This window comes from Paenibacillus sp. T2-29 (genome assembly GCF_052921365.1).
Genome location: NZ_JBREVE010000001.1, coordinates 107,142 through 337,827 on the forward strand (window position 1 = coordinate 107,142; position 230,686 = coordinate 337,827).

The 230,686-nt window shown below is 42.7% G+C and carries 218 protein-coding genes and 1 pseudogene (2 of these 219 only partly in view); 83 read left to right on the forward strand and 136 right to left on the reverse strand.

Translation table 11 applies throughout. The features are described from left to right. On the reverse strand, positions 1-270 hold the 5' end (the start) of the coding sequence (locus ACU1JV_RS00915; RefSeq protein WP_029518032.1) for a hypothetical protein. The gene continues 777 nt to the left of window position 1, outside the view; only the first 270 of its 1,047 coding nucleotides appear in the window; its start codon is at positions 268-270; the stop codon falls past the left edge of the window. A 28-nt stretch (positions 271-298) separates the two neighbouring features. Further along, positions 299-475 carry a hypothetical protein gene (locus tag ACU1JV_RS00920; RefSeq protein WP_161627019.1) on the reverse strand — a complete coding sequence of 59 codons (177 nt, stop codon included), beginning with the start codon at positions 473-475 and terminating at the stop codon, positions 299-301. Positions 476-711: 236 nt separating this feature from the next. Here ACU1JV_RS00920 and ACU1JV_RS00925 point away from each other — a divergent pair, with 236 nt between their 5' ends. Then, complete coding sequence (locus ACU1JV_RS00925; protein WP_029518033.1) at positions 712-1,404, forward strand: hypothetical protein; 693 nt, start codon at positions 712-714, stop codon at positions 1,402-1,404. A gap of 184 nt (positions 1,405-1,588) precedes the next feature. Here the strand turns inward: ACU1JV_RS00925 and ACU1JV_RS00930 are convergent, their stop codons facing one another. From ACU1JV_RS00930 to ACU1JV_RS01010, 17 genes are all read right to left on the reverse strand, one after another. Next, positions 1,589-2,005: a hypothetical protein gene (locus ACU1JV_RS00930; protein ID WP_029518034.1), complete on the reverse strand. Its 417-nt coding sequence runs from the start codon at positions 2,003-2,005 to the stop codon at positions 1,589-1,591. A gap of 60 nt (positions 2,006-2,065) precedes the next feature. Beyond that, on the reverse strand, positions 2,066-2,254 hold the full coding sequence (locus ACU1JV_RS00935) for a hypothetical protein (RefSeq protein WP_029518035.1): 189 nt from the start codon (positions 2,252-2,254) through the stop codon (positions 2,066-2,068). Between the two features lie 139 nt (positions 2,255-2,393). After that, on the reverse strand, positions 2,394-2,630 hold the full coding sequence (locus ACU1JV_RS00940; protein ID WP_029518036.1) for a hypothetical protein: 237 nt from the start codon (positions 2,628-2,630) through the stop codon (positions 2,394-2,396). Positions 2,631-2,858: 228 nt separating this feature from the next. Then, positions 2,859-3,074: a hypothetical protein gene (locus ACU1JV_RS00945; protein ID WP_029518037.1), complete on the reverse strand. Its 216-nt coding sequence runs from the start codon at positions 3,072-3,074 to the stop codon at positions 2,859-2,861. A gap of 36 nt (positions 3,075-3,110) precedes the next feature. Next, positions 3,111-3,299 (reverse strand): hypothetical protein, encoded by a 189-nt coding sequence (locus tag ACU1JV_RS00950; RefSeq protein ID WP_446724472.1) that lies wholly within the window; start codon positions 3,297-3,299, stop codon positions 3,111-3,113. Positions 3,300-3,450: 151 nt separating this feature from the next. Then, complete coding sequence (locus ACU1JV_RS00955) at positions 3,451-3,639, reverse strand: hypothetical protein (RefSeq protein ID WP_190297391.1); 189 nt, start codon at positions 3,637-3,639, stop codon at positions 3,451-3,453. A gap of 378 nt (positions 3,640-4,017) precedes the next feature. Then, positions 4,018-7,068, reverse strand: a complete 3,051-nt coding sequence (locus tag ACU1JV_RS00960) for a methyltransferase (protein WP_413986453.1) — start codon at positions 7,066-7,068, stop codon at positions 4,018-4,020. 238 nt (positions 7,069-7,306) lie between these two features. Then, positions 7,307-8,047, reverse strand: a complete 741-nt coding sequence (locus ACU1JV_RS00965) for a hypothetical protein (RefSeq protein WP_446724473.1) — start codon at positions 8,045-8,047, stop codon at positions 7,307-7,309. Positions 8,048-8,446: 399 nt separating this feature from the next. Beyond that, positions 8,447-9,625, reverse strand: a complete 1,179-nt coding sequence (locus ACU1JV_RS00970; protein WP_413986455.1) for a hypothetical protein — start codon at positions 9,623-9,625, stop codon at positions 8,447-8,449. Positions 9,626-9,647: 22 nt separating this feature from the next. Then, positions 9,648-9,809, reverse strand: a complete 162-nt coding sequence (locus ACU1JV_RS00975; RefSeq protein ID WP_413986456.1) for a hypothetical protein — start codon at positions 9,807-9,809, stop codon at positions 9,648-9,650. 479 nt (positions 9,810-10,288) lie between these two features. After that, a complete protein-coding gene (locus ACU1JV_RS00980; protein ID WP_413986457.1) occupies positions 10,289-10,711 on the reverse strand; it encodes a helix-turn-helix domain-containing protein in 423 nt (140 codons plus the stop codon). A 51-nt stretch (positions 10,712-10,762) separates the two neighbouring features. Further along, positions 10,763-11,050: a DUF4258 domain-containing protein gene (locus tag ACU1JV_RS00985; RefSeq protein WP_413986458.1), complete on the reverse strand. Its 288-nt coding sequence runs from the start codon at positions 11,048-11,050 to the stop codon at positions 10,763-10,765. A gap of 953 nt (positions 11,051-12,003) precedes the next feature. Then, entirely contained in the window at positions 12,004-13,776 is a 1,773-nt protein-coding gene (locus ACU1JV_RS00990) for an ATP-dependent helicase (RefSeq protein WP_446724474.1), read from the reverse strand. After that, complete coding sequence (locus ACU1JV_RS00995; RefSeq protein WP_029518049.1) at positions 13,766-14,398, reverse strand: ORF6C domain-containing protein; 633 nt, start codon at positions 14,396-14,398, stop codon at positions 13,766-13,768. The genes ACU1JV_RS00990 and ACU1JV_RS00995 overlap by 11 nt, the downstream gene beginning before the upstream one ends. Before the next feature lie 2 nt (positions 14,399-14,400). Then, entirely contained in the window at positions 14,401-15,345 is a 945-nt protein-coding gene (locus ACU1JV_RS01000; protein ID WP_029518050.1) for a DUF3102 domain-containing protein, read from the reverse strand. A 448-nt stretch (positions 15,346-15,793) separates the two neighbouring features. Next, the gene (locus ACU1JV_RS01005) at positions 15,794-16,405 is read right to left on the reverse strand and encodes a hypothetical protein (protein ID WP_161627022.1); all 612 of its coding nucleotides are present in this window, start codon (positions 16,403-16,405) and stop codon (positions 15,794-15,796) included. Between the two features lie 242 nt (positions 16,406-16,647). Continuing rightward, entirely contained in the window at positions 16,648-17,703 is a 1,056-nt protein-coding gene (locus tag ACU1JV_RS01010; protein WP_446724475.1) for a tyrosine-type recombinase/integrase, read from the reverse strand. Between the two features lie 170 nt (positions 17,704-17,873). On the opposite strand from ACU1JV_RS01010, the gene ACU1JV_RS01015 reads away from it, so the two are divergent. The 31 genes from ACU1JV_RS01015 to ACU1JV_RS01165 all read left to right on the forward strand — a co-directional run bounded on the left by ACU1JV_RS01015 (position 17,874) and on the right by ACU1JV_RS01165 (position 53,913). After that, positions 17,874-18,125 carry a hypothetical protein gene (locus ACU1JV_RS01015; protein ID WP_446724476.1) on the forward strand — a complete coding sequence of 84 codons (252 nt, stop codon included), beginning with the start codon at positions 17,874-17,876 and terminating at the stop codon, positions 18,123-18,125. Positions 18,126-18,168: 43 nt separating this feature from the next. Then, the gene (locus tag ACU1JV_RS01020; RefSeq protein WP_446724477.1) at positions 18,169-20,730 is read left to right on the forward strand and encodes a hypothetical protein; all 2,562 of its coding nucleotides are present in this window, start codon (positions 18,169-18,171) and stop codon (positions 20,728-20,730) included. A 195-nt stretch (positions 20,731-20,925) separates the two neighbouring features. Next, the gene (locus tag ACU1JV_RS01025; RefSeq protein WP_190297405.1) at positions 20,926-21,249 is read left to right on the forward strand and encodes an HU family DNA-binding protein; all 324 of its coding nucleotides are present in this window, start codon (positions 20,926-20,928) and stop codon (positions 21,247-21,249) included. A 451-nt stretch (positions 21,250-21,700) separates the two neighbouring features. Next, positions 21,701-21,868, forward strand: coding sequence for a hypothetical protein (locus tag ACU1JV_RS01030; RefSeq protein ID WP_413986464.1), 168 nt, complete (start codon positions 21,701-21,703; stop codon positions 21,866-21,868). 4 nt (positions 21,869-21,872) lie between these two features. Then, positions 21,873-23,060, forward strand: a complete 1,188-nt coding sequence (locus tag ACU1JV_RS01035) for a hypothetical protein (protein ID WP_413986465.1) — start codon at positions 21,873-21,875, stop codon at positions 23,058-23,060. Positions 23,061-23,087: 27 nt separating this feature from the next. Continuing rightward, a complete protein-coding gene (locus ACU1JV_RS01040; RefSeq protein WP_413986466.1) occupies positions 23,088-23,345 on the forward strand; it encodes a hypothetical protein in 258 nt (85 codons plus the stop codon). Positions 23,346-23,518: 173 nt separating this feature from the next. Beyond that, on the forward strand, positions 23,519-24,559 hold the full coding sequence (locus ACU1JV_RS01045; protein ID WP_413986467.1) for a hypothetical protein: 1,041 nt from the start codon (positions 23,519-23,521) through the stop codon (positions 24,557-24,559). Beyond that, entirely contained in the window at positions 24,556-26,367 is a 1,812-nt protein-coding gene (locus ACU1JV_RS01050) for a terminase (RefSeq protein ID WP_413986468.1), read from the forward strand. Before ACU1JV_RS01045 ends, ACU1JV_RS01050 begins: the two co-directional genes overlap by 4 nt. Positions 26,368-26,385: 18 nt before the next feature. Then, positions 26,386-27,969 carry a hypothetical protein gene (locus ACU1JV_RS01055; protein WP_446724478.1) on the forward strand — a complete coding sequence of 528 codons (1,584 nt, stop codon included), beginning with the start codon at positions 26,386-26,388 and terminating at the stop codon, positions 27,967-27,969. Next, positions 27,966-28,103, forward strand: coding sequence for a hypothetical protein (locus tag ACU1JV_RS01060; RefSeq protein ID WP_413986470.1), 138 nt, complete (start codon positions 27,966-27,968; stop codon positions 28,101-28,103). Before ACU1JV_RS01055 ends, ACU1JV_RS01060 begins: the two co-directional genes overlap by 4 nt. Before the next feature lie 17 nt (positions 28,104-28,120). Further along, on the forward strand, positions 28,121-29,578 hold the full coding sequence (locus ACU1JV_RS01065) for a hypothetical protein (RefSeq protein ID WP_413986471.1): 1,458 nt from the start codon (positions 28,121-28,123) through the stop codon (positions 29,576-29,578). Positions 29,579-29,605: 27 nt separating this feature from the next. Next, entirely contained in the window at positions 29,606-30,055 is a 450-nt protein-coding gene (locus tag ACU1JV_RS01070; RefSeq protein ID WP_322152865.1) for a hypothetical protein, read from the forward strand. Between the two features lie 28 nt (positions 30,056-30,083). Then, complete coding sequence (locus tag ACU1JV_RS01075) at positions 30,084-31,073, forward strand: hypothetical protein (RefSeq protein ID WP_322152867.1); 990 nt, start codon at positions 30,084-30,086, stop codon at positions 31,071-31,073. 270 nt (positions 31,074-31,343) lie between these two features. Then, positions 31,344-31,835, forward strand: a complete 492-nt coding sequence (locus ACU1JV_RS01080) for a hypothetical protein (RefSeq protein ID WP_446724479.1) — start codon at positions 31,344-31,346, stop codon at positions 31,833-31,835. Positions 31,836-31,846: 11 nt separating this feature from the next. Beyond that, positions 31,847-32,335 (forward strand): hypothetical protein, encoded by a 489-nt coding sequence (locus ACU1JV_RS01085; RefSeq protein WP_322152871.1) that lies wholly within the window; start codon positions 31,847-31,849, stop codon positions 32,333-32,335. Beyond that, positions 32,332-33,534 carry a hypothetical protein gene (locus ACU1JV_RS01090; protein ID WP_446724480.1) on the forward strand — a complete coding sequence of 401 codons (1,203 nt, stop codon included), beginning with the start codon at positions 32,332-32,334 and terminating at the stop codon, positions 33,532-33,534. Before ACU1JV_RS01085 ends, ACU1JV_RS01090 begins: the two co-directional genes overlap by 4 nt. A gap of 11 nt (positions 33,535-33,545) precedes the next feature. Beyond that, the gene (locus ACU1JV_RS01095; RefSeq protein WP_446724481.1) at positions 33,546-34,055 is read left to right on the forward strand and encodes a hypothetical protein; all 510 of its coding nucleotides are present in this window, start codon (positions 33,546-33,548) and stop codon (positions 34,053-34,055) included. A 486-nt stretch (positions 34,056-34,541) separates the two neighbouring features. Beyond that, entirely contained in the window at positions 34,542-35,255 is a 714-nt protein-coding gene (locus ACU1JV_RS01100; protein ID WP_446724482.1) for a hypothetical protein, read from the forward strand. An 18-nt stretch (positions 35,256-35,273) separates the two neighbouring features. Further along, the gene (locus tag ACU1JV_RS01105) at positions 35,274-36,068 is read left to right on the forward strand and encodes a hypothetical protein (protein WP_019687752.1); all 795 of its coding nucleotides are present in this window, start codon (positions 35,274-35,276) and stop codon (positions 36,066-36,068) included. A gap of 57 nt (positions 36,069-36,125) precedes the next feature. Beyond that, positions 36,126-36,908, forward strand: coding sequence for a glycosyltransferase (locus ACU1JV_RS01110; protein ID WP_446724483.1), 783 nt, complete (start codon positions 36,126-36,128; stop codon positions 36,906-36,908). Beyond that, the gene (locus tag ACU1JV_RS01115; protein WP_446724484.1) at positions 36,880-37,914 is read left to right on the forward strand and encodes a glycosyltransferase; all 1,035 of its coding nucleotides are present in this window, start codon (positions 36,880-36,882) and stop codon (positions 37,912-37,914) included. The genes ACU1JV_RS01110 and ACU1JV_RS01115 overlap by 29 nt, the downstream gene beginning before the upstream one ends. Beyond that, the gene (locus ACU1JV_RS01120; protein ID WP_446724485.1) at positions 37,877-38,971 is read left to right on the forward strand and encodes a glycosyltransferase family 4 protein; all 1,095 of its coding nucleotides are present in this window, start codon (positions 37,877-37,879) and stop codon (positions 38,969-38,971) included. Before ACU1JV_RS01115 ends, ACU1JV_RS01120 begins: the two co-directional genes overlap by 38 nt. A gap of 15 nt (positions 38,972-38,986) precedes the next feature. Further along, positions 38,987-39,514, forward strand: coding sequence for a hypothetical protein (locus tag ACU1JV_RS01125; protein ID WP_446724486.1), 528 nt, complete (start codon positions 38,987-38,989; stop codon positions 39,512-39,514). Further along, positions 39,471-39,896, forward strand: a complete 426-nt coding sequence (locus tag ACU1JV_RS01130) for a hypothetical protein (protein ID WP_446724487.1) — start codon at positions 39,471-39,473, stop codon at positions 39,894-39,896. Before ACU1JV_RS01125 ends, ACU1JV_RS01130 begins: the two co-directional genes overlap by 44 nt. A 109-nt stretch (positions 39,897-40,005) precedes the next feature. Continuing rightward, positions 40,006-41,007 carry a tyrosine-type recombinase/integrase gene (locus tag ACU1JV_RS01135; RefSeq protein WP_446724488.1) on the forward strand — a complete coding sequence of 334 codons (1,002 nt, stop codon included), beginning with the start codon at positions 40,006-40,008 and terminating at the stop codon, positions 41,005-41,007. Between the two features lie 64 nt (positions 41,008-41,071). Then, positions 41,072-41,494, forward strand: a complete 423-nt coding sequence (locus ACU1JV_RS01140) for a hypothetical protein (protein ID WP_413986484.1) — start codon at positions 41,072-41,074, stop codon at positions 41,492-41,494. Positions 41,495-41,563: 69 nt separating this feature from the next. Next, complete coding sequence (locus tag ACU1JV_RS01145) at positions 41,564-48,667, forward strand: phage tail tape measure protein (protein WP_413986485.1); 7,104 nt, start codon at positions 41,564-41,566, stop codon at positions 48,665-48,667. Positions 48,668-48,715: 48 nt separating this feature from the next. Then, positions 48,716-52,171, forward strand: coding sequence for a phage tail spike protein (locus ACU1JV_RS01150; RefSeq protein WP_413986486.1), 3,456 nt, complete (start codon positions 48,716-48,718; stop codon positions 52,169-52,171). A gap of 182 nt (positions 52,172-52,353) precedes the next feature. Further along, a complete protein-coding gene (locus tag ACU1JV_RS01155) occupies positions 52,354-52,515 on the forward strand; it encodes a hypothetical protein (protein ID WP_413986487.1) in 162 nt (53 codons plus the stop codon). Next, positions 52,512-52,970, forward strand: coding sequence for a putative toxin-antitoxin system toxin component, PIN family (locus ACU1JV_RS01160; RefSeq protein WP_413986488.1), 459 nt, complete (start codon positions 52,512-52,514; stop codon positions 52,968-52,970). Before ACU1JV_RS01155 ends, ACU1JV_RS01160 begins: the two co-directional genes overlap by 4 nt. Before the next feature lie 205 nt (positions 52,971-53,175). Further along, positions 53,176-53,913, forward strand: a complete 738-nt coding sequence (locus tag ACU1JV_RS01165) for a stalk domain-containing protein (RefSeq protein WP_413986489.1) — start codon at positions 53,176-53,178, stop codon at positions 53,911-53,913. Between the two features lie 72 nt (positions 53,914-53,985). Here the strand turns inward: ACU1JV_RS01165 and ACU1JV_RS01170 are convergent, their stop codons facing one another. Then, complete coding sequence (locus ACU1JV_RS01170; protein WP_413986490.1) at positions 53,986-54,150, reverse strand: ribbon-helix-helix domain-containing protein; 165 nt, start codon at positions 54,148-54,150, stop codon at positions 53,986-53,988. 119 nt (positions 54,151-54,269) lie between these two features. Between ACU1JV_RS01170 and ACU1JV_RS01175 the strand changes: the two genes are divergently transcribed. From ACU1JV_RS01175 to ACU1JV_RS01280, 22 genes are all read left to right on the forward strand, one after another. Further along, the gene (locus ACU1JV_RS01175; protein ID WP_413986491.1) at positions 54,270-55,964 is read left to right on the forward strand and encodes a zinc-ribbon domain-containing protein; all 1,695 of its coding nucleotides are present in this window, start codon (positions 54,270-54,272) and stop codon (positions 55,962-55,964) included. A gap of 25 nt (positions 55,965-55,989) precedes the next feature. Next, complete coding sequence (locus ACU1JV_RS01180; protein WP_413986492.1) at positions 55,990-56,424, forward strand: hypothetical protein; 435 nt, start codon at positions 55,990-55,992, stop codon at positions 56,422-56,424. Positions 56,425-56,514: 90 nt separating this feature from the next. Further along, positions 56,515-56,769, forward strand: coding sequence for a hypothetical protein (locus tag ACU1JV_RS01185; RefSeq protein WP_413986493.1), 255 nt, complete (start codon positions 56,515-56,517; stop codon positions 56,767-56,769). A 75-nt stretch (positions 56,770-56,844) separates the two neighbouring features. Beyond that, positions 56,845-56,934, forward strand: a complete 90-nt coding sequence (locus tag ACU1JV_RS01190) for a putative holin-like toxin (RefSeq protein ID WP_222850467.1) — start codon at positions 56,845-56,847, stop codon at positions 56,932-56,934. A gap of 231 nt (positions 56,935-57,165) precedes the next feature. Next, the gene (locus ACU1JV_RS01195; protein ID WP_413986494.1) at positions 57,166-57,423 is read left to right on the forward strand and encodes a hypothetical protein; all 258 of its coding nucleotides are present in this window, start codon (positions 57,166-57,168) and stop codon (positions 57,421-57,423) included. 138 nt (positions 57,424-57,561) lie between these two features. Next, positions 57,562-58,176 (forward strand): distal tail protein Dit, encoded by a 615-nt coding sequence (locus tag ACU1JV_RS01200; protein WP_413986495.1) that lies wholly within the window; start codon positions 57,562-57,564, stop codon positions 58,174-58,176. Positions 58,177-58,196: 20 nt separating this feature from the next. After that, a complete protein-coding gene (locus ACU1JV_RS01205; protein WP_413986496.1) occupies positions 58,197-58,835 on the forward strand; it encodes a hypothetical protein in 639 nt (212 codons plus the stop codon). 3 nt (positions 58,836-58,838) lie between these two features. After that, positions 58,839-59,477, forward strand: a complete 639-nt coding sequence (locus tag ACU1JV_RS01210; RefSeq protein WP_413986497.1) for a hypothetical protein — start codon at positions 58,839-58,841, stop codon at positions 59,475-59,477. Positions 59,478-59,488: 11 nt separating this feature from the next. Further along, a complete protein-coding gene (locus ACU1JV_RS01215; RefSeq protein WP_413986498.1) occupies positions 59,489-59,926 on the forward strand; it encodes a hypothetical protein in 438 nt (145 codons plus the stop codon). Positions 59,927-59,937: 11 nt separating this feature from the next. Beyond that, positions 59,938-61,089: a hypothetical protein gene (locus ACU1JV_RS01220; protein WP_413986499.1), complete on the forward strand. Its 1,152-nt coding sequence runs from the start codon at positions 59,938-59,940 to the stop codon at positions 61,087-61,089. Positions 61,090-61,101: 12 nt separating this feature from the next. Further along, the gene (locus tag ACU1JV_RS01225; RefSeq protein ID WP_413986500.1) at positions 61,102-61,659 is read left to right on the forward strand and encodes a hypothetical protein; all 558 of its coding nucleotides are present in this window, start codon (positions 61,102-61,104) and stop codon (positions 61,657-61,659) included. A gap of 76 nt (positions 61,660-61,735) precedes the next feature. Continuing rightward, a complete protein-coding gene (locus ACU1JV_RS01230) occupies positions 61,736-62,350 on the forward strand; it encodes a hypothetical protein (protein ID WP_413986501.1) in 615 nt (204 codons plus the stop codon). Continuing rightward, positions 62,351-62,932, forward strand: coding sequence for a hypothetical protein (locus tag ACU1JV_RS01235; protein WP_413986502.1), 582 nt, complete (start codon positions 62,351-62,353; stop codon positions 62,930-62,932). A gap of 9 nt (positions 62,933-62,941) precedes the next feature. Beyond that, a complete protein-coding gene (locus ACU1JV_RS01240) occupies positions 62,942-63,199 on the forward strand; it encodes a hypothetical protein (RefSeq protein ID WP_413986503.1) in 258 nt (85 codons plus the stop codon). Positions 63,200-63,228: 29 nt separating this feature from the next. Continuing rightward, the gene (locus ACU1JV_RS01245; protein ID WP_413986504.1) at positions 63,229-64,695 is read left to right on the forward strand and encodes a hypothetical protein; all 1,467 of its coding nucleotides are present in this window, start codon (positions 63,229-63,231) and stop codon (positions 64,693-64,695) included. Between the two features lie 7 nt (positions 64,696-64,702). Beyond that, positions 64,703-65,854 (forward strand): discoidin domain-containing protein, encoded by a 1,152-nt coding sequence (locus tag ACU1JV_RS01250; RefSeq protein ID WP_413986505.1) that lies wholly within the window; start codon positions 64,703-64,705, stop codon positions 65,852-65,854. A gap of 49 nt (positions 65,855-65,903) precedes the next feature. Further along, entirely contained in the window at positions 65,904-68,000 is a 2,097-nt protein-coding gene (locus ACU1JV_RS01255; RefSeq protein WP_413986506.1) for an SPRY domain-containing protein, read from the forward strand. Positions 68,001-68,035: 35 nt separating this feature from the next. Next, positions 68,036-69,853 (forward strand): DNRLRE domain-containing protein, encoded by a 1,818-nt coding sequence (locus tag ACU1JV_RS01260; protein ID WP_446724489.1) that lies wholly within the window; start codon positions 68,036-68,038, stop codon positions 69,851-69,853. Positions 69,854-69,921: 68 nt separating this feature from the next. Beyond that, on the forward strand, positions 69,922-70,377 hold the full coding sequence (locus tag ACU1JV_RS01265) for a phage holin family protein (RefSeq protein WP_413986508.1): 456 nt from the start codon (positions 69,922-69,924) through the stop codon (positions 70,375-70,377). A gap of 3 nt (positions 70,378-70,380) precedes the next feature. Then, positions 70,381-71,247, forward strand: a complete 867-nt coding sequence (locus ACU1JV_RS01270; RefSeq protein WP_413986509.1) for a peptidoglycan recognition protein family protein — start codon at positions 70,381-70,383, stop codon at positions 71,245-71,247. Between the two features lie 128 nt (positions 71,248-71,375). Beyond that, positions 71,376-72,116, forward strand: coding sequence for a hypothetical protein (locus tag ACU1JV_RS01275; RefSeq protein ID WP_413986510.1), 741 nt, complete (start codon positions 71,376-71,378; stop codon positions 72,114-72,116). Between the two features lie 65 nt (positions 72,117-72,181). Then, positions 72,182-72,595 carry a hypothetical protein gene (locus tag ACU1JV_RS01280; RefSeq protein ID WP_413986511.1) on the forward strand — a complete coding sequence of 138 codons (414 nt, stop codon included), beginning with the start codon at positions 72,182-72,184 and terminating at the stop codon, positions 72,593-72,595. Between the two features lie 106 nt (positions 72,596-72,701). On the opposite strand, the gene ACU1JV_RS01285 is transcribed toward ACU1JV_RS01280, so the two are convergent. Continuing rightward, entirely contained in the window at positions 72,702-73,433 is a 732-nt protein-coding gene (locus ACU1JV_RS01285; RefSeq protein WP_413986512.1) for a hypothetical protein, read from the reverse strand. Positions 73,434-73,567: 134 nt separating this feature from the next. Between ACU1JV_RS01285 and ACU1JV_RS01290 the strand changes: the two genes are divergently transcribed. Next, the gene (locus ACU1JV_RS01290) at positions 73,568-73,921 is read left to right on the forward strand and encodes a hypothetical protein (protein ID WP_413986513.1); all 354 of its coding nucleotides are present in this window, start codon (positions 73,568-73,570) and stop codon (positions 73,919-73,921) included. Between the two features lie 474 nt (positions 73,922-74,395). On the opposite strand, the gene ACU1JV_RS01295 is transcribed toward ACU1JV_RS01290, so the two are convergent. After that, a complete protein-coding gene (locus ACU1JV_RS01295; protein ID WP_413986514.1) occupies positions 74,396-75,814 on the reverse strand; it encodes a helix-turn-helix domain-containing protein in 1,419 nt (472 codons plus the stop codon). Positions 75,815-76,112: 298 nt separating this feature from the next. Here ACU1JV_RS01295 and ACU1JV_RS01300 point away from each other — a divergent pair, with 298 nt between their 5' ends. Beyond that, positions 76,113-76,403 carry a DUF3139 domain-containing protein gene (locus tag ACU1JV_RS01300; RefSeq protein WP_413986515.1) on the forward strand — a complete coding sequence of 97 codons (291 nt, stop codon included), beginning with the start codon at positions 76,113-76,115 and terminating at the stop codon, positions 76,401-76,403. 251 nt (positions 76,404-76,654) lie between these two features. Here the strand turns inward: ACU1JV_RS01300 and ACU1JV_RS01305 are convergent, their stop codons facing one another. Then, a complete protein-coding gene (locus tag ACU1JV_RS01305; RefSeq protein ID WP_029518109.1) occupies positions 76,655-77,110 on the reverse strand; it encodes a hypothetical protein in 456 nt (151 codons plus the stop codon). Between the two features lie 432 nt (positions 77,111-77,542). Between ACU1JV_RS01305 and ACU1JV_RS01310 the strand changes: the two genes are divergently transcribed. Continuing rightward, positions 77,543-77,914 carry a helix-turn-helix domain-containing protein gene (locus ACU1JV_RS01310; RefSeq protein ID WP_152526746.1) on the forward strand — a complete coding sequence of 124 codons (372 nt, stop codon included), beginning with the start codon at positions 77,543-77,545 and terminating at the stop codon, positions 77,912-77,914. Between the two features lie 18 nt (positions 77,915-77,932). Here the strand turns inward: ACU1JV_RS01310 and ACU1JV_RS01315 are convergent, their stop codons facing one another. From ACU1JV_RS01315 to ACU1JV_RS01375, 13 genes and pseudogenes are all read right to left on the reverse strand, one after another. Further along, positions 77,933-78,346, reverse strand: a complete 414-nt coding sequence (locus ACU1JV_RS01315) for a hypothetical protein (protein ID WP_029518111.1) — start codon at positions 78,344-78,346, stop codon at positions 77,933-77,935. 736 nt (positions 78,347-79,082) lie between these two features. Beyond that, positions 79,083-79,664: pseudogene (locus ACU1JV_RS01320) on the reverse strand (AAA family ATPase); the annotation flags it as partial. A 114-nt stretch (positions 79,665-79,778) separates the two neighbouring features. Beyond that, positions 79,779-80,474, reverse strand: a complete 696-nt coding sequence (locus tag ACU1JV_RS01325; RefSeq protein WP_165082453.1) for a YdcF family protein — start codon at positions 80,472-80,474, stop codon at positions 79,779-79,781. After that, a complete protein-coding gene (locus tag ACU1JV_RS01330; protein WP_013371544.1) occupies positions 80,471-81,028 on the reverse strand; it encodes a DUF402 domain-containing protein in 558 nt (185 codons plus the stop codon). The genes ACU1JV_RS01325 and ACU1JV_RS01330 overlap by 4 nt, the downstream gene beginning before the upstream one ends. 165 nt (positions 81,029-81,193) lie before the next feature. Next, entirely contained in the window at positions 81,194-83,854 is a 2,661-nt protein-coding gene (locus tag ACU1JV_RS01335; RefSeq protein ID WP_165082452.1) for a PBP1A family penicillin-binding protein, read from the reverse strand. Between the two features lie 190 nt (positions 83,855-84,044). Beyond that, entirely contained in the window at positions 84,045-84,287 is a 243-nt protein-coding gene (hfq, locus tag ACU1JV_RS01340; RefSeq protein WP_013371546.1) for an RNA chaperone Hfq, read from the reverse strand. A gap of 20 nt (positions 84,288-84,307) precedes the next feature. Further along, entirely contained in the window at positions 84,308-85,288 is a 981-nt protein-coding gene (miaA, locus tag ACU1JV_RS01345) for a tRNA (adenosine(37)-N6)-dimethylallyltransferase MiaA (RefSeq protein WP_058829674.1), read from the reverse strand. Next, positions 85,272-86,123, reverse strand: coding sequence for a class I SAM-dependent methyltransferase (locus tag ACU1JV_RS01350; RefSeq protein WP_058829675.1), 852 nt, complete (start codon positions 86,121-86,123; stop codon positions 85,272-85,274). Before ACU1JV_RS01350 ends, miaA begins: the two co-directional genes overlap by 17 nt. A gap of 12 nt (positions 86,124-86,135) precedes the next feature. Then, positions 86,136-88,295: a DNA mismatch repair endonuclease MutL gene (mutL, locus tag ACU1JV_RS01355; protein ID WP_413986518.1), complete on the reverse strand. Its 2,160-nt coding sequence runs from the start codon at positions 88,293-88,295 to the stop codon at positions 86,136-86,138. 70 nt (positions 88,296-88,365) lie between these two features. After that, a complete protein-coding gene (mutS, locus tag ACU1JV_RS01360) occupies positions 88,366-91,185 on the reverse strand; it encodes a DNA mismatch repair protein MutS (protein ID WP_025675104.1) in 2,820 nt (939 codons plus the stop codon). A gap of 110 nt (positions 91,186-91,295) precedes the next feature. After that, positions 91,296-92,531 carry a putative amidoligase domain-containing protein gene (locus tag ACU1JV_RS01365; protein ID WP_058829677.1) on the reverse strand — a complete coding sequence of 412 codons (1,236 nt, stop codon included), beginning with the start codon at positions 92,529-92,531 and terminating at the stop codon, positions 91,296-91,298. Between the two features lie 125 nt (positions 92,532-92,656). Further along, positions 92,657-93,214 carry an outer spore coat protein CotE gene (locus ACU1JV_RS01370; protein ID WP_013371552.1) on the reverse strand — a complete coding sequence of 186 codons (558 nt, stop codon included), beginning with the start codon at positions 93,212-93,214 and terminating at the stop codon, positions 92,657-92,659. Between the two features lie 126 nt (positions 93,215-93,340). Then, entirely contained in the window at positions 93,341-94,237 is an 897-nt protein-coding gene (locus tag ACU1JV_RS01375) for a LysR family transcriptional regulator (RefSeq protein ID WP_413986519.1), read from the reverse strand. A 115-nt stretch (positions 94,238-94,352) separates the two neighbouring features. Between ACU1JV_RS01375 and ACU1JV_RS01380 the strand changes: the two genes are divergently transcribed. Further along, the gene (locus tag ACU1JV_RS01380) at positions 94,353-95,669 is read left to right on the forward strand and encodes an amino acid permease (RefSeq protein ID WP_058829678.1); all 1,317 of its coding nucleotides are present in this window, start codon (positions 94,353-94,355) and stop codon (positions 95,667-95,669) included. A gap of 21 nt (positions 95,670-95,690) precedes the next feature. Here ACU1JV_RS01380 and ACU1JV_RS01385 read toward each other — a convergent pair whose 3' ends face one another. From ACU1JV_RS01385 to ACU1JV_RS01405, 5 genes are all read right to left on the reverse strand, one after another. After that, positions 95,691-96,647 (reverse strand): aromatic acid exporter family protein, encoded by a 957-nt coding sequence (locus ACU1JV_RS01385; RefSeq protein ID WP_013371555.1) that lies wholly within the window; start codon positions 96,645-96,647, stop codon positions 95,691-95,693. 117 nt (positions 96,648-96,764) lie between these two features. Then, positions 96,765-97,598, reverse strand: a complete 834-nt coding sequence (locus ACU1JV_RS01390; protein WP_013371556.1) for an ABC transporter permease — start codon at positions 97,596-97,598, stop codon at positions 96,765-96,767. Between the two features lie 8 nt (positions 97,599-97,606). Continuing rightward, positions 97,607-98,419 carry an ABC transporter ATP-binding protein gene (locus ACU1JV_RS01395; RefSeq protein ID WP_025675097.1) on the reverse strand — a complete coding sequence of 271 codons (813 nt, stop codon included), beginning with the start codon at positions 98,417-98,419 and terminating at the stop codon, positions 97,607-97,609. Further along, positions 98,416-99,504: an ABC transporter substrate-binding protein gene (locus ACU1JV_RS01400; protein ID WP_413986520.1), complete on the reverse strand. Its 1,089-nt coding sequence runs from the start codon at positions 99,502-99,504 to the stop codon at positions 98,416-98,418. Before ACU1JV_RS01400 ends, ACU1JV_RS01395 begins: the two co-directional genes overlap by 4 nt. A 140-nt stretch (positions 99,505-99,644) precedes the next feature. Then, on the reverse strand, positions 99,645-101,162 hold the full coding sequence (locus ACU1JV_RS01405) for a carboxypeptidase M32 (RefSeq protein ID WP_025675095.1): 1,518 nt from the start codon (positions 101,160-101,162) through the stop codon (positions 99,645-99,647). A 173-nt stretch (positions 101,163-101,335) separates the two neighbouring features. Here ACU1JV_RS01405 and ACU1JV_RS01410 point away from each other — a divergent pair, with 173 nt between their 5' ends. From ACU1JV_RS01410 to ACU1JV_RS01425, 4 genes are all read left to right on the forward strand, one after another. After that, entirely contained in the window at positions 101,336-101,899 is a 564-nt protein-coding gene (locus ACU1JV_RS01410; RefSeq protein WP_025675094.1) for a beta-class carbonic anhydrase, read from the forward strand. 251 nt (positions 101,900-102,150) lie between these two features. Next, positions 102,151-102,717 carry a PadR family transcriptional regulator gene (locus ACU1JV_RS01415; RefSeq protein WP_013371561.1) on the forward strand — a complete coding sequence of 189 codons (567 nt, stop codon included), beginning with the start codon at positions 102,151-102,153 and terminating at the stop codon, positions 102,715-102,717. A 159-nt stretch (positions 102,718-102,876) separates the two neighbouring features. Beyond that, positions 102,877-103,332, forward strand: a complete 456-nt coding sequence (locus tag ACU1JV_RS01420) for a hypothetical protein (protein ID WP_013371562.1) — start codon at positions 102,877-102,879, stop codon at positions 103,330-103,332. Between the two features lie 3 nt (positions 103,333-103,335). After that, complete coding sequence (locus ACU1JV_RS01425) at positions 103,336-103,614, forward strand: YxcD family protein (protein ID WP_413986521.1); 279 nt, start codon at positions 103,336-103,338, stop codon at positions 103,612-103,614. 96 nt (positions 103,615-103,710) lie between these two features. On the opposite strand, the gene ACU1JV_RS01430 is transcribed toward ACU1JV_RS01425, so the two are convergent. From ACU1JV_RS01430 to ACU1JV_RS01475, 10 genes are all read right to left on the reverse strand, one after another. Continuing rightward, positions 103,711-104,580: an STM4011 family radical SAM protein gene (locus ACU1JV_RS01430; RefSeq protein WP_192442775.1), complete on the reverse strand. Its 870-nt coding sequence runs from the start codon at positions 104,578-104,580 to the stop codon at positions 103,711-103,713. Beyond that, on the reverse strand, positions 104,577-106,004 hold the full coding sequence (locus tag ACU1JV_RS01435; protein WP_413986522.1) for an STM4012 family radical SAM protein: 1,428 nt from the start codon (positions 106,002-106,004) through the stop codon (positions 104,577-104,579). The genes ACU1JV_RS01430 and ACU1JV_RS01435 overlap by 4 nt, the downstream gene beginning before the upstream one ends. A gap of 69 nt (positions 106,005-106,073) precedes the next feature. Next, complete coding sequence (locus tag ACU1JV_RS01440; protein ID WP_040103534.1) at positions 106,074-106,856, reverse strand: STM4013/SEN3800 family hydrolase; 783 nt, start codon at positions 106,854-106,856, stop codon at positions 106,074-106,076. After that, positions 106,856-108,190, reverse strand: coding sequence for an STM4014 family protein (locus tag ACU1JV_RS01445; protein WP_064963034.1), 1,335 nt, complete (start codon positions 108,188-108,190; stop codon positions 106,856-106,858). Before ACU1JV_RS01445 ends, ACU1JV_RS01440 begins: the two co-directional genes overlap by 1 nt. Before the next feature lie 67 nt (positions 108,191-108,257). Continuing rightward, the gene (locus ACU1JV_RS01450) at positions 108,258-109,100 is read right to left on the reverse strand and encodes an STM4015 family protein (RefSeq protein WP_025676821.1); all 843 of its coding nucleotides are present in this window, start codon (positions 109,098-109,100) and stop codon (positions 108,258-108,260) included. A 223-nt stretch (positions 109,101-109,323) separates the two neighbouring features. Then, entirely contained in the window at positions 109,324-110,790 is a 1,467-nt protein-coding gene (locus ACU1JV_RS01455) for an efflux RND transporter periplasmic adaptor subunit (RefSeq protein ID WP_025676820.1), read from the reverse strand. A gap of 71 nt (positions 110,791-110,861) precedes the next feature. Next, on the reverse strand, positions 110,862-112,379 hold the full coding sequence (locus ACU1JV_RS01460; RefSeq protein ID WP_016822117.1) for a DHA2 family efflux MFS transporter permease subunit: 1,518 nt from the start codon (positions 112,377-112,379) through the stop codon (positions 110,862-110,864). Positions 112,380-112,394: 15 nt separating this feature from the next. Continuing rightward, positions 112,395-113,048 (reverse strand): HlyD family secretion protein, encoded by a 654-nt coding sequence (locus ACU1JV_RS01465; RefSeq protein ID WP_165082430.1) that lies wholly within the window; start codon positions 113,046-113,048, stop codon positions 112,395-112,397. 358 nt (positions 113,049-113,406) lie between these two features. Then, entirely contained in the window at positions 113,407-114,219 is an 813-nt protein-coding gene (locus ACU1JV_RS01470) for a hypothetical protein (protein WP_165082428.1), read from the reverse strand. Between the two features lie 20 nt (positions 114,220-114,239). Further along, complete coding sequence (locus tag ACU1JV_RS01475) at positions 114,240-114,698, reverse strand: flavodoxin (protein ID WP_016822119.1); 459 nt, start codon at positions 114,696-114,698, stop codon at positions 114,240-114,242. A gap of 449 nt (positions 114,699-115,147) precedes the next feature. Between ACU1JV_RS01475 and ACU1JV_RS01480 the strand changes: the two genes are divergently transcribed. Together ACU1JV_RS01480 and ACU1JV_RS01485 are read left to right on the forward strand one after the other, a co-directional pair. Further along, on the forward strand, positions 115,148-116,011 hold the full coding sequence (locus ACU1JV_RS01480; RefSeq protein WP_013371574.1) for a class I SAM-dependent methyltransferase: 864 nt from the start codon (positions 115,148-115,150) through the stop codon (positions 116,009-116,011). A gap of 8 nt (positions 116,012-116,019) precedes the next feature. Next, the gene (locus ACU1JV_RS01485; protein ID WP_013371575.1) at positions 116,020-116,766 is read left to right on the forward strand and encodes an RluA family pseudouridine synthase; all 747 of its coding nucleotides are present in this window, start codon (positions 116,020-116,022) and stop codon (positions 116,764-116,766) included. A gap of 93 nt (positions 116,767-116,859) precedes the next feature. On the opposite strand, the gene ACU1JV_RS01490 is transcribed toward ACU1JV_RS01485, so the two are convergent. The 24 genes from ACU1JV_RS01490 to ACU1JV_RS01605 form a co-directional block, all read right to left on the reverse strand. After that, positions 116,860-118,362, reverse strand: coding sequence for a DHA2 family efflux MFS transporter permease subunit (locus tag ACU1JV_RS01490; RefSeq protein WP_413987578.1), 1,503 nt, complete (start codon positions 118,360-118,362; stop codon positions 116,860-116,862). After that, a complete protein-coding gene (locus tag ACU1JV_RS01495) occupies positions 118,346-118,831 on the reverse strand; it encodes a MarR family winged helix-turn-helix transcriptional regulator (protein ID WP_165082426.1) in 486 nt (161 codons plus the stop codon). The genes ACU1JV_RS01490 and ACU1JV_RS01495 overlap by 17 nt, the downstream gene beginning before the upstream one ends. Before the next feature lie 216 nt (positions 118,832-119,047). Beyond that, on the reverse strand, positions 119,048-119,518 hold the full coding sequence (locus ACU1JV_RS01500; protein ID WP_013371578.1) for a MarR family winged helix-turn-helix transcriptional regulator: 471 nt from the start codon (positions 119,516-119,518) through the stop codon (positions 119,048-119,050). A gap of 275 nt (positions 119,519-119,793) precedes the next feature. Continuing rightward, complete coding sequence (gene gyrA / locus ACU1JV_RS01505; protein WP_013371579.1) at positions 119,794-122,256, reverse strand: DNA gyrase subunit A; 2,463 nt, start codon at positions 122,254-122,256, stop codon at positions 119,794-119,796. A 22-nt stretch (positions 122,257-122,278) separates the two neighbouring features. Next, entirely contained in the window at positions 122,279-124,258 is a 1,980-nt protein-coding gene (parE, locus tag ACU1JV_RS01510) for a DNA topoisomerase IV subunit B (RefSeq protein ID WP_013371580.1), read from the reverse strand. 98 nt (positions 124,259-124,356) lie between these two features. Continuing rightward, positions 124,357-125,346, reverse strand: a complete 990-nt coding sequence (locus ACU1JV_RS01515; RefSeq protein ID WP_013371581.1) for an ABC transporter permease — start codon at positions 125,344-125,346, stop codon at positions 124,357-124,359. Further along, on the reverse strand, positions 125,339-126,415 hold the full coding sequence (locus tag ACU1JV_RS01520; RefSeq protein WP_413986523.1) for an ABC transporter ATP-binding protein: 1,077 nt from the start codon (positions 126,413-126,415) through the stop codon (positions 125,339-125,341). The genes ACU1JV_RS01515 and ACU1JV_RS01520 overlap by 8 nt, the downstream gene beginning before the upstream one ends. Next, complete coding sequence (locus tag ACU1JV_RS01525) at positions 126,415-127,362, reverse strand: GDSL-type esterase/lipase family protein (protein WP_413986524.1); 948 nt, start codon at positions 127,360-127,362, stop codon at positions 126,415-126,417. Before ACU1JV_RS01525 ends, ACU1JV_RS01520 begins: the two co-directional genes overlap by 1 nt. Before the next feature lie 177 nt (positions 127,363-127,539). After that, positions 127,540-128,220 carry a TIGR00266 family protein gene (locus ACU1JV_RS01530; RefSeq protein WP_013371584.1) on the reverse strand — a complete coding sequence of 227 codons (681 nt, stop codon included), beginning with the start codon at positions 128,218-128,220 and terminating at the stop codon, positions 127,540-127,542. Between the two features lie 227 nt (positions 128,221-128,447). Then, positions 128,448-129,185: a CAP domain-containing protein gene (locus tag ACU1JV_RS01535; RefSeq protein ID WP_413986525.1), complete on the reverse strand. Its 738-nt coding sequence runs from the start codon at positions 129,183-129,185 to the stop codon at positions 128,448-128,450. Positions 129,186-129,389: 204 nt separating this feature from the next. After that, entirely contained in the window at positions 129,390-129,851 is a 462-nt protein-coding gene (locus tag ACU1JV_RS01540; protein ID WP_013371586.1) for a GNAT family N-acetyltransferase, read from the reverse strand. Then, a complete protein-coding gene (gene purT / locus ACU1JV_RS01545) occupies positions 129,844-131,028 on the reverse strand; it encodes a formate-dependent phosphoribosylglycinamide formyltransferase (RefSeq protein WP_019687815.1) in 1,185 nt (394 codons plus the stop codon). The genes ACU1JV_RS01540 and purT overlap by 8 nt, the downstream gene beginning before the upstream one ends. A 129-nt stretch (positions 131,029-131,157) precedes the next feature. Continuing rightward, complete coding sequence (locus tag ACU1JV_RS01550; RefSeq protein WP_058712283.1) at positions 131,158-132,996, reverse strand: ABC transporter ATP-binding protein; 1,839 nt, start codon at positions 132,994-132,996, stop codon at positions 131,158-131,160. After that, complete coding sequence (locus ACU1JV_RS01555) at positions 132,993-134,768, reverse strand: ABC transporter ATP-binding protein (RefSeq protein ID WP_013371589.1); 1,776 nt, start codon at positions 134,766-134,768, stop codon at positions 132,993-132,995. The genes ACU1JV_RS01550 and ACU1JV_RS01555 overlap by 4 nt, the downstream gene beginning before the upstream one ends. 256 nt (positions 134,769-135,024) lie before the next feature. Beyond that, positions 135,025-138,693, reverse strand: coding sequence for a dynamin family protein (locus tag ACU1JV_RS01560; protein ID WP_413986526.1), 3,669 nt, complete (start codon positions 138,691-138,693; stop codon positions 135,025-135,027). 187 nt (positions 138,694-138,880) lie between these two features. Then, a complete protein-coding gene (locus tag ACU1JV_RS01565) occupies positions 138,881-139,426 on the reverse strand; it encodes a glutathione peroxidase (protein ID WP_413986527.1) in 546 nt (181 codons plus the stop codon). A gap of 173 nt (positions 139,427-139,599) precedes the next feature. Then, the gene (locus tag ACU1JV_RS01570; protein ID WP_013310628.1) at positions 139,600-139,872 is read right to left on the reverse strand and encodes a hypothetical protein; all 273 of its coding nucleotides are present in this window, start codon (positions 139,870-139,872) and stop codon (positions 139,600-139,602) included. Between the two features lie 68 nt (positions 139,873-139,940). After that, complete coding sequence (nth, locus tag ACU1JV_RS01575; RefSeq protein ID WP_413986528.1) at positions 139,941-140,615, reverse strand: endonuclease III; 675 nt, start codon at positions 140,613-140,615, stop codon at positions 139,941-139,943. A gap of 213 nt (positions 140,616-140,828) precedes the next feature. Next, positions 140,829-141,479 carry a GerMN domain-containing protein gene (locus tag ACU1JV_RS01580; protein ID WP_013371594.1) on the reverse strand — a complete coding sequence of 217 codons (651 nt, stop codon included), beginning with the start codon at positions 141,477-141,479 and terminating at the stop codon, positions 140,829-140,831. Positions 141,480-141,528: 49 nt separating this feature from the next. Next, positions 141,529-143,028, reverse strand: coding sequence for an N-acetylmuramoyl-L-alanine amidase (locus ACU1JV_RS01585; protein ID WP_413986529.1), 1,500 nt, complete (start codon positions 143,026-143,028; stop codon positions 141,529-141,531). Between the two features lie 295 nt (positions 143,029-143,323). Next, positions 143,324-144,898, reverse strand: coding sequence for an N-acetylmuramoyl-L-alanine amidase (locus tag ACU1JV_RS01590; protein WP_446724492.1), 1,575 nt, complete (start codon positions 144,896-144,898; stop codon positions 143,324-143,326). Positions 144,899-145,129: 231 nt separating this feature from the next. Further along, positions 145,130-145,732 (reverse strand): 3-isopropylmalate dehydratase small subunit, encoded by a 603-nt coding sequence (gene leuD, locus ACU1JV_RS01595; RefSeq protein ID WP_017427583.1) that lies wholly within the window; start codon positions 145,730-145,732, stop codon positions 145,130-145,132. 21 nt (positions 145,733-145,753) lie between these two features. Next, positions 145,754-147,178 carry a 3-isopropylmalate dehydratase large subunit gene (leuC, locus tag ACU1JV_RS01600; RefSeq protein ID WP_413986531.1) on the reverse strand — a complete coding sequence of 475 codons (1,425 nt, stop codon included), beginning with the start codon at positions 147,176-147,178 and terminating at the stop codon, positions 145,754-145,756. Between the two features lie 302 nt (positions 147,179-147,480). Beyond that, complete coding sequence (locus tag ACU1JV_RS01605) at positions 147,481-150,330, reverse strand: alpha-amylase family glycosyl hydrolase (protein WP_413986532.1); 2,850 nt, start codon at positions 150,328-150,330, stop codon at positions 147,481-147,483. A gap of 566 nt (positions 150,331-150,896) precedes the next feature. Between ACU1JV_RS01605 and ACU1JV_RS01610 the strand changes: the two genes are divergently transcribed. The 7 genes from ACU1JV_RS01610 (at position 150,897) to hydF (ending at position 159,068) form a co-directional block, all read left to right on the forward strand. Then, on the forward strand, positions 150,897-151,262 hold the full coding sequence (locus tag ACU1JV_RS01610) for a hypothetical protein (RefSeq protein ID WP_013371601.1): 366 nt from the start codon (positions 150,897-150,899) through the stop codon (positions 151,260-151,262). A gap of 128 nt (positions 151,263-151,390) precedes the next feature. Continuing rightward, positions 151,391-153,553 (forward strand): formate dehydrogenase subunit alpha, encoded by a 2,163-nt coding sequence (gene fdhF / locus ACU1JV_RS01615; RefSeq protein WP_413986533.1) that lies wholly within the window; start codon positions 151,391-151,393, stop codon positions 153,551-153,553. Beyond that, positions 153,550-154,179: a 4Fe-4S dicluster domain-containing protein gene (locus ACU1JV_RS01620; protein ID WP_413986534.1), complete on the forward strand. Its 630-nt coding sequence runs from the start codon at positions 153,550-153,552 to the stop codon at positions 154,177-154,179. Before fdhF ends, ACU1JV_RS01620 begins: the two co-directional genes overlap by 4 nt. Before the next feature lie 32 nt (positions 154,180-154,211). Continuing rightward, entirely contained in the window at positions 154,212-155,717 is a 1,506-nt protein-coding gene (locus tag ACU1JV_RS01625; RefSeq protein ID WP_413986535.1) for a [FeFe] hydrogenase, group A, read from the forward strand. Positions 155,718-155,787: 70 nt separating this feature from the next. Then, positions 155,788-156,378, forward strand: a complete 591-nt coding sequence (locus tag ACU1JV_RS01630) for a 4Fe-4S dicluster domain-containing protein (RefSeq protein ID WP_013371605.1) — start codon at positions 155,788-155,790, stop codon at positions 156,376-156,378. A 1-nt stretch (position 156,379) separates the two neighbouring features. Next, positions 156,380-157,828 carry an aspartate ammonia-lyase gene (locus tag ACU1JV_RS01635; RefSeq protein WP_413986536.1) on the forward strand — a complete coding sequence of 483 codons (1,449 nt, stop codon included), beginning with the start codon at positions 156,380-156,382 and terminating at the stop codon, positions 157,826-157,828. Then, entirely contained in the window at positions 157,815-159,068 is a 1,254-nt protein-coding gene (hydF, locus tag ACU1JV_RS01640; RefSeq protein WP_413986537.1) for a [FeFe] hydrogenase H-cluster maturation GTPase HydF, read from the forward strand. The genes ACU1JV_RS01635 and hydF overlap by 14 nt, the downstream gene beginning before the upstream one ends. A gap of 147 nt (positions 159,069-159,215) precedes the next feature. Here hydF and hydG read toward each other — a convergent pair whose 3' ends face one another. The 3 genes from hydG to ACU1JV_RS01655 form a co-directional block, all read right to left on the reverse strand. Continuing rightward, positions 159,216-160,628, reverse strand: a complete 1,413-nt coding sequence (gene hydG, locus ACU1JV_RS01645) for a [FeFe] hydrogenase H-cluster radical SAM maturase HydG (protein ID WP_013371608.1) — start codon at positions 160,626-160,628, stop codon at positions 159,216-159,218. A gap of 48 nt (positions 160,629-160,676) precedes the next feature. Continuing rightward, a complete protein-coding gene (gene hydE / locus ACU1JV_RS01650; RefSeq protein ID WP_267127973.1) occupies positions 160,677-161,729 on the reverse strand; it encodes a [FeFe] hydrogenase H-cluster radical SAM maturase HydE in 1,053 nt (350 codons plus the stop codon). A 257-nt stretch (positions 161,730-161,986) separates the two neighbouring features. After that, positions 161,987-163,603 carry an alkaline phosphatase gene (locus tag ACU1JV_RS01655; protein ID WP_413986538.1) on the reverse strand — a complete coding sequence of 539 codons (1,617 nt, stop codon included), beginning with the start codon at positions 163,601-163,603 and terminating at the stop codon, positions 161,987-161,989. 238 nt (positions 163,604-163,841) lie between these two features. On the opposite strand from ACU1JV_RS01655, the gene ACU1JV_RS01660 reads away from it, so the two are divergent. Beyond that, entirely contained in the window at positions 163,842-164,759 is a 918-nt protein-coding gene (locus ACU1JV_RS01660) for a LysR family transcriptional regulator (RefSeq protein WP_013371611.1), read from the forward strand. A 338-nt stretch (positions 164,760-165,097) separates the two neighbouring features. Here the strand turns inward: ACU1JV_RS01660 and ACU1JV_RS01665 are convergent, their stop codons facing one another. The 5 genes from ACU1JV_RS01665 to ACU1JV_RS01685 all read right to left on the reverse strand — a co-directional run bounded on the left by ACU1JV_RS01665 (position 165,098) and on the right by ACU1JV_RS01685 (position 168,965). Continuing rightward, positions 165,098-165,238, reverse strand: coding sequence for a hypothetical protein (locus ACU1JV_RS01665; protein ID WP_165082404.1), 141 nt, complete (start codon positions 165,236-165,238; stop codon positions 165,098-165,100). Between the two features lie 77 nt (positions 165,239-165,315). Further along, positions 165,316-166,116 (reverse strand): DUF3592 domain-containing protein, encoded by an 801-nt coding sequence (locus tag ACU1JV_RS01670; RefSeq protein ID WP_413986539.1) that lies wholly within the window; start codon positions 166,114-166,116, stop codon positions 165,316-165,318. 71 nt (positions 166,117-166,187) lie between these two features. Further along, the gene (locus ACU1JV_RS01675; protein WP_013371613.1) at positions 166,188-166,607 is read right to left on the reverse strand and encodes a hypothetical protein; all 420 of its coding nucleotides are present in this window, start codon (positions 166,605-166,607) and stop codon (positions 166,188-166,190) included. A 237-nt stretch (positions 166,608-166,844) separates the two neighbouring features. After that, complete coding sequence (locus ACU1JV_RS01680) at positions 166,845-168,125, reverse strand: helix-turn-helix domain-containing protein (RefSeq protein WP_413986540.1); 1,281 nt, start codon at positions 168,123-168,125, stop codon at positions 166,845-166,847. 21 nt (positions 168,126-168,146) lie between these two features. Then, the gene (locus ACU1JV_RS01685; protein WP_413986541.1) at positions 168,147-168,965 is read right to left on the reverse strand and encodes a carbon-nitrogen family hydrolase; all 819 of its coding nucleotides are present in this window, start codon (positions 168,963-168,965) and stop codon (positions 168,147-168,149) included. Positions 168,966-169,141: 176 nt separating this feature from the next. Between ACU1JV_RS01685 and ACU1JV_RS01690 the strand changes: the two genes are divergently transcribed. The 7 genes from ACU1JV_RS01690 to ACU1JV_RS01720 all read left to right on the forward strand — a co-directional run bounded on the left by ACU1JV_RS01690 (position 169,142) and on the right by ACU1JV_RS01720 (position 176,518). After that, entirely contained in the window at positions 169,142-170,323 is a 1,182-nt protein-coding gene (locus tag ACU1JV_RS01690; protein WP_413986542.1) for a pyridoxal phosphate-dependent aminotransferase, read from the forward strand. Between the two features lie 241 nt (positions 170,324-170,564). Further along, positions 170,565-171,770, forward strand: coding sequence for a glutamate 5-kinase (gene proB, locus ACU1JV_RS01695; protein WP_413986543.1), 1,206 nt, complete (start codon positions 170,565-170,567; stop codon positions 171,768-171,770). Positions 171,771-171,782: 12 nt separating this feature from the next. Then, positions 171,783-173,075: a glutamate-5-semialdehyde dehydrogenase gene (locus tag ACU1JV_RS01700; protein ID WP_413986544.1), complete on the forward strand. Its 1,293-nt coding sequence runs from the start codon at positions 171,783-171,785 to the stop codon at positions 173,073-173,075. A 38-nt stretch (positions 173,076-173,113) separates the two neighbouring features. Beyond that, on the forward strand, positions 173,114-173,980 hold the full coding sequence (gene proC, locus ACU1JV_RS01705) for a pyrroline-5-carboxylate reductase (protein WP_013371619.1): 867 nt from the start codon (positions 173,114-173,116) through the stop codon (positions 173,978-173,980). Beyond that, on the forward strand, positions 173,977-175,188 hold the full coding sequence (locus ACU1JV_RS01710; RefSeq protein ID WP_413986545.1) for a 2,3-diketo-5-methylthiopentyl-1-phosphate enolase: 1,212 nt from the start codon (positions 173,977-173,979) through the stop codon (positions 175,186-175,188). Before proC ends, ACU1JV_RS01710 begins: the two co-directional genes overlap by 4 nt. Continuing rightward, entirely contained in the window at positions 175,185-175,862 is a 678-nt protein-coding gene (locus ACU1JV_RS01715) for a 2-hydroxy-3-keto-5-methylthiopentenyl-1-phosphate phosphatase (RefSeq protein ID WP_129549496.1), read from the forward strand. The genes ACU1JV_RS01710 and ACU1JV_RS01715 overlap by 4 nt, the downstream gene beginning before the upstream one ends. Next, positions 175,862-176,518 (forward strand): methylthioribulose 1-phosphate dehydratase, encoded by a 657-nt coding sequence (locus ACU1JV_RS01720; protein ID WP_040103511.1) that lies wholly within the window; start codon positions 175,862-175,864, stop codon positions 176,516-176,518. The genes ACU1JV_RS01715 and ACU1JV_RS01720 overlap by 1 nt, the downstream gene beginning before the upstream one ends. A 510-nt stretch (positions 176,519-177,028) precedes the next feature. Here ACU1JV_RS01720 and ACU1JV_RS01725 read toward each other — a convergent pair. The 11 genes from ACU1JV_RS01725 to ACU1JV_RS01775 form a co-directional block, all read right to left on the reverse strand. Next, positions 177,029-177,640 carry a flavin reductase family protein gene (locus tag ACU1JV_RS01725; RefSeq protein ID WP_013371623.1) on the reverse strand — a complete coding sequence of 204 codons (612 nt, stop codon included), beginning with the start codon at positions 177,638-177,640 and terminating at the stop codon, positions 177,029-177,031. A 114-nt stretch (positions 177,641-177,754) separates the two neighbouring features. Continuing rightward, positions 177,755-178,537 (reverse strand): hypothetical protein, encoded by a 783-nt coding sequence (locus ACU1JV_RS01730; protein ID WP_058711565.1) that lies wholly within the window; start codon positions 178,535-178,537, stop codon positions 177,755-177,757. Between the two features lies 1 nt (position 178,538). Next, positions 178,539-179,804: a multi-tm2 domain protein gene (locus ACU1JV_RS01735; RefSeq protein WP_264215754.1), complete on the reverse strand. Its 1,266-nt coding sequence runs from the start codon at positions 179,802-179,804 to the stop codon at positions 178,539-178,541. A gap of 90 nt (positions 179,805-179,894) precedes the next feature. After that, entirely contained in the window at positions 179,895-180,365 is a 471-nt protein-coding gene (locus tag ACU1JV_RS01740) for a hypothetical protein (RefSeq protein ID WP_013371626.1), read from the reverse strand. Next, complete coding sequence (locus ACU1JV_RS01745; RefSeq protein ID WP_013371627.1) at positions 180,362-180,994, reverse strand: RNA polymerase sigma factor; 633 nt, start codon at positions 180,992-180,994, stop codon at positions 180,362-180,364. The genes ACU1JV_RS01740 and ACU1JV_RS01745 overlap by 4 nt, the downstream gene beginning before the upstream one ends. Before the next feature lie 169 nt (positions 180,995-181,163). Continuing rightward, positions 181,164-181,892 (reverse strand): DnaD domain-containing protein, encoded by a 729-nt coding sequence (locus tag ACU1JV_RS01750; protein WP_013371628.1) that lies wholly within the window; start codon positions 181,890-181,892, stop codon positions 181,164-181,166. Positions 181,893-181,895: 3 nt separating this feature from the next. Further along, the gene (gene asnS / locus ACU1JV_RS01755; RefSeq protein WP_025678555.1) at positions 181,896-183,191 is read right to left on the reverse strand and encodes an asparagine--tRNA ligase; all 1,296 of its coding nucleotides are present in this window, start codon (positions 183,189-183,191) and stop codon (positions 181,896-181,898) included. Between the two features lie 132 nt (positions 183,192-183,323). Continuing rightward, a complete protein-coding gene (locus ACU1JV_RS01760; protein ID WP_013371630.1) occupies positions 183,324-184,520 on the reverse strand; it encodes an acetate/propionate family kinase in 1,197 nt (398 codons plus the stop codon). After that, positions 184,517-185,389 (reverse strand): 3-hydroxyacyl-CoA dehydrogenase family protein, encoded by an 873-nt coding sequence (locus ACU1JV_RS01765; protein WP_013371631.1) that lies wholly within the window; start codon positions 185,387-185,389, stop codon positions 184,517-184,519. The genes ACU1JV_RS01760 and ACU1JV_RS01765 overlap by 4 nt, the downstream gene beginning before the upstream one ends. 136 nt (positions 185,390-185,525) lie before the next feature. Continuing rightward, a complete protein-coding gene (locus ACU1JV_RS01770) occupies positions 185,526-187,028 on the reverse strand; it encodes an AAA family ATPase (RefSeq protein ID WP_013371632.1) in 1,503 nt (500 codons plus the stop codon). Beyond that, on the reverse strand, positions 187,021-187,554 hold the full coding sequence (locus ACU1JV_RS01775; RefSeq protein ID WP_013371633.1) for a hypothetical protein: 534 nt from the start codon (positions 187,552-187,554) through the stop codon (positions 187,021-187,023). Before ACU1JV_RS01775 ends, ACU1JV_RS01770 begins: the two co-directional genes overlap by 8 nt. An 829-nt stretch (positions 187,555-188,383) precedes the next feature. Here ACU1JV_RS01775 and ACU1JV_RS01780 point away from each other — a divergent pair. Both ACU1JV_RS01780 and ACU1JV_RS01785 read left to right on the forward strand, forming a co-directional pair. Continuing rightward, complete coding sequence (locus ACU1JV_RS01780) at positions 188,384-189,187, forward strand: HipA family kinase (RefSeq protein WP_413986546.1); 804 nt, start codon at positions 188,384-188,386, stop codon at positions 189,185-189,187. After that, a complete protein-coding gene (locus tag ACU1JV_RS01785; protein ID WP_413986547.1) occupies positions 189,184-189,777 on the forward strand; it encodes a serine/threonine protein kinase in 594 nt (197 codons plus the stop codon). Before ACU1JV_RS01780 ends, ACU1JV_RS01785 begins: the two co-directional genes overlap by 4 nt. A 300-nt stretch (positions 189,778-190,077) precedes the next feature. On the opposite strand, the gene ACU1JV_RS01790 is transcribed toward ACU1JV_RS01785, so the two are convergent. From ACU1JV_RS01790 to ACU1JV_RS01865, 16 genes are all read right to left on the reverse strand, one after another. Continuing rightward, complete coding sequence (locus tag ACU1JV_RS01790; RefSeq protein WP_025678549.1) at positions 190,078-190,602, reverse strand: cell wall elongation regulator TseB-like domain-containing protein; 525 nt, start codon at positions 190,600-190,602, stop codon at positions 190,078-190,080. A gap of 37 nt (positions 190,603-190,639) precedes the next feature. Continuing rightward, entirely contained in the window at positions 190,640-191,941 is a 1,302-nt protein-coding gene (locus tag ACU1JV_RS01795) for an amidohydrolase (RefSeq protein ID WP_058829717.1), read from the reverse strand. Next, entirely contained in the window at positions 191,928-192,581 is a 654-nt protein-coding gene (locus tag ACU1JV_RS01800; protein ID WP_064962998.1) for a redox-sensing transcriptional repressor Rex, read from the reverse strand. Before ACU1JV_RS01800 ends, ACU1JV_RS01795 begins: the two co-directional genes overlap by 14 nt. 27 nt (positions 192,582-192,608) lie before the next feature. Beyond that, the gene (gene dinG, locus ACU1JV_RS01805; RefSeq protein ID WP_413986548.1) at positions 192,609-195,491 is read right to left on the reverse strand and encodes an ATP-dependent DNA helicase DinG; all 2,883 of its coding nucleotides are present in this window, start codon (positions 195,489-195,491) and stop codon (positions 192,609-192,611) included. A gap of 157 nt (positions 195,492-195,648) precedes the next feature. Further along, entirely contained in the window at positions 195,649-196,281 is a 633-nt protein-coding gene (locus tag ACU1JV_RS01810; protein WP_216974797.1) for a tetratricopeptide repeat protein, read from the reverse strand. 82 nt (positions 196,282-196,363) lie between these two features. Beyond that, entirely contained in the window at positions 196,364-196,747 is a 384-nt protein-coding gene (gene panD, locus ACU1JV_RS01815; RefSeq protein WP_013371641.1) for an aspartate 1-decarboxylase, read from the reverse strand. After that, complete coding sequence (panC, locus tag ACU1JV_RS01820; protein WP_413986549.1) at positions 196,740-197,678, reverse strand: pantoate--beta-alanine ligase; 939 nt, start codon at positions 197,676-197,678, stop codon at positions 196,740-196,742. The genes panD and panC overlap by 8 nt, the downstream gene beginning before the upstream one ends. After that, positions 197,675-198,583: a 3-methyl-2-oxobutanoate hydroxymethyltransferase gene (gene panB, locus ACU1JV_RS01825; RefSeq protein WP_064962996.1), complete on the reverse strand. Its 909-nt coding sequence runs from the start codon at positions 198,581-198,583 to the stop codon at positions 197,675-197,677. Before panB ends, panC begins: the two co-directional genes overlap by 4 nt. A 346-nt stretch (positions 198,584-198,929) precedes the next feature. After that, positions 198,930-199,904 carry a biotin--[acetyl-CoA-carboxylase] ligase gene (locus ACU1JV_RS01830; protein ID WP_413986550.1) on the reverse strand — a complete coding sequence of 325 codons (975 nt, stop codon included), beginning with the start codon at positions 199,902-199,904 and terminating at the stop codon, positions 198,930-198,932. Continuing rightward, positions 199,897-201,219, reverse strand: a complete 1,323-nt coding sequence (locus ACU1JV_RS01835) for a CCA tRNA nucleotidyltransferase (protein WP_413986551.1) — start codon at positions 201,217-201,219, stop codon at positions 199,897-199,899. Before ACU1JV_RS01835 ends, ACU1JV_RS01830 begins: the two co-directional genes overlap by 8 nt. Before the next feature lie 54 nt (positions 201,220-201,273). Then, a complete protein-coding gene (gene bshA, locus ACU1JV_RS01840; RefSeq protein ID WP_413986552.1) occupies positions 201,274-202,437 on the reverse strand; it encodes an N-acetyl-alpha-D-glucosaminyl L-malate synthase BshA in 1,164 nt (387 codons plus the stop codon). Between the two features lie 85 nt (positions 202,438-202,522). Continuing rightward, positions 202,523-203,215 (reverse strand): bacillithiol biosynthesis deacetylase BshB1, encoded by a 693-nt coding sequence (bshB1, locus tag ACU1JV_RS01845; protein WP_058829723.1) that lies wholly within the window; start codon positions 203,213-203,215, stop codon positions 202,523-202,525. Continuing rightward, positions 203,212-203,649: a methylglyoxal synthase gene (gene mgsA / locus ACU1JV_RS01850; RefSeq protein ID WP_013371648.1), complete on the reverse strand. Its 438-nt coding sequence runs from the start codon at positions 203,647-203,649 to the stop codon at positions 203,212-203,214. The genes bshB1 and mgsA overlap by 4 nt, the downstream gene beginning before the upstream one ends. A 56-nt stretch (positions 203,650-203,705) precedes the next feature. After that, positions 203,706-204,509: a 4-hydroxy-tetrahydrodipicolinate reductase gene (dapB, locus tag ACU1JV_RS01855; protein ID WP_413986553.1), complete on the reverse strand. Its 804-nt coding sequence runs from the start codon at positions 204,507-204,509 to the stop codon at positions 203,706-203,708. A gap of 31 nt (positions 204,510-204,540) precedes the next feature. Beyond that, positions 204,541-205,059 carry a tetratricopeptide repeat protein gene (locus ACU1JV_RS01860; RefSeq protein WP_013371650.1) on the reverse strand — a complete coding sequence of 173 codons (519 nt, stop codon included), beginning with the start codon at positions 205,057-205,059 and terminating at the stop codon, positions 204,541-204,543. Between the two features lie 50 nt (positions 205,060-205,109). After that, on the reverse strand, positions 205,110-205,439 hold the full coding sequence (locus ACU1JV_RS01865) for a nucleotide pyrophosphohydrolase (RefSeq protein WP_007430805.1): 330 nt from the start codon (positions 205,437-205,439) through the stop codon (positions 205,110-205,112). A gap of 215 nt (positions 205,440-205,654) precedes the next feature. Between ACU1JV_RS01865 and ACU1JV_RS01870 the strand changes: the two genes are divergently transcribed. Then, positions 205,655-206,524 carry a YitT family protein gene (locus ACU1JV_RS01870; RefSeq protein WP_413986555.1) on the forward strand — a complete coding sequence of 290 codons (870 nt, stop codon included), beginning with the start codon at positions 205,655-205,657 and terminating at the stop codon, positions 206,522-206,524. Positions 206,525-206,600: 76 nt separating this feature from the next. On the opposite strand, the gene ACU1JV_RS01875 is transcribed toward ACU1JV_RS01870, so the two are convergent. The 9 genes from ACU1JV_RS01875 to ACU1JV_RS01915 form a co-directional block, all read right to left on the reverse strand. Beyond that, complete coding sequence (locus tag ACU1JV_RS01875) at positions 206,601-207,446, reverse strand: sporulation protein YpjB (RefSeq protein WP_013371652.1); 846 nt, start codon at positions 207,444-207,446, stop codon at positions 206,601-206,603. 78 nt (positions 207,447-207,524) lie between these two features. Further along, positions 207,525-208,418, reverse strand: coding sequence for a GNAT family N-acetyltransferase (locus tag ACU1JV_RS01880; RefSeq protein WP_413986556.1), 894 nt, complete (start codon positions 208,416-208,418; stop codon positions 207,525-207,527). 23 nt (positions 208,419-208,441) lie between these two features. Further along, entirely contained in the window at positions 208,442-209,092 is a 651-nt protein-coding gene (locus tag ACU1JV_RS01885) for a DUF1405 domain-containing protein (RefSeq protein WP_413986557.1), read from the reverse strand. Positions 209,093-209,267: 175 nt separating this feature from the next. Then, positions 209,268-209,447, reverse strand: a complete 180-nt coding sequence (locus ACU1JV_RS01890) for an IDEAL domain-containing protein (protein WP_013371655.1) — start codon at positions 209,445-209,447, stop codon at positions 209,268-209,270. A gap of 22 nt (positions 209,448-209,469) precedes the next feature. Continuing rightward, positions 209,470-209,976: a gamma carbonic anhydrase family protein gene (locus ACU1JV_RS01895; RefSeq protein ID WP_413986558.1), complete on the reverse strand. Its 507-nt coding sequence runs from the start codon at positions 209,974-209,976 to the stop codon at positions 209,470-209,472. Positions 209,977-210,030: 54 nt separating this feature from the next. Further along, positions 210,031-211,140 carry a hypothetical protein gene (locus ACU1JV_RS01900; protein ID WP_413986559.1) on the reverse strand — a complete coding sequence of 370 codons (1,110 nt, stop codon included), beginning with the start codon at positions 211,138-211,140 and terminating at the stop codon, positions 210,031-210,033. A gap of 183 nt (positions 211,141-211,323) precedes the next feature. Next, on the reverse strand, positions 211,324-211,908 hold the full coding sequence (locus ACU1JV_RS01905; RefSeq protein WP_013371658.1) for a histidine phosphatase family protein: 585 nt from the start codon (positions 211,906-211,908) through the stop codon (positions 211,324-211,326). A gap of 68 nt (positions 211,909-211,976) precedes the next feature. After that, positions 211,977-212,603 (reverse strand): hypothetical protein, encoded by a 627-nt coding sequence (locus tag ACU1JV_RS01910; RefSeq protein WP_013371659.1) that lies wholly within the window; start codon positions 212,601-212,603, stop codon positions 211,977-211,979. After that, positions 212,600-213,196 carry an RNA polymerase sigma factor gene (locus tag ACU1JV_RS01915; protein ID WP_013310707.1) on the reverse strand — a complete coding sequence of 199 codons (597 nt, stop codon included), beginning with the start codon at positions 213,194-213,196 and terminating at the stop codon, positions 212,600-212,602. The genes ACU1JV_RS01910 and ACU1JV_RS01915 overlap by 4 nt, the downstream gene beginning before the upstream one ends. Positions 213,197-213,875: 679 nt before the next feature. Here ACU1JV_RS01915 and ACU1JV_RS01920 point away from each other — a divergent pair. Next, complete coding sequence (locus tag ACU1JV_RS01920) at positions 213,876-214,490, forward strand: class I SAM-dependent methyltransferase (RefSeq protein WP_040103488.1); 615 nt, start codon at positions 213,876-213,878, stop codon at positions 214,488-214,490. A 283-nt stretch (positions 214,491-214,773) separates the two neighbouring features. Here the strand turns inward: ACU1JV_RS01920 and ACU1JV_RS01925 are convergent, their stop codons facing one another. The 17 genes from ACU1JV_RS01925 to ACU1JV_RS02005 form a co-directional block, all read right to left on the reverse strand. Then, positions 214,774-215,862 carry a prephenate dehydrogenase gene (locus ACU1JV_RS01925; protein WP_413986560.1) on the reverse strand — a complete coding sequence of 363 codons (1,089 nt, stop codon included), beginning with the start codon at positions 215,860-215,862 and terminating at the stop codon, positions 214,774-214,776. A gap of 26 nt (positions 215,863-215,888) precedes the next feature. Continuing rightward, complete coding sequence (gene hisC / locus ACU1JV_RS01930; RefSeq protein ID WP_016822198.1) at positions 215,889-216,992, reverse strand: histidinol-phosphate transaminase; 1,104 nt, start codon at positions 216,990-216,992, stop codon at positions 215,889-215,891. Between the two features lie 56 nt (positions 216,993-217,048). Then, positions 217,049-217,855, reverse strand: a complete 807-nt coding sequence (gene trpA, locus ACU1JV_RS01935) for a tryptophan synthase subunit alpha (protein ID WP_025675664.1) — start codon at positions 217,853-217,855, stop codon at positions 217,049-217,051. Next, positions 217,852-219,048, reverse strand: coding sequence for a tryptophan synthase subunit beta (trpB, locus tag ACU1JV_RS01940; protein WP_058829729.1), 1,197 nt, complete (start codon positions 219,046-219,048; stop codon positions 217,852-217,854). Before trpB ends, trpA begins: the two co-directional genes overlap by 4 nt. Next, complete coding sequence (locus tag ACU1JV_RS01945; RefSeq protein WP_413986561.1) at positions 219,045-219,731, reverse strand: phosphoribosylanthranilate isomerase; 687 nt, start codon at positions 219,729-219,731, stop codon at positions 219,045-219,047. The genes trpB and ACU1JV_RS01945 overlap by 4 nt, the downstream gene beginning before the upstream one ends. Further along, positions 219,728-220,522, reverse strand: a complete 795-nt coding sequence (gene trpC, locus ACU1JV_RS01950; protein WP_165082351.1) for an indole-3-glycerol phosphate synthase TrpC — start codon at positions 220,520-220,522, stop codon at positions 219,728-219,730. The genes ACU1JV_RS01945 and trpC overlap by 4 nt, the downstream gene beginning before the upstream one ends. Next, on the reverse strand, positions 220,512-221,558 hold the full coding sequence (gene trpD, locus ACU1JV_RS01955; RefSeq protein ID WP_090738866.1) for an anthranilate phosphoribosyltransferase: 1,047 nt from the start codon (positions 221,556-221,558) through the stop codon (positions 220,512-220,514). The genes trpC and trpD overlap by 11 nt, the downstream gene beginning before the upstream one ends. 34 nt (positions 221,559-221,592) lie before the next feature. Next, entirely contained in the window at positions 221,593-223,143 is a 1,551-nt protein-coding gene (trpE, locus tag ACU1JV_RS01960; RefSeq protein ID WP_013371669.1) for an anthranilate synthase component I, read from the reverse strand. 385 nt (positions 223,144-223,528) lie between these two features. Continuing rightward, positions 223,529-223,903, reverse strand: a complete 375-nt coding sequence (gene aroH / locus ACU1JV_RS01965) for a chorismate mutase (RefSeq protein ID WP_013371670.1) — start codon at positions 223,901-223,903, stop codon at positions 223,529-223,531. Positions 223,904-223,905: 2 nt separating this feature from the next. After that, positions 223,906-225,000, reverse strand: a complete 1,095-nt coding sequence (aroB, locus tag ACU1JV_RS01970) for a 3-dehydroquinate synthase (RefSeq protein ID WP_264215774.1) — start codon at positions 224,998-225,000, stop codon at positions 223,906-223,908. Between the two features lies 1 nt (position 225,001). Beyond that, positions 225,002-226,171 carry a chorismate synthase gene (gene aroC, locus ACU1JV_RS01975; RefSeq protein WP_019687864.1) on the reverse strand — a complete coding sequence of 390 codons (1,170 nt, stop codon included), beginning with the start codon at positions 226,169-226,171 and terminating at the stop codon, positions 225,002-225,004. 232 nt (positions 226,172-226,403) lie between these two features. Continuing rightward, positions 226,404-227,204 carry a CheR family methyltransferase gene (locus tag ACU1JV_RS01980; RefSeq protein WP_413986562.1) on the reverse strand — a complete coding sequence of 267 codons (801 nt, stop codon included), beginning with the start codon at positions 227,202-227,204 and terminating at the stop codon, positions 226,404-226,406. 30 nt (positions 227,205-227,234) lie between these two features. After that, positions 227,235-227,678, reverse strand: coding sequence for a nucleoside-diphosphate kinase (ndk, locus tag ACU1JV_RS01985; RefSeq protein ID WP_025675656.1), 444 nt, complete (start codon positions 227,676-227,678; stop codon positions 227,235-227,237). A 110-nt stretch (positions 227,679-227,788) separates the two neighbouring features. Then, the gene (locus tag ACU1JV_RS01990) at positions 227,789-228,763 is read right to left on the reverse strand and encodes a polyprenyl synthetase family protein (RefSeq protein ID WP_025675655.1); all 975 of its coding nucleotides are present in this window, start codon (positions 228,761-228,763) and stop codon (positions 227,789-227,791) included. Next, the gene (locus ACU1JV_RS01995; protein WP_257125986.1) at positions 228,760-229,626 is read right to left on the reverse strand and encodes a menaquinone biosynthetic enzyme MqnA/MqnD family protein; all 867 of its coding nucleotides are present in this window, start codon (positions 229,624-229,626) and stop codon (positions 228,760-228,762) included. Before ACU1JV_RS01995 ends, ACU1JV_RS01990 begins: the two co-directional genes overlap by 4 nt. Further along, on the reverse strand, positions 229,583-230,242 hold the full coding sequence (locus ACU1JV_RS02000) for a UbiX family flavin prenyltransferase (RefSeq protein ID WP_013371677.1): 660 nt from the start codon (positions 230,240-230,242) through the stop codon (positions 229,583-229,585). Before ACU1JV_RS02000 ends, ACU1JV_RS01995 begins: the two co-directional genes overlap by 44 nt. Next, on the reverse strand, positions 230,242-230,686 hold the 3' portion of the coding sequence (locus ACU1JV_RS02005; protein WP_058711587.1) for a UbiA-like polyprenyltransferase. Its footprint extends 428 nt past the window's final position; only the last 445 of its 873 coding nucleotides appear in the window; the start codon falls outside the window, past its right edge; its stop codon occupies positions 230,242-230,244. The genes ACU1JV_RS02000 and ACU1JV_RS02005 overlap by 1 nt, the downstream gene beginning before the upstream one ends.

Sequence of the window (230,686 nt, forward strand, 5' to 3'; positions counted from 1 at the left end):
TTTCACTTTGAAATAACCCTCATCTTTATTGTTTATTGTTTTAACACCATCTTTTTCAAACTCTGATTTGTGTCTATTAAGAACATTAATAATAGTTTGATATTCAACTTCATAATATTCAGCAACTGCTTTTACTGTCATATGTTGATTATCTGGCAACAGTGAAAGTAACTTTACCTTCTGCAATACTTCAGTTTTATTTATGTATTGATCTCTAACATTTTTATCTTCAACAAAGTTGTCTGCGTTTAATTTCAATAATGCTCCCATATTCAATTCTCCTTTTATGTGTTTATGTTTATTTATAAGAATCAATTAGTTTTTCAAGCTTAATGATTTCAGGCTTTTGCAATGGCTGTTTTCCATTTATGAATAGTGAGAACAAAGATTTACTTATAGATAGCTTACCAGCGATAAATGATTTCTTTATTCCTCTTTCTATTATTAACTTAAGTGTTCTTTCTCTTAACGTCATGTATTCACCTCCGTTAAAATTTATTTTAATGTTCTCTTGAGATAAATATATCACTCATCACTTTTATAGTCAATATATATTATTATATTTGTTTATAAAATAAAAAAGATTTGATACCTATTCTTGATATTTGATAATTTTTTTAGCGCATGGTAGGATATTCCTTGTAAATCAAATCCATTATTAGATATTGAATGGTTTTGTTTTACTATTATTACTAAGGAGTGATTAATAAAGTGAAAAAATTGCTAAGTTTGTTTGTCGTGTTGGTATTGTGTTTAGGTATTCTTCCATACTCAGTTAACGCACAGGATTTATCCATTAACACCCCAGAGGACTATATTAACTATCTAAAGTCCAATAGCAAAGGTCTAAGCGCGCAGAACGAGAATGATTCATCTGTTGTTCTAGAGCAGTTCACAAATCTTTCTAAAGAAGATCAACAGAAATTTGTTGATTACATGAATAATCCTGAAGCAATTAAAGCTATTTTTAATGCAATGCAAAATGGCGAAAATGCAGACCTATACAATGGAGATATAAAAGTGAGGGTAAACCAAAGCAAACCCGATCATACCATTACTCCATTTGCAACTGAATATAAACCTCATGCCGAAACAGTTGCCTCAACATTTGGCATCAATATTATCACAACTCAAGTATATGTTCAGTACAGAGTTAGCGGAGGAAAAGTGACTGAAATATTGAATGGTGGTGGAATCGTAACTAGAAATTGGTTCCCTGTTGTGAATATCACCATCAAAGAAGATAAGCCATATATCAATTCAAATAAAACTAGAGCCTACGAGACAGCATATTTCACCTGGAACTTTATACACTCGTCGCTTGGTGCAGTTGTCGGAACTGGCACACATACTATTTGGGGATTTACTGACGGTACTTGGGATGCATCATTTTCAAAGTCATAATAAAGGATAAGTTTAAAATATGAAAAAAAAGACAATTATGATTTTAGGAATAGTACTTGGCGTATTACTTGTTCTATATATTTTATCCAAACTACTATATAATAACTGGCATAACTAACAACACAAAAAGAAGCGTTTGAGATAATTACTCAGCGCTTCTTTTTATGATCAAAGTAACATTTTATTATGAATATTTGGTTCTTGTTTCTAAGCCTTTACTTATAAATGCGATAGTTAGAGTTGCGTAAGTTATGGCATTCATCAATTTCCCAAACTTTTCGGTCAATATCTTCTCTGGAACATCATAAAGCTCTATTGGAACATATATCGTTATAAATAATATCAACAAAACCACAATGATCATTGATATTCCTGAAAGCACCTTCTCGAATTTATTCAGTTCCCTTTTCGATATTTTGTAAGAAGATTTAAAATAATCAAAAGTTGTTAGCAGTATTGAGACAAATCCCGTTGTTATTGTTAAACCAGTTAATACGTTAATCCAAATTGAAACTACTGATAAAACTAAATATACTAATGCAACTACGTAAAATAATGTTGATAGACAGAAATCTATATAGTATGTGAGTCTTCTATTCATTAAATATTTAAGTCCTCTCTTTTCATGGTACACGAACAAAAAACAGCCTCAAAAGGCTGCTTAATTGATTATTATATGTATTGCATTTGCCAAAGTCGCAACAATTCCAGTAAATTTCTGCATAACAGTAGTGGCTATATTGGCAACGTTCTCCGAACTAGTGTCAGGATTCTTAAAAGAATACATAGCATATCCAAGAAATAAACTACCCGCCAAAAAAGCAAACCAATCATTTGTTTTCAATCTCATATAATTCACCTATACCTTTTTCCTAATTATAACATACGGCTCAATATGATGTATAATCTATGTAAAAGACTGGTTTATATACAACTCATTTTTCATGATAGTGCTTTGACATTAACAAAGAGCAGTTTCCCACTCCTTGTTAATACTCCTCATCCTCTTCTTCAAGCTCATCATCTTCTTCTTCGTTTTCTTCTTCCTCATCTTCGTTAGAGTGTATCAAATTATATATTTCTTCCTGCTGGCAACTGAGACAATATGTACCAACGTCTCTCTTTAATTCGTTATCAAATACAGTTGTACTTCTGTTTGATCCGCAGTCACCACATGAATCGTCGTCGTTATCTTCAAGTATGTATTTGCCGTATCTCTCAGTCATTTAAATGCTCCTTCTAGGTTTTATTTTATTGTAGCATGATTACGCCATATGGGTGGAGTGATATACCGCACAACTAATAGACTCTTTTAATATTGCAATAATGTCTTAATCAGAGGAATTATAAATATACATTACTATGGATAAAATTATCATAAAATTCGAGTGATATACTTTTAATTTTGCATATTCATACATTTGTATCTACGTAAAACAAGAATTTTATCCAAATTACACATATGAAGGAACGGTGCAATAAAATCCGTATTCTTCGTTTGTTCCCAGTTCCTTAATTTCAACCTTGTGTCGATCATGGGATGATTCTTTATGTACCCTGATTCCCATCACATCGTTTTCCAAGAAGCTATAATTTTCACTGTCGTTCAGGCAGACGACATTCCCCATATCTAACTTTTGACTGATAAACGCTATCATTGATGCATTCATTTTTTGTATTCATCTCCTTGTAAAATCACTCTTTTACTATGAAAAAATCAACTTGGAAGGATTTCCTTCGGCATCTGTCAATACCGAATCATAGTCCCAATGTTCTTTTGTTACTCCATGAAAATAATGTCCATTGGATAACTTGTAATATCCACCTTCAAAACCTACTACAATTGAATCAATGCGCTGAGTACCAGCATAATAAAATGCCTTTTTCCCTAACATGTTTATCCCACCATATCCTTATAAAATGAGTATTTTAAGTTGTCTACAGTACAGCGTTACTCGTTACATTACATTGTTACAGTTGCAACCTAGCCAGCTTGTTACTGGCTAACGCTCAGAGCCTAATGCGGTTTATAGTCGCTCTGACGACTTAATAGCTAAAATACCAAGCATTCATTTTACCAATCAGATTGGACAATTTAATTTTCTCATCTTCTGTGAATTTAATTTTTAAACGTTCTTTTTTCTCCATCTCTTCGGTAAATTTCCGTTCATCTCTAGTAATTGTATTTATATATGCAAGCATTCCTCTTAATGCACCAATATTTATATTTTTCACCGTAACCGCCTCCTATGTATTAACTTACCTTATGAATTCATTATAACACACAATTTAATTATATTCAAGTATATGATTATATTTGTTTATTAAATTTGCACTTTCACCAGTCTATATAAACATGTAAAATATCAGTTTTATATTCGTTTAGACTGAACATATGCATAATATTCTTCAAAAGACTTATATCCACCACGCTGCTTATATTGTATGTATTGCTCCAATACAATTTGATTAAATTGCTTTGGTGTTAATTCAGATGGATCTAAGTTACCCTGTAAAAAATTCCAATATAGTCGCGATACACTAGATGGCTTTTTCTTAGACTTCTTCTTTTTCATGTAATCACCAACTTTCCTCCCCTACATGTTAAATCACCTAATTTGCTCTTGCTGTCTCTTCTTCAGATTTTTCAATGACAACCAAAACTGTATTAACTCCAGTTCCCGACTCCTTAAATGAACCTTCTGGAAGCTTCTCAGAGTAACCCTTGTCATTTAGCCAGTTACGAAACTGAATGCTTTTGGTATCATTAGCAAATGTCCAATGTGGCGACATAATAGCAATAAGCTTGCCTCCATCTTTTAGGCATTCATATGCTTTCAATACATGGTCAACGTCTTTCCCTTTTTCAAATGGTGGATTCATTACTACTTTGTCGTACTTGGTGAAGGGAATAAATTCTAAAAAGTCATTAGCAATAATATTATATTGCTTTAACTCAAGAATCTGACGTAACGTATGATTCCATTCTATACCGTGTAACTCTGCATTTAGGTCATTCTCTTGTATATATTCATTTATACCATCTAAAATATTCCCGTTGCCAGCGCTTGGTTCCAAAATGGTTTCACCATCTTGTATATCAACCAAGTCAATCATGCGCTGCACAATTGTTTTAGGTGTCGGAAAGTATCCATCAATTTTTCGGAGCTTAACTTCACTTTCCATTTTCTTGATTTTCTGCTGGACTGGATTGACTGGTGTCTCTATATCGTCTACAAGTGCAGCATATTTATCTATTACTTCATTGTATTGCTCTGTATTGTGTATTCCTGCTTTGTTCAATCGCTTCTGCAATTTCGGAACCTCTTGATTCCACCAGCCGTTAACATCGGCATCTAGATTAATAGTTGGATATTTAATTTCATAATTGTATTTACCTCTGGATTTATATTTAATTCTCATATCTTCCCTAAAGCTACCCACCAATAGAGCTATGTCGAATTCATCCATTGTGTTATTAGTTGCTTTTTCTTTTAGATTCTCGAGTATCTTAATTTCTAAGTTTAAATTTTCTTTCTTTTGTTCTCTGTTGGCTGCTTCTTGCTGGCGTTTCCATGTGTTAGTCTGATAATCACCAGACAGGGCATTCACTTTCTTTTGTGCTGACTCGATTTGCTTATTTATCTTGCTAATATATTGCTGCTGATTGCTATTTTTACTTTCTGATTCTTCTTGTAAAATTCGTCTTTTATCATTATTTTCATTCGTGCTTGCTGCCTCATCTTTGCTAATTAAATATGCAGCATATCTTTTTGCCTCATCTAGCCGACTAGTGGTTTTTAAGTTAGAATCTACCTCTTTTCCATCCTTAAAAACACGATACATTCCCCACGACTTAGCAATCATATAGTTTTTGTAAGTGTACACTCTTGTTGTCTCTGTAAAGCCAGCTAAGGTTATTTGCTTACGATCTATCTTAAATTCTGGTATTTCTATAACTTCATTAACTTCTTTAGCTAATCTTTCTTTTTCTAATTTCCAAATTCTAGTTTTGAATTTATCCATACGATTATAAAACTCTTTTTTCATATCCGAAAGCTGACTTAACATATTCCCATATCTGTCTTGCATTTTGTTATAACGACTTACATTTAATCCACCTCGACCAGTAACGGCCCATGAAGGATTGTTGGCGCGATGATTAAGAATTTTAATATATTGTGTATAATAACGCTGCTTAAAGGATTGTAAGTACTTTTTAATTTGATATTGAAGATATTCATTGTCTGTTTGCGATAAAACATTTAGTGTGGCTTTTTGGAGTTCGTTAAATGTATTAGAACAATCCGTTTTATAATCTACCTGAAACAGACTAGATGAATGTAAACGTGATTGTAATTCATCTGAAACAGTATACATGTGAAGATCATCAATATTAATGTCTTCATCCACTACAATGTTGACTGATCCGTTTGATTCAGTATTGTTTTGTTTGTTATAGTCCGCTTTCATTAAACTTGCAAATTGATTTGCTTTATCTGACTGTTTAGCATACCAGAAACCACGGCGAGACCATCTAAAACCGTTTGCTTTAAGCTGCTCAATAACATTACTGTTGGGTTTAGATGTAAAACAGATCTCAACTCCTTGCTTTTCTTCATTGTATGTTACGGTCACTTCTTCAGTAGACACATTGGTAATTTCATTAGTTTCTTCCTGTGTCTCTTCTGTTGTTTCAATAGCTGGGACATTTGATACAGTTTGTTTACGAGATGTCTTTCTATATACTGTTTTTTCTTTATATTCTGTAACTTCAACAAATTCAATTACTGCAATGTGTCCCTTTTTAAGTAATTCATTTATTCTGTCAACTGTAAGACTCCACGATTTACTCATGCTTGTAGATGGTTTATTATTTTTGGTTAATTGTGCAAATGCGTTATAGTGTTCACCTTTATAGGAAAAGGTATATTTATTTCCTTTGTACTTACCGTGTGTATATCCAACTTTCATAATAAAAGTGAACCCATCTTTAATATCACTTTCTGTTACCTCTGTAACTGTCTTTTCAATTTCTTTTGTGACTGTAACAGGCACCTGAATTACTTCTGCTTGCAATGCATCAGTATTCTTAATAACTTTTTCAAATCTATTGATCAATGCTTCTACTTTCTCAGCTTTTTGTTGCTTCTCGGTCTTCTCTTTGTTCTCCCAATCGTAGTCATTAACTGCAAATACACCTTTACCCTTCGCAATGATTTGACCGTCTTTTTCAATATGCCAGCTTGTACCACGTGGATTTTCAAAAGAGAATGTAGGGTACGTTTCAGTTACTGCCCACTTTTGAACAAAAGCGTCTTTTTCTCTTTCCTTCTCAATCAGTACAGCACATGAAGCTTTTTCATTTTCTGTTGAAGCCTCATCATTCATCATTGCTTCAAGTTTTTGAATACGTGCATTTGACTTATATGTGGCGTTACCGCCTATGTATTCTTTTCTCTCCAATCCGCTATAACGCAAACTATTTTGATCAATGCATAATACATATCCATTTTTCTCGGCAACTCCATCCCAATCAGCAGGACTAAAATAATCCGTCATTGCATCAGATTCATCATCTTTCCATCCATAAATCTTCCAACCTTTTTCAACTAAAGCCATAGCAATATTTACTTTTGCTTCTCGTTTATCACCATAGTACATGCCCGTCACCTCTTGTATTTGATAATATCATTATATCATATGTTATTATATTTGTATATAAAAAAATACTCGCTAAGCTGAACAATATATATAAACAAATTCACCTTCATGCACAATCCGATCTGTATTAATGGATGTGCTTAGTTCTAGCACATCCATATTTGTACCTTTTTTATTTAGGACGGTTAAACCATTCTTGCGAATTACTCTAATGTATTTCATATGTTTTCCCCTCCTATCAATTCAGAATTGCAAGCGGCTGTACATTTATAAGGTTTCTGATATCACTTAGAAAACGTTTATCGAAGCAACGGTATTTTGACTGTTTGACTGTTACAAAATCATTAGATTTTATGACATTATTCAAAACCTTGTCAGTGTCAATATCAATCCAACCGTCATAAATCATCAATTCTTCATAAGGTAAAACCCTTGTTTCCCATACTTTGCGTCTTTGCTTGGGCTTATGAGCAATTACAAGTGAATCACTATATTGTGCATATGGTTCAATTTTGAAATCCTTAATGACTGTGTGAAGAATCATAGGGAATCCAAATTCATTAAATTTAATAATAGTTGATTTTGAATCCTGCTTAAGTTGTTTAGTTATCTTTGCGAACTTACTTATGTATTCAATGAGCATTGAAGCCATAGGAGACCCCAGAAACTCTTCTTTCACTGCTTTGATAAGTTCGTCGGTAACTTCGATATTATTGGATTCCAGATCTTTATGAAATGCCACTTTTACCAGCTCTTTTTGTTCATTACTGAAGTGTTTCCACGAAGTATATGCAACATTTGCAATTACAGTTGCCAGAGATTCAGACAACCAATCTAATTTATCCATCATGTTCATTTCGTTGAAAATCATTCTAATTACCACCTTTATTTTATAATTATATTTGTTTATTAGCTTGATTATCTCATTACCAAGTGACCATATACAGTTTGAGCTTTCAGGGCTTGCTTGCGCTGCCACTGGCTCTTTAATACTGCCAATTTTGTTTGACTCATTGTGTTTTCACCTCGTTATCGTCTCTTCTTCATATACTTATTATACACTATGTTATTATATTTGTATATATGTTTTTACCATAAACTCAAATAAACCGCCTAATAATTAGACGGTGAAAAGTAAGATGCTTAAATTGAGCCGCAAAGGGTGAATTGCCGTAGGCAAGAGGGAAACGGCGGCAGGTCGATAATGCGTTTACGAAGCGTAGCGTAGTGCCTTATCGAGATGGTGATAGAGTTTCCCTTTATATTTGACATTAATAATAATTATATATTACTATCTTTTCCTTTAACACTTAGGTATAAAAAACCCTTTATTTATATGTATTTTTTTAAGGCTTTGGAATGTAAAATCTCCCAACCATTATTCATCTAACCAACTTAACAATAAATCGCGCATCCTCTGAGATGGTATATAGATATGTATTTGACCATTCTCTCTAATTGCACTTCTCCATATCCATTGAATTAGTTCACCCGTTGCCCATGTATCTTGATCAATCTCTATTTTTCTTTCTTTAAAAAATCCTTCTACAATAGGATTCATAAATCGATTTGCTGTGTATGCCAAATAAGTTCTATCTTTGTATTGGTTAGTGGCTCTTATATTACACGAAACAAATGATCTTTGATAACCGGGTGAACTAATCTTACTTTGATAGTTTTTAAAAGTTGTCCATATAATTTGATTTGATTTTGCTTTCATCTTATGTTTGAAATAATTAGATACATTATTTTTAAGTCTAATTAAAGATTGATTCCTTTTCTCATACCAACTATTAGACAGAGAATATTTTTCTTTACCTATATCATTGAGTGTACCCTCATAAATGTGAATCAATGTTTTAAGCCTGTTTCTAGTTTCTTTGTCATTGGATTTTCCTTTCTGAATAGTAAATGATGAGTTAATATGAAAATATTCATATTCTATATTATTTAAGTCATAATAATACTTTTGAATTTGTCCTGAAAATTTATATGTGAGAATATATACTTCTTTAAAAGCATTGAATATGGAATGTGGGAATGTCCATATTAATATAGCTCCACGATAGAATAGCAGATTTCTATTATTGGCCATATTTTTTATATCATTAAACTTTCCATCATACTCTTTTGCTTTCTTATCTTCATTGTTCCAACATATATAGCCCTGTTTATCAACATAAATTAAATTGTTGTCGAATAAAAGATCTTTGTCAGATTTTTTAATAGTTAAGTATTCTACTATATCCATAACCTCATCAAGTACTAAAACATAATTGCCTGCCTGTATAAGTTCTCTTGTTTCTTCATTGGATTGTTTAAATAGCGCGTGGGTAGAAGCAATATTGCCACCTTTCGCCAGCAATTCATGAAAAGAATCTTGTTTTTTCGTAAAATGTCCTTCTGCATCATAGTTCTTAGGATCAAAAAATCTTTTGCTGGGACAGGCATGCTTTATTCGATCTATTTCATCTAAAAACGGAGTGATAAAAATATATTTATGTTCTGTGTCTTTATTCATCATTTGAATAGCTGCGGATGTTTTACCGCTACCCATGATAGAATCTACAACTTTAATCTTAGTTATCTTTATCAACCTTTCTGAGCTTAATAAAACCAGTAATCAGTGAATACAAGCCAACAAATGAAACAATACTTATAGACCACCAGTTAGGCAAAAATGACGCAAGTGCAAACATGATAACAGCTATAGATAGCCTCGTGAATGCTTCAGACTTCATATTTTATTGTCCTCCTTCACATGTTTATTGACTATAGGCAACAATTTATAATACAATGTAAGGGATAAGAGTAGGACGGTGTTAGTTTCCGTCCTTGCATTGTCATCAAGTTTTAGGGACTTGGATTAGCGCTTACGTCTTGTGCGAGACGTAGGTGCTTTTTTCTTTTTCCGCTTCTTCTTTCTTGATGCTATGTATTCGGATATGTCCTTATACACAAGACGTAAGAAAGTTAGAATGGAAATGATGACTGCTGTTTTCTGCCAGTTGTCCAAGTGGTTTCACCTCCCTCCCTTACATATATAATTATACCATATAATTTTTAGTATGTATACGATTATTTTTGTTTATAAAATGTAAATTATAATTTACTGATGCCTTAAATGAGTTTAATTCATTTATTATTTGTTTCACGTGGAACATTATGATTATATTTATGTATATAAGGATTAAACAAAAAATAACCGTCAATTAGACGGTTATACAATGTAATATTTATTATCTCTATTCTCTATTCGTTTAAACTTAAACACCCTATCCACAGGCTCATTGATTGTATTCGCTATCTTAATCATAGTTTTAACATCCAGTGTCGATGTATCATTCATAATTTGGCTCACTCTTTGATGTGAGAGGTCGAGCATTAAGCCTAGATCCTTTTGAGTTAATCCCTTTTGCTTAGCAACATCATGTAAAGAGTTGTCAAACCCTTCTGCACGGAATATGGTAAGCTGCTTATCAATCTGCTTGCTTCCTTCTGTTGTGTAGTATACCTCATCACATGACTCACATTTGAATGCTTCTATACCTTCAATTACATAAACCTTTCCATTCTCTTCATGTTCTATTGTGTCCTTGAACTTAATCATACTTGCAGAACCACACTGTACACATTGATTCATGCTTATTCCTCCTATAGAGAGGTTGTGACACCTCTCATTTATATGTAGTGTTCATTGTTTATCCATCACTGTTATGATGACAATTGTCTCATTACCTATGCCTGTAACCTTTAAGGCTAAACGATGATTATTGCTACCTCCTTCAATCTTGTATGAGGTGATACCGTCAAGGTTGTCTGCATCAGTGCGTAATATTGAATGGATGTTACATAAGACATCATACACATCAGACTCAGTTAAGTTACGTTTTATCATTTGGATACGTGCGTGTTTAGTGTAGACGTATTTACCATCTAGAGCCAATTGATGAAGCTTGGATATTATTTGTTGTTCATTCATGATATCACCTCCTTATCTATAATTCAAGTATACACTAGAATTTATATTAAGTCAATCATTATATATTATATGATTATATTTGCTTATTATAAAGTTAGGTGGATTGTTAAGATAAGGATAGATAGTATAGTTATAGTTTATAATGTATCGTGATAGATGAAAATAGGAGAAAGATAATAGGATGATATAAATTGATATGGATTAGGTGGAATATAGTTATGTGATAGATAGGTAAATTATATTAAATGTGATGGAGTATTGATGCATCCTGTATATACAAGTCTTGTATCACGCTTATAACGTTACCATGCGATCCAGAATTACAGTTCACACCCCCAACCTATAATTTAATTAATCAATATGAATTTTGAAATTGAGTTTTAGTATAAATTTGAAAATTATTTCCATTTAATTTAATTGGTAATATATTGATGTGTTGATGCTAGGCATGAATGAGTGGTAATCCTAAATGGTATACAACTATGGTTTTATACCATTTAGAAGGGTATACCGGGGGGTAGTTTACATCCAAAGCACACCTAAATTTTACAAATAATGCTGTAGCACATCCACTTCCATACTTAAGTTATTTTTTTACTCTAATTTTATATATGACATGTTTGTAACTTATATCTCATAATTCACCCTCATCTCAATCGTAACTCCAATCGTAACACACCACATTTTATATGTATTTTTGACATTATTACAATCTTGTAATCAACTATATTTACACTAAATTTAGTACCTCCTAGTCTATTTTCCCTTTGTTTATATACACTTTTCCGATTGATATCTACTCTCCTTTCCCCGAAACCCTTTATTTATTTATAATTTTTCACTATTTTTACCCATTTGCGATTGAGCATTTTTACCCTTCCGATTAGAACAGATAATTCATCAAATAAAAAAAGAACACTCATATAAAATGAATGCTCTAAAAAATTCATGCATTATGTCAAATATTCATCAACGAACTTATTATCTACCCCTATTTGGCTTATTGTTTGATTTTCTTTGGCTCTGGTCACCCCAACATAAAACAACCTTGCTTCATCAATCAAATCACTTTTATTATGTGGAAATTTTCCATCTTCCACTCCAATCAAAAAAACATTATCAAATTCTAACCCCTTGCTTGCATGTACACTCATCAATTTAACACACTTATCTTTACTTTTTTTCTTTGTGCTGTTGTTTATGTAATCTAAAAATTTGACTGGGCTTTCTGATTTAACAAATGTCTTTAAAATTTCTAGTGAATCTTTTCTATCTTTAATATCTTCTTCGTTTGAATATTTTTCTTCTATGTATTCGTTCATCTGAAATACTTTAATAATATTATCCACCAACAATGAAGTTGTAATATTTTTATCCAATTGCAATCTTAGTCTATTTATATAACCCTCAAACTGTAGAGCGCTATTCCTTTGCCAACTATTTTGATATCTCATACTTATAAGTGCTTCGTACATAGACATATTATTAGCGCCAGAAAATCTTTTTATCTCACTCAAAATCTTCTCACTAAAATATGCCAAAGGTTGATTCCTTAATCTAAACATGTCTAGAAATGCACCATCGTCATGTGGGTTAACAATTAGTTTCATATAGGCCAGAATACCAGCAATCTCTTTTCGTTTAAAAAAGCTGCTATCATTCACAATGTCATATTCAATATTTCTTTTTCGTAATTCATGTTCTATATAACCTGAATGGGAATTTAATCTATATAATACTGCTATCTCTTTTGGTTTATTGTATTTCTTTATTAAGCATTCAATTTCATTCGCTATTTTTTCTCCTTCAGATTCTCTATCGTAGCTACTTTCTATTTTAATGATTCCCTGCTCTTCTCTAGAAGGAATCGCCTTTGAATAATGCTCATAATCCCCATAGTACTTTTCTATAAAAGTGTTTGCACTTTCAACTATACCGCTTGCAGATCGATAATTTAAATCTAAATTTATTATTGTTGCATCATTCCAATCGTTTGAAAAATTCATGCAATATTCAGGGTTTCCTCCACGAAATGAAAAAATAGCTTGTCTGTAATCGAAGACGCAGAACATATTGCCCGACTTGCATATCTCCTTAAGAATAGAGTTTTGAACAAGATTCGAGTCCTGATGTTCGTCTACTAAAACAAAATCATATGTATGCTTATTGGGGTTGTTCCTTAATGCTTCTAAGCAATTCAATAAATAGTCATCAAAATCATGTAGATCATTTGCCTGTTTGAAGAATTCGTATTTTCTATAATAATCCCTTAATTCATCCTCATCATAGTTACTTTCTTTGACCATAAAAGTATCAGTGTACGTCTTCATATAGTTTTTTTGATAACTGATAAAACTAATAATATCTTTTACATCAAGCCTGTTTTCTCCATCACTAAACAATTTCTCAATCTGCCACTCCTTAATTAGCTTGTCTTGTGTTAGATTTATACCTTCTTTTGCCAAAATTCTTGAGCATATAGAATGAAATGTGCCAATGTTTACATCTATATACCCCATTCTAGATAACTTCTTTTTTAGTTCGTCCGCCGTATTTCTTGTAAAGGTAATTGCTAAAACTTCTTGTTCGGGAACAGCATGATTCTCAATCAGATTTTTGATCCTGTTAATCAAAACTGTGGACTTGCCACTTCCGGCACCAGCTATAACAGCACAAGCTCCCTTGTAAAAATCAATTGCTTGTTTTTGCTGTTCATTAAATTGCATTTTTTAGTTCTCCTTTAATCTGATCAAGATATTTATTAACCAATTTTTCTTCATGAGGATCTAAATTTCCATTGTTAATGTCTTTTATGTATGTATTTAATCTTTTATCTACACATCTTTTTATATTTAGTTTATTTCTAAAAAAATCGTATATTACTGTCAATGCCTTATCGAAATCACTAATTTTTATACTCTGATAGGATTTGACCCCAAAGTAATCGTACAATTTTGAATAGCAATAAGTTACTATCGATCTATGAAATAATTTATACTTAATATTGTTTTTGTTGACTGTAAAACTAGCAAATGTTAGTTTTTGAATCAACTTAGTCAGTGTAATCTTCTTTTCTTCATCGGTTTTAAGTATGAAAGTTATTTCTTCCATTCTATCTTGTCTTTCAGACAGGAGTAAATTTTTTTGTTTTACTTCTTCAAGTTCATTTTTCAACAGAGAATTATCGTTTTTCACTAAAGCTAATTCACCTATAAAGTGATCTAATAATTCCGTCGCTTTACTAACTGCATTAGTCTCTGCTTCTTCCTTTCCTTTTTTGATCATCTCATTCATACTAATTAGCATTTTATTATTCATCTCTACATATTGTTCGAAATCCATACTCATAATTAAATATCCTCACTTTCAATAATAATTCTGTTATTAGGAATATAACTCTCGATCTCAGAACACCACATTTTAACACATTCTACTATATCTTTTACATTCTGAATCACTGTTGGATTATGTTTAACCTCTAATAAGGCTCTTGAATATTGTATTGGCGCTAACTTATTTTTAAGGAAATCTTCGATCTCCACTATGTATCCTGATAAAGAAACTGCTGCTTCAATCTGTCTTCCAACATCGTCTTTTTCTTTAGTTAAAAGTTCAATTTGGTTTTTCAATTGATTGTAACTCTCCGTGTTTTGTTCATATATTTCAATTTTCTCATTTAAGATTTTTTCTCGTTGAGTTAATAAGTCATACTGTCTATTTTTTGTTTCTAAAGATCTCTGTAGATCGTTTAATTCATCTTGTACATTCTTTGGAGTCACTTCTTTAATTATCTCTCTGTAAACAGCCTGTTGGCTTTGAGTTTCTAATGATTTTATTTTGTTATTTAGTTTGTTTTTGTCATTTTCTAAAGCTTTAATTGTATTTTCTTTTTCCTTGAGTGAATTTTTAACCTCACGCAATTCACGCACAGTCATCTCACTTACCGTCTTCTGCTCACCAGTCGAAGGGACAGTATGATCCTGTTCAATAAACTCCAGACGATCAACGGATTCAGGTAGAGAGAGCATTTCGAATATTTTACCTACCGCCAAATCGGACGACGTCGTCCGTTTTCCAAACTGTTCAAACGCTTGGATCATACGAGTTGCAGTTCTAGGAGTTATATCAACAGTCTTCAACCACTCGTACCACTCACCATGCACCAAATCATTCTCTTTCACATGCTTCAATCGTCGTCCAATCTCAAATACGGACTGTCCGGCTATTTGTTTGTAACTGTTAATCTCTGCCGTGATAATATTTAAGTCATTTGATAAAACTATTTCATTTGTCAAATTCACATCTCCTTTGTATGAAAGTTTAATCTATCAATCTTTCATACAATAACAATATCATATATTATTATATTTGTATATATCATTTTATATTTATTATTTAATCAGTAATTCAAATCCCATACCCTGACCCTACCATTCCCATTAATCAGACACCTAATAATTTCATCTCTTTAGATTAATCAGTGTTTTGAGTAATAGAAGTCAAATTAACAACAGGTTAAACATTAACCTCAACCAACAAACAATCAGAAGCCAAGAGTTGGTCAAGCGCCAGCGTAGCCATGCTCTAAATACTGTATATACACATCTAAAAATCTAAAGATCTATTACTAACTTACTAGTCCCCATTTTCTCCAAGACGATTTGGGAGTAGTTCTTGGATGATTTGGGAATGGATGTTGGATAAATTGGGAGTGGATATTGGATAAATTGGGACTAGGTAAATTCACAGGGTTTCCAGCCCCTCGTAATTCAGGTAATAATGGTTGTTGTACCTATTGAATAATAACTTACCTTCATCATCATATTGATAACTAGTATGTAGCACATTTTTCTCAATACTAATTAATCCTTTGCCCTCAAGCAACTTAGTATATTTAGGAATTGTATTTTTGCTCATGTTCAATTCCTTGGTCATAGTCGTTTCAATTCCCGGGTAACAATACATCTTCTTGTTATCTGTGTAATAGTTTATATAACTCTTTAAATAATAAAGTATTCTCACTTCTTTTCTGTCTAATTTTCTATCTCTCATACCATAAAGAATATTGATTGGTAATTGAGCAAAGTATTCTGTCTCTTCTTTATTGGAGTCCGTCAAAAACTTTTCCTTATTCAATGTAATTAATAAGGGCTTGTTTTGTTTTAGCTCTTCAATTTGTCTCGTTAAATACTTTAAATTATATAGTTCTATAAATATAGATTTCAATGTTTTGTTGTCTGAGATACATAAAAAATCCTTTATGTCAGAAGCAAATGCCTCGAACTCGGATTTGTTCCCTGTTTTCCAGTATAAATATTTTAAGTATAGTACAAGTGCAAACCCATTCACACTCAAGTTAGTATCTCTTACTACATCCGTTCTGATTTGTATGGTCTGTTTAATTGGTTTATTGTTTTCGTCCATAGTTTAATTTTCAAGTAACAAAAACAGACGAACATTTATTTTCATGCTGTTTTCCTTTCCTATATCATGATTTAGAGTTCCCATATAATCCAACTGTACATACTAAGGGGGACTCCCACCTAGGGAACACTATCTTTTTCAAATTTTGATTTTAAGTCAATAATATCGTTCAATTATTTACTCCCCTTTTCATTAATCATTTTTTTAGCCTCTCTTTTCAATATAAGCCTAACAGTCTCGTTTTGGTTATTGATTAAACTCAGTAGTTCTTCTCTGCTTAGACCTTCTAAAATCTCATCCTCAATTTCTTCATTCATTCGTATACCAGCCATATTTAAGTAATCAGTGTCTTTATGCATGTAATGTTTCAATGAATTATAATCGGAATGATTAAGTTGATCACGAATTTCTTCAATATCTCCACCAGTCTCTTTAATATAACCAGCAGCAACGTTCCTTAAGCTGTGAAAAACGACATTTCTTTCCTCTGTGATATGCATTTCTTCTTTTAATGTATTCATCATATTTCGAATTGTATCTTTTGATAGATGAAAAATGTAATCATCATTATATCTTTGGTAATACGGTTGTGTTTTTATTTTTAATAGTTCGTGATACAAATCTTCAGATATGGGGCGTGTATGAGCCTTGCCTCCTTTTCCAACTGCCTTAACTAAGTAGATAGTACCGCTACGATCTTTGGTTATATCAGACCATTTAATATGTAGTAGACTACTCTTTCTAAAGCTTGTTGTATATGCCAACCTAATAATGGCCGATTTCTCTTGTCCTTTCTTTTGTTTTACAACGAGTTTAGCCATAGTTTCTGCTTCTCTTACAGTCAATTCCCCATAGCTCTCTCCATCGTCTGGGAGTTTGTCTAAACGGACATCTTCTGCCTTTACGTTATACCTATTTCGAGACAAATGTTCATACAACTTAACGATTGGAGCTACCAGTGCATTTACATAGTTATGTCCATAATCATAATCATCCAATAAATGAGCTTGATACCTAATCATTTGTTCATTTAAGATATCAAGATCTTCCACTTTTAATTCTTCTAGAGTTTTATTTTTATACCAAATAAAAAATCTACGAATAGCAACTTCATAATTGTAGTATGTGTTTTCATTTCTTCTTTTAACCTTCATTAAATAGGCTGATATACTTTCAGATACTCTATTAGTATGTAAGCCAACTACATTATTATTTAACGCTGCGCTCATCTCACGCAACCTCCTTTCGCTTGCTTTCATTATATAATGCATCTCCATATAAGTAAATATAATAATATATATTATTTTGTTGACTAAAAATGTGGGAGATGATATATTGAGTCCACAGAGATTAATCGTCTCTAATATAAAAATAAAACTTGAGGGGAACAAAATACATAATGGTAAAAAGATATAAGGGAAATCATTCAATTATCACTTGGGAGGATCAATACTATGACGGATTTGAACTGGATTACTATGATGAAAGAGACGTTTCACTAGATAAAGACATTGAAGAAATAGATTATACATATATGGATGTCGAAGTAATTTGGTTAAAAAATGAAGCGCAGAAGAAGTATTATAGAAAGCCTCACGAACCAGAAGATAGTTATACAAAGAATGAGATTGCTTCTATTAAGCAAATATAAAAATATATTTATATTCGCAATTGAGTATTGGGGGATTATATTTTTGAGTAAACTGCACAAATCAGTATACATCCCTTCTGTTGAAGGAAGTGATATATACAATTACATGTATAGGGATCGAGATTTAGACTTGAGTTATGTCGGAATGATCCCAAGTAGCTTGGAGTTAAATAAACTTGCAGACATAGGATTAAAAACAACAAAGAAAAAAACTAATGACAAACTATTCTCTTTAGATATCATAAACGTTAAATTTAAACAAAAAGTCAAATCAGGAAAAGAATTAATCAAGGCATTGACTTCAAAGTTGAATTCTTTGGAAAATGACAAAGTAGATTACAAACAGAAATTGCATGACTTCATACATAATATTGAGTCGGATATAGATTCGCCAAAGTGGTCAGAGTTGTCCAACGAGGATTTGCGTACAAAGTTATATACAGAGGGATTTGTTTACAATAGTATGAAATATGTTGTTTATAAAAGATCGAGTGCTAAAAGCAGGATCGGACAGTGTCTTTTTATTAAAGAAGAGTTGTATACCTCTATGATCACTTGGAGTCGCATGAATTTAAATTTTATGAACCCCTCTGTCTCAGTGGACTACCCTTCTCTCTTAGCATACGAGAGTCTAGTTGGATCTTCTCTTGAAGATGTAATTAAAATTGACCCAAATAACATTTTAATTATTACTGACGTTGAGAGTAAATTCATAAAAACCTGCAATGTTATTCGTACAGATGTTAATGGATATCTGAATAGTTTCACAGACACATCTGAAATAAAAAATAGTCTATTCGATGGCGAGTCTTTATTGGATAGTCAATACTTCACGGATAATAAAGGAATGATGCTTTTAAGAAATCACATGTTCAAAAGCGCTGCCTTCAACTGCAATATTCAAGACTATTTAAAATCTCAATGTCCCTCTCACATTAGTTATGACGACTGGTCGCTGACCAATATGTTTGGGTTAGATATACTAGCAAGAGACGTTCATTTGATTATTACGCCAACTAGCCTTAAGGCTTTGAAGTTTAGTCATCTGTTGGGTTCAGATTTGGACATGTGGGAACACTGGAAACAGATTGTCTTAGATAATGACTGTTCCTTTGGTGTCTGCAAACATGAAAAAAAATCTAAACGTGGGTTTGATGAATATGGTAATATCCTCCAGCAGACGAGTTATCAGATGCTCAACTCTCTGCCAATAACTAGAGAAGATATCAAGAGGTTTTCTGATTTTGACAAATATATAATAGAAAAACTAAAAAATGACGACGATTATTTCATCGAGTTTATAAAAGAATCGGCAAATGATATAAATAGTAACAATATGTTTGTAGATTTGTACTATCAGAATAGAGATATAGTTGGCACAAAGATATTCCGTAAATTTAGAACTGAAGCTATAAACGCACATGTCAACCACATCAAAAGAGGAAAGATTAGGATGCACGGGGATTACCTAGTCATGTTAGGTAACCCAATGGAATTTCTTTCGCATGCTATTGGTAAGTTGGATATAAACAATCCATCCTTGAAGGAAAACGAAGTACATACCACCATGTTCGGATTAAAAGAGATAACTGGATTCAGAAATCCGCATACCAGCCCAAGCAACGTGTTAGTTGCCAAAAATATTTTTGTTAAGGACATCAAAAAATATTTTAATTTAACTGATAATATTGTCTGTGTAAATGCTATCGGCTTCCCTCTGCAAGATATACTCTCAGGGTGTGATTACGATAGCGATACTGTACTAATGATTGACAATGATGATCTTTTAAAAATTAGCAAAAAGTTATTTGGTAAGTACAGAGTATGTATAAATCAAGTTGAAAGTAGTAAAAAAAAATATCAAGTATGTAATTATGATATGTCACTGATTGACAAAGAACTTTCAAAGAGTCAAAAATACATAGGACGTACTGTTAACGTTGGTCAGCTTTGTATGTCTACTTATTGGGATAGATTGAATACTGGGAGTAGCGAATCTGAACTGTCAGAATTAATGAAAAAAATTGATGTAGTCACTGTTCTCTCTGGTATATGTATTGATTTAGCAAAAAAGATGTTTGAGATAGATATTAAGAAAGAAATTGATTTTGTTGCAAAGACGAAAGAGTTAAAAAAGGAAAAACCTCTATTCTGGAAATACGTAAGCCAGAATAAAACCGTCAGAACTGCACAGTATGAATGTCCAATGGATTTCCTTTTCAGTGAAATGGATGAAATTGATAAAGCAAGTCATAGAAAGAACGCTGATTTTAAAGATACACTGGTCAAACATAACCTCAAAGCTGGAGATAGAAAGCAGCAAACCAAAATTATTGAGTACGTCGATGACATGTGTATGAAGATTAACGGAGTATACAATAAGGCTCTATCCGATGAAGAGCGCGACGAAAGTGTTGATGAAATACTGAAATATTATAAGTTTTATATTGATAAACTAAAAGTCAGTCAAGATACTATGTACTCTCTTCTATTAAAAATATCAAAACACAAAAAAGATAAAATTTCATCGAGAATGCTGAACATCATCTATAAGGCCCAAAAAGATAAATTCTTAATGGCTTTTAAAAAAACTCCACACTTTTAATTTAAAATCGTCAAAAAATACATATAAACACTAGGTTTTTTGAGGTCATCAATTATTGCTATATGATAGAGACTTCCGAATGGCAAAGGTTAACCAAATTATTGTTGCTCTTAAAACGGCTATAGGCTAAGTATAAGCGGACGACTCTATCTTTTTAAATTAAAAAATACAAAATTTAAGGGAGATTATATAACTATGAACAAAACAGAATTGGTGAAAGTGATTGCAGAAACTACAGGTTACACAAAAAAAGACGTTGAAGCTGTAGTCGAATCTACAATTGCAACTATTACAAGTGCATTGGCTAAAGGCGAAGAAGTTAAGATTGCTGGCTTTGGTACATTTGAGGTGCGTGAAACCGCTGCTCGAAACGGTATTAATCCGAAACTACTAGCAGAACTCAAAGAGCAAGGTGTAGATGCTGAAACAGCCAAAACACAAGCCACTATTGCTATCGCTGCGTCGAAAAAGCCTGCATTTAAAGCCGCTAAAGCACTAAAAGATACAGTAAAACAGTAATTTTATAAAGTTTAATACATAAATAGAACCATTTGTGGTTCGCGCCACAGGGCAATGTGGCGTTCCCTTCCGGGGGGATCACAATCTCCGTGTTTACCTAGGCTTCGAGTTGTCCATTAATCACTATAAGGTCATAGCATTAGATTGGTGTTTCACCGCCAGAAAAGAGTGAGTGGTAAAGTTGGTGCAAGCCAGATAGAAGTCAATGAAGTAGAAATAGGCAGTCTACACGCCCTAGTAGTATTAAAGAGATGGGGATTGCCATCTCCCTCAACTCGTATTTCAACTCACTCTTGTGTAAAGAAACAATACATTATATTGAGACCCCGTCCGGGGCAAATTGTAAGTTCGAGGGGGTGATCACCCCTCTTCTATCCTACCCAATCAAGGTAAACTATAGAAAGCGGATCGCTTAGACTCAAAAAATACATATTATAGGGAGTAAATATATATGGAATCAAATAAAGAGAAATTGGTTGGTCTGAATGGAATTCGGGAAGCTGCCTTTGGTCTATATCCTAATGCGTCAAAAATTACTATTACAATTGATGGAGAAAAAATCAAAGTTGCTCCAATTGAAGATTATGAGATCCCAGTTGGACTAGATATTGAGGAGTGAATGAATGACTCCTTTAAAACCTTTGCACAACGAGACATACGAAGAATATCTCATTCGTATTGGTTCTAATAAGGACACACTAGAGCTATCTTGGACTAAAATTGCTACTCTTATGAATGAATATCTTAATGAAGATTTCACAGAGTCTAAATACCGTAAAGAGTTTCATTTACTTACTCGTGGTATCTCCATTGGCGTAAACAAGTCATCAACTGATGAATACAGACGCGAAATTGAAGATAAAACTATTGAATTACAAAAGCAAAAATATCAATTTCAAGATCAAAAGCGCGAATTCAATAATAAAATTAAGATGATTGCTAAGTTTGAGCATCTGAAAGAAGAAATTTCGTCAAGCATAAAGCAACTTGAGAAAGTTAAGCCTCTCCCCTACTCTCCTGTCATGGAAAGTTCCTCTTATATACGCGCAAATGTGCTTTTTTCAGACTTTCATTATGGACAAGAATCAGATAACTCTTTAAACAAATATAATCCACATGTGTTTGATAAGCGGTTTAACTATCTTGTATCTAAGACGATTTATTATTGTCAGAAACATAATGTTAATGAGTTAACAATAGCTTCTATTGGAGATCAAATCGCAGGGTTTATCCATCTAACTTCAAGAATTGAACAGAGTGAAGACGTCATCTCTCAAACTCAATACATATCAGAGAGGTTGTCTGAATCTGTTGCAGAGATAGCAAAGTATGTACCGAAAGTAAGAGTCATAAATCTAATCGGTAATCACAGCCGTACCTTTCAAAGTAAAAATGAAGCAATATTAAAAGAGAATTTTGAAAATATTATTCCTTGGTACATGGAAACTCGACTAAGAGAATTCGATAATATTGAACTATTAAAAGGTGAAGATGGCTATTTTATCGACGAATCATTTGAAAAGCCCCACATATATGTACATGGTGATCTAGATCATGTCTCAAGTGCTGCTCGACAATTACCTCAATTCCTCGGAGTGATCCCTCAATATCTCTTTCAAGGCCACATTCATCACGACACAGTAAAAGATTTTGGTAGGACAACTGTAATTTCTAATGGCAGTCTTTGCGGCGCGGACTCTTACGCAATCAGTAAACGTATGTATGCGGACGCAATGCAAAAAATGCACATCTTTAATGAAGATGGACGAATTGAATACAAGATAGATATCAACTTACAAGATATAAAATAAAACACATACATATTATTGGAGGAAAAAATGTACGCATACTTAGATAAATATCAAATTTTGCATGTAGTTAATGAGAAAGAGCTAGCAGAAGAGTACGCTCTAAACAAGAAAATTGTTGAAGTAGATATTGAAGAAGAACACGGATACCCAGTGATCAATAAACAATCCGTAGTATATTATGCCGAAGATGGAGCAGCATTTATTTATGGTAATCGAACTGACAAAAGAGCAAAACAAATTGTCACTCCTGATGAAATCACAAAGATTGTGAATAAATTGAAGTAACCTAGAGTCTGAGGAATACATAAATCAAATGCCTGAGTCCTATCAGGCTTTTTATTATTTGTTTCTCATGGGGAGACTTCCGTCTTTAAACAGGCTGCTCCCTCCTACCCCATGCTTTTTCACAATCAAATGGGAATTTTATTATGTTTGTTCTATGCAAAGAAGGTGAAGTATTGGCTGATAGTAAGAAGATGTGTATTTCTTGCGAGAAAGAATTGGCTCTTTCGCATTTTTATAAGTCCTACAATAAATTCGATAGCGATGGTCGGCTGAGTGTTTGTAAAAATTGTTTAAAGAACTCGATTAACTATGATGATTTAAACACCGCAAAAGATATACTTATGCAAATCAACAGACCATTTATACATAGCTTATGGATTTCTTCTGAGGAAGAAGCGAAGCTAAAAAATCATGATCTTTTTGGCATATATATGAAAACACTAGGATTACCCAAGTATAGAGAGCTAACTTGGAAAGATAGTGACCAAACAGTTTCAAATGTAGAACTAAAAACTAAGAACAACGAAGAAAGCAATGATAATGAACTAAATAATTTTGAAGTAGAAATGCAAGACAACAACAGAAAAGATGTAATAAAAATGGTTGGATATGACCCGTTCGAGTTTGAAAATGAACAGGATAAACGACATTTATACAATAAACTTGTTGACTTCTTAGATGAAAGTACACTTGAAGATGGTTTTAAGCTCCCCACTGTTATTGAAATAGTAAAAACATTTAATCAATTAGATAAGATAAATAACACGATATCATCTATGACATCTGATGTAAAAATGTTAACCGATAATGCTGGGATCATTAAATCATTAATAGATGCCAAAGATAAGATGTATAAATCTGTTTTGGCACTTGCTAAAGACAATGGTATTTCTGTTAATCACAATAATAACAAAAGCAAGGGCGCTGGAACATTGACTGGAATCATAAAACAGCTACAAGAAAAAGGATTTGAAGAGTCAGATGTGAATATTTTCGATATTGAAACTAGCGAAGGCATGAGACAGGTAGCTAATATTAGCAATGAGAGTATTTTCAAACAATTACAATTTGATGAAAATGATTACACTGCAATGATAATGGAACAAAGAGAACTTATAAGTGAATTAGAAAGTAAAACTTTTAAATTAGAAGAAGATAACAGAATAATGAGAAAGCAATTATTAAGTTATTCCAACCAAGGTGTTCCTCAATGAACGACCATAATATGTCTCAAAGAAAAATCGAAGGGTTTATAAAACTTGCAAAAGTTATTCAATGGGGCCGCAAATATCCAGTAAGATTTGTAGAAAGATTTCTAGGTTTAGAGTTACTAGACTATCAAAAGTATGTATTTATGGAAAGCTGGTCAACCCCTTTCGTTCTATGGTGTATGGGGAGAAATAGCGGTAAGACTACTCTTGGCTCTCCATTTATAATGGCTAAATCTGCACTAATTCCAAATTTCGAAGCTTACATTTTGGCTGGCGTGGGATCGCAATCACAAGAAATGTTTATGAAAATAGAAAAAATAGCAAAAAGAGAGATCGCTTCTTTTACGGGCCTGACAGATATTTTTTACAATGAAACAGTGAAAAGTGCAGCCAACTCGGATGGATTTACTCATAATCCCGCTTCTTTTTCGTATAAACTTTATAATGGCAGTGTAGTTCGTTCTTTGAATGGATCATTTGACAATAACAGAAGTAAGCGTAGTAATTTAAATTTTTATGATGAAAGTGGTTTTGCGCCCGATGAGTTATTTACCACTTCTGAACCGTTTACAACGCAGAATAGTGACTTTAGGTTGGGTGGAGAAACGGACGTCACATTGTTACCCAAGCAATTCCCAAATCAGCTCATATATGCCTCCTCTGCTTCATCTACTGACACATATTTTTATAGAAAGTATCGTGATTTTTCAAAGAAAATGATATTAGGCGATAGACGATATTTTGTTGCTGACATTAGCAGTGATGTGGTTATAAGCGCAACCTATAACGGAAAACTGTATCCCGTATCATTACTCTCGCAAGAAAAAGTTGACACAGCTATGCGAGAAAACAAGGAAAAAGCTTTACGTGAGTACAAAAACATTTTTACAACTGAGGGTTCTGACCAACAGATTATTAAAAGAGCTACAATTATAAGAAATTCCGAAGTTAGAGTTCCTGTATTAGCAAATGACGGAAATAGGAAATTCGTCTTGGCAGTAGATCCTGCTAGACAACATGACAATTCTATTTGTACTCCTGCTGAATTTTATTACGATGACAATCAAGGTTGGAAAATGAATATATCGAATTCGGTAAGCTTTGTAGATATAGCAAAAAAGAAAAAAACACCCATGAAAACACCAGATCAAATAAATCACTTCAAACAAATGTTACTTGATTATAATGGATCTAGATCTGCCGACTATGAGAATATTCTTCAAGTATTGATAGATTCTGGTGCTGGGGGTGCTGGTGTATCTGCTTGGGCTGATGGCTTGCTCGAAGAGTGGTCGGATGTGCGAGGCATTAAACATAAAGGACTTATCGACCCTACTCACGATGAATATAGTATTCACGCTCATCAATACCCCACTGCCAGTAACAAGCTCAAACTTGTTTCCCCTCAGAAGTACAAAAAAGATATGTTTGATGCATTGATTGAAATGATGAGTTTGGATTTAATATCATTCACAGAAACTTATGATAATAAAGGATTTATCACTCTATTGGGCGATGATGGAGAAAATACTCAATATAAATTATCGTCTGATGAAGAGATGGCGTTAGTTAATATAGACATTGCAAAGGAAGAACTTGTTAGCATCTATTCTTTTAAAAGTACAAACGGTAGCATAAGATATGATCTTCCCCCCGATAAGCAAAGTAAAATCGGGGATGACCGCGCCTATACAATTGCTATGCTTGCTTGGTATTTAAGAAATCTAAGAAGAGAAAGTATTGTTAACAAGGAAAAACCAAAAGTCAACTGGTCGAATGCCCCCTCTTTTATTTCCTCAATTGACTTCTAAACGAAACGAGGTGAATAAATGAATCTTGAAAAAGAGGAAGAAGATTTTAAGGTTGTTTTTGCTTCAAAGAAAGATGAAGACACCATTATTGTAACTTCACAAAAACAAGGCCACTTATGGCTAGAACAAGCAATGTATCAATTTGATAATAATTTTAATCAATACTCCTCTTATCTTAATGAATCTTCAATGTCGAGAACTGTTTTTACCACTGAAGAGCTAGACCTGTTGGCTGATAACGCTCAAAACGACATAGATAAGATAAATAAGATTAATTCCATTGTAAGATATTTCATTAATAAGGACGATTTGATTGGGAAAGTATATGAAACTATCGAAAGTAATGTTAATACTGAATATAGGCTATCTTTCCCCGAAGTAGATACAAATAAAAGTCAAGACATTTCAGATGAGTCTAGAGAGTTAATTAATAATTTTAACAAACAAATCAATCTCAAACAACTCATGCGCAAAGTTATTCCTATGTCTTTTTCAGAAGGTAATTATCCCATGTATCTCAGAAAAAAAGGAGACTCTTATATTGTTGACTACTATCCTTTAGGTGTAATAGAAGTGAGCGACTACGAGATCGATGGAGAGCCTTACTTATTGATTAATGTAAATGAACTCAAAACAAGATTAAAAAAAACAAACAAAAAAGGAAAAAATTTATTTTTCGATACAATAGATGAAGAGATTAAAAATAACTATCCTTCTGAAATATATGAGGCATATACAAAAAAGAAACCTTATGCAAAGTTGAATATTAAAAATAGTGGTATTGTTAGACTAAACAATCTAAATAGAAAATATGGTCTTACCTCTATATTTCGCGCCTTGAGACCTTCTTTAATGCTGGAGACATTTGAAAGAACTGATCGAATCAATGCTAAAGCTAAAGCTAAAAAGATCATATTCCAAAAATTACATAAAGAAATATTAGGCGAAAAGTTTGACAAACAAGCATTCGAAGAAATGGCATATGCACATACAAATTTAATGAATGCTTGGAAAAACGAAACCGTTGTATACACTGGTGCGGCGTTTGTTGAAGATGTAAAATACGTTGAACCAAAAACTGAAAATGTGAACATAGAGAATGTAAATTATCAAAGACAAAAACAAATGACTGCTTTGGGAATTAGCTTTCTTAACTTAGTGTCGGGACAATCTTTTACGGCATCTAATATTTCTGTGAACGAACTAATGAAGACCATAAACAAAATATCTGAACAATTAGAAGACATATTGGAGAAATGGTATAAAGTCGTTCTCGAAAATAATGGTATTCCTCTTGAATACTGCCCTTCTATCAAAATCATTGGTTCTGAGGAATTAGATAAAGAGTTAAAACTTAAATTGTCTGAACTTTTATACAGCAAATTAAATGCCAGTTATTCAACAGTTTATGGGCTTCTTGGAATAGATGTCGAAGACGAAAAGCAAAAACGACTAAAAGAAAATGAACAGAAGTATGACGATATATTTACTCCTAGGCTTACAGCATATACAAATTCCGGTGATTCTGCTGGTGGTAGACCAGTGGATAATAACAATCCCGATAAACAACTACAAGATCAAGATAGAAGGAATAAAGAATGAAATTAAATATTGTTTGCCCTTGCTGTAATGAAGAAATTGAAGTTGTTTTGAATAACACACGACACACTAAGAGTGATAGCCTCTCTCCTCCTGTTGAACAATTACTTAAAGAATTTGGTATAGAATTTGGTTAAGGAGGTGATAAGAAATAATGGAAACGATTAAATTTACAAGTAATTTTAAAGTACATGTTAGCGACACGGTAGATAGCGACACATTGGATGCAAAATTTATTATTTGTGATTTTGATCCAAATAGAAATGATGTTGCACTAACTAGAGATACCATAGAGTCTTGGCTCACCACCCTCATCACCAAACCAGTAGTCGGGAAAATTATAGCTACACAAAATGGAAATGATTTTTCGGGTCATAATGTAAAGATTGTAGAGAAAAAAGATGAAAATGGAAACACGTATCAGGAAATCGAGTTTGACACTTCTGCTTTTGGGAGTTTCTACAGTGCTAGTATTGAAGAAATTGATGGAAAAGAACATATCGTTGCAAACGCAAAAATATGGAAAAGATTTTCTCAGGCATATGACGTCATTTCTAGAAGAATGTCCTCTGAAGAGGGTATAAAAACGTCATGGGAAGTACAAGTGATTGAAAGTCACTATGAAGATTTAAATGGTAAACAAATTAAATACATTGATAATGGAGTATTTATAGGACATGCACTTTTAGGTGAGACCGTTGCTCCTGCATATCCTTCAAGTGGTCTAATTAATATCGCCTCAAAAGTCAACACCGATATTGAGAATGAGTTAGTCAATGCTTTAATTACTGATATAGCTTTTTCAACAAAGGAGGAAGAAGAATTGAAAAAAACACAAGTAGCCTCTTTAACTACTAGAGATCTACACCAAAAAGTTTACGAGGCGCTAAATCCTAAAGGATGGAATAGTAATCCGTATTATTCTATTTGGGAGATTTATCCTGAAGAACATAAAATTCTAGCATATGATATCGACAGAGATTCAGAGGATGATTATCTAGTAGTCACCTATACCGTCAGCGAAGACGTAGTTTCTGTTGGGGAAAAGACTGAGACGAAACTAAGCAAGTTAATTTCTGAAAAAACAAATGTGAATATTAGCGTTAATCTTGACGATACTGCTAAATTGCTTAGTGAAAAAGAGCTGACTAATAAAAACCTTGCCTCTGAAAATGAAAAGCTGACCTCTGAACTAGATGTTAAAACCAGTGCTTTAGTTGAAGCAAGCGACAAGATTGTTAAGCTAGAAACGGAAATCAGTGAATTAGCACCGTTTAAACAGCAAATTGAAGAAGCTGAAAAAGCACAAAAAGAAGCTGAAATGGCTCAAAAAAAAGAAGATTTAAAGGTTTTGGCTACTGCTGGTGATTTTATTACTAAAGAGGAAATCGAAACCTCAGAAGAGATTTCAAAGCTAATTAATGAATTAGATGAAAAGGGAATCAAAGCAATTATCGCAGAAAGGTTTATTCAAAAACTGGCTCAAGGCAACGAAAACTCAGAAAAAAAAGATACAGAAATCGAAGTTTCAGCAACCAAGAAAAATATTAATACTGATGAAAATATTTATGAGTCAGCTCAAATCATGTCTCATTTTTTACACAATAAATAAATCATAACTACTGGAGGAATAAATTAAATGCTTAGACATTTGCAAACACACATTAATAAAGTAGCTGACGCTACATTCCAAGCAGCCACACCAACAGTTCGTGGTCGTCTAGTTCAAAAGGATTTTAATACAAAAACAGTTATTGCTCCAACTTCTCAAGTTGGCTTGTATTTTGTAAATAAAGATAATTATCCAACAGGTTTGATGAGTCTAGAGGGTGAAATTTCTGACTACGACACTCGACTTGAGAATATAAAGGCTGGTGAACGAGTTGTACTTGAAAAACCCATGAGTGGAGAAGTTTACGGTATAACAGAATATCTACCCACAGGACTTGTAGTAGGAGATTACTTAGCCGCCGAAACAACTGGTGTAGATGCAGGAAAACTAAAGAAGAGTACCGATCCTACTGGTTTTAGATTTGCAGGTACAGTAGTTGACAATGGTTACACTCTAGCTTCAGTAGAAGTACTTTAATAATAATATACATATAAGGAGCAAATAAATGCTACATACAGAAATCGCAAGTTTGATGAACGAAAAAGGAAAAATGTTCGAATGGGCTTCCAAGATTGAATATAAGAAACAACTAGATACTGAAGAAAAAGAAATTTCTACGGTTGTTGATGCATGGGCCAAACAAATTGGTGAAAAAGGCTCCGATCCTAATATGGAAATTTCTAATTTTGTGGTCAAAGTAGTTGCGCCAGAAGTTTACGATGTTCCAGATGAATTGCTTGATTCTATGTTTGATCGCGGTTCTATCGGAGAATTTGATGATTATCAAATCAATGAAGACCCAAAAAATACTTTGATTGCTTATGATTCTACAAAGGGCGGTAATGTAAATAAATCATACATTGATGTAACTAAAGTAGCTCCTGTTTGGAAACACAAACAAGTTGAAACAGAAATTACATATGCCGACTTGCGCCGTAACGGTGTAAAAACCGTTGCCAACTTAACAGTCTTTGCTGAAGAGGCTCTTAAAAATAAAATGTTTTTCGATATCTTTTCTCAGATTGACGCAGCCATTGGCGGCGGTGAGCAACTAATTAATGCTGGTGGTGCTACCCTTACACCTGCCGCACTGGATGCACTTGCTTTGTATCTAATTGATAGAGGAGAGAATCCAATGACAGTTTCATTGTCTAAATACTCTCAACAAATCGCTAAAATGTCTGGTCAAGTCACATTTATGTCTGAACAAATGAAAAATGATTTCAATCGATATGGACTTGTAAATTTCTATAACGGTCTTCGTATTGGACATATCTCTGGCGCAAAACGTACTGGTGATAACATGCAGTTGCTTCCTGACAAACGTGTATTCGGTATCGCTGGTAAAATCGGTACACTGGATATGCGTGGACAGTTACGTGTTCTTGAAACATTTGATAATAATCGTGAAAAGGTTGATCTTAAGATCACTGGCTTTGAATTTGGTACTGCTATCAACAAAATTGATAAAATCGCCAAAATTGTTCTTACCTAATAATTGAAAATATAATAAGGGGATGTTCATTCATCCCCTTTTTTAAGGGAGTGTATTACTATAACTATTACAGACAGCACAATCATCAACGTATTAAATTATTCTGACAGTGTCATCACTGTTCCTTCTCACATAAAGCCTGATGGTTATACATTTGAACCAGCGAACGAAGAATATCCATTTGCCCAACAATTATCCTTTGCTGAAATTAGAGGCATAAACAGTCAATCAAATATTTTTAGGGAAGGTTTTTTATGGTTTGACAATGAATTGTCCGATGAGATCTATGAAAAACTATCGATTAGAGATTATAAAGATATTCTTACCAATCAAGATATTAAGAATATTATCTTGCGCCCCACCAAAGAAGGACTAACTAAACTAATTAAGATACAATCGGCATCACTTTTTGAGCGTGTGAGAGGCTTGGTAATTCAGCTTGAGAATACAAATTTTTACGATATCAGTACGAGAGTAAAAAGTTTAATCGAAGAAAGATATAAGGAACTGTATTCGGGCAAACGAATTTCTGAAATAAGTATTATATCTTCTTATGGCGAAAATCCAGTGGATAAACAAATCAACAATCCTTCAGTTGACGACAATAAGGTTTCGCAATTGGAAAAAGAAATTGCGGAATTAAAAGCTTTACTCTTGAGTCAAGCCAGTCAACAGGAAGAACAGAGTGAACCAGACAAACATGACACAGAGGCAAACAAAGAGTCAGTTGTAACAAAAAGACCCATGAATAAAAAAGTATAGTGGGTGATTAAATGCCAACCCCCTTCTCATCTCTACAAACAGCATTCTTTAATAAAATCGAAAAAGACTTGGACTTTTTTACATATAATAACGTCACCGAAGAAGAGGCAATGGAAATTGCACTTAGCAGATCACGCGAGTACCTAAAGGAATCGTTAGCGAAACTTAAGTTTTCATGTAGTTCCGATATTAGTTTTGACTATGATGACAAAGAGAGTCTGCTTGTTGACGATTTAACCCCAACAGAAATTGATCTTGTTGCCAATATAATGAGAGAGAAATATTATGAAAAAGATATGTCTTTATTAAAGGCTTTTCAAGTTAGATTCTCAACAAAAGATTTGCAAGTATTTAGTCCTGCTAATGAGAGGAAAACGTTCATGGATATGTATTATGGAATTATTGAAGAGAATAATAAAATGATATCACAATATGCATCTCGTGACAGAATGACAGGCAAACTTAAAACAATTGACTTTTCAAAGTATGTGAATGAATGAGTATCAATTATTATAAAAAAATCAATAATGCCTACAATACAAAAAGCGCTAGAGACATCGACATTTATAATGTTAAAAAAGCCATAAACATTCAATTTGAAAAGAACCCATCTGTTTTTGATGTAGTGATTAACAACAATAAAAGAAGTGTAGTCATAACATCATCAACCAAAGATAAAACAAAAACGATTATCTCGAAACCAGACGAGCCACTTGCTAATGGCGATATTGTAAAATGGAGAAACAAAAATTGGATTATAACTGATTGTGACCCCAATGATGATATTTACAGTAAGGGTATGTTGTTAAAATGTGTATCATATCTTAGGTGGTTAGATAACAGTGGTGAGATTGTTGAACTTCCGTTTGCCCTAACCAATGACAATATCACAAACTTTGGTGTTGACGATGGAAAAATCATTGAATTGCCAAATGAAAGAAGAAGTATTGTTATTTCCGCAAATGAGAAAACGGATGCGCTTAACAAAAAGAAAAGATTCATCTTTGATGGTAGGGCTTGGTCTATTACTGCTATAAACAAACTAGATACAGGTCTTAACTTTCTTACATTAAAAGAAGATCTAATAAACAATGCTACTGATAATTTAGAACTTGAGATTGCCGATTATATGGGCAATATTGCTGACTACCAACTGAGGATTTTGAATGTTAAGGACGTTGTGGCTATAGAAGAAAATCAGACTCTTCAGTTGAACATTGAACTAACCAATAATTCAAAGGTAATAGAAATTGATAATCAAATTACATATTCTGTCACTGATGAAACTATTATATCAGTCTCTCCAATGGGTTTAGTAACTCCTTTGAAAAAAGGAACAAGTAAAATAACCATTTCATTCAGAAATATCTCGCAAACCATTCAAGTAAACGTTACGTCCTCTACTACAAATAATTATACTGCCCACATTACAGGCGACGACTTCATTAAATACAATATGACCAAATCCTTTGCTTGCTCGTTTAAGGATAATGGAATTGATCGACAAGAAAAGGCTCATTTTTGGTTGACCGAGGCTGACGGTTTAACACCTGCTGCTTTAGCCAGTATAACTGAACGAGATGGACAAATCTGTAAAATTAAAGCTAACAATAAGAAAGGGAGAGTTATTTTACATGTCGAAAACTCTACCAGATTAGCTTATACAACAAAAGAAATTGAAATCAAATCATTACTATAAGGAGTGTATCCATGCAAGCCATCATCCGTTTTGGAGAACTTAAACTTGAGCAGTTTTTTCAAGGGGCTACAAATAATTGGCTCATCTTCTCCCCCCTTCCCTACTCTATTCAGCACTCATCTGGGATTGATAATTCTGTAATTATTAGCGCAACACCCACAATTGAAATCATTGATGCTGATCTAGACGTAGCTATTAATCCGCAGTATAAATATGCTTATTCAATTGCTACAGATAATAAACTTAAATTAGCATTTTCTAAGGAAACACATGTTGATAAAGGGTCAGCACTTGAAGCACTAAAATGCATTGCTCTTACATATGAACTTGGCGATCTACAACCTAACGGTAATTACTACAAGGTCAAAGTTCGGAATAGTCTTGGGGAGGAAATTCACCGAACTACTCCACTTACTTTAGATCAGGTAGATAAAGTCGTTGCTACATTTGATGATACAAGGGATATGAACACTAGTGGTTTTCTGGAATATGTACTGACCAGAGATTTTATTGTGAACTAACGTGTCTCGATTTAGAGAATTAGGATCTCTTAGAACAAAGGTCTTAGAAAAGCTAATTAGCTCACAAGTTTTATGTAAGGCTTTACAGTACGATAATAGCAACTATTTAAATCGAGAGACAATAGATGATCCATCTTCTCTATTGTTCAATAAAATATACCCATACAACCATGTTCCTGAGTTATCTAGTGACGCTTCCTCGTATGTTACTTTTTCCTTTAAAGAATACAGACCGACAGATAATTTGAAATTCAAGTCTGCCCTGCTACACTTTCAAGTTCTGGTGCATAAAGATTTAATAAGAACCGATTATGAAAATCTGAGATACGACGATATTATTGCTGCCATTGATGAACTATTTAACGATGAACGAAGCTTAGGAATTGGAAAATTAGAGTTCTACCGTATGGATGAGATGTTCGTAAATACAAATTATGTGGGTTACTACTTACAATACAAGTTATATGAATTTAAGTAGGTGGTCATTTGGATGAATTAGATATCCATTTTAAGTTGCTTGGCGGTAGACCAATTTACATCGAGCAAGCTGGCTACCTAACAATCCCCTCTCTAGAAAAAATCGTTGATATAAACATGTCTCTGTACAACTCATTCTTGGCATCTATTCTTATTGAGAAAAGTATGATAAAAAGCGACTTAGACAATAATGTTACGAATTTTGATATCTTTTATGCAAACTGCTATCACAATGAAGAGTTTAAGGCTAATGCATTTGCAGCAATATACTTGTTTTTCAGTGAGAGTCCAACCCTAAAAGAATCGGATGATAGTGTTTATATTGAGATTGGTAAGGGACAAATAAATCATAGTAATTTTAATCTAATCCAAAAGATTATACGACTTGGCAACAATGTAGAGATACAGAATGAGCCTGAATTTAAACCTGCCAACTCACGGGCTAAGAAGATGATAGAGATGATTTTAAAGAATCGAGCCAAACAACCAAAAGTAAAAGAAAAAATTGACTTACATAGTATAGTTGCAGGTTTAGCTTGGAAGGACAACGGGTTAAGCCTTTTTGATTTGTACAAAATGAATATTTATCAAATCTACAACGGTCTGTATGTCAGTAACAATATCGATAACTATCACCACACAATAACAGCTTTATATGCTGGAACAATTGATGGAAAGAGTATAAAGATGGCTGACATACATTGGGCAAACAAATTAAAATAAGAAAGATGTGTGATCATATTGACACCTAATACTTGGGCAATCCGTGAGGTTGCACTTGCTACGTTTTATGATAAGAAAACTGGTAAAGCAAAAATTCAACTTCAAAATCTTAAAACATCGGGAATTGAGAACACTGCAACCACTGTATATGCAATGGGTGGTCGTGGTAATAACCGTATTGTTGGTTTTTCTGGAGATCGTGGCGGTAAGGTATCGTTGCAAGATGCTATTTTTACAAATGAAGTTATTGCAATGATGACTGGTAATGATATTAAGAGTGGACAAGTTCCTATCAAATATCGCGATATTATTAAAGTAATTGACGATAAGGCAACATTGAAATACACTCCTGCAACTCCTGTTAATGGACTAAATAGTGTTTACACGCTCTCTGAGGATCAAGTTCATCTTGAAGAAATTACATTTGCGACTGGCACTCTTGGAGATAAGCAATACAAGATTGAAGGTAAAGAATTAACATTTAAAACAGGTGAGTTTACTAATGGCACAGAATTGGTTGCTTATTATACGACTCAAACAGGTGCTTCAGCAAAACAAATAACAGTTAGCTCTGATAAGTTCGCTGGTACATATGAATTGATTCTAGATTGCTTGATCCGTGATACGGTCACTAAACAAGATTTTGCAGCACAAATTCAAATTTTCGATGCTAAGATGGAAGATAATTGGAACCTTACTATGGCTGCCGAAGGAGACCCTTCTGTATTTGACATTCCAATTGAGATTTTGAAACCAGTAAATCGTAAAGAGACCTATATCATGACAATCTATGATGAAGATGAGCTTGTATAGTTAGACTATAACTGAAAAGTGGTTGGGTATTTATTATCCAACCACAAATTTTAGGAAGTGAAAAATATAAATACACCAACAGTTACAATAGCCGCACCAATCAGAAATAGAGCTTGGATACTTCCTCTATATCTTGAATGCATCAAAAATATTGAATATCCAAAAAATAGAACTGAATTATTATTTGTTTTAAATGATTCTCAAGATGAATCATTAAATTTATTGACAGAATTCAAGAAGAATCATCTCGAATATAAAAATATACGAATTGAAAAATATAGCCGCAATGTTCCAGAAGACAAACGAGATTTGAACACTAGAAACAATTACATATATACTCACTTGAGTAAATTACGGAATTATATCACGTCAAAAGTTAAAACTGATTATCTGATGTTTATTGACACAGATATCCTTGTGCAGCCTGATATTATTAATAATCTACTCAAGCATAACAAGGATATTGTATCGGGGTTGATATGGAATGGATATATTTCTACTTCTGATAAGCCATACACCTATCCAAATATTATGAGAATCAATAGTAATGGGTTTTATGAACACATTGCAAACAATTACGTCAAAAACGCTCCCTTCCTCTCCTCCCCCATTCTTATGGAGGTTGATTTAACGGGTGCAGTTATAATGCTAAGTCGTAAAGTCTATAAATCAGTAAAATACGGATTTCATCCGCAAGGCGAGGATGCATACTTTTGTAAAATGGCTCAGGACAAAGGGTTTGAGCTTTTTTGTGATTTAAGTGTGTTTTCGAATCATATAATGAGTCCAGAATATTTAAGGGAGTTCTTAAATGAAACAAAAAACGATTGTTTATGCTAATACAATTGATTACGACCAGCCATTGCAGCAACGACCACACCATTTAATGAAGTATTTCTCTGAGAATGGCTATATGGTCTATTGGGTTAACTACACACAGCGAACCGATAAAGTGCGTGATCGCATCTCTGACACACTTGAGGTTTATCATAATTGGGAAGTTTTTTTAAAAAGACACCCTAAAGTTGATATTTACTTTTCATCTTGGGCTATGCGACATACAGATTTAGAAAGTATTAAAGCCGACTTGGTTGTTTATGATTCACTGGACAATTTCCCAGAAAATGAACATGAGGAAGACAACATGATAAGTAAGGCAGATATCTTATTGGCTGCCTCCAAACCTCTGCTAGAACTAAGAAGTAAACAACATAAAAATGTACACTTGGTTCGAAATGCCTGTTTTAAAGAATTAGGAGATCTCGACTATCCTATTCCTGAAGACTTGATTCCATACACTAAAAAGAATAAGCCTATTGTATTGTTTTCAGGTGCGCTCACATCCAATTGGTGTGATCTATTACTTACGGAGAAAGTTGCGAAGAAATATCAAGTTTTTGTTGTTGGACTTCCTTGGGGTATTAAAGAAATGCCTAAAGGGGTACATTATTTGGGTTCAAAGGGATACCAAGAACTTCAAGCCTATTATTGTCACGCTGATGTTACCCTTCTCCCCTTCCAACGCTGTCAAATCAGTGACTTCAGCAATCCTTTAAAAGTTTATGAGTCACTTGCTCATGGTACTCCAGTAGTAGCAACCGATATTCCTGAAATGGATGATTATAAAGATGTAGTATTTGTAAGCAGAAACCATAAAGAATTCATTAAAAATATTCAAAAAGCAATTAAAGTATCTAAGTGTAACGAATACAAAAATAAAGCTAAAAAAATGGCCAAAAACAATTCATGGGATGATAGATTTGAAATTATTAACAGCGCTATTAAGGAATTTTTCAAAGGAGAAAAGGATGAAAAAGGTAGCACTTTTAACAACGCAATTCTTTGATTTAACTGGAACATATACTCAAATGGGTGGCGGTGAAAGGTATTTAATTGATCTTGTACGTCTATTAAGAAAAAAGAATTATATTGTAGACGTTTTCCAAGCATCTACTACTCCTTGGGTAAAGAACTTCAAGGATGTAAAGATAACAGGTATTCCCTGCCCCATTGGTGACAAAGAATCTTTTCCAGATCTAACAATTGAGTTTCATAAACGGACAGAAAATTATGATTACACTATCTATTTTGTAGCTACTCTAGCTTTTCCCGAAGCACGAAAGAACTCTATTGCTATTTCACATGGTATTTGGTGGGATAATGAAATTCAAGACTGGTATCACGCTAAAGGATACAACGAATACATTAGAGACTGCTACCGCCGTGTAGGAAAAATTGTTTCTGTAGATACAAACACTATTGGTTGGACTAAAGCTTTATATCCAAAGCTATATGATAAATTTGAATACATACCGAACTATGTCAATACCGACATCTTTAAACCTAGAGAGAAAAAAGGAAAAGGTAAGTTTACAGTGCTTATTCCTCGTAGACTTCATGAATTAAGAGGATATTTATTGGCGGCTGAAGCATCTAAGAAACTTCTCCCCAAGTACGAAGATATGGAATTTTACTTTGTAGGCAGAGGAACAATTGAAGGCGAACAACAATTTAAGCGGTGGGTAAATACTCAAGATCGAGTTCGATGGGAACATTTTGATATGAATAAAATGTATCGTGCTTACGAACAAGCAGATGTAGTATTAATCCCCACTCTCGGTGCAGAAGGTACAAGTTTGAGCTGCATTGAAGCACAGGCATTTGGAAAACCAGTTATAGCTAGTTGTGTAGGTGGACTAAGTGATCTAATTATTGATGGATATAATGGATTGCTGATTAAGCCCACCGTAGATAATCTATGTAGTTCAATTGAATATTTATATCACAATAGAGATAAAGCCGAAACATTTGGTAAGAATGCACGAGAAGTTTCAATGGCGTTTGATAGTAAAAGATGGGAAGAAAAATGGTCTAAAGTACTGGATGAAACATTTCCGCAATAAAGGAGAGTGTAATAATTGGCTAAAAAGTTAACTGCGTCTGAACTTGGCAAACTAAAATCAAGTCTAAATAAAAAGAAAAATGAGTACATCAAAACCATTGATGGAGAAGAATACGAAGTTGCTGTAAGCGTTGAATTTCGCGACTCTCTAATCGAAAACGTTGCTATGTCTTATATTGGATACATTCAAGAGCTACGTGAAACATCAAAAAATGATCAACTGGACAATGAATTGATTAAGGGTACATTGAAACTAGTTCCTGTTTTAGCATTTAGAGAGTTTACCAATATTCCTGTTCCAAAAAAAGCGACACTGAAAGAAATCATTGGTCTATCTGAATTGCTTGCAGATAAAGGTATCACAGAGGCACTTTTGAGTAAGTTTCCTGAAGGCGAATATCAGAAGATTGTAGATAAGATTAAGCAAGCCGCGAAAAGTGCAAAGGCAACCGTAGGAGAAATTATGTTAGCCAATGCTTTAAATCAGGATGGTGATAAAAGTGGACTTCACGAATCTTACGGATCTGATGAATCATCTGAATGAACAGGTTGTTGAGTCACTAGAGGCTGATGTAGGCAAAACAGTTCGAGAAACAATGAAAGAGAAGATCAAAGAAGAAGTGTATGCAGTTTACCCTCACCCTTCTGTCTATCAGCGCCAAAAAGAGCACGGTGGATTGATTGATGACGAAAATATTGAAGTAAAAATGATTGGCAAGGATACTGTTTCTATTGAAAGTGTCCGAATGGATGATGGTAGAAATGTAAGTGAAATTGTTGAGACAGGCGAAGGATATCAATATTCGTTCCCCTACGCTGGACGACCATTTACTGAAGCAACTAGAGAAGAATTAGAGAATAATGGTGCTATCGAAGCTACTATGTATAAAGGATTACGCAAACGAGGATTAGATGTGCAGAAATAAAGTAAAAGAGCTATTTTATAAAAACATAGGGAGTGTGTTTATATGACTGCAAAATACCGTGATGAGTTCACTTAAATACTCATTAATAATACATAAGGATTTGATGTGAATGAGCAAAAAAGAAGTAAAAAAGAATACTTTGCGCGAACCAGCCAAAAAGCAAGCTGAAGTCACTGATGAAATGTGGCAACAAGTAAATGAAGATTATAGATTCAACTCAGAAGAATTTGTCTCTGTACAAGACCTTTCTCCGCAGTCACGTAAGCAGTATACAAGTGTAATTAGGCAGTTTGGTTGGTACATGGTTAACTCTATGAATAACAAACCATTCTACAAAATTACAAAGAGAGACTTTCTTCGTTACCTAAGCTATATACGCGACAATAGAAAAATGTCCTCGTCAGCAATCAGTTTTAGAAAATCTGTCATTTCAAGTTTTTGTAATCACATCGAAAACATTATTGCAGAAGAGGATGAAAATTATAAGACCTTCAGGAATTTCACACGCGGCCTCCCTTCTATCTCTAAAAACCGAGTATATGAAAAAATAAAAGTTACAAAAGATGAATATGACATGATGATGAATGTTCTAGAAGAAGATGAGAACTGGTTGGGTATGGCTTGGCTAGCCACTGCATTTAGAGTTGGCGCAAGACGCTCTGAAATCATTCAGTTTAAGACCGAAATACTAAATTACGAAGTGCCAGTAGATAAAAATTACATAACCACTCATACAGTTCGGGGAAAAGGTAAATCAATTGATGGGAAACCTTTGCAGTACATGGTTCCACTCGATGTTATTCCTCACTTAAAAAAATGGGTTGATTCTCGCGGATATGAGAGTGAATATATTTTTAGTACCAAATACGGCAATGAGATTAAAGCTATGTCCCCAGCGTGGGCAGACGACTTTTGCTCCAACACCCTTTCCGATATCCTTGAACGCAGAGTTAACGTACATATTTTTAAGAACTCGTGTATTACCTATCTTCTTGAGTCTGGCGTTGATATCAATCTGGTGTCTAAGTTCGTAGCCCATCATAATGATATTTCCACCACGTCCATTTATGATTTACGTGATTTTGAAGATGAAAAAAATAAGATCTTTTAATTACCACACCTAGTAAAACTATCCTTTTATCACAATTACATATCTTAATTTTAAGGGAGAAGAAATGAAACTATATAAATTTGAACTTGAAAATTTTATTACCTATCTCGATACCTTAAAGACAGATAGAACTGACAGTAGACATAAAGCAAAGTTTAAGAAGCTCCTTCTAGAACACTACGATGAATTTCTGAAAGATACAAATGATATAAACATGGATTATGTCATTAAAGATTCTGACGGTAACCCTGTTGTAGAAGATGAAAAATATACGTTTGAAAATAATCATAAGCGTCTGTCGGAGATACAAAACTTACACAAAGAACAAATTGTTATTGATGAAACAAACGAGCGAAAAGCAATGCTTTTATCTATTAAAGAATCTGTAATCAATCGTGGCCCCACTGAGTTCGAAGGTATTGCTGCTGATTGGTATGACCGTTTCTGTGAAATCGTTGAACAAATCAAATATGAAGATGAACAGTAAGAAGAGATATTGAGTCTCTTCTTTTTTCTATTTTATCTAAAGTAAAAAAAGGAAGTGGCTTAAACCGTAATGGCAGATATGCGTATATTAATAAGTGCTGGCTTAAATGTTGGTAAATCAATTGGAGATGTCAATGCCTCTATTAAAGCGTTGAGTAAGCATCCTTCACTTCAGAAACTTGATTTGAAAATTAATATTGATCAAAGTTTTGTGAAGTCAATTCAGGGATTTATTGATGCTACAAAGAAACTTAATGTAGCAATGGAACAGCAAAATAGAGTTGTAAAAGAAACACAAGATGTGTATAAGAATTTAGATGGCACAGTAAAACAGGTTACTCAGCAAGTATTAAAAAACGGTGAAGTAATTGAAAAATCCAAAACGGTTCATGATGCCAACAAAAAGGCTGTAAATGATGAATCTAAATCATTACAAGATCAAATTCGTACTCTTAAACAGTTAGAAAAAGAACTTGAAGGTTATACCTTAGCGAAAACAAGAGCTAATAAAAATAAGCTTGGAGAAACAAATAGTACTACTAATACATATAAAAATGATTCTGGACAACAGATATCTGTAAAGTTAGATCAGCAAGGTAATGTTAAGAATTACAGTGAGATCAATGAAATACTGAAACAGCAACAGGCAGCTCTTAAATCGGCTGAAACTATGGACAGAGCGCATTACGATGCATTGAAGTCCAACAAGCAACGTATTGAAGCTATGGATAAGCTGCATTATCAAGCGTTGCAAAGAAATAGAGAAATCGACAGACGAAGTCAAGAGCAATCGTTGAAAGCTGCTGAATCACTGGATCGTGCTCACTATCAGGCTTTGAAGTCGAATAGTGAACGACAGATTGCACAAGAAAAGCAACACGCCTTAGCTTTACAACAAAATACCAAAAGAGATCAACAATATGCACAGTCTGTAGCAAATACTCAACAGAAGATTAATGATGCCAGAAGTAAATTTAGTGGAAATAGCAATGCAATGTCAGGGCTTAATGAATTAGAGCAAAGACTTAATGGAATAAAAAACATTGGTGATTTCAAGTCGCCATTAGGCAATTTGAATAATGATTTGAAGAGAACTGTTCAAACATTGAATGAAGCAAATAAAAGTTCCAATAGTTTCGGGAAATCATTAACAAGTGCGTTTGCCTCCTTCCCAGTTTGGATGATAACAGGTGGAATATTTGCTGGTGTTACTCAATTTTTTACACAGGGCATTTCATATGTGAATGAGTTAAATAAATCTCTGACAGAATTGTCTGTTGTATACATGGAAGGTCAACAAGAAGTTAAGAAATACGCAGACCAGTTCAGAGAACTTGGAATGCAGATGGGTGTAACTACTGACGAAGTAGCCAAAGGTGCTGTTGAGTTTGCTCGTCAAGGTCTGTCCCAAACTGAGACAATTAGTAGAATGGAATCAGCAGTCAAATATGCTAAGATTTCAAATATTAGTTTTACAGAAAGTGCAAAAATATTAACTGCTACTGTTAACAGTATGAACGTTGATATAGATCGTGCATCTGATGTATTTTCTTATCTTGGAGATGCGACCGCAAGTGGGGCCGACGAGATTGGGCAGGCCATGCAAAGGGTTGGTGGTACTGCTGGTTCAATAGGAATTGAATTTGAAAAAGTTTCATCGTGGATTGCTACTATATCTGCAAATACACGGGAAAGCTCATTTACTATTGGTAACTCGATTAAATCAATTATCGCTCGTGTTCAAAGTTTGAAAGAAAGAGGATTTGACTCTGAAGATGGCACACAGGTAAACCAAGTCTCTAAGGCATTGGCAGAAGTCGGAATACAATTGGTTGACGCTCAAGGAAACTTTAGAAACTTCGGAACAGTAATGGATGAACTAGGTGCAAAATGGAATACATTAAGTGAACGTCAAAAAGCCTATGTTTCCACAACTGTGGCGGGTTCCTACCAACAAGCAAGATTTTTAAACCTAATGGAAGACTACGGGCAATCCGTTGAACTGTATAAAGGTGCTCTTGATTCTGCTGGTATTGCTAATGAAAAGTTTAATTTAGTGCAACAAGGAACCGAAGCACATTTAAACAAAATGAAAGTAGCTATGCAGGGATTGTGGTCTGACACTTTTGATTCCGATACTCTAAGAACTATTATCGATGCTTTTACTGTGCTAATTGGTGCTGTAGCTAAAGTAACTCAAACATTCGGTGGTATGGGTACAATATTAGGAGTCGCAACACTAGCTCTCCTTACATTTAAAAGCGGCTTAAAAACAAGCATCTTAAATACATTTGGGCTAAGTTTGAAATCAGTAGCGCTTGCAACTCAATTATTCACAGGTTCGACTATTGCCGCAAGAGTTGCAGTTATCGCTTTACAAGGAGCTTTGACATTTGGCATTCCTCTAGCTATTGCCGCTATTGTGGCTGGTTTCTCTTCATTAAGCGACGCTCAAAAAGAGAACCAAGACATCATTGATAAAACCAACTCCAAATACTCTGAGCTTACTAACACTCTTAAAGACGCTCAATCATACTACGAAGCAAATCATGAAGCCGTCAGCAAAGACTCAAAAGTAAAAGACACCATGTATGAAATTCAAAACCAATTAATTGATTCCTTTGGTGCAGAAGCTGCTGGTTTGGATTTGGTAAATGGTAAATACGATGAGCAGATTAATAAGTTGAATCAACTTAAAGGTAAGAAACTAGACGATGAGATTGCCGAAAATGAAATTGTTGTAGATAATCTAAAAAACAAAAAATATAGCTCCCCTATTCTCGGTCAAAGTTTTTCTGATGCTTTAAAAGATGTTCCACTACTCGGCAGAATAGGGAATAAGAATTATCAAGTTGCCGATGGTTTTGGACAAGGCGATTTAGATGTCGAAAAATACTACGATAAACTCTTATCATTAAAAGAGCAATTACAAAAAAGAAACAAGGATATATTTGCTTCTGAAGCTCTTATACCTAAAAATACTCAAGAATGGGCAAATGCTCTCGCAACCGTTAATGGAAAGATCGAAGAGATCAAGCCAACCATCAGCCAAATCAATAAACTTGAAGATGACAAAAAGCAAAAAATAAAAGAGACAGTCTTAGAGCAAACTAGATTTAATGATACTCAAGATGAACTGTTCAACTCCATTTCCAAAGCTGTAGCGAATCAGCCAACAAAAGAATTTGGGAATAGTCTACAGAAAATTTCTGAATCAGTTCTTAAATTCGATGGAAGCAATTTGACAAATGTAATAAAAGAAATCAAAGAGATTCCTTCTATTGGGAGTAACGCTGATTTTTCTTCTGCTTTAGACAGAATTGCCTCATCGGCAAGTAATGCAGAAAATGCCGTTTCAAAATTAAGCGATACAGCATCTGAATTATCTAACCTTGCCGACTCAATTGAATCCACAAAGAAAGATATGGATGAACTAAACAAAGCACAAGAAGAGTTGGCTGATTCCAATAATCTGTCTATGAGTACCGTCAAAGCACTTAGCGAGAAATATGATGATTTTATTAAAAAAACTGGCCTCAGCAAAGATAAAATTATTGAATACATAAAAGCTAAGAAGCAAGAAATGCTTGACTCCAATAAGTACGAAATTGAAATGACGAAGACTCAGATTAAAGAGACAGAGAACAGATTGAAGAATATGGAGATTCGTATTTCTGCGATTAAAAAAGAGCGTCAAGCAATGGCTCAACCCAAGATTGATGAGTTGGGTGAATTAGTTGCTCAAGGAAAAATCACAGAAGAATTAGCGGAAAAGCAAATTCATGCATTACTCAATATCGGTAGTGACGATGTTCTTGACTTCGATGTTGAGAAAGCTGATCTAGACAAGCTTAAACTCAAATTGGGTATGTTGACTTTAGCTCAGGAGGATTTAACCAATAAGTCGAAAGAATCTAAAAAGAAAAATGATCAATATAACGATTCTATGTCGCAGACTAACGAAATCCTTACTGAAACACAGAAGAAATTAAAAGCTGTTGAAGCTGCTCAAGATGCACTGAATAGTAAAAAGAGCCGATTGAAAAAGGGATCAGAGGAATACGGTAAAGCACTTAAAGAGGAAATCAAGCTCCTTGAGAAGCAAGCCGCACTGCTAACCGAAGGTATTAAAGATCCATCCAAATTGGTATCCACGAAAGTTACCACTACTACAAAAGGTGGAACTGGCTTAGACTCGATGATATCTGAAGCTCTTTCTTTGTCATCGTCTAAAACATTTAAGTATAGTCAAGCTGCTAAATCTAATGTTAGCTACGATCAATTCACGGCTACTGCTGTATCCGACTGCTCTTTGTTTGTACAGCAAATGTTTAAAGAGTTCCTTGATATTAAACTGCCTAGAACTACTCAGGAGCAAGTTAAACAAGGGCAAGCGGTAACCAATAAAAAGGATTTGCAAAAAGGCGACCTTGTATTCTTCAACACTGTCAAAGGCAAAGCTAATTCACATGTTGGTGTGTATATGGGTGACGGAAACTTTATGCAGATGGGTGATTCTGGCTTAAAGCAAGGGAACCTGAACGACAAGTATTGGGCAGATAAATATAGTGGCGCTAGACGTATCCCCGGTGCTAATGCTATTCCAGAAGTTCAACCTCCCTCCACTTCTACATCAACAAAAGTAACTGGTAAAAATGCTGATTTAATTAATAAATATGCTGGAGCTAACGGTGTAGATCCTTCATTAATTAAGGCAATCATTCAGCAAGAGTCAGGCAATGGTGCTAATGGCATTAAAAATGTCATGCAGGTTAGCAGTCTTGGTAAAAACACTAGTATTGAAAGCAGTATTAAAACTGGAACTTCAATGTTTGCTAAGTATCTAAATCAAACGGGTAATGTAGACGTTGCTTTGGCTATGTACAACATGGGGCCGGGAATACTGGACTATTTTAATAAAAACGGTGGATACAGCGTTGAGAACATGAAAAAGTTCTCTGCTCTGCAAAAAAGCAAGACGGGAAGCAAGGTTTATGGCGATGTCAACTATGTTGGCAACGTATTGAGATACTATGATGGTGATACCTCCTCTGTTTCAGTTGGCAAATCTAAAAACAAGTACACCCTCCCTTCTGCTTCTGATATGGATAAAGCTCAAGCTGATGCACGTGAACAAAGAACAACTACATACGACAACATTTATAAAGCGCGAATTGATTACATTGATAACTATGTAACAATCAGCCAAAACAAGCTTGATAGTTTAGATGCGGAAATATCGAAGTCGCAAGGTAGACAAGCTAAGTATGATCAAGTATCTGCTAATTGGCGTAAAGAGGAATCTACTCAGATTAAGTCGCTGACAGCACAGCAAAAAGAATTGGTTGCTCAGAATATCAACTTGGATAATCTGGTTAAGCAAAATAAGATTACATCTGGTGAGTTTGATAAACAAAAGGCTTCCAATAGTACAAAGTGGTGGGAGTTAGAGCAACAGAAACAAGAAAAATACTATGCTGTAATTGTGAGTAATCTTGATGAATATGAGAAAAAGATCGATGCTGCCTCTGATAAGATAGCTCTGTCTAAGGCTCGTATGGAATCGTTAGACGAAAATTCTAAGGAGTATCAGAAGGAACTTGTTACTCAGATTGGGCTGATTAATGAGCAGCGTGTTGCTACAGAAAAAGAAATTTTAGCTGTAGAGAGACAACTGAAGAATGAAAAGTTGAGCCTACAGAATAAAGAGGAATTGTCTAAACGTCTACAAGATCTGACGTTGAAGAACCTTGAGTATAACAATGCTATCTACTCCATCAAGTCAGATGCTGCCGATAAGATTATCGAGGCGTACAAGAAGCAGATTGAAAAGCAGAAAGATATCGCGCTTAAGGCTATCGATAAGCAAAAAGAAGCTGAAGATAAACGGCATGAAGCACGACTCAAGAATTTAGAAGAAGAATCTGATCGATTTGAAGAGATTATCAAACGACAGCTTCAAGAATTAGATCGAACCAGTGACTCAGATGACTATGACAAAGATTTAAAGAAGAAGCTGGATGAGCGTCAAAAGATTCAGGATAAAATCAATGAGCTTGCTCTAAATAACTCCTATGAAGCTAAGGCTAAGAGAAAAGAATTAACCGATCAGCTAGATGTAAAGAATGAAGAAATCGATAAGTTTAAACTTGATCGTGAGCGTGAATTGCGTAAAGAAGGTTTGAATGACCAGTTAGAAGATCGTAAAAAGTACCTTGATAAAACCAAAGATGCTGAAGATCGAAATCATGATGCAATTACAGATAACATTGAAAAAGAAAAAGAACTGACTGAGCAGAAGTATGATGACATTCTTGAAGACGAACAACGCTTCTATAGAATGAAGCAAGATCTCATGTCTAATGATAAGACCAAAGTTAAGTCTGTGATTGATGAATTAAAGGGCGAGTATTATAAGTTCTTCACCTTCCTTCAAGAGCAATCGTTAGAAACAAGCAAGCAAATGCAAAATATGTTGGATAGTCTTTCTATGGATCAGGGCAAACTTGATGACTTCTTAAACCTCGATAGTGGTATCGGTAATAATATTGGAATAGGAATTGGCGATGGAGCAGGAACAGGTAAAGGTGATGACAAGGCAAGCCAAAAAGGTGATTGGGACAAGTATTTGTCTAACAAACAAAAGGCTGAGAATATCTCAAAACAAGTAGTTCAACTCCAAAGAGAGAAAAAGCCTGACACCAGTAAGATAAAAAGTCTTCAGGCTCAATTCAAGCAGTTGAAACAAGAAAACGATGCGATGCGATCTAAATGGGGATTTCCAGATGGATCATATGATTATTTAAATAAGATCAAACCGTTCTCTGCTGAAACTGGCGGTATGACTCCTGCTAATATGCCTAAAGAAGGTCAATTCTTATTGGCTCACCAAAAGGAATTAATCTTAAATAAAAGCGATACAGGGAACTTGTTGAAAATCATCGATGTAACCCGTGGCATCGTCGATTCGGTTAAGAGTACTTTCAACCCCAATATTGTTAAAAACAATAGTACCTCCACTGCCTCTAATGTTAACAGCTTCCATTTTGAAAAGGTTGAAATTCATGCAAATGATAAAGAGTCAGGATCGACTATCTTAACCAAATTAATTGATGCCGCTAAAGCACAATCAAAGAGAGGCGTTCTAGGAAATAATTATGGCTTCAATCTATAATCGGTGGGGATTACCTCTCCCCCACCACTATTCTAAAGAGGTGATACATTGCTCGGAGAAATTGATTACAATTTAAAACCTATTCAACCTCAGTATTTCTTATGTAGACCAGACAGGACAATCATAAGCAAAATAAGTGAGGCGTTTAATGATAAGATTTCTACAACATGGCACGATATTAATGAATTAGAATTGTCCATTCCCTTTTACATTGATGTCAATCATCGCTTAGTACCGAATAAAAACATCGGCCTAATTAGAGAAAGATATCTGATCAAGGTTGTAAGTGGAAATAATATTGACTGGTACTATATTAAAAGCATTGAAGATTCTAGCTCAGATGAATCCGACATTCGAACGTTGAATTGTATTTCTACGGCTGGCCTTCTAGTTGGTTTTGCTATTCGTGGGTTAACTGTAGAATCATATCATGCTGAGCAAATATTGAATGAGATTCTTGCCCCAACAACTTGGAAAATCGACTACATTGATGCTGATTTCAAATTAACTTATAGGGCGTTTGATTTCTCAAGCACAAATGTTTTGGATGCGATTTTGACTGTGGGCGAAACATATAATGCTATAACGATTTTCAATACTGATAAAAACACCATTTCATTACAAAAGCCTGAACTCACTGGAACAAATAAAGGATTGACCTTCAGTTGGAATAAGTATTTAAAGTCAATGACTAGACATTCAACCTCTGAACCTATAGTCACAAGGTTAAAGGGGTTTGGTCAAGATGACATGACATTTGAAAAGGTGAATCCTACTGGTCAAAACTATGTGGAAAGCTTTCAGTATTTCATGTATCCATTTGAACGAGATGCGAACCGTAATGTCATTAGGCATAGTGATTACATGAGCGATTCATTGTGTCATGCCCTACTCGACTTTGAAGCCCTTATTGAATCAAAGAAAATAGAGTTTAATACATATCTTAAAGAGCAACAAGGGTATGAAAAACAAATAGCTCTTCTAGAAGTCGATATGGATAAGTTAGTAAAAAATGAAGTTGTTGTTGCAGATACAAAAATATCTCAACAATTTGATTTGAAGATGTTCTTTGAGAAGTATGAGCATTCTGGTAGCAGTTCACGTAGCTTCAAATTGTCTTCTGATTTTGGCTATGCGGTTATGATCAAGGTCGATGATACAACTGGTGTTACAGTTAGTTTGGATGGATCGAGTAAAGCTGTTTCTTCTAATCAATGGAGACTTCTGGGTAAAGTTCGATATCAGGATCATGTCAATGTCTCTATTAGCGGTGGCAATACAGGTGTATACATTCAAGTATGCAATATTAGCATAGATGAGTATGATTCTGGCACTGATTCAAAGATTATTGAGCGATACAGTTTAGATAATAAGGAAATGCAGATTAAACAGAAACAAGCAGAAATTGATGTTGTTAAAGCTAATCTGACTACCGTTTCCAACAAGATAAGCAACCTGAGAAGTACATTCGCTTATGACAAGAACTTTACACATGAGCAAATGATGGAGTTAAGCGACTCATATATTATTACACAGGACTACTCAGACAGTAAGTACATAGATGAGCAAGATTTGTATGACGAAACAATGAAGAAATTCAAAGAATTGCTACGTCCACAACTAAGCATGGAAATTGATATTGTTAACTTCTTAGAGATAATTGAAGCCCAATATGACTGGAAGAAGCTAAACCTTGGAGATTTCGTTAACATCAAATATGAACCGACAGGCGTAGATGTTACGGCAAGAATAATTAAGATTGAATATGACTATGAACAATCGAATATTAGTCTGACAATATCCAATGTTAAAGACGTAAGCAGAATGGGAAATGAATTTGATAAGTTGTTCCAAGATGTAAGGACTCATGGAGTTACGTTAGATTTGAATAAGTTCAAGTATGACAAAGCTGTGTTTGATTCAAGTGAAATGAATAAGCTGTTTGAAAATGTATGGAATAGAGAAAAAGAACGTTTAGAGATGGCGATTAATGAGACAGTTACCTTTGATCACACTGGGATAACAATTACTGATGACAAAGATCCTATGAGATGGCTCAAGCTAACGCATGGCGTACTGGGTCTGACTCGCTCAGGAGGCAACAAGTACGAAACTGCCATTTCCGCGGATGGATTGATTGCAGAAATGGTACTAGGGAAGCTCATTCTTGGAGAACGCATAGTAATTGGTGATACAACTGGTGTATTTACAATTGAAGGTTCTAAACTAACTATTCAAGACAGATGTAAGCGTGAAGTTGTTAAGCTTGGGCTATTGGAAGAGAATCCAGATAAGTTTGGATTGCGATTCAATCACTACTCCTCTACTGATTGTGGCAATACTAGTGTAATCAATCATGTAGGGATTGATAGCGATTCAGGTTTCTTTATTGATCAAAAGGATGGAACAACATATAAGAAAACATTGTGGACGAGTTTGGATGGATTATTAAATGCTCAAAATTTGAGGATTAGTGATAGTATTATTGCTGATGGATCAATAACTATCGGTAAAGACAATTATGTATTTAAAGTTGATTCAGAGGGTATGAGGTTAGGAGATGAAAATTTCAACTCTGCCCCGTTCCACGTATCCCCTGACGGTATAATGTATGCTAAAGGTGGAGTGTTTCAAGATGGGAAGTTAATCATTGGCAGTGGTAATAGAGTTTGTATAATTGATCGTAACGGGTTGACCATGGGCGGCGAAGACATTAATACAAGTCCCGCAGCGATCTACATGGACGGTCGCGCCAGATTTAAAAATTTGTTACTCACCAAGCCTGATGGTAGATTTCTCGCCGACACTGGCAACGGCAAATTTGACCTCAATGGGTGGGATCTGATTGGTGCCGGGATGATTGATACTCAATTGCTGGCAGCTAATATAGTTACCGCCACAGAGGGCTTTGTAAGCTCGCTTGTAGCGGGTAAACTATCGACTTTAACAAATGCTGCTCTTACTGATTGGTCGAACTACATTCGAATAGAAAGTAACGAAGCAAAATGGATCACTGGGAAAGTCAATGGTGCTGGCACACAAAAGAAATTGGCTGATGGCAGAGCTTTGTATTGGAAAAACTCAACTCAATCTGGAGAAATGACCGTAGATGAAACTGAATGGCCCGTCTTGGAATATAGTATGGAAGAAAAAGTAAAAGCTAAGTTTTCATTTGATGGTTCTGGCGATGCTGCAACTCCATATATCCAAATGGGTATTGGTGATGGAGCAACTGAGAAAAGCGGCAAAGGTTTTATAAATAAACCTAATGGTTCTTTTGATTTTTTGTATGGAGCAAGCAACACCGGAAAAGAAAGAAGTTTGAAGTTGACAGATGAAGGTATTCTTTTAAAATCTGACTCGGGGAAATTTAACGTTCTCAGCAAAGATGTAAACATCATAGGTGACCAAGGAGACATCAAAATTTCCAACGGTAAAGCCTCCATCGTTCTCTCTGCTGATGGCAAAATCACCTTCAACGGTACTCGCTACGACTTCATGTAACTCATAATTACCGTGACAAACCCTGACACACATTGGCTCATCGTGACATATTCTGGATGGACGTGACACGTGCTACGTGATACAATAAATGTACAATAAAAATGTTTTTATATATTTATTGAACATATTTTCTTGTTTTCTATCATATAATCTTCCATCTAAATTGCTAGGAGATGATAGAAATGAGCAAGAAAAAAGGAGGAAGAAAAATGAGTCCATCCACTTTAAGTAACACTAAAAAAAGAACTTTTCTTTCGGATTCGAGGAGAATAATTCAAAAAGCAATAAAAGAAAAAGGTTTAACTAAGGAAGATATTGAAAAGTCATTTAATAATAACAAATGAGCGGTTGTACTGCGGTTGTTGATACTAATGTTTTTGTTCATGCACTATTCTATGAAGATGAAAATTGCCTGAAGATTATGGATATGGTTGAAAACAATGAATTAAACTTACTTTTTTCGAGAGACACAATTGGTGAATTGATGTACATATTAAAGAACTTCTCTCGTCACAACTTAGATGAAAACGAAGGTATTGAACTGCTTCAAAACATAGCGGAATTATTTTATACATCGAAATCATACAATGACTCTAAGATATCACCCAATACATTACCAAAAGATCCCGATGACATTATGTTTTTAAAATGTGCAATCAAAGGGAACGCAGACTATCTTATTACAAATGATTTGAAAAGCGGACTTATTAAATTAACCGAGTATGATTTTATAGGCATAACAGCGAAAGATTTCATTGAAGGATTCGGAGAAGACATTCAAGAAGACGAAGTAAGTTAACGCACATAGAGTCAATCCAATTATGGGTTGGCTCTTTTAATATATTTCAAAAAAGAATTTGGTTGACTTAGTAATCAATTTTATTGTTGATAAATATCTCTTTAGAAGCAAGGTCGCATCCTATAAACTTCCACTCCCTCCTATCCGATATATATTGTAAGTATGTGTAAAATCATATGCTAATCGAATAATTGGAGGATATACAATGAAAAAGCGGATTCCAACGTTCCTCGCTGGTGCAATATTTGGCGTTGCAGTAGCAGTTAGTGGCGTAGCAGGAGCAAGTACATATTTAAAAGCAACATTGACACCTACAAAGATTATAGTTGATGGAGAACAAGCAAAGCTCAGTGACAGCCCGATCAATGTGAATGGTAAAGCGTATCTCCCTCTTAGAGATACAGCATCGGCAATGGGCTATAATGTAGCAAGCGCTAGTGGCGGTAAAATTGAGTTGGTGAAAAGTAATGGTACAACAACTGCTCCCTCCTCTACCCCATCAGCTACAGCAACCACAAAAAGTGAATCACCAGCAACAACAGCGGTTAAGTCAGGAGGTAAAACCTTTAACGTGGATCAGTATGCAAAAGGAGATAAGTTAGATTCAGAGAAAATTGCAGCAGCCATTGCTAGTGGTGAGTTGACGATTAATTCACAGGATGCTAATGGCGATAGTATCTTGCACTGGGTGATTCGCAAGAACGATTATGCGACATACCTTGTGATTAAGAAGAATGCGTTGAACGTGAACATTTTGAATAATAAAAAACAAAGTCCTTTGCACGAAACAATTATTGATAAAAACAATTTCTATCAAGGCGAATTAACAGGTTTGACTTATAAAGCAAATCCAAAACTAAAAGATGCTGATGGAAAAATGCCAATTGATTACGCCGCACCAAATTCCACAGAGCGAGATTCATTGAAGATATACATGATGTAATTAAAGTGAATATGTAGGTAAATGAAAGAGCCTAATTATAGGCTCTTTTCTTATTTTTGCTTCAATATAAAATTATTTCTCAGTATTTTTCTTTTCTAAACCTATTTCAACCAATCTTCTGATCGTCTCAGAACGGCTTTTTAATTTGTTTTCATGCCAGAACATCTCTATTTCATCAAGTAAATCGTTTGGAAAAGTTACAAGTACTTGAGTATTCTTATCTTTATCAATTGCCAAATTAAGCACACCTCCGATACAAAGTATTATAAGTTATACAACTTATATTGACAACAAACAATCGTATGGTTATATTAGTTATATAGGTTATATAACTAATAAAGAAAGGAAGTATTCGGTTGGGTATCAAAGAAGAACATATTGAAGTAACTTTAATCTCAAAAACAATTACGTATTATGAAAGTCTTGGATATCATATTCCCAGAAGCCTAGACAAAAAAGGTCGAATAGCTGTTCCAAGCGGAACAAAACTTATAGTGAAAGTATGCGACCTTCCCCCTACAACCATGAGGTATAAGGTTACTAAAATATGTGATGTTTGTGGAGTAGAAACGAAGAATTTGAGTTATGGAATGATCTTAAAAAATAGAAGAACTGGTGATGGTTTAGACAGGTGTTACAAATGTTCAAGAATTAAATCAGTAAACACAAAAAAAGAAAATGTACCGTTAGAAAGGTCTTTAGGTTCTGTTAGTCCAGAATTGCTAAGCGAATGGGATATTATAAAGAATAGAATTTCTGCATTCGAAATTTATGGTTCTAGTCATGAAAGATATTGGTGGATTTGCCCAAATTGCAAAAGTAGTTATGATATGCCTGCAAACGAAAGAATGAGAGGTAGAAATTGCCCTTATTGTGCCGGGCGTAGAGTTAATAACACAAATTCATTAGAAAGCAATTCTCCAAGGCTATTGGCTGAATGGGATCACGAAAGAAATTCAGTGTTGCCCTCTGATGTAACATTGAGTAGTAGTTTGAGAATAAATTGGAAATGTATTAAGGGTCATAAATGGGAGGCTCCTATTTATAGCAGAAGTGTCAATGGATGTCCCCATTGTGCAGGAGTTGTTCAAAAGACTACAGAAAGTTTTAAAAATGAGATTGCTTCATTGGTTGGTACTGAATACAGCTTACTTACAGAATATATTAGTTCAAGCGAGAAAATAAAGCTGCTCCACAATGTATGCGGTAAATCTTATTCCACTACGCCAGCAAGTTTTTTAAAGGGAGCCAGATGTCATTTCTGTAATGGCGGCATTTCTTACAGTCATGAAGACTTTATTAATGTACTAATTTCAAAAAGGCCTAATTTTTATGATGAATACGAAATATTGAGTAGGTATATTAGAACATCTACAAAAATGAAAGTAAGACACATTAAATGTGGCTGCGAATTTAAATCAGGAGCAAATAAGTTACTCATGGGTGCTTCTTGCCCTATATGTCACGGTTACACTAAGAAAGACACTAAAGTATTCGCACATCAAGTTAAATTATTGACTAATGGATGCTACGAATTAGTCAGCGAATATATTACTGATTCAGACAAGGTAAAGCTCAAACACCTTGAATGTGGACATGTTTACAATACTGTGCCCTCCTACTTCATTCAAGGAGGTGCGCGCTGTCCAAGATGTAGACCACCTAAAAAATCTGAATCAAAAGGTGAAGAACGGATTCGTTTGCACTTAAGCAATAATAATTATACTTACGTACCTCAATTTGAATTTGAAGATTGTAGAGATCGCACTCCTCTTAAATTTGATTTTGCTGTATTAGAGAGTAAAGATGAATCTCCCCTTCTATTAATCGAATTTGACGGTCTTCAACATTATGAGCCTGTTAAATATTGGGGTGGACAAAAGACGTTCAACAACATAAGAAGACGCGACAAGATCAAAGACGACTATTGCAAGTCACATAACATCCCACTGATACGAATCAAGTATACCGAATTTGATAACATCGAATCTATACTCGACGAAAAACTTGCCCAACTAAACATCTTACCTGTCTCCCCTGCTCTATCTTAATCCAATTACAAAGGAGAAGATACATATGTCAATCGTAAATGCTGTGGCTGTACAAACTCGGAGAGTTCCCTATCATCCTAACCTTACACTGGATCAGCTCTGCTACTTTCTCGATATCTCACCAAAGGCGACTAACCTTATCACCAGTATGAAGTTTATGCTCAACACCGTCGAACGCCTTAATGAGTTTCTAGAGCGATCATCATTTTCCAAGCATCCTCTTACCCTACTGGTTAAAATGCGAAAAGAACATATTGATACTTATAGTTACACCAACAAGTCTGACTTTACTTTCGACTATTATCGAGATAAAAAATCAGCACTCGAGAAATTGTTCCAAGAGCCTATAGATCCTTTCAAACTCAATCGTTTCAAAACGGATGATCCAGAACTTATTTATGACATATATGTATCAAGGGGGAAATATTCAACATCTCTAGAGGTTGCTTTGTTTATTTAGTCCCACTTCTCCTCCCTCTCATAATACTATAGACCCATTACCCAAGACATGGTAAACTATTGGTATAATTTGAGAGGTGGGACTATTTAAATGGATAGCAGAATTAGTATGTTGATCAAGTGGATTGGAATGGGAATAATGTTTGTATCAGTTATTGTTTTGGTTATTGTTGGCTTTGTGTTTAGTGACGTAAACAGTAACTTTAATGCTATATCTGGATTTGTGTCATTCATTATAACCTTTATTGTTGGTGTATTAGTTCTTGGATTTGGCGAACTCATTGGTCTTGTAAGTGATATTAGTAGAAATACTTCAGTTATCAATACTCAATCCAGTGAGAAATAAAAAATAATATGTTATAATATCCCTACAACAGAATGGCTTAGATGGGCGGTCGGCTAGTCTCCTGCAAAGGAGGTGATGCCTGTGGAGGTATATCAAGCATTGACGCTTATGATTTCATTTGCGACTTTGGTTGTGTTAATACTTTCTTTCCACAAAAAGAAATAGACCGCCCTGTGCAAAGGTAAACGGTCTATTTCGTTAAGCCCAACCACTGCCGACCGCTCTTCAAGGCGGCTGTTGTAAAAGAGTTAGGATGTTAGCGCATCCTGCTCTTTTTTAGTATATACATCTTGACTATATTTTATCACACGAAAACTCAATTGCCAATGTGCCAAAGAAAGTACTGATTAAATTTGAGTTTCATGCTATATGATCTAAAGAAACGAGGTACTATATATGAAGAGTAATGTTAGATGTAATGAGCTACCTCTAAACAGACATCAGTTAGCCAATCCATTTATGGATATTCCTATGATAGATAGACTAAGACAGAATGAATCCATTGATTTGCATGATAACTATACAATTAGACAAGTCGGAAATGGATATGATAAGATTGAGCCTATTGATAGCAGTAAGAAATTCACCGATTCCACAGTATTAAAATCTCTAAAAAAGGGCAACAAAAATATCGAAAAACTTTGGATGAATTAAGTGAGTATTAGATAGGCTTATTTCAACTTGAAATATCCCTCAATAACCCATCATTTTTAGACGAGAATAGTCTGTAAAATCCCAATTTTATAATGTTTCTCCCCTATCAAAAGCCTTATAAACAAAGGCTTTTTTATTATGCTCAAATTTAATATGGAGGTGATCAATATTACAATACGTGACTCCCTCTTCTTTTCTTACGCTGGCATCCAATCTGATTTCTATGGAATTGTTAATGTAAATATGTCTTCAGGGATGCAGGAGGAAATATTCGCTGCTTCTCGTTCTATTAACGAAGTGTCTATTAAAGGTCGAGACAAGCCATACTTTCAAAACACAAAAAAAGAACCACTTAAGTTTAATGTTTCCTTTGCTTTCGAAGATAAATGGGATGATGTAAAAATTAGAGAAGTTGCCATATGGCTAACGGAACAGTCTTATTATCAACCTCTCTTCTTTTCTGAAGATCCTGAAAAGATATATTATGCACTTTGTGTTGATGACATAAACCTCGTACACAACTGCTTAAGACAGGGATATATTACGCTCACTTTCCGTTGCGATGCCCCCTACGCTTACTCTTCTATTTATGATCCACCAGTATATAAATGGCGTTATCAACCTTTTGATGTGTTGGTTAACGATACAAGTGGCGAGAAAAGCAAGATAATAATCGAAAATGGGAAGTTAACTTTGAATCCGAACAAGACAATGTTGACTGAATTTAGAGGAAAGAAACTTTATGAACTATAAATCACAGAAAGGAGAAATCCATGTCAACAACAACAGCAAAATTAGGGTTAAAGAAAACAAATTTTGAAACAGATGATGTTGAAGGAATGGTTAATGATTTAGCCTCAAACTTTCAGAAACTTGACGATGTATCAGATGACTATATTGATTCGCTTCCCTTATCTGGTACATACCCAATTGCAAAGAGATTCTATAGGAAAACCCCAAAGTCTGGCGATTATATAGGGTGGGTTAATACACGTTCAGGTACAAGTGCTCCAATTTGGTCAAAACTCACATACTGTGCAAATGGCTATCTAATTGTTCCAAACGTTGATAACGGGAAGATTTATAAATGCTCGCAGGCTGGATACACAGGACTAATCGAACCGATCTTCCCTGTTTCGGAAGGTATTGAGTTTAGTGATATTCGTGGTGCGACTACATGGCAAGCCTCAACTTATTGCAACAAAGATGAAATTAGACTGCCCACTATAGATAATGGTCGTTTCTACGTTTGTTTACAACCCGGCGAAACAGGAGATACCGAACCACAATGGGGTTTAGCTGATGGTCAAACAACTTACGATAAGAATGCATCATGGGTTAGTTATAAAATTCTGAAATGGAAAGAAGCTGGCGTGGCTTCAAACTTCAGACCTTTTGGAAAGATTGATTGAACAATGACAATGTTAAAATCCCTAACTAATAAAAATGGTATCTATACATATCCTACCGTCACTATTCCTGTTGTAACAGACGGTGTATTAAGCAAAATATCTTGGTCTCAGATACAACCTGAAGGATCAACAATAGTCGTACAATCTCGCAAATCTAATGATGGCTACAATTGGTCTGAATGGCGTAACTGTGTTAACGGTGGAGAAATACCAGAAATAAATGAAGATACTCCTCTCTACAATACGAAACTAAGCATCCGTGCAATCATTCAAACGACAGATTACAGTATTCGCCCCTTCTTTGACCCGAATATAACCCTACATTTTCAACCAGTACTTGTGTTTCACAACAAAGGTGACCTCTCCTGTCAGCCTGAAATATGGATTACTAAAGTTGGTAGCGGTGATTTTACTATGACCAACACATCTCATAATAACGAGCAGTTTAAGTTTGTTGGGCTTGTGGATGGGGAAACCGTATATGTAAACAATGAGAGACAAGATATTGAGACATCTTTAGCAGTTACCTATAGATATAAAGACTTTAACGACAACTATTTAGAGTTACCTGTTGGAAAGAATGTATTCAAAGTTGATGGAAATGCTGATATCAAATGGAGATATCAGTACAAGAGAATTTAGGAGTGCGATCTATGGCTGGAGTAGCATTGAATGGCTCAACAACAAAATTATCTACCAAGAATGATTATGTAAAGTTTAAATATAAGTGGATCGAGAGACGTAAGAAGCGCGATTATCCCCAATACGGTGATGGCTCTACAGACGCAGATATTACTGGAAAAATTGTCTGTTCCAATAAAATATTTCTGAATGGCATTTCTCTCGCCACAGTAGGCGACAAAACTGATGAACATTGGGAAGCAAACCCTCATCCTACTGCACCAAAAGGAAATATTACATCTATCTCACCCGGTACATCGGGCAGTGGAAATGGTGAAATCACCAATGGCAGTCAGAAGGTTTTCTATAATGGTAAAGCTGTAGCACTAGTAGGTTCTATTGTGAAAACTATGTTAGACACAGATACCACTATCGAAACAGGAAACGATAAGATAAATATTTCAAGTTAGGAGGTGAAATATTGCCAGAATTACATACATATTTAGAATTAAATGACCCAGTTATTATGATTACTCGCAAGGGTACACCCGAAGATCCGTATAAATCTCGTGCTGATTCTCTCGTCGTATTGAATGGTCTAATTACACTATTCGAACTCCCCTCTTCTGCTCACGGTGTATCAATTGCAGGAATGACTGAAATTAGTCAGCAAACATTTGAAAATCGTCCTTATCTGAATGAAAATGAATTCCTTGTTCAATACCAAACTGGAGCAATTCAAGTCCATCCTTCCCTTGAAGGTACAACTAAACTTTGTCGCTATATGGGTAAAGGTTTAGTCATGCAACCTGCATCACGTATTTATGCCATGGTGCAACGTCACCCCGACATCGTAAAAACTCTACAAGATATTGTAGATGAAGCATATCAACGACTAAACGACACTCAATTAGCAATTAGTAGACTTGAAGAAATAATCAAGCAATCTCAAATAGCAACAAGTACAGCAGAAAAAGCAGCAGACAATGCCAATCAAGCAGCAGATTTAGCTAATAATGCAGCTAACAATGCAAATAATGCTGTCAATTCAACAAAACTGGCATTCAAGCCTTACGTTAGAGACATGCAAGAATTGACTGCTACTTACCCTCACCCTGAACTTGGCTGGACAGTTCAAACCACAAAAGATGGCATTCGATATCGCTATGACGGAAATCGTTGGATTGCAATTGATTTATTTGGAGACAACCTTCAGCCAGTTAGCAAAGATAAAGATGGACTGATGACGGTAGCTTTGTTTGAAAAGGTAAATGATATTCCATTAGAGGTGCAGGATCGAGTTATTCAAATTGGAAAACACTCAGATGTTTCTCAAGAGACATTCGGGTTATCAGTCTTCCCTTTTAATGGAGAAATAGTAGAAATTAAAGCTAACTTAGGTACAACAGGAGATACAGATACTGAGATCGCGATAGAGAAATCAAGAGATTATATTACTTGGACAAATATTTTAAGTAAAAATATCCATTTTAATGCTTTGGAACATCACGATGACAAGACATCAAAAATAGGAATTAAGATAGTAAATGCTGGAGACACATTCAGGATTAACGTATTGAAGAATGGGATCAACATACAAGACTTAAATATCAATATTATAGTTAGAACTTAGGAGTGATACATAATGGCTCAACCACTGATTGAATGGCGAAATTCTACGCACACTACCGAAATTATTACACAAGATTTCGGTTCTATTGATGCGGATACTAAATCTCCCCTTTTTACATTTAATATTTGGAACAATAGATATGATGCCGCAAAAGGTACAGGTAAAACAGATGTAGCAAAAATGGAAGATTGCACAATTACCACTAGAGATATGACAGGTGGTACAGGTGATACAGTTGGTAATGTAGTAGAAGTAGTAAAAAATAGTTGGTTTCATGTTCAGGTAGACTCACTTAATGAAACCGACCTTGATCAAGATAGTTCTAAAATCGGAAAAATTGCCTCCAAGCCAATTGGCACAACTGGTAGCACAACGAAAAATTGGGATGGTACAGTTTATAATACTCCATTTAAGCCGGGAGCCAAAGAGATTTTGGGAGTAGCCAATAACGGCACACCATTGGATGCGGCAGGTAATTATGTAACAGTGACATTGCAATGCGCTGTACCTTTAGATGCTTCCTCAGGCCAACAAAGGTTCAAACTGCGTGTTTCTTACAGATATGTGTAAAATATTGTAAATTCAATGTTTATCATTGAGGCAGGGATAATCTCCCTGTCTATTTTTATTTTTAGGGAGGCTACATATGATTCTAGGTAACATGCAATACAGTCGTTCGCCTGTTCCCTTTCAAAATTTCATCTGGGTTGCGGATTACTGGGATTCTACATCTCTTCTTGAGTACGATACACGTAATAACAAACATAATGAATTTGCCTCTATCGAAAAAGATAAATTGCTTGCCTTTGGTTATATTGGTGAAGGATCACAGGTCTATTTTGATGCAGCAAATGGCATTTTTAACATTAATGGTCATCGTTTTATGATTTCATATGCAACCGAAGAAAATGAATATCCATTAACAGGAAGAACTTTTTTATATAACGACATCATTCAATACAAGGACGCTTCGTCAGATGCTAATTTACTCACAAAAAAGGAACATGGAAGATTTGATAGTCAGATTGATCAATATAATATTGGCTATAAAAAACAAATGCTATTAGAGGATGTAAATATAAACTTTCAATGTATCTGTTCTATTCCATTAAGAAACGCGAGTTTTTTCCAAATCAAGATTACTTCAAATAAAGACTTGGACGGTAAACTAATCATACGTTGCAACGGTATTATTTCAGAAGAAATACATGCTCCACTTAAAGCCAACACGAGTGGCAACATTCATTGGGAGTTGAGATAAATGACTGTAGTAAGTGAGATTGGCATACCCTTAGAATTATCAAAAGGTAAATACGAAAACACTGTTTATAAAGACGGTAAGCTTCAACTAGTAGAACTACAAAAAAGCGATACAGGTAAGATAGTTTATGCTTCAAGTGGTTCTTGGCAATCTGAGATGATTTACATTGCCGACAAGATCAAAGCCTTTGAAAAGGTTGTAAAAAATACAATTGTTAATGGTACAAGCTCAACAGTTAAAATATATACTCAATCATCTGATGATGGTATCGAATGGTCTCCTTATATTGAGGTTGGTACTGATGGTTCTGTCCAATCACCTACAAATACATATGCACGTATTAAGATTGAAATGTTTAGCTCTCCCACTGAGAATCTAACCTTCACTGTTGATGAATTCAATGACAATCACTACGACAATGCATTTTTGAATACTTCCAACGACTATTTAGAAATGAAACGAAGCTACATATTAGATTATGTCAAGGACTCGGCTTGGATTGAAGATGGACAACTACATAGAGCAACAATTGATAAGTCTATTTTTAAGAAAGTAGACTCATTATCTAGTATTCAAAGCTAGGAGGATTACATGCAAAAACACCTTATTAATGATAGTGGTACATATAAAACCTATATAAACGGATCATGGCAAACTGTTACTACAACCTCACCCACTAAAGACAACTTTATAACAAAAGGGATAGACGATTTGAGTGTATTGAATAGAAATGCCAAAACGATCAATCAACCCATGAGCGAAAATGGGTTATTAGGTTCAGGTAAGGTTTTTAAGTCAACTATAGACTTAAAGAAGTATTTTGACATTACGAGCATCACAATAAAATAACGATTTTACTCAAAAGAAGGTGATAAAAAATGCCTAGTTTTAGCGGATTTCTTGAATCATTCGCAAAAGTTCTATATGTAGATGGTACAGCAGGTAATGATGTAAATAATGGTTCTGCTACTTCTCCATTTAAAACGATAAGCAAAGCAGTTTCCTCGGTTACTATGGACAATACTTTGATTTATATAGCAAAAGAAGGCATTTATACAGAGCCAAGACTAACATCAATTTTTAATGCTAATTTTGAGATTACTGTAGCAAGTATATCAATTAGAGATAAAACTAAGCGTGTAGTATTGAGCTTAACCAGTACAACTTCTGGTGGATATGCTATGCAAAAGCTAAATCGATTTATTGGGTTAATTATACAAAAACAAAGTGGTACAGGAGATGCAAGAACGTATGAGTATTTCTTTGATGGTTCGGTTCTTAATCTTTCGTTTAGAAATTGTGTGTGGGATAACAAACCATATTCTCCTACATCGTTTATTATTTTTTCTGGTAATTCTGCTGGTGCAACAATTAGAAAACTAGAATATGTCAACTGTTCGATACTACCTAGTTTTTCGTCCACTGATACCAATAGCGGAAGCACAAGAGGCGACTTTATTAATTGTGCATTAGCAAATAATTTCACGACTGATGTTGGGAACACAGTTACTTCTTTTGATGCTGACTATAATCCGACTACTCAAACAACTACGAACGGCGTATATAACGGCGAATTTGCTTGGGGAAGTATGAAGTATATTAAAGTAATACTTTCATCGAATAATAGGTTTTATTCTACTACTCCAAATAAAATTTCCGATACAACAATCATCCCTAAGATGACAAACAACGCTGCACCGTCTGGATTAGCTTTTTCAAAAGGTGCTCTTGGCATAAACGAAGCTTATCTTGCCTTTAATCAAACAGACGAAACTGAGGGCTACTGTTCTACTAGTAGCTCTGGTGGAGTAGGATTCTTAGGGTATAAGTTTACGACACCTAAGATTGTTGGCAAATATGCCGTTCGAAATGGTACTCTAACTAGCTATAATCGATTGCCTAAAAACTGGACATTTGAAGGTTCGAACGATAGTACAAATGGATTTGATGGTACATGGGAAGTATTAGATAGACAATCCAAACAAATTTGGAGTACTCCTACAACTGACAAGGTGTTTGAAATTTATAATATAAAACCTTTTAATGTGTATAGATTGAATTGGACAGCAAATAATGGCGCTACAGATTACACCAGTGTTGGGGAGTTAAAGATGTTTGAATTATTAAGCGTACCTAGCTTAATTGAAATGACACATAACAGTGAATCCTCATTTCAAAAATATGGAATGAATTTTGACAGTGCATTAAACCTAAGCAACCGTTTAAATAAACGTATTGATATACAGTCATCAAATTTTAGTTTGGGTGCTGGTAAAACATTTACTCATGTCATTGACTTGAATCGGTATAGAGTGAATAGTATAACGCTTAATAAAGGAGGATAAATCTTAAGTGGCAAATTACAGTGAAAACTTAATTCCAACAATGACAAGCAATACCGCTCCAAGCGGTATCGCCAGCGCAAGCACAGAATACGGGGATCGTTGGAAAGCATGGAATGCATTCGATCATTTGGTTGATGATTATGGTTGGGTCGCAGCAAGTGGTAATACAACTGGATGGCTGTGCTACAAATTCCCTTCTAGTCTTAGAATTACAAGATACACAATCACAATGAGAAGTGGCTCTCATGCAGAATCACCAAACACTTGGACTTTTGAAGGATCTAGTGACGGTGCCGCTTGGTCGGTTTTAGACACTCGCAGTAACATAAGTTTTTCAACCAATCTAAGTCAAAGTTTCGACTTTACAAATGGTGCCCCTTATCCATATTACCGAATCAATATAACTAAAAATAATGGTGGCGGTTTATTAAGAATAAGCGAGATGGAAATGTATGCTAAGCAGTATGAAAGTAAGTTTCTTATTTCAACCAACACAGATGAGTTTTATTCTTTATATAAAAAGGCCGAAAGACCCCTAGTCTCATTAATGAATGGTTTTGATAGTCCAAGTGGTAGTGTAATTGGTTCGGCTAATTATTCGACAAACTATACTTGGAAAGCATTCGATGGCGATGATATTACAGTTTACGCCACAAATTTTACACCAAGTTCATCTTATCCTGCATTCATAGGATTTAAATTTAATGAAGCTGTTTGTGTAAAACGGTATTCTTTTCGGGCTGGTTTAAGGACATTTAGATTTATGGCATCAAATAACGGGGTTAATTGGGATGTGTTGGACACCAAAAGTTCTTTAACAGCAAACATAACCGACACCCAAACTTTCGATATATTGAATGATCAATCATATACTCAATATAAAATAGAGACGAGTTTAGCGACCACGGGTAATGACTGGATTAGTATTTATTCTGTGCAATTTTATGGGTTAATGCCTCCTGTCCTTTTACATTGCCCTTCAACCGAACAAAGCTTTGTGCAGAACGGAATGGATCGTGGCTATGTAATTGAAACCAATGAAGTCATGAATGTCCGTGAATTTATTGTACAAGATACAAAAACGATTGGTTCAGGTAAGGTTTTCGAACAAAAATTAAATACAAACACATTACCAATAAAAAGTTTAGATGTTACCTAGTTTATAGCATTAATAATAATCACAAATTTTTTAAGAAAGGAGTATCAAAATGACTACCTACCTTTTCGATTCAAGTAAATCGAAGAATGCTTCTATCAATGCAGTTGCGATCGATTCTTCAGGTTTAAGGGTGACCATCTCAGATGCTGCGAATCATAATTCATGGGCTATGACCAACCTACCTCTTCCAAAAGATAAAGTATATTGGGAAGCAAAAGTATATAGTGCTGCTGGTGAGACTGGTGGATATACTACTCAATTAGGCATTGGTACAATGGGTTATGTAAACTATATTTCTTACTATGGAGATGGAGGCAAACTTTATCCGGGTGCTAAGGCTTATGGAATCGCCTATAAAGAAGGAGATATTATTGGAATCGCATATGATTATACTTCCAATTCTATTACATTTTACAAAAATGGTGTTTCTCAAGGGAATGTTGCCACAGGCATTCCAACCGATACACCCGTTTACCCGATTTTCAGTAATTACTATCCTTCATCCTGTGAGTTTAACTTTGGAGGCTCAGCATTTAAGTACACCATGCCAAGTGGATATCGCAAACTAGATGAGTTACAAAGATTGCTGGTTAAAGCTAATGATGCTTATTATACTTATAGTTCTGGGAGTTGGGAAGCAATTGAAGGTCTTATTACAGAATCAACATATTTAAATCGAGGAATCACTAATGTATCTACTATAAATGAATCAGACTGGAGTTATTTCAGTACCGAAATTGAACTATCCTATTACTCTGACAATCCGAATAAGAAAACGATAAAGTTTAGTGTTGACACTGAACCATTTACACTTGCTGAGGAATGGCAGGAAAAAGAAATTAAAATAATTGAATATACAGACGATCCGCTAAAACCTGAATCGCTCATTTCAATGGAAACTGAACCTTTTATCCTTTATGACGAACTAGGTGACAATATCGATGTCCTCTACTACAGCGATGAATTAACTAAGACGGCAGCCACTTTAGAGTATAATGTTAATTATTCCCCATTAGATGATATCCAAAATAATTTTGAAGTTGTAACGTGGAATGATGAACCAATTAATCCACCTAATCTCTCGCTTGGTGCTTTGCCAGTCAATCAGTTCATTAAGCAACCTAATGACTTCACTCTACCCGGTTCCCTACAGGCGATTGTGATAGTCAAGAGCGCTAGTAATAATGCAAAGTTTTTGCTGTCATTTGATTCTGGTTTGACTTGGAAGACATTCCGTTATGGTAAGTGGATAGAAGTAACTGTTGATGATATGAACACAATTAAAAAGCAAGCAATGTCCTATAAGGAAATCTCAAAACTGTTTGAAAGTAATTTTAAGAATCAAGGTGACAAAGTTAGATTTGGATATTACATAGAAGACAAGAAACAAGAATCGCTCAACCCCACAAAAATTGATGCCACTCAACTGGTTATTAAATCAAATGTTGATGACACTAAGTTTCAAAATTTATCTTTTTATGTCCTTAACACTGAAGCAACAATTCAACTCACATTTAACAGCGGTAAGATTCTAGGACAAATAAACGATGAAGATAAGGGTAAAGTACAGTACCGGGTGATGCTCAATGATCTGCCCTATTTCCCGGATGATGGTTCATTTACTCGTTTAGCACCATCACCTGTTGATATCAATCTCAATATATCTGAACGAGATATGCACTTTGATAAAGACAATAAACTACGTGTAGAGTTTAAAGATTATTGGGGCAATACAGACTATTGGCAAACAACTTTTGCTGGAACATATACAGGGCTAATGTTTATGGATGAAACAGGCGAATATCTGTCTGATACATTTGGAGGCATCCTTAAGTATTTAGACTTCGGTATGATCTTCGCTGGTCAAACCACTCTAGACCAAAAAGTTGTAATCAAGAATCAGCTAGGATACCCAATTGATAATTTACTGTTGGAAGTAAACAAAGAGAAATTGCCCGAAGGTGTAACCGTAGAATTGTCTCGTACTCAATCGCCATTTTTAGCAACAGATTATATTACATACGGATTGACTCAGCCACTAGAAACACAAGAGTTTTATGTGCGAATCGTCGCAGACATAGAGGCCAAGCCAGTACCAAACGGTATATTTGAACTTAAGATTAACTCAAACAAAGCAGCAGTTTAAAATCACAATACAATGTGATGTTAGGAAGTGAGCAATTGGATGTTTACAATGATTTAGGCGGTGAAATATTTATAAAATCGCCCTCCAATCGTATGGAGGGTAAATTTGTACTTTATCGGCAGGAAGTATCTGAAGTAAATTCGGAAATGCTGGTTGCTTATCGTAGAGAAACAACTGTAGATGCAACGATTACTATACGTGTTCAGCGATCAGCAGATGTTAGCAGCCAATTAGATATCAAGTATAGAGGAAATGCTGAAATCAATTCAGTATTAGAATCGACCTCTATTAATTATCTAGCTGGTACATTAGAAGTCAGACCACATAATCGGCTATTAGGTAAGTTTGAGCTAATGGAAGCTCCTAGAGTCACCAAGGACTTAAACCCAATCGAGGATGCCACAACACGAAGCCGTTCAGATTTACAAACGGTAAACTATGGCGATACACAATCTATGATGATTGGACAGTCTGATACAGAAGAATTTGAGGGTTTTGTAAACTTTGGTGATTTGAAAGTTGTTGTACCAGATCTAAATAAGCTCGAAGAAGCCAAGTTACGACTATATTATAGTGGAAGTTTTACAGATGACACGGATATTAAGGTGTACCAGCCCAATACATTGTGGCGTGAGTACGGCATTACATATGCCAACAAGCCTTATGGAACTGAGCTATTATTAGACTCTTACATCGTTAACAGAACGAGTAAGTACATTGAATTCGATGTGTTTGATTTGGTCAAACGCTGGCAAGATGAATCACTAATCAACTATGGATTGATAATTAAGTCTGACAGTTCACATCCAACATATTTTAATACAAGAGAATCACTTAAACCTCCTGTTCTCCAGCTTAAGTACATCACAAGTCAGAACTATAGTTTTGGACGAGGAGATTTAAATTCTACTCTATTCGTTTATGGTGCTGGTAGAAAAGAAGTGACGGGTAGTCTTACGGTTAAAAGTAATTTTGGATTTAACTATCTCCCTGCTTCTTTATATGTCCACAAGTACAAAGATTTTATGCAGCATGATACTGATTCAACATTGGCAATCTCCAGACCAGACATAAACAGTTCATTAAAAGTTGTTTATCGCAAAGATAGCGATCTATCTGCCTCTATTAGTGTTGCCAACTTTGGAACATCTGCCCCCGACTCATCGGTGATTATATCTAGACCTGATTTGGGAGCAAGGTTAACAGTTAATCCTAAGATAAGTTTGGAAAGTGAACTAACAGTAGCATACAGACGAGAATCTATAATCGATGGCTTAATTACTGTATCAAGACCAGAAATGAATGCAAGCTTAACAGTATCTAAGTATAAGCGTGTTAACAGCGATATAGAATCAAGTCTAATGGTTCAAGGTATTAGATTTTCTGATGTTGAAAGTAGTTTGATCGTAAATAAACCTGATTTGAACAGTAGTGTTGTTATCAGAGCCATCGGTGATAATGACTTAGATTCATTTGTTCAGGTGCCTTTCTTTGATTATCGAGAAGCTAATGTAACTATTTCGCGTCCAGACTTGGGATCATGGATTGAAGTTAAGAACTTCTATGATGTTGACAGTACACTATATGTAAAGAAACGAGAATACTTAGAAGCAACTATTGATATTCGCCAGAAGAGTGACTTGGATTCAATTATAGATATCAAAAATGTGCATAACGTTGAGTCTGAAGTAATGATTAGTAGACCTGAATTAGGTGGCTACTTGTATCCAAGGTTAGCCAGAGAGAATGATTTAAATGCAGTTGCACAAATCAGAAAAAGAGACGTAAGCGACTTAAGCAGCTTTATTATAGTCAAAGGTAGATCGTCTGGTGTGTATTGGTACATTTTATAAAAGAGACATTTTACGAAGACTCTTCTAATGAGGAGTCTTTTTATATTACAAGAATTGAGGAAAACTATGTGCTTGAATCTGTTGGTAAGTTTTTATTTTATACGTTAGGTGGCTCTATTCTAACATTTTTATTTGGTGGTTGGAGCGAAGCATTGACTGTACTTACGTTTCTAGTATTTTTAGATTATTTGTCTGGTTTAGCAGCAGCGTATGTTGAAGGTAGGAGAAATCCAAATGATAAGGATAAAGGATGGAATTCTAGTAAAGGATTTTGGGGAATTTTCAAAAAGGTTTTTATGTTTCTCACTATTGCCCTACTCTACCGTGTTGATATAATGCTCGGATTAACAGGTGCATTAAGCTTGATGACTAGTGTGACATATTTTTATATAGGTAACGAATTAATTAGCTTGGTTGAGAATTACGGGAGAATGGGATGGTATCTCCCACCGCAGATCAAGCAAGCTGTTCGTATTCTAAAAGGAAAAGAAAATGAAGCATTAAAAGACGACAAGGAGGAATGATTTGTGATTCAACAAGGTAACTTCTTACTTATGGAGAGAGATGAATTTCGAGATTGGTTAAAGAAACAAGTCGTTACTCGCCCTATTCAATTTTTACAAGTTCATCACACTGCTTCACCCAATTATTCCACAAGAAAAATGATAAATGGAATTGCTCAACAAGACACTTTTAAATGTCTGGAGGGAATGCGAAATTATCATCTGTCCGAAGGTTGGGCTGCTACTGGACAAAACATCACTACTTTGGAAAATGGACAAATCGCAATTAGTCTTGATAGACCCTTGAATAGGATTCCTGCTGGAATAAGAGGGTTCAACAATAAGTGTATCTGTATTGAGCATGTCGGAAACTTCGATTCTGGTGCCGACAAAATCACAGATGATCAAAAGAAGACGATTATTCACCTTTATGCCTGTTTAGCTGAGAGATTCAACCTTCCTATTAATACAGATCATATTATTTACCATAGTTGGTTTACTAGGACAGGTATACGTTTGAGCGACTATACTCCCGGCAAATCGAGTAAGACATGCCCGGGTACGAATTTCTGGGGAGATGGCAATACAGTTGCAGTAGCACAGAAAAACTTTCTACCCCAAATTCAAGCTGAACTAAATAAATTAAAAGGAAAAAATAATATCAGTGAGGATGAACAACCCATGACAAAAGAAGAAAAAGCAGATTTTCAAGCATTACAAGAGCAAGTAAAAAGTCTAACCTCTAAGTTGTCTTTGGATAAGATTCCAGATTGGGCAATAGAAGCATGCGTAGCAGCCAAAAATGCTGGAGCGGTTGATACGACTTCTGGCGGCAGTTATGACTTTTATCGGTTAATTACTGTGTTGTACCGCAAAGGATTTTTTAAATAATCCACATTTCGACATTAATCGACATAAAATATCTTAATTTGTCGTTTACAGTCGGAAAATTTTGGGCTATACTATATATGGAGTTTGAACAATGTGTTCCCTCTAAATATAGTATGGAGAGTGATTACTTGAAGCCTTTCACAAGCAACAAACGTATAGTTGTTAGATACGATGCTAAAGTGGAGCATTCAACCCCCAGACCGTTAGTTGTAAAGAATATGTTAAGGCGAAGTTATGCTAAAAACTTCGATGATGCAAAAAAAGAATGGGAAATAGATGATGTTATCGATTCAACTTCTGATAACTTCGATGATAAGTGTCAATTGTGTCATACTTCCAATCTAAAGCACAATTTTGTACTACATAATAGAATAACTGGAAGTAAACTTTGTGTTGGTTCAACATGCATAATAAGATTCAATGTCATAAAAGGAATCGTCGATGTAAGTTCTGGAATAGCGCTTTTACAAAATAAAGCAGACGAGTATTCTCTAAAACATGAAATTCAATCAATGGTTGGATTAATAATATTCCCCACTATGCCTGAAGCAACAGATTATAATAAATTTCTAAAAAAATTGCATAAGTATTTCGAAGTTAGAGGAATTAGCAATCCAACCATTGAACAACTGGGTCTTTTAATACTAGGCGATGAATGGGCCAATAAAAGTGAAGAACTTCTAATGAAAATAAAAAATATGTGGTACGATCCCGGTAAAATAGAAACGTTAAAAACAAAGAAGGTAGCCCCTCTCAAAAATCCAAAAGAAGGAACTACATGGAGCAAGAAAAGAACTCTTCGTACAGAGAATGTTTCAGCAGGTAGATCACGAGCTTATGATACTGAACAGTATGTCATGGATAAATAATAGTTTTAGACAGAGAGGGACAAAGGTTCCTCTCTTTTTATTCTTATAACAAGGAGAAATGTAAAGTGAATGATATTTATATTATTGGTGGAACAGTGTTGTTTGTGCTATTAGGCGTATTGGTTATTACTTGGTTTAAAAAGAGAGGTGTCAATCTGAGTGATACGGATAGTATTCTTGGGAGTGTCGATGTAGGCAAATTGATTTTAGAGGTACTTCCAATTGCTGAACAGCATAAAGGCAAAGCTAATTTTGTTTTAGATGTGGCAAGTGAAGTAATTGAATATGTACATAATTATTCCAATGACGCTTTGACATTTGAACAAAAGGAAAAGGTAGCCGTTGAAACAGTTGATGGATTGTTGAATAGGCTGGAAGTTACACCGACCGATAAAGAATTGAAGTTAATCGAAATTCTAATTCATGAAGGTATTCGATTACTGGATACCTCAGTATCCGCCACACCAGTTACTAAATAATAACTAAGGGGAACTCTCAATATTAAATGAGGGTTCCCCTTTTTTTGTTAAAACTAGTTTGAAGCAAAGCTGTATGCACTTTACATACACATAAACTCAGGTCAGATTAGTAATTTACATCTATTGGATACTCAATATTAATAGGTTTTTTTGTTCCATTAACATAAGTGTACCCAGCATTTTCCGCTTGTCTTCCTTGGTAAACATTTCCAAGATAATAATCATAATAATCATATCGAACAATAGTTGTATTATACTGATCGTAGTTGATAGCTGCGTAATAGTTTCTTGTTTTGTACGGTGAGCTTTCAGGAGGGCCAGAGTATACATCTGTAGTATTGTAAGTTTTAGACACTGTACCACTCACATTTCCTGTAAGACTTTCTTTAACTATATATGCAATATTCGCATCAACCGTTGCTGTAATTGAAACTGTTCCACTTACTGTTAGGCTAGAACTACGTGTTGCAGTCCGTCCTTTAGCTACACTAACAATAAGTGTTTGTTTCTGAATTGGCCCAACAGAATATCCAGTAATTTTGTTACTACCAAGTGCATATTCTGACTTTACATAAACGCGATGATCCCCAGCTTGAGGTGTGATCACAGAATTTTTTTCAACAAGCTTTGGATCAACAAATTCAACACGTGCATTTGGATTGCCTTGTTGTTCAAATCTGGTAATTGCAGATGATGGAACATCTTGAATACTGGACTCTGTAATTTCAGCGGTTGTGTTTTGAATGGTATTGCCTGAATCTTCTTCAGCAAAAGACACTGGAGCAAAGACAGCTAGAGCGGTTGATAGGGATAGAATTACTGCGGTAAGTTTCTTCAAAAATCATCATCCTTTTTCTATTTTTTGTAATACAATAAATATATTCTGCATAAAAATTCTATTTCCTTCTTTTTGTAGCATAAAAATAGAAAAAAATGATATAGTATAGGTATTATTACCAAGGAGTGGTGTGAATGAATAAAGATAAAGATTTCAAAATAGTGATATCCTCAATAATACTTGGTGGTTCTTTTATAATTGGAAGCTATATTAACGCACATTTTAGTTCCAACGAAAAAATTCTCAACCCTCAGATATCGCAATCTTCTTTAAGCGATAGCGTTTTAAACAAAGAAGAAGCAGCAGCATATCTAAAGATTCCCGTGACACAACTAGACAATATTATAAAAAGAGACACAGAACAAAAAAAGAAACTATCGGTTTATGACACTTATCAATTTATTCCTTACGCTGATCTAGATGGTCAAATAGTGTTTTCAAAAGATAACTTAAATAAATGGTTGGATTTCATCACACAGAAAAAATAATGCACTTTTTCCTATTGCAAAGATATGTATTAGGTAACAAACATTTGTCACGCAGTTGTGGTTTTGTATTGTACTTATTCACTTTATTTACTAACAAAACTCCTAAGCCCCAACCATATCCTGCAACTCAGGAATAAGAATTAGAGGTTTTTTGTAGTTGTGTAGCTGCTGCGTGGTTATATTCAAATCAATAGCAATATCCTCTTGAGTTTTGGTGAGCAAAATAATTTTGGTCACCAATTCCATATGTATGCTGATTACTCATATATATAAAAATACACTCCCTAGAATTTTATCGGCTAAACCTGTGTTAGGTTTCTCCAATATCCGTTTTAGGGAGCGTATTTTTGTTATGCTGGTTTTTTATCTTTCCTCATTCCTTTGAAATGTTAAGCCCCCCCTTGTTGATCGTACAGCCCGATACTCTGGTGTTGGCTATGAGTCTGAACAGGTGCAGTTACGATAAACAAAAAACTAGTTGCGACGATCAATAGCACCATTTTTCTTAACATCAGCTATCCACACCCTTTCAATAAATTCTAAATATGCTGCCTTAGTTTCGGATACTGCATAAGCTCGATAACGCTCAAACAACACCATACATTTTATAAAATAAGTCTCATTATTTAGTGTATGATAACTTACCATTGAATACATCAAATGTTTAAAACCATCACTGTAAGAACCTCGATGTAAATAATAATAAGCCAATTCATAACTAAAGCGTGCATATTGCTCTGGTATCACCTGTTGGGTATACATATCACTGGATTGCGGAAATTGCAAAAGTGAATTAATATCTGTTTCAAAACGCTGAAGTATATCATTTACGTCTATCTGGTATCGGTTTGCCGTCATCATAATATTCAAAAGTTGGGTAACCTTATCTTGTTCAGATGTATCTGACGGTGCACCAATATATTCAACATAATCATATAAGGCGCTTATATCTCCAGATAAAAGCTTATTTGCGGTAACGTTAGCTTGCGCCCAACCTTTGAACAAATTAATCCAGTGTTGTGTGTCCTCGTCTGTCTCTTTGACCCAATCTAATTCTGCGTAGGCGTATGTAAATTGTAGAGCCTGTTCGTAATCTTCCCGTGATTCACATACACCTGCACATAATAAATCTGCATAGCTAATGTACACAAACATGGGACGACTTAGCTTCTTTTCAGACTCATTATGCTCACGTTTCTTCTGCTGATGTTTGATCGAATATTGGATTTCCGCTTTTCTTCTCATTTTCCTTGCCATTTCATCAACCTTGTCCCATTTACGCAAAGACCTGTACACGTTTGCCAAGTCCTTTAATGCATCGAGCTGGTCTATTTCATTTAGACGCTCAACAAAAGCTTCAAATATCGAAGCCGCCCTGACATTTCGGCTTTGGTCATCACCAATCTGAATCGTGAATATACGATATTGACAGACTGCCAAACGTTCAGAATGTTGATATCTCTCCGCTTCAGCTACCCCCTCATAGAGCAGCAATGCAGCCTCATGTCGTCCCTGCGACAATAATTCTTCCGCTATTTCAAATAGCTTGGGTGAATACAGCAGATTGTCCATGATGGCTCCCACCACTCGACGGATTGCATCCAACTTGTCCAATTCCGCACAACGATACAAAAATGGCTCTATTCGTCTCATATTTGGAGGAATGTCAATAATGTAGTTTTCTATAAATAGATCGTATAGGTGGCCTTCTGGTAAACCCATAGCTTCAGTAATTCGATCAAGCTGATTAATAGACATAGATTTATTACCTGTAACAATGCTACTTATTATTCCCCTATTCATCCCTGCGATTTGTCCAAATTGCGATAATGTTAAGCCTTCTTGTTTTAGATATTGTTCCAATTCTGCTCTTATCGTGGGTGTAATTTTCATGGATAAACCACCCTTTCAGCGTGAACTCACTATATAATGCACAGATAAATATAATTTATAATTATGAAACAAGTAGTAAAATACATTTGTTTTATCGCTTTTGATTGTACCATCTTTTGGTACAAAATCATATACTTTTCATATTTGATATCAAGATACCTTTTGGGATAGTTTGCGATGATTTTATGATTAAAAGTATCATTATGTAGTTTTATTATTTGTGGAAATCAGAATGCAATTTATCGCTACTTAAAGTTAACAGACCAGATAGATACACTAATGCCAAGGAGGTCATATATTGAAAAAGAAAAAAATTATGATTACCTTGTCAATTTTGATTATCGTAGTTAGTGGTGGTTTATATTTGTCTTTGCAAATAAAATTGAATTCTCTGGAGCAAGGCTTAAAATCCTATCTTATTAATGAGAAGAGATACTCTGAATCTGATATTCTAAGTATTAAAGCAAGGCTCAGTTTAATGCCTAAATATCCTGTTACAGTTAGGTTTAGAGATGATCCTAACACAGAGTATATATTTACGGATAGAGACGCTTCAGAATGGACACAGTTAAGTCCTCCCGAAAGATAAACAAAGGCTATGCGGACTTGTTCGTAATTTTGCAACGTTCGATGATTGTATCTTCGTCGTTATAGTGCTCATCAAGTACAGTGTAGTATGTACGATACGTTGTTACGATAAAATGATAATTTTATAAGAATGATAGGGTATAAAATAGAAAAATAAAGCATATACTGCTTGTACCTCTTCTCTCCAGTTTATTATTTATAGCCTTCTTTGAGACAATGTTCTCGTGGAAGGCTATTTTTTGTTAAACATAACTAAGCAAACAAAGCCACTTCGGTCATGTGTGCATATTTCCCTTGTTGTACGTATGTATCGTATATTCTCTCAGGATCATCGGTGCGGTATCTGTCCATTTTCCATTGAAAGACTTCCTCTTGAAACATTCGTTCGAATGCAGATTGTTTATTGCGATAATAGTCACGAACAAAAGAAGCTTTATCCTTGTAACCATAAGCGTCGATATACTCTTTTCTTATCTGAACTAATAAAGTCAATTCATGTATCACATCCGACTTGCGCTCCAAAAATTCATTTAAGCGTTCGACTGTATTGAGTGTAAATTTCATTGTTGCAATAAGGGTTTCAGCTTTAGGCGAAATGTCGAGAAGGACCAAAAGTTTTTCAAAAGTCAGATTAGGGTCAAATCCATCTCGCTTTGTGTTTGTAATGGTCAGGGAAGTTACGTAGCTCTTATTAAGTAAAATTGTCACATGCACTATCTCCTTTTAATTCGCATCTGCGAAGTTTGTAATATTGTAACCAGTATGTTATGCGTCAAAGGTTATATATGGATATACGCCAATGTACCCACATGGTTTCATATATTTGGATGAAACAAATTAGGTCAAAGTTGATCACACATTCCCTTCCTCATATCACAGGTCGATTTTTTACTGAGTTGAGGACTTTTTTGGGACGAATTTAGATTTTGTATGTAGCCCTCCTTTTACTAACAAAGTTTTAATATTTCCCAAATTAAAAAGTACAAAGTTTTGTACCTTGTCATCAGCATACGACCAATCTATTATATTGTCAACAAGAAAAAGTACAAAACTTTGTATGTAAATCGTATACAAATATCAGAATATCGCTATAATGATATTGTACATAATGAGATGAATGGTTATTGGGGTGATAAATACATGTTAGAATCAATTGGAAGTAGGACTAGATTTCTTAGGATTAGAAAAGGGCTTACTGTCGAAATGCTAATTGAGGATTTAAAGATTCCAATGTATGACGAAAACAACAATCATATAGGATTTAAAAAAGTAACAAAAGGTACAATTGGAAACCTTGAAAACGATCGAAACAAGCCCAATGTAGATTTAATTATAGCTCTCTCAGATTATTTTGAGGTTTCGACTGATTGGATATTAAAAGGAAAAGAATACGAAGGCGTTAAAATGAGAAGTCAAAGCGAAGAAGAGTTGCAGCTTTTCTATGACACAACTAAAGAGGAAGTTATACAGGAGCTTGAGCAAACTATAAATAAACTGAAGTATGGAAAATAAAAAGACCCAATTAGGGTCTTATTGATGTTGTTCTAAAAAAGCGTTTATACTCATGGCAACTATTGGATTTGGTGGGATAATATGCACACATCCAAGTTTCATAAGTTCAAGTTGTACTTCTGCACCTAGCATATCATTTTTAATGAAACCAGCGTCTGCTGCTGTAAACCAAATTGGCGCACCTTTAGCAAAATTCAATAATGCTTGTCTGTTGGCTTGTGCATTGAAATTCACAGTGAATACTCTTTCTTCTTTTTCGTTATCATATTTGACTGTTACAGTAATAATAATAAATTCTTCTTCATGGTATGTCATTAAACCATAATGTGTTTCGTAAGGAACAGCACTGTGAGCGCCTTTCATTTCCTCTACTCCAGACACTAGAATTAATGGTAACTCTCCTGTACTAAATACTCCTATCCTTCTTGCCATTAAAAAACCTCCTATTATGTAATGGGAAAATTATACCATAAACATAGTTCTATGTAACTATATCATTTATCATAAAAAGAGGATAGCTTAGCTACAGGCAACCCTCTTTTTAATAATCTATTGCATTCTCTATTGTTTTCGGCATCAATAATTACAATTAATAAGTATTTTATGCTTTCCACATAATGAGAAAACCCTCATTTACCACCTTGGAGACATATTTAACAACATATTAAGCCCCTATCTTCTATTTTAAAGCCTCCAAATACACTGCTTAATAGGAATCCTCTCAATAACAGAATTCACGTTAATTTCCCGTTCTAGGCACTTGTGGATCATTGTGACCTCCACATCTATGGTAAAGTATGATTCTCTCTAAATACTTGTCTTACATACGGAGGACTATACTTATATTTAGCATAGATTTGATTCAACGTTAGTCCTTGATTGTAGTGTAGGTCATACAGTAAGGGATAGTCTTTGGCGCGCTTTATCTTTGATCTTTCTTTGTGACTTATCAATTTAATTCCTTTTGCTTTGAAGAGCGATTTCACTGTCCACCAGTCTATATTAACCTTCTCGGCAATTTGTTCAAAGCTTAATAGATCGACTTGATATAGCTTTAATAGTTCTTCTAGTTGACTCTCGTATTCTTCCCATTTATTCTTTCTGTCTTCACCTCCCCACTTTGGCTTATCTAACTCTATTAAATCATAAGCATAGATTACTAGACTTCCGTCTTTACCAGGGTATCAATCGCTTCTTTTCCAAAATCCTTTTCCCCTCCGCGTGCTAAACTGTAAGCCTCATCAATGAACAGCACGCCGCCAAGAGATTTCTTTACCAGGTCCCGCGTTTTTTGTGCGGTGTGGCCGATATACTCACCTACCAAATCAGCCCTCTCCACCTCAATCAGATGGCCCTTACTCAGCACCCCCATTTTTTGCAGCATTTTAGCGATAATGCGGGCTACTGTCGTTTTCCCCGTACCTGGATTTCCTTTGAAAATCATGTGATATACGTGTGCGTTGCTCAACAGACCTGCATCAGTGCGCATGTGGGCGATTTGTAAAAAGGCATATACCTCAAATACCAGCTCTTTGATGTTATCCAAGCCGACGAGATGATCGAGTTCTTTCTGAATTTCCTGATAAAGACTGAGATACTGCGGTAGCGCCTGCGACTTGGTCGAAGCCACTGATTCCGTCTCGTCCACAGTCACCGAAGCGATCGGCTCCGGGCTACGCAGCACGACATTGATTTGTCTGGAAGGTCTCTCCTCCGACCGCTTGCCCGCGGCGATTCCCCGTCCGTTCATGCATCCATCACCTCAACATTTCTTCAGGCACAGCTTACCCTATTAATGTATTCGGTCCAGCATGTCCTTATTAGCATAAAAGCAACGAGAACGTGCACTAAGCCTTCCCTCAATTCAGGCAATCCAAGTTTGAGCACTGATCCACCACCGTTGCAGCGTCCATTTAGCGTAAGCCAACACTTCTCTTGATTGATGGATTGGCATATCTAGCACTTTGGATTCGGTCAGAGCCATCTGAGGATGATCAAAATTCAAAAATTGAGCAATCTCCATCGCCCGAGGTCCATGATAGCTATGTGTGATGATTACGGTGGAGTTCCAGTCATATTCCTTCATGATACGCTGGCTGTAGAGCAGATTTTCGTAAGTACTGGTCGCCTGGTTTTCTAATAGAATATGCTGTACAGGGACTCCCCTATCTACCAAGTAGTGTTGCATCCCCTCGGCCTCCGTGTACGGAAAATCAGGTTGATCCAGTCCTCCACTTACAATTAGCCGCTGCACCGTCCCGTTGCGATATAACCGCAAGGCTTCTTCTAACCTTTCTTTTAAACCAGGACTGGGCTCAGCTCCCCACATAGAGGCACCTAGTACGATACCAATTTGTGCATGCTGGAGTGGATTGGTAGAGGCAGCTGTATTCATATTCCATACTCGGATACCTGCCCATACGAATCCGACCAAAATAAAAATCATCAAACCAAGTATGAAACGCTTCGATACCATAAATATTTTCCCATTGCGACTTTGCCTGCTTTTTGGCTCATGGCGTTGGGGCCCAGTGCTTTTAATCCACTGCAAAAATTTCACCGTTCTCTCTTAAAATCACCGTTGTGAAACCATTCAGCCCGGTGTTTCAGCGACATTTTAAAATAGGGGAACATATGAGCATCGATCTGATGTAACAAGTCAGCCGCCGTTCGGTTAGCCAATTCTGCTTCTTGCGTAGAAATATGTCCCCGTTGTAGCGCCTCCTCCAGTTCATCCTCATCCACCAGAAAGATTTCACCGTTTTTAAGCACGACCACATCCAAATACAAATCATCAAACCAAGGAACTCCTTGATCGGTTACTCCTTGATTTCGGCAGGTGTCAATGTACCATTCAACGATTTGCTCTCGATTGTCAAACATAGCAGTCACCACATAATGCTTACCTTTGGGATAATATTGTAACCAGGAATAACCTTTATCGGCTATGCAAAACGTATGACCACCATAACTTTTCCATAATGGCTCCTTGAGACTCAAAATAGTATACAGGGTCACATATCCTGTAAACGCATCACTTTCTACATACCGGCAAGCAAACTTGCGATTGGTGATTCTGCGCCAGTTGGCCCGGTCTCCGAATTTGCGCTTCATAAATGATGTTCCTCTCCAACATTGGTAAAACCAGCTTACCATATTTAAACTGTACACTCAAAAATAACCCCTGTATTACAGCAAAAAAGGTATTTTCAGACTGTCAAAACAGTCCGAAAATACCTTTGATTTGAAGCCACTATCATCTTACATAAAACATATTTGCTAATCCCGGTTGTGACGTCCACGATTGGAGTTTGAATGACCGTTGGATGTGCCTTCCTGACTTCCATCCATAATAGCACCTGTGGTAGATGCATCTGTATTTTCTGGATTGGTCATAGTATTTTCATCAGTTATACCTGAATCCGGTGTAGTCGTCTGACCATTCCCCGTATTTGTATCGTTTCCGTTCCCAAAATTGTCGTTACTGTTGCCTGTGCCTCCAGTACCATTTCCATTGTTACCTCCAGGAGACGTTGGAACTTGGTCAGTACCAGTACCGTTATCAGTACCTCCAGGAATCGTATTCCCCTGGTCTGTGCCGTTCTGACCGTCTATATTCTCGCCATTATCCGGTACGATTCCATCCTGATTAGGATCGTTTCCTGGCTGCGGATCTATCGGAGTAGTCTCTGCCGGAATTTCAACACTAATCGTATTGGAAGCTGCGGATTCTTTACCATCCGCTCCATAAGCTACGACATAGTATTGATACGTTTTTCCAGCTACAGGAGACGTATCTTCACCACTCGTGCCTCTCATCGCCTCCATAATCGTCCGGAAGCTTCCTTCGGAAGACTCTTTACGATAAACACGGTATTGTACATTGTCTCCCTCTGCCGCATTCCAAGACAACGATACAATTTGGGTATCCTGACTATAAGACCCGCTCAGTCCGCTAGGAGCGGTGGCCTGAACCGGCTCTTCTGGCTTCTCTTCAACCGGTGGTTCATATCCCTTCGGCTCGCTAAATTGCGTTACCGGATGCCCCTTGAGAGCTTCACCCATGACCCTTCCGAAAAAGGCAGCCGACTGCCCACTGTAGTTTCTCAACATATGCTTACTGTCCGGCTTGTCATACCCCATCCATACAGCTCCGGTATATTCCGGCGTATAACCGACAAACCAAATGTCCCGGTTACCACTGTTGCCGCTGATTCCACTTTGGGTCGTACCCGTTTTACCAGCTACAGGCCAGTCAATACGTGCTTTGCGACCTGTACCGCTATTGACCACATTTTGCATCATTTTTGTCATTTCATAAGCCGTTTTCTCACTCATAACAGATTTGGATTCCTCATTATGAGTATAAACCACTTGATCATCACTATTATTAATTTGTTTAATGGAGTAAGCTTTTTGGAATTGTCCCTTATTGGCAAAAGCGCTATAGGCCTGCGCCATTTCGAGGGTATTTGTTCCTTTGCTTAATCCCCCTAATGCGATAGCAAGCGAGTGATCATTTTTGTCCATCGGTATGCCTACGCTCTCGGCGAATTGAACCCCTTTTTCCACACCGATTTGGTTCAACAACCATACAGGTGGTATATTTTCAGACTTCGTAATGGCATCAATCATGCTGATGGTCGAAGAGTAACCATGCAAGTTTTTCGGACTGTATCCGTTAAAGCTCTGCCGTTCGTTACTCAAAGGAGTATCTATCGTAAATTTACCGGATTCAAGAGCTGGCGCATAGGCTACAATCGGCTTAAAGGCCGATCCTGGCTGTCTGCGGCTCTGTGTCGCACGATTGAAGGTTCCCTTTTTATAATCCCGTCCGGGTGCCATCGCGGCAATACCACCTGTTTGGTTGTTAATAATAACCATAGAGGCTTGAACAGGCTGATCGTCTGGACTCTTTTCGAACATATCATCATCTGCCATCGCTTGGTCCAGCGCATTTTGAGCCTGAGCATCCATTGTCGTATGAATTTTATAACCGCCAATAATCAGATCATTGCCGCTGACTCCTGGCAAGGCATCCTCTGCCTCATCCATGACATATTCCATAAAATTTTGATACTTTTGCACTTTTTCCGGTTGTTTGTAATCGTAATTTATAGCCTTGGCCTCTTCCATTTCCTGCTTGCCAATCATTCCCTGCTCAAACATCAGCTGGAGAACCACAGCACGTCGGGCCTTTGAGTTTTCCGGGTTACTGATCGGGTTATACTTGGAAGGCCCTTTTGGAATAGCTGCCAGTGTAGCAATCTGCCACAATTTTAGTTCTTTTAAGTTCGATTGCCCAAAATAGCCTTCCGAGGCTGCTTTAATACCGGAATACGAGCGTCCAAACCAAATCCGATTCAGGTATAGCGTAATAATTTCATCTTTAGTCAAATTCCGCTCTAGCGCCATTGCGATGGATACCTCTGTCGCTTTACGGAAAAAGGTTTTGTCACGTGTCAAAAACAAGTTTTTGGCCAACTGCTGAGTCAGCGTACTGCCGCCCTCCACCGCAGAACGAGCAACGATATCCTTCACTGCCGCCCGACCGATAGACCAAATATCAACTCCTTGATGCTCCATAAAACGCTTATCCTCAGTTGCGATAAAAGCTTTTTTGAGCAACGGTGGAATTTCTTCACTTTTCACTGGGTCACTTTTTTGCACAGACAGCTCACCCATGAGCACACCGTTGCGGTCATAAACCTTTGATGTCTCGTTCACTGTAATTTTGTCCTTGTTGGCTTTGTAGATTTTTTCGCCATTAACCATGACAAATAAATAACCACCAAGTGCGCAAAATATGGCTAATGCTGCTGTAATAAAAAGCGTCCACCCAACTCGCTTACCTGTTATTTTCTTTTTCTTGCCCTTCGGCTTCTCTTTAGATGTGTTTCTATTGCGATTGCCGGATCTGGACAATGAATCGTTTGGCATTCCCCTGACTCCCTTTCGCGAATAATCATTATGTCACCGAGCCTAAGCTTAGAGCTAGCTGTCGGCAGCATGAAAGTAAACGGAATGAAAAGAACAACCCTGATCAGGTTGCTCCCGGTCACATTCCTATACAGTTAGACGAGACGGACGCCTGAAAAGTTTCATTACCCGGGCGTCCGCCCAGCCGTAATCAGTTATCGCTAGCGTTATCTTGTTGTACAAGCGATACGTTGCGTTGCGGTGTAAAGGTGGAGATGGCATGCTTGTAGATCAGCTGTTGCTTTCCATCCGAATCGATAACAATTGTAAAATTGTCAAATGCTTTAATCGTTCCTCGCACCTGGAATCCATTGATGAGGTATACCGTTACAGGTATAGAATCCTTGCGCAATTGGTTCAGAAACGTATCTTGGATATTAATAGACTTGTTCATTTTAGCCGTACCCCCAATAATCATTTGGATTGTTTTGAAGTATATTCAAGGTCTGTCCGGAACTTTCCTGCTATAATTTCGTGTATTCGGGCTACATGAGCAGAAAAATTTTCGAAATCAGTGACATCTACCCACTGGATATCCTTCATATGGCGAAACCACGAGAGCTGTCGCTTCGCAAAATGACGCGTATCCCGTTTTAGCCAAGTCACCGCCTCCTCCAAAGACACCTCTCCCCGCAGGTAGGAGGATATCTCTTTATAGCCTAGACCTTGCATGGAGATGGCATCGCTTCGCACTCCCCGTTCCATTAAGGAGGTTACCTCAGCAACAAGCCCTTGATCGAGCATCCCGTCAATTCGGTCTTCAATACGTTTATATAGCATTTGCCTATCCATTGTCAAACCTACGATGCAGAGTTGGTAGGGAGATTCCTTTTTTTGACTGGCAAGTTGAGAGCTAAGTGTTGTTCCGCTAACATGGTAAATTTCCAGCGCTCTCACGACTCGACGACGATCATTAGGATGCAGACGAAGTGCACTTTCGGGATCAACTGCCTGTAGTCGCGCATGAAGCGCTTCGGCCCCAAACTGATCGGCATAGTCAAGCTGTTCCTGGCGAAAAGCTTCATCAGCCCCTACCTCAGAAAACTGGTATTCATAGCAAACCGATTCTACATACAAACCCGTTCCGCCTACGATGAAAGGTAGCTTTCCCCTAGATTGAATATCAGGTATGAGACGACGACAGTCTTCCTGAAATTGGGCTACTGAATATGGGTATTCAGGCTCATGAATATCGATTAAATGGTGCTTGATTCCTTTCATTTCCTGTTCGGAAATTTTGGCAGTTCCAATGTCCATATGACGGTATACCTGCATGGAATCCCCGGAAATAATTTCTGCTTCAAATTGTCGAGCCATTTCGATGCTTAGTTTCGTCTTGCCAACCGCAGTCGGGCCAACAAGAACAAGTAGTTTAGGCTTAGATGCCACTGTCAATATCAATCACTCCGTACACTGTTTTCGTTGTGCCCCGTTGCTCCACACGGAAGCCGAGGCGGGCAAACTCTCCGCTACCCCTTTTTTCTTTCATTACGATTGTTTTTCGTGCAACCCTTTTCGCATGAGCAATACTTTCTTCATTCAACGCATCTGGATTAGCCAATCCTCTCAATGGACCGATTGCACTGGAATCAAGCAACGGATCACGGAACATCGGGTCAAAATAAATAATATCTACACTTCGATTCGGCAAGCTACGCAAATAGTCCAGATGATGACCATAACGAACGTCAATGTCTGAAAAGGCTTTATCCACTGCAGCGTTACCGGAACGGTAATGCCTCATCCCATCCTTGATTAATGCATAGACAGGGAAGGAACTCTCCACAGCTGTAACTTGTCCAGAGCTTCCCGTTCCAATCGAGAATAGAAGAGAATCCGTACCGAGCCCTGCCGTGCAATCGAGCACGGTATCACCCGGGGCAAGTCGGGCAGCCGTCAACATCGGATCAGCCTCGCCCTTTAATACCCTTTTAGCTCGAATGAATCCCATGCTTGGATGAAAAATCATCGGTGATTGTTCCGGGCCAATAAGCCTCACCCCGCCCTGCACCAGCACCAGAGCCTGACGGACTCTGTGAACAGCGATTAGCTTAGCTACTGATATGCCGCGACGTGGAGCGTACAGCACCCCAAGCTCGGCTGCAAGCAACTTCGCGCGCTCCACAACCTCGTCCGAGGGAGAATCTCCTGTCGTGACCAGTAATTCAGCTTGCTTATCACGAAGCATCATCTGCTTTTCTTCTTCACGGTTTTCCCAATCCTGCAACATATTTATACTCCCTTACATTACTCTTTTAAACAGCTTCTCCAGATCATATGTGGAAAAGGAAACAACGATGGGGCGCCCATGCGGGCAGGTATAGGGTTGTTTGCAGGCTGCCAAACGCTCTAGCAGCACGGCAGCCTGTCGGTCAGTCAGCTTCTGATTTGCTTTAATCGAAGCCCGGCAGGAGCACATGATTGAGGCTGCTTCCCGCAGTTTAGCAAGATCAATGGCTTTTTCCTCCAGTACCCATCCGGCCATTTCCTCAATGACATCCGCTTCTTCTCCTTTGGGGAGCCAGTACGGATATGAGCTGACACGGAAGGTTTGCCCGCCAAAATGCTCCAAATACACCCCCGCCTGTTCAAACCAGTGCAACCTCGTTTTCAATTTTTCCGTCTCGGAAGGCGTAAATTCCAATGTAATTGGCAGTAACAACTCCTGTGATACTGATTCAGGGTTGCCAAATTTTTCGTAATAAAATTCGTAATTGACCCGCTCATGGGCGGCATGCTGATCAATTAAATACAAGCCCTGGTCATTCTGCGCAATCAGATAGGTCCCATGGTGCTGACCGATTAAATTCAGCTCAGGAAAAGTAGGCACCTCAGGGGCTGCCCCCGACAACGCTGTCAATTGCTCTGTATTTAGATGCTCCTGGCGCGGCTTCTGATCCGTGAATTTAGTAGTGTTGTCTGCAATTGGTGAAACAGCAGGACGGTAAGTAGCAGAAGCAGCCGTTTCCTGTATCCCTTCGCTGTACGAGGAAGAGACATCTGTTTCGGCATGATCTCCTGTGGATATCCGAGTAGTCGTCCCATCAGGAAGCGACACGCCTCCTCTAACATCACCCTCGTTGTTTTCTTCCACAAAATCTGCATCCAGCTCATCATCACTGATACTTTGACGAGCGAGAGTGTTGGCCTGTCCAATGACGGAATGGCTCCCCCTATTCGGAAGTTGCTCATGTTCATGGCTAAACTTCTTACTCTCTTCATTACTTTCATTACTTTCATTACTTTCATTACTTTCATTACTTTCATTACTTTCATTACTTTCATTACTGCTTATATTATCTGCAGAAGTATCTACTTTTGCACTATTTCCTTTCGAGAAATGAAACTGCTCCTGCACAAATGAGCCGCTATCCTTGCCGCCAATTTCGCGTTTGACTGCCTTTGGAATCAGCACTTGCTGCCCTAAAACAGCTTTTACCGAATCTTCAACCAGCTGAAACAGTTCAGCTTCTTTGCTGAACCTCACCTCCAGCTTGGCTGGATGGACATTAACATCCACCAAAGAAGGATGCATGTCCAGTTGGATCACAGCCAGCGGATAACGATTAATCGGCAACAAAGTATGATACGCCTTGAGCAGTGCCTGATTGAGCCCATAGCTCCGCACAAATCGTCCATTCACTACTGTCGAGATTGCATTTCGATTCGATCTGGTCCACTCTGGGCGACTGACATAGCCGCTAATTCGGTAATCAAGGCTCTCTCCTTCCACCATCAACATTGATTTCGCCGCAGAAGTTCCGTAAATAGCAGCAATCACTTGGAGCAAATCACCATTGCCCAGCGTTTGCAACAATGTATTACCATTATGCCGCAATGTAAAGGCCACTTCTGGGTGCGAAAGCGCCATTCGGTACAATACATCCGAAATGTGTCCCAATTCCGTCTGGATCGTTTTCATATATTTTAGCCGTGCAGGTGTATTATAAAACAGATCGCGTACGGTAAAATCCGTCCCCTGCCTTCCAGCAGCATCCTCGTGAAGCATCAGTTTACCGCCCTCAATCACCAATTTACGGGCACGGCCGTCATCTCCTGCTGCTGTGAGTAGCTCTACTTTTGAGACAGCCGCTATACTTGGCAATGCCTCTCCCCGGAAGCCGAGACTTGTGATCTGGAACAAGTCTCGGCCATGTCCGATTTTGCTTGTCGCATGTCGATAAAATGCCGTTTCCACGTCCTCAGGCTCTATCCCACTGCCATTATCCGTCACCCGAATACTTTGCAGGCCGCCCTCTTCTACCCATACGTCCACTCGTGTACCGCCCGCATCAATCGCATTTTCCACCAGCTCCTTCACGACGGAGACTGGACGTTCCACGACCTCACCGGCAGCAATCTGATTCGCAATATGCTCATCTAGCACTCGAATTTTAGACATCCTTTTAACCTCCTCCTGACTTCAAAGTGTGATGAAAAATAAGCAAAATAATAATATCTAATATTCTTAATTACAGACCATTGGCCTTGTTCTTTAATTCATTTAACAGTTGCATCGCCTGTAAGGGTGTCATATTCATGACATCAGCATTTTTCACCTTCCGCAAAATTTGGCGCACGATCGGATTAGCTTCTACCGTCTCTGAGTGTGGCTTGGAGGGAGCAAGGTCCTGCTCTCCGAAAATGGACAGCTGTACCACGTCAGAAGCTGCATGCTCCAACTCACCTGAATCTTCCACATTCTGTAGTGTATCTTCTTTTACCAGGGTAGCTTGCTGTGATCCAGACTGGACTGGTGGTGCAGTTTCTCCGTTTGCTTGCAATGTCTGGTCCGCATATTTTGCGGACATTGGAGAAATCTCTTCTGTCCCTGGCACTGTACGAAGATCAGTCCCTTCCTTCGCTACTCTTGCTGTCTCGGTGCCTGCCGTTACTTGAGCTGCCGCCTGTTCAAAACCATACAGTAGACCATTTGCTCGCTCAATAATGTTATTAGGCAAACCTGCAAGTCGGGCACAATAAATACCATAGCTACTACTAGCCGCGCCCGGTATGAGCTTGCGTAGAAAATTCACCTTATCGCCGCTTTCCTGCACGGCCATGGAATAATTTCGCAGCGAAGATAGACCTTGCTCCAAATGGGCCAGCTCATGGAAGTGCGTAGATACCAGCGCCTTACAGCCAATCGTATCATGCACAAATTCGATGACCGCTTGTGCAATTGCCATCCCTTCGCTGGTGGACGTTCCTCGTCCCAGTTCATCAATTATAATCAGACTTCGTGGAGTTGCCTTGTCCGTCATGACTTGAATATCTGCCATTTCGACCATAAACGTACTCTGTCCACCAATGAGATCATCCGCTGCGCCGATCCGTGTGAAAATGCGATCCAGCATCGGCACTTTAGCACGTGCAGCCGGGACAAAGCAGCCAATTTGAGCCATAATCGCAATGAGTGCAACCTGACGCATATACGTACTTTTCCCAGCCATATTCGGACCGGTGATGAGTAGAATATGCGCATCGGATTCTTCCAACACTGTGTTGTTGGCGATAAAGCCGCCATCTTTCATGACGGCTTCCACAACGGGGTGCCGTCCCTGTTCCACTACAAAATCATATCCTGTTGTCAGCTCAGGCTTCACGAATCCACGTTCCGCGCTAACCGTTGCCAGCGACTGATACACGTCAATTTCAGCAACTTGCTCTGCCAGCTTTTGCAGACGGGGAATTTCAGCGTTCAGTTTACTGCGTAGCTCTGAGAAAAGCGTGTACTCCAGATCCACCATCTTATCCTCAGCTTCCAAAATCAGCGATTCCTTTTCCTTCAATTCCGGTGTGATATACCGTTCTGCATTCGCCAATGTCTGTTTGCGTTCATATCGACCTTCCGGTAATGATGCCAAATTGGATTTGGTCACCTCGATGTAATAACCAAACACTTTGTTGTATCCGATTTTGAGTGACCGAATGCCGGTTGCTACTCGTTCTTTGGCCTCCAGCTCAGCAATCCAACGCTTACCGTTCACACTCGCCTCACGCAGTTCGTCTAGACGCTGATGATAGCCTTCCTTTATAAGCCCTCCATCTCTTACGGAAATCGGGGGTTCATCAGCCACTGCTTCCTCAATCAGCGTACACAGGTCTGCACAGCTGTCCAATGTTTGTGCAATCCGTCTCAGCGTATTCGACGGAGATTCAGCGCACAGCTCGCGTAAAGACGGAATTTGGGCCAGAGACAGCTTGAGGGCGATCAAATCTCGTGCATTAGCACTACCAAAAGCGATCCGTCCTACCAAACGCTCCAGGTCGTAAATCTCTTTAAGCTGAGCACGTACATCCTCGCGGAAAATAAACTGGTGGTATAGCTTGTCTACCGCTTCTAACCGTTCCTCAATTATATTGCTACTCAACAGCGGCTTGTCGATCCAACGACGTAACAAACGTGCGCCCATGGATGTCTCTGTCCGATCCAGCAACCACAGCAACGAGCCTTTCTTGGAGCGCTCACGCACCGTCTCCACCAGTTCCAGATTCCGGCGGGTAAATGGATCCAGAATCATAAAATGATTAGGCTCATAGACCGAGATTTGGGTCAGTTGACCTAACGATCTTTTTTGCGTTTCATTTAAATAGGAAATCAGGCGCGATACGCACCGTCTGCGTTCCTCCGTAAGCCTTGCCCACGTGGCTTCACCAAATTGATCCCGTACCAGATCATCCTTGGATTTGTCCCACGCCGTATACACAACCCGCCTTCCAACAGGGGACATACGGGAGGTCACAAAATCAAGCAAATGACCATCCCCCAACATTTCGGACGGCTCATAAATGTTAATTTCATCTAATAGCCATTCTTTCGAATCAGGTACGGAAGTCACATAGAGTTCACCTGTCGACAAGTCGCATGCCGCCAGCGCCAGCATCCCGTCCGTCTCTGTGACACATACCATGTAATTGTTGGATTTATCACCCAGCACCTTGCCCTCCATGACCGTACCCGGGGTCACAACACGGACAATATCCCGCCGTACCATTCCCTTGGTAGCTGAGGCTTCCTCCATTTGTTCACAGATGGCCACCTTATAACCCTTCTCAATAAGGCGTTGTATGTAATTTTCTGCTGAATGATAAGGCACGCCGCACATCGGAATTTTCTCCGCGACGCCACCCTCACGACCAGTCAGTGTAATTTCCAGCTCCTTGGATGCAAGAATCGCATCATCAAAAAACATCTCGTAAAAATCGCCCAGGCGGAAAAACAAAAATGCGTCTTTAGCCTGCTCTTTTATAGATAAATATTGCTCGATCATCGGTGTATATTTAGACATACCGTTTCCTAACCCCCACACTTTGTTCCGTTTAAACTCATATTTACCTTTCATTATATCAAAAATGACAGTCGATAACATGAAACCCTCTCGGGTGTTGACACTTGATTTTACGAAAGCTTCCAGTACGGGCGCAAATCCCGTGTTTCATCCCATTGTTTTCCCTTGCGAAGGCTATCCAGCAGTGGCGCTATATAAGCTTCATATTGAGAAAAGATCTCTAATGAAATCATATCTAAAATAAGTGGCTCCATATACTCTCTAAGTACAACCTGATTCCCTTCATAAAAAGCTCTGTGAGCCTCTTCTTCTCCCAGCGGCCTACGCTGCAAACGTGAGTATTGGGAAGCAATCAGAAACGCCATCCCAATCACACCTTTCGCCAGCTGTGGCGAGATTAGAAAACTGGGCAGTGTTCGATATTCAAAGCCTCCGTAAGACTGACGGCGAAAATCGCCCAAATTGCCATAATGCGGTCTGCGCCGAGCCGAGCGCTTGTCTTCCAGCAGCGCCAGAGGCAACGCCAAATAGTTATCTAGTGCCCTGAGTAGGGCACCATTTAGCGGAACCCCGCTGAAATGCAGATGTCCGCCCAAGGGAAAACCCGGTTGCGGCATTCCGCCCGCCTGCCAGATGAGCGTATGGTCATCTATCTGCCGAGCTGCTATCGCAAAAGCTTGGCGCAGGTGCCTCAGCAGACGGGCCGGATCTTCACTTGGTGCAGGACGAAGCTCAGCGACTGGGTATAGCGTTCGTCCTCGGCGGGTAACGGCATCGCAGCCGGCTACGCCTAATCGGCCCAAATATCGAGAGGCCGGAACAACCCTCCCCTCTGGCATACGAACCAGCACAAATTCGGGATCCATTCCGATTAATAGTCGCGCTCTGCCCCGTTCCGCTGAAAGTTCCTCTCCCGGAGCATCCTCTTCACGAGCAGCAGCTTCATATAGCGTGGCCAAACGTCTATCGTTCAGCCAGGGCTGTGCCAAGACATGGCGAACCTGACAATTACGTTCTCCCAGCAGCGTCAGCACTACCTCACCACTGTCCAAACCGAGAGTATACAACGCACGTACAGCCAGCCGCTCCATCCGGACATAGAGCGGTGATTGATAATGTAGATCAGACCGATCATATGCACTAACCTTAGTAGAACCTTCGAGGGCACGTCTACGGATTTCCAGCACCCGTAGTTGATGGATTTGCACCGCGTAGCCGATCGCAAAATCTGCTGTACTCTCATCCAGCCAACGAACCGAAATACCTGAGCGCTCCAATCTGCGCATTTTTTCATCGTCCGTCATCTGTTTGAAACGTCTGAGCGCCTGTCCCGGTTGCCGCATCATAACTCCCCCTTACCGATCTACGTACGGACTTAAACAATCCAAACGACAAAAAAGGAGGGCCTTTGCCCCCTGCGCAATATCAGCCGGCGCAAAGAGTAAAGTGGCCCTCTTTTTGGTCACTCCTGTCAGAGCTCGTCGTCAATGAGGTCGGGGTCGAGCTCCTCATAGTCCCCCTCTTCCGCTCCAAAATCAAAGTCCTTGTCAAAATCGTCACTGCTGCCATACGGGAATACTTCTACAACAATCTTCGTTTCCGCCACCAGCTCCACCGCAAATTCCCGCTCGACCCGGATCATTACGCTGCCACCTCCAGAAGACACACTGGCCTCGACGCAACTTGGCTCCTGTGTAGCTTCGGCGGATACTTCCACTGTAGACGCCCGGTGCTTCGGATCAAGATACGAGAGCGGCACATTTTCTACGTACGACACCGTTTCCTTAGCCACATCGGTCTGCGAGTTTTTATCGTATGAGTACCAAATATTGATATCATACGTCCCGATGACCTCAATGCCGTCTCCAGCCGCCACAGCTTCATACTGGTGGTTAATAATCCATGCCCCCAAAATACTGGTCGGATTATTCGGCGGAGTTACGGTATGGGTTACGGTAGAGAATCTGCGACCTTTACCACAGATCGCTTTGGTAATAATCTCTCTACGATTTTTATGACTTAATGCCATTCTTGAACCTCCTCCATACAATCAATCATTCCATACATATGTATGCAGGTTGTGGGCGAATGTTGAGTGAATAGGCGAAAAGGAAAAAATATTATTTGTATAAGCATATGCCGCCATGGCTTGAACTCATGCACGCCAATGTGTTACATGCTGCTCAACGATCTGTAAAAATTCGCTGAGAGCTGGCGATTTCCACTTTTTCGTGTGATAAGCGACCTGAGTAGCCACCTGCTGTTCACTGTCATCCCAGGCTAGACGTGCCATTTTCCCTTCTCGCAGCTCATTTTGTACCGTAACCAGCGGAAGCAGCGCAATACCCAGTCCAGCCATGACGCATTGCTTGATGGCTTCTATGCTCCAAAATTCCAGACTAGGATCTGCAAAAATACCGTGTTTGTTCAAATACTGCTCAAAAAGGATTCGGTACGTACATCCAGCCTCCGTATGCAAAATGGTTTCGTCCTTCAAGTCGGCAGGCTCTACCTGTGTATAGGCAACCAGCGAATGCTTCAGTGGCGCAACCAGCGCCATCGGCTCATGAATAAGCGTGGTGATATTCAGTTCCCTATCCTCCGTCTCAGGTTGAAGCATAAAAGCCAAATCCAATTCACCGGAACGGATCAAATCACGTAATTCCCAGCATTCGCCGGGTTTAAGTACAATTTTAACCTTTGGGTACCGCTCCCTGTACTCACGGATCAGACTCGGCAAACGAAAAGCAGCCAGAGACTCTGGTGCTCCTATTTTTAGCGTTCCTGCTAATTCTGTTTCTGAACGAAGCGCATCCTTGGCCATAGCATGCATCTTGGAAATTTCCTGCGCATAGGGCAGCAGGCGTCGTCCGGCATCGGTCAGCATAATTTTCTTGCCAATGCGATCAAACAGCGGCGTACCCAATTCCGTCTCCAGTGTTTGAATTTGAGCAGTAATACTTGACTGTGCATAATCCAGTATACGCGCTGCTCGCGTAAAACTGCCTGCCTCCACTACATTTATAAAGGTAAACAAATGCCGCGATTCCATAATCCGCTCCTTCAATCGATTTTTCCGATGCAAGCAATCGTAATATTCCGTTTTTCCGATAGATTGATTATCTGATAAGCTGGAGAAAATAACAAGAGAAAGAAGGCCTTTCTGCATGACGAATGAAAATAAGCTTCAATCCACTATTGGTCTTCCACAGGCCATTGCGCTCTATATCGGAGCTGTATTGGGTTCGGGGGTATTGATTGTGCCTGGTCTTGCCGCCCAAATGGCGGGTCCAGCATCGTTGCTGGCATGGGGATTCATGACCCTGCTCATTCTGCCAATGGCGCTTTCCATGGGACTTCTATCCGCGAAATTCCCAAATGCGGGAGGGGTATCGCATTTTGTGACGTTGGCCTTTTCCCCACGGGCTGGTGCTTATATCGGGTGGTTTTTTCTCATGTCGGTTCCAATTGGGGCCCCTGTTGCCGCACTTACCGGAGCCGGCTATATGACCGCAGCTATGGGCTGGGGAGAGGAAAGCCGCATAATGTTGGCCGCTGCCATGCTGGCGGTGGGCCTGGTCATCAACTGGATTGGTATGAAGGTTGCCGGACGTATTCAGATTGCCGTCGTTATAGCCATCGTTGCCGTCCTGATATTCGCTATTGCCGCAGCACTCCCTCAGATGAAAACTGTTCACTTCACGCCGTTTGTTCCACATGGCTGGCTTTCTGTCGGCCAAGCAGCTGCGATTCTGTTCTGGTGCTTTATCGGCTGGGAGGCTGTGTCCCATATGTCAGAGGAATTTACCAATCCCGAGCGGTCTGCCGTTAGAGGTGTGACCATTGCAGCCATCATTGTGGGTTTGCTTTATTTCCTTACTGCGCTTGCTACGGTAGGCACACAAAGTTACCTTGCAGGAGGTTCGGATGCTTCGCTCATATGGGTGATTAGTCGGGCTATCGGGCCATGGGGTGCGATCATTGCGGGCTTGACGGGGATCTTTATTTGCACCGCTACTATTATTGCTTACGTGGGTGCCGCTTCACGAGTCGCTTATGCTTTATCTCGACAAGGACAGGCCTTTCGCTGGATGGGCGTGTTATCCCAACGCTTCCATACCCCCATCGGGGGCATTGCTTTTCTTAGCGTCTGCTTCGTGATCATTATGGTGTTGTACAGTAGCGGTGCTGTTTCACTCACCAACCTGATCCAATTGCCGAACGCTACCTTCATTCTGACCTATCTAGGGGGTTGTGCAGCAGGAATCAAGCTCCTACGTGGGAGTCGTTGGGGAGTTTCCATTAGTTGGATTTCCTTCATTTCCACGGCAGTTGTTTTCCCCTTTGTCGGGTGGGCCATGCTTTACCCTTGCCTGATCACCGTTGTCTTGTGGATCACAGATCGAATTCGGCATAAACGGACTTTCACTCATCCGAATTCTGCCGTTACTGAACAAGAAAAGGCTACTGTCCGTCATGGATAGTAGCCGCTCAAGGTCCTTACTCTAATTTTTCACCGGAGTAGGGGCCTTGTCCTTTTTAGCGATTTTCAAATACTGGTGAAGCTCATGTGTAAGCTGCAATAATGCTGAACGAATCTCAAATTCCTCCCGAGTTGCGGGAAGCTCCATGGCTTTAAATTCTTCACGAACCTGCTCCAACAGCTTCTCGGTCTGTCCTGTATAATGTCCAGCCAAAACGTCGTTGCTAAGCTGGTCGAACAGCTCGGCCAGAAGCTTGGCCTGCGGCATGTGCTGATACATTTGTGCGATCAACTGCATCATGTTTTGAATCGAATCCAGCTGTTCTTTGCGCATATAAAAATACACATTCCAGCCTTCTTGGGGACGAAGCATTTGATTTTCCAATGAACGACCCGCCTCAGTGACCCCTTTGGTGATCACGCTGTCCGCTTCAATAACTTCCTTGCCATCCCATATGTATGCCGGACTACGCAGCGTGTTGGCCATATTTCTGAATATAACAGAAAATGTCCGATCCACCTCCTGCCGGATTTGTTGCATTGTATTATCAGAACGCGGCATATAAGCTAGATTGACAACCATCGCAGAACCCAGCCCAATCACCAGCAGAGCCAGCTGGGTCAGCAGTACCTCCATATCAATCACACCGCCGCTGAATACTCGGAAAACCACGACCGAACCCGTGACAATGCCTTCCTTAAAGCCCACCCGTACAATGACCGGAAACGCCGTTAAAATATATAATGCAAGCACCCAATCATGGAATCCGAATACCACAAACAAAACACAAGCAAAAAGAAGTCCCACGACGGATGCAAAAAATCTCGCCGAAATGGTGCGGAGACTTCTCTTGCGTGTGACATCCACCCCCAAAATTGCTAAAAGCCCTGCCGAGGTGGCTCCGTGAATGCCTACTCCCTCCGCAATAAGTACGGCCATTAATGCGGCAATAGCCGTTTTAATCGTACGAAAGCCCATGAAAAAATTCTGTCCCCTCTAGATGAAATCTGTTTTCTCATTTTCATAAATATTAAGTATTTCATTTTCATGGTACTTTATTTTCACGTTTTGCACAAATATTCAGAAATTTAATAATTACCGATGAGGGCGACCTGAAAGCAAGCGGTGCTCCACATACACAACTGCCTGGTACATCAATGTAGCTACGACAGCAATGATCAACAGACTGGACATGACCAGTGTGAAATTGAACACCTGAAAACCATAAATGATCAAATAACCTAAGCCATTTTTAGCAACCAAAAATTCACCAACAATCACGCCAACCCATGCCATGCCGACATTCACTTTCAGCGTAGAGACAATTGCGGGAAAGGAGGCAGGCAAAATCACCTTTTGAAACGTATCCCGGCGTGTTCCTCCAAACGTGCGAACCACTTTGACCAAATTGGGATCGACTTCCTGAAAACTGTTGTATACCACAAGGGTCGTAATGATAACCGTAATGGAGAGGGTTGTCATCAGAATCGCGGTAAAACCCGCCCCAAACATGACGATAAATATTGGCCCTAGCGCTACCTTGGGCATACTGTTAAACACAACCATATATGGATCAAGTACCCTTGATAAAAACGGCGACCACCAAATAAGTACCGCGAGCAATGTGCCGAGCAGAGTACCGAGCAAAAAACCTGCCATCGTTTCTCCAACAGTGACACCTACATGTCCCCATAATTCCCCGCTGACCGCATCCTTGCCAATCTGAGTGAAAATTTTGCTAGGATAGCTAAACAACAATACATCAATCCACTTCAAACGACCTGCAATTTCCCACAATACAAATAAAAGCAGCAAAATAGCTATCTGCACACCTGTTACTAACCACTGTTGCATACGCCTGTTACGCAAATACGTCTGATGCAGTCCTTGAATCCAACGTTGCTCAGGCTGATCAGCTTCGTTCTTCATACGTTAACTCACTCCTTTGCTCCCGAAGCCTCCAGTTCCCGCCATATTTCATGAAATAGCTCATTAAAGCCCGGCTGTTCGCGCGCATAAAAAGGCTGCGCTTCCCGAATGGAATCCGGAATCTCGAAAGTACGCCGGATATGACCAGGATTTCGCCCCATCACTATAACCCGATCACTGACTGCAATGGCCTCGGCCAAATCGTGCGTGACTAAAATCGCCGTTTTCTTTCGTTCGCGCAAGGTTTGCACAACGAGGTCCTCCAGCTGCAGCTTAGTTTGATAATCCAGCGCGGAGAACGGCTCATCCAGCAGCAGCAATCCCGGATTCGTCGCCAGCGTCCGTACCAGCGCCACACGCTGGCGCATTCCTCCAGACAACTGGGATGGATGCAAATGCTCCTTTCCTCCCAAACCCATACCTTCCAGCAATAATCGCGTCCGCTCACGCGCAGCTTCATCTACTCTGTTGCTTAGTTCCAGACCTAACAATGCGTTATCCATGATCGTCCGCCACGGGAAAAGATAATCCTGCTGCAACATGTAACCGACCTCAGGACTCGGGCCACTTACCGGCTGACCTTGCAACATAACTTGACCTGCCGCTGGACGCAGCAGCCCGGCGATCATGGACAGGATCGTCGTTTTTCCGCAGCCGCTTGGACCGACTAAACTGACAAATTCCCCTGTATTTACGGAAAAATCGATATTCTCAACCGCCAATGAAGCTTCCCGATCTGTTACGTATACATGGGTCACTTGCTCCATTCTCACCATCGGGATCATCACATCCGCAGTGAGACCACTCTGTTCCTCCGTCATGGTGAACCTCCTGCATCCACAGCTGTATCCGTAGCTTCGGTTGTGCTCTTTTTCACATCTGTCTCAGTATTCCCGATAGAGTTGGAGGAGATCGCCTGTTTTGCAAAACTTGGGTTTACCAGCTTATCTAGTGCAACCGGGCTTTTCAGCTCACCTGCCGAAGCCATGACATCCTGTAAATTATTCCATTCATTTTCCTCAATCATCGGGTTCATTGCATAGGTACCCTGTTCCTTATAGCGCTTGATACTACTCGTCAAAACAGCTAATTCTGTATCCTTAAAATAAGGTGTAATAGCTTCGGCGATCTGTTCAGGTGAATGCGCAGCAATCCACTGCTGTGCCTGATATATGGCATTTGTAAATTTCTGAGCGGCTTCGCTATTGGTGTTTAGATAGCTTTGCTTCGCCATATATACCGTATACGGCAACTCGCCACTCTCTACGCCGATAGAGGCAACTACCCGACCTCGACCTTCCTTTTCAAAAATAGACGCCTGTGGCTCAAACAGCTGCACATAATCCCCTGTACCCGAACCAAAAGCAGAGGCGACATTGGCAAAATCAATATTTTGAATCAGCTTCAGATCCTTATGCGGATCAATGCCGTGTTTGCGAAGCGTAAATTCAAGTGACATTTGTGGCATTCCGCCCTTGCGTTGTCCCAAAAAACTTTGTTGTTTCAGCTTTTCCCAGTCAAAGCTATCCTTTGTTTGCCGAGCAAACAAAAAGGTTCCGTCCTTCTGTGTCAGCTGAGCGAAATTAATGATAGGGTCCTCTGCTCCTTGCTGATACACATAAATAGATGTTTCCGCGCCGATCAGCGCGATATCTGCCTGATTGGACAACAACGCCGTCATCGCCTTGTCTCCGCCAGGGATCGTAGCCAGTTGGACATCCAGTCCCTCCTGAGCAAACATCCCCTGGCTCAAGGCTACATACTGCGGCGCATAAAAGACCGTACGGGCTACCTCGCCAAGTCTGATCTCAATCGTCTGCCCCCCCTTGGGGGCACACCCACTGAGCAACAGTAATCCGAGTAGTGCCGCAGCCACCACTGCTTTGCAACGAGCGCCGTAATTCATCCTTGTTCCCTCCCCACCTTTACATCGTTGACTTCATATATTGTTATGCGGCTGACGTTATAATGGTTAACTGTATACAAAAACCCCGCATTTGCCTATGAATGCGAGGTTTTTGTGTGCGATTGTATAAGAGCTCTAAATCAGAGCTTGTATATGGATGTATATTTATCTTCCAGATAGTCGGCGAGATAATCAGGATTCAGATCCTCACCCGTAATGGCTACAATCAACTCAGACGGCGTCCGGCTCTTGCCGTAACGGTAAATCCGTTCAGTCAGCCATTGCTTGATCGGCTCCAGCTCACCAGCAGCAATCAGCTCATCCAGGTTCGGCAGCTCCTTACGCAGAGTCGCCAAAATCTGGGCTGCATACATATTGCCAAGTGAGTAAGAAGCAAAATAGCCAAAATCACCACCGGACCAGTGAACGTCTTGAAGTACGCCCAGCCCGTCGTTCGGGGGTAGAAGCCCCAGGTATTCTTTATATTTTGCATTCCACACTTCGGGGAGACGCTTTACATCCAGCTTTTCATTAAACAGCATTTTCTCAATTTCATAGCGGACAATGATATGTAAATTATATGTCAGCTCATCCGCTTCAATACGAATCAATGAATTTTCCACGCGGTTGACTGCCCGGTAAAATTGCTCTGCCGTGACCTTCTCCAAACGATCAGGAAAATGCTTTTGCAGATCATCGTAATACCGATCCCAGAAAGCACGACTGCGTCCGATTTTATTTTCCCACAAGCGGGACTGGGATTCATGAATCCCCATAGAGGTTCCTCCGGACAGTAGTGATCCTGCCAGCTCAGGAGCAATGTTTTGTTCGTACAGTGCATGGCCTCCTTCATGCAGCGAGCTGAAAATAGCACTGGTTACATCATCTTGCAAATAGTGTGTTGTTATACGCACATCACCTGGATTTAATCCTGTCGCAAAAGGATGCACACTCTCATCCAAACGACCTGCATCAAAGTCATAACCCATCTGCCCTAAAATGAACAGACTGAACTTTTCCTGCTGCTTCACATCAAATACCCCGTCTAAAAAGCTCTTATCCGGCTGGTTGGGTGAAGCCTGAATTTTAGACAAAAGGGGTACAAGGCGCTTTTTGAGTCGATCAAAGACAGCATCCAGCTTTTTAACCGTCATCCCTGGCTCATATTGATCCAAAAGTGTGTCGTACTCTGTATCCTTAACACCCCAGTAGCCGATAAACTCACGCTTCATGTCTACGATTTTAGACAAGTACGGTTCGAATCCAGCAAAGTCGCTGTGTTCCTTTGCTTCCTCCCACTTGCTTTCTGCCTGAGCCGCTAAAATGCTATACTCCCGGTAGCGGTCTGCTGGGACTGAACGATTCAAGTCATAATTTTTGCGACATTCCTCTACCAATCTGCGATCATTGTCCTCCAGTTGCTCCAGCTTGTCTTTTGCGGCAAAAAATTGCAGCAACTGCCCCATTTCATCTGAGATCATCAGCTTGAACATTTCCGTGGACAGCATCCCCAACGTCTCGGACCGAATGTCAACTCCCTTGCGTGGAGCTCCTGTCCGTAAATCCCAGTGCAGCAAGCCGACTGCTTCGCCATAACTGCTGATTTTGTGTGAGATTTCCTTTAAAGCCGTCCATTGATCCAACGTCTGTTGCTCCATAATTAGGGTCACCTCTTTAACTTAAAATGGTTAAAACTTTACAACTACCTATACTTGATGATACTTATATTAAAAAGTATAATCAACACACAACATGTACGACCAACTCCTAATACCTGGATCAACGTTGGGCAGTACATATTGCACTTTATTAGAATCTGGAGGGAACTATCGTGGATCACATCCAAGAAATTTTAGAGTACAATCGTGTTTTCGTAGAAAACAAAGAATACGAGGCCTATAGAACGGGCAAGTTCCCTAACAAAAAAATGGTCATCATAACCTGTATGGATACGCGGCTAACGGAATTGCTCCCCAAAGCCATGAACCTGCGTAACGGGGATGTCAAAATTATTAAAAATGCGGGTGCCATTATTTCACAGCCTTTTGGAAGTGTAATGCGCAGTGTGCTAGTCGCTTTATATGAGCTGGGAGCAGACGAAGTACTCGTTATAGGTCATTATGAATGCGGCATGGCTGCACTAAACGCTGATCATATGGTTAATGAGATGCTGGAACGTGGAATTTCGCAGGAAGTGCTAAGTACATTAGAAAATTCAGGTATTAAGTTAAATAAATGGTTGAAGGGTTTTGACAACATTGAAGAAGGGGTACAGACTACAGTGAAGCTTATTAAAAACCACCCCCTTCTCCCTCCCAATACGCCCGTTCATGGTATGGTAATACATCCGGATACAGGCGCGTTAACCCTTGTTGTTGATGGGAATAACCAGTAAACAGAATCCTTATCCTCAAAAGTTATCAGGGTAGTTCAGGCGCGTATATACGTGCTTAAACTACCCTGTTTCTATGAAAAAAAGCACATATACATACCGAATGACCCCAGCCAATTTTGGCTAACCTGTGAACGACTGGTGTGAAAGTTGTCAAACCATACAGTTTCAGTGTACACTTTTTATGGAGCCGCAGATTACCTGCCGCAGAGCTGTTACAACCGTTACTTTGATGGATGAAGGAGATAAGATATATGAATTTACTATCGTATGGTCTGTTGGGACTTCTCGCCAGAGAGGAATCCTCCGGCTATGATCTGATGCTGCGTATTCAGCCTTTTTGGCAGGCCAAGCACAGCCAGATCTATCCGCTACTGGCCCGTATGGAGAGCAAGGAACTGCTAGCCTCCCGATGGATTCAGCAGTCCGACAAGCCTGATAAAAAGATGTATACCATTACGGACAAGGGAATCCATATGCTTCAGCAATGGTCTCAGGAAACGTTAGCTGCTCCGGTTACACGGGATGAATTAAGCCTTCGACTATTCTGTCTCTGGTTGACGGACAAAACTAGCGCCAATCGTATGCTAGAGGAACGCAAACGTTATTTTATTCAGAAAATCCGTCATCTAGAGGATATACTGAACGACATTCCCGCAGAAAATTTACACTTTGGCAGTAAGAATTTCGGTGACTATATTCTAGTACAAAAAGGGCTTATGAATGCCAAAGCAGGCCTGGAATGGTGCCAAATGGTGCTGCGCATGCTGCTTGCCGGTGATGTCAGAGCGGACACTAATCCGTTTTTACTTAAACCCTAAAGCAAAATGCTTTTATCAATCCATGCATGGGATTTATGTACGTTATCGTTTAATTTTTTAAAATTTAAAATTCTTTGAAACCCTTTTCCATACTATATCGTATTACGGGTAAGCGGTTGTTTGACCTATAACACAAATTACTAGGGGGATTATATTTACATGAAAAAGACATTCACTTTGAAAAATATGATGATGCTGATGATGGCTTTCACCCTACTCATTGCTATGATCGCACCATCTACAGCTGATGCAAGGCGTGGTGGCGGATTTAAATCCGGACCAAAATCATACCAATCTACACCAAGCAAGGCGAATGACAGCAGCGGCATCAATAAGTCTGATAGCGGAACTAAATCTAGTGCGGCTACGGGCAACACAAGCAGAACCGGTGGGTTCCTCGGTGGCGGTGGCGGGTTCCTCAAAGGTATGATGCTGGGCGGCTTGGCAGGTATGCTTTTCGGCGGATTGTTCGGCAACATGGGTGCATTGGGCAGCTTACTTGGCCTGGCCGTTAACGTTCTAGCTATTTATGTCCTGATTATGGTTGGTGTAGGGATCTACCGAGCTATCAAAAATCGCCGTAGACCCGATGATTCTCGTGGAGGACGTTACTAAGTTATGATTTTAAGCATGGATGAGATTGTTAATGCCATTTGCCTGCATATGGCTGAACGCAAGGGCGTACGACCGACCGATGTGGTTGTGGAGCTAAGCTGGGAAGAGGATACAGGCTATACAGCCGAAGTTCATGTCCAGGGACGCAGTCAATATCTGGTGGAAGCCAATATGATTGAAGCCATTCTGAGATATCTTCATTGCGAATACAATATTCGTGCCTATCGCGAGCAGGTCAGATTGGATCTGGATGAAGAAATTACCGCTATTGTCCAAACTTAATTAAATTGCATAGGACCGTCGTACAAACTTGTTTCAAAACAAAAGAACCGCTCTTTGCCTGGTGGCAAGGGCGGTTCTTTTTCTGCTCTTTTCTCTCTAATAGATCGTCATGGTTGTACGCGGCACCCTTTCAAGCAAACCACTACCATACATTTCCCGAAATGGCTGCTCTTCCATATGGATATAACCGATATAACAGCCACATTCTTTCATCCGGCACGGACGCTGGGCGCTCAGCCCCTCCAGACCGTCTCTGTACAGGTGCCCAATCACACGTCGATCCTGATAGCAGTGTTTTACTCGCCCGTCACCTTGGACGTAGAATACATCTGCTCCCGCGCGACATGCTCTCCCCTGGCTGCTATAATCCTTTAAATTCCATTGAAAATAGGGATCTATCTCAGTTAATTCGGTAACCTCGGCATCCGTATAATAATGTGGTCGGTCCTTGTAGGCGTTGATCCACATATAAACTTCTTTTGGAAGTTGCGCCCGCAAGGAACGAATAGCCGGGAACGCCTGTCTCAATCCAACTGTACCGACACTATAGGAAATGCCAAGTTCATATAGCTTCATCGCCTGCGATATAAAAGCTTGCTCTTTGGTTTCTCCAGGATGATAAGTAGCCCACAGCGCAGCCGTATCTGGATTTAGTTCGTTTGTCCAATCCAGCTTAGCCGATAGATTCGTCTGTACCGCCACTTTTTCCACATGCGCCATATGAGAAAACTCAATCATAGCCTTACGATACCAGGAATGAATCAAGGCTTCTCCGTACGGATTAAAAAAAATGGAGAGCTGGTGCCCCAAAGCACCCTGCTCCCGTACCCAATCAGCAAAACGCTCCAACTGCGCCCGATCCTTGTTCAACGTTTCCCGACTATCGACGTTTTTACTGAATGGGCAGTAAGGGCAAGCATAGTTGCACGAGGTCAACGAACCACGATAATATAAGGTCGATCTCATGCGCCTACATATCCTTCCATACGCTCGCGTACTGATGTGGAGATCATCCAGTCTCCAATCGCATCGGAATAGGCCATTCCTTCCTCCGTAAGTCGAAGCGTGCCCTCCTCGACCACAGCCATACCCGATTCCAGTAGCAGCGACATTCCTGTAAAATCGTCTTCCAGGGATACACCAAAGCGCTCTGCATAGGCACATAGCTCCAAACCTTCCCGATGAAGAAGCGCCTTCAGGATAAAGCGCCGCTTACGCTCATCCGCATTTAAAATAAAGCCGTAGTCAGCCAGATCATGACGCTCCGCCGCCACATAATCCGCGATAATACTACGTGTAGCTGCTGTACTGACACCATACCGGCTGGCATAGTGTACATCGCGTGTATAAGAGCGTGCACCACACCCCAATCCAGCCATGCCCTCCTCCTGGCAACTGTAGGGTAAAAGCTCTTTGCTAGATGTACCCTCATTTTTAGCAAAACGGCGCATGGAATATTGTACATATCCTGCCTGTTTGAGTCGTTCGCGCGCTACTTCATACAAGCTGAGGCGAATATCATGATCCAGCCCAGTATAGCCAGGCTTTAAAATCGTATTTTCACGAATGTATAACGGGTAAAGAAAAATCTCTCCTGGCGAATAGGACAGGGCTTCCTTGAGAGAATACAGCCAGGTTTCCACCGTTTGACCAGGCAGACCATAGATCAGATCCACGTTGAGCAAAGGAAAATTGTATTCTACCAGCCGCTCAAGTGCATCTCTAACAAGCTTGGGCTTCTGAGGTCGGTATATGGCGGCACTTTCTGATTCCACAAAGCTCTGGATTCCCATGCTGACACGATCTGTACCGCGGCGCTTGAGCACCTCCAGCCTATCCTCAGTTACAGTATCGGGAGAGGTTTCGACTGAAATAGAAGCTCGCTTGGGGTCCAATCCCATAATATTTTCCGCAATGTCAAATAAACGCTCCACCAAAGGAGCCTCCAATAAGGTCGGCGTACCACCGCCAATCGCAAAACGCGAAAAAGGCCGACCGCCCATAATTGGGGCCCATTGCCGAGCTTGTCTTTCTAGCGCATCCACATACTCCTTGTGCACATCCTGGCGCTTATCCGGTAAAGTGAACAGGTTACAAAATCCACAGCGAGCTGCGCAAAACGGTATATGCATATACAAAAAATAGCTTTCCAACTCTTCTTTCTCCCACAATTCCTGCAATGAGAGCGGTGTATCGAACGAACGATAGGCCGTTTTATGCGGATAAGAGTACAGATAGGAGCGATAGGGAGCTTCTCGGATCGTACGTGCCCATTCTACAGGAGTATCCGGCCACTGAAATCTAGTCGTTACTAATTTTGTGTCCATTCCCGGAGAAGTTTGGGTTGCTGCGCCCATCGGATGTAGGTGATTCAGATTCATGGCTTTCATTTCTGCTCCTTCCTCGCGCTGGATTGGATTCTTGATCATTTACCAGTGCAAACTACGTTTCTTTTTGTCCTACAGTATAAATTCGCGGTAAGGCACATTCCACACTACCTCATGCGCCAGACGATGCCCTTCGTAGCCGTCTTCGCCATAAGCTGTACCATGATCGGAAAAAGCCATGCAAAACGTCTTGCCACGCTTACGCAAAACATCAAACAAGCGTCCAAGTTCACCATCCACATACCGCAAAGCTGCTCGTTGAGACTCTACTGAATCTTTTGAAGAGCCCTTTACAAAATAATGGTTAGGCCCATGGATTGCTGATACATTCAGAAACAAAAACAAGCGCTGTGCAGGGTCTGCCTTTTCCAACAGCTTCAAGGCATGATTCACCTGATGCTCTGTTGAACGAGGGTTGGTAACGCCAAAGTTCATGCGCCAGTAGCTCTCTTGAAAATATCCGGGCAACACCTTGGCCAGCTTGTTCTTCTTCGTGAAAAAAATAACGCCACCGATACAGATGGTCCGATAGCCCTCGTTCTCCAGCCCTGACACAATGTCCGGAGCATCGAACAGCCAGGTATGTGGATGCGTTCGTAATCCCGTATCCTTTGTGTGAAACAGCCTGATATGTGAAGCCTTATCTATATTGGCCGGAGTCGGTAAAAATCCGCCAAAAAAAGCATGGTGTGCAGCATATGTAAAGCTCCCTGGTGTATGGCGCTTTTCCCACGACCCGGAGCCGCATAAATTCGGGCAGTTTTCTTCCTCCAGCTTGGCTACGTCATAACGCAGGGTATCCAGCGTAATCATGACAATATCGTGAGAGCCGACAATTTGATTCATATCAGTCATTATCTGTCTTTCCTTTCCAAAACTACGCTCCTATTAGCAAGGTGCAGCATTTCCCATTCATATGGATTCCAACCCCGATGCTCAACCCGATACAGTAAATCACCGAACGGATTAACATCCAATACATAGGGACGACCACCGTGAGCTGGAACGAGCACATCCAGTCCAGCAACCATAGACGCCGGAAAAACCCTCATGGCGGCTATTGCAGTATGCTGGACCGATTCTATCGTATTCTGTGGTAGTCCGGCTTCCTCCAGCAAGAGTCGCTCATTACGCAAATGTAGATTTGTAATGGGGCTGTGACTCAAACGTAAAACCGCATGACAAGCTTCTGATTCACACACGAGTTGACGCACATCATAAACACGTCCGTTCAGGGTCGCTTTGGGAATCCAGCGTTCCACATGTACCCCTTCCAAACATAGCCAGTTAAGGATGGCATGAATGTCCTGCTTGTCTGTATAACGACGCAATCGTCCGGCATTATAATACACACGCTGTCCGTGTATGATCTCTGTTCCAATCGTAGTTACCGCCAGCTCTGCATGTGTCTGGGGATGTACCTGATATGCCATGACACCAGAAGCACCTGACCCGCAAAATATTTTCACAAATACGCGGTGAAACCCACTCTTTTTCATAGCTGTATGGAGATCGACAGCATCACGAAAAGCACCGCCTGAAGCTGTAAGCACAGGCGGGACCCTGATGTCTGCCTGGTCTAATACGGCGCTACAACGCCGTTTGTCAAACATGACGGCTACTTCCGCAGGATCGTTCATCCAGCGCGACGAGGGCCAGAGCCGATCTACTTCATGCCGCAGCCAAGCCAGCAGACGGCAATAGCCCCGGAACCATTGTGCCGGGTGCCAAATGCGACCATGCTGCTCCTGCAAACGGCGCGCTTCTGCCGCCAGTATACCTGTGCCATGTGCCCATTCCGGCGATGGCAACAAAGAATCGTCTCCCTCGGCATCCGGGGCGCCCAGAGCAATCAATTCCCGCTCTACCTCAAAGTTTTCGCCCGGTGCATCCAGACGTAGCAACGGGCCACTGTCCACCCGCCCTGCCAGTAATTGATCAATACTCTCTTGCACATGGACACTGCCATTCACGCTATTTTGCGCAGCTTGTACAGCTATCCTGACCATCAGTTCGCGCAGACTGTGCTTCTCTCGAATGGCCCCCAATACATCTGTATAGGAAACCTCCAGAGCAGACGGAAGCATTAATCTGCTTCGTGCTTCCTGCAGTCCCGTAGTTCGACGATTCCCCGAATTACCGAACAAGATAAACGGCTCATTGACATTACTATCCCGCATCATCACCATAGAGCCGCCTCACTTTATTCTTTTTTAATTTTAAAGTCAATCCGTTTTAGAAATCCATTGGAGCAAATTACTCTGTCAGTGATGGATAGCGCCAATCATCTTCTTCATCTGCTTCTTGTTGATCTTCTACGTTCACAGATAAACCTGAGTTTTTCCAGCGTTCCATCATTTCACTAGACATATAATGATAGCTCAAATCCAGATGTTTTAGCCCTTTTATACTTTCACTAGCCAGCAACGCTTCTGCACCTTGATCAGACAATGTACCTTGTGAGAGATCTAGCACTTCCAGTTGTCCAATCACAGGGGCATTAGCAGCAGCAATGGCAATTTCATCCTGTATCTCACTGTCTTTGAGTCCCAAGTATGTAAGTTTGGGAAAAGGATTGCTGTCTAAAAACGGTAAAATATCTTCCAGTTTACCGTCAAAACCATAATCCTCGACACCCAAATACAGCTCCAGCTTGCGCAGTTCAGGCAGTTCGGCATTAATGATTTGCTGAAGAACGCTCACAGGTAGACCGCCACAAATAATAACCAATTCTTGAAGATGATTATGGCGAAGTGGTTCCAAGCTCAGATCCTGGCTTCCTTTAATATGTAAGGATTCAAGCTTTGGAAACGCTTCTAACAGCGGCGACAGATTCGTTTGGTTAATCCATGATACCTCACACTCATCATATTCCATATCACCAATAAACAGCTTGCGCACCTTAGGAAATTGATCTTTCAGCTTCACTAACACCGGTATAAAATCATCTGGTGAGTTTTCATAGGCGCCTCCCCAATCTCCGATGATCAGATCCGTAACTTGGGCACTCTCCGGCTTGGCTGCCAGTTCCTCAATAGATTTAGCCATCGTTTGGCCATTCTCATAAGCTTCATAATCTACAACCAATTTCACTTCCATCTCACAATTCCTCCGATCGCTTGTCTGAGATCTCGTAAACTATCTATTTCCAATTTAGTCTATCCTATTCTACCAATGTTCGTCAAAAAAAGTCCCAGATCGACATTAATCCTATGTAAAATGTGCAAATGAAATAAAAACAAGACAGCCCACTTACGGGCTGCCTTGGGATGTATCCATAATAAATTTCTACTATTATAAAGAACGCAAGTTTAGAACCAAGTTATTGGGTAATTGTAATCGGTGAGTTATCGGACAGCAATGCCAGATTATTCACGATCACATTCTCTTCCTTGCTCAAGCCACTGGTAATGAGTGTTTGTGAACCTGTCGTTTGAACAGTCTTCACTTCCTTGCGTTTCGCATGGTCGCCGTTTACCACATATACATATTCTTTACCTTGATCCTTTTGCACTGCCGCAGTAGGAACAACAATACCTTCTTGCGCATTGGCAGCGACAAAGCTGATATCAGCCAACATGCCGGATTTCAGTTTCATATCTGGATTGGCTACTGAGATTTTTACAGGATAGCCTTTTCCGCTTGCATCCAACGGGCTTACATTTTTGACTGTACCTGTTGTTACAATGTTGGAAGCTGCAACACGAACCTGTACCTTGTCACCTACTTTTACATTGTTGATCTGTTCCGCAGGGACATAGATCAATGTATTGACCGTACTCAGGTTAGCAATGACAAGCGCAGGAGACTGAGCGGATACCATTTCGCCCACTTCTGCATTTTTCGTACCCACAATACCGTTGATCGGTGATGTAACAACGGTGTCATCCAATGCATCCTGAGCAATGTTTACATTCAGTTGTGCCTGCTTAAGAGATTGTTGGCTAGACTCGATGCCAGCCGTATTTTGAGATACTTTAAGTTGATTTTGCGCATTGCTGTAGCCGCTGTTGGCATTACTGTAGCTATTTTTTGCTGACTCATAGCTGTTGCGGGCTGTAGTTAGGGCCTTTTGAGCCGCTATCAATTGATCTTTTGCATTAGCCTGCGCATTTTGTGCATTATTATAAGCCGCTTCCGCATTCACAACTGCGGTTTTTGCTTGTTCTAATTGTGCTTGGGTGCTCGCACCAGCATCAAACAGACTTTGTGTACGGGTTACATTCTTTTGTGCATCTGCCAATGCTTGCTGTGTTTGTTTCACCGTATTGGCTGCCGAGGAGACACTATGTGTCGCTTGTTCTACGGCTGTAGTTGCTTGATTAATAGCTCCCTGAGCCTGATTGATTGCACTTTGGGATTGAATCACACCGCTTTTGGACTGCACTAAGCCCGAAGTTGCTTGAACCATCGTTGATTCATGGGATGCTTGAGCGGTGCTTACGCCTGCTGCTGCTGCTGCGGCGGCGGCACGGGCTTTTGCAACATTGTTACGCATATCCTTATCGTCAAGCTTGAATAGTACTTGACCCTTTTTAACCTCAGAACCAATATCCACAGGCAGCTCAACCACTTTACCGCCTACTTTAGGCACAATATTGACTGTTTCCGAAGGAGTTACCGTACCTGTATAAATATTGCCCTGTCCGATAATCCCCTGCTGTGCTTGACTAATTTTAACCGGTACGACCATGTCCTGAGCCGCTCCGCTATTACTGGAGCAGCCTGCCAGCACTGCGCCGCCGAGGACTAAAGCCGCTAATGTACTTTCTACTCTCAATATTTTCATGATAATTCCCTTTCTTTCTGTCCGTGGAAATAATGTAAGCCATCCAGTCGATATTTTTGTATTTCTCTTTTTTAAGCTTCCGGCTGTGTCTTTGCTTTCTTCCTCTGAATAAACAAAAAGATGAGTGGAATCGTGCAAAACAGCGGTATAGATGAAATGAGGAACGTATCCCCAATTCCTCTCGATGTAGCATCCAGTGTGATTAAACTACTTATGGATGACATCCATGAGCTACCCAATGTCGCTTGTAGCGTATGAGCCGAGTCTTGTGTAATGGACTCCGAAATTTGCTGGGCATGGGCAGCTGAACGGCTTTGCATAATGGCGGTCAGTACCGCAATCGCCATAGATGCAGCCACGGTACGTACCAGATTGGACGCTGTAGACGCATTGGCTACCTTGCTCGGATGAACAGCATTCATGCCGACCGTGGACAATGGCATCATGCAAATACCAATTCCCAGACCCCGTAATGCCATTACGGTTTCCAACCAGGCATGCGAAGTATCTGGCGTAAGCTGATGAAGATGATAGGTCATAAAGCTGGTTAACGTCAGGCCCACAAGTCCCAAAGGCACAATGCCGAACTTATCGAACAGCTTCCCGGCAATAGGCATCATCGCCGCCATGGCAATGGCCTGTGGAATGAGGATAATACCAGTATCAATCGGTGACACGCGCTGAATATTTTGCAAAAACAACGGTGTTAGGAACGTTCCTCCGTACATCCCCATCATGACCAGACTGGAGGCGATAACACTAATCGTATATTTTGAATTCTTGAATAATGAAATTTCAATTACAGCATTATCCTTGCCGCTTTCTACATAGATGAGAAAGACAAGTGCCCAGAAAGAAATAAACAGCAGAGATACAATCCCAAAAGAAGTCCAGCCATCACGCTGGCCGTTTGTCAGTGCGTACAAGAGTGTTCCTGCACAGGTTGCCGCCAGTAAAAATCCTGGCAGATCAAACGGTTTCGGCGTAACCTTAGGCGGCTCCTTGATGAGAAGGATGACCATTAAAATGGCAAATAAAGCAACCGGCAGACTGACAATAAACAAGAAACGCCAGTTAAACCATTCAATTAAGTAGCCACTCAGCGTAGGCCCTACAGCTGGTGCGGCCATTGCAGCGATACCCCATATACCAAGGGACATCCCGATTTGTTCACGCGGCATAATTTTGTAAATAATCGTCATACTCAGCGGCATAATGACACCGCCGCCCAGACCAGCCAATACACGCGCTGCAATCAGGGAAGAATCACTCCATGCAAAAATACATATTCCTGTCCCCAGCGAGAACACGCTGAGCGCAAGAATCAAAAACTTCTTGTATCCGATACGCTGCTCCATATATCCGGTAATCGGGACGATTACGCCGGATGCAAGCGTGTAACCTGTAATAACCCACTGAATACGTGTCGTCGTTGACCCTAAATCCGTCGTCAATCGTGGAATGGCGACATTGATCAGACTGTTGTTCAGAATGGCGACAAAGGCGCCTAAAACGATAGCAAAAAAGGCAAGCCAGCGTTCTTTGGAAGAATCTGTCGAAGGAGCAGCAGCAGTTTCATTGGCAGCCACATGGACCCCTCCTTTTTAAGATGTATGAATTTTTACTTCCACGTTCGTTCCAGGGATAAGCTTCATGTCCTTCGGCTTGTTCACAGCAATTTCTACAGGTACACGTTGAGTCACCTTATTAAAGTTACCACTTGTGTTCACAGCAGGAACGAGCGAAAACACTGCATTGGAAGCTTCGCCCACTTTACGAACCTTACCCTGAATGACCTGATCGCCTGCAGCATCAAGCGTAATGTCAACAAGCTGTCCTGGTTTAATACGGTTAATATCGGTTTCTTCAATATTCGTGGATACATACAGGTTGTTCATATCAACCATAGTCGCTACAGCACTACCCGGTGTTCCAATTTCATGTTCTTTCGAATAAATCTTAATAACAGTTCCGCTAATCGGCGCACGCAGCACAGACTTGCTAATCATGCTTGCATCCAGTCCTGATACATCCTGTTCGGCAATCGGTTCATTGCGTTGCAGCACATCGCCTTCTTCAACATCAATGTGGCTAATCTCACCGGAAATTTGCGGCATCACCTTATACTGATCGGCTTGAATGCGCGCATCGTCACTTTTAACAAAGTGTGTTGCCTGATACCAATAATAGTAGCCAATAGCTCCACCACTCAGAATGAGCAGCACGATGAGAATCGGCAATACAGTTTTCTTACTCACTTGTTCCACCCCTGTTGTCCAAAAAATTTTTATTATTCAACGCTAATATTTTAAAATTGAAATATTAGGGCATTAAACCAAATCTAGAGCATAAATAAACACATGGCAGCAAGCCATGCACAAGACAGGACTTATTTATGTACGTAGGACAAGCTGATCCATAGTCCACAAACCGTCTTTATTATATTTAAATATTTTCATATAACTATTGTACATTGAAATATTATAGATATATTTATCTATTCAGGCAATATAAATTTTCAGTTTTTTCAGAATTTTTTTTCACAAAAAAGAACCTTGTTTCCAAGGCTCTTTCATGAAAAGGGATAGTTTACATTTAAAGGTTCACACAATAAACCTAAGAGAAAAGCGTAGGTCCAAATGACCGATCCCTACAGTTTTTCGCCTCCCGTTCTTCCTTTTTGTCCTTATTCGCTCTGTTCTGCTGAGAACCTTGCTGCCCCATACATCCCCTACAACGACAGCGTTCTGCCATCCCATGCATATCCTCTCTGGAGTCTTTTAATAGTCGTACGTAATCCAAAGATTGCTGTAAAGAAGCCGAACCAGGAAGAAAACGAACCTTCCTGCCTTCTAGCAGACAGTATACTTCGATAAGCTGAGGGAGAGCTCCAAATGCATAATAACAAAATATATTTGTTAAATGTTGAAAAGTACTAATAACGTTAGGGTTGTAGTCCACCATATACTTTTGAATCAGTAATGAATCTGCTTGTTCTGATTGTTGCCAGGCTGCCTGAATAATCAGCGAAATATCGACCTCCAACTCAGGCACCGCTGTACAAAATTGTTCATACAACATCACAGGCACCAATAAGTCATTATTTAAGGCACATATTTTTGACAACTCGCCTGACACTTTATTTTTGACATCCCAGTAATGGAACAAGGATTCAAAACTATTCGACTGCTTAGGCCACCACTTCTCCAGCACATACTGGACAGGGACTTCTCGCCGTACCTCTACTTCCATTCCAAAGTATTCGTTCAGCGCATGCCCTATCGCATACTGAACCCTTTGCCGCCAATTCCAACCCTCACGCCCTCGTTTTCTCTGTGATTGACGGATTGGCTGCGGAGTTCTCCACATCTCCTCAAGCTGATAGTCGTGCAGAAGAGGAAAGCCGCTTAAGCTATCGCTATTGCGCATACCTATCCCTCACTCTCTTCTCAGGACACTCCAATACCAGCCTGCGCAAATTGCCTTCCGTAAGCCCGGCAATTCTCCTTCTCATCATCGAGTGGATTGAATTCAATCTTCAGACTCTCCTGAATGACCGATGCGCCGCGTTCTTTGACTTTTTCCTCTACCAAGTCCACTGCGCCACAGAATTGTGTATAAGATGTATCTCCACTGCCAAATACAGCAGTCTTTTTACCAGACAGATCAAGCTCGTCTAGTTCCTCATAAAAATCTAAAAATTCATCAGGAAGCTCACCATCTCCCCATGTATATACACCCAACAGGAATCCATCATATGCAAGCAATTCTTGCGCGCTGCAATCATACGAAGCCTTCAACTCCGCCTCATGCCCTGCCTGACGAACACCCTCGGCGATCAATTCCGCGATTTCCTCTGTATTACCGGTCATGCTAGCATAAGCAATCATGATTTTACCCAAGTTCATCCCTCACCTTTATTTGAAATATGGGATGCTTTCATTCCCTATTACTCAAATAATATTTGATAATGATTCTCATTGTCAAATACTAATTTCAATCATCAACTGTATTTTGGTAAACATATACGCAAAAAAGTCGCATTATATGCGACTGTTCACAATTAAAATCTATGGATAGATGCGAAAACATTATGTACGTACAACATAATCCATCTTTCATAATTAGAATGAAAATCGGATAGTTGTACGTACAAGTGGGATTGATTTCATTTTAATATGGAAGCGCTCTAATTACAAGTACATCCGAAAAAAATATTTTTGCTCTGTTTAACTACTTACTTATTCGTGGAATCATTCGATTGTTGCTAAGGTTTGTTGTACAATAGACTCCATATGGGGATTTTACGCAGCTTACTGCCTAAATCCTGAATTGACTGCTGAAGGATGGATTGTACATGTATGTAGCACAAGAGTGGAAAGACTATGAAGTAATGGATACAGGCGGTGGTGAAAAGCTGGAACGTTGGGGCAATATTGTCCTGCGTCGTCCCGATCCGCAAATCATATGGCCTTTGACCCAGGAAACAGCGGAATGGCGCAATGTTCATGGGCATTATCACCGCAGCTCTTCCGGGGGAGGCCAATGGGATATGAAAAAACCTATCCCCGAGCGCTGGACGATTAGCTATGGACCGCTTAAATTCCACATTAAACCGACCAGCTTCAAGCATACTGGCCTTTTCCCAGAGCAAGCAGCCAACTGGAGCTGGATGATGGATAAAATTAAAGGCGCGGGCAGACCCATTTCCGTACTGAACCTGTTTGCATACACAGGAGGAGCCACGACTGCCGCAGCGTATGCCGGAGCCAGTGTAGTTCACGTGGATGCCGCCAAAGGTATGGTGCAGTGGGCAAAGGAAAACGTTCAATTGTCCGGCCTGGCTGACCGTCCGGTACGCTTCATTACGGACGACGTGTTCAAGTTCGTGCAACGGGAACAACGTCGAGGCAACCGTTATGATGCCATTATTATGGACCCTCCTTCTTACGGACGTGGACCTAATGGAGAAACCTGGAAGCTTGAAGAAAGCTTATATCCGTTCCTTGAATCCTGCATGAGCATCATTTCAGATCAACCCTTGTTTATGCTGATCAACTCCTACACGACGGGTATTTCACCTACTGTATTGCGTAACATGCTGAGCATGACGATGCAACAAAAGTATGGGGGCCAAATTAGCGCTGGTGAAATCGGATTGCCGATCACACGCTCAGGATTGAATTTGCCTTGTGGTATTCTCGGACGCTGGGAGGCTTAATTCCTCTTATGAATCAAGATGAACTTACTCGGCAAGAGCATGCACAGCCGAATATTCCCGTACTATATGAGGACAACCATGTCCTGGCGGTTGTAAAGCCTGTCAATGTTCCGACACAGGAGGATGCCAGCGGTGATCCCGATCTGCTGTCTTTACTCAAGGAAGATTTGAAAATCAGACACAATAAGCCTGGTAACGTCTTTTTAGGTTTAGTTCACAGGCTGGATCGGCCTGTAGGCGGAGCCATGATTTTTGCTAAGACGTCCAAAGCTGCTTCTCGCCTGTCAGAGTCGGTTCGAAGTCGTCATTTTCACAAGCTGTATACAGCTGTTCTGAATGGCGTTCCTGCGGCTCTTCAAGGCCGGCTAACCCATTACCTGCTAAAGGACAGCCGTACCAACACGGTCAAAACGGTTCGACCCGGCACGGCCGGTGCCAAGGAAGCCATTTTGGAATACCGCGTTATCGGACAGGCTGCTGGACTCAGTCTTGTGGAAATTAAGCTACACACCGGACGCTCGCACCAAATTCGCGTACAGATGCAGGCAATCGGCTGTCCCCTCTATGGAGACCAAAAATATGGCGGTAATCTGAGCCGTCCTGGTCAACAGCTGGCCCTCTGGTCCTTGCTCGCTGGAGCACCGCATCCGGTCAGCAAGGAAGCGATGAGCTTCCACTCACTGCCTCCCGTCCAATTTCCTTGGAGTGAGTGGCCCTTGTCGCTTTATGAGAAGATGATTACGTCGGAAAATTGAGCAGACTTACTACAAAGAACCCGCACTGCAAGTAATCAAACATGCAATGCGGGTTCTCTTTTTTCACAAAAGCAAATTAAAATGTATCCATGCTTATGATGAGGAAGCCACGGTCTTCCCCTTCTCGCTGTTGACCAGTTGTTGACGGGAACGAGCGTTTTGTGCATTCGTATTTTTGATGAAAAACGCTAAAACCAAAGCTGTCACGCTCAATAGTGTAGCAATGATAAAAGCCGAGTTAATACCGTAAATCGTAGCTTGATTGCCAGCAGCCAGCATTCCCGCTTTGTCCGTAACGTTCAGTCCTTCAGATGCAACCATCGTGGTCAAACGATTGCTGGTTTGAGTAGACATTACCGTCACTAGAATTGCTGTCCCAATCGAGCCCGAAATCATACGCAGCGTATTGCCCATCGCTGTACCATGGGCATTCAATCGTTGTGGAAGCTGATTCAGTCCGGCTGTTTGGATCGGCATCATCAGCAACGACATCCCGAACATCCGTACCGTATAGTTGATTAAGAGTGTCAAATAGGTGGTTGATTCGGTTAAACGTGTGAATTCCCAAGTCGTTATAGTCATGATCAACAACCCAATTACAGACAGCCAGCGCGCTCCAATTCGGTCAAAAATAGCCCCCGTCACAGGAGACATGATCCCCATCAGAATCGCTCCTGGTAGCATTAGCATACCAGACTGGAGCGGTGTAAATCCGCGAATATTTTGCAAATAAATCGGAAGCAATATCATACCAGCGTACAGAGCCATCGTCACAATAACATTAATGATTGTCGTCAAGCTGTACACATCGTATTTAAAGATACGGAACTCCAGCATAGGCTCATTTACCTTCAGTTGTCGGACAATAAATAAAATAAGCGCAATCGTCCCGACGATGAGTGTAGACAGGACTGGAATACTTCCCCAACCTGATGTTCCAGCATCACTAAAGCCGTATAACAGCCCGCCGAAACCGAGTGTAGACAAAATAACACTGAGAATGTCCAGCTTAGGCTTGGATTGCTCGGTTACATTTTTCAGAAAAATAAATCCGATCACAATCGAAATCACGGAAATCGGCAGGATAATCCAGAACAATACTCGCCAGTCATAATGCTGCACTATATAACCAGATAAGGTTGGTCCAATGGCTGGAGCAAACCCCATCGCAAGCCCCAGCGTTCCCATTGCACGGCCACGACGCTCTATTGGGTAAATGTTCAAGATAACGACCATCATTAATGGCATCATAATCCCTGCACCCGCAGCCTGAATAAGCCGACCGATTAGCAAGATACTAAAACTCGGCGCTATTGCACATAACAGCGTGCCGATTGAAAAAATAGTCATCGCACTAATAAACAATTTACGAGTAGAGAAACGGGCAATCAGGAATGCGGTCACTGGGATTAATACCCCGTTTACGAGCATAAAGCCTGTGCTAAGCCACTGAGCTATACTGGCATCTACATTCAAGTCACTCATCATTTTCGGTAAAGCCACACTTATCAACGTCTGGTTTAAAATCGCAACAATTGCGCCAATCAACAGAGCGGCCACAATGGGTGCTCTGCGGACATTACCTGGTAGTGTCATTTGAGGACTGCTCAAGTTGATTCATTCCCTTCGGTGTTAATTTCATGATCATTTGTTTATGAACATCCAAGAGCAACTCTAGCTGCTCCTTCGGGATGTCCAGAATTGGCAAGACGCGCTCCATCCACATGGTGTCTACCTTTTGCATGATATCTTTTCCTTCTGGCGTAAGCGCCAGTACTAAAGTTCTGCGATCATGCTCATGCCGTTCACGAGCGATATATCCCGCCTTGGTCAAGCGGTCAACCACCCCGCTCATAGAGCTGCTTCCCACATGAGCTATCTCTGCCAGCTCGGATAACCCAATATTGGGACGTTTATTTAGAATGGCCAAAGCCATGTGTTGAATCGCCGTCAGATCCAAATGCTGCTCCTCATTCCAGAAAGCATAAAATATTGTCTTGTTAACCTCCCTTACCGATTGAATAATCCGGTACACCTCAAGTCTGTCTTCCTCTCTGTCACTCACTAGAACCATCCTTCTTCCCAATACTTATTCTTTCCCATATACACAAACTAGTAACTATTCGTATACGAAATGTTATTTATTTATAACTATTATTTTATCATCTCTTATGTAAATGTCAACATTCCCCCAAATACTACCTATGCTTGAACACAAAAAAGCGCGGAAATGAATACCACGACCGGCATTTACCCGCGCATTTCTATTCGCCTTAGAAAGCTATTCTGCTCGCTCTATTTGTTCCTTTATTCCCTCGTTTTCACTGGCTGATACAGCAGTTTTCGACTTCGTTGTAATTTTCCCCAACAAATAAACCAGCAAATTCTGATTGTGCTGAGATATTCGGTTTAGCGCAGAACCCAGAAAATCGTCCCTGATTTGCAATCCACGCTCCACTTCTTCTCTACCTTGATCTGAAATAACAATCCATACAATTCTACGGTCCTTTACGTCTCTGAACCGGGTGACCAGTCGATTCCGCTCCATCCGATCCAATAGCATCGTAACTGCCGCAGGTGTGGTGGCGAGATATGGGATAAGTTGAGACGGCTTCATGCGGCCGTATTCGTTCAGAACCTCCAGCACCGTGAGTTGAGCCTCAGTTAGTGATGGAGCTAGTTGCTGCTCCATATGAACCTTGTAGTCCTTAGCCATTCTGGACCAGATTTTTGCAAATTCGGTCGTTTGCATTTTGCCTCACTCCTTTGAATAACAGGGTCAGTAAAAGCATCAAAGTTACCGTATGGGCCACCGTCCGGATTGTATTTCATCACATTAAATTTTCGCCATTTCCCCTCAGTTTCCTGCCGTTTTTGGAGCATCAAATGAAAAGGGGAAGGAAGTCTCACTTCGGATTTGGAGGCAGGTCAAGGTTCGACAGCATGACGGCAAAAAGGTCCTCATTCGTGCCGGAATGGCACGTGAGGACCTCTCTTTTTCGAGCTAAAAAACGCTTGACTTTACAATTATTCTACAGTCTGTGAACTCTGCGGCTCACTACGCGGCAGCACATTTACAATTTCGTCCTTCTTCTCCACAGGAGCCAGCAGCTTGCCTGTATCCTTGCGGTCGGTTAAAGGAGCTTTTTCCGAAAGGAAGGACATCGTCTGCCCTTCTGATGTGATGACAAATAATTGAACAGCTTCACGACAATAGAAAGCAGCCACAATTCGTGTTCCGTTCGAACGCACCCGCTTGCCTTCCTTGAATTCGAAGGTGCTGATTCCTTTACCGCCTCTTCCCTGAGAAGGATAATCCAGCAGTAGCGTACGCTTACCGTAACCGGATTCGGTCAGTACCAGTACCTCTCCTTCATCCTCTTCTACCCATAGTGCTGCGACAATTTCATCGCCTTCCGCCAGTTGTATACCTTTGACTCCCGCTGAAACGCGGCCCATGGCATTAACCTCTTGCTCCTTGAAGCGTATGCTCATCCCCGCACGGGTAATCAACATAATATCCTTGCTATTGTCGCTTAACGTTACTGATAGTATCTCATCGTCGCCAGCCACCTTGCAGGCTGCTACAGCACTGGAACGCTTTGTGGCATATTCTGTAAGTTCAGTTCGTTTGACTTGCCCTTTCTTCGTTACAAACACAAGACTTTTGCCGATTTCCTCCATGTTTTTGATCGGAATAACGCTTACGATCCGATCTTCCTTCGCTAGCGAAATGACATTGACAATTGGAGTGCCCGGCTCTTTCCACTTATACTCTGGTACCTGGTGCACAGGCAGCAAAAAGTATTGTCCACGCTGGGTGAAGACGAGCAGCACATCGAGTGTATTCACGTCAAGGAACTGGGTAATGTAGTCCCCTTCTTTAACACCTGAGTTTGAACGTTCCCCGCCAGAACGAGTGAACGACAGCATACTCGTACGTTTCACATATCCATCTTTCGAGAGGGTTAGCAACACATCCTCTGCCGCAACCATGACCTCCAGGTTTACCTTAATCTCTTCTACCTCACCCTGTATCTCCGAGCGGCGGTCAATACCGTACTTTTCACGAATTTCCAGCAGTTCCTTGCGGATCAGACTGATCAGCTTGCGGTCGCTATCCAGAATAGAACGATATTGAGTAATTTTCTTCTGAATGTCAGCAAGTTCTTTTTCGAGAGTTGTAATTTCAAGATTCGTAAGACGGTACAATTGCAGAGTCAAAATGGAATCCGCTTGTCGTTCACTAAAGCCAAACATCCATTGCAAATTATTTTGTGCATCCTGACGATTTTTAGAAGCTTTAATAGCCGCGATGACCTCATCCAGAATGTTCAGCGCCTTGACTAAACCTTCCAGTACATGTGCGCGATCCTCCGCCTTTTCCAGTTCAAACTTGATACGGTTTGTGACAACCTCGCGCTGGTGAGCTATATACGCTTCCAAAATGGACTTTAATCCAAGCTGGTGTGGTGCTTTGTTTACGATGGCTACCATATTGAAGTTATAAGCCACCTGGAGATCGGTTTTTTTCAGCAGGTATGCCAAAATACCTTCCGCATCCGCTTCCTTCTTCAGCTCGACAACAATACGCAGGCCATTTCTCCCGCTCTCGTCACGAACCTCGGCAATCCCTTCTACCTTTTTCTCCAAACGGATGTTTTCCATAGCGGTTACGAGCCTGGATTTAACAACCTGGTATGGAATCTCTGTAATAACCAGTTGCTGCTTGCCTCCACGCAAAGACTGAATTTCCGTTTTGGAACGGATATAAATACGTCCTTTGCCTGTTCTGTAAGCATCCTTGATGCCTTCGCCACCCATAATGAGTCCGCCAGTCGGGAAATCCGGACCTTTAATAAAGGTCATAATCTCTTCTAGCTCGATCTGCGGCTTTTCCATCACTGCGATGGTGGCGTCAATCACCTCACGCAAGCTATGAGTTGGAATTTCCGTTGCAAATCCAGCTGAAATCCCGCTGGATCCGTTTACCAACAGATTAGGATAACGGGATGGCAGCACAACAGGTTCCTTTGCCGAGTTATCAAAGTTATCCTTGAACAAAACCGTACGTTTTTCGATATCACGCAGCATTTCCATTGCGATCGGAGACAAGCGTGCCTCCGTGTAACGCATAGCTGCCGCAGGATCGTCGTCCTGAGAACCCCAGTTGCCGTGGCCATCCACCAGTACGTGGCTCATTTTCCAAGGCTGCGCCATCCGTACCATCCCATCGTAAATAGATGAATCACCATGAGGATGGTAATTACCCATAACGTCCCCAACGGTTTTGGCGGATTTGCGATACGCTTTTTCAGGGGTATTACCCGAATCGTACATCGCGTACAGTATTCGGCGTTGCACAGGCTTTAATCCATCCCGTACATCAGGTATCGCCCGATCCTGAATTATATATTTGGAATATCGGCCAAAGCGGTCACCGACCATTTCCTCCAGATAAGCTGGCAAAAATTGCTCCGATAAGCTCATGTCTACACCTCATTTAATAGCACTACTCTACGTATTCCGTGAAATCCACGTTTTCCACGATCCAGCGCTTACGTGGATCCACCTTATCACCCATCAATGTGGACACACGGCGTTCAGCTTTGGCAGCATCCTCAATCTGAACGCGCAACAGGGTGCGTGACTCGGGATTCATTGTCGTTTCCCATAACTGATCAGGGTTCATCTCCCCGAGTCCTTTATAACGTTGAAGCTCAAAATTCCGTCCAAATTCTTTTAAGTAATTATCAAGCTGCTCGTCAGTCCAGGCATAACGAACCGTTTCGAGCTTACCCGACTTGCGGGTTATTTTATACAATGGCGGCTGAGCAATAAATATGCGTCCTGCATCAATGAGTTCTTTCATGTACCGATAAAAGAACGTCAACAACAGTACTTGAATGTGCGCGCCATCTGTATCTGCATCGGTCATAATGATGATTTTGGAATAATTGCTGTCTTCCAGCGTGAACTCAGTTCCTACCCCCGCGCCAATCGCTGCCGTAATCGCACGATACTCATCATTTTTCATAATATCCGCCAACTTTGACTTTTCCGGATTCATCGGCTTGCCCTTTAACGGCAAAATTGCCTGGATTTTGGAATCCCGTCCTTGTTTGGCCGATCCTCCAGCCGAATCGCCTTCCACGATAAATAACTCATTACGTGTAAAATCCTTGGACTGCGCAGGCGACAGTTTGCCATTCAAATTAGAACTTTCACTGCGTTTCTTGCCAGAACGCATTTCGTCCCGAGCCTTACGTGCAGCTTCACGCGCTTTGGATGCTTGAACTGCCTTTCTGATCAAGGTTTGCGCTATCTGTGGATTTTCCTCCAAAAAGCGCTGCATTTGTTCAGATACGATGGCATCCACTGTACTCCGCGCCGAAGCACTACCCAGCTGATCTTTTGTCTGACCGACAAATTCAACCTCGGCCATCTTGACACTGATTACAGCCATCATACCCTCACGCAGATCGTTACCTTCCAGGTTTTTATCCTTTTCCTTCAACATCGCTGTTTTGCGTGCATAGTCGTTCATGATACGAGTGTAAGCGGTTTTGAAGCCTGTTTCATGCGTACCCCCGCCACGTGTCGGAATGGAGTTAACGAACGAAGCAATCGTCTCTGTGTAGCCGGCATTGTATTGGATGGCAATCTCCACTTCAATGTCTTCTTTCTCGGCATTAAAGTGAATAACATCATGCAGTACATCCTTACCTTCATTCAAAAAAGAAACAAACTGACTTGCTCCACCCTCATAAAAATATTCATCTGACTTTCCGCTGCGCTCGTCTTTAAGCTGAATACGAAGGCCGGAATTCAGAAAAGCAATTTCCTGAAGGCGTTCAGCCAGCGTATCGTAGTTAAAATGAATTCCTGACTGAAAAACGCGAATATCCGGTTTAAATGTAATTTTCGAGCCCGTCTTGTTAGTATTGCCCAGCACTTCAAGGCCTGTGGTCGGTTCACCGACATGCTCCACGCCCTTCTTGTCCTGCCAATATTCAAACCGCTGACGATGAATCTTGCCGTCCCGGTAGATTTCCACTTCAAGCCATTCCGAAAGAGCGTTCGTTACAGACGCACCTACCCCATGCAGACCCCCGGACTTTTTATATCCCGAACCGCCAAACTTACCTCCGGCGTGCAAAATGGTGAATACAACTTGAGGCGTAGGAATTCCCATTTTGTGCATTCCCGTAGGAATACCGCGCCCGTTGTCTGATACTGTAACAGAACCGTCCTTATGCATTGTGATATCAATGCGAGAGCAAAACTTGGCGAGATGTTCATCCACCGCGTTGTCTACAATTTCCCATACCAAATGATGCAGTCCCGAAGAACTGGTGCTCCCGATGTACATGCCCGGCCGTTTGCGAACTGCCACAAGCCCTTCGAGCACTTGAATGTCGTCCGCGCCATATTCTGAAGCTCCGTTCTGTGTACCGGAAGCTCCCGCAGACAAGTCGATTTTGTCGACCATTCATGCTCCCCCTTTGTCTAATCGTAACCGTGTTTTGCCTTATTCTTGATGGTTTTCACCAAAAATGCAAACAGATGTTTTCTTTTACCTTGTCCATTTTAATTCAATATATCCCGTTTCGTAAAGACGGCGAATGAAACAATCAACGCCGCAGCCCCCCAAATGCCCAGTACAGCTAAAGAAAACGGCAGGGTCATTCCCTCAATCGGGGCAGGGCTTCCAGATAAATAATCGGTTAATCCGAGGTTAACCATAAATAAATATTTGGCGCTCTGCCAAGATGAAGCCATGTTGGTCAGTATAGTGCCCGAAATGAGCGCGGCCATCATGACCACGATACTTGCAGCTGTACTACGTACCAGAACAGATACCATAAAGGCTAACGAAGCAACCACCAGACTGACAAACCAGATCAATCCGGCTTGCAGCATCAGGTAATGCCATTGTGGAATTGCATGTACAGCAGACAAATCCACCGTCGATCCAACAATTTGAAAGCCGGTAAATACCGGAACATTAAAACCACGAAAACCAAAAAACAAGCCTGATATGAGATAACTAATGACAAATACGGCCAAAATGATGAGCGAAACGAACATATACAGTGTCAGCAGCTTGCTCAGCAGTATTTTCCACCGCCTGACCGGCCGAGTCAGCAACATTTTTATCGTGCCTGTCGTCCGTTCTCCTGAAACCAAGTCCGAAGCAATGGCCATGATCAACAACGGAACGAACAGATTTATGGAGTTATCCATAAACTCTCTGGTAAAAGTGACGCCACTCGGCTCATTAGGATTCACGTCATTTTCCAGATAATATTGCATCTGCTGCACAAAGACCCGACGATAGGTCTTCCATTCTTCGGGAACCCTATCGCTGCCCAGCGAGTTTTGGTTATCGGTAATGGCTTGACGCAGTTCCAGCCGCCAATCATTGCCGAATTTCTTGCGATTGTTTTCTGCCACTTTCATCTGAGCGTACGTAAAAATCGGCACAAGCACAAGCAAAACAAGTAAAATGACATAAAATCGTTTCTTCTTGATAATTTTAAGGGTTTCATTTTGTACGAGCGGTAAAATATTATTCAAGTATCTCACCTTCCGTCATTTTCAGGAATAGTTGCTCCAGTGTAGGATTAATTTTGGTTACACCTTTAACGGAAATACCGGAAGCTGTCATGTGTGCGACCAGCTTCGCAATATGCTCTTCATCCATTTCTGTAAAAATAGCATCGACTCCGCTGCCTGCAACAATGCTGTCATCAATTAATTCATCGACGTTCGTAATTATGTGCACATACGGAGAATTTTGCAATAGGGCAAGGCCTTGATCGCGAGGCTCCAGCTGCCATACAGCCATATGTGAGTGTGTCTCAACTAGTTCCTGTACCCCACCAACAGCCAGCACCTTTCCCCGACTAATAATTGCCACACGATCACATAGCAACTGGATCTCGCTGAGCAAATGACTGGAAACAAATACAGCCATGCCTTCTGCCGCTAACAAACGGATAAAAGCTCTCATCTCTTTGATTCCCTTAGGGTCTAGCCCGTTCGTCGGCTCATCCAAAATGAGTAGCTTAGGTCTGCCAAGCAAGGCTTGAGCTATACCAAGACGTTGGCGCATCCCCAGTGAATATGTACTTACCTTATCATGGATGCGACGATCGAGCCGAACCAACTCAACCACCTCGCGGATGCGCTGTTCATCTACACCAGGCTGCATGCGGGCAAAATGTTCTAAATTCTCCCATCCTGTCAGGTAGCTGTACACCTCTGGATTTTCCACAATAGAACCAATATGCCGTAAAGCCTGCTCAGGGTCACGATTTACATTATGACCGCATACGGTTATTGTCCCTTCCGTAGGCTTAATTAAATCGACCAGCATACGAATAGTCGTCGTTTTTCCTGCTCCATTGGGGCCGAGAAATCCGAAAATTTCACCTGCGCGAACGTCGAACGTTACATCATGAATGATCATTTTGCGTTTAATGCGTTTCTTAACATGCTGAACAGAGAGCACGATTTCATTATTGCTGCTGTCTCTGTCTGTGCTACCAACCTGATTGGAGGAATGAAGACTGGACACTGCATTCGTGGATGTCGAATCTTGGGTCACGCCAGCCTCGGTCTTGTCAGCAGATTGGATGCTCATTACTTGTTCCCTCCCTTTTTCGCTTCTGCAGGTTGGCTACTTGTAGACTGTTGATTAGGATTTACATGATCGGTACCCTTCGTTGCGGTAACATCAAATCCTTGTGCGATACGCTCAGCGATTGCCTGATAGCCTTGTCCGTTGGGATGAAAATGATCGGATGATAAATAGACGGGCAAATTTTGCTCGAATAAATCGAAAGTTGGAACCAGCGTCATGTTACTGTTTTGGTTGGTAATTGCCATGGCAGCCATATTCCATTCAGTTACCACAAGATTACCGGGAATTTTCATTTCCCGCAGATCACTGAATGGATTATACAATCCTACATAGACAATTTTAGCATTCGGATTGATTTTCCCTACCTTTGTTAGCACCTTTTGCAGACGTTTGGCTGCATCAGGCAGAGCTTTGCGCAAACCGCTGAGTGTAGGTGGCTCTTTGCCGGTTTGGGCCGCCTGTGCGCCCTGAAATAAATCATTTCCGCCAATCGAAACTATAATCACATTAGCCTTCTTCAGTACATAAGACACACCAGGCTCATCCAGCTTGGTTAATAGTCCTTGAGTCGTCAGTCCATTAATCCCTAGATTATTTATGAGCCGAGCTTTATGTCCTTCCTGATCATTTAACAAAGTCACCGACCGACGCACAAAACCACTTCCGGAGTCATCCCCCGTTCCTTTGGCTAACGAATCGCCAATGGCAGCTACGCGCAACTCTTCCGTCTGAGCAGTAGCCGATGGTGCAGTTTGTGTCTGCGATGAACCGGATTGTACAGGTTGAGTACTTACCAATGGCTCTGGAGCCGTGATACTTCGTACTGCTGCAATAAATCCGTACAATAATAGCAGTGTGGCGGCAATGGAAACGGAACCGACAGACCGCCAAATCCATTTTGATGAATTCACTCGTGTTCCCTCCTGATAGCTTGGTGAAATAAACATAAAGCTTCTCCTGTCATTTTGCAAATAAACCGTTCTGGTTCAAGCGAAAATCAATGATTACAATCTCATATAATTTTCCATGAACATACTAAAAAAGGATGGCAAATTCCCATCCTTTTATCATACTTTTTGTGCGAATAGCCCTTCCTCTCATCAGCGGGATTAGACGGAAAGAAACTATTTGCTATCAGGGATGAAACTTCTAATCCATTGTCCAAAACTACCCGGATTTCGGCTTTGAATCAGTACTGTGCCTTCACCGCGAAAACGACATACAAGGGCTTCCCCACTCGTTACGCTGGACAACCAGCCTTTAGATGCTTTTTCAATTCTATAATCCATATAATCCGGCCACGCCACTAGATGAGCATTATCAATAATACGCTCTTCTCCTGGCGCAATATAAATAGGGTGAATGGCTCCATAAGAGGATAGGAATACTGTGCCTCGGCCACTGATTTCTACAATAAAAAAACCTTCACCGGAGAATAAACCTTTCATCAGGTTTTGCATTTTGGTACTAACCTCAATACCTTCTGTACAGGCCAAAAAACCGTCCTTTTGGACCAACAGCCTATACGTGCCATCTAGTTCCACTGCTTGTACATCACCTATGCTTGCGGGGGCTAGCAGTACTTCAGCGGGTCCCCGGGCTGCCCTCAGCTCTTGAAAAAAGAATTTTTCTCCGCTCAGCATTCTGCCTAAACCACGTAACAGTCCACCGTCTACCGTCCCCTTTATATCTACACTGGAAGACATGGAAACCATCGCTCCCATTTCCGCTTTAATGGTTTCTCCGGGGCTCAACTGTACCTTGAGCATAGCAAAGGCACCTTCATGCACGATTTCGTAGCTCATTTGTTCACCTAGCTTTCCAAAAGTAGTCTGTTATCCATTCAGCTTACTGTCATCATACTATAAGCGCGTCCCATATGTCTTTTCTGGGATAGAGAAATGGTTTATGCTTGAAGAGTCATAAGCGACATAAAAAGACCCGCTGAACGTTGTCAGCGGGTCTCTAAATTACGTTTCGTCACTATCTTTTTATAAACAGAAATGACGTTTGAAACGTTTTTTCTATCAACTTAGTTACGTGTGAACTCTTGTACCCAATATCCATTGTAGTAAGCCACACCGATTTGTGTATATTCTGCCTTCAAAATATTTTCACGATGTCCCTGACTATTCATCCAGGCCTTCATTACTTCTTGTGGTGTTTTTTGTCCCATTGCAATATTCTCACCCGCATACGTATAAGTTACACCGAATTTTTTCATCATATCAAATGGTGAACCGTAAGTCGGAGATGTATGGGAAAAGTAATTGTTCGTGCTCATGTCCTTCGCCTTCGCTAAGGCTACTTCTGTAAGCTTCGCATTAGAGGTGAGGGGCTTCAGACCTTTTTGGCTGCGCTCGTTGTTTACAAGTTTTACCACCTCGGCTGCAAATTGAGACTTGCTCAGTTGTGCATTAGAATCTGTAGACTGACCTGCACCTGAGTTGGCGTTTTGTGTTTGGGTCTGTTGCTTGGTAACAGTCTTTGAAGCCTTTTGGCTAGCCTGATTCGTCGTTTGCTTGCCAGAAGAAGAATTTGCTGTTTTTGTTTTAGCCTTGTCCTTTTCAGAATAATCCTTAATGACAGTCTTCGTTATTGTTGTCGTCCCGTTGGACATATTGACTGTGTATCCGTTATTTTGAAACCACTGTTGTAATTGGGCAGACAAATCGTCAGCTGGTGAAGCTGATGCCGGAACGATGAATCCTGCGGATAAAACGGCGCTTAAGCTTCCCATCACCAGTGTTTTTTTCAACATATTCTTCATTTCGTCATCTCCTTGTTGTATAAGTGCCTTGGTGTGAACGTCTCAGGTTACAACTTTGTAATCTTTACTCTAGCAGTATATCATGTTTTATAGCATCATCAATGGTATAAAAGTTGGAAAAAAAATAGCCTGCTCGGCAATGGCGAACAGGACTAAGTTAAAAATATTGAGGCTTTAAGTATTAGATTGTTTGTTGCAAGCTGATTATCTAAGCTTTTTGCTGAAACGGTAGCCTTGCTTCTCAAAGCCGATTCGGTTGTAGAAAGCACGGGCCTCTACTTGTTTGATGCGGTTATTCGCTCCAGTAATGAATAAATGATAGCAGCCTTGCGCACGCCCCCACTCCTCACCACAAGCAACCAATCGTTTGCCAATGCCTTCGCCGCGATACTCCCCGCTCACGACCAGCATGGTGATTTGTACAGCAGGATCAGGATAGGCCAGGCTTTGAGCCGTATGCATGCCGATTACTCCGACAACACAACCATCCATTTCTGCAACCATCATATTCGCTTGACTGTCCTCCTGCGCTGTTCCCATAACTTCTTTCATAACGCCACAAGTCATCGGGTATCCGACTTCTCTAAGTAGTCCAGTTACGGCTTCACAATCGCCAAGCTCTACGGAACGAATTGTCAGTACTGGAATCATCACACTGTTAGACATGATTTACCTCCACTTTCAGCATATTGGCAGCTTCTTTGGCTGTCTTCCGTGCTGTCTCCACATCTTCTGCAGCGCTAAGCGCTACAGCCATCCGGCGTCCCGGCTTGGTTTCAGGCTTCCCGAACACTCGCACCTGTGTCCGGGGTAGCAATAGTGCATCATGCAGACCGCTTATTGCGAAATCGCGCGTAGCCACTTCTGCCTTCAAGGTAGCTGAAGCTCCTGGTGTAAGCAGCGTGACCGAAGGCACCGGGAATCCGAGAATCGCCCGTACATGAAGCGCAAATTCAGACAAATCCTGCGTGATCATGGTTACCATACCTGTATCATGCGGACGCGGTGATACTTCACTGAATATGACGCTATCAGCCGTTAAAAACAGCTCTACGCCAAACAATCCGTAACCACCCAGTTCATCCGTAATCGTACGGGCAATGTCTTGCGCCTCCGAAAGCTGCTTGTCCGTCATGCCATGAGGCTGCCAAGATTCGACATAATCCCCATCTTTTTGAATGTGGCCAATCGGTGGGCAAAAAGTCGTGCCTGATTCCGATCTGACGGTCAATAAGGTAATTTCGCTCTCAAACGGGACAAAAGCTTCAACAATGACACGTGTCGTTTTGGCACGCGCGCCTTCCAGCGCCGTATTCCAGCAGGATTCTGCGTCTTCGAGTGTCCGACATACAGACTGCCCTTTACCCGACGAACTCATTAAGGGTTTGACCACACATGGCGTGCCCAGCTCTTGAACCGCCGACCGTAACTGCTCAAAATGATCTGCAAAACGGTAGGCGGCAGTCGGAAGCTGTAATTTCTCGGCAGCCAACCTGCGGATACCCTCCCGGTCCATCGTAAGACGGGCGGCCCGGGCCGTTGGTACTACGTGAAATCCCTCTTGCTCTAATTCTTCCAAAGCACCCGTAGCAATAGCTTCGATTTCAGGTACAATTATGTCGGGCTGTTCCTTGCGAATTAATGCCTTCAACGCCTCAGCATCCTGCATATCCAGACAGTGAGAGCGATGAGCCACCTGCATTGCTGGAGCCAGCTCATAGCGATCTACAGCAATACATTCCACGCCAAGCCGCTGAGCTTCAATAATGACTTCTTTTCCCAATTCGCCGCTACCCAGCAGTAGCATCTTCTTAGCCTTGGCAGAAAAAGGAGCACCCCACATCTTGAACTCTTCCCCCTCTGACGATATTGCTCTGATCTCTTTTCATCTTTATTTTCAGGGTTTAGCTCCAAGAATGCAATAGTGCTCGGCATTTTAATTTACAAAAAACGCGATTTTTTGATCTTTTTTTTACAAAAATCTGAACTGTGCTTCCACCAGCCCCCGATATATTCCATGTTTTTTCATCAATTGTTCATGATTACCACTTTCCTGGATTTCCCCATGGTCCAGTACAACGATATGATCAGCATTCCGAATAGTGGACAAACGGTGAGCAACCATAAAAGAAGTTCTGCCTTCCAATAGAACCTGAAGAGCCTCCTGAATTTTCAGCTCCGTTTCCGTATCAATGCTAGCTGTGGCCTCATCCAGAATAAGAATTCGCGGATTAGCCAGTAAGGCACGAGCAAAGGATAAGAGCTGGCGCTGGCCCATGGACAGCATCCCTCCACGCTCCTCTACCTCTGTTTCATAGCCATCTGGTAAGTGAACAATGAATTCATGAGCATTGACCGCCTTCGCAGCCGCTTCAATTTCCTCATCCGTTGCATCCAAACGGCCAAATCGGATATTATCGCGTATCGTCCCCGAAAAAATAAATGTATCCTGAAGCACGATGCTAATCTGGCTGCGCAAGCTCTCCACCGTGACATCTCGCACATCATAACCATCAATGGTAAGTCGCCCTGACGTAATGTCATAAAAACGACTGAGCAAATTAATAATTGTACTTTTACCTGATCCGGTATGACCTACAAGCGCTATAGATTGACCCGCCTCGACAGAAAGATTAATACCTTTAAGCGCCTGACGTCCCTTTTCATATTCAAAAATGACTTTTTCAAATTGAATATCACCCCGGATAGGCGGTAAGGCTTTTGCTCCCGGTTTGTTTGCAATATTCGGCTGTTCATCCATGAATTCAAAAATTCTTTCTGAAGAAGCCATCGCAACCAGTAGCTGATTGTACATTTGACCCAGCCGATTGATTGGCTCCCAAAAGTTCCCTACATAGTTGGCGAATGCAACCAGCAGCCCCACCGTAAGCTGATCTGTCTGAATTAAATGCGCTCCAAACCAGAACAGCACAAGCGTACCTAATCCTCCGGTAATATCAATAAGTGGTCCAAAGACCTGATTCATAGCAGAAGCCTTATCCCACGATTTTTTACTGGAGCTGTTCATATCGTCGAAATAAGCCATGTTTTCCTGCTCCTGCGTATATGCTTGTGTCACACGAATTCCCTGAATAGATTCATTCAAATGAGAATTGATACGCGAGTTCTTCATGCGTACTTCTTGCCAGGCGCGACGGATGCGTACTCGCAGCTTGGTCGAGATCAAAAACATGATCGGAACGGTCACAATCACTGCCAAACCGAGCTTCCAGTTAATAAGCAGCAAAATAACAATAATTCCGAAAAGCTGTACGCAGTCAATCAGGACATTCACTGCACCATTCGTAAATAAATCCTGTAGCGAGTTAATGTCATTCGTCACACGTACTAATACAGAACCCGCCGGTCTTTTATCAAAAAAGTTAAAGGAAAGCTTCTGAATATGCTTGAACAAATCTTCACGCAAATCGTAAATAACCCGCTGACCAATAATATTGGTGAATTTAATGCGGTACGTACTGGCTGCCCATTGAATTAAATATAACAAGAGCACGGCACCCGTAATGAGCAACAATAACTTTACGCTCGGCAGTGCAGGCCATGCGGGAGCAATGGCCTTGTCAATGGCCAGACTGATCAAATATGGAACCGTCAACTTAGTAATCGTGCCGAGAATCATCATGACCAGAAGAATCGGCAGAATCTGACGGGCATAAGGTTTCATGTATGCTAGCAAACGTTTGAATTCCGCCCAGTTAAACGGTTTATCAATGACCTCATCATCTTGATAGACAAAGCGCTCATTGGTCGGCTTCTTTAACGGTTTGGCTTTTTCTACTGGAATATTCATGGTCTCACCTGCCCTTCGGATACACCGTCTGGAGCCTCCGCTATGTAATCGGCGTATTGAATATGATACACATCTTGATATGGACCTGGAGTAGCAATGAGCTGTTCATGTGTTCCACGTTGGACGATTCGTCCTTCCTCAAGCACTACAATTTCATTGGCATGACGAAGCGAAGAGATTCGATGAGCTATAATAAACGTTGTGCGTCCACGCATAACCTCTTGAAAACCGGACTGAATTTCATGCTCCGTCTCCATGTCGACCGCACTGGTAGCATCATCCAGCACGAGAATTTTCGGATTTTTGAGTAGTGCGCGCGCGATGGCGATCCGTTGTTTCTGCCCTCCAGACAGTCCCAATCCACGTTCACCAACAACAGTGTCGTAGCCCAGCGGTAATTCAGTTATGAATTCATGCGCCTGAGCCAGCTTGGAAACGCGTATGATGTCATCCATACTGACATGACTTAACCCATATGCAATATTGTTGCGTATAGAGGACGAGAACAGAAACGTCTCCTGAAACACAGAAGAAATTTGAGCACGTAAATCGCGAATTTTCAAATGACGTATATCCGTCCCATCCAGCTTGATGCTTCCTGCATTCACATTGTAGGCTCGCATGAGTAGTTGAATAATGGTCGACTTCCCGGAACCTGTTCCTCCTAAAATCCCAATGACCGATCCCGGTGGCGCATCCAGATTTATGTCAACAACAGCAGGTAGCTTATTTCCGTAAGCAAAGGTAACATGATCAAACGTCACATGACCCTTCACCTGATCGGCGTTGAGTGTAAGTGCATCAGCTTCATCGGTTACATCTACAGACTGATTCAGCAACTCCAAAACCCTTTCACCGGAAGCTTTGGACTGCGTATAGTTATTGATATGAAAGCCAATGCTCCAGATGGGACCGATAATATACCAAATTAAGCTAAAGAAAGCGACGAGTTCCCCCAAGGTCATTGACTTCTGGATAACTAGATATCCACCCATGCCCAAGAGAAGAACCACACTGACCGAGGCAATCAGTTCCATCGCAGGAAAAAATCGACTCCATAAGGAAGCAGCCTGAATTTGGTTACTTTTGTACTGCTCATTACGTACGGAGAATTTTTCCACTTCATAGGATTCGCGAGCAAAAGATTTAACGGTTCGCACACCTGTAATATTTTCTTGTACCGCTGTCGTCAGGGCACTGAGAGCAATTCGCATTTCCTGAAAGGTGGGATGAATCCGAGATTCAAATTTGAATGTGACGAAGAGTAGCAATGGCATGCTGATCATCGTAAAGAGGGTGAGCTGCCAATTAATATACAGCATCATGATAGAGCCGAATACGACCATCAGTAGCACATTGAGGAGTTGCGCAAAACCAAACCCGATAAAGTTGCGAATCGCCTCCAAATCACCAGTCAGACGGGACATAAGATCCCCCGTTTTGGCGGTGTCATAATATCTGAAGGACAGAAATTGCAGCTTTTCGTAACAGGCATTGCGAAGTCGATACGCCAGATAGTTACCTAGCCGTCCACCAAAAAAACCATGTAAAAATTGCATAAACCCTTTGATGATCACGACTCCCAGTACAGTCAGAGCCAGAACCGGAACTTTCTCGAAGTCACCGGGAATGATAGCGTTATCAATGAGCCGTTGGAGCAGGTTCGGATACACCAGTCCCAAGGCCGTCGCTATCGCAAGGCATAGAATGGAAAGAAATAGATAATGTCTCCTCTCACGAAAAAAAACTTGCAGTTGCCTGAGCACTTCCATGTCAAGTCCCTCCATTAGTTGCACGACGTTGTTATATGGCTTAGTGAAGTTTACCATCCGTGTTCCAAGGCGGCAAAGAGGATAACGGGCCGTTTTCAGGCAGGTTCGCAATTGGTAGGTGATTAGACAAATTAAATCGCTTTCTTATCATTGAATATGGCTATTTCCTCAGTTTTCCTTTCTTTTTGAAGTATGCTTAAAACACCGGATTGTCCCACAACCCGGTGTCTTGACCTTAATGCAATCATGAACATATTTATATTGACACTAAATTCGCGAGCTGATCAGCAAGCTCTTCCCAAACTTGTGGCTCCTCACCGCCGTTAAGTGCATGTTCCATACCACGAATCGTCTCCAGCATTTGCTCTCGTAGCTGTGCTTTCTGCCACGTTTGTTCCTCTTGCATCATAGCAACGTAAAAAGAAGACATTCGTTCTCGCTGCTGATCCACAGCTTCTCCGATTAACTGGCGTAATATGGGCTCCAGTCTAGTTTGTAAATTCGCCCGACCCGTCCCTTCAAAAAATAGCTTTGGATTTTTAAAGCTATTCCAATAATCCTTCCACTGAATGGACTCCTGTAAGGAAATATCGCTCAGTTCGGGGACAACCCATTCTCTAAATCCAGGAACTGTGCAATCTAGCCCATTCAACTGAAGGTTCATGTGATCTACGCACTGTTGGATAGCTTTACGCACCAAGGCTTGCCCCATTTTTTCTAGTCTGAGGGTGGTTGCCAGCAATTCCTGAGACAACTCCAGTTCGATCAATCGCATCAGCTCACGACCACAAGATGCAAAGGCCAAACGAAGATCACCTACTCCTTCACGCAAAACAGATGGATGGAACGCTTCTGCCATAAATTCACCCGTCCGGTAGGCTAGCCTTTGGCGTACATGATACAACAGTTCATCGGTTTCGTCCGACAGCACAGATCCACCATTGTTGTCAGTCGAACCAAGGAGCACATTCTCCAGTTCCCCACGAATTCGAGTTAATTGCTCTAATCGGAGCTCACGCTCTTCAGCGCTATACCGGGCATCAGCAGCATGTTGCTCTATTCGGCTTCGCAGACGTCCCAGCTCCTGCATAGCAGATGCAATAGACAAACCTGCCAGCTCTTCGGCTGCAAATGCCGAAAAATCATTCTCAAACACATCAAACCGTGAAGCTGCACGTAGCGAAGCCTCTCCCTGCTCGGCTGCTTCCAACGCCAGCATGCTGGAAAGCGGATAAATACGCGGCTTTCGGATTCCGTTCGCCTGAAGTTGTTCCTGTACATGCTGAGTCACAGAATATAGTTCATCTTCAGAAGACGCCAAATCGGATGCGTTGACGATAAAAAACGTCTGATTCAGCGCCAATGTCTCTTTGACTCGGCCCAATTGATTCAAGAACTGCCGGTCTCCTTGCGTAAACGCATGGTTATAGTATGTCACAAATACAAGGGCGTCTGCATGCTTCATATAATTGAAGGTCACACCTGTGTGCCGTGCATTCACAGAATCGGCACCTGGCGTATCCACCAGCACGATGCCCTGACGAGTCAAAGTGCAATCATAATAAAGGTCGATATGCTCCACGAAGCATGATTTGCGCTCGGATGCGACAAAATCTCGATATTGCTCTAGATTCACCTGAAGCTGTTGTCCTAGCAAGCTTTCAGCTTCTTCCCATCCAGCTGCAGCAGCCTTCAAAAAGCTGTAATGAGGCCTTCCCGCAGGATGAATACCTTCTGGTGATAACGAATTTACGGCTTCTTGCCAGCCCACGGATGCTGGCTCTCCCAATCCTAATAACCGAAATGAGTATTTAAGATCTTCCCGCAACGTATCCACTGATTTCATGTGGACGTCAGCCGTGGCATGGCGCTCATGACTTGTAGGCGCCATAATGCGATTAATCGCCGCTGTCGTCGGATGCGGCGATACGGGTAACACCGCTTCGCCCAGCAAAGCGTTGGCAAAGCTGGATTTGCCGGCACTGAATGCTCCGAATAGCGCCAGTGTAAAGCGCCCGTCCTCCAGTGCAGCAGCTCGCGCATGTAAATCCCGAACAGCCGCCTGCATCGCAGGGTACGGGCTTACCAATGCAGCGGCCGCCTTCAATCTTGTCGCTGCTGCATCCAGCCGCGTACGGCGGCCCCCGGCGGCAGACTGCGCTGTCGTCATGCCTGCTTGTGGCTGCACCGATGCGTTGTGCGAGCCAGCAATGTCTGGACGCACGGCACCTGTTGAAGCCGTATCTGTCGGGGCAGCAGCTTTGGTGTCGGCCGCAGGAGCAGGCGTGCCCACACGGGGCAACCCGCCAGGCGCGGAAGCCTGCGGCAGCATGCTACGCAGCAGGTCGGCGTGCGAAGCCAAGGCTTGCAGGCGAGTGCTGTAACGGCTCGCCGCGTCCGCCTGCGCCAGCAACGCAGTGCGCGCATCCGCGAGAGCCTCGCGGCTGGCTTCGGCCCGTACCGCAAGCTGGGCCAGCAGGCGGTCTACCAGCGCCAACGCCTTGCGGCGGCAATCAGCGGTCACAGCAGCGCGCAGGTCCTTGCAATAGTTCAACGTATACTCCGGAGACAAAGCATTTTCCTTTACTGTCTGCTCTACCAGTTGCCGATCCATTGCAGGGCGGATGTCATCCAGCTCCTGCTCCATCGCAGCGGTCCACAGCCCTTGACCTTCTCCCCATGACCTCAGTAACTCACGCACATGAGGCAACAGTTGTCCCTCCACCTGATCACTCAGCATCCCTGCCAGCCGGGCCAAACGGCGCTCCTTTTCTCGCTCCGTCTTTCCTCCGGCAAACCATAACCCTGTTTTAAAGCCCGGCTTGCGGCTTTCTAAATATTCGCCAGCCGCTTCACGTAGCTCCGCAGGCGTGAGATGAGCATGTTCCAGTAGATGATCCAGCTCTTGACGAAGCCGTTTATGCTCCTGCTCTGGAAGCATCCTCCAGTGTTCATCCTCTTGCTGTAAGGCCTTCTGCTCTATGTCCAGGCGCAAAATGGCCTCTTCTCCACCTGCTTCTTTGAGCAGTGCGTTTAGTTCCTCTTCTTCAGCGGTCTGCACCGTCTCCACATGCTGCTCTACCAAATGGTGCATAGAAGACACTAAACTATAAGCCAAAAGCTCTGCTTTGCGCTCCAGCAAATTCGAAATCAAGCACGTCAACTGCTCCCACTGATTCCAGGGGTGATTCTGTTCCTTCAAGGAAGTAAACAGAATGTCCGTGTAATGTACCTGCCAGGCATGAAAGCTGCTTTCCACCTCATTACGATAACGTGTAAAGGATAGCTCCCGCTCTCGGTGCTTATCGATTTGATTGATGATCAAATATAATGGCTTGCCCCAATCCGACAAACTTTTGGCAAAAGACAAATTATTTTCAGATTGGACATGATTGTAGTCCATCACATAAAAAACAATATCAGCCCAATGTAAAGCTGAATGTGTCGCCATCGCGTGTCCGTGGTCTGTGGAATCTACGCCGGGTGTATCCAGCAGCACTCCTTCACCAGATAATATCGGTATATCCTCCCATACTTCAACTGATTCATAGGCTCCACCATTTTTACAATACTCAGCAAGCTCGGACAGGGAAGCTTCCACGATTTCCGGCTCCGGGTTTTCCAACGATCGGGCTGGATGAATAAGCACTCTCGAACGTCCATGACGGATGGACACTACATTAGCGCTTGTAGGCACCGGTCCAGATGGGAGCACGGTTTTACCGCACAGGCTGTTAATCAAGCTCGATTTACCTGCTGAAAAATGTCCACAAAAGGCAATGGTCAGCTCTTGCGCATGCGCTTTTTCCAGTAAATCCCCTAGCGCCCTCGCTCCCGCTTTATCCCCTGTTTTACGCAAGTTATCCTGTATCTGTTCTATCGTATTCAACCACTTTTCCGCATCTCCTGTAATCGTTTGCATCATAAGCTACGGTTTCACTCCTTGTTTCTTATCTGCACCAAATAGCTATATTGTAGCATTCCTAAGCCACTGTGAGAATCATCACATTAAAAAATTAAAAAAAGCGCTCCCTGCCTGTACCTGGCTTTCGGGAACGCGTTCTTGTAAATGGCAAACCATAAGTTTATTTTATAATGTCCAAAACAGATCATCACAGTAATGCTTCAATATATTCTTCCATATCCAGAGGGTCTGTCGTTGCTTCAAATCGTTTGATCACTTTCCCGTTCCGATCAATCAGGAATTTTGTGAAATTCCATTTGATCGAATCTCCTGGTAAGTACTCAGGATGACGCTCATGAATTAAAGGAATAAGTATTTTGGCAACCGAATGTGTTTCATCAAAGCCCTCAAAGGGCAACGACGAAGCAAGATATGTAAACAACGGGTGAGCCTGCTCATCACGTACATTCACCTTTTGGAACATGGGGAATGCGACACCATAATTCAGAGTACAAAATGTTTGCACCCTTTCATTGGAATCCGGCTCTTGATCGGCAAATTGATTGCATGGGAACCCGAGAATCACCAAGCCTCTATCCTTATATTGATCATATAGACGCTGCAAATCCTGATATTGAAATGTAAAACCGCACTGGCTGGCCGTATTTACAATCAACACTACTTTATCTTTATAATCACTAAGGGTGATCTCCTTGCCGTTCATCGCAATGGCTGAATAATCATAAATGCTCATTTAAGAAACTCCTCTGAAAATGTAATCGAAGATTTCATATTTAAATATGTGAAATCATCCATATCCAGCGTTTTATGACGGTCTTCAAGGTTCGTATATGCGCCTGCGGGCTGGTTAGACCAGCCGAGCCGCCTATACCGGAACATGCAACGCATGTCGTCCGCTAATTACACTTAATTAGCTGCAGTCTCAAGTACTGGCAGCAAAATTTCAAATACTTGACCATGCTGTAAGATCGTAATTCCACGGGATTTATCCTTCATTACGACCACTTCTGGTTTTTGTGACATACGCTCCAGGTAATGCTCAGGGACATCACCAGAATGACTAACTGTGATTCCCTCTAGCTCGCGCTCTTCGTTTTCAGCAAACTCTGTTGTTACAATTTGCTCAAAAATATCGGAGAACGCCTCAAAATTATCTGTATATACCGAAATGCACTTCATTACTCTTCATCCTTTTCTACACATAAATGGTTAAACCCTCTTATTACCTTTATAGGTCTTTCGGGTCTTTAAGCTCTACGTTTCTTATCTTTTCTGATAAGAGACGTTTTCATACGTTTCTTGCCTTCCCTGCACACATCCAGCAATGGACACACCTGACATTGAGGGTTTTGAGCTTTGCAATGGTAGCGTCCGAAAAAAATGAGCCGGTGATGGGTCACAGACCATTCATCCCTAGGTACCCTTTTCATCAGCTTTTTTTCCACCTCAAGCACTGAATCATCCCACCCTGCAAAGCCGAGCCGTTTGGAAACGCGCTCTACATGCGTATCTACCGCAATAGCTGGTACATCAAAGGCAGTAGATACTACGACATTAGCCGTCTTGCGGCCAACACCGGGTAGCTCGACCAGTTGATCATGCTCCGAAGGTATCTCTCCCCCGTACTGGTCTATTAAAATCCGGCAGAGGTTATGAATATGCTTGGCCTTGTTTCGGTACAAGCCGATTCTACGAATATCCTGCTCCAGTTCCTCAAGAGGAACAGCCAAATAATCCTCAGGTGACTTGTATTTTTGAAACAGGTCTGCCGTTACTTTATTGACCATCTGATCGGAGCATTGAGCAGACAATAACACGGCAATCGTTAATTCAAAAGCATTGTCATGGTTCAGCTCACAATGGGCATCCGGAAACATCGTACCGATGGTGTCCAATATATGACGTGCGGTTGCTGCATTCACGGAAATCCTACCTCCTAGCAAAAAAAACGTCTTGATACGGGATAGCCCGCATCAAGACGGTCACTCTAAATAATCATCCGGAAAGAAACGAATACTATTTGTGCATGACTGCCTGCATAGGCGAGAAATACACTCCTATATTATCATTATCTGTCACAGATTGCACGTGAAAAGTGTGTAAATTCTCAAGAAATTTTCATACAGTCTGATCGATTAACGGCTCATTGGATGCTCCAAATCTACATGTCCCATTAAGGACTCCAGAGATTGACCATCTACGAGCAAATCCAGCGTTTTGACTTCCTTGAATTGGAACATCGTTTGCTTCAAAGCATCGATAGCCAATTCCTCGCCGCCAGCTCCCAATCGAGCCTCATCCGGCAGGGAAATATCAAAGGTCAATGCACCGTTATCCAATTTGATCTTATGCACGGTAATTTTCTCGGACCACAACGGAATCAGAGCAGAATCACCGCTCTTTTGTAGAGCTTCAAACGCTTTTTGGAATTTTTCCAGCTCGCTCGGATAGGTAATTTCCTTTTTTTGTTCTTTCAAACCGTTCTCTTGTGTATCCGTATAATACACCGTGATCTGCTGTGTTTGACGATCTCCTGACTTTTCCGTGTCCGTCTTGGTCTTTGTAGGCTCCGTCGACGGAGTTGCAGGTGTTTGACTCGCTCCATTATTTTCAGCAGACTGAGCTGATGGATCAGGGGTCGTCTGTTCGGGTGTACTATTTTGTGCAGCTGAAGTTTGTGTTTCCTGAGATGGAGTCGCAGGAGCCGATGTTTGCTTAGAGGCACACCCTGCACCTGCAATGGCAAACAGTGCCAGCAGACCTGCAATTACGATTTTCTTGTTCATATGTCTGTCCCCCTCCTTACTTGACGTTGGCAAGCGATTTGTTGAAGATTTATTTTACGTCGAGATACTCTGTGATTCCATCTGCAATCCCTTGAGCTACCCGGTTTTGAAAATCTTCATCAAACAGTGTTGCTTCCTCTTTTGCATTACTCAGATATCCTACTTCAAGCAAAACAGCTGGCATAGTCGTTTCCCGAATTACATGGAAATTTCCATAACGAATGCCGCGGTCTGTCAGACCCGTCGCAGGAGCAAAGTACTTATGCATAACGTTGGCGAACGCTTTGCTTGCACTACGCTGGTAATACGTCTCTGTGCCGTTGGAAGCTGAGCTACCGCTGCTGTTAGCATGAATGGACACAAACACGTTGGCTTTAAGATTTTCAGCCACTTTTACGCGCTGTTTAAGCTCCAAAAATGTATCATCGCTACGTGTTAACACAACCTCAAGCTTGGGGTTTTGTTTTAATATGCTTTCTACTTTCAGAGCCATCGCCAGGTTGAAGGTCTTTTCATAATTTTTTCTTGAAATACCAACTGCCCCAGAATCTTTTGCTCCATGTCCAGCATCAATAACAACGACTTTTTTACCATTGCTATTAACTGGAGATGTCTGCGTATCGTCCGGCTCTGACCCATCCGGTAACGTTGCGTCTGGCGTTGTATTCACTGAATCCTTGGAAGCCAGATCGACGATAACACGATTCGATCCATCATTATATGCGGTATAATTCATGGCATGTTTCAAATCAATAACAACTCGCACCGTTGATGGTTCCTTTTGGAATAAAGCATATCGGATACCGGACACATCCGCTTCATTCTCAATGTCCAGCGAACCATTTAAGTTGCTATCCAGCTTCTGCTGGTCTCCAAAATTGTCCGCAAATGCAGTCGCTGGCAAATCCACCACTACCCGATCAGGGCCTGTCATCGTAAACGCTTTCGGCTTGACAGCACCCGCTGTTGTGATGGTTAATCGGTTTTGGCTGAAACTGACTCCCTGCACCTGCGTCACACCTGAACTCGCATTATTGGTTGGCGCAGTTACACTTCTTGTACCTGTACTGTTATTTCCGGACTTAGGAGGTGTAAATTCCCCGTTTCCAGACCCACTATTGCGGGTATATAATTTTACGGACTTGGTGCTGCTGTCCCATTTTACGTCCAGTCCCATTTGCTCGCCGATAAAACGAAGCGGTACAAGGGCATAATTGGAACGCAGCAGAGGCGAAGCATCCAGACTAATGTCGCTTCCATTGACAGTCGCCGTCTTACTTCCGATTATCATTCGGATCAAGGTACTGTCCTTCTCAATCGTTATGGTTCGCGCCTGCTGCTTCCATGTCACGTCATATCCCAAATTTTCAGAAATTACGCGTAGCGGAACCATCGTACTTCCGCCAATTACTTGTGCCTTAGCACCACTAGGGACACTTAACTGTTGATCGTCGAGATAGATTTGTGTTCCACTCGAAGCCGCATGTCCATAACCCGGAACCGCCCACATGAAGACAAATAATAACAACAAAAAACCAAATTTCTTCATTCGTCACCCTTCCATTCATAATTTTTTTGCCACATGCTCCGGTGCGGCGACCTGATATACGCGCTTATGTAATATCAGACAACCTTATAGACGTTATCTCACACCAAAAGTTGCGAATATATTCCATCATAACAGAAATATACGTGCCAAAGAACTATTTTTGTCGAATTTTGACTAAAAATATGGACCATTTGCTTCCCGTCAAAAGTCACAGCAAAAAAATAAAAAAAGCTACTATTTTACCCTCATGAATTTTCATTAAAAGGTGAAAAAGCAGCTTTTATTGCAAACTTTCTTAGTTGAGTGATTCAGTTACTCCTGTGCCTGTTCCAAGGTACTCTTTCAGGCCATCGACAATACCTTCGGCAATCTTCTGCTGTGTTTCTTCTGTGAACATGGCCGCTTCATTTGACAGATTACTAAGGTAGCCACATTCCAGTAATACAGCGGGCATTTGTGATTTTCTCGTCACCACATGGTTTGCCACCTTAATACCGTTATCCTTAAACTCGGTTGCTGCTACAAGATGCTTGTGCATGATCGTGGCCAGGCTCAAACTTTCCTGACGTGCATAATAGGTTTCAGACCCATTAGCTTTTCCGTTATTAGAAGTTGGCATACTGTTACCATGAATGGAAACAAACACGCTAGCCTGCTGATTATTAGCGAGCTGTGGCCGTTCATCCAGTGTGGGATACGTATCTCCATTGCGAGTCAATACAATTTGAATATCAGGATCATTTTGGGCAAGCTGCTGGACTTTTAACGCTACCGCCAACGTAAATTCCTTCTCATGTCGTCCAGTCACACTGCCTGCTCCAGGGTCCTTACCACCATGTCCTGGATCAATTACGACGATTCGCCGTCCTTCGACATTCGTTGGAGCTACTATCTCCGGGTTCACACTACGTTCACGCAACTGAAGGGTGATATCACCTATGCCATTTGTTGAAAGATCGTAATCACGTGCCTTATTCAAAGCAATGACAATACGTGCTCCTCCTTTTGTTCCATCCGCAGGAGCAAATCTGATTTCCTGTACATCCTCACTGTCACTATTCGTCAGCGCCCGCGTGCCATCCTTGCGAACCGGGAACGACTGGAGAAGATCTGTCGACAGTGAAGCCTCCGGTAAATCTACAACTATGCGGTCAGGTCCCGTCATTTTGGATACTTTAGGAGTTAGGTCTTTGTTCAGAGAAATCTTTAGCCTTTCACTCTCAAAAGAAATGTTTTGTACAAGCACCGCATTTGCAGTGGTCTGTTCTACATTTTGCTCCTTGGTTGTTGACGATACAACTTCCGTATGCTTGTCTGCTTCAACTGGAGTTATTGTCGTCGCTGTTGCTGTAGACGTTTTATTTGTGCTTTTTGGACTCTGTGTTGACATTTGCGACGGTTGTTGGGACTGAGACTGTTTATTCGCTGGTTGAGTTGCAGTCTTCTGACTGAGATTTACGGATTTATTTTCATTATTCCAATCCACCTTTAACCCCATTTGCTCCCCAACAAAACGCAATGGAACCATGGTCGAGCTGCCCCGCAGCACAGGTGGTGCATCCAAACTAACTGTTTTTCCGTTCACATCAGCCGATGTACGGCCTACATACATAGACATATCGGTACTGTTTTTTTGTATTGAAATTTTATAGGCTTGAGGTTCCCACTTAAACTGATATCCAAGCTGCTCCCCCACCACCCTGAGCGGTACCATGACTTTACCATTGACCATTTCAGGCTTGGCATCTGCAGGCGCTTCCACCCTTTTGCCACCCAAAAACAATTCTGCTCCAGCCGCATTCACATGAGGGGAGGACGGCCACAACCAAATCAAAATAGCCGCTAGTATCACCCAACCATATTTCTTCATCCTCATTCCCCTAACTTATTTATGTATTTTTTGTGCTACTTACAGACATAGTCCTTCAACCATTTTACATTTACAATACCATGATGAGTCGAACCGTCAACCCCTTATTTACCAATTTATTTTCTAAACATGATAAAAGCCCGCAGGCAAAAGAGTTGCCAGTACGGGCTGTTTGTCTATCAAATAAATCAACTATATTTCTTCATAATGGAGCTGGACTGGAGATGAACATTAGGCGCCTTGTTTCGCAGCACGTTTTTGCTCATAAGCCAGAATTTCAGACTCGTGCTGGAGGGTCAAGCCAATATCATCCAAGCCTTGCAGCAGGAATTGACGGCGATGTTCATCCAGATCAAATTCAATACGCAGACCGTAATCGTCAGTGATCGTTTTTTCATTCAGGTCTACGTTTAATTGGTAATTATCATGCTTCGCCGTGCGCTGGAACAAATCCTCTACTTGCTCTTCAGACAGCTTGATCGGCAAAATACCGTTTTTAAAACAGTTATTATAGAAGATATCCGCAAAAGACGGTGCGATTACACAACGAAACCCATAGTCCATGATTGCCCACGGCGCATGCTCACGGGAGGAGCCGCAACCAAAGTTGGCACGAGAGATCAGAACAGATGCCCCTGCATAACGAGGCTTGTTCGGTTCAAATTCAGGATTAATATTGCCCGCTTCATCAAACCGCCACTCGTAGAACAAAAACTGCCCAAAGCCTGTACGCTCGATTCGTTTCAAAAATTGCTTAGGAATAATAGCATCCGTATCCACGTTGACCCGATCCACAGGCGCTACAATTCCTTTTAAAGTTGTGAAAGCTTCCATCGTTAATTCCTCCTCCGTATCCTAGCGGACAACTTCTTCCTGCTTGAATTTCCAATCCCGTACATCGACGAAATGTCCATGAATCGCCGCAGCGGCTGCCATTGCTGGAGATACAAGGTGAGTACGTCCTCCGCGTCCCTGACGACCTTCAAAGTTGCGATTAGAAGTTGATGCACAACGCTGTCCCGGTTGAAGCACATCTGGATTCATCGCAAGACACATGCTGCAACCCGCTTCGCGCCATTCAAATCCTGCTTCTTGAAAAATGACGTCCAGCCCTTCTTCTTCAGCCTGAATCTTCACACGACCCGAACCTGGTACGACGATTGCCGTGACTTTGTCAGAAACCTTGTAACCTTTGGCTACCTCGGCTGCAGCGCGCAAATCTTCAATCCGACCGTTGGTACAGGAGCCGATAAACACGTAGTCAATCGCAATATCCGTGATCGGTGTGCCTGGCTTCAAATCCATATATTCAAGCGCTTTTTCAGCTGCTTTACGTTCGTTTTCTGTCGGCAATTCTGCCGGAATGGGTACGGTTGAGGAAATATCTGTGCCCATACCGGGACTGGTGCCCCACGTTACTTGTGGAATTAAGGAATCCACGTCAAACTCCAGCACGACATCAAACTCGGCGCCTTCATCGGTGACAAGCTTTTTCCACTCAGCAACCGCCTGCTCAAATGCGTCACCTTGGGCTACATGTTGACGTCCACGCAAGTAGTTGAAGGTCGTTTCGTCCGGCGCAATCATACCTGCTCTGGCTCCGCCTTCAATAGACATGTTACACACTGTCATGCGCTCTTCCATGCTCAACTCGCGGATGGACTCACCTGTGTACTCAATAACATAGCCTGTAGCGAAATCTGTACCGTATTTGGCGATGACACCCAAAATCATGTCCTTTGCCGTCACACCAGGTTTGCGACGCCCTACAAAACGAACTTCCATCGTTTTTGCTTTTGCTTGCTGGAGACATTGCGTTGCCAATACGTGCTCTACCTCACTGGTTCCGATACCAAAAGCGAGCGCTCCGAACGCCCCGTGTGTGGAGGTATGGCTATCACCACAAACAATCGTTTTTCCCGGATGAGTCAGCCCCAGTTCAGGCCCCATAACGTGAACGACACCCTGATCCACCGTATCCAGATCATATAGTGTGACACCGAAATCGCGGCAATTTTGAGTTAATGTATCAATCTGCTGCTTGGAAATCGGGTCCGTAATGTTGTAACGATCTTTTGTCGGTACGTTATGATCCATTGTGGCAAACGTCAGCTCTGGACGACGCACCTTGCGACCGCTAAGACGTAGTCCCTCAAACGCCTGCGGCGAAGTTACCTCATGTACGAGGTGAAGATCAATGTACAAAATACTCGGCTTGCCCGCTTCCTGATAGATGACATGGTTATCCCAAATTTTCTCGAACATGGTCTTTTTACTCATCAATATTCACCCCTGTGTTTTTCGAACCTAGTGGAGAGAAGCTGTACGGCTCTCTCTTGGATGTCAACAATATACCACGACGTGTCTGATTGGTCTAAGATATGATATCTATAGAAGTGATAGTCTTGACCTATAAGCGCGCTTAAGAAAATATTGAGGCAAGACTAAAACACCAAAGGCCGAAGGTTATTTTTCCTTTTGACCTTTGGTATGACTCTATTTTTATATCATTATCGTTTTGCGCTAAAACATTGAGATTGAGTGCATCACCATACCGTACACCGTCAATCTCCGATGACTGCTTACTTCAAATAGGTTCCCGTTTCTCCAATTCCACCACTGCCATTCAAAACATATACCCTTGCATTTCCTTTACCGGAGCAAGTCAAGGTAATTTTGCCATCCGTAACTTTTTTGGAATCACCGGTCACTGCATCCACATAGGTTCCGTTCGGAATTCCGGAAAACGTTGCGTTTCCCGAAATCGTGACCAACGCAAAGCTGTCAATGCCTTTGGCGCTGTCGGTATATCTTCTCTTAAACGCAAGATTACCCGTTACATTTTCTGTAGAATACTGGCCTTTTTGCAAGGCAGGAACAGCTCTTCTAATTAAATTAAGCTGTCTGATATGTTTCGCCAGAGGATGGCTGAGTGATTCCGCAAGCGTGCCAGTAGCGTTTGTGTATTTGCCATAATCTTGTACCATAACACTGCCTTCTATGTGATCGCCGTAGTAAGCCCGTCCCGTTTTGCTTAGCGGTGCATTTGGACCCGGATCAATGACTGCCCCCTTTTGAAATTCGATTTCGGAGCCATAGAAGATGGCAGGTATTCCGCGGAAGGTGAACATCAGATCGAGATTCTCGGCCCAAGTATCTTGTGTGCCCGCAAATCTTTGATTTTCCGGAGCCTGGTCGGGCGCATAGTCATGAGAGTCGACATAGGTTACATTCCAGGTGGCATCATTGTAGTATTGATCTCCACTTCTCATATTGAAGGCTTCATGCGCGGTCTTGAATGCCCAATGCATAGGAAAATCTATCACATCCATACCCGATTTCATCGAATAGTCAGGCGTATGATAGGTATTGCCGATTAAGAAAGCATTGTTCGAGGTTGGCTGTCCTGCTGTAGTAGAGTTATCCGTCCACTCTTGTTCAACCGACATTTTATTAGAGGCATAGTCATTTTTCCCATCGCCCGGATATGATTTTGAAGCCTTCCAAGTATAGAATGGCGTTGAAATCGCTGGAATCCCGCTGTTCCAAACATCTCTGTACCGGGTGGCTACTTCTCCAAAAACATAGAAATCCGAGCCGCCTCTTGTCTTCCAGGCAGGAATATAGTACTTGTTGAAAATATATCGGCTCACATGCTTCACTGTATCGACACGGAAAGCGTCAACGCCCATGTCTATATAGTGATTGTAGGTATCAATTAAATATTTGTTAACTGCAGGGTTTTCCGTGTTCAAATCCACGCAATCTCCCGCTATCTGACCAGTCTGAACAGTATAGGACTCCCAGGAAAGACTTTTCTCTGTATGGTAAATATTATTATTCGTTTCGGCGGTCTTCATTAAAGCGAGCCTTGCCTGATACTGCTGATCGGGTGTCATGGAATCATAGTTTGACGGCAGCTTATCCGTAGTTTTCACCAAGTTGTTACCGGTATCCGGTTTAGCCGGATCTTTCTTAAACATGGGGTACAGATTCTCTTCACCAAAATTACCGGTATGATTGACGACGATGTCCTGAATAACCTTCAGCCCTTTGGCATGGGCCGCATTGATCAAATCCTGATAAGAAGCTCCCGCCGATTCATACCTTGGATCTACTTTGGCAAAGTTTATAGCATGGTAACCATGATAATCATAACCGCTGGCATTCTGCACAACAGGTGTAATCCAGATGGCACTAAATCCGAGGGCTTTGATATAATCGAGCTTTTGAATCAGTCCCTTAAAATCTCCTCTCCAAGCCGGGTCCGACTCCGGATTACGCGCCTTGGTATCATCCCATGCATGCACATTGTTGCTTGGATCACCGTCATAGAACCGGGAAGTAATCACGAAGTAAATAGTGTCTTCCCGAAAATCCCCCTTGTCTCCAATATTATAAACAAAGCTCTGTTTGGTTTGATTCCCAGCACCGTCTATAATAAGAAATTTTAATGTCGTGGTCTTGGAGATAAGGATGGACGGACCGGTCAATCCGGCCAGTGCGTTACCGTGGATGTAGACTTTTGAGCTTGTGGTAGGTTCCGTACCATCCTCCGTGTAGTATGCCTTGGTCGTTGCTGCCTTGTTATCTTTCAGGTTGAAGGATACCGTCACAGAGGAACCGGAATGCCCGGCAGGCAAATTCGCCGTGATTGTCGGAGCTTGCAGATCGGCATTTAGATCAATTACATAATCGAAAGAGGATGCATTTCCAGTTTGACCGATTGAATTGACAGCGATGGCTTTGATAGTCAAAGAGGAAGCAACCTTGATTGGAGTGGTATACAAGGTCGAGGAGGTCGTAGGTGTCGAACCGTCTATCGTATAATAAATCTTATCGCCACTGTTGGTGCTGGACAGCGTTACCATTTGGGCCGAATCGTATGTTTTCGGCTCGGGGGAGATGGAAACCACCGGAACTTTTGGAGTTTCCGGGTTGGCATCATACCATACGTTATCCGTGTAATACCAGCCCTCTTTCACACTGCGGGACAAGTCGGCCGTCTGTTTGCCACTACTATCATTAAAGATGAGACTTGAGCCTGTCGCATCGGCAATGGTATAGCTATACCAGTCGTTTCCGTCCGACTTCATCAGAATTCCGGGCCACGCCCCACTAATCGGAACGGTTGCCGGATTCAAATTCCAGTAATGGATTCGAATTGCTGAATTCCAGCTTGCAGGCTTTTTAAAGTGAACCGTTAATCCATTTTGAGTTGATGTAGGTGATGCTGTAGGTGCATACGTCGCAGTAACGGTAGACGTGACCGCTGCGGTCGGCAATGGAAGAACATTCACTGTGGAATTCGTATAGGCGGCTGTATGATCGGTGTTACTGGCCGAAGCACCGCCAGGTAAACCGAAAAAGTTCAAGCAAAGCGACAGTATAATCAACCAAGAAATAAAACTCCCTGTTTTTTTTCTTAGCAAGTTAACACCCTCCTGATAAAATTTAGTAGCTAGATAGTGCAACCGGTTGCATAAAAAAAAAAAAAAAAAAAAAAAAGAAAGACACTTATTTTGGATAAAATGAATCCATTGATCGCCTCCCCCGTGTTATATAAGGAAAATCATTGTACACGCTTACAAAATAAACTCTTAAAAAAGCCCGTTTAAATACGGATCCAAAATAATCGATGATTTTTCCTTTTTTGATTATATCATCCATACTTTTCCTCGGTCAATGTATTTGCTAGTGTGTAGATTTCCTCCGACCATAATCACTCTTTATGAAAACCAATGGCTACTTTTCAGAACTCTCTCGCTCGCAAATTCCCAGCATACCTACCTCTAATCTAAACTATGTAAAATTTTGGTTGGGTGTAATGAATTTCACATCTTTCCGGGTCAACCTGTTCTACCATAGAAGAGTGATACGCCGTGCTGGGCAGACCATTTTGGTCGGGACGTTTACTTCCTGTTCTAAATTAGTTACAGAGGCTGTCTAGCATGCGCGGCAAGTACGCCTTTATTTTGATTCGAAGCGGAGTGTCCAGATGTTGAATACCGAATTGGAATACCGTGAGCGCATCAGGAAGCTGGCCGTATGTATTGTCAAGCATTACCGAGGAAAAGGACCGGACAACGTTAAGGTTTCTTTGAACTCACCACTCCGAGTTACAGTAGAGATCCAAGGTACTTTGTCTAATCTGTCCGAAATTCTCGTTCATGAAGGCGCTGTGGAAAAGGTCAGTGATTACTGGAATGTCCTTCGTCCTTATCTGGAAAAGGAGTTTATGAGGGAAGCCGAAAAAACACTTGGCAGTCCCTTCACTTACACTTGGGAGGTCTGCCCCTCCGTCCATGGAGACGGACATATTATCATTACTCTTGAACTACAACACATACCCCGGTTGGATTAGCGGGAAGGAGATTATCTCCTCGCTCGCGGATAAGCCAGTACAGAATGCAGCGTAAAGCGGCATTTTTGTATTGGCTTTTTTTATGTTACGTGTTTCATCTATTTCATATAAAAAGAGGTGCTGCACACATGGCAGACAAGGTATTAACAGTATGTCCTTACTGCGGAAGCGGTTGTCAGCTTCATTTGCTAGTGGACAAAGGACAGGTAATTGGCGCAGAGCCGGCTAATGGTCGTACAAATGAAGGAACATTGTGTTTGAAAGGACATTATGGGTGGGATTTTTTGAATGATCCACAGATTCTGACTGCACGCTTGCGCAAGCCCATGATTCGCAAAAATGGAGTCATGGAGGAAGTGGAGTGGAATGAAGCCATTCAGTATACTGCCGAACGGCTGTCAGCAATTAAGGAAAAGTATGGACCTGACTCTATCATGGGGACGGGTTCCGCACGCGGTCCGGGGAATGAAGCCAATTATGTCATGCAAAAGTTCATGCGGGCAGTCATTGGCACCAATAATATTGATCACTGTGCCCGTGTTTGCCACGGTCCTTCCGTAGCAGGCTTAACCTACTCGCTTGGGGATGGGGCTATGTCCAACTCTATTCCTGAAATTGAACATTCTGATCTCCTTTTCGTATTTGGATACAATGCGCCAGAAACGCATCCAATCGTCGCAAGACGTATTGTAGCTGCCAAGCAAAGAGGTGCCAAAATTATTGTATGTGATCCTCGTATGACTGAAACAGGGCGCATCGCGGATATGTGGCTACCTCTAAAAGGCGGCTCGAACATGGCTTTGGTGAACGCCTTTGGTCATGTGCTAGTACATGAAGGGCTGTACGACAAAAGATATGTCGAAGCAAACACAGAAGGCTTTGCCGAATATGTAGAAAACATTAAAAAATATACACCTGAATATGCGGAAGGTATTACGGGTGTCAAGGCTGCTGACATTCGGGCGGCTATGAGGGAATATGCCAAGGCTCCTACCGCTACAATTCTATACGGAATGGGCGTATGTCAATTTTCACAGGCCGTTGATGTGGTAAAAGGGCTCGCATCCCTTGCCCTGCTTACTGGTAATCTGGGCAAGCCAAATGTAGGTATTGGACCTGTACGTGGACAAAACAATGTCCAGGGCTCCTGCGACATGGGTGCATTACCCAATGTGTATCCTGGTTACCAGGATGTCATCGATACTGCAGTTCGCAAAAAGTTTGAAAAAGCATGGGGTGTTGAACTGCCGCGTAAAAAAGGATATTCACTTACAGAAGTACCGCATCTCATTCTGAAAGAGAACAAGCTGAAGGCTTATTATATCTTCGGCGAAGATCCTGTACAAAGTGATCCGAACGCTGCCGAGCTGCGTGAAGCGCTGGAAAAATTGGAATTTGTCGTGGTGCAGGATATTTTCATGAACAAGACGGCACTGCATGCGGATGTCATCCTCCCTTCTACCGCTTGGGGCGAGCATGACGGGGTGTATTCTTCGGCAGACCGTGGCTTTCAGCGCATCCGCAAGGCCGTCGAGCCTCAGGGTGATGTAAAGCCAGACTGGGCTATTATTAGCGAGGTTGCTACCGCTATGGGCTACCCTATGTCCTATGCAAACACAGAGGAAATTTGGGATGAAATGCGAAGCCTAAGTCCCTTATTCAGTGGTGCCAGCTATCAGAAAATGGAGGAACAAGGCGGCGTACAATGGCCATGTCCTACAGAGGATCATCCAGGTACACCGTATTTGTACAAAGGCAACCAATTTTCCACACCTAGTGGTAAAGGCCGATTATTCGCCTGCGAATGGCGACCACCACAAGAACAGCCGGATGCACAATTCCCGCTTGTCTTATCTACAGTACGTGAGGTAGGCCATTACTCCGTACGTACTATGACTGGTAACTGTCGTGCATTGCGCCAGTTGTCTGATGAGCCTGGATTTATTCAGATTAGTCCGGAAGACGGAGCAGATCTAAACATTCTAGATGGCGAAATTGTGGCTATCTCCTCGCGTCGGGGACGCATTATGGCACGGGCACAAATCAGTGACCGTGTGCAGAAAGGTGCGACCTACATGACCTATCACTGGTGGGTCGGAGCATGTAACGAGTTGACCGCCGATTTTCTCGACCCGGTATCCAAAACCCCGGAATTAAAATACTGTGCCATCCGGTTGGAGCGGATTGCCGACCAAGCGCAGGCTGAACGTGATGTACATGAATCATACCAACAGATTCGTAAACAAATGAACGTTCAGGAAGCCGTTTTAGCTGACAAGGTGACGAGATGAGCGGCGCGCGCAACACGCTGAGCCGTCCGACAAACAGAATGGGGTCAGCCGATAGAACAAGTGCTATTGCTTCCTCATTCGTCGTTGCAGACGGCGGGCAATGTATTGGCTGCAAAGCCTGTGAACTGGCGTGTTTTGCCGTTCATGGGCAGGCAGGCGGCATAGGCGCTTCGGTCGGAACCGTCAGTGTGCCTGTGTTTCCCAAGGTATATGTAGTGCGCGCCGGAGATACGTACGTGCCAGTGCAATGCCGGCATTGTGAAAATGCCCCCTGTGCACATGCCTGCCCGGTGCAGGCCATTCGCCAGGAGGATGGCGTAGTCATGATTGATGAGGACCGATGCATCGGCTGCACCTCCTGTGTCTTGGCCTGCCCCTTCGGAGCAATCGAGGTGTCTCCAATCTATCGAGCCGGGCACGTTGTCACGCAGTCCGGTCTGACTAACCGTGCGAATCGAACCGCGCTTCCCCGCACTGCGGCAAGCAAATGCGATCTGTGCGCGGAAACAGAGAACGGACAGCCTGCTTGTGTAGAGGCCTGTCCAAATCATGTGCTACGGCTGGCCAATGGTATATCCGACTCGCCTCCAGAGCCTCGGCGGGAAGTCTTTTTCCCACGCCTGTAAGGTCAAAATCAGCCGCAGAAAGGTAGAAAAACATGTCAACAACAGACAAGATCTCTTCGCCTCCATGTATGAGGACGTCTGATTCTACAGACCCCGTCATTCATATTGACCCAACGCTCTGTACTGGATGCAGACGCTGTGCGGGTGTTTGTCCGGTAGATGCCATAGAGGGACTGCCTGGAGAACCTCAAACCGTGAACGCAGACCGCTGTGTTATTTGCGGTCAATGTGTGCAAATCTGCAGCGTATACGCCACAGATTGGGCAGATTCATCTCCGCAGGCAGCCGCCATCAAACGTCAGGAACGTATACGTGAACGCGATATGCCTGCCGACACCGGCGAACCGCTCTTTGCTGCCTATTATAGCTACAGTCTGAATAAGGTAGCTGACATGATGAAGAAGCCAGGACAGCTTCGAATCGTGCAGTGCGCCCCAGCCATTCGTGTGTCACTCGCGGAGGAATTTGGTATGCCGTTTGGTACCCTAACACCCGGCAAAATGGCCGCTGCCCTTCGTCGCCTCGGCTTTGATCGAGTATATGATACGAATTTTGGAGCTGACGTAACCATCATGGAAGAAGGCACTGAGTTGATTCGCCGCGTAACCGAGGGTGGACCGTTACCGATGTTCACATCCTGCTGTCCAGCTTGGGTCCGTTTTGCCGAGATTGAATACCCCGATCTGCTAGACCATCTATCCAGTTGCAAATCGCCAATGCAAATGGTGGGAGCGCTGGTCAAGACCTATGGTGCACAGCTGGATGAGGTGGAACCTGCGAATATTTACAGCGTCGCGATCATGCCATGTACCTGTAAACAATTTGAATGCGATCGTCCCGAAATGGAATCCGATGGTTATCGTGATGTGGATGAGGTATTGACCACGCGTGAGCTTGCATACTGGATCAAGCAACAAGGCATTGATTTTATGAACCTGCCTGATGAGGAATTTGATGCACCGCTAGGTCAATATTCAGGCGCAGGTACTATTTTTGGTGTAACTGGAGGAGTTATGGAAGCTGCCATCCGCACAGGTTATGAACTGCTGACGAATGAGAAGCTGCCAAAGCTCCAGCTGGATTTTGTCCGTGGCGAGGAAGGCATTCGAGTAGCGGAGGTACAGGTGGGCGAATTGCAGCTCAAGGTAGCGGTCGTCGCTGGACTCCAGCATGCCTATCAGCTCCTGGATCGTGTGCAGGCAGGCGAATGTGATTATCATTTTATTGAGGTGATGGGCTGTCCAGCTGGATGTATCAGCGGAGGAGGGCAACCCAAGCTCATGTTAGAAAAACAAAAAATCGAGGCTTATCGTGCGCGTAAATCGTCCATCTATGGACATGATGCTGCATCTCAGGTGCGCAAATCGCATGAGAATCCTTTTATCATCAAGCTGTACGATGAATTTCTAGGTGAGCCGCTAGGTCATGTATCACACCATCTGCTGCACACGTCCTTTCAAAAGCGTGGACCCGGCAGGCAGAGCCGCAGCAGCAGTGATATGTCCGTCAAAGGACATATCGATTATCCCATTCATTAGTACGTTCAACACATAGATATAATCATTAGAAATTATAATTTGCCGTTAGTTAGAGAGGAGTCGAGTTAGTATGAATCGCTTTGTTTTAGCTGATCCCGATCAGTGTATCGGCTGTCGTACCTGTGAAATCGCATGTGTTATCGCACATTCATCGGAGAACCCTTTTATCTCGCCAGATGACGAGTTTCATTTTCACCCTCGCTTAAAGGTGATCAAATCCTTTGGAGTCACCGCACCTGTCCAGTGTCGTCACTGTGAGGATGCTCCATGTGCTAATGCTTGCCCGAACGGCTCCATTACGAACGCAGACGGCTGCATTCTTATTAACAGCGAAAGTTGCATTGGCTGTAAAACCTGCATGATCGCCTGCCCTTACGGCGCGATTACCATGGTGCCTCAATATAGAGACGGACAGCCGGTCGTGCAAGACGGACTGTACACTAATGTGTCGGGTCGTCTGCAACCCAAAGAACGCATGATTGCCAGCAAATGTGATTTGTGCGAAGGTGTGGATGGCGGACCGGCCTGTATTGGAAAATGTCCAACGCAAGCCCTCAAGCTGGTCGAGCCAGATCTGGTTCATGCACGGGTTGAGGAAAAACGAGCTGCAAGTGCACGTCAGCTGCTGCATATGACACGTATTCCGGCGACGGGTCTATAACATGACTCCGTCTTCTCCTCTGGTCAAAGTTATGCGGACCGAACGGGATGCACTAGGAGACATGGAAATTCCTGCGGAGGCCTTGTACGGTATTCACACCGCACGTGCGATGAACAATTTTGCAGTCAGCGGCAGGCCCGTGAACAGAAACCTGATTCACGCTCTTGTATTGGTGAAAAAAACGGCCGCTCAAGTCAATGGTGAGCAGAAACGGCTACCTACTCACCGGGTGCCTGCCATTGTAAATGCCTGCGATGAATTACTCGCTGGACGGCATCAAGATATGTTTACCGTAGATGCCATGCAAGGCGGCGCAGGCACCAGTACCCATATGAATGTAAATGAGGTCATTGCTAATTTGGCCATCGTACAGCTAGGGGGGCAGCCAGGGCAATATGAGCTTGTACATCCGCTGGATGATGTGAACTGCTGCCAATCTACGAATGATGTCTATCCTACGGCGCTACGAATTGCTGCGATACGCCTGCTGCGCCCTTTATGTGACACGATGTCTTCGTTACAAAATACTTTACAGCAAAAAGAAATAGAATATGCCGACCTGCTCAAGCTAGGCCGCACACAGCTAATGGATGCCCTGCCTATGATGGCCGGGCAAGGCTTTGGTGCCTACGCAAAAGCTATAGCGCGTGACCGTTGGCGCCTCTATAAAGCCGAAGAACGGCTGCGAGAAATCCCAATTGGAGGCACGGCGATTGGCACAGGTATGAATGCGCCTCGGGCTTACAGCTACCGGATGGTCGAAAAGCTGGCGGACGAGACTGGATTAGGACTATGTCGTAGCGACCACCCCATGGACCCGATTCAAAATATGGATGTCTTCGTTGAGGTATCGGGTCTACTTAAATCCGCTGCCGTAAATCTGCTCAAAATATCTGGCGATTTTCGTCTGCTGGCCTCTGGTCCTTTCGGTGGTATCGGTGAATACATGCTGCCTCCGGTCCAAGCTGGCTCCTCTATTATGCCAGGCAAGGTCAATCCGGTGATGGCAGAAATGGCCGGATTGACAGCGATGCGCGTGATGGCCAATGATGCGGCTATCACGATGGCTGCTGCCTCTGGACAGCTGGAGCTGAACGCGTTCCTACCGTTGATTGCCGAGTCGCTGCTGGAATCTCTGCACATTCTCAGCAATGCCGTTCAACTGTTCGAGGAACGGTGTGTGCGCGGTCTGATCGTACATGAGGAACGCTGCTCTGCTAATCTGCACAGCTCAGCTGTGATGGCTTCTGCGCTAGTCGCGGAACTTGGCTATGATGAAGCTGCTTCCATTGCATCAGCAGCCATTGCACAGGGGCGCTCACCAGAGGATATTGCAGAGGATCGCGGTCAACTGACCCGTGCGCGAATTGACCAATTGTGCCATCCCTATACCGTTACCAAGCCCGGAATTCCGGGGCAGGAAGAAGGAACTCACCATGGGAATGAATGATACCCCGAGAAGCAACCGACCACATATCGTTCTGCTTGGTCGCCGAAATGCAGGCAAATCCAGCATTCTGAACACCTTGACCGGCCAGCCCGCCGCTGTGGTATCACCTATAGGAGGGACGACTACGGACCCCGTTTTCAAGCCGATGGAGCTACTTCCTGCGGGTCCCATTGTTCTGGTGGATACCGCCGGACTGGACGATGAGGGTGAGATCGGGGAGCTGCGCCGCAACAAAACGCTAGAAATTCTTAATAGTACAGACTTGGCTCTGCTGGTCATCGACGCCACTGTTGGCGTCAGACCATTCGAGCATGAGCTGCTTGAAAAGCTACGCACTAAAAAGATTCCTGTCATTGGGGTACTTAATAAAATAGATACCCTTGCTGAATCAGATCCGATGGCTGCAACGCTGGGGAACGAATTGAATCTCACACTGATTCCTTTCAGTGCCGCTATGCTTCGGGGGGACACTGAACTGAAAAAGGCCATCACGAATACACTCCCCCAAAACGAAGATCGCTTCCGCATCGTAGGTGACTTGTTGTCACCTGGCGATCTGGTCGTGCTGGTGGTTCCCATCGATAAAGCTGCGCCAAAGGGTCGATTGATTCTGCCGCAGCAGCAAACGATCCGTGATACGCTAGAGAGCGATGCCATCGCTGTAGTGACCAAAGAGCATGAACTACGTTTGACGCTGGAGCGACTGGGACGCAAGCCCCGCCTGGTCATTACAGATTCACAGGTCTTTATGAAAGTCGCAGCCGACACACCCAAGGATGTACCTCTTACCTCTTTCTCTATTCTGTTTGCCCGTCATAAAGGCGATCTGGACGAACTGGTGCGAGGGGCAAGAGCCATTGATCGCCTCAAGGATGGAGACCGTGTACTCATTGCCGAAGCCTGCACTCACCAATGCCAATCTGACGATATTGGTCGAGTGAAGATCCCTCGTTGGCTCCGCCAAACGATAGGCAAACGTCTCATTATCGAGCATGCATCCGGCTCCAGTTTCCCTGACGATTTGAGTGAATATGCGTTGGTTATTCATTGCGGTGCCTGTATGCTCAATCGGCGTACAATGCTTCACCGAATGTCTGAAACGAAAGCGGCCGGCGTGCCGATTGTTAACTATGGTGTTTTTATCGCTTATGTACAGGGGGTCTTTCCCCGCGCTATTGAATGCTTTCCATCTGCTATGCTGGCCTGGGAGCAAGCGGCTGAAGCCGGAAGTTATTCCTAAAATAACTCGCCATTAATATTTTTTTCTCTAGACATACAAAAGCAGCCGCGCTGATTCCAACGCGACTGCTTTTTATGTTCAAATGCTATTATTATAAATAATAAGAATTTTCATAGCGTGAAATGATACTACCCATATTATATAATGCTAAAAATACAAATCGCGCTCGCCTGCTTCTAATCGTTCAAGTCTGTCAAGCGTCAAACGGCGTGTCGATTCACGTGGGATACGCTCCAGATTCTCTCGCAACGCGGCAGCTCCCAGTTCACGTGCCTCCTCATCCCCATAATCTAGTAGATATTCTTGGAAGGTCAGCAGCGAATTCGGCTGGCACACATTGTGAATTTGTCCGGATTTGGCAAGCTCCATGAAGCGATCTCCGGTTCGTCCCTCACGGTAGCAAGCTGTACAGTAGCTTGGCATATATCCGCCACGACATAGACTTTTAATAATTTCCGATGGTGAGCGATGGTCTCCCACCTCAAATTGAGGCTTATCTTCCGTGTCCTGTTTGGCATAGGCACCTACGCCCGTAGCTGATCCAGCACTAATCTGTGACACGCCTAAACCAATGACACGGTCTCTATATTCCGGCTCCTCGCGTGTAGACAGAATCATACCAGCATAAGGGACAGCCAGTCGAAGGACGGATACAATTTTCATAAAATCATCATCGTTGACCAGGTACGGATATCGCTCCAGGTCTACATTTTCAGCCGGACGCAAGCGTGGAACCGAGACCGTGTGAGGCCCACAGCCAAAGACTTCTTCCAAGTGCTCGGCGTGTTTCAGCATGGCTACAGTTTCATAGCGGAAATCATACAAACCGTACAACACACCGATCCCCACATCATCTATACCTGCACGCATAGCCCGGTCCATTGCGGTGGTGTGCCAATCAAAGTCCCGTTTTGGTCCTTGTAAGTGAAATTTGCGATAGCTCTCCCGATGATACGTTTCCTGAAATAAAATATACGTACCAATGCCCACCTCTGCCAGCTTGCGATAGTCCTCTTCGGTTGTGGATGCAATATTCACATTGATCCGCCGAATGCTGCCGTTATCTACTTTGACCTCATAGATTTGGCGCAGACAATCGACGATATAGTCAATGGGACAATGGACTGGATCTTCGCCCGCTTCCAGTACGAGTCGCTTGTGTCCCAGTTCTTGAAGTACTCTGACCTCCTCCACCAATTCCTCCGGGGTTAGGCGGCTACGCGTAAAGCTATCATTGGTGTGTTTATAACCACAATATTCGCAGTTATTAACGCAGTGATTGCTTACATATAAAGGAGCGAACAGCACAATCCGATTGCCATAAATCTGCTCTTTGACTGCCCGCGAAGATTTGAACATCTCTTCCAATAATTCAGGATCATCCACATGCAAAAGAGCCGCCGCTTCACTTGCATTCAGTCCGCGGCAGGCTCTACCCTTTTCTAAAATTTCCAAAATGCGTTGTCGATTGGTTGCCTCTTGTTTCCCCTGCTCCACTGCAGCCATAATCTCTGCTTCATTAATAAAATCCGCCGACACTTTCTCCCGTACTCCACTCACGTATACCCATCTCCTTATTTATGGTTACTGCACTGTTTCCGTCACTTTTCACACTGTCCCCTGTCTCATAAGCTGTCGTTGCACTCTCAAACTATCACCGCGCCCCATATCAACTTCAAATCCAGCTCCACGGATCCGCAGCTCCAAGCAATGTCTACATTGGGCAGACTCATCACCCAAACATATTTTATTCTCATAAATCGCATACTTAGGCCTCACCGCCAGTGGCGACAAATTAGGCATCACCACATTCGCTCCCGCCTGAAGCGCCTTCTCCCTTCCTTGGGGATGAATCGTCCCCATGGCCGTGGATGCCGGAATAAGCGCATCTGGAACGACCAATCGGGATAATGAGATGATATCAAGTGCCTTTTCCATGCTCCCCTGGCTGGCCTCACGAAGCGGCGTGTTGCTATGTGGTAAAAAGGGACCAATCCCGATCATATCTGGCGACAGGCTATGCAAATAGACCAAATCGTCTGCTAATTCACTGTTCGTTTGTCCTGGCAATCCCACCATACATCCAGCCCCGATCTGAAAGCCGATACGTTGCAAAGCCAGCAGACGGCTACGCCTGCTTTCGATCGTCATCGTCGGATGCAGCTTGGCGTACAAACTGGGTGAAGCTGTCTCATGCCGGAGCAAAAAACGGTCCGCACCCGCCTCGTATAATCGCTCATAAGTTTCGTCATCCCGTTCACCGATGGACAATGTAACCGCCACATCTGCAAAACGGCTTTTAATTTCCCGAATTAGTTTCGTCAGCCGAGCAGCCGTAAACCAGTAATCTTCCCCACTTTGCAAAACAAAGGTCCGATAACCCAGTTCATACCCCTCCGCACAGCAGGCCAGAATTTCTTCCGGCTGCAAACGGTAACGGTCTGCCTGTTTATTCGAAGCACGCAGCCCACAGTACATGCAATCCTGACGACATATACTTGAGAATTCAATTAATCCTCGTAAAAAAACACCTTTGCCATAACGCTCCAATTTGGTGCGAGCTGCCAGTTGACGCAGTTGAGCTCGTAGCGCCGGCTCACTATCCAGACGTGTTAGCAGTTCCGTCATTTCTGTATGCGTCCATTCCTTGCCATCAGCCAGACGCAGTAATAATTCGTCCGTGACTCATCCCTTCTTCCCTCGTCCATCCGGACTTTACATCATCAGCGACTTATATCGTACATGTATTATTCTAGCAACATTAGAGAGAATATAACGTGACTAGTTTCACAAAAAATCCCATTTTCTGAAAACCAATTTCATTCTCAACTTAAAAACTACATATTCATCTCTACACACAAAAAAAAAGCTGCCTCCTCCCTTATGGAAGAAACAGCTTCTGTCGATGGTTCTGTTTATCACTGAATCAAATCAATCGCTTGCTGGGGTACAAAATAATCAACGCCGTTAAATACGACTACACCGTTGAGCGTAGAATTTTTACCATTGAGTGTAGCAATATTTTTGTATACTGGAAGCTCCAGCTTGTTACTGCCTTTGGTCACTGTAATGACTTTCGTGTCTGCAGTAAACTTGGCTCCTTTAGCTTCAAAAGCGGCTTTTGCAGGAACAAACAGTTGCTTGTTGACTGTATCCAAATCCAGTCCAAGTACACGTGTCATATACTTATTTACATCCGTATTGTCGATTACACCGGATGGACGGTCTCCGTTCGGCGCGTACGTGTACAACACAACATCGCCTCCTGTGTGCCCACCCGTAGTCCAGCCAATATTGGCACGTTTGCTAATCATCGGACCGACGGCATAGTTCATGCTGCCTTCTTTGGCATCTTTAATTGTCTTTACTTCTTCGTCTGTCAAATCGGTGATGCCAAAATACGTGGAAAGCACTTCTTTAATATTGCTGCGATCTGCATTCAGCTTGGCTTCCAAGCCTTCCCCCGTCAGCTTCGCTTTTTTCAGCGGGTCTATAAAAGAAGCCAAAGGCGTTTTGTCATAATTGCTAGTTGTATCACTGCTACCAATCGTCAATCCACCGTTTCCGTGGTCTGTCACTGCTACGACGACAGTATTTTGATTTTGCTTGGCGTAATCCAGAGCCACTTTCACGGCATCGTCAAATGAAAGCACGTCACTAATAATTCCCGTTGGATCATTAGCATGTGCAGCCCAATCCACTTTACTGCCTTCTACCATTAAGAAAAAGCCTTTATCATTTTTGGATAACACATCAATGGCTTTCGTTGTCATTTCTGCCAAACTAGGTTCCTTGGATGCATCGCGATCCAAGTTATACGCGAGGGCTTCGGGAGAAAAGCTGCCCCAGAGCTTGTTGGAGGTCGAATTTTTCAACCCTTCAGGTGTTGTGACAAAATCATAGCCCTGGTCTTTAATTTGAGCAATTATATCCTGGCCGTCCTTACGCCCTGCTGGCTCCAAAAACTTGCCGCCTCCACCTAACACAACGTCAACTCCGTTGTAGGCTTGTTGCATGCTGAGTGCATCATAATTTTTACGGTCAGGATAATGTGCGGTAAAATCAGCTGGTGTCGCATGCATAATCTCCGAAGTAGCAATAATTCCGGTCGATTTCCCTGCTAGCTTGGAAGCCTCCAGAATGGAAGCTACAGGTTTTTTGGCATCACCTGCTGCGATCGGTTGTTGTCCAGGCATCGTCGCTTCATCCGGAAGAACACCTACATAGCCAGTATGTGATTTATGTCCTGTGGCAAAAGCTGTACCCGCTGGAGCAGAATCGGCAATCGGTGCATCCGCGGAATGCGTGCGCACCATGCCGCTTGCCATGCTGTCTAACGTTAAAGATGATCCTTTGTACCATCTAGCCAGTGCAGTAGCGTCATTAGCCATACCGTCTGGAATCAGAATAATTACATTTTTAATTGATGTATCCTTCTCGACTGCCATCGCTGTCCCGCCGCTTACGGTTAGCATCATTGTCGCTACGAGTGCAGCGACCGATTTTTTCGTATGTATCCCCCAACATTTTAGCATTCATTTTCCTCCCAGACCTTTTTTGTACAACCAGAACTAAGATTAATTAGGTTTTATCAGGAGAATGTTAAGGGAATTCATTATCTGTATTAAAAGGCGCTATTTGTGAAAAAACACTTCATCTATATAAAACTTGTGACACATGAGATTCGTTAGGATTGGGCATTTAATTTTATTATTGTATAATCAGTCTATAATGTAATAGGAAAAGCTTATAAGATAAGGAGCATGAAATTCGATGGAGTTCAGACAGCTTCAGTACACCCTGCAAATTGCAGCGGAAAAAAACTTCTCACGTGCCGCAGAAAAACTGCATATTGCCCAGCCTTCTTTGAGCCAGCAATTGTCCAAACTGGAAAAAGAGCTTGGGGTGCTGTTGTTTCAACGCAACACCAGCACGGTGGAATTAACACATGCCGGAGCAAGCTTTGTGGAAAAGGCAAAAAAAATAGTCGACGCGGTGGAGCAACTCCGACAGGAAATGGACGATATCTCTCAACTGAGAAAAGGGAAGGTCGTCGTTGGCAGCATGCCTATCACGGGCTCCCATTTGCTGCCGCATGTGCTGCCTGTATTCAAGAGGGCTCATCCAGACATTGAAATCGTGTTAGTCGAAGATTCCTCCATGAATCTGGAGAAAAAAACGGCAAGTGGCGATACAGATCTCAGCCTGCTCTCTCTTCCCTTAGTAGAACCTACACTTTCTTATGTACCTATCGGTGAAGAATGGATTGATCTCGCCGTTCCTCCGGGTCATCCCCTAGCCGTGCGTAAAATCGGTGACCAGCCGCAGCCCGTGCATATGGAAGAACTTAAAGACGAGCCTTTTGTCGTCCTGAAAAAAGGGCAAGGCTTTCGCAAGCTGACGATGGATCTGTGTCATCAAGCAGGCTTTGAACCCAATGTGGTGTTTGAAAGCACTAATATGGAGACACTCCAATCGCTCGTCGCGACAGGTATGGGCGTGACACTCGTCCCCCGTTTTATCGCACGGGCCGCCAGTAGCGAGTTTGTTCCAGCATTGCTGCCACTAGCCGAACCTACCCCCAGCCGCACCTTAGCGATTGCTTACCGGAACGGACGTTATTTGTCTAAAGCTGCCGAAGCTTTTATTGATACCTTCCGAGAAACGGTCAAGCAACTTTCTCAAAAGTAGCCTCGAACGTGAAAAGGACCGTCTTCCTCCCCAGCCCAAACCAGAGAGGAAGACGGTCCTGGGGCTTTGCCCCTATACTTTCAATACTGCAATTAGATCACGGGTTCGATTACACTGTTGCGATGTTGCTTCCATCTGTCTTGAACGAACCACATTTCATGTTCATTTGAAATTCATGTCAGCCTCGCCTGATTACTCTACGCTTGCTCGGAAACTCCACTTTATCCATCCCGCATCACTTCTTTCCTTAAGGTCTCTAGTCTTGGTATCCAAGAATGTCCTACCTCAGTTCCAATGTGCTGTGTGATCCCAAAGTGTCTGTCCTCGCCTTGTTGTGATCAGGGTCTCCCTAGATGTGGTGGACTTTTGTCCTGATCATAGCCCATTTCATAGTTGTTTCCGACAACCTGTCTATTTAAGCCTCTCGGCCGTGACAGGCCATCCCTGTTCGCCAGTTCGGATCTACTTTGGTTATCCATCGTTATCAACCTCCTGGTGTCGGGATACTATTATAATACACCCATAGGCTGTATCTGAAACAGGCGGAACAATTTTTTTATCGGGAAGAACCAAATGCTTGCTGCACGTCAGCTTCACTCACTTGTGTCTTAATAACCAGTTTCGAAGGATCTTGAGGCGAATATATAACCTCTATAATACTTCCCTGCTGCAGTTTGGATAGTTGGGAAGAGAAAACATCCTTTTGCGTGGTTACATTAAATGTTTCGCCACTGCTTTTCGTCACCGTCAGCGTAAATTGAAGCTTGATTTTATTGGGCCCCGCTTCCCCCATGGGTGTGACATCCAGTATCTTCGCATAGGCTTGCTCACCGGTTTTGGCAATTTCCATCAGCTCAGGCGATACGCCCTGCTTGACCATCTGCTCATTCATTAACGCTTGCAAATCCATTTGCGACACCTGACCTTTCAGGTCAAGACCTACCTTCATTTTGTCTTTCTCAGATACGATCAACGGAACGATCGAGCCCGGCTGAAATTGAGCCATGGAGGTCAAAGGAATAATTGTCGTCAAAGCAGTATCATATTTGTCTTCTCCCTGTTTGGTTACGGTCAACCCGAGCTTTACCTGCGGTTGATTATTTACATAAGTCCCTGTTTGTTGAACACTTGTAATGATTCCCACTCCAGGAACACCCTTCTTGACTTTACCGCCTCCAAAAAATAGACCTAAAATACCCGGTAGAAATATAAGCGCAAATCCTGTATAAATTAACGGCCGATACCACGGAGCATCTATAATCAAAAATGGATCATCCCATAAATATTCAGCCAGAAAAGGCGAAAACCCTACGCCAAACACCAGAAGTACCCCAATCAGACTCAAAAATCCTTTCATCCTCCAAAACCCCTTTTTCAATCATCTATTTTAAAAATATGCCCGCAAGAATGGTGAAACGCTCCAATCATTTATGCTGTCACCAGCCCCATATAAATCAGCTCTGATGGATTTACCGGATTGCTACCCAGCCCCACTGTATCTCCGGGCCGCGGAATTTGCAGCTTGGAAACGAGTGTTTCCAGTGTTTTTTGGTATCGATTGCCGTTAACTTCCGTCACATCTAGTACAAGCACCACAATCGGATCAAAATTTACGAGCTTCCCGGTATCTGTTACCGAAATGACAACCGCAGTCGCTGCCATCGCCAATCCACCGTTAGCCGCTGCTTGAGCTTGTCTTGCCGAGTTTAAGCTCTGGTTGATCTGCTCCCGATGCTCTTTGGGGACCAGACCTTTCATAAGTAATCCGGATAAGCCCTTATTCATCAGTTGATCTGCATGTTCTATCGCATCCTGCTGTTTTTTCTTCTTGCCGAAAAAGTTCATCATGTGGCTGCACCTCATATTTTGTATTGTTGTTGTGCCTTATGAATTCAGTATAGAAGACGGTATCCGGCATCACAATATGTTTTGGCACATACAAAAAAACCGAAAAAACAGCAGCTTCAAACTGTATTTTGTCGGTTTAGTTTTGAACTTTGGGGCAGTTTGCACAAAATTTTGCGCACTTCGGAGCATTCTTTTACACGATCATCTGATCGTTTTGTGAAAAACGAATGCATCAGACTATTTTTTACGCAAAAGATAGACCAGTTTACGATAATACGCTGATGATTCTTTATAACGACGACTGTCCTCGGACACTACAGCCAGCGTTTCATATAGTTGCTCAAGCCGCGCAGGATGCTGGAGGGCTTCAAAATAAGGCAAGCATTGCTGAGCATGCTTCCAAAAAGCATCCTGTTTTCCCTGGGCAAGCGCAAGCTGGCTTTCATAAAAATCAAGCCCCATTTGCTGATCCGTTGTCAGATTAGTTTTACGCAGCTGATCCAGATGCTGTGAGAGCAGCCCCCAGTTTTTCCGGGCAAACGCAATCTCGCAGCGATATATCAGCGTAACGGGCAGCATCATTTGTTGCATTTCCTCTCGCTCCCGACTCACCAGTGCTTCAAAACGCACCACTTCCTCCAAGGCCTTATCCAGCTCGCCAATCGACGTCAGCATAATAATCCGATTGTTCAGGATCGTCGTGAGCATATCTGCTGCATTTTCCAAATAGACCAAATTGGCCTCCGCCATAGACAACGTTAACAGTGCTTCCTGTACAGAACCCATAGCAAAACAATATCCGCTGTAAGCCACATACAGACCCGTCAAACGGTGAAAAAGCCGATCATCATATACTCTGCGCATCGTCTGCTCAAATACCTGCTTTGCCTGATCAAATTGCTTGACCTGAATGCAGGCCTCCATCATAATGTTTTGCGCATTGAGCCAGTTTTCCGTCCCTTCTTCCACCAGGGGGATGAGCTGCGTAACATTATTTAGTACATCATAATAATGATTTTTAGAGCGGAAATACTGAATTTTATAAAATAAAATTGCTTTTTTTAGCGGTACAGGCAGCTCCACCTCATCCGAGCGACCAAACTTCTCCAAGTAAAAATTCAAATAGGTTTGATGCAAATAATCATAGGCCGTTGGGTCATTTAACTGTTGAAAATAAACAGCCTTCATTAAATAAATCGTCATTTCCACCACGAGCGAATCGTTGCGATCCTCCAACTGATCCACATAGCTTTCCGTAGCGGGATTAGCCAGCTTGGACAGCTCTGTGAAAATCTTATCCGCTGTAGCCAGCGTCTCCTCGTCCTCTGCCGATGCGCGCAATAGGTAAGAAGGTTGTACACCTAGGCGCTCAGCAATTTGCTCAGCTAAATCCTCAGCCAGCGGGTAACGGTCAGCCAGTATATTCGCAAAATGTGCAGGTGTAACTAATCCGTCTACTAACTCTTTACGGGATAGGTTTTTCTTTTTACACAAAAATTCAATGCGTTCCTTAAGCATGGATTATCCTTTCTACACTGACTATCGGTCATACAGCAGGGGACGCCGATCTTCAAACACCGGAATACGCCCACGCACGTCCTGAACCAAGGCTGATTCAATTGATCCTGTGAGAATTTCCTCCTGTTCTCCGCCCTCGGCAATCATTTCTCCCCATGGATCAATGATGAGCGAATGCCCGAAGAAATCGGTATCTCCGCTACGACCTACCCGGTTACAAGCGATGACATACATCTGATTTTCAATAGCCCGTGCGGTCAGCAGGGTACGCCAGTGGTGAAGCCGGGGATGAGGCCATTCTGCAGGTACGATCAGCAAATTTGCGCCAGACAGGGCCAGACTGCGAGCCAGCTCAGGAAAACGGATATCGTAACAAATTGACGCCCCAGCCTGTATTCCGCCATCCAGGGCGAATACAACCTTTTCCTCGCCAGGCTGTAAATATTTCTCTTCATCCATAAGTCGGAACAGATGAATTTTAGAATACGAAGCCACCTCTTTGCCTGTACGGTCAAAAACGAGCATCGTATTGTATACATGACCGTCGCTTTTTTTCTCTGCGATCGACCCTGCTACTACATTCACTTGATAAGTGGCGGCAAATGCCGCTATCCATGCCCGAGTCTCCGTTCCTTCCTCGTCCGCCAGCTCATGAATGCGATCCAAGGCATAACCCGTATTCCACATTTCCGGTAGAACAATCAGATCTGGCTTTTGTTCGGCCTTTACCGCTTGTTCCATTAAAAAACGGATATGATTGTGGTTTTCGGAGGGATTTCCTATCTCTATATGAGCTTGAATAAGTGCCACACCGAATGGCTGAGCTTCCTGATACGTCAAAGTTCTTCATCCTCTCTGTGAGCCGGAACTTCCCGTGTCCCATTGTCCGGTATTTTCTCCCATCATAGCCCGATTAGTCTGGATTATGCAACCATACAAGCTCAATTCCCCCTATACAACTCGGTAAAATCGTGATAGATTGTTTCATAAACTATTCCAAAAGGTCGTGTACATTGATGACTCATTTTTCTATTCCCTCGGCTGACGTCATGAAACAGTTACCCACTCAATTTTTTGCCACACTTGTACAAAATGTAAACCGTGAAATTGCAGCAGGGCATGATGTCATTAATCTAGGACAGGGAAACCCGGACACTCCTACTCCATCTCATATTGTAAAAGCTTTGCAGGAATCGGCGGATAACCCGCTGTATCATAAATATTCACCTTTTCGCGGCTACAGCTTTCTCAAAGAAGCCGTTGTCCAGCGCTATCAGGAGGATTACGGTGTAACGCTTGACCCGGAAAGCGAGGTCGCCATCCTGTTTGGCGGGAAAACAGGCTTGGTTCAGCTACCGCAAGTTTTACTCAATCCGGGCGATGTGTGTCTCGTCCCTGATCCCGGATACCCGGATTACTGGTCGGGCGTAGCCTTGGCTAAAGCGGAAATGTCATTTCTCCCCTTAAAGGAAGAGAACCGTTTTCTGCCCGATTATGAGGCCATTGCCGAAGAAGATCGCCGCCGCGCCAAATTAATGTTTCTTAATTATCCGAACAATCCCACTGCGGCAACTGCCCCACTCTCCTTCTACGAGGATACGGTTGAATTTGCGTTACGTAACGGTATTGTGGTTGCCAGTGATTTTGCCTATGGTGCTATTGGATTCGATGGCGAACGGCCAGTGAGCTTTCTTCAGGCTGAGGGGGCTAAGGACGTGGGAATTGAGTTCTATACCTTGTCCAAAACATACAACATGGCCGGCTGGCGTGTTGGTTTCGCGCTCGGTAATGCCAAAATTATTTCACTGATTAATCTGCTGCAGGACCATATTTATGTAAGCCTGTTTGGCGGCATCCAGGCAGCAGCGGCGACAGCTCTGACGTCTTCGCAGGAGTGCGTAAGCCAGCTGGTGGCCCGCTATGAATCACGCCGTAACGCTTTTTATGATGCACTTGGGCATATAGGTTGGAAGGCGCCACGCCCAAGCGGCTCCTTCTTCAGTTGGTTACCTGTGCCGCAGGGCTATAGCTCGGCTTCTTTTGCCGATCTGCTACTGCGTGAAGCCAAGGTGGCTGTCGCTCCAGGGATCGGCTTTGGTAGCGGCGGCGAAGGGTATGTGCGGGCAGGGCTTCTGAGCTCAGAAGCCCGACTGACCGAGGCAGTTGATCGAATTGGCAAGCTAAACCTGTTTGGTTAAGCCGTATTTTCCAGCTACAACTTCTTTGCCAAACCTGGTCTTTTCGTGGTATTCTGTATCCAATATCATTTAGCGCGTTGAAGGGACTATTAAGAGAGACCCGGTCCTGTTCAGAGAGTAAATTCCGATAGGCTGCAAGAATTTACCTGGACTCTCTCCCAACTCCTATCCCCGAGCGCCCTGCGCAATCAGGCGGTCCCTGCCGTTAACAGGTTTTAAGTGGGATGATCATGAATCATCAATGAAGGTGGTACCGCGGAAGCACAAACTTTCGTCCTTTGCATACAAAGGATGGAAGTTTTTTTGCATTAAAAAGAGTAAAATTAAGGAAGTGGACGTCTTGTCAACACGTATCGTCATTAAAATCGGTAGCAGCTCACTGACTGGAGTGGAAGGTGGCCTAAATCGGGAAGCTATCGCTTATTTTGCTAGGGAAATCAGCTTGCTTCGTGCAAAAGGCCATGAAGTGCTGCTGGTTACATCAGGCGCTGTAGCCGCCGGATTCCGAGAGATTGGGTATCCCTTTCGGCCCAAACTGCTGCATGAGAAGCAAGCGGCAGCTGCCGTCGGCCAAGCTCTTCTCATGCAAGCCTATGAGCAGGCTTTTAAAAATTTTGACCTCGTGATCGCGCAGGTTCTGCTCACCCGTAGTGACTTTTTGAGCCGCAAACGGATGAACAACGCCGGAATGACTGTAGAAGAATTGCTGCGCCAGCAGGTTATCCCGATTTTTAACGAAAATGACACCGTATCGATTGACGAATTGAAATTCGGCGATAACGATATGCTGTCTGCGCTAGTTGCCAATCTGGTCAAAGCCCAGCATTTGATTATCATCACGGATACCGATGGTGTATATACGGCTGACCCGCGCAAGCATCCAAACGCCGTACGTTTTGAACGTATCGAGGAAATTACTGAAGAGATTTATGCATTAGCCGGAGGTTCTGGATCAGCAGTAGGAACTGGCGGCATGCGCTCCAAAATTGAGGCTGCCAAAGTTGCTACACGCGGCGGTGTGCCTGTATATGTGGGCCGAGTAAGCGCGAATGGTGATCTGAACGCAGCTGTCGAAGGACACGGACCGGGCACTTATTTTGATACTCACCTCTCTTCACTGCCGATGAAAAAACAATGGCTTGGATTTATGTCCACCCCTCTAGGCTCGGTGCATGTAGACCTTGGGGCCGAAGAAGCGTTGGTACACGGGGGACATAGTCTGCTTCCGGTTGGCGTACGGCGTGTCGAGGGCAGCTTTCATGCCGGAGATGTCGTTGAGGTACTGGGACCGGAAACCAAGGTGTTAGGACGAGGCATCGTCAATTATGATGATGAACAGCTTAGAATGGTACAAGGTTTACCTAGCGGCGAGGTTGTGGGCAAAATTGGTCCCATCCATCGGCTTGAGGTGATCCACAGGGATGAATGGATTACATTATGTATGTAGGGAGGCCATAATATGAGTGATTTAACAACAAACACAGCAACAACAGCGGATAACCATTTCAGCGAAGTACGCACCAAAGCAAGTCTTGCGAAAAAAAGTGCCGGGGTTATGAACCGACTGACTACAGCACAAAAAAACGAAGCATTGCTTGCTATGGCAGAAGCTCTAGTGAACCATGCAGAAGAGCTGATTGCAGCAAACCATAATGACCTGAAACGTGGACGGGAACTGGGAACATCCGAATCACTGCTTGACCGCCTCAAGCTGACCGAGGAGCGAATTGGGGCTATTGCCGAAGGATTACGCCAGATTGCGGCGCTACCTGATCCAGTCGGCGACACGCTTGAGCAAATTGAACGTCCCAATGGTCTACGAATTGAAAAAATACGTGTACCGCTGGGTGTCATCGGTATCATATATGAAGCGCGTCCAAATGTAACCGTGGATGCAGCGGGCCTGTGCTTGAAAACAGGCAATCCGGTTGTACTGCGCGGTGGTTCGGCTGCTCTCTCCTCCAACCGCAAGATCATTGAAGTGCTTCAGCAGGCGCTAGACGCAACAGCCGTGCCACGCGAGGCGCTTCAACTCATTGAAGATTCAGATCGTGCCTCCGTCAATGAAATGCTGACCTTGAACGGCTTGCTGGATGTGATTATTCCACGCGGCGGGCGTTCACTCATTCAAAATGTTGTTCAGAATGCTACCGTGCCTGTCATCGAAACCGGGGCTGGCGTATGCCATACATTCTTGGACGCTACAGCAAATACAGAAATGGCCGAAGCGATTACACTCAATGCGAAGGTACAAAGACCGTCCGTGTGCAACTCGATGGAAACACTGCTCGTACACTCGGATTATGCACAAGCACATTTAACAGGATTGGCTGAACGTTTTCGTGATGCCGGGGTTGAGCTGCGCGGCTGTGCACGGACACGAGAACTGGCTCCTTGGGCTGTTCCTGCCACGGAAGAGGATTATGGTACCGAGTACAATGATTACATCTTAAACGTTAAAGTCGTACACAATTTGGACGAAGTACTGGAGCATATTGCCCGTTATGGTACGATGCATTCAGAGTGTATTGTCACTGAGAATAAAGCTCATGCCGATCGTTTTCTGCAAGAAGTGGACGCGGCAGCCGTGTACCACAATGCATCCACCCGCTTCACGGATGGCTTCGAGTTTGGATTTGGGGCCGAGATCGGAATCAGCACACAAAAATTACATGCCCGCGGCCCCATGGGATTGCCTGCCTTGACTTCAACCAAATACCGCGTGTACGGTACTGGACAAATCAGGGAATAATATCATAAATCAATCCGTATCTTTGGAGGTATGAATCCATGTGTGAATCACAAACAAAAGTGTTAATTAACGAGCAAATTACGTTTTTCGGGGCAGGTTCAATGGCTGAGGCTATTATTCGTGGGATGACGAATCGTTCTGTCGTCAAACGTGGCGGTATTACCGTCATCAACCGCAGTAATCAGGCTCGTCTTGAAGAACTTCAACAGCAATACGGAGTATTGTTTCAAACTGAAGATGCCGCCAAAACAGAACTGCTGCGTCATTCTCCAGTGATCGTGCTTGCCATGAAGCCTAAAGATGCTGCCGGAGCACTTGAACAGCTTGGTCCCCTCCTGTCAGATGAACAGCTGATCATTTCAGTCATCGCCGGATTGTCTATTCGTACCATGCAAACGTTGCTTGGTCGTAAGCAGCCAATCGCGCGGACGATGCCCAATACATCCAGCTCGATTGGACTGGGAGCCACAGGCATCAGCTTTTCCAAGGAGATCAGCGAAAGTCAACGTAAAAACGTGCTTACAATGTTCGAATCTGTAGGTACAGTCACGGTTATAGAAGAAGAGAAAATGGATGTATTGACCGGCATTTCTGGAAGCGGCCCTGCCTATGTCTACTACTTAATGGAAGCCATGATTGCTGGGGGAATCCGCGGTGGCTTGACTCCTGAACAAGCGCACGAACTAACAGTGCAAACTGCGCTTGGTGCAGCACGCATGGTGCAGCAGACCGGAGAGGAGCCTTCTGCCCTTCGTCACAAAATCATGTCTCCTAATGGTTCCACGGTAGCTGCATTGGAGACACTGGACAAAGGTGACTTCTACGAAACAGTGATTGCGGCGGTGCAGCGCTGCGCTGAACGATCCCGTGAGATGGGAGCTGTACTTAAGGAGGGAATTGAGTGAGCTATTGCCTGGCGACCTACCGAATATACGATGACAAAGCTGATTTTAACCAAAAGGCCCAATCTATTGCCATCGGCATGACGGTGGGCAGCTGGACTGAGCTCCCGCAGGCCAAGCGGGATGCGATGCAAAAACATCTCGGCTCTGTTCAATCTGTAGATATTCACGATGGAGGCCCCGGTGAGCGATACGCCGACTTGACGATTGCTTACCCTGATGTCAATTTCAGCCGAGACATTCCCGCATTGCTAGTTACAGTCTTCGGCAAAATTTCGATGGACGGCCGAATTAAGCTGATGAAGCTGGGGTTCTCGGAAGCATTCCTCTCTGCTTTTTCAGGACCGAAATTCGGTATCAGCGGCTTGCGCGAGCAGCTTGGCGTGTATGACCGGCCTCTGCTCATGAGCATTTTTAAATCCGTGATCGGGCTCAATTTGGACGAACTGCGTGAACAGTTTACCCGTCAGGCTCTCGGCGGCGTCGATCTGATCAAGGACGACGAGATCTTATTTGAAAATGCGCTGACGCCGATTGAAAAACGTGTCGAAGCTTGTATCCGAGCTGCCGAAGCGGCTGAGCGTGAGACTGGTAAAAAGCTGCTGTATGCTGCTAATTTAACCGGTCCAACCTCGCAGCTCAGGGCGCAAGCCCTCAAAGCTATCGACGCAGGCGCGAACGCGTTACTGTTTAACGTACTGGCCTACGGTTATGATGTGCTGCATGAACTTAGCAGCGATCCCGCCGTTTCAGTACCGATTGCAGCCCATCCTTCATTAGCGGGTGCTGCTTACCCCTCGCCTCATTATGGTATTTCGGCGTCCGTCCTGCTTGGTCAGCTTATGCGGCTGGCTGGCGCTGATCTCGTCCTCTTCCCTTCTCCTTACGGTTCAGTGACGATGCCGCGCGAGGAAAACATGGCGATCCGCGATGAGCTGATCACCCCTGATTCACCGCTGAAGGCCTGCATGCCTGTCCCTTCCGCAGGGATACACCCCGGCCTAGTGCCGCTCATTGTCCGCGATTTTGGTACCGATGTGGTGGTTAACGCTGGAGGCGGTATTCACGGACATCCGATGGGTACGGAAGCTGGCGGACGCGCCTTTGTGCAAGCGATTGAAGCGGTCCAGCAAAATGTCCCGCTGGCACAATACGCCCGCACTCATCCCGAGCTGCAATCTGCGCTCGACACGTGGGGAGGCGAACGATGAGCACTGCCAAGAAGCCTGTCATTTTTTGCGATTTTGACGGGACCATTACAAACAGCGATAATATTGTCGCTATTATGAAGCATTTTAAGCCTGCGGGCTATGAGCCCATCATGCATCAAATCGTGAGCGGACATATGTCCATTCGTGAAGGCGTAGATGCGATGTTCGCCCTGATGCCTTCAGAGCTTAAAGAAGACATTATCTCATATGTACTTGGACAAGCGGGTATACGTGAGGGCTTTGCACGCTTTTTGGACTTTGTACGAGAGCAGCAGATTGAATTTTTTGTTACTAGCGGCGGCATTGATTTTTTTATTGATCCATTGCTAGAACCGTTCGACATTCCGCAGGATCACATCTTTTGCAACGGAGCGGACTTTTCCGGGGCTCACATCCAGATCACGTGGCCGCATCCATGTAATGAGCCGTGTAAGAATGACTGCGGCATGTGCAAAACGACCGTCATTCGTCAATACCCTCCCGAGCAATACGAACGGATTTTGATTGGCGACAGTCTGACCGATTTTGAAGGTGCCAAAATTGCCGATCTTGTGTACTCCCGCTCGCATCTGACATTAAAGTGTCAAGAGCTTGGCGTACCGCATGTACCCTTTGAGACATTTGATGATATTATCGAGGATTTAAAGCAAAAACAGGAGCAGGGGGTACTGTAATGAGTTTTAACTTGGCAGACATTTCATTCGAGGAAAAACGCCGTTCGTTGGAAGAACTCGCTGATGTCAAGGAGCTATTCGCCTCTCGTAACTGGTTCCCAGGCACAAGCGGCAATCTGTCGATCCGAATCGGTGATTTTCATCCTGAACAATTTTATTTTGCAGTCACCGCTAGCGGCAAGGATAAGACCAAACGCACTCCTGAGGATTTTCTGTTCGTAGACCAATACGGAAAAGCCGCAGAAGCCACAAACCTCAAGCCAAGTGCAGAGACGCTCATCCATTGCGAAATTTACCGTCTGACAGGCTGTGGAGCAGTTTTTCATGTGCATACCGTGTTTAACAACCTGATTTCTGAATACTACGGCGAGCAGGGCTTTGTACCTGTGCAAGGCATCGAGCTCATTAAGGCTTTTAACATTTGGGAGGAAAATGCCGCCATCCAGATTCCCGTGCTGCCAAATTATGCTGATATCGCCTCGATTGCCAAGCTGGTACCAGGCGTGCTGAATGATCAGGTTCCAGGAATTTTATTGCGTAATCATGGCATTTATGCATGGGGTCGTGATGTGTTTGAAGCTAAAAAGCATCTAGAGGCGTTTGAATTTCTGTTTGAAACGACCTATCGCTCCCTACTACTAAAAACTTCGAAATGAATAAATCATAAATATTAAAGATGCATTTCATTGAATTGTAAAAGTGGTCAGTGAATATCGAGAACGGAACCTAGCGAAAGCACGGAACGTTCTTTTTTTATTAAAAAAGCAACCTGTCCTACTGGCGACATAAAATCTAATCTATTTTTCTCAAATTGAGCTTTTAAATCCGATGAAGATATCACTGAAAATTGAAAGGCAACTGGGGTGATAAGGTGAGTAAAGAATTAGAGGATACCATTTGTGATTACTGACTTTAACATAAAGGTGTTATCTTCAGATTTTGTACATGCAACATACTGTACTGAGTCGATTGATACCGGAAATAAGTCATTAAGAAGTTCCATTTGGAAATTAAATGAAGGGCAATGGCAAATGATTTTTCATCAGGGAACCCCAACCCAGTAGGAGCCCATTCTAAACCCTCGATCTCCTAAATCCTACAAACATCTTAGAATATTTTCATTGCCTGGCAAATTCCTTTTACTTGATGTTTTAAAAAAACGTCCCCTATTGGGGACGTTCCAGCGTGAATTGCTCTCCTAGCTTCGCATAGTTGTTTCCAGCCAACCGACTCACCGGACGCAACTCCTTGGCAATCACATATGTATTTTGGTACGCTTCCTCCGACAAATGATACTGCACTACACGCCCAATTAATAGATCACAGGCAGGTGTGTCCTCCTTGCCTCCCAGCGGTATCACTTTCTCCAAAATACATTCCAACCGTATTTTCGCTTCAGTCACACCAGGAACGGCGATTTTTGTACTCTTAATCGGGGTAAGACCTGCCAGTGCAACCTCACTCTCCTCCGGCGCCAGACGGGAAGCCGTCACATTCACCGCCCCCACATTGTCTTCGTCTGTAATATGTACGACAAAAGCATTATGCTCCATCGCATTACGTGCTGTATCTTTGGAAACTCCATCGACACGCTGTACAGATACAGACAGCAGTGGCGGCTCGGCGGCAACGATGGAAAAATAACTGAACGGAGCACCATTCAGCACACCTTCGCTGCTCAAAGTCGTTACAAACGCTACCGGCCTTGGGATAATACTTCCGGTCAACAGCTTATAATTTTCACGCTCTGTAAGTGTGTCAGGATTCAATGAAATCATTTTTTCCCTCTTTTCCGGTTACATTCGCTCTTCGAATGCATATCATCAAGTTACGCTCCCTACCAAGTATCGCGCGTATAATATAAAATGTAAAGCTGAAGCTGGAAGCACTCTCTATTTTTCAATCACATTTCCCTGACTGTCACGCACAGTAACCGCTATTCCCTCAGGTACCGCAATGGTAACGTCCAGCTGATGATGTGTTTGCATAAAACGTGTGGGAACCTGACTGAGAAGTACATATAGTGTATCTCCAATATGCTTGGTCTGATACAGCTCGGTTCCTTTGAAATCATCCTCATTGCCTGTATATACATAACTCCCGAACACATGCACCTCCGGTGAGGTGGTTGCGTCAATTTTGACCGCATAAGGATCTTCACCCTGCACAATCACCTTAGTTACTCCGGCAGGCAGTTTTTCATGCCAGTCTGGAAGAATCCTTGTTTCCTGAACCGAACTCATTATTTCTCTAACTTGCGGAGTGATCCCCAGTGAACTGACCAATGCAAATCCGATACAACAAAAAACCAATACCGCCGTAATAAACATACTGAACAGGTCATAGCGAATGCGCTCACGTGTCCCTTTCCAAGCAGTATACATTAAAATTTCCAGTCCCAGCAAAACAAATACGACAGGCCACCAGGTTAGCGCCTGATCCAGTATGCCTGCTCCCCAAAACTTGGAAGCAAACGTTATACCGCCCAGCAGCACCAAGAACAGCCCCATGGATAGCCTTCCGACTTTCCACACCCCTGTTGGCGCGTTGGAGTTCTTAGAGGGACCATTCTTATGGGATGAAGTGCCCAATAAGCCTATCGCCCCATTCACATCGTTCTGAGAGTGATGGGCTCCCTTAAAGGAAGCCTCACTCTTTGAAAATTCAGTATCCATTTTATCGTTTCTCCTTTGCTCGCTTAGATTTGGAATTACCGATCATCATCCAAACACCGCCGCCAATTAATAGGAAGGAGACAATAATGGTTCGTAAATACATGTCAACTATATTGTAAATTTGTCCATCCGGGAACAGACGGTCCAGTGTGGGAACAAGTACGTTAATCAGGATGTAGTATGCACCTAGCAGAAGCAGTCCCAAGCCTACCCAACGGTGATATTGAGCAAACATACCGATCACAGGCTTGTCGATCAGCTGCTCCTGTCCATAACGGCTTACCTGCTGCAATGCATCAAAAAAGCTGTAAAACCACACCACCGGAATTAGGAACAAAAAGAGTGAAAGATGCAGCACATCCAGTATATAGATAAATCCTAAAAACAGTAGCATGAGCTGGAGTCCACGTTTTTGCAAACCAATATACATATGCCCAGCACCGGGAAATACCGATAAAATGGTAGCCAACATTTTACTACGACGTCCCTCAACTCTTCCATACTCCAGTTCCTCAAACAAAGTCCGGTCCTGAAGAATGTCTCCGGCTTGTTTACGATGTACATGCTGCACCGCATCAAACATGCAATACAACCAAATAATCGGCAATACGCCCGCAAACGCCAAAAATCCGGATTCGTTCGTAATGCTCGTGATAAAGACAAGGATCGCTCCAAAGCCAAAGAAGGATAGCAGAAAAGACAAACCACGCTGCATCAGCCCCAAATGAAGGTGTCCCAATCCAGGAATAAATGACAGCAAAATCGTAAAAAATCGTTCATTGTCCGATCCTTTTTGAAAAGCAGGTGATCCTGCCATACCATAATGTCCTTGTTGATAATGGTTATACCCCGGCGCATATCCCATACCTGCCCGCGGGGCATTCGTGCCTGTGTCTGTTGCCCCCTCTGGTACCTCTCCTGTTAAATCAGCCTGTCCATAAGGTCCACTTTGCGAGTAAAAGCCATATGGATTGGGTCCTGCATGAGGGGGATAAGGAGCAGCGACTGCGCGAGGATCGTAACGTAATAAGCTAATCACGATATGCAGCATGCTGAGTCCCCATAAAAGAGCAGCAATAAAAATACTCACCAAAAAAGGCGTTCCGTCACTTGCTACCACTGAAAAAAATATTCCCCCTGCCAGACATCCGAAAAACAAAATGGTATATACAAACGCATTGGCTTTTCTGGTCCAGTAATAGTGTCCTACACCCGGAATAATGTTCAATAGAAATGCCAAGAGCTTGCTTCGTTCCGTATAAGGCATTGCTACACTTCCTTTCTATTTACGGGATCTTGATACAAATTCCCAACAGATGGTTGACTTTAAACTTGTTCATCTTACCCTTAACTTAATTTAGGGCTTTAATTTATCGAGCCAGGTTGTCGTAGCTTGCATGACTTCTTCACTGTAAGAGACGCGTTCTTTTGGAGGAATCGGCTTATCGCCTGTTTGCGGCATCATTTTGTCAAAGGCTCCACTGGAAAGCAAGATCAACGTCAGACTTGCGGCAACAACATAGTGAAACACAGGTTTTTCAAACCAGCGGCGTTTTTTGAACAAAACTTGATTTGGTTCCATTTCTATCTCGGGAAGAACAGCCATTACCTGATCTGTGAAGCGCTCCGTGTCCATCCAGGCAGAGTAATCTTTCAAGGTTGGCTCTAATTGCTCCAGTGCGACAAGATATAGCATAAGCGCCTGTTCATCTTCCAATAAGAGCTTTTCCAGTCGGGTAGATTCCTCTATCGAACAAGCTCCTGAAATGTATGCATGCCAGTCATTCGTTTGCCCTTCCATCCACGGTCTATCCTGTTGGTCAGTCATTGCCATTCCTCCTCCTTCCAGTGATTTCGAATCCATAGTCGTGCCCGATAGAGTCTGGACTCTACCGTTTTTAAAGCTACCTGCGTCTCTTCTGCAATTTGGTCGTAGGTTTTACCCTGCATATAGTAAGCTTGAATAATATCCCGATGCTGCTGGGGTAACTGGGCGATTTTTTGTGATAGTTCTACCGTTTGCTCTTCGCGAATGAGACGGGCCAGTACATCCTCATCCGGGGAAGGGAGCTGCACAAGGGATTGCGCCACGTCTATAAGCTCTGCGGGTCGCCTGTCTTGTTTACGTTTGATATCCAACGCTTTATGAAGCGCAATTCGGCTCAGCCACGTTTTAAACCCTTCGTTCCGGTACTGGGGGAGAGACTTGTACACCTGAACGAACGCCTCCTGCGCGGCATCCTCCGCTTCCTTGCTGTCATGCAGTACCGAATAGGCCACATGAAATACATGCTTGCTGTACAGCTCTACGATCTCACGGAACGCCTGCCGATCACCAGACCGGATTCGTTCAATGATTCTCTCTATATCAATGACGCTCTCCCCCTTCCCAATACTATAGACGCCAGGAATTTTTCTCCCCCTGCATATTTCGAAAAAAAAATTTAAAAAGGACACACCCTCCAAATCGGAAAGGTGTGTCCTCTATCATTAAAGTCTACTTAATCACTTTAATTTTCTGCCCTTCATCTGCACAGGCGAAACTCCCCGGTTGTCCATGTATCGCCCTTTCAATGTGAAAGCCATAGTGCATCAATTTACTACCTAAAAGGCTCAGTCTGCTACTTTAATTGCGACCGCCACCACGGAATCGCTGGGCATATTCTTTCGCATCCTGTGCATTACGGACCCGGTTTCGGCTCCATTCTAGCAAAATACGATCTATATACCGGAAGTGTACCTTCCCAGCAAACACCGCTTCCTTCAAAGCCAGTAAAATCAGTTCCTCCGGATACCGATCCTGATCCACCCAACTGCTGATCGTCTCGTATTCCATCGGTGATAATGGTCGTCCGAATTCTTTCTCAAAAATCGTAAATAAATTTCGTTCTTCTGTAATTGGGGATTCTGATAATCCATTCAGTAAATCGGGCTTCCCGGCAAACAAAATGTCATCTTCATCGCGCTGCTCCGAACGCTCGGCGATCATACATTCAGCCAGCTTGCGATACAGACCCGCCAAGTTATAACGTTCAAATTGGACGGATGAGCTGCGGTCTTCCACGGAATCTATTCGCAAAAACCCTTCTTTCATGAGCTTACTGAAATAAAGCGCGATTTCGTTTGCAGTGCATCCGATACGAGCCTGCAATTGCTCCCATGTCGGAAATTCATTACGTTCCGCTTGTTTAAATGCAAGTAACTGCATCAGTAGCAGCATTTCACCATCCGTCAGCCGAAGCGTCCGATAATGCTTGAGCAGAGCGTAGGGAATTTGAACCATTCCGGTTTCCATAGCATAGGCTACTCCCTCCGCCCATTCTGCCGCTGATGTCTTGTCGAATGATCCTGTCATTGATTATGGATACAAACGATACAGCATGCGTGGGAACGGAATCGTTTCACGTACATGATCGAGTCCACAAATCCATGCTACTGTACGCTCCAGTCCCAATCCAAAGCCAGAATGCGGAACGGAACCATATGTGCGAAGATCCATATACCATTGATAGGCTTCACGTGCCAGGTTATGCTCGTTAAAACGTTCTTCCATCAATGCTGGATCATCAATCCGTTGGGAACCCCCGATAATTTCGCCATAACCTTCAGGAGCGATCATATCAGCACACAGAACAACCTCTGGGCGGGATGGGTCAGGTTTCATATAGAATGCTTTAATGTGAGTCGGCCAATGCGTTATGAACACAGGCTTGTTATATCTTTCGGCAATAGCTGTTTCATGAGGAGCACCAAAGTCTTCCCCCCACGGGATATCGAATCCTTCACCTTGAAGGAAGGCAATCGCCTCATCGTACGTAATCCGTGGGAACTCGCCTTGAATTTGCTCCAGCTTCGAAACATCGCGTCCGATGGCTTCAAGCTCCTTCGCACAATTTTTCAGAACAGACTGCACGATATGGCTTACAAACTGCTCCTGAACGCGCAAGGATTCTTCATGATCCACAAAAGCCATCTCAGGCTCGATCATCCAGAACTCAATCAGGTGACGACGTGTTTTGGACTTTTCCGCACGGAAGGTTGGACCAAAGGAATATACTTTACCCAGCGCCATTGCCGCAGCTTCCATGTACAACTGTCCGCTTTGTGTCAAATAGGCATCTTCGTCAAAATATTTGATATGGAACAACTCTGTTGTGCCTTCTGCAGAAGAAGGAGTCAAAATAGGCGGGTCTACCTTCGTAAAACCGTTGCCGTTGAAAAATTCCTGTACAGCACGGATAATTTCCGCCCGTATAATCAGAACTGCACGTTGCTTGGCGGAACGCAACCACAAATGGCGATGATCCATCAGGAAATCTACACCGTGCTCTTTAGGGGTAATCGGGTAGTTTTCGGTCAAATGAATGATTTCTATACCTGTAACCGTTAATTCATAGCCCGATTGACTGCGCGGCTCCTCACGCACGATTCCAGTTACATATAGGGAGCTTTCTTGAGTCAAGGATTTGGCATCATTCCAAATATCCTCAGACACTTCGCTTTTTACGATAACCCCTTGAATATACCCGCTACCATCACGTAGTTGCAGGAACTGAATTTTACCGCTAGATCGCTTATTGTTTACCCAAGCGCCGATTGTAACCGTTTCCCCTACATGGCGGCCCACTTGGGCAATCGTACTTTTATTTGTCATGACCGTCTCTCTCCTTGAACCGAAAATCAAACAGCCCTTCCCCTTGGGTCAGGCTGTTTGCTCTCGCTGTTTGGTGCATGTGGTACTTAAACCATAGTTCCACATGTATAAAGTTTACACTTAGGGACCGAACTACTGAACCAGACGGAACGTGTCACGGGCAATTACCAGTTCTTCGTTTGTTGGAATGATCAGTACTTCTACCTTTGAATTTGCAGTTGTAATCCGGCGAATCTCGCCAGAACGAATAGCATTCAATGATTCATCCAGCTCGATACCGAGGAATGTCAGTTGTTCCAACACTCTCTTACGCAGAACGATGGAGTTCTCGCCTACGCCTGCCGTAAATACAATTACGTCTACCCCGTTCATTGCCGCAGCATACGAACCAATATACTTGCGCAGACGGTATTCATACATTTCAAATGCCAATGTAGAATTAGCTTCGCCTTTTTCCATACCTTCAGTGATTTCACGCATATCACTGCTGATACCAGAAATAGCTAGAAGTCCACTATGCTTGTTCAGCATCGAATTGACCTCATTGACAGTCAATTCTTCTTTGTTCATGACATAAGGTACGATTGCTGGATCCAAATCACCACTACGAGTACCCATCATCAGTCCTTCCAGTGGAGTCATACCCATGGAAGTATCTACAGACAAACCGCCTTGAACTGCTGTTACACTACCACCATTACCGATATGGCAAGTGATAATCTTCAGGTCTTCCAAAGGACGGCCGACAAATTTGGCAGCTTCCTTGCTTACAAAGTCATGGGAAGTGCCGTGTGCACCGTAACGACGTACCTTGTACTTATTGTACAACACTCTCGGTATGGCGTACATATAAGCTTTTTCTGGCATGGTTTGATGGAACGAAGTATCAAATACCACAACTTGCGGGACTTCTGGCATATTCAATTCAGCCGCTTTAATCCCCATCATGGATGCTGGGTTATGCAGTGGAGCCAGGTCGAACAAGCGACGGATTTCACTCTTCGCTTCAGGAGTTACGAGCGCTGACTGTTTGAAGATTTCGCCTCCATGAACCACACGATGGCCCACAGCCTGAATTTCGCTAATGCTGGAGATAACACCATGCTCTGCATCTGTGAGTGCATTCAGCACTTTACGGATGGCAGTAGTATGCTCCAAAATTTCGCTAACTTCAGTGTATTCTTCCTTATTGGTTGGTTTATGCGTCAGAATTGAAGAGTCCATACCGATACGCTCTACCAATCCTTTTGCCAAAACGGACTCGTCCGTCATATCATACAATTGGTATTTCAGGGAAGAACTCCCTGCGTTGATTACGAGAATTTTCATATCCGGTCACCATCCTTGTCATACTTAAAGAAGCCTTCGCCCGATTTTACGCCCAGATTACCTGCACGCACCATTTTCTTCAGGACGATGGACGGACGGTATTTCAGTTCGCCAAATTCACGGAACATCCGCTCCAAAGCAGCCAAAACGGAATCCAGACCAAAGCGGTCAGCCATTTCCAAAGGACCGTTTTGGAAGTTGTAGCCGATGCGCATAGCATCGTCAATGTCTTCCGCGGAAGCTACGCCCTCTTGAAGTACATGAGCTGCTTCGTTAATTAGCAGACAGATAATCCGGCTAGTTACAAAGCCAGGAGATTCATAAATCATGACTCCTTTTTTCTCCACGATTTCTTCTACGAACATTTTCGTGTTTTCAAAGGTATCGTCTGAAGTTTTCAAACCACGAATAATTTCTACCAGATCAATACGGGATACTGGATAAATAAAGTGCATACCAATAACACGCTCTGGATACTTGGTCGAGCTGGCAAGCTCGGTCAGGCTCAGCGTGGATGTATTACTTGCAAGAATAATGTTGCTTGGACACACATGATCCAGCTCTTGGAAAACAACTTTCTTCTCGTCCAGATTCTCTGTAATGGTTTCAATGACCATATCACAGCTAGCGAGCTCCGCCAAATGGGATACTTTTTCAATGCGAGATAAAATCAGTTTTTTCTCTGCTTGGGTGATTGCCCACTTTTCCAGTTGCTTGTCTAGACTTGTTTCAATCATATTATAAGCGTAGTCTAGTTTCTCTGGTGTCTGCTCTACTAGCAGCACATCGATTCCTTTGGACGCGAGCATTTCAGAAATACCTTGTCCCATGGTGCCGCCGCCAATGACGCCGATTTTTTTAAATTGCATGGTTCTTAACTCCACCCTTTCCTGGTCACTCTCATATATTGTATCCTTCTTTGTCGAAAAATACATGTTTATGTCCCAATAGATAATAATATCTTAGCACGGACTAAAAGTAAAAAAAAATAACCAGCATAAAAAATTATGCTGGTAATAAAGCATTTTCACTAAATTGACATCTAAATTGATCCCCGGACAGAGTTTCTTCCTTCATCAGAATGTCAAGAGAATTGTCGAACACAGGACGATGCTTTTCCAGCAACTCCAAAGTCCGATTATGCAGGTCATTCATAATTTCGCCATTTTCCCGCATAAGTTCCTCTTTTGTAACCATTTCCATGTTAATAATCCCAAGAGAAGTCAAACCGGAAGTCATCATCGTATGAACAATGTTCAGCGCCTGCTCAAAATCATTACTTGAGCCCGTACTTCGACCGCCATAGTACATTTCTTCCGCAGTAGCCCCTGCGAGCGAGATCATAATCTGCTCCTCCAGGTACTGCTTGGTATATAAATAATGTTCTTGCTGTGGATTGTGACGCACGTAACCGAGCGCTTTCCCACGCGGGCTGAGCGCTACTTGACTTACGCTACCGGGACGGACGATTTCAGCCATAATAGCATGTCCCAGCTCGTGAATCGCTACACGTTTTTTCTCTTCCAATGTTGATTCTCGGTCTGTTTTTTCACCCATCATCACCTTGTCAATCGCCATGGATAGATGACTCTGCGCAATCATTTGACGATCCTGTCTCATTGCATAGATGGCCGCTTCATTCATGACGCTCTCCAACTGTGCACCGGAAAAACCGTAAGACTCCTCAGCGATTTTGTCCAAATTAGCATCTTCCTGAATCGGTTTGTTTTTGGCATGAATTTTAAGGATATGAAGACGGCCCTTCTTATCAGGCAAGTCTACTTGAATATGGCGGTCAAAGCGTCCCGGACGCGTTAAGGCGCTGTCCAGCATTTCTTTACGGTTTGTTGCCGCAATAAGTAATATCCGCGGTGTATCTGCCGAATAAATGCCATCCATTTCTGTCAGCAACTGATTCAAAGTCTGATCATATTCTCGTTGCTGTCCACCCTCACGCTTACCACCAATAACATCAATCTCGTCAATAAAAATAATTGCATTTTCTTTCTTTTCCTTGGCTGCACGAGTGCGAGCCTCCCGAAACAACTCACGGACACGACCTGCACCGACACCCACGTACATTTCAACAAATTCACTGCCTGAAGCTGCAACAAACACAGAATTGGTGTAGTGTGCAGCTGCTTTCGCCATCAGCGTTTTTCCTGTTCCCGGAGGGCCTGTAAGCAAAACGCCTTTCAATGGACGAATACCAAATTTGGAAATTTCATCATGCCGATTCAAAAAATCCAAGGCTTCACGCAATTCCTGTTTAGCGCTTTCTTGTCCACCAATTTCCTCAAAAGTCAGCTTGTCCGGACCATTTTTTTTACGTTTGCGCTCTTGCCCGGCACCTACGGCCAAGCCGCCACGAGCATGCATGAGCATTAACAAGCCGCTGAGCATCACGCCCGCAACCAGAAGAGGGATAATATTCACCCCAATAAAAACGAGAAATATAATGGTCACCGGCACAATACCGATTAATATTTCCTTGATCCATCTAGGCATTAGGCCATACCCCCATTTGCTGAGATTGACGTGGCAAAACGATAAACTTAGTCGCATTGCCTTCGCTGAGTCGGATATAGACATTGTTTGAATCCATATCTGTATCAGCCTTGATACCTGCTTTTTTCTTTTTCATCTGCTCAACTGTAGATGAAATTTGAGTATACTTTTTATTTTCCATCGCTTCGGCTACAGGAAACATAGCCTCAGACCACCATTGATTCAGTGCTGAATTGGAACGATCTGCGATATCCAGCTTAATGGTACGGCTGCCAATGATGGATTGCCCTTTTTGCTTAACCACATCGACCAATCCGGCCACATCCGCCTGCGGTTTGAGATCTAGTTTCAATACGACCTGATCCTGTTTAATATCTATTTGAGCGCTTGTCACGCCTGGATATTGAGATACCAGTTTTTCCAGAGGACTTTGCATTGTAACCTGACGGTAAATGAACCATCCCCCAAACATCAACAAGGCTGCCAAAACGGCCGCCACAACAATAGGAACTGCACGCAATTTCAAACAACATCCTCCTCTCAAAATGTAAAACCCAGAAGAAACGGGACGAATGTCAACAAACAACCAAATTGCATGATCTTATAGAGATCAGCAACTCATTTTTCTATCATTTTTGTCTATCACTTATAAAATATAGTATATCATAACGTGAATCTAATATCGAAGGCAATGTGTGGAGGAGTTGAGTTGGAGTTGGGGTTAGCCAAAATCCTTGGTTATCGGTGAGGAGGGGGAGACACTGCGTGTAGGATTTAATCTTATGATCGCTGTTGCCATGGGATTCTCTTGATAGTATAAAACATTTAAGGATTAGAATCCCATGGAAAAGGCGAACGCTCCGCTTCTCCAGATTCAAATCCTCCACTCCGCTACTGCCCGCTATAAAGATGAATTTGCTTAAAGAGAGTAGTTAGTTTTTTCGGTAAATAAGTATGAGACTGAAATATGCAAAGCTGTTTTTTTAAGAAACTTCATACATAACCACAAGAAATACAGACCTAAAAAACAACCATTGAAGACCTACCTCAGAACCATTGCCCTGAATAATACATGCTTCCAATCAATTGGGTAGCATCCGCTTGTGTCCAGTCCGATATACTTGCTCTCTCGTAATTTGCTGGTTCGTTGATTCAATGATCACAACCGAAACAATACAACCTTGTCAAGGCGATATCTACGATAATTTAACTACCGAATTGTTTCGTAAATACAAGGATAGAATTGGGTTGAAGCAGCTCTTCTTCTTCAATAGGATCATATCTATACCAACTCTCTCTGAGGGACATACACTAGAACTAGAATCAAATAGACCCACTTTGGAGGAGGAGGGATCATGATTCAGGCCGTCAAATATATTAGACCACTTATTGGATGGAGTTTACCTCACTTGATGGAATGCAGCGATGGTAATTTATATGTAGTCAAACTGTCAAGCAATCCTCAGGGAGTTCGGGCTCTTGCGAATGAGATGATATCCTGCTGGATAGCAAAGCGATTAAATCTCCCTGTTCCCGATAGTCAAGTTATCTACATTCACGACACTTTAAGGATTCAACACTTAAACCTAGGGTACAATCTAGGACATGGTCCTCATTTTGGTAGCCGATATGTTCCTGATTGTACGCACCATCCTACAGATGTAGAACTTGCCAGTTGTATTAACATTACTCAGGCCGCTGATATGATTGCATTTGACCACTGGTTGGATAACAATGACCGCTATTTGTGGCAAGAATCTGGTCAAAATATCTTGGTATCTAGGGGGGAGTTTCCAAAACTGTGGATGATTGATAATGCCAATATATTCAATGGACCAAACTGGACGGTGCAGTCGATGTTAAGTTCAGTTTCTATGCATCGCACGTTTTGGGGTCCTTTGTATGCTAAATTTGTTCCCTTTTTGGATGGTCCTGATCCATTTGGGAAAGCAATAGCTAACATCAAAGCGCTGCCTATAGGCGATCTGCTTGAAGTTATGGCTGTAATGCCAATTGAATGGGGGGTTACTCATGAGGAAATCACAGCAGTCTCGTATGCATTAAATAGCCGAAATAAGAATCTTCCCTATTGGCTGAGTCTCCTGCAAGCTAATTTTCCAGTGTGGAAAGGTCATTCGGAGGGGTGTGATAAAGTATGACAGTCTTCAATATCCAGGTATACCCTGGCGTTCATCGGCCTGGTTCTCCCTATGAGGTACAGTGGTGCAATCCGGCTGGCTTACCCTTTCTTGGGGCAGGCGCACAAGGTGCAGTTTTTCAACTATCGACAACTACTTGTGTCAAGGTCTATGCTAATGAATTCGATACTCAGCAGGAGGCTGACTCCCTCCTTAGAGCTTCCTCCGCATCGTTTGTTCCCCAAGTTTACGAAGTCGGTCAAAACTATATCATAATGGAATTTATTCAGGGACAAGGCATTAAAGCATTTCTTTCTGTCCAACAATCATTTCCTTTTTTTCTTGCTAAAGGATTGTTAACGATACTTTATGAAATGAAACGAGTTGGATTTACTAGGATTGATACTGCATTGCGCCATGTATACGTTACGCCCGAGGAACAGATCAAGGTGATTGACCATGTGAATTCGTATAGGACAGTTCAACCATATCCGGCAAGAATGCTAAGTAGTCTTGCAAATATAGGTTATTTAGCCCCTTTTATTCACTATGTTAAGAGGGAAGACCCAGCGATATACACTGAATGGAATCAAGCATCTATTATTCCTTAGGATCAAATTGAAAATTTAGGATTCAATTTTTCAGTCTAAGCCTTTATTTTCACATAACAGTTAGTTAAGTAGGCAAGTAAAGGCGCTTCGCTGGCTTACAGCCAAGCTCGCGGGGTAGGTAGTTAAAAAGACGTAAATACGAATTTTATCGTATTCACGTCTTTTTTACCCTTGAAATATTTAATATAATAACGAATCCCTTAGCAACAACGACCATAAGATCAAATGGACTACGCTGCGCTCCTAACGATTCTAACTCTCCAAACCCTGCTAATCACCATAGCCACTCCCTACATCACTCTAATTATTGGGCAAAGTATACTTTATCCCCGTCGATGCTCCATCTGAGAAACGGTAAAAGGTATAGTTATGATGGCTTTCATCATCGTAAAACAGTTGCCATACATATTCGCCATTGAACACACTCGGTTGGAGCCTTACAATTTTTGCATTTGGAAGTTGCTGCTGAATTATCGCTGTCATTTTTTGCTCGTCGACTCCGTTTTTCATCAGCTCGGTATGAACACCGCTTGGATCTGCGACAGGTACGTTAGGTTGTCCTTCCATTTTTTGAAAAGGAACCCACACCATTATATTTTCATTCTGTGCGTTTTTTCCTTGAACCACCCAATAAATCTGATCCCACACAGACTTCCAAGTCTGAGTCGTGCTAACCAGACCACCTGATTGCTTGGCCTTAATGATAGCGGCATTTTTCTCAGCCACCTGGTCTTGAGTAACGTAGGAATAATACCAGAAAATGCTGACCAGGATCAGTATTACGGCCAAAATGGCGACCGCTATCCATTTCTTCTTATTTTTCAAACCTGTGCTTCCTCTCTAAGGGGATGTGACACCTGAATTAGCGCGACAGCAGCCCTTCAAAGGCGGCTTGTGCCTCATGTTTGATACGTTCCTCGTCCATCGTCAGGCATTCGCCGTTTTTCACAACCTGACGACCGTCTACCCACACATGAGCCACGTCTTTGGCACTTGCAGAGTATACGGCATGGGAAATAAGATCTGTACGCGGCAAGAAATGGGCCTGATTCAGATCTAGCGCGATAAAGTCAGCCTTGTTGCCTGCTGCCAGCGCTCCTACTTCTTTTAAACCAATCGACTTTGCACCATACTCTGTTGCCAGACGCAGTGCTTCATTTGCAGGAACTGCTGTTGGGTCGCCAGATACTCCCTTGTGAATGAGTGCCGCCAGACGCATTTCCTCGAACATATCCAGGTTATTATTGCTGGCAGGACCGTCTGTTCCAAGAGAAACAGTAACTCCTGCACGCAGCAATTCAGGCACTCTAGCTACACCACTTGCCAGCTTCAAGTTGCTGCCTGGATTATGTGAAACCGCCACACCTCGTTCCGCTAATAAAGCTATCTCTTCGTCGTTCAAGTGTACGCCGTGGGCAACAAGTGAAGGGCGGGAGAAAAAGCCAAGCTTATCTAAGTGTGCAACTGGACGCAAACCGTAGTCGCGTACGTTTTGCTCAACTTCGGCGATCGTCTCGGACATGTGCGTATGCAATGGTAAATCGAGATCATGTGCTGCTTGAACAAATTTCTCAATAAACGCTGGCGGGCATGTGTATGGGGCATGCGGAGACATCATCGTTGTGATACGTCCGTCTGCTTTTCCATGCCAGTTACGGGCAAAAGTCACGGCCTCAGCCAGCTTGATCCGCTGTTCTTCTTCTGAACAGAGTCCAATGGCTCCACGCATCAAACTTGCACGGATGCCCGACTCTTCAGCTACACGTGCCACCTCATCCATATGATCGTACATATCCAGGAAAGTTGTGGTTCCACCTTTCAGCATTTCCAGCACTGACAAGGATGTTCCCCAGTAAACATCCGTAGATGTAAACTTGGCTTCCATAGGCCACATTTTTTCCTGAAGCCACACTTGAAGTGCCAAGTCATCTCCATACCCTCGCAGCAGAGACATCGCCGCATGACCATGAGTATTAATCAGACCAGGCAAAAACAATAACCCGTTACCATCGATTGCTTCTGTCTCTTCCTCACCCGCAGGCAGAGTCTCGCCAATGTAAGTAATACGGCTATCCTCCACAATCATAAAACCATGGATTACCCCAGCTTCAGTTCCATTCACGGCAAAAGAACCGTTTTTAATCATCCATTTATTCACTGTCATATTGTGCTTCTTCCTTTCCGTCCTCCAGATAATAAGCGAGGCTAAGCAAGTCAGTTGTAAAGTCTGTGGCATGTATCCGAATGTTAGCCGGTGCCTTGAGAATGATAGGTGCAAAGTTTAAAATCGCTCCAATTCCACTCTCAATGAGCCTATCAGCTACGTGTTGTGCCTCAAAATCAGGTACAGTAATAATCCCGATTCGGATATTTTTTTCTTTCACAGTCGCTTCCAATTCATCCATCGGCTGAACGACTAAGGTATTGATTCTGGCCCCAACCTTATCCGGGAACGCATCAAATACCGCCACAATCTTCATATTGTCTTTTAAATAAGCGTTATAGTTTGATAGGGCTTGACCCAGATTACCCGCTCCGACCAATACTACATTAATTTGCTGGTCGATTTTCAGAATATGGCGTATTTTCTCAATTAGATAAGAAACATCGTAACCGATACCCTTCCGACCAAAATCGCCAAAATAGGCAAGATCTTTACGAATTTGGGCCGGATTCAAATCTAACCTCTGTCCCAGCTCTTGAGAAGAAACCGTAGCCACCTCCCGTTTGTGCAGTGCATTCAGATAACGTAAATATACGGGTAATCTCCGTACGACAGCCTCTGAAATTTTATCTGATTTCATACTTGCTCCCCCTAATTGTAACGGACTTTAGGTGTCCGTCCGTTGTGCCTCTGTCTCCGGGGCGGATTGGAGCCATTCGGCGATGCGGGGCACCATTTGCTCCGATGGCATATGCTCCATTTTTGGTCCCGGTAACGAGTACAAAAAGTGCTTTCCATAATAGGATTCGATCACACGCGTATCGTAAACGATAACGACTCCGTGGTCGCTCGCTGTACGTACCAATCGCCCAAATCCCTGTTTGAAGCGAATAACTGCTTGTGGTACAGACAGCTTCATAAATGGGTTCTTCTTCTGCTGCTGGAGCAGCTCGCTTTTTGCCTCCAGTAACGGGTGATTGGGCGGTTGAAACGGCAAGCGAACGATGGCCAGACAAGTCAAAGCCTTCCCTGGAATATCGACGCCTTCCCAGAAGCTGCTGGTTCCCAGCAATACAGAAGCCTTGGCTTCCTGAAAACGACGGGTTAGCTTGCTCCGACTCCCACTGTCTACACCTTGTCCTAACACGGTAATATCGCTGGATGCTAACGCCTCTTTAAGTGGCTCATACACTTGCCGGAGCATCCGATAGGAAGTAAACAGAACAAGCATTCTCCCCCGCGTCGCCTGGGCAGTCGCTCCTAGAGAGCTAACGAGCATCTCTACAAAATGTGCATCCCCTACACTGCCCTTCACACTCGGAAAGTCTCGCGGAATGACCAGCAACACCTGATCCCTGTAATTAAAAGGTGATGGGAGCTGTGACGTCATTAATCGTCCTTGATCCGCGGCCTCCTGCAAGCCGAGTTGATCGGTCATGTACTGAAACGACTTATCTACCGATAAAGTAGCAGATGTCAAAATAATACTTCTTTTTTTGTCAAAAAACATTTCTTTCAACTGGCGGCTCACATCGACGGGCACTGCATAAAATTGCAATGATTTACTACGGAATTGCCCACTCGCTTCGAGCCAATATACGGTTGTTTCATCATCGAGTCGTATAAAGAAGCGCAAATTTTCCCTAATCCCCGCCAAATCCTTAAGCAGACCCGTGATATCTGTAATGAGACTATCCGCCGCATAATCGTCGTGTTCTTCCTTGACATCCAGCATCAGCTTGTCGCCCTTGCGCAAAATTTCACTCAACGTTACATAAAGCTGATTTTCCAACGCCGCCGCTTGATCCCACTTTGCAGGCTTGGCCGACGGTTTGAGACGCGAAGAAAATTGTCCCGTTTCACCCGGTGTGGCATCAGACCGCTCTGGCAACATACCAAACAGCTTATCGCTTAGCAGGTCCCAAGTTTCCTTAACCTCTAACACGAGTGGGTACAGCTGATCAATGGTCGAGGCCCATTCCGTCGACTTCTCATGCCCCGACTTTGCCAACTGCTGACGTAACGAAGGCAATTGTCCGTTCTTACTGTCCTTGAACAATCGAGTCAGCGTATGCACGAGTGTGAAATATTTCATATGCATGCCCAGGTGCTTACCGGCTACTTCCTCTAGATGATGTGCTTCATCAATGACCAGATGTTCATAGCTGGGCAATAGCTGGTGACTTGCTTTGACGTCGGTGAACAGCTTGGAGTGATTCGTTATAACCACATCCGCTGTTCCTGCTTCATGACGTGCACGATGATAGTAGCATTTGCGGAACCATGGGCAAGAACGGCCAAGACAGGACTCGGAATCACTAGCTACTGTTTCCCAAAAATCCCCTCCACGGTTGCTCAGGTTTAGTTCCTCATCATCACCGGTTTCTGTCAGAGTCAGCCAGACAATCATTTGAGCCGCTGTAATCAAGTCTTCCTTTGGTGTCGCGAAGTCTCTTCTGTTTATTTTATGTTCAAACTTACGCAGACACAAATAATGCCCCCGACCCTTAAAAATGGCAGCCCGGAACGGGAACGGAATCACTTTTGTCAGCATCGGAATATCACGCTCTCGCAATTGCTCCTGCAGATTAATGGTATGTGTGCTTACTGTGACCCTCTGCCCATATTTTACACTGTGATACAGTGACGGAAGCAAATAGCCTAGGGACTTCCCTGTTCCTGTACCCGCCTCGATCAACAAGTGCTTATCTTGACTCAGGGCTTGATTTACACCCTCAATCATTTGTGTTTGCGCCTCGCGCTCCTCATATTGGCTCAAGGATGAACGCAAATTGTCCCGCACATCATCCATATACTCCTCAAAGGAAACGCCTGAGAGTGGATTCGGATCATCTTCTCTACGTGGAGTAGCCAATTCGGTCCAATCTTCCACTTTAAGCGCAAGCTGACGAAAAAACTGATGTTTCTCCAAATCCTGAATAGGGTCTAGCTCTTTCTCTTCTCGTATGCCGTCAAGAAACCAACCCAGGTCACTGTCTTCCTCTGCGAACAAATCGCTGAGCCGCTGTATCGTTATCAGAGGTAATGCCTGAAGCTCACCCAGACACTTTAAAAACACCTCAGCCGTAGCCAACGCGTCGCTGTCTGCTTGATGAGGGCGGTCATGCGCCAGCCCAAACTCTGAGGAAACAAAACCCAACTGATAAGAAGATAACGACGGAAACATAATTTTCAGAAAATCCATCGTATCCAAAATTCTACCGCTAAAGGGTAAATATCCACACCGGTCCAAAGCGCTTTGCAAAAAATTGAAATCAAACGCCACATTATGACCGACCAGTACGACATCGTCCAGCATAGGCACGAGCTCCATCATCATTTCTTCGAGTGCAGGTGCATCCTTGACGTCATCATCTGTAATTCCGGTCAATCCGGTGATAAAAGGTGGAATAGATCTGCCAGGGTTTACATAAGAGCCGTAAACACGGGAAATGCTGTGATCATGATCTATAATTGCAAGTCCGACTTGAATGATGTCATCCGCGGACTGGGTGCCTGTCGTTTCAAAATCCAATACCGCAAATTTCATTCGAGCTTAATCCTTTCTTATGACACATACAAAAATAATAACTCTGTATAATAGCATAGCAGAAGATTGTCTGTTTGGAAATTAAGACAGCCAAAAAAGACGATGCACACACCGCCTAAGGAGGTGAGCATGCATCGTCTTACTCGGTGTCTGACAACTACATCCAAGTCAACAAGGAACTGTCGTAGCGAAGCTTTTCGGCACCGGACAAACAGGCTTGCATATTGTGCAGTGGCTCGGGCAGCGTTGGATCGAACTGGTGCGCGAGAGCAAAATATTTTTGCGCCTCTTTTACGTCTGCCTGCTTTGCCATCAAACAGCCTAGCGCATTATAGATGACCGCTTTTAGCCCTGACTGTTCAGTCAGGTGTAGCACCTTTTGAAACTGGCTTATAGCCTCTGCTGGATCATCCAGTTGAAAATGCGCCATTCCCATATAGATGCGACTCTGCCAGCTGTCCGGAAAATGCTCCAGCACCTGCTCAAATTGCTGGATTGCCTCCGGGTACATAAGTAATCGATAATACCCCTGCCCCCGGTCAAATGCCGGTAGCTCCTTTTCAGGCAGCTCAGCGTCAGACATGTCGGCCTCTGCGGAAAAGCCGGCTGCACGCAGGCAAACCATTTTTTCCTCAAAGGCCAGCCACTCATCCATAATTCCGTCACTCATTCTCCGCAGCAGACTCCAGTGCTGTAGCAGCTCCTGTCTGCGGGGGCCCTGGGCTGATGGGTAATGCTTCACGATATCATCTAACATGCTGTTCATTTCTGCGAATACATGCTGGAACATGTGCATCCCGCCCTTACGAAAGATGGATTAATACACTCACATTTTTCGCTTAAAAGACGGGTTTCATCCGCATTCCCATTCATTACATGATCGTTGCGTGTACTTCCTTGTTCATCGTTTGGGCTGGTTTATTATGTTCATCCACAAATACCACAGTTGGTTTGTATGTTTTGGCCTCTTCATTTGACATGGAAGCATAGGAAATAATAATGACTGTATCACCGGGCTGGACCAGACGGGCTGCCGCACCGTTGAGACAAATCACGCCGCTCCCACGCGGTCCGGGGATCACATAGGTTTCCAGTCGAGCTCCATTGTTATTGTTTACAATTTGAACCTTTTCATTCTCCAGCAGATCCGATGTCTCCATTAAATCTTCATCTATGGTAATACTGCCCACATAGTTCAGGTTAGCTTCAGTAACCGTCGCGCGGTGAATTTTAGATTTCATCATGGTTCTAAACATGGGAAAGTACCTCCACTTTCTGTATTCTTATATTATCAATCAGTCGGGTATTCCCAAATTTTACGGCTAGCGCAACAATGACATCTTCTTGCACATCACATAGGCGCTGCTCAGGACGAAGGGGCTCCAGGCCAGGAAAAGTTAATATTTCAATGTAGTCAATATCTGCCAAAGGAGATGAGGAGATGGTCGACTCCACCATTTGATGTAACTGCTCAATCGTAATGGTGTTCTGTACAATATCTTCGCTCACTTCTTGCACCTTGCGCAGTGACTGGGACAGCACCAACGCCTGCTCACGCTGTTCCGCACTCAAATATACATTGCGGGAGCTAAGAGCCAAACCATCGGCCTCTCTGACGATAGGACAAGGTATGAGGGTCACATTCATATTGAGATCAGCCACCATTTGTTGAAGCACAGCAACCTGCTGCGCATCCTTCATTCCAAAGAAAGCCAAATCAGGACCTACCATGTTAAACAGCTTAGCTACCACTGTAGTTACACCATCAAAATGGCCAGGACGGGAAGCGCCGCACAAGCGGTCTGTCAGAGCGGATACGTGAATTTTAGTTTGAGTTGGCTGCGGATACATTTCTGCTACAGTCGGCATAAATACAATATCCACGCCTTCACGTCGCGCTATTTCCAGATCACGAGCTTCATCGCGAGGATAGCTGTCCAGATCTTCGGTAGGTCCAAATTGAATCGGATTTACGAAAATGCTAAGCACCACCGTATCTGCCATTTCACGCGCCTTTTGCATCAAGCTTGCGTGCCCTTCGTGCAGGTATCCCATGGTTGGTACAAAGCCGACTTTATGTTGCAGTAAAGAGGCAGAATCGTGTAAAGTTTTTGCTCCATTGGCTCCAAGTTGGCGACGTTCGGCAATAACCTTGCGTAGTTGAGCCACTTCTCTTACGATGATCATGACTGAGATTCCACCTTTTCCTTAGCTTGTTCCTGCGGTTGTCCTTTTGCCTGTCCGTACAAGGACTCCAGGGACTCCACAACACGGTCATCCGCGCTGAACACATGCTCTGCGGCCGGGAATGCCCGCCCTTTTACATCGCTCACATACTGCTCAATGCTGCTGCGGATCATGCCGCCTACATCTGCATAAGTTTTAACAAAACGTTTGCTGAAATATGGCGATGCATATTGAATCAGATCGTGGTAAACGAGTACTTGACCGTCACAGCCACGTCCTGCACCGATTCCAATGGTTGGAATGGAAAGTTCTTTAGAGATCGCCGTTGCCACTTCCTCAGTCACCAATTCCAAGACAATACCAAAGGCTCCCGCCTGCTCTAATGCCTTGGCATCTGCCATCAACCGGCGTGCGTCTGCTTCGTCCTTACCTTGAATGCGATAGCCGCCAATTTGATTAACCGATTGCGGAGTAAGCCCGATATGTCCCAGTACAGGCACACCTGCCTGAACAGTCGCTTTTACGACATCGGCAATCTCAGCTCCGCCCTCCAATTTAACAGCATGCGCATGTCCTTCCTGCATCAGACGGCGGATGCCTTGAAGACTTTCGGATATGCTGCTGTGATATGTCATAAAAGGCATGTCCGCTACGATAAATGTATGCTCAGCGCCTCTTGCGACTGTCCGGGAATGGTACACCATATCATCCAAGGTCACAGGGATGGTTGAATCGTAACCAAGAACTACGTTACCCAGCGAGTCACCCACGAGAATGATATCAATTCCGGCCTCCTCGGCTATTTTAGCCGATGGATAATCATAGGCGGTCAGCATACTGAGCGGAATGCCCTCTTGCTTCATTTTTTTCATTTTTACAATATTCAGTGCTTGTTTTCCTGCCATTGTGAATGGCTCCCTTCCATCTTTTTTTGGCACAAAAAATAACCTTTTATGAACGCCTGTACATCTGCGTCATCAAAAGGTCCGAACAGCCAAAAAAGACACTCATTTTGAGATCGTCCCTTCTGTCTCGGTCCTGTTCGGCTCAGAGCAGAATCCAACGTAACCTTCAAATGAAGTTATGATGGTCTTACAAACTTGCTAAAGTAGAGCAATGTGCCCTTGGAGTGCAGCTCGGACCGTCCGATGCCGCCTCCTGCACAGTATAACAAAAAACACCAGCTTTTTCACGTGAAGTTTTACACAGGAAACAGAAAGATTGTGGTCGTATACTCAGCTAGGGTCGCTTCTACAATTGTATATCCCCTGAAATAACCTGAATCCGCTCACCCTGGTTCGTTTCTATTACGAGCGCTCCTGAAGGGTCCAAGCCAACCGCTGTACCTTCTACCGCTATCCCTTGTCCTGTATGTGCTCGTACGCTGCGGTTCATCGTCACAGATAATGCCTCCCACAGCATGGCTATTGGCTGGAACCCCTGCTCGGCATATAGCTTGCTTAGCAGCTCCATTTCTTCCAAAACAGCAGCAATCAGCGCAGTACGGTCAACTTCAAGCCCTGCCTCTATTTTCAAAGATGTCCCTACATGGGATAACTCTTCCGGATAATCCTCTACATTCAAATTAACGTCGATGCCAATGCCTGCAATGCAATAGCGAACCCTTTGATCCTCTGTTGCAGATTCCAACAGAATACCGGATACTTTGCGACCATGAATCAGCAGATCGTTTGGCCATTTAATGCCTGCCTCCACACCCGTCAGTCGGCGAATAGCCCTACACACCGCAACACCTGTAAGGAGCGTTAGCTGGGGGGTAAAGGCCAAGGGCTGGGCTGGGCGCAATACAATGCTCATCCAGATACCTTTGCCGCGAGGGGAATACCATTTCCGCCCCAGACGTCCCCGACCTGCCGTTTGTTCCTCCGCAAGCACTAACGTTCCCTCCGGCGCACCCTCTTCTGCCAAACGCATAGCATCCTGCTGGGTAGATACCGTTGAATCCAGAACGACGATACGCTGGCCAAACGATTGAGTATTCAACATATCTGCCAGTTTGGAGGCTTCCAGCCGATCTGGCTGAGAAATCAGCCGATACCCCCGACGTGAGGAGGCATCGATATTATAACCCAGTTCACGCAGTTTGTTGATCTGCTTCCATACCGCTGTACGACTAACCAACAGTCGTCGGCTAATTTCCTCCCCGGATACGTAATCGGATGAACCTTCCTCCAGTATGCCTAACAATCTTTCATGATTATTCACTACTCATCACCCGTTTCACTTCCTGAAGCAATGTTTCTGTTTCATTCGGGATATCTCCGCAAGCGACCGCTTGTAAAAGCCGTTCCATCATCTGGCCCAGCCAAGGTCCACCTGGTCGATTCATTGCCTGAACCAGTTCATTTCCAGTAATATTTAAATCTTTGATACGAACGACGACAGCCTGCTGTGTCCACGAGTTAGCCAGTTCGGCAATTTTCTTTACATGCTTTTCTACCCATGGCGGTAATCCACGGAACGAAGAAGGCAGTGTCTTGTGAAGCTCCAGCCAGTCTGAAGCTGTATCCTTTCCCAGCTTAATTAACAAGCGAATCCAGTTACGACGCAGCACCTTGTCGTTGATTGGGTCAGAATCTCTCGAAACAGAGTTGTCAGCTATGGCAACAGCATGGCTGATGAGTTCGGTCTCCCATTCCAATAAATGAACCAAACGCAAACGTACGGCGTTGGAGAAGGTCCAAGCTCTTAAAAGCTCGTCCGCTGCCTCGGAGCTAAGTCTACAAGACATAAGGAGCAAACCCCACCGCAGCTCTGCTGGCAGCTGCACGATCTCCTTGAGCGCCTGTGCGTCACATTGTTCCCAGGGAACCGGAACTTTTGTACAGCCGAGCAATCCGCTACGACCCAGCATCTCTAACCCACGTAATGGGTCAGGCCCCGCTAGCATCTTTTCTAACTCGACTCGTACCCGTTCCATGGCTATGTGTCGAAGTCCCTCTCTGCGACGGATCATACCTTTCCAGGTATTGTAGGCCACTCGGAACCGAAATACAGAGGCAAAACGGATGCAACGCAGCATTCGTAGCCCGTCCTCCTCAAAGCGTTCCTCGGCTCGTCCCACACAACGAACGAGAGCGGCTCGCAAATCAGCTTCCCCACCAAACGGGTCCACTCGCTCCCCATGTTCAGCCATCGCTATCGCGTTCATCGTGAAGTCCCGCCGCATCAGATCCTCACGGATGTCCTTCACAAAGGATACTTCCGTTGGACGGCGGTGATCGGTATAACCGCTTTCCGTACGAAAAGTGGTCACCTCGAATGCATGACCATCCTGCATGACCGTTACCGTCCCATGCTGGATTCCTGTCGGAATCACATGAGGGAACAGCGCTAAGACCTCTTCAGGCTCAGCCGAAGTGGTCAGATCCATATCATGAATAGCTCGTCCTAATAGCTCATCCCGCACACAGCCACCAACCCAATAAGCTTCGTGGCCAGCTGTGGTTAGTGTATGTATGACCTCTCTGCCGCGAAGAGCCATTTCTGGATCAGCATGTTGCCAAGTATTTGTATTCACAGGGTTTCCCCCTTTGCAAGTATTCAATAAAAAAACGGACGCGAGTCCGCCTCCTTAAACGCTGATCGGTTTAAGATCCGGCACCTCGCGTCCCAACACACGGTAATAGATTTCTTCATATTGACGGGTAATCAGCTCATCGCAGAATACAGTACGTGCGCGTGTCAGGCACGCTTCACGGAAACGTTCCGCCATCGCTTCATCGGACAGCAGTTCTACTGCATAATCCGCCATCGCCTCGGTATTCCCGATTTCAGCAAGATACCCCGTACTTCCATGCACGACAAGTTCAGGTACTCCTCCTGCCTGGGAACCAATTGTTGGTACTCCACAGGCCATTGCTTCCAGTGCAACTAGACCAAAACTTTCTTTCTCCGAGGGAAGCAGCAGCACATCTGCCATAGAAATCACTTCTGCGATTTGATCCTGCTTACCCAAAAAGAAGACTTTGTCCTGCAAGCCTAAACTTTCGATTTTACAACGAATTTTTGGAAGATCCGGTCCTTCTCCCACCAACAGCAGCTTCGCAGGTATCTTTTGTTGCACTCTGTCGAATATATCCAGCACATCCCCCACCCTTTTGACAGGACGGAAATTGGAAATATGCATCATAATTTTTTCGTGCGGTTGGGCAAAATCTCTCCTAAGCGCAGCAGCATCTCGTGGATAATATACTCGTTTATCTACAAAGTTGTAAGTCAAATCAATAGGTCGTGAGATTTCCAACGCATCAATCGTCTCACGAATCAAATCCTTGGAGACCGCTGTCACAGCATCGCTTTTGTTAATAGCCAGTCGAATCAGATCCTTTAATGATTCATCCTGTGCCAACACTGTAATGTCTGTACCGTGCAGGGTGGTCACCACTTTCAAATGATCGCCCACCATTTCCTTCGCTAAATAAGCGCATACTGCATGCGGGACAGCATAATGGACATGGAGTACATCCAAATTCTTCATTTGTGCCACCTGGGCCATTTTTGTCGCTAGCGACAAATCATATGGCGGATATCTAAACACATAATAATCGTTAACCTCAACTTCATGATAAAAAATATTCTTCTGGAACGCCCCGCCTAATCTAAACGGAATGCTATTAGCAATAAAATGGACCTCATGCCCTTTTTCTGCCAGCAACTTACCCAGCTCAGTAGCCACAACGCCAGAGCCACCCAGCGACGGATAACAGGTAATCCCAATTTTCAGTTTGTCATTCAAGCTAAGCTGCCTCCTTCCGTCCATCCGTAATCACTCGTATGCCCATGTATTTCAGCATTCTACAACATGCGTAAGTATAAAATCCTTATGTGAATAGCTTAACCAGATGTGGCGTTTTGGACGCAAATCCTTCTGCATATGAAATCAGCTTACGTTGACCCAACAACGAGTCCCGAGCTTTTACACGTTCCACGTACCCCTGATTCAGTGGTGTGGATACCGTATCCTTCCCAGGCGCTGCCTGAAATTGCGAAGCATAACTCAACAACGACTGCTCCTTGGCTTCATAATGCTCGGTAATGTCCACGATCAAGTCCGTTCTGCCGATGTCATTAATAAAATAAAAATATAATTGCTCTACCTGTACCGCAGGACTTTCTGGCATAAAACGTCTCAACTTGGCGTTAAACACAGCTTCCTCTACTAACTTGCTGCACATGACATGATCGGGATGCCGATCCTCCCAATAAGGGGCAAATACAACTTTTGGTGCATGGCGCCTGATTTCTGCTGTAACTGCAGCTACATGTTCAGGAGTTACATATAACCCACGATCAGGCAGACCCAAATTCGTCCGCACAGCAAGCCCGAGCACTTTCGAAGCGTGTTCAGCTTCTGCCATGCGAGTATCTACATCACCATTAGATGACATTTCAGCCCGTGTCAAATCGCACACCCCCACCTTTAACCCAGCGGCAGTATGCTTGGCAATCGTGCCTCCCATTCCTATTTCTGCATCGTCGGCATGGGCTCCGAAAATCAGGATGTCCAGCGTCATTTTACATCACCCTGCTGGTCAATGCCCGGTTTATATTTATGTACCAGCTCACGCCATGCAAAATCGCCACGATCCAGCGCTTTAACCAGTATTTCAGCAGTTGCAACGTTGGTTGCCAAAGGAATCCCCTGTACATCACACAGACGTAATAATGCGCTAATGTCCGGCTCATGCGGCTGTGCCATGAGTGGATCACGCAAAAATATAATCAAGTCCATATCATTTTGCGCAACCATAGCCCCGATTTGCTGATCTCCACCAAGCGGCCCAGACATGAAGCGGTGAATTTGAAGCTTGGTTTGCTCCATAATGCGCTGACCTGTTGTACCTGTTGAATATAATTGGTGATCTGTAAAAACATGCTCATATGCCGTTATAAAATTAACCATTTCATCCTTTTTGCGATCATGCGCTATAAATGCAATCTTTAACATTCCAAACTCCTCCTGCCTCATTCTATAATTCCATTCATCAATTCATTCGTATATTCTTAATCGATGTAATGCTCAAAACCATATACAAGCCCCGGGTGCTCCATTACCTTCTGGATACCGATTTTAACACCAGGCATATAACCAGCTCGTTCATAGGAGTCCTGACGAATTTTCAGAGATTGTCCAAATCCTCCAAATACGACTTCTTGCTGTGCGAACACACCGGGAAGACGAACACTGTGAATGCGAAAGCCTTGATAGTAACCGCCACGCGATCCTTCTAGCGTTTCTTCCTCTTCCGGGTTGCCTTGTCGTAGCTCCTCACGCTGCTCAGCGATCAGTTCTGCAGTCTTAATGGCTGTGCCTGATGGCGCGTCCAATTTTTGATCACCATGATATTCGATGATTTCCAGATGCGGGAAATATTTCGCTGCCTGAGCCGCAAACCGCATCATCAAAATGACTCCGATCGAAAAGTTAGGCGCAATCAGACCCCCAATTTGTTGCTTACGACACTGCTTGTCCAGTTCATCAATTTGTTCAGGAGTAAATCCTGTCGTACCGATAACCGGACGAACTCCATGCTTAATAGCAAGCGCTGTATGTGCGTACGCGAAGCGCGGCCCCGTAAAGTCGACCATGACATCTGCTCGGCTCTCCAGTAAAGCCTGCTCTACATCCTCCATAATAGCGATACCAGCTTCCGGTAGTCCGACGAGAAGGCCGGCATCACTGCCGGCGTGTGTTCTGTTCACTGCGGCTACAAGCTGTAGTTCCTCATCCTGAAGAACCAATTTGACCACCTCACGGCCCATACGCCCTGCTGCTCCAACGACAGCCACTTTTATTGGTTCTGACATATCCCTACAACTCCTTATGCATCCATTTGTGCTAGATTTGTTCATTCATCTGCTGGCATAATTTCTTCATGAGGTTGGCAAGCTGCACATTGTGAGGAAACAGCGCTGCCGCCTCACGAGCAGCCTGCACAGCCAGCTTATATTCATTCAATTCGTCATAAATCAATGCGAGCAGCAAAAATGCGTCACCACATAGCGGATCAAGAGAAATTGCCCGTTCGAGCAGCAAAATCGCATCCTGGTGCATCTGTGGCGTAGCTCTGTCGACCTCCAGCATTTTTCTGGCCTTTTCTGTATACTGCCTGGCTTCCTGCGCATGCAGATGGAGAACATATTCATCCTGATGTGGCGCGAGACGAACCGCATGCTCTGCATATGCAAGGGCCTGCTCCAAGCGTCCACTGCGAGCGTAGGTAACCGAGCAACGGAAATAATGCTCCGCATGATCAGGCTGGGCTGAAATCGCTTTTTCAAACCACTCCACCGCCTGCTCAAAATCGTTCTGCAAAATGCACTGATAAGCTTTCTGAACGTATTCCTCCGCCTTCATGACACTGCACCTCCGGGTAACCGGTTTGGTACAGCATATGTACAAAATGCCTAATCGGTGTCCTTTTTGGTCCAGCGATTCGCATCACGCGTGTTAAATTTATGCATAACCTTATCATGTGCCTCGGTCAAATTGATACCTAATGAGTTCGCAAAGCAAACTGTGATGAACAAGATGTCCCCCAGCTCCAGCTCAATGGAATTGTCCGCCTCATCCGTTTTTTTCGGCTTCTCACCAAAGGAGTGATTGACCTCCCTTGCCAGTTCACCGACTTCCTCGGACATCCGGGCCAACATGGCCAGAGGGCTGAAATACCCTTCTTTAAATTGAGAGATATACTGGTCTACCTCACGTTGAATTTCATCTAACGATTTTTCCATGAAACACGCAATCCCCCCATGTGCAGGTTTATTCATATGTTATCGTAAAGCACATTTTAAAACAAATTTTTTTTAATTGTGAACTTACGATGCCAACTTACAGTCATCTGTCTTTTAAAGCTGCCGCAAAAAGGTATACTAAACATAAGGGCCTGCGATTTAGCAAAAATTTGCATTCAGTCGCTCATCCTTAAACTGCTACTGTGAGGGATCTTATGAAAATATCCAAGTCCATGGAACAGCTTAAATTGATCTTGCCCATCGTATTCGGCACCGCCATCTATGCATTCGGTCTGCTTTATTTTATTATACCCAGTAAACTGATGGAAGGCGGTATTACAGGGATCACCCTGCTGTTAAATTATGCTTTTTCGATTTCACCTTCTCTCTCCACTTTGTTTCTGAACATTCCATTATTTTTAATTGGATGGAAAATGCTTGGGGGCAAGCAGATTATATATACGGGGGTCGGTATTGGGTCGCTCACATTCTTTCTGTGGTTATTTGAAAAAATGATTCATTTCGGATGGATGGGGACGTTTCAGACTGAACACGATTTTATACTTTCTTCATTATATGCGGGGGTTACGCTGGGGGCCGGGTTAGGTATTGTGTTCCGCTTTGGCGGCACTACTGGCGGCTCGGATATTATCGCTCGTATTTTAAACAGGAAGTTTGGCTGGAGTATGGGAAGGATTATGCTGGTCATTGACATTGTCATCATCAGCGCTTCACTACTTTACATACCCAAAGAAAAAATTCTATATACATTAGTCGCTGTGTTCATTGCGTCCAAAATTATTGATTTTATACAAGAGGGAGCTTATTCCGCCAGAGCTTTTATGATTATCAGCGACCACACGATGGACATTGCAGATATTATTACCAGGGACATGGATCGCGGAGTTACGATTATTCCGGCTGTAGGTGCATTTTCCAAACAGGCCAAGCATGTTGCCTATTGTGTCGTGTCCCGTCAGGAAATACGGCGACTGCACCAAATTGTTAAGGCGGTTGATCCACGAGCGTTTATTATCATTCAGGATGTGCATGATGTGCATGGCGAAGGGTTCAAAGAGGAATAGCCCGGTAATCCGGGCAATGGGCTGACATATATGGATGGATCCACAGCCAACGATGCGAATGTTCAAACTTTCATCGTTACCCAATGAAACCAGCCCGATATTTACGATAACCTGCGTAAGCCAGCGCCAGCAGAACAATCATGCCGATGGCCCATTCAGCCCGGCGCTCACTCTCACGCGGGATAAATGGCGCCAGTGCGGTAGCGTCTTTCTCACGTCCAAACAAGGCATTAAATGTCGGGTTGCCTTGGTCCAATGCTCCTCTAATCGCTGAGGCATCTGCATTTTGCTGATCTCCCAATCCTTTGACGTAGGAAATCCAGGAATCAGTCCGCACGACCTCGGTTGTTCTGCCATGGATCAATGCTGCTGTACGAATCGTTTCATAGTGGTCTTCCAGCACTTCGGTACCAGCTTTGAATCCCTTCATGTTCCCTTTAGCAAACTGGTTATTCAAGCCGCTAACATCTTCTCTTAAAATCTTATAATACTGCTGCCATAAGGGCTGGCGCGGGTGCGCAAGCGCATCTGTCGCAAGCCGTAAATTCGCAGCTGCCTTCACCCATTCATCCGGTGATGCTTGAACCGACTGTGTAGCTTGCTGCACCTCCAGAATGCTGCCGGATAGAGCATGAATGGCCTCTACAGATAGCGCTGCCTGCACCTGTCCAGTGCTGAACCATCTGCTCACCTCGGCTACATCCGCGCGTGCTTTTTCAATATTCCCGTCCATTACGTCACGGTACAGTGTCGCAGCTGCATGATCCAGTTCTTCAATTTCCTTGGTATTACCTTCGGGTTTTGACTGATCGCGCGCTTCTGCCATACCTGGAGGGACGTAGACGGACAGCAGCAGGACCATGGATAACACAATACTCAAAACCACACGTAACGTAATACGAACCCCCCGACCCCTAATCATGGGACATCCCTCCTCACCTTACTGTATGGCAAGGTTAACGGGACTAGAACTGGCTTTAGGTGAAACGTTAGAAACCGGCTATGCTCTGGACAAAATAGGAAACATAAGTGGATTTTCATTACATCTGTTGGGATGCTTAGTCATATAAAACAGCATAGTATCTTCCTGCTTCAGCACAGACATTTCGCAGCCGTCCTGTTCTTTTGGTGTAAAGCCAAAAACAACCTTTTTCGTATCTTTTTTCATGACTGCCCCTAGAATTTCATCTAAAGAAATGTCACCCGCTCCAAAAATATCGTAACAATTCATCGTATCCCCTTCGAAATCTGCAACAACAATCGTATCGTATTGAGGTATGTGCCAGAACTTGTCTTTAAAAAATAAGGTACTATAAAATAAAACCAACCACTCATTGTTTTCCGCAGAAAAAAGTGAATACGGATTGAAGTCAGCACTCTTCATCTTCAACAACTGCAAATCCGACATTTCTTCTGTATTCAATTTCTCGATCCTTATGTCCAAGCTGTTAGGTGCCTTCCGGCTATATTGATACTCGGGTGCCGAAGCGAAGCCGAATTTAGGATAAAAATCCCTCACACTATCATTTCCAAACAGATAGATACCATCACAATTGCCATGCCAATCTTTCAGCGCTTGCTCTACTAAAAACCGACTCAAACCTTGATTCCTGTAGTTTGCATCCGTCATTACAGTCCCGATCTGAATATATTTTTTCTTCTCGCCTGATACATCAAAATCCATTAGATTTACAGATACATTGGCCACAACACAATCCTCATCCAAAAGGACATAAGGAATATATCTATCCTCCCAATCCCCCAATTGAAACCAGGCTTCAAAATCAAAGCCAAAACTCTGTTTTGCTAATTCATTAAAACTTGTTTTTATTTTGTGATCATCACGGATGCCCTTTTGGAATACATATTCCTTTTGATTTATAACTATATGCATCTCTATTTCTCCATTCAAAAGACTCAAGCTATATCACGATGAGACGATACCTTTCGATTACGCGCCAACATGGCAAGCCATGCCGCTACAATACTAACAAGGGTCAGCATGTAGGTAAAGACACATACTTGCGGTACATCATCCGTTAGTGTTCTGGGAAGATAAGGGTATATGCCAAAGGTATAATCCATCGTATCATTTAACAAGGTCCACAGTGCGGCTAAGCATAAAGCAATCCATTTGCAGGTAAAAAAACGTACAAACAGTAACGCTTCGACCGCCATTGCCGTGTGAGATGCTATCAGCATCCAATCCTGCCATACCATAGTTCCCCCCTGCGCAACTCCCCACAAAATAATAGCCGAAGCCCAAATGCCATACTTTACACTCGTGACGACAGCCAACGCCTCCATAATCTGGCGAAAGATCTTCAAGCTCTTGAACCGCGGAGGATAGAGCAAAAAGGCTATGGAAATTGTAAAAAATAGGCTGGCTGTCGGACTATCAGGCACAAATACAATCTGCCACATCGGGTGATAATTCAGTGTATATTCCAGCTGTCCTCCATACCATATGTATCCATACACCGTTCCAACTAAATTACACCAGAACAGCAGCCACAAAAAGGGCCGGCTCGTCAAGAACGACCGGCTCCACAAATAAGATAACGACACGCCCTTCATCCTCCGTTCATACGACAGATACCTTGCACAGGCACTATCTTACAAAGACTATATCATATCCAAGCGTATCAAAAAAACCTGACCGCCGTTACGGGTCAGGTTTGATGATATAATCTCAAACTGGCGCTTGGTCATTTATGACCAACTTAAGCTTACCAAAAGCGTTCTAACTCATTGCTTTCAGCTCATCCGTAAGATGACGAAAAGCTACTTCATCTCCGGAGGCTAACGCCTCATCAATATCCTTGTAAAGTTTTTCACTCCGGTGTTTACGTAATGCCTCGTCCAAAACCATTTCAGCAGACAGGCCCAACATTACCTCATAAGTAACCTTCATTTTATCCATAGGATGCACCTCCAACATGAGTTTAAGAGATCCTATATTCTTTTCCTTTCGCCACATAGCTGAGTGTCGTTCGTGACATCCGCTGCAAATCTGCATCTGTCAATTCGCGCACCACTTTGGCAGGTGTACCGATAGAAAGAGTATAGGATGGTATTTTGGTATTTTCCATAACGACCGACCCTGCTCCTATTAAAGCATATTCACCAAGCTCCGCTCCGTTGAGTACAATGGCCCCCATACCAATTAAAGTGCCTTTGCCTATCGTACAACCGTGGATAATGGCAGCATGTCCTACCGAAACATCATTCGCCAGCAGCAGGGGCTGATCCGTGTTCACATGTCCCACGACGCCGTCCTGAATATTGCAGCGTTCACCGATGATGATAGGCGCCATATCCCCGCGCAGTACGGCATTAAACCATACGGAGGACTCTTGGCCGATCGTTACTTTTCCGACAATTTTTGCTCCTTCTGCCACATAGACAGATGAATGGAGCTGTGGCATGTTTCCGTTGTAGTGAATGAGCATCAACTTCACCCTCTCATATTTTGGGTGAAATTCTATCAACATGTGTACTGCTTGTCAATGGAGCCGTATACCCGAGTCGTTTCGCCCAAGGCGGCACTCTCCCGCCAACTTCTGCCCCCAGGCCGTCATTTGTACAGAAGGTCCTGTTGAATGCTCACCTTGTCGAAGCATACCCAAGTGAAGCATCATTCGTATAATCCTCTGATCAAAGACCGAACGGGGGGTGTCATAGTAAAACGGTCGGATCAGTGGACCAATATGCACAAAAAGCGACTCCGAGGATGTCCATGGCCTGGCACATTCTCCAATCCAATAGACTAGTGAAAGCAGATTGGGTACGGCTCCTTTATACAATCTTAACCAAAACCTGAATAGCTGTATCATTTCATCCTCAATTGCAATTTCCTGTTGTGCCTCCCCTTTTTCGGTCAGCTCAACCCGGTCTCCCTTCTCCTCAATATACTTGGAGTGACGGGCGTAATCGTACAGTAATGCCATTCGATCCGGATAAAACTTAAAAGAGGAACCATAGCCAAAACGCCATCCTCCTTTACCCAACAACGGCTCCGCAATGTGCAAATGCTCCATTAGCTGCTGCTGATTGCGACGGTACCAAGCTCCCTCAGGATTAAGCAGAACCTCATGCTGTCTCATATATTGAAGGAAAAGCCGTAAATCCTCCGCCAGTAGATGACCTTCATCCCGGTACGACGACGGTTCGCTTACTCGAGTCATCCCGTTTTGAAAGCCATGTACCATAACACGCCGGAAGCGCTCTTTCATATCCGACGGAATTTGGTACAAATACCTCGTATTGTGCGTCGAACCGTTGAACAACCAGCCGCTAGAACGCAGACGGGTCACAATATCTCGTGGTCGCTCACCAGCATCTCCGTCATTCTCAACCGACTGTTTGGCAATCGCAATCAATTCCTCCATACTGAAATAAGGTCGGTCATCGAACAATAGCGCGTTCAAAAACCTTACCTCTGACAACCTCAGCTCCTTGACCTGCGTCTCAAAGAAACTACTACTGCCGAGCTTTGTCAAAATCCCTTGGATCAACTCATGCTTGGAATTAGGTTTGCAGTCACAATCGTAATACACTGCGATTCTGTTCAAATGCAAAATATCCGCAAATGTCAGCATATCCGCCAGATTCATTGTTCCATCGCCTCGTCACTGGACTGTCATCCGGAAATGATTCTTACCTGTTGTACCCACAGCTTTGACGGAATCTTCAGACTCTAAACCTCTTTTTTGGCAAAGGTATAATTAAAAAACAAAAAGACCACGACTCTATGATGAATAGAAGCCGTGGTCTTTCACAAATTATTCAAGTTGCAGTTACTTTTTCTCTTGCAAATGCTTTGTACAATTATACAAAAGCGGTTCCCAGTCCGCATCCTCACGCTGGAGTACACTTAGTGACAAATTGCCAATACGTTCCGTGAATTTTTCCTGATACAGAGCCTTATACAAATTAGCCAAAAAACCGCCGTGGGAAACGACCAGCAGATTCTTGTCCCGATTTTCCGTCCAAAGAGCCTCCATAAAAGCTAGCGCGCGAAGCTGAAGATCTGCATCGCTCTCCTGCCCCAAATCCAGCAGATGCCAGTCAACTCCCCACTTTTCTTCGCGTTCGGCCTGCGTCATCCCCTCGACCTGACCATAAGCACGCTCTCTTAGTCGATCATCAGGTTCCAGCAACGGCAAATGCAGAGCAGAGGCAATAATATCCCCCGTTTCTTTCGCTCTGGAGAGGCTACTTGTAATAAGCCCGTCCCAATGATAAGGCTCTTCCTTCAATCGTTCTGCCAGCAAGCGTGCCTGCCGACGCCCTTCCTCATTCAATGGAATATCACTGTGGCCCTGGATTTTACCTACCGCATTCCAATCCGTCAATCCATGTCTGATCAAGCCAATAAGCATTGTGTTAGTCCCCCGCTGTTGTGTTATTCAGGCATTATAATGAATTTTATATGGAGCCCATCTGCCAGCTAATTTCTAACTCTTCTCGTCCGATGGATCCAGCCCAGAGAAAATAAAGCAAGCGCAAGTGCCAATACAGACAGCAACATCCAGTATTGCGGGTAAGTAGGAACAATGCTTGCAACCAGCGGATCCATAATGCCACTGTTCACATCTTTAATGTGGTATTGATACTGTGGAGATGTACTTGTAGTTTCCAGCAGGCCTGTCGGTAAAATACCCGTGTCCATGACAGGAGCCGCTTGGGGGGGATTTTCCTGAGAGGAGCTTCCATTCCAGTTCAAAAATAAAAAGCTGCACAAGAATACGGCCAAGAAGCCGGCGATCCATACAGACATATACTTACGGGCTGCTGGGTTCACTCGCGCACGTCGATGCTCGCCCGGAACAAGCCACGGTGATTCTTCATAAATTCGATCCATGACTCTACGATTCATTGCCTCTAGCTTATCATCTGTTATTTCAAAGGAAATATCACGAATAGCTGATCGACTTTCTTTTGACAAATTCCAATCATTCTCTTCCGAACCATGCTCCCACCCGGCAGACGAGCTTTTGGCCCGTCTGCGCTCCGAGTCTTGTTTCGATACATTTTTGCCTGTAGCGAACAAATCCTCAGCGTCCCTGGATTTCATTGGCTGCTCATCCCTTCGTTTTCCTCATAGAGAGGCTCAAAAAAATAAGGCTCCAACTGCGTCTTCACACTGGTTCTTGCCCGGAAAAGCAATGACTTCACCGCACTGACCGTCTGTCCTAAAATAGTCGCAATTTCCTGATAATCCAATTGCTCATATTCACGCAAAATCAGCGCAGATCGCTGCTTCTCAGGCAATCTGTTGATTGCTTCACGAACCATCTCTACCTTCTCACCGCGAAGAACAGCCTGCTCCGGAATCACATCCGATGGAGCTACCGGTACATAACCGCTCTCTTCCAATGGAACCTGACCACTACGGTGCTTGCGAAGCTCGCTTAGCACCGTATTGCGTGCAATTGTATATAGCCAAGTGGAGAACGATGCATCTACCTCGCGAAAAGAATGCAGGCTCCGATACGCTTTATAAAACGTCTCCGAGCATAAGTCTTCAGCAATCATTTCCAGGTTCGAACTTTTCAGCATATGATAAACAAAAGCTAAAATTTTACGTTGGTGTCGCCTCATTAATTCTGAATAAACCTCGACATTACCTTGTTTGATTTCCTGAATCATCTGGGAATCTGTCATCATCCGAGTGAGACCCTCCTCGCCCATACATGTGCTGTTTTCCCGTTCGATTCTGTCTATATATACCGAACAGGTCAAAAAAAGTTGCGCCCTCTGCGCAAATGGATGAAACAGCATCATGGAACATTTGTTATTTTCTTACCCTATGTAGTGCCAACATTAACGGTGCTATCCCCAACAATATTCAATATCCAAAATGGACTTACCCATTGTACCACAAAATGGCCGCCAGTAAAAAAGTCCAAAATCCCCACGATTTCCATCAAAGGCTCCCTAACGCTGGCAGCTAATTCATTTAAACAGCTTTTCAATGGATTTTTAGTTTTTTCAAGATAAATGACAAACCCAATGAAAGTGTTCCATATAAAGCACCAGTAAGGATAATTACACAAAAAAAAGAAAACGCTTTAAAAAATATTGACAAAATGAAAACGTATACATATAATAAAAGTACAGTATGGTTTCTCTCCACTCCTATCCTACTCAGCTACTTTACTGAAAGTAGCTACCACCCGGGGCTTTACCCGGGTGGTCTTTTTTTGTTTTCCAATACTCCTCTTTACCTTACTCACCTACCCATATGTGGGTTGATAAAATACATCAATAATTTACTAATTATTTGATTATCCTATTGAAACACATTATTATATAATAAATTTTTTCAATAGGTAGGGGGCAGGTAATGAATAATAAGTGGAACAAGGCTGTATATAAGATTTGGTCTCCAATTTATGATAAGTTTTTCAATTCAGGCAGCTTCCTCAATTCTAGAAAGATCATATTTCAAGAAAAGTCATTTAATAGCGAGCAAAAAATACTTTTTGTAGGTGTAGGAACTGGAGCAGATTTAGAATTAATAAATCACTACGGGCTGGATATTACTGCCATAGATTATTCACCTGAAATGCTTAACAAAGCAAAAGAGAAATTTATTAACACCTCCATAAAATTCTTAGTAATGGATGCTCAACAAATGAATTTTATGGATGAGCAATTTGATATAGTAGTAGGAAGTTTAATTCTCTCAGTAGTACCTAACGCAAATAAATGCTTCGATGAGATGGTGCGGGTTTTGAAAAAGGACGGGGAAATTATTATTTTCGATAAGTTTTCTCCTAAAGGAAAAAAGCCCTCATTATTCAAAAAAACGATAAGACCCGTTATTAAGGTGTTAGGAACCGATATAGGGTTGAATTTTGAAGAACTGTTTGAAACCCAAAAAACAAAACTGCGGATCAAAGAGGATGCACCTATAATGTTCAACGGTATGTATAGAAAGATAGTAATTACAAAATAAGGCGTAGCTTCACCACCTCTTCAAGTAACAAAAAAGCGAGCGAAGAGAACCTTCGCCCGCCTTAGATCTTTTCTTACTACTCACTCCCAGAAAGTGTGGTCCTTTTATGGCGGCTGTAGCGTAGAGGTTCATTTGAATCTGGAGAAGCGTAGCGTTCGCCTTTGCCTGCGGATTTTCACCTTTGAACATATAATCAGAAAATCCGCAGGCAACAGCGATCGTAAGATCAAATGAATCGCGGAGCGGAGTATCTCTTTAACGAATACTCATTCCACTTCACCCTTCAAACCACCACTTTATAGCCCATCGAATCCAGCAACCTTTTGGCACGTTCCCAATCCTGCTCTTGACGAAAGGAAAGCCGCATGATGCCAGGAACATCCTCCCGGCTTTCAATGATTCGCATATTACTCAGATTAATGCTGTGATTTCCCAGTTCCATTGCAATTCTTCCGATAATCCCTGGGGTATCCGGTACATCAATATACAGATCAAACGTAGAGACAATAACTCCTTTACGACGCTCTGGCAGTTCACTACGGAAATGCCCAGCTGTCAAAAATTCGTCAGCAATTCCCTCTCCGTCTTGTGTTCTCAGCAAGTGAGTAAAACGCTCAATCTGCCCATTCCACTCTTCCAACAGACCCAGTAAAACATCACGATTACTCAGCAAAATGTCCCGCCACACAACCGGATCACTAGAGGCTATCCGTGTAATATCACGAAATCCACCAGCAGCCAATGTACGGTACAACGGATTTTCATCATTGTGCTTTCGCACCTGATTCACCAGCGCTGCTGCAATAATATGCGGAAGATGACTAATCGCACCGACAATATCATCATGCATATCAGGTTGGACACGCACAACATGAGCACCTGTATATTTCAACAAATGCTCCAGCGAGCTGTATGCTTCCTCAGGCACACCCTCTGCAGGGGAAAGTACATAATATGCGTTTTCAAACAACAACGCAGAAGCGGCCTTGACACCGGAACGCTCTGATCCGGCCATCGGATGCCCCCCGATAAAATAAGCGTTGCGCAAAGAAATTTCTGATGCTTTTTTGGCAATCGCCGATTTCGTGCTGCCTACGTCGGTAATAATACAACCCGCTTTAAGCGGTAGCTGACTTAACAACTCGAGATAATGCTCCAGTAAACCAACCGGGACACATAAAAAAATAAAATCGGCATCCTTTGCCGCCTCTTCAACCGAAAGAGTCGCAGTGTCTACGACACCACGGCTTAACATCGGTTCCATCAGTTCAGGGAGATGAGCGTGGCCGACTACCGTAATATCCGGTTTCCCTTTAAAACAAAGTGCGAGGGACCCGCCAATCAGTCCCACGCCGAAAATAGCAATCTTCATCTAATATCAAATCCCATCTGCGGAAATTATAGGCGTACTTTCGCCGCTTCCGCCCCTAGGACCTGTTCCAGCGCGCGAATAAACAACTCATTTTGCGGCTGTGATCCAACCGACACCCTAATATAAGTCGGATATTTGTGATGACCTGCGCGAATGATCACACCTTTACGAAGCAACTCCTGAAATACCTCACCGGATGGACGACGTACATCCAGCATAATAAAATTACCATGTGCCGGGAAAGACTCCAGCCCCAGACGTTTCAACTCATTTTGCAAATAAGCTCTACCCTCTGCATTACGATCTCGGCATTCCTGAACAAATTCCTGATCTTCCAAGGCAGCAATGGCCGCAGCCTGCGCTACCCGTGAGGTATTAAATGGCTCCCGAACCTGATTGATCAAGCGAATGGTTGACTCGGCCCCCATACCATATCCGATACGTAGCGAAGCCAGACCATAGATTTTGGAGAAGGTACGTAGTACAACCAAATTTTCATAAGCTGACAACAAGCGAATGCCGTCTGGATACGAACGATCTATTACAAACTCAGCGTAGGCTTCATCCAGCACCACCATGATATGCTTGGGTACTTGGTTCAGAAACGCTATCAACTCGGCTTCGGGTACAATCGTTCCTGTTGGGTTATTTGGATTACAGATCCAAATAATTTTTGTACGGTCATTGATATGAGATAGCATGGCATCCAAATCATGTACACCGTCACGCAAAGGCACCTCAACTGCAACTGCTCCCTCAATTTCCACGTTACTTTTATATACGGAAAATGTCTGATCAGCCATGATGCTTTCTTCCCCTGGAAGGAGAAATGCACGCGTAATCAACGCAATAATTTCGTCAGAGCCACAGCCATAGATAAACTGTTCTTCTTTTAAACCCGTCCGTTTAGCTAGTGCTTGTGTCAGAGCAACTGCACTTCCGTCAGGATACACACTGATGTTAGCAAACTCCTGCTGAATGGCCTGCAACACTTTAGGAGAACTGCCATACGGATTCTCGTTTGAGGCGAGCTTGATTACTTCATCGAGTCCCAGCTCACGTTTCACATCCTCAATCGGTTTACCGGGCTGATATACTGGCAAATGTACAATATGCGGTTTAGGTTGCATGCCCCTACCTCCTCTATCCAATCAGAACTATATTTAAAATTTCTATTTTGACCCTATTACTGCTTTAATTGTGCCACAAAATCACGAATTTGCAAAAGCCCTTCTTCTCTGCGTGCAGAATCCTCCAGCAATGGAATGGCTTCCTCCACCTGGCGCACAATGGCACTGCCAACCACAACTCCATCGCAAATGTCTGAAAACCGGACAACCTGCTCACGATTTGAAATACCAAAGCCTATCGCCACCGGAACACTGGTATGCCGTTTGACCTGCGCGATAAAGCCCTCTATACCTTCAAAAAAAGAAGCTCTTTCTCCGGTTACACCCAGCGAAGATACACAGTATACAAATCCACGGGCCTGACGGGCAATTCGTTCGATACGCTGTTCAGACGTTGGGGCTACCAGCGGGATCAGATGCACACCCACCTCAGCTGCACGTCCTCCCAGCTCTTCTGCTTCTTCAAGTGGAAGATCCGGAATAATAAGACCACTGATACCGTGCTCCTGCAAGCCAGCAAAGAAAGAATCCATTCCCATCTGCAATACAGGATTATAATATGTGAACAGAATAAAAGGCAGGTTTGAACCTGCCGCTCTAGCCAGAGACGCGGTCTCCATACAGGTGCGGATCGAAATTTGCCGTTTCAATGCACGTTCAGACGCACGCTGAATCACAGGACCGTCAGCCAACGGATCCGAATAAGGTACGCCTAGTTCCAATATATCGGCTCCGGCCGACTCTAACTGCCGAATGATCTCTATCGTAGTATCTACGTCCGGGTCGCCTACCGTCAGAAAAGGAATTAATGCCGTTTTGCCTTCATTTTTAAGGCGTTCAAACGCCTGATCAATTAAATTCATGACGGATTTCCCCCTAAATACTTGATGATGGAGTCCACATCTTTATCCCCGCGCCCAGACAAACAAATAACGATAATATCATCTGCGGTCAATGTAGGTGCCAGCTTGGCGACCTGTGCAACGGCATGCGCCGACTCTAATGCAGGAAGTATTCCTTCGGTACGGCAAAGGAGCTGAAGTGCATCTAGTGCTTCCTGATCGGTAATCGGAACATATTTGGCCCGCTCAATATCTTTTAGGTATGAATGCTCCGGTCCAACACCTGGATAATCCAGTCCAGCCGAGATGGAATGCGCAGGCTGCACTTGTCCGTACTCATCCTGAAGCAGATAACTCATAGAGCCTTGGAAGACCCCTTGTGTTCCCTTGCTCATGGTAGCTGCATGGAATTCCGTCTCGACGCCTTTTCCAGCAGCCTCCACGCCAATCAAAGCGACACCCTGATCCTCTATAAAAGGATAAAACATGCCGATAGCATTGCTTCCACCACCGATCGCTGCCACGACTACATCCGGAAGTCTACCTTCCTTCTCCAAGATCTGACGGCGTGTTTCATCGCCTATCACACGTTGGAAGTCCCGCACCATCATCGGATACGGATGTGGGCCGACAGCCGAACCCAAAATATAGAACGTATCATGGACGTGGCTCACCCAATAACGCAAAGCTTCATTCCCGGCATCCTTCAGTGTACGCGTACCGGATGTCACCGGAATCACTTCTGCACCCAAAAGCTGCATCCGAAATACATTCAACTGCTGACGAACTGTATCCTCTTCCCCCATAAACACCTTGCATTCCAATCCGAGCAATGCAGCCACAGTAGCCGTCGCAACACCATGCTGCCCAGCACCTGTTTCGGCAATAACCTTCTGCTTACCCATACGCTTCGCCAGCAATCCCTGGGCCAATGCATTATTAATTTTATGGGCGCCAGTATGGTTTAAATCTTCGCGCTTCAAGTAAATTTTAGCCCCGCCCAGATGTTGACTCAGTCGCTCCGCATGATAAAGCGGCGTTTCCCGACCCGAATAGTCTTTTAGAAGTCCGTTCAACTCTGCTTTAAATTCAGGATCATCCGCATACTTTCGGTAGGATTCCTCCAATTCAATCAGTGCGTTCATCAACGTTTCCGGTACATAACGTCCGCCAAAAGTTCCAAAACGTCCGTTGTTATCAGGTAATTGTGTCATGCCTGCTTCACCCTTTCTACGAATGCTGTGATTTTTGCAATGTCCTTGACTCCGTTCGTCTCTACACCGCTGGACACATCCAGCCCTTCGGGATGATACTCGTTAATCAGCTTTTCTGCGTTATCGGCAGTCAGTCCCCCGGCTACAAACAAAGGAATTCCATGTTGATGAGTCCAAGCCTGATAGGCAGGAATTCGATCCCACGCAAACGTTTTTCCAGAACCGCCACCATACAGGGGATCGTATGTATCCAGCAGTAAAGCATCGATCGTTCCGACATAAGCCTCCAATTCGTCCGCTCGGTATTCGATCTTCCCCTTCACGGTCTGCCCTTGGCTATCCACAGACCAGGCCTTGAATACTTGTATGCCAAAACGTTCCTTAAGCTCCCGACAACGCTGAGGACTCTCCTGTCCATGCAGCTGGATGACATCCAATGGTGCTTTCTCCATCACATCGTTTAGCATTGCGTCACTAGGGTTCACAAATACGCCCACGCTACGAGGTCTGCTGCCTGGAGTCCATTCATCCAATACGCGAAGCAACTCTCCAGCATGTGCGCCGTCAATCCGGCGCTTACTGTCAGCAAACACAAAACCTATATAATCGACCGGTAAGTTTACAATAGATTTTAGCACTTCAACGCTTTGAAGTCCACAAATTTTTACGCCCGTTTTGTTCATGCTCTAACCCCGTCCATCAATTCGGCTACAGCCTGTCCTACATCTTCCTTACGCATCAAATGCTCCCCTACCAGAATGCCGTGCGCACCTACCGAATGCAGATACTTCACATCTTCCGGTCCTGCAATGCCGCTTTCGCTGATGAATGTAACCCCTTTAGGGATCAGTGAGATCAGCTCCTCTGTCGTCTGGAGACGGGTCTCAAATGTCCGAAGATTACGATTGTTCACACCAATTAAGGTTGCTGTCCCAAGATCCAGCACTGTTTTAAGTTCCTCACTGTCATGAACCTCTACCAATGCATCCAGCCCAAGATCCTTGGCGATTTGTAAGAATGACCCTAATACATGGGGTTCCAAGATAGCCACAATCAACAGTACCGCATCTGCTCCTAACAGACGAGCTTCATATATTTGCCGTTCATCAATGATAAAATCTTTTCGCAGCAGCGGAATTTTCACCTGATCGCGAATTTGCTGCAAATATTCAGGACTTCCCTGAAAATACGTCACATCTGTCAGTACAGAAATGCAATCGGCTCCTGCCCCCTCATATGCACGTGCGATATCCACCGGATGAAAATCAGGTCGAATCAACCCTTTTGACGGGGAAGCTTTCTTCACTTCAGCAATCAGCCCGAGCGGACGGTTGCGTCCGCTGGCGAGCGCATTTTCGAATCCTCTCGTCACAGGTAAATCCGCAATTAAGCGTTCGGCTTTATTAATTTGAAAATGCTGCTTCAGCTGCTCCACTTCTTGTCGCTTCGTCACCACGATTTTATCAAGATACATATTGATATTCCCCCGTTGCCTGTATTAATTGATCCAGCTTGGAAAGTGCCAGTCCGGAGTCAATGGCTTCTGCTGCTCGCGCTACTCCGTCTGTCAAGCTAGCTGCTGCGCCTGAGACATAAATACATGCTCCTGCGTTCGCTAGCACAACATCACGATAGGCCCCATGCTCTCCGTTCAAAATTCGTCGTATGATATCTGCGTTAACCTGTGCATCGCCGCCTAACACCTGATCTAGAGAATGTGTCTGCAAGCCCAGATCGGACGGATGAAGCTCGAACGTGTGAACCTTGCCGTCCTTGAGCTCGGATACTCGCGTCGCAGCCGAGATACTAATTTCATCTAGTCCATCCAAACTGCTGACAACCATGGCTCGTTTGGAGCCGAGCTGGTTCAATACCTCGGCAATCACTTCCGTTTTGCTGGCATCATAAATGCCCAACAGCTGTCGATCCGCACCAGCCGGATTCGTCAATGGACCGAGCATATTGAATACTGTCCGCACACCTAGCTCGCGACGCGGCGCTGCGGCATGCTTCATAGACGGATGATACAGCTGTGCGAATAAAAAGCAAATGCCAATGCGGTCCAGACACGATCGCGCCTGATCACTTGTCAAATGAATGTTGACTCCGAGTGCCTCCAGGACATCAGCGCTTCCGGCACGGCCACTTGCAGAACGGTTGCCATGCTTTGCTACCCGCACGGAAACCGAAGCCGCGATAATAGCAGATATCGTGGAAATATTAAACTTGTGAATGCCTGAACCCCCGGTGCCGCATGTATCCAGTAGACGACTGTTCCCTTCTCCAGCTTGCACTGGGCTAGCGTAATTGCGCATTGCTTCGGCAAAACCGGTGATTTCATCTACCGTCTCTCCCTTGAGGCGAAGAGCCGTCAGGAGCCCGCCGATTTGCGCCTGTGTAGCACTCCCACTCATAATCTGTTCCATCACGCTACGGGCCTCCGTACGCGAAAGATGCTGTCCCTCAATGATCCGGCTTAACCCTACTTGCATCATGTCATGTCGTTCCATTGTCGTCTCCTCCTCAGAATCAGATTTTGGTGTGTTACGGAGTGTACAAATAATCTTGGTTGATGACGCTGTTGTAAGGCTGTGTCGTTGCTGGGAACATCGCTTCCGCCGTGCGGATTGCTTTCAGCAGTGCCTTTGCTTTGTTCACTGTCTCCTGATACTCGCTTTCTGGTACTGAGTCCCACACAATCCCAGCTCCTGCCTGGACATAGGCCCGGTTCTTTTTAAACACAATTGTGCGAATCGTAATGCAAGCATCCATATTGCCTGAGAAGCCCAAATATCCAATTGCTCCTGCATAGGTTCCGCGTGCTTCCCGTTCCAGCTCGGCAATAATCTCCATGGCCCGTAGCTTTGGAGCTCCTGATACGGTGCCGGCAGGCAGGCAAGACAGGAAAGCATCGAAGAAATCTTTGTCCTCACGCAGCTCACCTGACACATTCGATACAATGTGCATCACGTGGGAATAGCGTTCAATCTCCATGAACGTATCACATTTTACGGTGCCAAACTGGGATACACGGCCCAGATCATTTCTTCCCAAATCGACCAGCATCAGATGCTCTGCACGTTCTTTTTCATCCTTCAACAATTCTTCAGCAAGTGCCGCATCTTCTGTTTCCGTTACACCACGCGGTCTCGTTCCTGCAATCGGACGGGTCTCTACACGGCCGTTTTCCACCTTGACGAGTGCCTCCGGCGAAGTGCCTACGATGATCTCGTCATCCATTTTCAAATAATACATATATGGCGACGGGTTCATCGTGCGCAGCACGCGGTATACCTGTAGTGGAGAGGCCTCTGTATCAATGTGAAAACGCTGGGACAGTACAACCTGAAAAATATCACCTGAGCGGATATACTCCTTTGCCTGTTCCACGTTTGATATAAACTGTTCCTTCGTCACATTGGATTGAATCTCACCCAGTTCCACATCATCAGGAATGGAAGCTGATCCTAATCGCTCCGGTGGGGACTGCTTGCGCAGATACTGCGCCGTGTTCTCCAACTTGCGTTCCACATCTGCATAAGCAGCACGTATGTCCTCCTCGCGGAACCCTTCACCTATATGAACATTGCCAACCAGCAAAATTTGCTGTTTCACATGATCAAAGACAATGACTTGATCACAGAACATAAAACGAATATCATCCATATTCAAATCATCTACCGAATGCTCCGGCAGCTTTTCGTAATATTGAAGAAGGTCATATCCAAAAAATCCGATAGCCCCGCCTGTAAACGGAGGCATTTCTTTCAGTTTCGGACTACGGTATTTACGAAGCAATGCTTTGAGCGCTTCAATCGGCTTGTCGCTTAATATTTGCCGTTTACCGTGCTGTTCCAGAATCAATCGACCTTTTTTACCTGAGACCATTAGAAACGGGTCTGTTCCGATGAAGGAATGTCGCGCCCACTGCTCGCCTCCCTCTACACTCTCCAGCAGAAAGGCACGGTCCCGCTCAGCATACCGGCGGAATATCCGAATCGGCGTCTCCATATCAGCCAGCACTTTTTTGTACACAGGAATCAGGTTAAATTCATTCGCCATTGCTATCACTTGCTCCACATGCGGCGTTAACATGAGATCACTTCCTTTCCAAATTGGCGCAGAACCCTATGGAGAGAATAAAAAAGCCTCTACCCGTAAGGTAGAGGCTGTCAGTTATTGAAATTATAAGAATGCTCCATATGTAAAATGATTACAGCAAATAGACAAAAGCATATACTCATCCCTTTGCATAACCACGCAGGTTACCTCAAATAAGCTTCTCTTTAGAAGAAAGTCTCTTCATGGACAAAAGCTTACCCGCTACCGCCGGTCTCTGTAATCTCATATGGAATTGGCTAAGGCTACACTCTTCTCATCTCAACTCTGCTCTGGCTAACTCTACTCTACTCAACTCTGCTACACACACTATATCTCATAGAATGTTACTTTGGCAACCATCAACTTCAAAAACGGGCGATTATTTCCCTTGGGAAGCCAGATCCGGTCTTAACATCTGTGCTCCGTTCAAATATACATGTTTCATTTCACGCTGAGATTTATCAGTATTCACCTGTACCATCAAACGGATGCACTTGGGCAAGCTGCCAGCCACAGGAATTTCTAATGCACACATGAGTGGAACCATATCCCAGCCGTCAAGCTGACGGATGGCCATGGCTGGAAAGGCAGCATCCAGGTCATGCGTCACCGTTATCCATACATTACTAATATCGTCTGGCTGAATTTCATTGTAGGATACAATTTCCTCCAGCAGTTGGCTTGTTGCTTCCAAAATTTCGTTTGCTTCATTATTTGCAACGGTCGTCGCGCCACGAATACCACGATTGTACATCGTTACGCCTCCTCTTTTAACTGTTCAATGACTTCCCGGATGTAAGAGACGGAAATATCCTTCACAACCTCCACACGCCCAATACTGCGTGGGACAACGAAAGTAATGCTGCCTTCCTTGAACTTTTTGTCATGCATCATCGCTTCAAGCAGTCGATCTGTATCGAGATGTGATGGAAGAGAAGTCGGTAAGCGCAGCGAAGACAGCATCTCCTTCGTTTCGTTTACCAAAGAAGGATCTGCCCCCAGCTTCACACCCAGAAGTGCGGAGCCGACCATACCAATAGAAATGGCTTCCCCGTGTAAAAACTCACCATATCCCGCAATCGCTTCAATCGCATGACCAATCGTATGACCTAAGTTTAGAATAGCGCGCAAATCGTTTTCTCGTTCATCGCGCGACACGACTTCGGCTTTAATGGAACATCCCTTTTCCAGTCCATACTCCAGTGTCGCCGCATCCAGTGCGAGCAAATCCGTCGCTTGCTCACGGCACCACTGAGCGAAATCGGCATCCCAGATCAAGCCATGCTTGATCATTTCAGCTAGTCCCGCAGATACCTCGCGAGGAGGTAATGTTGACAACGTATCTACGTCATACAGTACAAGTTCCGGTTGGTGGAAGGCTCCTATCATATTTTTTGCCAAGGGATGATTGATGCCAACCTTACCACCCACGCTGCTGTCATGAGCAAGGATTGTAGTTGGAACCTGTACGAACTTGATGCCTCTCATAAAAGATGCCGCCACAAATCCAGCCAAATCACCCACCACACCACCACCAAGAGCGATAACGGCTGAATTCCGATCCAGGCCGCCCTCAATGGCTGCTGTTATAACCTGCTCAAATACAGCAAGCGACTTGGATGTTTCACCTGGTTTAACGACAAATGATACCGTTTTGTATCCCGACTCCTGAAGATTGCTCTCCAATGCTGCCAGGTAAAATCCCGCTACATTTTCGTCTGAAACAATCAATAATGGGCTTTTTTGTGCAATTCCTCGTTCCTTCAACGACTCTCCGGCCTGATGCAACAATCCACGTCCGATATGAATAGGATAAGAACGTTCGCCAAGCTGTACCGTCAGCGTACTCATCTTAGTACTGCTCCAATTGTTGTTCATAGGATGCAATATTCGCGCGGATTTCTTCAATTGAATCCCCGCCGAATTTCTCTAGCAAAGCTTTGGCTATTTCCCAAGCTACCACATGCTCCATGACTACGCTTGCCGCTGGTACCGCACATGCATCCGAACGCTCAACCTGTGCAGTGAACGCTTCCTTCGTATCAATGTCGACGCTTTGCAGCGGCTTATAGAGTGTAGGGATTGGCTTCATTACGCCACGAACCACCACGGGCATTCCGTTGGTCATGCCACCCTCAAAACCACCCAAACGATTCGTACGACGATGATACCCACGTTCCTCATCATACAGAATCTCATCATGCACCTGTGAACCGCGTAATTCTCCTGCTTCAAACCCGATGCCGATTTCCACACCTTTAAATGCATTGATCGACATGACTCCTTGTGCGATACGCGCATCCAGCTTCCGATCATACTGTACATGACTGCCTAGACCAATCGGAACACCTTCCACGATACATTCCACTACCCCACCGACGGAGTCGCCTTCTTGCTTGATCAGGTCAATATATGCTTCCATTTTCTTCTCCGTTTCCGGATCGGTTACTCTCACCGAAGAAGCTTCTGTTACAGCAATCAGTTCATCAATCGGCAAATCGCGATAAGGAGCTTCGATTTCACCAATACGGATGACCTGACCTGCCACTTTGATTCCGAACTCAGCCAACAATTGACGAGCCAAACCGCCACATGCCACACGAATTGCTGTTTCACGTGCACTGGAGCGTTCCAACACGTTACGAAGATCCTTCAGGTTGTATTTCATTCCGCCATTCAAATCCGCATGGCCCGGACGTGGCCGATGAACCCGACGCTTCTCTTCATCACTACCTTCAATAGGCTCAATATTCATAATATTCTGCCAGTGCTTCCAATCGTTATTTTCCACAACTAGCGCAATTGGTGCACCTGTGGTATATCCGTGACGTACGCCACCGGCAATCTTCGCCGTATCTTTTTCAATCTGCATACGCCGCCCCCGTCCATATCCTTTCTGACGACGGTGCAACTGAAAATTCAATTCCTCAAAATCCAATTTTAAATTACTCGGCATACCCTCTACAATGGCAGTTAGCTGGGGACCATGCGTTTCCCCCGCGGTTAAATAACGTAAACTCATGACGCGTTCCCCCTTTAAACTGTTAAACTGTGCATCGCTAAAATCTTTAACTGTGCTTCATTATAGTATACGCACCTTTCTTTGACAAGAAAAGCCACGTGTGAGGCAGATAAACAAAAAAACACGTCCTTCAGCCAGAAGAGCTAAAGGACGTGCGCTGTTGATAAGCCAGCCATCCATTACTTAAGGATACAAATAAGTTCCTACGAAACGATGGATGATATGTACAGGCTTATGCTTTTTTGCGATAAAAAAAGGTTTCAGTCGATTCCAGCCCGTATTGGTTAGGAGAAAAGATTTGCTCGGTACTGCCGACAAATAGAACACCGCCGGGACGAAGGCTGGCAGCAAACTTTTGATATAACGCATGTTTGGCCTCTTCTGTAAAATAAATCATAACATTTCGACAGATAATGAGATCATACCCATCATCAAATCGATCCAGCAGCAAGTTTTGCTTTTGAAATTTCACAGCCTGTTTTAAACGGTCATCAATCCGATACATGGCACCATCTGGTTTAAAATATTTGCTAGCTACCTGCTCAGGCACATCCTTGAGCGAACGCTCCAAATATTTACCTTCCTTGGCTTTAGCCAATGCGCCATCATCAATATCGGAAGCTGTAATGGAGCAATTCCCCAAAATTCCTTTACCGTCGAGAACCATTGCTAGGCTATAAGGCTCTTCACCAGTCGAGCAGGCCGCACTCCACAGCTTAAGCTTCTGCTTTCCCACAAGCAACTGTGGCAAAATGATATCCCGCAGCACTTCCCAACGATTAGGATTTCGCCAAAACTCGGAAACATTGATCGTCATACGATCCAGAAATTCATAGAATAGAGGTTTTTCCTTCATCATGGCATCATAAAAAGAAACAAAACTGGGAAACCCGTTTTTGTTGCGAAGCGTCGTTAACCGCCTTTTCATCTGTGCTTCTTTGTATTGTGCAAGATCAATACCTGTGCTGTCTTTGATTTTGCGGATAAACGCTGTGTAATCGGGGTCCGTCTGACCCAGTTCCAGATCTGTCATGCTACCATCCTTCTTCATACGTAATTAAACTTACACCCAGGTCGCTACCGTTTTTTCATACCGAACTAATTCTTCCGGTGTGAAAAAATTTGCAATCTCGCGCTCTGCGCTCTCCGGTGAATCTGAACCATGAATGAGGTTAAACGGTGTATGTGCAGCAAAGTCTCCACGAATGGTGCCCGGAAGAGCTTCGGTTACTTGTGTTTTACCAATCAGCAAGCGGGAAAGCGTAACAATGTTATCCCCTTCCCAAACCATGGCAAATACAGGACCTGATGTGATAAAGCCTACAAGCTCTTCAAAAAAAGGCTTGCCCACATGCTCCGCATAATGCCGTTCTGCTTGTTCTCTAGATACCTGCACAAGCTTGCCAGCCGCCATTTTGAAGCCCTTGTCTTCCAAACGACTGACAATACGTCCCATCAGTCCGCGTTGTACACCATCCGGTTTAACCATCAAAAACGTACGATCCATCGGCTCACTCCCAATCCAATCTAATGTATTTATACAGTACTAATCTGTATTGTAACAGAAAGTTTGGAAACGGTTAAAGTATTTTGTCACAGCAAACCTAAAATACAACTTTAGTAGGAGCGGCGTGTTACAAAATGAGCAATATCGCGCAGCGTCTTTTTTGTTTTGACATCTGGTAGTAAGTCCAGCGCGTTCAGCGCTTTATTAATATATCGGTCGGCGAGAATTTCAGCTTTAGTGATTCCTTCACTTTTTTTGATCATATCCACCGCTTTACGGGCGTCTCCTTGCCCGTCCCCATCCTGAATTCGCCGGATTTCAGCCAGCAGATCATCCCGCAGTTCGGGTTGTTCAAGCGCATAAATGACCGGAAGAGTAATATTGCCCTGTCTCATATCGCTGCCTGGTGGCTTGCCGATCTTTTTTTCTGTTCCACACAGATCAAGCAAATCATCCTGAATTTGAAAAGCCATACCTACGTTATAGCCATAGGTGTACAACAGAGAGTTGACTCTTTCCCGTGCTCCTGCAGCCATAGCTCCCAATTGGCAACTAACTGCAATCAACAAAGCCGTTTTGCGCCGTATGCGCAGCAAATAATTGCGCACACTCTGATCCACATTAAAAAAATCACGTATTTGTTCCATTTCACCAATCGACATCTGTACCAACGCCTTAGACAGCACCCGGTGAATATCGGGATTCGGCAGTCCAGCAGCAATAGATAGTGCGCGTGCATATATGTAGTCTCCGGTGTACATAGCCACCCGATTGTCCCATTTGGACTTCACGGTGGGTTGGCCGCGTCTCATTTCCGCATCGTCAATCACGTCGTCGTGAACGAGAGAGGCAGAATGAATCAGTTCCAGAGGTACCGCTATGCGCTTGAGCTTGTCCAGATCATATTCTCCAAACTTGCCTCCCAGCAATACAAACACGGGACGCAATCGCTTGCCCCCTGCTTTAAGCAGATGAAGCGACGTATCATTAATCAACGGCTCCCTACTGTCAATGCTGCGGTACAGCTCTTCTTCTATGAAGTTCATATCCTTTTTTAATAAACCGAACAAATCCAATCGTTTCATTCTTTCACCCGTGTCAGCGTATTGTCACTCCAGAGAAGCGGCTTCACTCGTCGGTCAAGCAGCCCCAGTTCATATGCATACTGAAAATAAAGCTCTAAACCTTGTTGTTGCTTCTCTCCAAAATCATAACACAGATTCGTAAAGTAGCGCTCCCAATAATCTTCCGAACCTCCAATTTCCTTGCAAGCTTCAGAAATAACAGGTGCCAGGTCAGACAGACTACGCTGCTTGCTTACGCGGAACGCACTCGCAATTTCAGCCACCGCAGCGGGATTCTGAGCAGCAACAGCACGTCGAACTGCCCATACAGCAAATGTCATGCTGTAGCCCGTCCAGCGTTTCCACTCTTCCCCGAGGTCGGTTACATACAGGCCTTCACTTCGCCAGGACGCCTTGATCGCGTGATCTCCAATCAGCAGCCCTGCATCTGCCTGTTCCAGCATCAAATCAAGATCTGGTTCACAGTCAAAGTAAGTAGGCTGGCCTTCCCATGCCTTTTGCATCAAAATTTTCAACAAGTTTACCGATGTAGCTGAAGTATTCGTCAGTGCAATGGTGCCATTAATGATTTCATTTAACGGCTTGCGTGAAAATAGTAAAATGGATTGGACTGGACCGTCTGCACTGACGGATAAATCCGGCAACAACAGCATTTCCTCAGCACCTGATGCATACGCAAAGGAGGACATCGCACTCATATCCAAACTCCCATTTAGCATGCCTCGATTCAATTCAGCCGGAACTTTGGAAACCATCTCCGCCGAATGGAGAAGCTCTGAAGGATTAAAGTAATGAAAAATAGGCCAAGCGTTTGTATATTTAATTTTTCCGATTGTGATTGTCTTGGTGTCCGGTATCGGCATCGGAATCCCCCCATCTCGTAAACAGTTGATGTTCTATACGCAAGCTGTCTAATACTTTGCCTACGAGGAACAATACAATATCATCCAGCGTCTTTGGATGAAAATAAAAAGCTGGCATGGCCGGAATCATTTTGACGCCGAGTCTCGCAAGCTTAAGCATATTTTCCAGATGAATAGCATGCAATGGTGTCTCACGAGGCACAAGGATCAGCGGACGACCCTCCTTCATCATCACATCTGCTGCACGTGCCATGAGATTATCAGACGAACCGTGCGCTACCGCTGACAACGTCCCCATCGAGCATGGCATGATAATCATGGCATCGACCAAATAAGAGCCGCTTGCAATAGAAGCTCCAATATCTGTAAAGGGATGGTATACAAGAGAACCGGGACGGTCTCCGAATTGTTCATTCAAAGCTCCTTCCCGGTCAGTCACATTCCAGCCCAGCTCCTCTTTCAATACCCGCCAGCCAGCATTAGAAACAATCAGGTGAACTGTATACTGCAAGTCCAGCAGTGTCTCTACCAGTCGTACACCATAAATGCTTCCGCTCGCACCTGTAATCCCAATAACGATTCGTTTGCCTTGATGGTTGCTCACCTGATTATTCATTAGTATAAACGCACCACCAAATCAATCAGTGTAAAAGCAAATACGACAATGCTAAGTACACCGTTCATCGTAAAGAATGCCGTCTGCAAGCGACTTAGATCTTTTGGAGAAACGATATAGTGCTCATAAAATAAAATAATGTATGAAATAATCATGCCCGCCAGATACCACCAGCTCAAATCTGCAATAAAGAACAGCACAATAAATCCGATCGCCGTAATGACATGGAACACCCGGGCGATGTTCAGAGCACCTGCTACACCAAAACGGGCAGGAATAGAATAAACCCCTTCACTCTGGTCAAAATCAATATCTTGACAAGCATAAATAACATCAAATCCAGCTGTCCAAAATGCAATCGTGAGATAAAGTACGACAGCAGTCAAATCCATTTGTCCTGTTACTGCAACCCATGCGCCTAATGGTGCCAAACCAATGGTCAAA

Coding starts and splice junctions, on each gene's coding strand:
- ACU1JV_RS00920 (WP_161627019.1), bottom strand. CDS start 475: ATGACGTTAAGAGAAAGAACACTTAAGTTAATAATAGAAAGAGGAATA.
- ACU1JV_RS00930 (WP_029518034.1), bottom strand. CDS start 2,005: ATGAATAGAAGACTCACATACTATATAGATTTCTGTCTATCAACATTA.
- ACU1JV_RS00935 (WP_029518035.1), bottom strand. CDS start 2,254: ATGAGATTGAAAACAAATGATTGGTTTGCTTTTTTGGCGGGTAGTTTA.
- ACU1JV_RS00940 (WP_029518036.1), bottom strand. CDS start 2,630: ATGACTGAGAGATACGGCAAATACATACTTGAAGATAACGACGACGAT.
- ACU1JV_RS00945 (WP_029518037.1), bottom strand. CDS start 3,074: ATGAATGCATCAATGATAGCGTTTATCAGTCAAAAGTTAGATATGGGG.
- ACU1JV_RS00950 (WP_446724472.1), bottom strand. CDS start 3,299: ATGTTAGGGAAAAAGGCATTTTATTATGCTGGTACTCAGCGCATTGAT.
- ACU1JV_RS00960 (WP_413986453.1), bottom strand. CDS start 7,068: ATGTACTATGGTGATAAACGAGAAGCAAAAGTAAATATTGCTATGGCT.
- ACU1JV_RS00970 (WP_413986455.1), bottom strand. CDS start 9,625: ATGGGTAGCGGTAAAACATCCGCAGCTATTCAAATGATGAATAAAGAC.
- ACU1JV_RS00975 (WP_413986456.1), bottom strand. CDS start 9,809: ATGAAGTCTGAAGCATTCACGAGGCTATCTATAGCTGTTATCATGTTT.
- ACU1JV_RS00980 (WP_413986457.1), bottom strand. CDS start 10,711: ATGAATCAATGTGTACAGTGTGGTTCTGCAAGTATGATTAAGTTCAAG.
- ACU1JV_RS00985 (WP_413986458.1), bottom strand. CDS start 11,050: ATGAATGAACAACAAATAATATCCAAGCTTCATCAATTGGCTCTAGAT.
- ACU1JV_RS00990 (WP_446724474.1), bottom strand. CDS start 13,776: ATGCAATTTAATGAACAGCAAAAACAAGCAATTGATTTTTACAAGGGA.
- ACU1JV_RS00995 (WP_029518049.1), bottom strand. CDS start 14,398: ATGAGTATGGATTTCGAACAATATGTAGAGATGAATAATAAAATGCTA.
- ACU1JV_RS01010 (WP_446724475.1), bottom strand. CDS start 17,703: ATGAGCGCAGCGTTAAATAATAATGTAGTTGGCTTACATACTAATAGA.
- ACU1JV_RS01015 (WP_446724476.1), top strand. CDS start 17,874: ATGGTAAAAAGATATAAGGGAAATCATTCAATTATCACTTGGGAGGAT.
- ACU1JV_RS01025 (WP_190297405.1), top strand. CDS start 20,926: ATGAACAAAACAGAATTGGTGAAAGTGATTGCAGAAACTACAGGTTAC.
- ACU1JV_RS01030 (WP_413986464.1), top strand. CDS start 21,701: ATGGAATCAAATAAAGAGAAATTGGTTGGTCTGAATGGAATTCGGGAA.
- ACU1JV_RS01035 (WP_413986465.1), top strand. CDS start 21,873: ATGACTCCTTTAAAACCTTTGCACAACGAGACATACGAAGAATATCTC.
- ACU1JV_RS01040 (WP_413986466.1), top strand. CDS start 23,088: ATGTACGCATACTTAGATAAATATCAAATTTTGCATGTAGTTAATGAG.
- ACU1JV_RS01050 (WP_413986468.1), top strand. CDS start 24,556: ATGAACGACCATAATATGTCTCAAAGAAAAATCGAAGGGTTTATAAAA.
- ACU1JV_RS01055 (WP_446724478.1), top strand. CDS start 26,386: ATGAATCTTGAAAAAGAGGAAGAAGATTTTAAGGTTGTTTTTGCTTCA.
- ACU1JV_RS01060 (WP_413986470.1), top strand. CDS start 27,966: ATGAAATTAAATATTGTTTGCCCTTGCTGTAATGAAGAAATTGAAGTT.
- ACU1JV_RS01065 (WP_413986471.1), top strand. CDS start 28,121: ATGGAAACGATTAAATTTACAAGTAATTTTAAAGTACATGTTAGCGAC.
- ACU1JV_RS01070 (WP_322152865.1), top strand. CDS start 29,606: ATGCTTAGACATTTGCAAACACACATTAATAAAGTAGCTGACGCTACA.
- ACU1JV_RS01075 (WP_322152867.1), top strand. CDS start 30,084: ATGCTACATACAGAAATCGCAAGTTTGATGAACGAAAAAGGAAAAATG.
- ACU1JV_RS01085 (WP_322152871.1), top strand. CDS start 31,847: ATGCCAACCCCCTTCTCATCTCTACAAACAGCATTCTTTAATAAAATC.
- ACU1JV_RS01090 (WP_446724480.1), top strand. CDS start 32,332: ATGAGTATCAATTATTATAAAAAAATCAATAATGCCTACAATACAAAA.
- ACU1JV_RS01095 (WP_446724481.1), top strand. CDS start 33,546: ATGCAAGCCATCATCCGTTTTGGAGAACTTAAACTTGAGCAGTTTTTT.
- ACU1JV_RS01115 (WP_446724484.1), top strand. CDS start 36,880: ATGAAACAAAAAACGATTGTTTATGCTAATACAATTGATTACGACCAG.
- ACU1JV_RS01120 (WP_446724485.1), top strand. CDS start 37,877: ATGAAAAAGGTAGCACTTTTAACAACGCAATTCTTTGATTTAACTGGA.
- ACU1JV_RS01135 (WP_446724488.1), top strand. CDS start 40,006: ATGAGCAAAAAAGAAGTAAAAAAGAATACTTTGCGCGAACCAGCCAAA.
- ACU1JV_RS01140 (WP_413986484.1), top strand. CDS start 41,072: ATGAAACTATATAAATTTGAACTTGAAAATTTTATTACCTATCTCGAT.
- ACU1JV_RS01145 (WP_413986485.1), top strand. CDS start 41,564: ATGGCAGATATGCGTATATTAATAAGTGCTGGCTTAAATGTTGGTAAA.
- ACU1JV_RS01155 (WP_413986487.1), top strand. CDS start 52,354: ATGAGCAAGAAAAAAGGAGGAAGAAAAATGAGTCCATCCACTTTAAGT.
- ACU1JV_RS01160 (WP_413986488.1), top strand. CDS start 52,512: ATGAGCGGTTGTACTGCGGTTGTTGATACTAATGTTTTTGTTCATGCA.
- ACU1JV_RS01165 (WP_413986489.1), top strand. CDS start 53,176: ATGAAAAAGCGGATTCCAACGTTCCTCGCTGGTGCAATATTTGGCGTT.
- ACU1JV_RS01180 (WP_413986492.1), top strand. CDS start 55,990: ATGTCAATCGTAAATGCTGTGGCTGTACAAACTCGGAGAGTTCCCTAT.
- ACU1JV_RS01185 (WP_413986493.1), top strand. CDS start 56,515: ATGGATAGCAGAATTAGTATGTTGATCAAGTGGATTGGAATGGGAATA.
- ACU1JV_RS01190 (WP_222850467.1), top strand. CDS start 56,845: ATGCCTGTGGAGGTATATCAAGCATTGACGCTTATGATTTCATTTGCG.
- ACU1JV_RS01195 (WP_413986494.1), top strand. CDS start 57,166: ATGAAGAGTAATGTTAGATGTAATGAGCTACCTCTAAACAGACATCAG.
- ACU1JV_RS01200 (WP_413986495.1), top strand. CDS start 57,562: ATGCTCAAATTTAATATGGAGGTGATCAATATTACAATACGTGACTCC.
- ACU1JV_RS01205 (WP_413986496.1), top strand. CDS start 58,197: ATGTCAACAACAACAGCAAAATTAGGGTTAAAGAAAACAAATTTTGAA.
- ACU1JV_RS01210 (WP_413986497.1), top strand. CDS start 58,839: ATGACAATGTTAAAATCCCTAACTAATAAAAATGGTATCTATACATAT.
- ACU1JV_RS01215 (WP_413986498.1), top strand. CDS start 59,489: ATGGCTGGAGTAGCATTGAATGGCTCAACAACAAAATTATCTACCAAG.
- ACU1JV_RS01225 (WP_413986500.1), top strand. CDS start 61,102: ATGGCTCAACCACTGATTGAATGGCGAAATTCTACGCACACTACCGAA.
- ACU1JV_RS01230 (WP_413986501.1), top strand. CDS start 61,736: ATGATTCTAGGTAACATGCAATACAGTCGTTCGCCTGTTCCCTTTCAA.
- ACU1JV_RS01235 (WP_413986502.1), top strand. CDS start 62,351: ATGACTGTAGTAAGTGAGATTGGCATACCCTTAGAATTATCAAAAGGT.
- ACU1JV_RS01240 (WP_413986503.1), top strand. CDS start 62,942: ATGCAAAAACACCTTATTAATGATAGTGGTACATATAAAACCTATATA.
- ACU1JV_RS01245 (WP_413986504.1), top strand. CDS start 63,229: ATGCCTAGTTTTAGCGGATTTCTTGAATCATTCGCAAAAGTTCTATAT.
- ACU1JV_RS01255 (WP_413986506.1), top strand. CDS start 65,904: ATGACTACCTACCTTTTCGATTCAAGTAAATCGAAGAATGCTTCTATC.
- ACU1JV_RS01290 (WP_413986513.1), top strand. CDS start 73,568: ATGAATAAAGATAAAGATTTCAAAATAGTGATATCCTCAATAATACTT.
- ACU1JV_RS01295 (WP_413986514.1), bottom strand. CDS start 75,814: ATGAAAATTACACCCACGATAAGAGCAGAATTGGAACAATATCTAAAA.
- ACU1JV_RS01310 (WP_152526746.1), top strand. CDS start 77,543: ATGTTAGAATCAATTGGAAGTAGGACTAGATTTCTTAGGATTAGAAAA.
- ACU1JV_RS01315 (WP_029518111.1), bottom strand. CDS start 78,346: ATGGCAAGAAGGATAGGAGTATTTAGTACAGGAGAGTTACCATTAATT.
- ACU1JV_RS01330 (WP_013371544.1), bottom strand. CDS start 81,028: ATGAAGCGCAAATTCGGAGACCGGGCCAACTGGCGCAGAATCACCAAT.
- ACU1JV_RS01335 (WP_165082452.1), bottom strand. CDS start 83,854: ATGCCAAACGATTCATTGTCCAGATCCGGCAATCGCAATAGAAACACA.
- hfq (WP_013371546.1), bottom strand. CDS start 84,287: ATGAACAAGTCTATTAATATCCAAGATACGTTTCTGAACCAATTGCGC.
- ACU1JV_RS01350 (WP_058829675.1), bottom strand. CDS start 86,123: ATGTTGCAGGATTGGGAAAACCGTGAAGAAGAAAAGCAGATGATGCTT.
- mutL (WP_413986518.1), bottom strand. CDS start 88,295: ATGTCTAAAATTCGAGTGCTAGATGAGCATATTGCGAATCAGATTGCT.
- mutS (WP_025675104.1), bottom strand. CDS start 91,185: ATGTCTAAATATACACCGATGATCGAGCAATATTTATCTATAAAAGAG.
- ACU1JV_RS01365 (WP_058829677.1), bottom strand. CDS start 92,531: ATGATGCGGCAACCGGGACAGGCGCTCAGACGTTTCAAACAGATGACG.
- ACU1JV_RS01370 (WP_013371552.1), bottom strand. CDS start 93,214: ATGGCATTAAGTCATAAAAATCGTAGAGAGATTATTACCAAAGCGATC.
- ACU1JV_RS01375 (WP_413986519.1), bottom strand. CDS start 94,237: ATGGAATCGCGGCATTTGTTTACCTTTATAAATGTAGTGGAGGCAGGC.
- ACU1JV_RS01380 (WP_058829678.1), top strand. CDS start 94,353: ATGACGAATGAAAATAAGCTTCAATCCACTATTGGTCTTCCACAGGCC.
- ACU1JV_RS01385 (WP_013371555.1), bottom strand. CDS start 96,647: ATGGGCTTTCGTACGATTAAAACGGCTATTGCCGCATTAATGGCCGTA.
- ACU1JV_RS01390 (WP_013371556.1), bottom strand. CDS start 97,598: ATGAAGAACGAAGCTGATCAGCCTGAGCAACGTTGGATTCAAGGACTG.
- ACU1JV_RS01395 (WP_025675097.1), bottom strand. CDS start 98,419: ATGACGGAGGAACAGAGTGGTCTCACTGCGGATGTGATGATCCCGATG.
- ACU1JV_RS01400 (WP_413986520.1), bottom strand. CDS start 99,504: ATGAATTACGGCGCTCGTTGCAAAGCAGTGGTGGCTGCGGCACTACTC.
- ACU1JV_RS01405 (WP_025675095.1), bottom strand. CDS start 101,162: ATGGAGCAACAGACGTTGGATCAATGGACGGCTTTAAAGGAAATCTCA.
- ACU1JV_RS01415 (WP_013371561.1), top strand. CDS start 102,151: ATGAATTTACTATCGTATGGTCTGTTGGGACTTCTCGCCAGAGAGGAA.
- ACU1JV_RS01420 (WP_013371562.1), top strand. CDS start 102,877: ATGAAAAAGACATTCACTTTGAAAAATATGATGATGCTGATGATGGCT.
- ACU1JV_RS01425 (WP_413986521.1), top strand. CDS start 103,336: ATGATTTTAAGCATGGATGAGATTGTTAATGCCATTTGCCTGCATATG.
- ACU1JV_RS01430 (WP_192442775.1), bottom strand. CDS start 104,580: ATGAGATCGACCTTATATTATCGTGGTTCGTTGACCTCGTGCAACTAT.
- ACU1JV_RS01435 (WP_413986522.1), bottom strand. CDS start 106,004: ATGAAAGCCATGAATCTGAATCACCTACATCCGATGGGCGCAGCAACC.
- ACU1JV_RS01440 (WP_040103534.1), bottom strand. CDS start 106,856: ATGACTGATATGAATCAAATTGTCGGCTCTCACGATATTGTCATGATT.
- ACU1JV_RS01445 (WP_064963034.1), bottom strand. CDS start 108,190: ATGGTGATGATGCGGGATAGTAATGTCAATGAGCCGTTTATCTTGTTC.
- ACU1JV_RS01450 (WP_025676821.1), bottom strand. CDS start 109,100: ATGGAAGTGAAATTGGTTGTAGATTATGAAGCTTATGAGAATGGCCAA.
- ACU1JV_RS01455 (WP_025676820.1), bottom strand. CDS start 110,790: ATGAAAATATTGAGAGTAGAAAGTACATTAGCGGCTTTAGTCCTCGGC.
- ACU1JV_RS01470 (WP_165082428.1), bottom strand. CDS start 114,219: ATGCGCAATAGCGATAGCTTAAGCGGCTTTCCTCTTCTGCACGACTAT.
- ACU1JV_RS01475 (WP_016822119.1), bottom strand. CDS start 114,698: ATGAACTTGGGTAAAATCATGATTGCTTATGCTAGCATGACCGGTAAT.
- ACU1JV_RS01480 (WP_013371574.1), top strand. CDS start 115,148: ATGTATGTAGCACAAGAGTGGAAAGACTATGAAGTAATGGATACAGGC.
- ACU1JV_RS01485 (WP_013371575.1), top strand. CDS start 116,020: ATGAATCAAGATGAACTTACTCGGCAAGAGCATGCACAGCCGAATATT.
- ACU1JV_RS01490 (WP_413987578.1), bottom strand. CDS start 118,362: ATGACACTACCAGGTAATGTCCGCAGAGCACCCATTGTGGCCGCTCTG.
- ACU1JV_RS01500 (WP_013371578.1), bottom strand. CDS start 119,518: ATGCAAACGACCGAATTTGCAAAAATCTGGTCCAGAATGGCTAAGGAC.
- gyrA (WP_013371579.1), bottom strand. CDS start 122,256: ATGAGCTTATCGGAGCAATTTTTGCCAGCTTATCTGGAGGAAATGGTC.
- parE (WP_013371580.1), bottom strand. CDS start 124,258: ATGGTCGACAAAATCGACTTGTCTGCGGGAGCTTCCGGTACACAGAAC.
- ACU1JV_RS01520 (WP_413986523.1), bottom strand. CDS start 126,415: ATGAGCATCCAATCTGCTGACAAGACCGAGGCTGGCGTGACCCAAGAT.
- ACU1JV_RS01525 (WP_413986524.1), bottom strand. CDS start 127,362: ATGTTTATTTCACCAAGCTATCAGGAGGGAACACGAGTGAATTCATCA.
- ACU1JV_RS01530 (WP_013371584.1), bottom strand. CDS start 128,220: ATGAGCTACGAAATCGTGCATGAAGGTGCCTTTGCTATGCTCAAGGTA.
- ACU1JV_RS01535 (WP_413986525.1), bottom strand. CDS start 129,185: ATGAAGAATATGTTGAAAAAAACACTGGTGATGGGAAGCTTAAGCGCC.
- ACU1JV_RS01540 (WP_013371586.1), bottom strand. CDS start 129,851: ATGTCTAACAGTGTGATGATTCCAGTACTGACAATTCGTTCCGTAGAG.
- purT (WP_019687815.1), bottom strand. CDS start 131,028: ATGTGGGGTGCTCCTTTTTCTGCCAAGGCTAAGAAGATGCTACTGCTG.
- ACU1JV_RS01550 (WP_058712283.1), bottom strand. CDS start 132,996: ATGAATATTCCAGTAGAAAAAGCCAAACCGTTAAAGAAGCCGACCAAT.
- ACU1JV_RS01555 (WP_013371589.1), bottom strand. CDS start 134,768: ATGGAAGTGCTCAGGCAACTGCAAGTTTTTTTTCGTGAGAGGAGACAT.
- ACU1JV_RS01560 (WP_413986526.1), bottom strand. CDS start 138,693: ATGATGCAAACGATTACAGGAGATGCGGAAAAGTGGTTGAATACGATA.
- ACU1JV_RS01565 (WP_413986527.1), bottom strand. CDS start 139,426: ATGAGCATTTATGATTATTCAGCCATTGCGATGAACGGCAAGGAGATC.
- ACU1JV_RS01570 (WP_013310628.1), bottom strand. CDS start 139,872: ATGAAGTGCATTTCGGTATATACAGATAATTTTGAGGCGTTCTCCGAT.
- ACU1JV_RS01580 (WP_013371594.1), bottom strand. CDS start 141,479: ATGAACAAGAAAATCGTAATTGCAGGTCTGCTGGCACTGTTTGCCATT.
- ACU1JV_RS01585 (WP_413986529.1), bottom strand. CDS start 143,028: ATGAAGAAATTTGGTTTTTTGTTGTTATTATTTGTCTTCATGTGGGCG.
- ACU1JV_RS01590 (WP_446724492.1), bottom strand. CDS start 144,898: ATGAAGAAATATGGTTGGGTGATACTAGCGGCTATTTTGATTTGGTTG.
- leuD (WP_017427583.1), bottom strand. CDS start 145,732: ATGGAAGCTTTCACAACTTTAAAAGGAATTGTAGCGCCTGTGGATCGG.
- leuC (WP_413986531.1), bottom strand. CDS start 147,178: ATGAGTAAAAAGACCATGTTCGAGAAAATTTGGGATAACCATGTCATC.
- ACU1JV_RS01610 (WP_013371601.1), top strand. CDS start 150,897: ATGTTGAATACCGAATTGGAATACCGTGAGCGCATCAGGAAGCTGGCC.
- fdhF (WP_413986533.1), top strand. CDS start 151,391: ATGGCAGACAAGGTATTAACAGTATGTCCTTACTGCGGAAGCGGTTGT.
- ACU1JV_RS01620 (WP_413986534.1), top strand. CDS start 153,550: ATGAGCGGCGCGCGCAACACGCTGAGCCGTCCGACAAACAGAATGGGG.
- ACU1JV_RS01625 (WP_413986535.1), top strand. CDS start 154,212: ATGTCAACAACAGACAAGATCTCTTCGCCTCCATGTATGAGGACGTCT.
- ACU1JV_RS01630 (WP_013371605.1), top strand. CDS start 155,788: ATGAATCGCTTTGTTTTAGCTGATCCCGATCAGTGTATCGGCTGTCGT.
- ACU1JV_RS01635 (WP_413986536.1), top strand. CDS start 156,380: ATGACTCCGTCTTCTCCTCTGGTCAAAGTTATGCGGACCGAACGGGAT.
- hydF (WP_413986537.1), top strand. CDS start 157,815: ATGGGAATGAATGATACCCCGAGAAGCAACCGACCACATATCGTTCTG.
- ACU1JV_RS01655 (WP_413986538.1), bottom strand. CDS start 163,603: ATGCTAAAATGTTGGGGGATACATACGAAAAAATCGGTCGCTGCACTC.
- ACU1JV_RS01660 (WP_013371611.1), top strand. CDS start 163,842: ATGGAGTTCAGACAGCTTCAGTACACCCTGCAAATTGCAGCGGAAAAA.
- ACU1JV_RS01665 (WP_165082404.1), bottom strand. CDS start 165,238: ATGGATAACCAAAGTAGATCCGAACTGGCGAACAGGGATGGCCTGTCA.
- ACU1JV_RS01670 (WP_413986539.1), bottom strand. CDS start 166,116: ATGAAAGGATTTTTGAGTCTGATTGGGGTACTTCTGGTGTTTGGCGTA.
- ACU1JV_RS01675 (WP_013371613.1), bottom strand. CDS start 166,607: ATGATGAACTTTTTCGGCAAGAAGAAAAAACAGCAGGATGCGATAGAA.
- ACU1JV_RS01680 (WP_413986540.1), bottom strand. CDS start 168,125: ATGCTTAAGGAACGCATTGAATTTTTGTGTAAAAAGAAAAACCTATCC.
- ACU1JV_RS01690 (WP_413986542.1), top strand. CDS start 169,142: ATGACTCATTTTTCTATTCCCTCGGCTGACGTCATGAAACAGTTACCC.
- proB (WP_413986543.1), top strand. CDS start 170,565: ATGAAGGTGGTACCGCGGAAGCACAAACTTTCGTCCTTTGCATACAAA.
- ACU1JV_RS01700 (WP_413986544.1), top strand. CDS start 171,783: ATGAGTGATTTAACAACAAACACAGCAACAACAGCGGATAACCATTTC.
- proC (WP_013371619.1), top strand. CDS start 173,114: ATGTGTGAATCACAAACAAAAGTGTTAATTAACGAGCAAATTACGTTT.
- ACU1JV_RS01715 (WP_129549496.1), top strand. CDS start 175,185: ATGAGCACTGCCAAGAAGCCTGTCATTTTTTGCGATTTTGACGGGACC.
- ACU1JV_RS01720 (WP_040103511.1), top strand. CDS start 175,862: ATGAGTTTTAACTTGGCAGACATTTCATTCGAGGAAAAACGCCGTTCG.
- ACU1JV_RS01725 (WP_013371623.1), bottom strand. CDS start 177,640: ATGATTTCATTGAATCCTGACACACTTACAGAGCGTGAAAATTATAAG.
- ACU1JV_RS01730 (WP_058711565.1), bottom strand. CDS start 178,537: ATGGATACTGAATTTTCAAAGAGTGAGGCTTCCTTTAAGGGAGCCCAT.
- ACU1JV_RS01735 (WP_264215754.1), bottom strand. CDS start 179,804: ATGCCTTATACGGAACGAAGCAAGCTCTTGGCATTTCTATTGAACATT.
- ACU1JV_RS01740 (WP_013371626.1), bottom strand. CDS start 180,365: ATGACTGACCAACAGGATAGACCGTGGATGGAAGGGCAAACGAATGAC.
- ACU1JV_RS01750 (WP_013371628.1), bottom strand. CDS start 181,892: ATGACAGGATCATTCGACAAGACATCAGCGGCAGAATGGGCGGAGGGA.
- asnS (WP_025678555.1), bottom strand. CDS start 183,191: ATGACAAATAAAAGTACGATTGCCCAAGTGGGCCGCCATGTAGGGGAA.
- ACU1JV_RS01760 (WP_013371630.1), bottom strand. CDS start 184,520: ATGAAAATTCTCGTAATCAACGCAGGGAGTTCTTCCCTGAAATACCAA.
- ACU1JV_RS01765 (WP_013371631.1), bottom strand. CDS start 185,389: ATGCAATTTAAAAAAATCGGCGTCATTGGCGGCGGCACCATGGGACAA.
- ACU1JV_RS01770 (WP_013371632.1), bottom strand. CDS start 187,028: ATGCCTAGATGGATCAAGGAAATATTAATCGGTATTGTGCCGGTGACC.
- ACU1JV_RS01780 (WP_413986546.1), top strand. CDS start 188,384: ATGATTCAGGCCGTCAAATATATTAGACCACTTATTGGATGGAGTTTA.
- ACU1JV_RS01785 (WP_413986547.1), top strand. CDS start 189,184: ATGACAGTCTTCAATATCCAGGTATACCCTGGCGTTCATCGGCCTGGT.
- ACU1JV_RS01795 (WP_058829717.1), bottom strand. CDS start 191,941: ATGACAGTGAATAAATGGATGATTAAAAACGGTTCTTTTGCCGTGAAT.
- ACU1JV_RS01800 (WP_064962998.1), bottom strand. CDS start 192,581: ATGAAATCAGATAAAATTTCAGAGGCTGTCGTACGGAGATTACCCGTA.
- dinG (WP_413986548.1), bottom strand. CDS start 195,491: ATGAAATTTGCGGTATTGGATTTTGAAACGACAGGCACCCAGTCCGCG.
- ACU1JV_RS01810 (WP_216974797.1), bottom strand. CDS start 196,281: ATGTTCCAGCATGTATTCGCAGAAATGAACAGCATGTTAGATGATATC.
- panD (WP_013371641.1), bottom strand. CDS start 196,747: ATGTTTAGAACCATGATGAAATCTAAAATTCACCGCGCGACGGTTACT.
- panC (WP_413986549.1), bottom strand. CDS start 197,678: ATGATCATCGTAAGAGAAGTGGCTCAACTACGCAAGGTTATTGCCGAA.
- panB (WP_064962996.1), bottom strand. CDS start 198,583: ATGGCAGGAAAACAAGCACTGAATATTGTAAAAATGAAAAAAATGAAG.
- bshB1 (WP_058829723.1), bottom strand. CDS start 203,215: ATGACGCTGGACATCCTGATTTTCGGAGCCCATGCCGACGATGCAGAA.
- mgsA (WP_013371648.1), bottom strand. CDS start 203,649: ATGTTAAAGATTGCATTTATAGCGCATGATCGCAAAAAGGATGAAATG.
- dapB (WP_413986553.1), bottom strand. CDS start 204,509: ATGTCAGAACCAATAAAAGTGGCTGTCGTTGGAGCAGCAGGGCGTATG.
- ACU1JV_RS01860 (WP_013371650.1), bottom strand. CDS start 205,059: ATGAAGGCGGAGGAATACGTTCAGAAAGCTTATCAGTGCATTTTGCAG.
- ACU1JV_RS01865 (WP_007430805.1), bottom strand. CDS start 205,439: ATGGAAAAATCGTTAGATGAAATTCAACGTGAGGTAGACCAGTATATC.
- ACU1JV_RS01870 (WP_413986555.1), top strand. CDS start 205,655: ATGAAAATATCCAAGTCCATGGAACAGCTTAAATTGATCTTGCCCATC.
- ACU1JV_RS01875 (WP_013371652.1), bottom strand. CDS start 207,446: ATGATTAGGGGTCGGGGGGTTCGTATTACGTTACGTGTGGTTTTGAGT.
- ACU1JV_RS01880 (WP_413986556.1), bottom strand. CDS start 208,418: ATGCATATAGTTATAAATCAAAAGGAATATGTATTCCAAAAGGGCATC.
- ACU1JV_RS01890 (WP_013371655.1), bottom strand. CDS start 209,447: ATGGATAAAATGAAGGTTACTTATGAGGTAATGTTGGGCCTGTCTGCT.
- ACU1JV_RS01895 (WP_413986558.1), bottom strand. CDS start 209,976: ATGCTCATTCACTACAACGGAAACATGCCACAGCTCCATTCATCTGTC.
- ACU1JV_RS01900 (WP_413986559.1), bottom strand. CDS start 211,140: ATGAATCTGGCGGATATGCTGACATTTGCGGATATTTTGCATTTGAAC.
- ACU1JV_RS01905 (WP_013371658.1), bottom strand. CDS start 211,908: ATGCTTATTGGCTTGATCAGACATGGATTGACGGATTGGAATGCGGTA.
- ACU1JV_RS01910 (WP_013371659.1), bottom strand. CDS start 212,603: ATGAAATCCAGGGACGCTGAGGATTTGTTCGCTACAGGCAAAAATGTA.
- ACU1JV_RS01915 (WP_013310707.1), bottom strand. CDS start 213,196: ATGATGACAGATTCCCAGATGATTCAGGAAATCAAACAAGGTAATGTC.
- ACU1JV_RS01920 (WP_040103488.1), top strand. CDS start 213,876: ATGAATAATAAGTGGAACAAGGCTGTATATAAGATTTGGTCTCCAATT.
- ACU1JV_RS01925 (WP_413986560.1), bottom strand. CDS start 215,862: ATGAAGATTGCTATTTTCGGCGTGGGACTGATTGGCGGGTCCCTCGCA.
- hisC (WP_016822198.1), bottom strand. CDS start 216,992: ATGCAACCTAAACCGCATATTGTACATTTGCCAGTATATCAGCCCGGT.
- trpA (WP_025675664.1), bottom strand. CDS start 217,855: ATGAATTTAATTGATCAGGCGTTTGAACGCCTTAAAAATGAAGGCAAA.
- trpB (WP_058829729.1), bottom strand. CDS start 219,048: ATGACACAATTACCTGATAACAACGGACGTTTTGGAACTTTTGGCGGA.
- ACU1JV_RS01945 (WP_413986561.1), bottom strand. CDS start 219,731: ATGAACAAAACGGGCGTAAAAATTTGTGGACTTCAAAGCGTTGAAGTG.
- trpC (WP_165082351.1), bottom strand. CDS start 220,522: ATGTATCTTGATAAAATCGTGGTGACGAAGCGACAAGAAGTGGAGCAG.
- trpD (WP_090738866.1), bottom strand. CDS start 221,558: ATGGAACGACATGACATGATGCAAGTAGGGTTAAGCCGGATCATTGAG.
- trpE (WP_013371669.1), bottom strand. CDS start 223,143: ATGTTAACGCCGCATGTGGAGCAAGTGATAGCAATGGCGAATGAATTT.
- aroH (WP_013371670.1), bottom strand. CDS start 223,903: ATGTACAATCGTGGTATTCGTGGCGCGACGACCGTTGCAAATAATGAA.
- aroB (WP_264215774.1), bottom strand. CDS start 225,000: ATGAGTACGCTGACGGTACAGCTTGGCGAACGTTCTTATCCTATTCAT.
- aroC (WP_019687864.1), bottom strand. CDS start 226,171: ATGAGTTTACGTTATTTAACCGCGGGGGAAACGCATGGTCCCCAGCTA.
- ACU1JV_RS01980 (WP_413986562.1), bottom strand. CDS start 227,204: ATGACAGATCTGGAACTGGGTCAGACGGACCCCGATTACACAGCGTTT.
- ndk (WP_025675656.1), bottom strand. CDS start 227,678: ATGGATCGTACGTTTTTGATGGTTAAACCGGATGGTGTACAACGCGGA.
- ACU1JV_RS01990 (WP_025675655.1), bottom strand. CDS start 228,763: ATGAAACGATTGGATTTGTTCGGTTTATTAAAAAAGGATATGAACTTC.
- ACU1JV_RS01995 (WP_257125986.1), bottom strand. CDS start 229,626: ATGCCGATACCGGACACCAAGACAATCACAATCGGAAAAATTAAATAT.
- ACU1JV_RS02000 (WP_013371677.1), bottom strand. CDS start 230,242: ATGAATAATCAGGTGAGCAACCATCAAGGCAAACGAATCGTTATTGGG.